Below are 230686 nucleotides of genomic sequence, written 5' to 3' on the forward strand. Positions count from 1 at the left end.
GACTACGGAAAGTTTCTTTTTGATAAAGCAAAATCTCAAAAAGAACAAAAGAAGAAGCAGAAAATCGTACAGGTGAAGGAAATTAAATTCCGTCCCGGTACTGATGAAAACGACTATCAGGTAAAACTACGCAACCTGAAGCGTTTTCTTGATGACGGCGACAAAGCGAAAGTAACGCTGCGTTTCCGTGGTCGCGAGATGGCTCACCAAAGTCTTGGTATGAATCTTTTGAATCGTATTAAAGATGATTTGGCAGAGATTGCAGTTGTGGAGGCTTTTCCAAAAATGGAAGGTCGTCAAGCTGTAATGGTTCTTGCGCCGAAAAAGAAATAGTAAGGCAACCAGAAAAGTAGCAGGGACCTGTTAGGGGCTCTGCTCGCCTTGCGTTTTATTAATGTCCCAATGCGGAGTTTTAGCAATGCCTAAAATGAAAACAGACAAGGGTGTACAAAAGCGTTTTAAGAAAACCGCTAACGGTTTTAAGCGCAAGCAAGCCCATTTACGTCATATTTTGACAAAGAAGAGCACTAAGCGTAAACGTCACTTACGTGCAAAATGTTTAGTTGCAAAGTCTGATGTGCCAGCAATCGCACGTCAACTACCATACGCTTAATTAGAGGAGTAAAGAACAATGCCTAGAGTTAAGCGTGGTGTAACCGCTCGTGCTCGTCACAAGAAAGTACTTAAACTAGCTAAAGGTTATTACGGAGCTCGCTCACGTACTTACCGTGTTGCTAAGCAAGCAGTAACTAAAGCTGGTCAATATGCTTACCGTGACCGTCGCCAGAAGAAACGTCAATTCCGTCAACTATGGATTGCACGTATCAATGCGGCTTCTCGTCAAAATGGTCTGTCTTATAGCCGTTTCATTAACGGTCTTAAGAAAGCGTCTATCGAAATCGATCGTAAGATTTTGGCTGACATCGCTGTATTCGACAAAGTTGTATTTGCAACTTTAGTTGAAAAAGCAAAAGAAGCATTAGCTAAGTAATTAGTATGTATTGCTTTAAAAGGGACCTCAGGGTCCCTTTTTTTATTTTGAGTCAATACTGATATTAGTCGCTGAATTTTAGAGACAAAAAAGCAGACTATGTCTGCTTTTTCATTATGCTCATCGGTTATTTCAATGCGTCTAAATATCTTTCGGCATCAAGCGCGGCCATACAACCCGTACCGGCTGAAGTGATCGCTTGACGATAATGTTGATCCATCACATCGCCTGCGGCAAATACGCCTTCGATACTGGTTTGAGTCGCGTTTCCGTCGAGCCCACTCTGTACCTTGATGTAACCATTATTCATGGCTAATTGGTCTTCGAACATTTGGGTATTGGGTTTATGACCAATAGCAACGAATACGCCCATAACGTCAATCTCTTTAATTGACCCATCTCTAGTGCTCTTCATCTTTAGGCCGGTAACCCCCATTTTGTCACCAACAACCTCGTCTAAAGTGTTGTCTAAGTGCAAAATAATATTACCGTTTTCAACTTTATCCATCAGACGCTTAGTGAGAATTTTTTCAGAACGGAAACTATCACGACGATGAATAAGATGGACTTCTGAAGCGATGTTACTCAGATAAAGTGCTTCTTCAACGGCCGTGTTACCACCACCGATCACGGCAACTTTCTGGTTGCGATAGAAAAAACCATCGCAGGTAGCACAAGCAGATACGCCTTTACCTTTAAATGTTTCTTCTGATTCCAAACCTAAATACATAGCAGAAGCGCCAGTTGAAACAATTAACGCATCGCAGGTGTACTCACCGCTATCACCCTTTAGCTGGAAAGGACGGACTTGTAGATTAACTTCATTGATATGGTCGAAAATGATTTCGGTCTCAAATTTCTCAGCATGTTTCTGCATACGTTCCATGAGTGCTGGACCAGTAAGATCATCTGCATCACCTGGCCAGTTTTCGACTTCTGTTGTGGTGGTTAATTGTCCACCTTGCTGCATACCAGTGATCATAACCGGCTTTAGGTTAGCTCTGGCAGCATAAACTGCAGCAGTGTATCCTGCAGGGCCAGAACCCAGAATTAGTAAGTTACAGTGTCTAGCTTGGCTCATCTTTTTCTCCGTGCCTTTAGCGAATTGCAGCGATTGTAGGGAATTTAGCGCTTAGGGTAAAGCCAATCTTTTAGATTGTCCTAATCGAAAAAGGGAGCCGTGTGGCTCCCTCATTTAATGCTTAAAATCGATTAGCCAAGTAAAACACTAGGATCGACAAATTCTAGGTTCAGTGCTTCGGCAACCTCTTTACAAGTGATTTTACCATGCATAACGTTGAGGCCGTTTAGCAAGTGTTGGTCTTGAAGTAGCGCCTTACGGTAGCCAAGATCGGCTAACTTGATGATATATGGCAATGTTGCGTTATTTAGCGCAAATGTTGACGTACGGGCGACCGCTCCTGGCATATTGGCAACACAGTAATGGACGACATCATCAACAATATAAGTTGGATCTTGATGGGTAGTCGCGTGAGAGGTCTCAACGCAGCCACCTTGGTCAATGGCAACGTCAACGATGGCGCTGCCTGGCTTCATGCGCTTGATGTGTTCTTTAGTTACCAGCTTAGGTGCGGCAGCACCAGGAACCAATACGCCGCCAATTACAAGATCGGCTTCAAGGACATGTTTTTCAATGGCATCTGCCGTCGAGTAGATAGCTTTGACGCGATTATCGAACTGTACGTTTAATCGACGAAGTGCGTCGATACTACGGTCAATAATAACAACATCAGCACCAAGGCCGACAGCCATCTGCGCTGCGTTCGTTCCAACCATACCACCGCCGATGATAACCACTTTAGCAGGCTCAACACCTGGTACGCCGCCGAGTAGCATGCCGCGGCCGCCTTTAGATTTCTCTAACGCCATCGCCCCAGCTTGAATTGACATACGGCCAGCGACTTCTGACATAGGTGCTAGCAGTGGTAGTCCGCCGCGATTGTCGGTAACTGTTTCATATGCAATACAAACGGCACCACTTTTAACCAGCTCTTCCGTTTGAGGTAGGTCTGGTGCGAGGTGAAGATAAGTAAATAGCAGCTGGTCTTCACGTAGCATTGCACGTTCAACCGCTTGTGGTTCCTTAACTTTTACAATCATTTCTGCTTTAGCAAAAACTTCAGCTGCAGTGTTTAAGATAGATGCGCCGACATCGACATAGTCCTGGTCATCAAACCCAATTCCTGCACCCGCATTTGTTTCTACATAAACTTCATGACCTTTAATGGTCAATTCGCGAACACTTGACGGAACCATACCAACACGATATTCGTGGTTTTTGATTTCTTTAGGTACACCAATTATCATCTTCGAGCCTCAAAATGCATAAAAACCCATTTAAAGTGGGTTGAATTGTTATTTTATTACCCCTGAACGTGATTGTTTCAGGGAAATCTAGTATAGTATCAGTTCGGTAGTTAATGCTGCTGAAGTTTTGACATACGTAGTAATAAATGTTGTTTTAGTGATAAAGCAAGGTTAAAAATATGGTTAATAATAAAAAGAGTCCTATAAAAGACTTAGATCGGATCGATCGTAACATACTTAACGAGTTGCAAATTGATGGTCGCATTTCAAATGTTGAACTATCTAAGCGTGTTGGGCTGAGTCCTACACCCTGTTTAGAGAGAGTTAAAAGACTCGAAAAGCAAGGTTACATCAATGGATATACGGCGCTAGTAAACCCCCATTATTTGGGTGCGTCTCTATTAGTGTTTGTTGAGATTACGCTAAATCGCGATACCGCCGAAGTATTTGATAAATTTAATCGGGCAGTTCAGCTACTAGATGATATTCAAGAATGTCATCTAGTTTCGGGCGATTTTGATTATTTATTGAAAACTCGTGTATCGGATATGTCTGCATACCGCCGCTTGTTAGGTGAAACTTTACTGAAGTTGCCTGCTGTTTCAGATACGCGTACTTACGTTGTGATGGAAGAAGTTAAGCAAACCAATAGAGTTGCAATTAATGTAACGTTAGAGTCATAAATCGATTTGTATCGATAAAAAAGGAGCTTTCGTAGCTCCTTTTTTTTCTCCCCGCATATAATTTCGCCAGTAATTCATCAATCTAGAGCTATTGTGCTGTATAGGCAGGGAAAACGCTGCATCTAGCAAATTATTTTGATATCTTAGCTTCACATATCATTTTCTTCATCGTGGGTTTTCGTTTGACTAAAGGAAATAGTGTAAAAACACTCAGTGGAGTGCAGCGCCTTCTTGAAGGAGGGCTCATCATCTGCTGCATGGCTGCGACATTTATCTTACTTGCGCTAAGCAGCTTTCATTCTTCCGATCCAGGTTGGAGTCAGTCTAATTTTGAAGGCGAGATAAATAACCTTACCGGCGCGGTAGGTGCTTGGTTGGCCGATGTCTTGTTTTATTTTTTTGGATACACGGCCTATATCATTCCGTTAATCGTTGCGTTAACGGGCTGGTTGCTTTTCAAGCGGATCCATAAATTACTCGAAGTGGACTACTTTTCGGTAGGCTTAAGGCTAATTGGCTTTTTGCTTATCATGTTCAGTCTAGCGGCGCTGGCAAGCATGAATGCTAATGATATTTACGAGTTCTCAGCCGGTGGAGTATCTGGAGACGTTATTGCTGGCGCCATGCTGCCTTATTTTAATCAGCTCGGGACCACCTTATTATTACTCTGTTTCGTTGGCGCAGGATTTACTCTGTTAACGGGTGTCAGTTGGCTAACGATTATCGATGCGGTTGGATTTGCCACGATTTGGTGTTTCCTACAACTTAAGACTATCCCAGAAAGGTTTTCAAGCGCGCCAGAAACAGATGATACTAAAGGGTTTATGTCAGTATTTGATCGTTTTAAGGAAAAACGCTCACAAAGAGATGTGTCCGATCAAGACGAAGACTTAATTGACGACGTTGCAGAGCAATCACCACAGGAGATTGAATCGTCATTCAGTTTACCTAAAATTCGTGTTCGACCTAAGGTCAATCAATCTGACAAGCTTGCTGATCAGTCTGAGTCATTTGAAGCCTATGATGAACCTGAACTGCAGGGTGATATTGAAACTATCGATTTTGATACTAAGCATTCAGTCGGCGCCGTTGTTGATTCAAAGCGTAAAGATGACAAGGCTAAAATTGTCGATGGCATTGTCATTTTGCCAGGTGGTGAGGCGGCGCAACCGAGTAAGCCTACAACGCCGTTACCGGACATCTCCTTGCTCGATGTCCCTGACAGAAAAGCTAACCCAATTAGTACCGAAGAGCTGGAACAAGTCGCCAGATTGGTTGAAGTTAAATTGGCAGACTTTAACATTGTGGCGAATGTTGTTGGGGTTTTTCCTGGCCCCGTAGTGACACGATTTGAATTAGAGCTAGCGCCAGGTGTCAAAGCATCAAAGATCACTAATTTGTCTAAAGATTTGGCCCGCTCTCTGCTTGCTGAAAGTGTCCGAGTGGTCGAGGTTATTCCTGGGAAAGCCTATGTAGGGCTTGAATTACCCAATAAATTCCGCGAAACCGTCTATATGCGTGACGTACTAGACAGTGACGCTTTTGCTAATAGTCAATCTCACCTTAGTATGGTATTAGGGCAAGATATCGCCGGTGAGCCTGTCGTTGTTGATCTTGGTAAAATGCCACATCTACTGGTTGCAGGTACTACGGGTTCTGGTAAATCGGTCGGCGTAAATGTGATGATCACCAGTTTGCTGTATAAATCAGGACCCGATGACGTTCGTTTTATCATGATCGATCCTAAGATGTTGGAGCTTTCTGTTTATGAAGGGATCCCGCATCTGCTATGTGAAGTTGTCACCGATATGAAAGAGGCAGCCAATGCGCTGCGTTGGTGCGTAGGGGAGATGGAACGTCGCTATAAACTAATGTCTGCATTAGGGGTGCGAAATCTTAAAGGCTATAACGCCAAGATTAAAGATGCAAAAGCACGTGGAGAGGTGATAACCGATCCGCTTTGGCGTTCACAAGACAGTATGGAACCTGAGGCCCCCGAGCTAGATAAACTGCCTTCAATAGTTGTGGTAGTCGATGAGTTTGCCGATATGATGATGATTGTTGGGAAAAAAGTAGAAGAACTGATAGCACGGATCGCTCAAAAAGCGCGTGCAGCGGGGATCCACTTAATCTTAGCAACCCAGCGTCCTTCGGTGGATGTTATCACAGGTCTTATTAAGGCAAACATACCGACTCGTATGGCATTTCAGGTGTCATCTCGTATCGATTCGCGCACCATATTAGATCAACAAGGGGCCGAAGCGCTGCTTGGTATGGGAGATATGTTATATCTGCCGCCTGGGACGAGTGTTCCAAATCGCGTGCATGGCGCATTTATCGACGATCATGAGGTTCATGCAGTGGTTGCCGATTGGCATAATCGTGGTAAGCCACAGTATATAGATGAAATTTTGCAAGGTTCAGCGGAAGGTGAGCAAGTGCTATTGCCTGGCGAAGCAGCTGAAAGCGATGAGGATACCGATGCGCTTTATGATGAAGCCGTTGCGTTTGTCACCGAAACTCGTCGAGGTTCAATTTCGAGTGTGCAGCGTAAATTCAAGATTGGTTATAACCGAGCCGCACGTATTATTGAACAGATGGAAGCGCAAGGCGTTGTCAGCTCGCAGGGGCACAACGGTAACCGTGAAGTATTAGCGCCTCCACCACCTAAAAATTATTAATTGGTAATTATTCAGCAATTTAGAAACCATATAGGAAACCAAATGTTGAAAACAATTTCTTTATTAACATTGAGTCTTGCGACATTGTTTACAACAAGCGTTAGCGCAGATGACTCTGCCACATTAAAACAGAAATTAGTTGAGCTCGATAGCTTAAAAGCTGAGTTTAACCAAACCGTGGTTGACATTAACGGTAAGCTTATTCAACAAGGTACGGGGCAGTTTGCATTAGCGGTGCCTAATCAATTTTACTGGCATTTAACGGCTCCTGATGAGTCGCTTATCGTTGCAGATGGCAGCGATGTCTGGATCTATAATCCCTTTGCCGAAGAGGTTTCTGTACTCGATCTTAATCAAGCCATTGATGCATCACCAATTGCGTTACTGGTTCATCGTGATGAAATCACTTGGCAGCAGTATAACGTGACGTTGTCAGATGATTGTTATCAGATCGAACCTAAAAGTGTCGATTCAGGAGTGGCTGAAGTTGAGGTTTGTTTTTCAACGGATAGTTTGACCTCTATGAAGCTTGAAGATCAGCAAGGCAACATCAGCCAGTTTCAGTTGAGTGAGCAGCGAAAGCTAACAGCTAGTGATAGTGCCTTGTTTAAATTTATTGTTCCAGAAGGCGTTGATATTGATGATCAGCGTCTTAAAGCCATTAATTAAGGTTTTTTTGTGTCGAGTTTGAGCTTTGATTTTGCACCTGATTTTAGGCCGCTAGCTGCACGAATGCGGCCTGAAACGATTGAGCAATATATTGGTCAAGGTCACTTGCTAGATGACGGCAAGCCTTTGAGAATGGCGCTTGAAGCTGGCCGCGCGCACTCTATGATGTTGTGGGGGCCGCCAGGCACTGGCAAGACGACTCTCGCAGAGTTAATTGCAAAGTATACCAATGCTCATGTAGAGCGAATTTCTGCGGTGACATCGGGGGTAAAAGAGATCCGTGCTGCGATTGAACATGCCAAAAATGTCGCTCAATCCCGTGGACAAAGAACATTATTGTTTGTCGATGAAGTGCATCGCTTTAATAAGAGTCAGCAAGATGCGTTTTTGCCCTTTATCGAAGATGGCACCGTTATCTTTATCGGCGCCACCACGGAAAACCCATCGTTTGAGATCAATAACGCCTTGCTATCGCGCGCACGGGTTTATCTGATAAAACGCTTAGAGAACGATGAAATCGTCGATATTGTCCAGCAGGCCATTGCTGATATAGAGCGTGGGCTGGGCAAACGTCAGCTTGTTATGCCAACAGATGTGGCGTTAAAACTGGCCAACATCTGTGAGGGGGATGCACGTAAGGCGCTCAATCTTATTGAGTTGATGAGTGATATGCTCCCAGATGCCGGCACCTTCAACGAGCAATTGCTTATCGAGGTTGCGGGTCAACAACTCGCGGGTTTTGATAAAAATGGCGATCAATATTATGACTTGATCTCCGCTGTACATAAGTCGATTAGAGGCTCCGCGCCAGATGCCGCGCTCTATTGGTTTTGCCGAATGCTCGAAGGGGGCTGTGATCCGCTTTATATTGCGAGGCGACTACTGGCGATAGCCTCTGAAGATATTGGCAATGCCGATCCTGTGGCGATGACGGTCGCGCTCAATGCTTGGGAGTGTTTTCATCGCGTGGGGCCATCAGAAGGAGAGCGCGCCATTGCCCAAGCGATTGTCTATCTCGCTAGTGCGCCTAAGAGTAATGCGGTTTATACCGCGTTTAAAGCGGCACGAGCGTTAGCGAAAGAAACTGGGCAGGCAAGTGTGCCGAACCATTTGCGTAATGCGCCAACAAAATTAATGGCTGATATCGGTTTAGGTGAAGGGTATCGATATGCTCACGACGAAGATCATTCTTACGCCAGTGGTGAATGTTATTTTCCCCCTGAACTTGCGCATAGTCGGTTTTATTATCCTAGTGAGCATGGATTTGAAAAGCGAATTAAGACCAAGTTGGAGTCGTTAGCTCAACTGGATCAGCAAAGTGAGACCAAACGTTATGAATAATTTGCTGTTTGTGGCACTTGGCGGATCAATTGGTGCTGTTTTTCGGTATCTGATCTCAATATTCATGATTCAGCTATTTGGCTCAGCATTTCCTTTTGGTACACTGGTCGTAAATGTAATTGGCTCTTTCTTGATGGGGACTATTTATGCCTTCGGTCAGGTCAGTGATGTCAGTCCTGAATTAAAAGCTTTAGTAGGTGTTGGCCTTTTAGGGGCACTTACCACGTTTTCAACTTTTTCTAATGAAACCTTGCTGCTTATTCAGCAAGGTGATTGGTTGAAAGCATTTATAAATATCGCTCTGAACCTTTGTCTATGTCTTTTCATGGTCTACTTAGGGCAGCAGTTGGTTTTTTCTCGTATTTAACTATTAAGAAACTAAAAACATGTTAGATCCCAAATTTTTACGAACGGAATTAGAAGCGACAGCAGAGCGCTTAGCGACTCGTGGTTTTATCTTAGACGTCGGTCGTTTAAGCTCGCTAGAGGAAAAGCGCAAGTCACTGCAAGTGGCTACAGAAGAGTTACAAGCGTCACGAAATGCGATTTCCAAGTCTATTGGACAGGCAAAAGCAAAAGGCGAAGACGTTGCGCCAATCATGGCTCAAGTTGGGGATCTAGGTGCTGAGTTAGAGAGTAAGAAGGCAGAGTTGGCCGTTTTACTTGAAGAGCTTAATAGCATAGCGATGAGTGTGCCTAATCTTCCTGATGAGTCAGCGCCTATTGGTGCCGACGAAAATGAAAACGTTGAGATCCGTCGCTGGGGTGAACCTAAGCAGTTTGATTTTGAAGTCAAAGACCATGTTGATCTTGGTGAGCTTCATAGCGGTTTAGACTTCAAGAATGCAGTTAAGATCACTGGTTCTCGTTTTATCGTCATGAAAGGTCAAATTGCCCGTATGCATAGAGCATTAGCGCAATTTATGCTTGATCTGCATACAACAGAGCACGGTTATACAGAAGCCTATGTGCCACTTTTGGTGAATGAAGATAGCTTACTCGGCACGGGGCAGTTGCCAAAGTTTGGTGAGGACCTGTTCCACACTAAACCTGCAACTGAAGAAGGACAGGGCTTGAGCTTGATTCCTACCGCAGAAGTGCCGTTAACAAACCTAGCACGCGATACCATAATCGATGAAGATGAATTGCCAGTTAAATTAACAGCACATACGGCTTGCTTTAGAAGTGAAGCTGGCTCTTACGGACGTGATACTCGTGGTCTTATCAGGCAGCATCAGTTTGATAAAGTTGAACTTGTGCAGTTGGTTAAGCCTGAAGATTCGATGGCGGCGTTAGACAGTCTGACTCAGCATGCTGAAACGGTATTACAAAAGTTAGGTTTACCTTACCGTACTGTGGTGTTATGTACTGGCGATATGGGCTTTGGTGCGGCGAAGACCTTCGATATCGAAGTGTGGTTGCCGGCGCAAAATACTTATCGTGAGATCTCTTCTTGCAGTAACATGCAAGACTTCCAGGCACGTCGTATGCAGGCACGTTTTAAGGCTAAGTCTGCTAAAAAGCCTGTATTGTTACATACGCTTAATGGCTCTGGCCTAGCTGTGGGACGTACATTAGTTGCAGTGCTTGAAAACTATCAAAATGCCGACGGCTCGATTACCGTTCCTGAAGTATTGCGTCCCTATATGGGCGGCTTGACTCAAATAGGCTAACACCTAGAGAAAATATGCTAAATGAATAATGGTGGACGCTATTTTCAATGGCTGAGCTATGTAGTGATTATTTGTATATTTGGTGCGGTAATGTTAGCTACATTTGGTAAAGCCTTACTACTCGTTTTACAAAATTGGTCTTGAATCGTCGATAAAATAAAGCCTAGCAAATGCTAGGCTTTATTATTTTTATGGCTATAATCCGAATCTAGGTTAAATACATTTAGCAGGTTTTGGTAAGCCAGCAATCTTAGTCGCCTGCTTGGCTGGACCGATAGGAAAAAGGGTATACAGGTATTTTGAATTGCCTTTGTCAGGTCCTAATGTTTGTCCGATCGCTTTAACCAACACACGAATAGCCGGGCTGGTGTTGAACTCTAGATAAAAGTTTCGCACAAAATGTATCACTTCCCAATGGGCTGGCGTTAACGCGATATTTTCACTTTCAGCGATAACGACGGCAAGCTCCTCATTCCAGTCTGAGACCTTTTTTAAATAACCTTGAGGGTCGACTTCAATTTGTTGCGATTGATATTGAATATAGTTCACCAGCTAATTACCTTTGAGTGCAGCATTGTTTGTTTAACAAACTCTGCCAATGAGATCTGTTTGTATTGCCTCAGAAAATGAGTCAAACCTCGCGCGCTTACGTCCGTTTCGAGTAGCAGTAAGTTTCGAGGTAGAAGTTGCTCTTGCCAATAGGGATGCAGTAGCGCATATACACTATCACCAGTCAGTAGAAGCGTGTCCTCTAAGCTGCAATAACGTAAGCAGCAGGATAGGGCGGCATCTTGAGTTGGAGAGTCTTGAATAGTATGTAAGATCATCAGTATACCAACACTTCATCAGCTTGCTTAAGTTGCTGTTGTATTTGCTCGGCGCTTAATGCTTGAACCGCAATAAAACAGTCCTGTGTGCTCAGTCCCATTGATGTTAAAGAGCTTTCACACACAAAGACATCTTCGATGTCGTAAAGCGGTAAGGCCTTAAATGTCGATATAAAATCTCGACCACCGATCTGGGCCGGAGTTTGGTTCGGCAGTAGATTCAATACGCCATCGTCAACAAATAATAAAGTTACTACCTGCTCGAAACTGGCACTTAGAAGAGCAAAATCGAGTGCTTCTCTGCTATTGGCTTTTCCGTGAGGCGCATGCCTAAATATTACGGTAATTTTTTTCACAAATATGCCTTAAAAACTGACTACCCGATCGGCGTGTTCAATGCCGGTGACCAGTTCGCCAAGCCCACCCATCACAAACGGTGCTGCTAGGTTCCAATGTTGAAGTTGGTTTTCTCTCGCTTCGACTTCAGACAGGACTCCACGCCTTAGCGCTGCGGATACGCAGTTGATTAATGGCACCTTATGTTTAACACCAAAATCAGCCCAAGCCTTGGTTAGATCAAATTCATCCGATGCTGGGCTATTTAATGCATTCGTGGACAGGACACCATCTTGATAAAAAAACACTCTAATTATTTCATGACCTTGCTCAACGGCAGCTTTTGCAAAACTGAGTGCCTGATGGCTATTAGCATTGCCGTAGGCAGGGCGGTTGACTTGAATTAATATCTTACTCATCAGATCCACTGTAGTTCATGTTGAACGCAAAAAAAATAGCTCCCATTACAGGGAGCTATTCTATCGCAGTTTAGCGTTATATCTCAAACCTTAGGTCAGATATAAACCACCAATTAATCATCACCGCCCACACCCATAAGGTGCAGAATAGAGATAAATAGATTTAAGAAATCTAAGTACAAGGAGATTGTTGCGCGAATATAATTGGTTTCACCACCATTAACGATACGGCTGGTATCAAATAAGATAAAGCCCGTCATTAACAGTGCAACACCTGCGTTAAGCGCCATAAAGACGGTGCCGCTACCGATAAAGATATTGGCAATACCTGCAACGATAGCAATCACAAGTCCTGCAACTAAAAAGCCTCGCATAAAGGAAAAGTCTTTCTTAGTCGTGAGGGCGTAACCACTAAGGGTAACAAATACGACGGCAGTTAAACCGAGTGCTTGCATAATTAGTTGAGGTCCATTAGCCATACCAGCGTAATGATTTAGCATGTAACCTAATGACGCACCTTCCATACCCGTAAAGGCAAAAACCCAAAACAGCCCTGCAGCGCTTTCCGCTTTACGTAAGGTGACAAAAAGTAAAACCAGTCCCCCAATTGAAAGACCAAGCGATAGCATTGGACCTATCTGCATTACCATTGCGAGTCCCGCGCACAATGCAGAAAATGCTAATGTCATTGACAGTAACATATAGGTGTTCTTCAGTAGCTTGTTTACTTCTTGGGTCGAAGCGTGTCCAGCATAAAGTGTTTCTTGTGTCATCGTAGTCTCCAGTGACTCTAAATAACTTGATGTTCTATTTGAGTATAAATTTACCCATCGGTTCCATTAGATGAATAAGCTTTAACCCTAAATAAAATCAATGATACCTGAGCGGTTCCTCAGGTGAAAGCGATTAAATATTTAAAATACAAACTAGTTAAACCAATCTTTCTGTAGTTTTTCGCTATCGCCTAGATAGTCGAGTACCCATGCCATCGCGGGTGAGGTATTGGTGTCATTCCAGGCTAAACAGCATGGGCTAGGAGCCTTAGGACGTTCGAGTTGTTTTTCGATCAAAGCGCCAGCAGCCACAAAAGGTGTGGCAAAATGCTTCGGCATATAGCCAATCCCAAGTCCTTCACGAAAACAGTTTATGGCGCGTATCCAATCAGGAACCACCAGCCTGCGTTGATTTTCCAGCAGCCAAGTCATTCGCTTCGGTATTTCTCTAGATGTATCTTCTAAACAAATTGAAGGGTAGGACCTAAGCTCATCATCGTGAAGCGGACGATCAATTGATGCTAGAGGATGGTTCTTACTGACGAGGAAGCTCCACTCTATATCTCCCATATCCTTAAAATGATACTCGCCGCCAACGGGAATCGCGGTAGTTGCACCAATCGCAATATCACTTCGTCCCGTAGCAATAGCTTCCCATACGCCATTAAATACTTCGATACGAATGATCAATTCGACATTATCAAAATGGCGATAGAAATCGGCAATAAGCACACTGATTTTGTCTGCCCTGACGATATTATCTAGCGCAATCGACAGGGTCGGCTGCCAACCATTTGCAACTTGTTTAGTATCGACTTTTAACGATTCTAGATTTGTTAGTATCTGCCTGACTTGTTTTACAAAATGCAGACCAGCAGGGGTGAGACTGACGCTTCGATGATGGCGTTCGAACAGTACAACTCCGAGTTCCTCTTCCACTTGTTTGACTGCGTAACTCACAGCGGAAGGGACTTTATGAAGTTTATTCGCTGCCGCCGTAAAACTGCCTACTCTTGCGACCATATCGATAAGTTGCATGGATTGTTCTGAAAGCATCTTGCGACCTCTGCTGTGATTAATTTTGAAGGCTGTAAGCAAAAATAACCGTTTCACAAGCAATTGGCAAGTATCTACACTGCGGTTCTTCTCGTTAGTTACAGTGTGTATGTATGAAATTCATTAATAAAAGCGGTAATTTGCTGTTTCTCGGATATTTAGCGTTACTCAGTATGTTAGGTTTTGTTGCAACTGATATGTATTTACCTGCGTTCAAATCAATTGAACAGACATTTGATGCAAGTGCGAGCCAGGTGGCAAGCTCATTGACCTTTTTCTTAGCAGGCTTAGCCATTGGTCAACTACTTTATGGCCCACTCGTTCAACGCTATGGTAAGCGTGCTAGTTTGCTTATTGGTCTGTTACTGTTTGGTGTAGCAAGCTATACCATCGCGATAAGCGATTCAATGTTAATGTTCAATATAGGACGTTTTTTCCAAGCGCTGGGAGCCTGTAGTGCTGCGGTTATTTGGCAAGCTATTGTGATTGACAAATATGACGCTACGGAAGCACAAAAAGTATTTAGTAATATTATGCCTTTGGTTGCATTGTCACCTGCAGTAGCACCGATCTTAGGTGCCTACGTTCTGGAACATAGCCAGTGGAGAACGATTTTTATCATGTTAACTGTGCTAACCGTATTGTTAATGTTAGCCACGGTATTGTGGGTTAAAAAGGACCCCGTAAAGCGTGATGTTAACGAAAACCAATCTATACGCGTTAGTTATTTAGATATGTTTAAAAGCCCTAAATACCTAGGGAATGTGATGATTTTTGGTGCTTGCTCAGCTGCATTTTTCTCCTATTTGACCCTATGGCCGATTGTGATGGAGCAGCATGGTTATCAAGCTACTGAGATCGGCTTAAGTTTTATCCCGCAAACCATCATGTTCATCGTGGGGGGGTATACGAGCAAGATGTTAATCAGAAGGGTAGGAGTAGAACAAAGCTTAGCGATACTATTGCTATTATTTGGGAGCTGCGTTGCTGGTATTGCGTTTAGCACCTTAATTTTAAGAAGCGATACCATATGGCCATTATTAATCATTTTCTCCATCCTAGCGGCAGCAAACGGTGCCTGTTATCCCATCGTTGTTAATTGTGCGCTACAAGTTTTCAAGCAGGCGTCAGCAAAAGCTGCAGGTTTACAGAATTTTCTTCAGATAGGCATGGCCTTTGGTGCGTCTTCATTGGTAGCTGTATGGGCCCATGAGGGAGAGGTGACTATAGCGCTGGCAATAATCGTAAGTTCTGTCGGAGTATTAGCTGGGTATAAAGTGAGAAAGCTGGCCAATTGGAAAGTGTTAACCAAGGAACTTCAGGCGCCAGATCCTGCAAATATCGCACTATATCGAGATGAGGAGCATAAAGATTGATTGATAGTTAAACGAATAAGTGGCTGTTGGTAATTTTCGCTTTACATCAGGGGGAGTCAGCTATATTATTCGCGGCGTTCGGAGAGATGGCAGAGTGGTCGAATGCACCGGTCTTGAAAACCGGCACGGGTTTATAGCCCGTCTAGGGTTCAAATCCCTATCTCTCCGCCAGATTAAGAAAAAGGCTACTCATTTGAGTAGCCTTTTTCGTTGAGCGACCACAAAAATATTGGCGGCTTGCTTCTATGCAAGGGTTCAATTGACCTAATCACAGCTATTGGGCGGCTTAAATGAGAAGAGGGTAAAACAAGAATTACGCTTCGTTGGTGGCGTATTTGAGGGTTGGATTCGGCTGTTGAGCCTGTTTATGATCTTGGTTTTGGTTACGGTCTTGTTTTGATTGTCGCATGATCACGACGTCGGCCCCTTGAGGTGACAATGACAAATCAAGATCGCCGTCAGGGTGACAACAGCAGGGCAGACACTCATCTGCTTCGAGTTCGACTAAGGGCTCGGTGTGGTAACTGACAGCACCTCGAATGATCTTGGTTTTACAGGCTCCACAAAAACCATTGCGACATTCAGAGAAGATCTTGACTTTTTTTTGCTCTAACGCCTGCAGCAAACTTTGATGCTGCAGGGTATATAACAGAACGGGTTGACCTTGAAGGCTCACAATAGGAGCCTTCTTGAGTGTCAGCTTATTCAAGTTGGTTTTATTTACGCTCATTGTTACAGGTTAAAGTCCGCAAACTCACTCTCATCGATTGAAGAATCGATTTGACCCACAAGATATGAGGAGACTTCAACCTCTTGAGGTGCGACCTGAACAGAATCACTCTCTAGCCAGCTCTTCATCCAAGGCAATGGATTAGTTTGCTCAGCATAAGGACTGACTAAGTTTACTGATTTCATGCGCTCGTTAGTAATGTATTCGACATACTGGCACAGGATCTGCTCATTAAGACCAATCATTGAACCATCTTTGAATAGGTATTTCGCCCACTCTTTTTCCTGCTCGGCGGCCTTAACAAAAATATCGGTCGCGATCTGTTCACACTCTTTGGCGATCTCACCCATCTCAGGATCATCTTTACCGGCTTGCATGATCTTCAGCATGTGCTGAGTACCATTAAGATGTAGTGCTTCGTCACGAGCGATAAGACGAATAATCTTTGCATTACCTTCCATGACTCTACGCTCGGCAAAAGCAAAAGAACAGGCAAAGCTGACATAGAAGCGGATCGCCTCTAATACGTTAACCGATACGGTACAAAGATAGAGTGCTTTTTTGATCTCTCTCCTTGTCACTTCAAGCATCTGGCCATCGATCTCATGCATGCCTTCACCGAGTAAGTGATACGCTTGGCTCAACTTGATCAAATGGTCGTAATATTCTGCAATATCACTGGCACGTTTAAGGATCTCTTGGTTTTCGACGATATCATCGAACACAATCGACGGATCGTTAACGATATTACGAATAATATGGGTATAAGAGCGCGAGTGGATTGTCTCAGAGAAAGACCAAGTCTCAATCCAAGTTTCTAGTTCAGGTAACGACACTAAAGGTAAGAATGCGACGTTGGGTGAACGACCCTGAATCGAATCAAGCAGCGTCTGATATTTCAGATTGGAGATGAAAATGTGCTTTTCATGATCGGGCAGCGCCGCATAATCGATTTTATCTTTACTGACATCAACTTCTTCAGGACGCCAAAAAAAGCTCAATTGTTTCTCAATCAGCTTTTCGAAAACTTCATACTTTTGAATATCGTAACGCGCGACGTTAACCGATTGCCCAAGAAACATAGGTTCTAGTGCGGCGTTATTTGGTGTTTGACAAAATGTTGAGTAGGCCATTTTTTCTATCTTCCGATAATGGGGGCATCAGCCCCCTTAAATTAACGTGTTATACCAATTAACAAATCTATGGTTAGATTTTACATGCGCCGCCAGCGCAACTGTCATCTTCTTTCTCGATAGCGGTGATATCATCGTGGCTATCTGAAGCACCATCACGAGTGTTGTGATAGTAGAGGGTTTTTACACCATATTTGTATGCGGTCAATAGATCTTTAAGCAATACTTGCATAGGTACTTTAGAACCTGGGAAGCGGCTAGGATCATAGTTAGTATTGGCCGAAATAGATTGGTCGACGAACTTCTGCATTAGACCGACTAATTGCAAGTAACCTTCATTACCTGGCATTTGCCACAACAGCTCATAGCTGTATTGATATTTTTCAAAATCGGGCACGACTTGCTTTAGCTGACCATCTTTACTCGCCTTAACGCTAATCAAGCCTCGTGGTGGCTCGATACCGTTGGTCGCATTAGATATCTGCGAGGAGGTTTCCGATGGCATAAGCGCCGACAGTGTCGAGTTACGTAATCCGTGAGTCTTTATCTCTTCGCGCAGCGAATCCCAGTCCAGATGCAGCGGCTCATCACAAATTAAGTCCAAATCACGCTTATAGGTATCAATTGGCAAAATACCTTTCGCATAGTTAGTTTCATGGAACAACGGGCAGGCGCCTAGTTCCTTCGCCAAATTAACCGATGCCTTTAACAGGTAATACTGAATCGCTTCAAAGGTTCTATGAGTGATCCCATTTGCAGAACCATCTGAATATCGAACACCTTCTTTTGCTAGATAATTAGCAAAGTTAATCACACCTATACCTAAGGTACGGCGATTCATAGACGCTTTATGTGCCGAGGTGATCGGGTAATCTTGATAATCCAGTAGGTTATCTAAGGCTCGTACCGCAAGATCCGCTAGAGGTTCTAGCTCTTCAAGATTTTTAATTGCACCTAAGTTAAGCGCCGAAAGGGTACAGAGTGCAATTTCACCATCAGGATCATTAATGTTGTTAAGCGGCTTAGTCGGTAAGGCAATCTCTAAACATAAGTTAGATTGACGAACTGGCGCCACTTTCGAATCGAATGGACTGTGGGTATTACAGTGATCGACGTTTTGAATATAGATACGACCTGTCGATGCACGCTCTTGCATCATTAATGCAAATAACTCTACCGCTTTGATCTGCTTCTTACGTACAGTTTCATCGGCTTCATACTTAAGATAGAGACGTTCAAATTCGTCTTGATCTTCAAAAAAAGCATCATACATACCTGGTACGTCAGATGGGCTGAACAAACTGATCATCCCACCTTGGATAAGGCGTTGATACATAAGCTTGTTGATCTGAACACCATAGTCCAAATGACGGATACGGTTATCATCGACACCGCGGTTGTTTTTAAGTACAAGTAGCGACTCGACTTCTAAATGCCACATAGGGTAGAAGAGGGTCGCAGCACCGCCACGAACGCCGCCCTGAGAGCAAGATTTTACCGCAGTTTGGAAATACTTATAAAAGGGTAAACAACCTGTGTGGAATGCTTCACCACCACGAATAGGGCTTCCTAATGCGCGAATACGTCCAGCATTGACCCCGATCCCAGCACGTTGTGATACGTATTTGACGATCGATGATGCCGTCGCGTTAATGGAATCTAAGCTGTCACCACACTCAATGAGTACACAGGAGCTGAACTGACGTGTAGGCGTGCGCACACCCGCCATAATTGGCGTTGGCAATGAGATTTTAAACGTAGAGGTCGCATCATAGAAACGTTTTACATAATCTAAGCGGGTCTCTTTTGGATATTTAGCGAACAGACATGCTGCCACTAAAATATACAGGAATTGCGCGCTTTCATAGATGTCATGGGTAACTCGGTTTTGGACTAAATATTTCCCTTCCAACTGCTTAACCGCAGCATAAGAGAAATTCATGTCGCGCCAGTGGTCAATATAGCTATCGAGAATATCAAGTTCGTCGCGAGTGTAATCGTTTAGAATATGGGTATCGTATTTGCCCATCTCAACTAGCTTCACAACGTGGTCATAAAGTTTTGGCGGTTCAAATTGACCAAATGCCTTTTTACGTAGATGAAAAATCGCTAAGCGTGCAGACAGAAACTGGTAATCAGGTGATTCTGGCGAAATAAGATCCGCCGCAGCCTTAATGATCGTTTCATGAATGGCTTCAGTTGGAATGCCATCAAAAAACTGAAGATGTGAACGTAATTCAACCTCAGAAACTGAGACGTTGTTGAGTCCTTTTGCCGCCCAAGTGATCACTCTATGGATCTTATCCAGATCGATGATCTCACGTTCGCCACTGCGTTTAGTGACCTGCATATTGCTGTTCATTGAAGATAAGCCTTGAATTAAATATCGCGATGAGGTGAGCCAATATGTTCACCCGACGTTTCCCTGTAAAAACAATCGAAGGGTTAAGAAAAGTGCCTATGCACAACCGATGTTCTAGTGGCTTCGATTATCACCCACACACAATATATGGTGTTTTATATTTTCTAGGATACAAGATAGTGAGGTTGTAGACATATTGCAAGCGTGAATTTAGGGGACAAGTTGTGGATATCTTGGGGGTAAACCTTAGTGTTAGTGACGGCTAACCTTTAAGCCTTGTTTTTAATTGCGATACATGCCAAAGGTTAACTTTTAGCCTGCTGAATTTAAACTTAAGGACCGCTAGTTTTATAATCGATCGAGCAGATCATCATTGACATCAACATTGGTGGGATCGTTTTAACCAAGATAACCTAAGCTTGTTCAGGTATAACTGTTATTCGATGCAGCGTTATTGTATGGATGGGATTGTTTTAGTAAAGCGATAATCTCTTCTGGACGGCTAAAGCTAAAGTCTTGTGGCCAAGTGGCTGGATCATCGTGTTCGGCAATATAACCCCACATGGCAATAGCACCAAGCATATTCGCGTTATGCGCCGCTTCAAGATCGCGCCTAGCATCCCCGATATATAATACCGATCTCGGCGTACATTTTAGTTGCTGCGCCGCCAGTAACATAGGTGCGGCATTGGGCTTACTATAATAGGTCGAATCTCCGCTAATCATTGCTGGCATCAGGGATATCAAATTAAGTTTTTCCAATAAAGGTCTGGCAAAGCGCGCCGCTTTATTGGTTACCACGCCAAAAGGAATTCGATGTTGCTCAAGATAACCAAGCAGTGCTGCAATTCCATCAAATAACAGTGCATGATCGCCATTGACGCGAGCATAATGTACTAGCAGGGCCTGCTGGATCAGCGCCTTGTCCTCGTTACTGAGTGAAGGCTGCGCTGCATTAACCAGTGCTAAGCTACCATTTGATGCTGCGTCTCTAACTTGCTCAAGTGATTTGGTTGGGTAGCCATGTTCAGTGAGGGCAAGATTGAGTGCGTTGACCAAATCGGGGGCGGTATCGACTAAGGTGCCGTCTAAATCGAACAGCACCCCAGTGATATCTATAGAATTTAAATGACGATTAATTATCGTCATTTTTGACCGTCGCTATCATGTAGTTGACGTCAAGATTCTTGGTATAACGGAAGATACCCGTTAGCGGGTTATAAGTGATCCCGGCAGCATCGGTACAGAACAAGTCCGCAGCATCTGCCATCGAAATAAGCTCAGCCGGCTTGATATACTTATTATGATCATGAGTACCAACAGGCAGCATCTTTAAAATATACTCTGCACCAATAACCGTTTCTATATAAGCACGGATATTACGGTTTATTGTCGAGAAGAAAACATAACCGCCTGGTTTTACCATGTCACTGCAGGCTTTTATTACAGAAGCAGGATCGGGAACATGTTCAAGCATCTCCATACAGGTGACGACATCATAATGGCCTACATGGTTATCGCGATGGGCTTCAGCGGTATCTTGGATATAGTTAATTTCAACTCCCGTCTCCAATGCATGTAATCTCGCCACATCTAATGGCTCTGTGCCCATATCTAACCCGTCGACCTTGGCGCCGATGCGAGCCATACTTTCAGAGAGAATACCACCGCCGCAACCGACATCTAATACTCGTTTATCGAAAAGACCGCCGACGGTTTGATCGATAAAGTTTAAGCGTAACGGGTTGAGTTTATGCAGTGGCTTAAATTCACCTTCGGGATCCCACCAAGTTTCGGCCATCTTTTCAAACTTTGCGATTTCTTGCGGATCAACATTCATCGAATTAGACACTTTTAGACCTCTGTCGAGTCGTTATTTTGTAGCCATTATACCGATAGCATTTGATAAACAAAGGAGAATCAATCTGTAACTGGCGAGATATTCAGCAGATCGGTTTTATAGGCGTGAGGTCATTGACCTGAATCAATGTTTATCGGCCTAATCAGTTATTTGAAGGGAAATTTCAATAGGGTCTAGCGACAATAATTATCTGTGTTAGAATGCCAAATCACGTTTTCAGGCTTGACGTAATATTGTCTGGTTTCTGAACAGTATTTTGTCAGCTAAATTTCAAGGGATCGAGCAGTTTATGACTGATCTGGCTTCATCTATAACACCAATTAATATTGAAGACGAATTAAAGAATTCATATTTAGATTACGCCATGAGCGTTATCGTTGGCCGAGCTCTACCTGATGTAAGAGACGGACTAAAACCCGTTCACCGTCGTGTTCTTTTTGCGATGAACGAACTTAAGAACGATTGGAATAAACCTTATAAAAAGTCGGCACGTGTTGTCGGTGATGTTATCGGTAAATACCACCCACATGGCGATACCGCAGTTTACGACACTATCGTTCGTTTAGCGCAGCCTTTCTCTATGAGATATCCACTGGTTGACGGCCAAGGTAACTTTGGTTCTGTCGATGGTGACTCTGCTGCTGCGATGCGTTATACCGAAATTCGCATGGAAAAGTTAGCCCATTCATTATTGGCTGACTTAGAGAAAGAAACCGTCGATTTCGTGCCTAACTATGATGGCACTGAATTTATTCCTGCTGTGCTACCTACACGCGTACCTAACCTATTAATTAATGGTTCATCGGGTATTGCTGTTGGTATGGCGACCAATATTCCGCCACACAACTTAAACGAAGTGGTACAAGGCTGTTTAGCCCTGATTGAGGAGCCAAGTCTCTCAATCGAGCAGCTGATGGAATATATTCCAGGTCCAGACTTCCCAACGGCTGCATCTATCAATGGTCGTAAGGGCATTATTGATGCGTATAAGACGGGGCGTGGACGCGCCGTTATGCGTGCCAAGGCTGAAGTCGAAACTGAAGACAATGGCCGTGAACGTATTATCGTGCATGAGATCCCTTATCAAGTTAACAAGGCTCGTATGATCGAAAAGATCGCCGAGCTAGTAAAAGATAAGAAAATTGAAGGCATTAGCGGTCTTCGCGATGAATCTGATAAAGATGGTATGCGCATCGTTATCGAGATCAAACGTGGAGAAGTGGGCGAGGTTGTACTTAATAACCTTTATGCTCAAACTCAGATGCAGTGCTCTTTTGGTATTAACATGGTGGCATTGACCAACGGTCAGCCTAAGTTGTTCAACCTTAAAGAGATGCTAGAGTGCTTTATCCTTCACCGCCGTGAAGTGGTCACTCGCCGTACCGTATTTGAACTCCGTAAAGCCCGTGAGCGTGCCCATATCCTTGAGGCATTAGCGATTGCGTTAGCTAACATCGATCCGATTATTGCGGTCATTAAAGCCTCACCAACGCCAGCTGAAGCGAAAGTCAAACTTGTCGCGCAAGGTTGGGAGCTGGGTAATGTACAAGGCATGCTTGAAAAAGCAGGCGATGATGCAGCGCGTCCAGAGTGGCTTGAGCCAGAGTTCGGTATTCGTGATGGCAAGTATTTCTTAACTGAGCAGCAGGCTCAGGCCATTCTCGAACTTCGCCTACACAGATTAACTGGGCTTGAGCACGAGAAGATCCTATCTGAATATGAAGAACTCTTGGTTCTTATTGCCGGATTACTGCTGATCCTTCGTAGCCCTGAACGTCTGATGGAAGTGATCAAAGAAGAACTCGAAGAGATCTTAGAACAGTATGGTGATGAGCGCCGCACTGTGATCAACGCCAATGAAATTGATATGAGTCTTGAAGACCTGATCAACGAAGAAGACGTTGTAGTGACATTGTCACACTTAGGTTATGCCAAGTATCAGCCGTTAACCGACTACCAAGCTCAGCGTCGTGGTGGTAAAGGCAAAGCGGCTACTAAAGTGAAAGATGAAGATTTCGTCGAGAAGCTATTGGTGGCCAATACCCACGACACCATCTTATGCTTCTCTGATTTTGGTAAGATGTATTGGCTCAAAGTTTACCAGTTACCGCTAGCGAGTCGCACCGCTCGTGGGCGTCCTATTGTAAATATTTTGCCGCTCTCCGAAGGCGAACGTATTACGGCAATCTTGCCTGTACGTGAATACGCGGAAGATAAGTACATTATTATGGCGACTTCTCACGGCACGGTGAAGAAGACTGCCTTGACGGCTTACAGCAATCCACGTTCAAACGGTATCATCGCGGTTAATCTTAAAGATGGCGATCAGTTGATTGGCGTAGACATTACTGATGGCAATGATGACATCATGTTGTTCTCTAACGAAGGCAAGGTCGTTAGGTTTAACGAGAAAGCACGCAGTTCAGAAACTGGTGAAGTTAAAATCGATCCAGAAACTGGCGAAGAAGTGATAGCACTGCGAGCGATGGGCCGTACTGCAACGGGTGTTCGTGGTATCAAGCTTGAAGATGGCCAGCAAGTAGTGTCTCTCATCGTACCTAAGGGCGATGGCGCCATCTTGACCGTGACAGAAAACGGTTATGGTAAGCGTACAGATCTTGCAGAGTACCCAGCTAAGAGTCGTGGTACTAAAGGTGTGGTTTCTATCAAAGTGAGTGAACGTAATGGTGCTGTTGTCGGCGCCGTTCAAGTTGGCGAAAACGATGAAATCATGTTGATCAGTGACAAGGGAACTTTAGTTCGCACACCTGCAACGGGCGTATCAAGCATTGGTCGTAACACTCAAGGTGTCACGATCATCCGTACGGCTGATGATGAAAAAGTGGTTGGTTTGCAACGCATCGATGAGATACAAGAAGAAGTAGAACTTGATGAAGAGGGAAATCCTATCATTAATAATACGGAATCTGTCGAGACTGACGTAGAGCAAACACCAGGTGATGAACCTGATACGCAATCTGACGCTGAGCAACCTGCTGAGTAACGATTTGCGAGTTTAACGGGCGTCCATTTGGACGCTCGTTTTGTTTCAGCAAGCAAAAAAAGAAACAGATAATTCTAATAATAATGCCAGTGGCACCAACTATTGTATCAACGCAATTGACCCTATGAGTCAAAGGAGAAGTAAGTGAGCGCGACATATAATTTCTGTGCAGGACCTGCAATGCTACCTGTTGAGGTGATGAACAAGGCACAAATGGAGTTATTAGATTGGAATGGCCAAGGTGTATCCGTTATGGAGGTCAGCCATCGTAGTAAAGAATTTATCGCGTTAACAGAGCAGGCCGAAGCGGATATCAGAGAATTAATGTCGATTCCCAACGACTACCATGTGTTATTTATGCATGGCGGCGGTCGAGGTCAGTTTGCTGCTGTTGTGAATAATTTTCTTGGCAATAAAGGTAAGGCGCTCTATTTAGTGGATGGTAGCTGGTCATCAGCTGCCGTTGACGAGGCGGTAAAGCTTGCAGGTAGTGACCAGGTAGACACCATTAATATTGTCGATAAAACTAATGGTATCAATAGAGTGGTAATACCGAATCTGCGGGCATTAGATAAAGATTATCGTTATGTTCACTATTGTCCAAATGAGACGGTTGATGGCATCGAAATTTTTGACGAATTAGATTCTCCTTGGCCGATTGTTGCCGATATGTCATCTAACATCATGTCGCGTCAAATCGACGTTAGTCGTTACGGTTTGATCTATGCTGGCGCGCAAAAGAATATTGGTCCATCGGGCCTCAGCATCGTTATTGTAAAAGATGAGTTGTTGTCGCATCCACAATTGGCGCAGGCGTCTATCATGGATTATCGCTTAGCGGTGAAACATGATTCTATGTATAACACGCCACCGACTTTTGCTTGGTATTTGGCGGCCGAAGTCTTTAAATGGTTAAAAGGTAAGGGTGGCGTTGCTGCCATGGAAAAGCTCAATCAGCAAAAAGCGGAGCTTTTATATACATTTATAGATAGTAATGACTTCTATGAGAGCAGAGTGGCAACTGAGAATCGCTCTAAAATGAATGTGACCTTTTATTTAAGAGATGAAAGCTTAAACGATGAGTTCATCAAGCAGGCCAAAGCGAACGGGCTGGTAGCATTGAAAGGCCACCGAAGTGTTGGTGGTATGCGAGCGAGTATTTATAATGCGATGCCGATTGAAGGCGTTAACGCGTTAGTTAAGTTTATGCATCAATTTGCAGCGAAACATAGCTGTTAATCTTCATAGTTAAGATAAAAAGAGTTCCTTGGCGTCATATCCAAGGAACTCTTTTTTGTTTTTTTACAGCACTTTAGCTATTGATTCGGCTAAGTAGTCTACGTTTCCTTCACCGATCCCGGCAATGCTGATACGGCTTGAATCTACCATGTAGATACTGTGATCGCGTTGTAATTGAGCGACTTGCTCTGGCGTTATACCAAGGAAAGAGAACATCCCTTTTTGCTGTGCGATAAAGCTAAAGTCGCGAGTCACGCCTTTCTCTATTAACTTATTGACTAGCATAGCGCGATTACCGTTAATGCGATCACGCATGACTTTAAGCTCATCTAACCATTGCTGCTTAAGCTCACTCGAACCCAAAATGGTCTCGACGATCGCTGCGCCGTGTGCTGGCGGCATCGAATAGATACAGCGTACAACGTAGAGTAATACTGAAAACGCGATATCTGCCGCGTGGCTGTCTTTAGCAACGATTGAACAGGCGCCAATACGTTCACGGTATAGGCCAAAGTTCTTAGAACATGAACTGCATAAGATCATGTCTTCGACGGCCGCCGCCATTTGACGGACACCGTAAGCATCTTGGTCAACACCGTCGCCAAAACCCTGATATGCCATATCGATTAATGGGGTAAATCCCTGCTGTTTAGTGAGTTCAATAACCTTATCCCACTGTTCATTGGTCAAATCCATACCGCTTGGGTTATGGCAACACGCATGCAATAACACCACGTCATCACTGCTGATTGTGGCGAGTGTGGCAAGCATCTCGTCGAACTTAAGCGATTTATTTTCATGATCGTAGTAGGGGTACGTTTTTACTGTGATCCCAGCCGCTTCAAATAGACCAGTATGGTTAGCCCAAGTGGGATCACTAACCCAAATCACCGAGTTCGGATTAATGCGCTTAATGAAATCGGCCGCCACTCTTAATGAGCCCGTACCGCCAGGAGTAGACACTGAGCGAATACGATTTGCTAACATTGCCGCATTATTGGCGCCAAACGCTAACTCGCCAATGAGTTGATTAAAGGAAGCCGACCCTGTAGGACCGATGTAAACTTTCGTTTCCTCTGTATCAATCCTATGTTGTTCAGCCTTCTTGACGCAGGCTAAAATCGGCGTATGCCCAGCTTCATCTTTATAAACACCAACACCGAGATCGACCTTATTTACATGGGAGTCTTCGCGGTATTTTGCCATTAAGCCAAGGATAGGATCGGCAGGCATAGGGGAGAGTTTTTCGAACATAGTGCTAACGACCTTATATTCTGTTTGTTGGCCAATACAGGCCTTTGTTAGTAGTGGACTTAGGATAAACTAAGTTTGTGTCCGATTAACAGTTAAACTCCTCAATTTATCAAACGATATCTGTGGCAAAATTTTATGCCAGCGATGTTAACTTCACAGTGTTAGTTAACGAAATGCTTAAGTTAAAACGCAATTTAGCCCATGAAGAAAGAAAATTACTCATTTAGGCATAAAAAAGTGAAAAAAGTATTGAATAGTACGCCCCAATCAGTAACTTTATAACCACGAGGTTCAAAGTCTTTTTGAACAGATCGCCATTTTGTCGTGATGGTACAAACGTTAATGATAACCCGCATGACTGTTAAGGCGTCATGCAATGATAAAAGAAGTGATTAATGAAGCAACTACGACTCGAACCCATCAGTAAAGTCCAAGGTACAATTAACATCCCTGGCTCTAAGAGCATTTCTAACCGTGCGCTATTGTTAGCGACGTTGGCGAAAGGTAAGACTAAGCTCACCAATCTGCTCGATTCAGATGATATTCGTTACATGCTTGCATCACTCGAGCAATTGGGAGTTAATTATCATCTCTCCGATGACAAAACCGTTTGTGAGCTTGAAGGGCTAGGTGGCGTCATCAATGCGGCGCAGCCCCAAAGTCTGTTTCTAGGTAATGCGGGAACGGCGATGCGTCCCTTATGTGCTGCGCTTACATTGGGAACGGGTCAGTTTACCTTGACGGGCGAACCTCGAATGGAAGAGCGTCCGATAGGCGACTTAGTTGATGCGCTACGCGATCTTGGTGCTGAGATTCACTATCTTAAAAATGAAAATTTTCCGCCGTTAACTATTAATGCAACCGGCCTTAACGGTGGTGATGTCGAAATTGCTGGTGATCTGTCGAGCCAGTTTTTAACCGCTTTATTGATGGTTGCACCGTTAGCAACCGATACGGTAAATATTAAGATCAAAGGAGAGTTGGTTTCCAAGCCCTATATCGACATCACAATCGCGATGATGGCCCAATTTGGGGTCAAGGTGATTAACCATGACTATCAAAGATTCGAAATTCTCTCTGGTCAATCTTATGTCTCTCCTGGTTCCGTACTCGTTGAAGGAGATGCGTCCTCTGCGTCTTACTTCTTAGCCGCAGGCGCCATAAAAGGCGGTGAAGTGAAAGTAACCGGGGTTGGTCTTAAGAGTATTCAAGGTGACGTTAAATTTGCCGATGTGCTGGAGAAAATGGGCGCAGAGATAGAGTGGGGCGATGATTATATTATCGCTCGAGCAGGTAAGTTAACGGCTGTCGACTTAGATATGAATCATATTCCTGATGCCGCCATGACCATTGCAACTACCGCACTCTTTGCCGAAGGAACGACCATTATTCGCAACATTTACAATTGGCGTATTAAAGAAACTGATCGCTTGGCTGCTATGGCGACAGAGTTGCGAAAAGTCGGTGCGACTGTCGATGAAGGTAACGATTATATTGCGGTCACGCCGCCAGTGAAGCCTCATACAGCTGATATCGATACCTATAATGATCATCGCATGGCCATGTGTTTCTCTATGCTTGCCTTTGCCGATTGTGGTATCACCATTAACGATCCAGATTGTACCTCTAAAACCTTTCCTAATTACTTTAAAAAGTTTGCTGCGCTAGCAGTCTAACTTTTGTTAATCAATGAGAGGTTGGTCCATATAAACCTCTCATTGATCTGCACTGATTAAGTCTACGTACCAATAATCTGAAGTTTTTACCGCTTTGTTATCAGATTTGGTTTATAATGCGCGCGCGCTTTTTCAGTGGACGACATTCGAGATCTTTAGGGAAGATAGATTTAATTTGGAGAAACATATGTCACAACGGGCTCCTATCGTCACTATTGACGGCCCTAGCGGTGCAGGTAAAGGTACAGTAAGTCAGATACTTGCAACAAAATTAGGTTGGAAGTTGTTAGATAGCGGCGCCATATATCGTGTGCTTGCTTTGGCGGCTATTCATCATAATGTAGAACTAGACAACGAAGCATCATTGGCCTTGTTAGCGGCACACTTAGATGTGCAATTCATTACAACTAACGCAAACGGCATCAAAGTTGTGCTAGAAGGAGAGGATGTCTCTCATGCAATTCGTAGCCAAGAATGCTCTAACGCTGCGTCTAAAGTGGCTGCTTTTCCAAGTGTGCGAGAAGCACTATTACGTCGCCAGCGAGCTTTTGCTGAAGCGCCTGGCCTAATCGCCGATGGTCGCGACATGGGAACAGTGGTATTCCCGTCAACACCCGCTAAACTTTATTTAACTGCGTCAGCAGAGGAACGGGCGCAAAGACGCTATAATCAGTTGCAGGACAAGGGCTTCGATGTTAATATCGACCGTCTTTTAGCTGAGGTCATTGAACGCGATGAGCGTGATATGAATCGTCCCGTTGCTCCTTTGATACCAGCTGAGGACGCGCTTATTATCGATACAACGGCAATAGGCATTGATGAGGTTGTTGAGCTTGCGCTTGCCCACATCATACAAAAATTACCTAACGTTAGCTTGTAAAGGCTAGCGTTTTACTATTTGTCATATGGATGTGACGAATTATTAATCTGACTCCACGTCTAGGATGGGCTGTGGTTTATTACTTTAAGTAAATTAAACATGACTGAATCTTTTGCTGATCTATTTGAACAATCCCTTGAAACACTTGAGTTCCGTCCAGGTTCTATCGTTCGTGGTACTGTAGTATCAATCCAGAATGGTATGGTACTTGTTGACGCAGGTCTTAAGTCAGAAAGCCCAATCCCAGCTGAACAGTTCAAAAACGCTCAAGGCGTTCTTGAAATCGCAGTTGGTGACCAAGTTGACGTAGCCCTTGACTCTGTTGAAGATGGTTTCGGTGAAACTCAACTTTCTCGCGAGAAAGCTAAGCGTCACGAAGCTTGGATCGTTCTAGAAAAAGCTTACGAAGATGCTGAAACTGTAATCGGTATCATCAATGGTAAGGTTAAAGGCGGTTTCACTGTTGAATTAAACGGTATCCGTGCATTCCTACCAGGTTCTCTAGTTGACGTTCGCCCAGTTCGCGATACCGCTCACCTAGAAAACAAAGAACTAGAATTCAAAGTTATCAAGTTAGACCAGAAGCGCAACAATGTTGTTGTTTCTCGTCGTGCTGTGATCGAATCTGAAAGCAGTGCAGAGCGTGATGCTCTTCTTGAAAACCTACAAGAAGGCCAAGCAGTTAAGGGTATCGTTAAGAACCTTACTGACTACGGTGCTTTCGTAGATCTAGGTGGCGTTGACGGTCTTCTACATATCACTGATATGGCTTGGAAGCGCGTTAAGCACCCATCTGAAATCGTAAATGTTGGTGACGAAATCAACGTTAAAGTACTTAAGTACGATCGTGAGCGCACTCGTGTTTCACTAGGTCTTAAGCAACTTGGCGAAGATCCATGGTTAGAAATCAGCAAGCGCTACCCAGAAAACACTAAGTTAACTGGTCGCGTAACTAACCTTACTGACTACGGTTGTTTCGTTGAAATCGAAGAAGGCGTTGAAGGTCTAGTACACGTTTCTGAAATGGATTGGACTAACAAGAACATTCACCCATCTAAGGTTGTTAACCTAGGTGATGAAGTTGAAGTTCTAGTGCTAGACATCGATGAAGAGCGTCGTCGTATCTCTCTAGGTCTTAAGCAATGTAAAGTTAACCCATGGGATGATTTTGCAGAACGTTTCCAAAAAGGTGACAAAGTTACTGGTAAGATCAAGTCAATCACTGACTTCGGTATCTTCATCGGTCTTGACGGCGGCATCGACGGTCTAGTTCACCTATCTGACATTTCTTGGAACGGTACTGGCGAAGAAGCTGTATCTGATTACAAGAAAGGCGACGAAATCAACGCAGTTGTACTTTCAGTTGACCCAGAGCGCGAGCGTATCAGCTTAGGCGTTAAGCAAACTGAAGACGATCCATTCAACGCTTATCTTGCAGATAAGAAGAAAGGTGCTATCGTAAACGGTACTGTTGTTGCTGTAGACGCTAAAGGTGTAACTATCGAGCTAGCAGACACTGTAGAAGGTTATCTACGTGTTGCTGATATTTCTCGTGAGCGCATCGAAGATGCATCTACTGTATACTCAGTAGGTGACGCTGTTGAATCTAAGTTCATGGGTGTTGATCGCAAGAACCGCACTATCAGCCTATCTATCAAAGCGAAAGATGAAGCTGATGAGAAGGAAGCGATGGCTAACTTGAACAAGCAAGATGACGTTGCTATGAGCAGTGCCATGGCTGAAGCGTTCAAAGCAGCTCGTAAGTAAATCGCCTGAAGTTCGGGGATGTTGCATCCCCGTTAGGTGACTGTGTTTGGCTTGATTATAGAGGGTACAGGATGACTAAATCCGAACTGATCGAAAAACTTGCCACTAGGCAGTCGCAGCTGTCGGCAAAAGAAGTAGAAAGTGCAATCAAAGAGATGTTGGAGCAGATGGCAACAACATTAGAAGGCGGCGATCGTATCGAGATCCGTGGTTTTGGTAGTTTTTCTCTTCATTATCGTGCACCGCGTGTTGGCCGTAACCCTAAGACTGGAACGTCAGTCGAGTTAGAAGGCAAATATGTACCGCACTTTAAGCCTGGCAAAGAACTGCGTGAGCGCGTTGATTCAATCAACTCGTAAATGACATTGTTTTAAAAGCCTCCGAAAGGGGGCTTTTTTATATCTAAATTCTCGGTATCGCTAGCTAGTTAGCTAAAATTCTTAGATAATCAACCCATCATTACGCGTATATGGAGTGTAACGTGAAGTCATTTATAGCCACTGTGCTTGTCGCGTTGTTTTTCGTGCTAGCCCTGTTATTTGGTGCTCGCAATGAGCAGTTGGTGACAATCAGTTATTTTGTTGCTCAAGGTGAATATCGCCTTCCTGTTGTGTTGGGCGCTGTATTTTTGGCAGGTTTCCTTGTTAGCTGGCTATTCGCCATTTATCACATTAGTAAAATGAAATTAGTTGTGCGTCAGGCAAACAAAAAGATAGCGCAATTGGAAACAAAACTATCACCTTTAGTTCCTACCACGCAATCAGCTCTAGTGGATTCTAACGCTAAGGAACGAAACGCTTAATATGTTAGAGATCCTGTTTCTGTTACTTCCCATTGCAGCGGGTTATGGCTGGTATATGGGGCGCCGTAGCATTAGGCATAAACAGAATAGTAAACGTAAACAATTGAGTCGGGACTATTTTACTGGGCTTAACTTTTTACTCTCTAACGAATCAGATAAAGCGGTTGATCTCTTCATCTCGATGCTTGATGTCGATGATGACACCATCGACACCCATCTTTCCCTTGGCTCACTATTTAGAAAACGAGGCGAAGTCGATCGCTCTATACGCATTCATCAAAACCTAATTGCGCGACCTAGCTTGACTAACGAACAACGCGATATCGCCATGATGGAACTTGGCAAAGACTACTTGGCAGCTGGTTTCTACGACAGGGCAGAAGAGATATTTCTTAACCTTGTGCGTCAAGAAGATCACAGTCAAGAAGCGGAAGACCAGCTAATTGCCATTTATCAAGTGACTAAAGATTGGCAAAAAGCGATTGATATTATTCAGACGTTAAAACGTAAACGTCAGCAATCGCTGAAACACCTGTGCGCTCATCTTTACTGCGAGCTCGCGGATGAACAACAAGATCTTGAGTTAAAACTGAAGACACTTAGCTTGGCGCTGAAACAAGACAATAATTGTGGCCGAGCGCTATTACACTTAGCTAAACTCTATCTCAACCAACAAGATGTAGCGCACGGTAAAGAGATGATAGTTCGTCTTAAAGACGCTGACATTGAACTCTTTCCAGAAGCCCTCGCTATCGCCAATGAATTGTATCAATCACCCGATGAACGTAGCGCCTATCGTGAACTGCTTCGTGAAGCACTAGAGCAGGGCGCAGGTGCGAGTGTGGCGATAACCTTAGCACAGCACATGATTGAACATGGTGAGCTGCAAGATGCAGAAAAACTGATCTTAGATGGCCTCTATCGTCACCCGACAATGAAAAGCTTTCAGCATCTAATGAAGATGCAATTACAACATGCTGAAGATGGCCAGGCTAAGCAAAGCCTCAATATGCTATCTGAGTTAGTAGAACAACAAATCAAATATCGACCGAGTTACCGCTGCACCGAGTGTGGATTTCCGTCACACACACTTTATTGGCATTGCCCCTCCTGCAAAAGTTGGGGTTCTATCAAGCGGATACGCGGTCTAGACGGTGAATAAATTAGCAAAAAATGCAAAGCATCAGGAGAGATTAATGAGCAACAAACCTATCATAGTGGCATTAGATTTCGATAATAAGGCCGAAGCTTTGCAGCTCATTGATCAGTTAGACCCAAACATGTGTCGTCTGAAAGTCGGCAAAGAGATGTTTACCTTGTTTGGTCCAGAGCTGGTTAACGAGATCCATAAGCGCAATTTCGATCTGTTTTTAGACCTTAAATTTCATGACATCCCTAATACAGTTGCTAAAGCGGTTGCTGCGGCTGCAGAACTTGGGGTTTGGATGACCAATGTTCACGCTAGTGGTGGCTTAGCTATGATGCAAGCCGCTCAACAAGCATTATTGCCCTACGGTGACAAAGCCCCACTATTGATTGCGGTTACCGTATTGACTTCAATGAGTGACGACGATCTCAAGTTGCTTGGTATTAATGTTCCTGCAGCCGAACATGTTAAGCGTCTTGCTGCACTGACTCAACAGGCGGGGCTTGCAGGCATCGTGTGTTCTGCTCAAGAAGCGACTATGTTAAAAGCAGAATTTGGCCGAGCATTCAAATTAGTTACACCAGGTATTCGTCCAGCGGGCAGCGATAAAGGTGACCAACATAGGGTGATGACACCTGTTGAGGCGCTGGCTGCTGGCTCTGATTATCTGGTAATAGGTCGCCCAATCACTAAAGCTGCCGATCCTTTAGCAGCATTGACAGCAATACACGCATCGCTAAGCTAGAGCATCCGAACAATTAACACAGAAGTTGACCTGACTGAAACATAATCCAAGGAGTTGAAAATGTTTAATTACCAAGGAAAGAATGTCGTTGTCGTTGGCGGTACGAGTGGGATTAACTTAGGGATCGCTAAGGCATTTGCTAAAGCAGGGGCTAACGTTGCTGTTGCGAGCCGAAGTCAAGAAAAGGTCACCGCTGCAGTTAGTCAGTTACAAGCGCTTAATCCAGAAGGCAAGATGATTGGCGTTGCCTTTGATGTCAGGGATGTCGATGGATTAAGCGCAGGATTTGGCGTTATTGCTGACAAGTACCATCATATCGATGTCCTTGTCAGCGGCGCAGCAGGAAATTTCCCCGCTACCGCGGCTAAGTTGACCGAGAATGGCTTTAAGTCTGTTATGGATATCGATCTGCTAGGCAGTTTTCAGGTACTTAAACAGGCCTATCCGCTGATGTCGAGACCTGGTTGTATTGTGCAGATCTCTGCACCTCAGTCTTATATCGCAATGCCAATGCAAGCACATGTCAGCGCAGCTAAAGCCGGTGTCGATATGTTGACGAAAAGCTTAGCGCTTGAATGGGGCGTAGAGGGGATAAGAGTCAACTCATTGGTACCTGGGCCGATTGCCGATACCGAAGGGTTCAATCGTCTTGCTCCAAGTGAGGCACTGCAGCAGAGCGTCGCTAAAAGCGTACCATTGCAGCGTAATGGCCAATGCCAAGATATTGCTAACGCGGCACTTTTTTTAGCTTCGCCATTGGCGAGTTATATTACTGGTACTATCTTGCCTGTGGACGGCGGATGGTCCTTGGGCGGCGCAAGTATGGCAATGAGTGAGCTTGGTAAACTTGCTCAAAAGAGCTGATTTTTTGAAAATAGATAGCATGAGAGATGCTATTGGATAAGCGAGAAAACTAATGGCAAACCCATTTCAAGAACAACTGTTAAAGGCGGGTTTAGTAAGCAAGCAGAAAGTGCGTGATACTAAAACCCAAAAGCGTCGCGATCGTAAAGCGAAAGTAGATGACGGCTCCGAAGCGCTTAAGCAGGAGATCGCCGCGAAGAAACAGGCACAAATCGATAAAGATAGAGCCTTAAACGAACAGCGTTTTGCCGAAGCGACTGAGAAAGGGCAAGTACGGGGGCTTATTACAGAGTTTAAGCGTCTCGCTATTGAGGTCCCAAGAGATGCTGAAGTTAAATTCAACTACACCTTAGGTACAAAAATTTACTCGATTTATGTCAATGATAAATTGCAGAGTCAGCTTCTAAATGGTCAATTGGGTATTGTGCGCCACGAAGAGGTCAGCTATTTGGTGCCCCATAAGTTAGCCGAACGGGTGCAACTATTAGTACCTGAGTGGTGTGGTTACTTGTGGCAGCAAGATGATAATCTGCAAGCAGTAGAAGAAGATGATCCCTATGCAGATTATGTCATTCCAGACGATCTCATGTGGTAATGTTTTTATATAGTTTGAGTCTAATCGCCCTGCATTCGTTGCGGGGCTTTTTTATGTCTAGCTGCAAGCCAAATCACGCTAATTAGCGACAAAAGACTTTATTCTAATGGCTATCTAGTATAAGTTTAAACAAGTGTTTTAATCCTACGTTTAAGAGTGAAGATATGAATCCATACCAAGCACCGTTAGCCGATATGAAGTTTTTATTAGAGAAGGTATTTGATGCGCCTACAACTTGGGCCAACTTGCCAGAACTTACAGACGCTGTAGATATGGATACGGCACAGGCCATCATGGATGAAGCAGATAAGATTGCTCGTGATCTTATTCATCCCATCAACCGCAGCGGCGATGAACAGGGTGTTCGTCACGAAGGTGGCAAGGTGATCACCCCTGATGGCTATAAGGCGGTATATGATCAGTATGCCGAGGGTGGTTGGGTTGGACTGTGCGGTGACCCTGAGTTAGGTGGTATGGGGATGCCAAAAATGCTTGGGGTGCTGGTCGATGAAATGGCTTATAGCGCCTGTAATGCATTTACGCTCTATGGCTCATTAACGGCTGGTGCCGCGCTGTGTATTAACGCTCACGGCACTGACGAGCTCAAGCAAAAATATCTGCCAAATCTTTATAGTGGCGAGTGGGCGGGCGCGATGGATATGACCGAGCCGCAAGCGGGCTCTGATCTGCGTAACATTCGTACTAAAGCCGTACCACAAGATGATGGTAGCTATTTGATCAGTGGTAGCAAGATTTTCATCACTGGTGGCGATCATGATTTGACTGAAAACGTCATTCATCTGGTTTTAGCCAAGTTGCCTGACTCAAACGGGATCTCACTGTTTTTAGTCCCCAAGATTAAGGTCGATGATAATGGTGAGCTGGGTGAAGCCAATGGTGTCACGGTTGGTTCGATTGAACACAAGATGGGGTTGAAGGGATCTGCGACTTGCGTCATGAATTATGATGAAGCGCAAGGCTATCTCATTGGCAAACCCAATCGCGGCCTAGTGTGTATGTTTACCATGATGAACTACGAGCGCTTGGCAATTGGCATCCAAGGATTAGGTACATCACAAGCAGCCTATCAGATGGCGGCAGACTATGCCAAAGAGCGCACCCAAGGGGTTGCGGCTGGCGGATCTGCAACTGGTGCGATTAGTGATCCTATTATTGTTCATGGTGATGTGCGCCGTATGCTGTTAACGATCCGAAGCTACACCGAAGCTGGGCGTGCCTTATCTGTGTTTACTGGTCAGCAGCTTGATTTAGCAAAATATGCCGAAGGCGAGGTCAAGGCAAAAGCGGCTCGTTATGTTGGTTTACTGACACCTGTAGCTAAAGCCTTTCTCAGCGACCGAGGACTCGATGCGGCCATTATGGCGCAGCAAGTATTCGGTGGTCATGGATATATCCGCGAGACAGGCATTGAGCAGCTGGTACGAGATACTCGCATTGCCCAAATCTACGAAGGCACCAATGGTATTCAAGCCATCGATTTCTTAGGCCGTAAAACAACTGGCGATAACGTAACGGCGTTGACCGAGTTATTAGCTGAGCTAGAGGATCAGCTACAATCATTCGCTAACGTGAGTGACACTCATAAGCAGGCGATCTCATCGCGCTTTAAGGCTCTGCTAACAGCTGCTCATCATATTAATGACAATAAAATAACACAGCCAGCGCTAATCAATGCGTGCGCCGTCGATTTCTTAGATGCGTTCGGTCATCTCATTTATGGTTATTTCTGGCTACTGATGGCAGAGCGCTCGGTAGATCATGAAGACACTGACTTTACAACAGTGAAAAGCCAGCTCGCCGAGTTTTACATGGCGAAGATTTTGCCTAAGGTCGATTACCATCTCGCTCAGGTAAATGCGGGAGATAGTATGATCATGGCAATGGAAGAAGCCATTTTCTAATTCGCATTTCGACAGCTGATGTTTTATTAAAATATCATACTTAACAAGCCCTAAGAGTGCGCTCTCAGGGCTTTCTTATGGGATAAGCTAGGGGCTAGCGGTTTGTTGAATGGCGTCAGATGAGTCTAGTAATGTTTGTAAAAATAGGGCGCTAAACGGCGCTAGTTGCTCTTGCTGCGTCTTAGGGCTTTGGCCATTTTCCAATACGACGAATGCAATTTTCAGTTCGTTATCAAGGGATAAAAAGCCCGCCAGGTTATCTACGCCTTGCATAGACCCTGTTTTAGCGATCACCTTATCTTTTAGTGGCGCTTTATTGTATGCGGTTTTATAACGCAAGGTACCGCTTTTACCCGAAACGGGTAATAAGGCGATAAGATGCTCAAACCGCGGATCGCGATAGATGAGTTGTAATACTTGCAGTAATTGATTTGCGCTAAGTAGGTTATAACGCGAAAGTCCAGAGCCATCCACTATCTGTGCGTGAGTCAAATTCACTCCTGCATCAGTTAAGACGGTAGAGACAGCTTTAGCACCATTAGCAAAGGTTCCTGGTTGCTCATAGACACTCTCGCCTATGGCTTTAAATAGTTGATCGGCAATCAAATTATCTGACTTCAACAGCATGGTTTCAATCAAGGATGCTAAAGATGGCGATTTATGCAAAGCGATCAGTTTAGCTTTAGTATCAATAGCATTGGTTAATTTTACCTTACCCTTAACCCGTATTTTGGCCGACTTTATCACCTGGGCCACCAGCTGCTGCGCGTATAGACCAGGCTCGGTAATGGCGATAGCCAGCTTGACGGGGTGAGCTCCTGTAAAGCAGCCACCGATATGAAACTCATTTTGGGGTAGGCGTTGCAACGACAGCTCACAAAACGCTTGCTGGTTATTTTTATCGAAATAGGCTGTGGTGGTAATTTTCACTGGCAGGTAACGGGGAAAGCTGAGTTTAGCGCCATTATTGGCTAACATAGGGCTTAGCTGACCCAAGATACAATTTTTATTGATCACGAAACGAGACACGGGGGCCGCGTAGCAAATTCCCAAATCATCCCAAACGACGCCAGGCGCCTTAAGCTGCTCGTTAGCTTGTCCAACTAAGTAGAGATTACCTGAGATTTCATACAGACCTAAATCGTTAAGTTGTTTAAACAGTTGCCGCAGATCATCGCTTGTTAAGGTTGGATCGCCGCTAAAACGCAGATATAGATCGCCTTGCAGTTTGCCATGACGAATCGATGCGCTTGAGTGTAAGCTGGTGTCGAAAGTAAACTGTTCACTTAGCTGAGTGGTCGCCGCAACTGCGGTAAGTAACTTTTGGGTACTGGCTGGGACCATTAAGATGTCGGCATTGTAGCGGAAAACGGACTTGCTCGAAGTTAAGTCGACCGCTTCGAGCCCAATTTGAGAGTGAGGTGGTTTGATCACCGACATCATATTGTTTAGGTACTGAGTCGTGTCTGCATCCGCGATCGCAATGGTAGTTAACATTAAGTACAGCACAAGTGCACTTATCAGTGCATTAACACTCAGTATTTGGGTTAACTTGACAGTTAGCGTCGTAAAAAAAATCATAACCTCACTATCTGCCTCTCTGCTTGTTAGACCTAACGAGATTATTGTTGCTTGTTACTTTTTGTAGAACGTTGCTCTGGAGCGTCATCTTTTTCCATCAATCGATATAACCTTAAGGTCACAAAGGCGACCAGACCAATAAATAATGGCAGAATAAATATTCCAAGCTGAGTTTTAAAATGAAAAATTGCCCACGCTAAAATCAGCGTTATGGCTAATGTAATAAGGATGTTTCTGTTCATACCATGCCCAATAGTGAGAAATAACACATTGTATATCGTCAGTGTTAAAAAAGCCGTAATCCACACTGCAAAAAAGGCTGAGTCCTCAAATTAGCGAGCTAAATATGGCTATTTGGTTAAATTAAAACCACTATTTGCTGACGCCACTCCCATTACAGCAGAAAAACCTTGCCCCTAGAGGCTTAAATCGGTAATTTCTATCACCTTAAGAAAAGGGATGGGATCACTATGCCACATATTCGTATGCGCGGCTTACCGCAAGAGGCGGTTATAGAACTCAGCAAGACGTTAATTGATGAATTAGCGCTCCTTTGCCAGACAGCGCCCGGCGGCTTTACATTAGACTGGGTGCCGAGTATGAGTTACCGCCACGGAGAGGTGGACAGAGATTTCGTACAGGTCGAAGTGCTCTGGTTTCCCAAAGACCCTGAAACGCATCACGTAGTTGAGCAAGCTATTCGTCAAGCCATATTATCGGTTTATATGTCGGCGAAACACATCTCAATCATGTTCACGACATTATCGCCAAGTTGCTACTATCGTGATGGACACCATTTTTAAAGGAGGATGCCTTGCTGGATAAGCTAGGTGGGATTGCGTTACCAGACGATGCTATTCGTTGGTTGTTAACGCCACAGGCACTAAAGGCCGAATTATTAAAGCAGATCGCTCAGGCTAAGTTTGCCATTACTATTGCAGCGCTCTATCTAGAAGATGATGAAGCGGGACGAGAGATCCTCACAGCCTTAATGTTAGCGAAAGCCAATAATCCTGAGTTAGATGTGACAGTGTTGGTCGATTTTCATCGCGCACGACGCGGCTTGATCGGTCACAAAGGTGATAGCGGTAACTATTTTATGTACCGTGAGTTTACCCAGAAGGCTGAACATCCGATCAAGATCTTAGGTGTGCCGGTTAAGTCTCGTGAATTTATGGGCGTGTTGCACCTTAAAGGTTTTGTGATTGATGATACCGTGATCTTTAGCGGGGCCAGTCTAAATAATATCTACTTACATCAAGGTGATAAATACCGTTTTGACCGTTATCATGTGATCTCGTCGCCTGAGCTAGCACGCTCGATGAGACAGATGGTTAAAGACTATATTGAAGATGACAAAGCGGTAACCTCGTTGACTCAATCGAAAGAGAGTGAACAGTTGCCAGATAAAGTTGATGTGCGCACTCTTAAAACACGTCTTAGCGCGGCTAAGTATGAGTTTAAGTCGACCAAAACAGGAAATCGGATCACCCCGGTAGTTGGTCTAGGCCGTAAGCGCAATAAGCTTAATAAGTTAATCATTGATCTGGTTAGCCATTCAGCAGAGTCGCTGTTTATCTGTACCCCGTACTTTAATCCGCCGTATATTTTATCTCGGGCGCTATCAAAGCATCTTAAACAAGGTAAGCGTATCGATATTGTTGTCGGTGATAAGACGGCTAACGACTTCTTTATTCCGCCAGAAGAGGCGTTTTCGACGATTGGTGCATTGCCCTATTTATATGAACAGTCGTTACGTAAGTTTGCTAAGCGTCAGCAGTGGGCCATTGATTCGGGCCAGCTGAATATCCATTTATGGAAACATGGACGTAACAGTTATCATCTTAAAGGCATTAGCGCGGATAATCGCAACCATCTGATCACAGGCTCTAACCTTAATCCAAGAGCCTGGGCGCTTGATTTAGAAAATGGTCTACTGTTACAAGATGAAACGGGTTGCTGGAAAGAGCAGTTTAACAACGAACAGCAACATATCCTCGAACATACGGAGCGTCTGTATCACTACAGTCAAATAGAGACGTTACATGACTATCCTGCGCCAGTTAGAAAGATCATGAATCGTATTCGACGTATAAAGGCCGACTTTTTACTCCGAAGAATACTTTAGCCCTGGTATCTTTAGCTCGTTAGCTAGCTAAACTGTGACTGATAAAACAGCGAGCTTAAGGCTCGCTTTTTTATCATCCTAACGCGTTATGAATTAAGCGTGTTACTTCAGATCGGGGATCTTGATATATAATCAAGTTTGCAATCAAAAATTTTAAAGGCATAAATGGCAGTTCTCGACGTTAAACCACATGCGGTGCATCTACGCTATCGATATAGAAAAGCAATTTCTACTAGACCCTATAATGCAAGGGGGAAAAACCTAGTGCGCTGCGATTCATGTTTATTGGCTAAAGCATTTTGCACCTGTGAATTTCGTCGACAGCTAAACTCTAAAGTCAGCTTTTTATTGATCATGTATGATGATGAAGTGCTAAAACCAAGTAATTCAGGGCGGTTAATAGCCGATCTTATTCCCGATACTCATGCCTATATTTGGTCGCGTAACTACGCCAATCGCAAGTTATTACAACTGTTAGCCGATCCAACTTATCAGCCCTATCTTGTGTTCCCAGGTGAATATGCCGCAGCCGAACAAAGAGTGGTTAATTCCGTTTCACCAGCTAGCGCAGATGAGCCACAAAGTAAAAGGCCTTTATTCATCCTACTCGATGGTAGCTGGCGTGAAGCGATTAAAATGTTCAATAAAAGCCCTTATCTTCATGATTTGCCCATGCTGTCATTTACACCAGAAACGGCCGCTCGTTACGGTTTAAGAAAAGGCAGTCGTGACTTTCAATTGGGCACCGCCGAGGTTGCCGCACTCGCTCTAGGTTGCGCCGGCGAAGCGAATAATGCGGCCAGCCTCAATGCCTGGTTTTCTCTGTTTATTGAATCTTCACTTTTCAGTCGCAGCCGAAAGAGCACCCATGATCTTTCACCACTAAATGAACTTAGACGACAGTTTGAGCAAAGCCTTGTCAAATAGTGATTGCTTCTAGGGGACAAAAGTGTAAGCGGAGTTGAGGCCATTTTGCCTTTTAGTCTCAAACTTCCTATATTTATCGTTAGAACAACTGAATAGGCTAGGCTTTTGATTTTATGGCGTCACAAATTTAGCAAGCATCGAATACTTTGTCTTAAACTGGTTTTAGGCGTGACTTGTGTTGTCTATGCTACAGCTGCTGAAGACAAGCAGAACCTATATCTTCAGGATCCCGAGTTGATCGTACTTAACCCCAGCCATGATGTTGACCTTGCGTCGTTCCCCCAATCGATATCGAAATCAATCCGACCAGATCCTAAATGGCTATCGAAACATCAGCAGAGTGCATTTAACCGTTACCATGCCATCTATTTTTGTAAAAAATATCGATGGGAGTTTTGTGAACGTTGGGGTTCGTTGACCGTTACTCGAGTTGCTTAATGGGGTTACCTTCTATTACATTTGGCTTTTTAGTGGCGTTCATAAAATCAACTTAACCATATACAACATCAGCTTAACGTGGCTTAATAGTCGTTAGGTTATTAAGGAGTTACAGTTAGGGATAGTGTTTTGTCATCGATAGAGCGAGCTGAGCATCATATAGCACAGGGTGAATATTATTTAGCAGAGCAGATTTTTACTGCGCTTACCCACAATCGACCCACCTCGAAAGAAACGGGTTATGCCTATATGGGATTAGGTAAACTAGCCCTTATTGCAAAAAAAGGGGATGAGGCTGTCGAGCGACTCAGCCAGTCCTGCGAGTTTTTAGCAGGGGACATTCAGCCATTATCTTTGCTAGCTGAGGCTTTTAATTTGGTTAATGCTAAAGAAGATGCGTTAACTGTGCTCAATTATGCTAATCAAATTGTGCCAGAATCACCGGCATTACGCTACCAACTGGCCAAGCAACAAATCGTGATGGGAGAGTTAGAGCAGGCTAAATCGCATCTGCTACTTGCGATTGAAGCATTAGACCTTATACATAGTAACGACCTTACAGCACTCTCAATTGAACAGGTATCGATTTATTCCCATTGTTTATTGTCACTTAGTCAGCTAATTACGACTGGGCGCCCAGTCGATACAAATACAGATAATATCAACACAATCACGAGTGATAGGACACAAAGCCCATTATTGAAAAAGGCATTTGCGCTCAACCAGTTTTGTGAGAGTCTCAATGACGACTCAGAGACGTTAGTTACCGCTCGGATCGTACTCAACTACAGCTTGGGGCATCTGTTTCATTACAATGGCGATCACAGACAAGCGTTTGGTTTCTATCGCCAAGCCAACATCTTGCAACATCAGCATTGCAACGTCACGACCAGTGAATTAGCCGCCTATGTTCATTCGATTAAATCCTTTGTTAATAATGACACCCTAGCGATTGGTAGTGATAGACAGTTCAATATCACGCCTATTTTCATTTTCGGGCTGCCGTGCACGGGTTCGAATTTACTTGAGCAGATGCTCGTCAATCACCGACAAGTAGATAGTGCTGGTGAGTGCGACTATCTCGATGAAGATATACTTCGGGCTGCTTATAAATCGACTGCTAAGTTTTATCCTCGCTGTATTGGCGATTTAGACATCTGCCAGCTAAATAGTCTTAGTGAGCAGTATCTAAGGCAATTGAAGCAATATGTAAATCCTGAATTCGATACTAAGGCCGTTAGTGGTCATAGTCAGATATTTCATCCCGACATAACCCATATAATCGATAGTTCTCCAGCTAACTTTCAAACGGTCGGCCTAATATACAAGCTGTTTCCAAGCGCAAAAATTATTAATATGACTCGTGGGGCTGACGCAGTCTCATGGTCCGTCTATCAACACTATTTCCCTCAGAATGAACCTCATTTATGTTGCCAAAAAGAGTTTGAGTTATATCGGCAAGAGTATGAAACCTTGATGGAACATTGGCGTCAAACCTTGCCTAGTTTCGTGCTTGATGTCAGTTATGAAGCGTTAGTTGCTCATCCCGAAGCGCAAATTAGTCGTGTTTTAGCTTTTTGTAAGTTACCTTTTGGTGATACACAAGTTAAGCAGATGAAAGCTATTATCTCAGTGTCTAATATGGCTAAAGATGTAAGCTGGCAAGATTATCAGGGCTTTGTTAACGGTAATGCTTAGCACGATATTAATACTTACTCTTTGTATTTAATGCTTATTAAATAATTGATTTTAATAGTGAGTTTTCTTAATGAACAGTTTCTATAACGACAATGCAAATATGCTTGCTCGTCGATATCTATCAACCTCTTTTGAAGAGGTTCACGCGAGCTGGTTACATCATCTTAACGCCTTGTTGGAGAAGCAAGATACTATCTTAAAGGTGTTAGATGTAGGCGCTGGTAATGGTCGCGATGCGAAATATCTTGCAGAACAATCAACCAATCGTCAAATGGTTGAGGTAGTTGCCGTAGAGCCTGCGCTTAAGCTTGCCAAATATGGCGCAATTTATACGAGTGGACTTAATGTTAATTGGATCGACGATCAACTGCCACGATTGAATAAGCTCACTATCTATCGAAATGGATTTAACCTTATTTTGTTGAGTGCGGTATGGATGCATATTCCCGCAGAGGCGAGACTTTCGGCATTACAAACCTTAGCAAAATTGCTATCTCCTCAAGGTAGAATTGTGATCTCACTTCGATTTGGTCCTAATGAAGATGCAAGAGTGTACTATCCTGTCAGCGCGGAAGAGATCGAAGCATTAGCGAAGAAAGCACACCTAAGGGTTATCGAATGCAGCGATAGAGACACAGATAAACTTGGGCGGACACAGGTGTTTTGGCAAACGTTAGTGATTCAAAGGGATAGTGATTCAGTAACTTAAATTGATTAAGTTTTACCACTATCGATTAGATTAATGTCGATTAGGGCGAAATAAGCTATCAGGGCAGACGAAGTAGTGAGGTGGCAATGGAAAGCCGTTTAAGTCGTTACATTATCTTTGTGCTGGTGATTGTTGTACTGCTGTTGTACCTAGATCATTATCAGGGCCGCTGGATTAAGCTGTCTTTTTTAAGTCAGCTATTGACTCACTTCACCACAGAATCACCTGGTGACTCAGGTGACATTACCAATCTTTCCGCTAAAGCACTATCTATTACAAAAGCCCCCACTAGAGCCAGTGAATATTATCAACATGCTGTCGATACGGCTAACTGCGACATGTTAACCGTGGCTCAAGGGAAAAAGGCACAACAGCAACACAATAATATTTATCGCTGGGTAGATGATAACGGCCTAACTCATTATTCAGATAGTACGGCAATGATAAGTGAAAGCGATCTCACCCAATATACTCAACCTAGCTATAATTTTGAACTCAAGATCAATAGCACACTAAGCTATCCTCCAGCTTTCTATCGAGATAAAATTCGCTTCACCTTAAAACAGATCGATAAAACCTATCGTAGATATCTGCCAAACGCGGCGTTACAGCCAATCACTGTTAATCTCATATTAGCGGGAAATTTAAAGGCTTATGATAAGTTGAAAGCAAAATTCGGCAACGGGGTAGGTGCCAGTCAGGGTTTCTATTCAAGTAAACATAATGTAGCGGTGGTTTGGTACAAAGAGGAGTCTCAGGCATATACTACAGCCATCCATGAGGCGGTACATGTGATGAATGCCGGTCAATTTGGTCAGACGCCGCGTTGGTTCAATGAGGGGGTAGCCGAGTATTTTGAGTCATCAAGGTTTTTGTCCAGCATCAATCAAGACAGCCGTTATCCACTGATAAAGGCGAATGGCAGATCGAACGTAAAATCAGATAATAGATACTCGCATATGGCATTAGATTCGCTACTGGATGCAACTCATGTTGATTGGCAAGGCACTCAGCAAGCTTCGCTTTATTATCATGCGCATGCTTTTATCACATTTTTGATGACATATCCGACAGCAGTTCCCACATTTAAGAAACTCATCAATGAATATAGTGCGCAGCGTTGTAAACCAAAATCATCAATAACAGTGTTACGCCAATACCCTGGAGGCATTACTCAGTTAAATATGGATTGGAAACGCTGGTTAAATCGACAAAAGGATAAGTTCTAATGGTGTCAGATGAGTAACTATTCAAAATAATGAATATCAGTCAGAAAATTATCGGAGTTACATTTTTAAAGTTACATAAAGCTGAATAGTTATTCTTTGTAATTGTAGTCTATTGGATACAGCAAACATCGAAACGATCAACAACAAAACCCACCCAAGTCAGCTATTAATAAGCAAAGGTTCAGTGTTTGACCATGTTTGGTACAACTCAACTCTTCAATTCAGCTCACGCTCAATCATTAACTCATAATCATCAGCGCTTGAAGAGACCTACCTCCGGTCTCTTTTTTTGACTCAGATTAGGGCAATTTAACCGAACCGTTACATAGTCTTTGGTTGGATCTGAGCAGCAGAACCGCAGATATTTCTCGAAGGTTTTTGCGCCCAATGGTTATCTTCTGGCGTTAACGTTTAGCCATTCCTTGCGCCATTTTTTGGGTTGTTTTTGCATTAGCAAATAGGGCATGCCAAAAATCGGCACCTAGCTCTGCAATCACTCGCGACTCACCATTGAGTAGCATGGCCATACCCACATTGAGCTCTGGAGAGTAGGCGACTTCGGTGACATATCCAGCTACCCATCCTGCATGGTAAATAAGTGGATGACCTTGGAAATCATACACGCGCCAACCTTTGCCATAGTGAGCATCGTCTAAATAGGCTTTCCATTCACGACGCCTGAGTTCTTTGGTCGTGCGAACTCCCGGTGTTGTAATATCTTCTATCACCCGCGCCGAAATAACATCAGGGCGATAGCCCATATTGGCCATTAACCACTTGGATATATCGGTAATACTGGCATTGACGCCCGCAGCAGGTAACAGTTGATAGTAATTGGGTTTAACATTTACCTGCTTGAAGCCCAAACGTGTTTTGATGTGGGGCTCCGCACGATTAGCTACCTGTCGAAATGCATCAAAACCGATAGAGGCGGTTTTCATACCAAGTGGTTCGAATAGTCGCTGCTTGATTATCTGCTCATAATTCTGACCGCTTTGTTGTTCTATCGCTTGCTCTATAAAAGAGAAGGCGACATTTTGATAGCTATAACAAACCCCTGGCTCACACATAGGCGTTAAATCTGCAAATTTAGGTAAGATCCTGTCGAATTTGATATTGGCATTGATTAGATTGTCATAACTGTTCGGCATCAGGCCCGTACTTTGACCAATAACATGACCTAGGGTGATGTCGGAGCCTTTAGCGGGCGGGGCAAGTGAAAATTCGGGAAGGTAGGCCGTTATGGGTTGCTGCCAACTTAGCTTATGTTCATGCACTAATAGACTAGCGAGAGTTCCTGCAAATGTCTTAGAGACAGAGGCCAAGCGAAACACTGTATCTGCGTTGATCTTTTTCTTACCGCCTTTATGACGTTTGCCATAAGTGCCAAGGTTAACAACTTTGTCGCCCTCAACAATAACAAATGCGCCGCCAGGCACCTTATTCTTTTTTAAGCGCTTATGAAACTGCTGTTGAAAATCATCGCTGACGGTTTGATATTGAGAGGCGTCAACAGAGGAAGCATACATTGTAGCGCTACAAATCAGTGTTAACGACGATATGACCGTTTTTAAAGACATGAAATTACCTAAAAATCCGTATGTGTACGGTATTAATTATTATGGTTGCTCACCGTTACCTTTCATAGATTTTACGTAATTTAAGGCAATTGGTCGCACTTCTAGCTTGGTCATACTAGCCAACCCACAAACAAGATGTAAGCCTAATCCGAAAGTTTCACATTAACTTGTATAACAATTAGACAAAGCACTACCATTTGCGTGCTATTTAATCAAAGCTGTTTACTGCGATGTTGTCGTTTCAATTGGTACTGCCAATCTCGGACTTAGGTTTGCGTTACGACTTTTAAGATTTTTTTGTTCTCTCCCTGCAAAGCCGCTCATGGATGTGCCCCTCAGGGGCTTAACGCCAATCTTGATCCATCGACGCCATCTTGCCTAAGTTACATGCTTCACACAAAATCTGTAGGTTATTAATATCGAGCGCCAGTTCTGGATAAAGCGATCTCGGCTTAATGTGGTCGACATGCAATACCGCGCCAGTTTGCAGCGAAGCGCCACAGGAGACACATCGGCGACCATATCGCTCTAGCGCTTGTAGACGCAAGTTAAGCCAAGCTTTGGTTTTATAAAAATCGACGGTTTCATTGAGTGGCGATTCTTCAAAAGGTGCATCAAAACTTAAGTGCCCTTGGGTATCACTGAAAAAAGAGGCATTAATATCGCGCTCATCTTGATGTTTTATTAGCCACTTGCCAATGCCGCGCAGGGCACTTTGCTCGGTTTTATAATGTTTAGTGCGGATCTTGTTGGCAATTCTAAATGTAACGCTAAAACATCGCTCCACTGACCGACTCCTTTTTGTCTTGTTTCATTAAGTTACCTTTGTTTTCATGATTAATTTGAGGCTATCATGTCAAGCCATAAAATAGCAGTCGAATAGATAAGATAACAATAAGGATCACTTTATGGAGATCACCAATAGCCCACGTTTACGTTTTGAGATGATGACTCAAGAGGATGCCCAGTTATTATTTGAACTGGATCAAGACCCAGAAGTGATGCGCTATATTAACGGCGGTAAGCCCAGCACCATGGAGGATATAGTCAATATCTTATTGCCACGCCTTAAGGTTTATACCGATCCAGATAAAGGCTGGGGTATATGGAAAGTCACCACAAGGAGTGACAATACCCCTTTGCCATCAAGCTTCATTGGTTGGATTTTAGTGCGTCCAATGGACTTTTTCAGCGATAGCCCTAAGTATCATGATATAGAACTCGGCTGGCGCTTCAAACAGTGTAGCTGGGGTAAAGGATATGCAACGGAAGCGGCAAGAGCGATCGCAACGAAAATAGCGAATCAACAAGGGGTTAGCCATCTTTCCGCCGTTGCCGATGAGGATAATTTAGCATCAATAAAGATCATGCAAAAACTGGGGATGACTTTTAAACAGCTCACTCAATATCCGACGCCAATGGGCAGTGTTGAGGTCGTTCACTACCAAATACCGGCTGATAAGCTTTAATCGCCTATTTAAGTCAGCCAAATTTTGCTGAGAAAGTGTTTTGGTAAGCAGATGTGTACTGGTCTAGCCATAAAGAGACTAATTTTGTAACATCTGCCACAAAATCGCCACATGACTAGGCAATAGTGATCAAGCCATTGTCGATGGCTAGCTCATTAATACTAATTAAATTATATAGATGGTCTTTTTGGGGTGAAAAACTGGCTTATATCAGGCGCAACACTTGGTATAAGCCCAACTTACGCCAATTAAGAGGGACAAGCTAAATAGTGAGATTGGTAACATTATTAAAAAAGGAATCCCATGTACCGTATCGTCACTTCAACAATCGTGACAGCGGCGCTATTTAGCAGTGCATCGCTAAGCGCTAATGAATATGTCTTAAGTAAAGTCGCCAAGCCACTTTCTCAAGCGATAAACCTCACCTTAGATCCCAAGCTCGATACCTTCTCAGGTTCGACCCAGATCCAGATAGAAGTCCTTAGCCCAACACACATCATCGATATTAGTGGCGTCGCATATACGGCAGCGAACATTAAACTCGATGGCGCATTTCAATGTGATATGACGGCTAATATGCTTGATACGGGTATCGTTAAACTCAAGTGTGGCAACGAGATTGCCCCCGGTAAATACACCTTATCGATGGACTTTACCGCACCTTATAACCGCCAATCTGTCGGGCTATACAAGACAATCGATGCGGATCTGCCTTATCTGTTTACTCAATTTGAGATGAGCGATGCCCGCAGAGCTTTCCCAGTATTTGATGAGCCTGAATATAAAATTCCGTTTCAAGTGACGATCACATCCCCAAGCAAGGAAAAGGTCTACAGCAATACACCTGAAGTCGAAACTGTGGTTGATGGTGATGTAACTCGTCATCGCTTTGCTCAAACTAAACCGATTTCATCTTATCTCGTGGCGTTTGCGGTCGGTCAGTTTGAAGAGCTTGAAGTCACTGGAATGAAAATCCCTGGCAGGGTGATCACCACCAAGGGCAAAATCGACATGGCTAAGTATGCCGCAGAGCAGATGCCTGTCATATTAGATGCGTTAGAAACCTACTTCGGTGTGGACTATCCTTATGCCAAACTCGACTCTGTTGCTGTTCCTGAGTTTCCTTTCGGTGCAATGGAAAACGCAGGACTCGTTACTTATCGTGAAGATATCTTATTGTTAGACGACAGCAACGCAACCCAAAATGCACGTCAAAGAACGGTGTCAATTGTCGCCCATGAGCTTGCTCATCAATGGTATGGCAACTTAGTGACCATGCAGTGGTGGAATGACTTATGGCTAAACGAAGCGTTTGCCAGTTGGATGGCGTCAAAGATCACCCATCAGACTCACCCTGAGTTTGAGTCTAATTTACGCTTATCGAAAAATCGCGTAATGGGCCTTGATGCACGTCTCTCAACTAAGCCGATCCGTAAGCCAATCAAAACCGAAGCCGATATCATGGATGGACTAGGACTGGCGTACAGCAAAGGGGAATCCGTGCTTTCGATGGTAGAAAATTGGATCGGTGAAGATGCCTTTAAGTCTGGCATACGCAGTTATATAAAGGCCCATGCCTACCAAAATACCACCGCCGATGATTTGTGGAATGCATTAGCTAAGGCCTCGGGCAAAGATGTGGCCAAGGTCTTAAAGACCTTTATCGAACAATCCTCTTACCCTTTGATCAAGGTAAAGGTCTCGGGTAACCAATTAACCTTAAGCCAGCAACGCTTCGTCTCATCGGGTACTGAAGCACCGGCGCAAACTTGGACTGTGCCAGTATCGGTAAAATTTGGACAAGATACCCATGTCAGCGAGCAAACATACTTGCTTGATGCGCCGAGCAAAACATTTGAACTGCCATTTGAACCAAGCTGGGTATTTCCTGATGCACAAGGTATGGGATACTACCGCTGGGTTTTAGAAGCTGAGCAGATGGCGGTCTTGCTAAGCAAGAGCAAAACCGTACTTAGTCCAAGAGAGCGCAAGGCATTGATATCGGCCGCAGATGCGTTGCTTAAAGCTGGCTATGTCTCTGGTGGCGATCTATTAAATATCTTGGGTGAGTTTGTTAACGACAGTCATCCGCAAATCGTCTCTGATGCACTCGGTTATCTGCAGGCGCAGAAGGGCACCTTTATTGATAACAGTAACCAGCAACTCTGGGCTAAATTTGTCACAAAAAAAGCTCGGTTGGCGCTAGAGGTTTATGGGTTATCAACGAGTGCAGGTGAAGATCCTCAGATCAGTAAATTACGTCCATTACTCATCGCATTGTTAGGCTTTGAAGGTAAGGATCCTAAGATCATTGCTACGGCAAAGACCGAAGCACTGCTCTATTTAACTAAGCCTAGTGCAGCAGATCCCTATCTTATCGGCACCTATTTACAACTGGCGGTCTTTAATGGTGATGAAGCATTAATCAAGCAAATAATGCAGGTTTTTGAGAGCACTAAAGATCCGCAACAAAGAACAAATTTGCTCTATGCACTAGGCTATGCGCCGGCAGGCGAAACACAGCAAAATATTTTGGCCTATAGCCTGAGCGATAAGCTAACCGCACCGGATTTAAGTTATCTGTTTGCGGGTCAAAGTTATACTAAGGTTCGTGAAAAGGCTTTTAGGGACTGGGCTTATACCCATTATGAGCAGCTTGCGGCTAAGCTACCACCGTTTGCATTGCCTCGTTTACCAGCCTTTTTAGCTAGCGGTTGTGAACTAGAGCCATTTGAGCGCGCCAATGCATTTTTCTCAACCAAGACAGATAAAGTACCTGGTTATGCTCGCAGCCTATCGAAGCTTAATGAGCAAGTTAACGACTGTGCCGAGCTCAAAGCCCGGGAGCAAGCCAGTGTCGATCGATTTTTAAATCATCATTAAGTTGGTCTTTAACAAAGATCGTTTAAAAAAGAGCTCGCTAGGCGGGCTCTTTTTTTGCTTATGTTAGTGCTTATCTTAGTGATTATTTTAGGTCCATTAAGGAACCAAGCTAAGTTAACGTCTTTTCCTAAGTGGATTTATCGTCATGTAAGGGCGTTCTAAAAATGATCCGCGTGATCAATATTTGCCGTTAAAGAAAACTTTGTCTCAACGAATTAATGTTTTTTAGCTAATGTAAATTGAATTCTTCTTTGGTAAAATGCGGCAAATTTTACCGTGAGAATTAACTATGCCAATGTACGTTGTGGGACATAAGATCCCAGATTCAGATTCAATTTGCGGCGCTATCGCACTTGCTTATCTTAAAAATCAGATTGGTGAAGCTGCAATTCCAGCGCGTCTTGGTGAACTCGCTCCAGAGACAGCATTCATACTAGAGCGTTTCGGTTTCGAAGCTCCGGAATTCAAAGAGAGCTACGCGGGCGAAGAAGTTTATATTGTTGATCACTCAGAGTTAACACAAGCACCGGATGATATTGCTCAAGCAACGATTGTCGGCATCGTCGATCATCATAAGTTGGGCGACTTAACCACATCGACTCCGCTTGAGTGTTGGATCCGTCCGGTAGGTTGTAGTAACACAGTCATTAAGATGATGTATGACTTCTACAATGTAGAGATCCCGAAAGATATTGCTGGCATCATGCTATGCGCTATCTTAAGCGACACGGTTATCTTTAAGTCACCAACCTGTACCACTGCCGATATAAAGTGTGTTGAAGCATTAGCTGAAATCGCTGGCGTTGAGGATTTCAAAGCACTGGGTATGGAGATGTTTAAGGTTAAGTCGGCAGTCGAAGGCACTCCAGTTCGCGATCTTGTTATGCGCGACTTTAAAGACTTCAACATGAACGGTAACTTAATCGGTATTGGTCAGCTTGAAGTGATCGATCTATCAGTGTTTGACGACATCAAGGCCGATCTTGAAGCGGATATTGCGGCCCTGAAGGCTGAAGGCAAGCGTCATAGCGTACTGTTATTACTGACAGATATTATGAAAGAAGGTTCTGAAATGTTAGTGGTTTCAGATGACAGCGAGTTAACCTCGCGCGCCTATGGCAAAGCAACTGAGAATGGCCGAGTGTGGTTAGATGGTGTTCTTAGCCGTAAGAAGCAAGTCGTTCCACCGTTGCAAGATGCGTTAGCCTAATCATGTTATCGATTAGATAAACCGAGTTTTTCAGTTAAAAACTCAATGAAAAAGCCGGTGAACCACCGGCTTTTTGCTGCAGTAATGTGCAACGATCGTCGCGTCTATTTAACCGTCTTAGCTTGGCTCTTTACATGTGCTCTGAGTTTTTGTAGTCGTCTATCGGCTGTACCAAATACAGAATCTGCAGCATAATCCTCAAACTCAAAGTCCCGCTCACCAGCCTTTATCCCAGTTAATATTTCAATGGCTTCGGTCACATGGTCAATCGCCCAAATAGAGAAGGTGCCTTTCTTAACCGCATCAACAATATCGGATCTCAGCATCAAGTTTTGAACATTAGACTTAGGGATGATCACCCCTTGGGAATCACAACGTCCTTTTATAGTGCAAACATCGAAGAAACCTTCGATCTTTTCATTCACGCCACCAATAGGTTGAGCTTGGCCAAATTGGTTCATCGACCCCGTTATCGCAACATCTTGGCGAAGGGGCAATTTGGCAAACGCCGAGATAATGGTGCAAAGCTCAGCCATCGAGGCGCTATCACCGTCAACCCCGCCATAGTTTTGTTCGAAGGTGAGGTGAGTGGTCAATGGGATCTTATCGGTTTGCCCCAAGATTGTGGCCAGATAGGCGGTCAAAATCATCACCCCTTTAGAGTGAATACTGCCACCGAGTTCAACCTTCCGCTCAATATCAAATACAACGCCTTCGCCATAGGCAACGGTTGCGGTGATCCGGTTCGGCGCGCCAAACTGATGATCAGATGTGGACAATACCGATAGGGCGTTGATTTGACCCACAACCGAATTTTGAGTGTCGATTAGCGTAGTACCATTAATAAAACTCTGCATAATGTTATCTTTGAGACGACACACTCTATGCTCATGATTTTTCAGTGCTTGCTCGACATGACCAAGCCTTATCATGTTAGCATTACTGGATTTGGCGACATAGTTAGACTCACGCAGTAGGTTGGCGATATCAGCAGAATGCAGCGAAAGCTTATTTTGAGCATCGGCCTGACGTGAACTAAATTCGATGATGCGTTTGATTGCGCCGCGATCACAGTGCAGCATTTTATTACCATGAACTATGCTAGAAATAAATTTCGCATACAGTGCTTCTGACTCATCGGTTCTTGGCATTTCGTCTTCAAAATCGGCAGTGACTCTAAACAGCTCTTTAAATTCAGGATCGTAATACTGTAAAAGTTGGTAAGTTTGATAATCGCCAAAGAGGATGATTTTAACATCTAATGGAATAGCTTCAGGATCGAGAGAGATAGTCCCTGACAAAGTAACCTCGCGTTCGAGGGAGCTGAGACTTAGCTTTCTTGAACGCAATGCACGTTTTAATCCATCCCAAACATAAGGCTGTTCTAACACCTTAATTGCATCGATCATCAATACGCCGCCGTTCGCCTTGTGCAAACTGCCTGCGCGGATCAAAGAGAAATCTGAAAAAATGGTGCCCTTAAATGTGGCGTTTTCTATGTAACCAAAAATATTGTGATAGTTAGGGCTTTCCTCTATCACGATGGGCATCACTTGATCACCGTGATTAACCAACACATTAACTTGATAACGCCGAGGCATTTTCTTTTCGAGTGACGCGTAAGATAGAGCTACTTGCTCCTCATTTTGTTCTAAGAAAATATCTAAATTATCAATAATATCCTTATGCATCTCATTCAGGTAAGTTTTAATTTCGCCCTGATCTGCATAGGATTGTTTTAAAGGGTCGATAAGATGGACTAATACATCTTGTGCAACTTGCTCGTCATGCTTTTGCTGCTTTTCGGAATAACGCTCTTCCCATGCAGTAAACTTTCGCACCACTTCCCGCAGTTTTGACTCCAATTCGCCAATTTGCTGTTCCAGCTGCTCCTGTTCCTTGTTGCTTAGTGCCGCAAAGGAGGCTTCACTGTGAGCTTCTTCCCCATTCATCGCCACTAATTCATAACTACCTTGGGCGGTTATGCTAAGACTAATGTTTTTCGAGGCAGCCTCTTTAGTGAGCTGGGTGAGGGCGTTTTCTTGTCTGTTCGCTAACTGACTTTTTAACTTTTCAGCTCGTGCATAATACATTTCATTATCGAACGCCAACGGTAGTGCTTTTACCAGCCGTTTCATTAGCAGCTCAATATCCTTCTTAAATTGAGTGCCTTTACCCTGAGGAAGCTTGAGTACTTTAGGGGTTCGAGCATCATCGAAGTTTACGACATAACACCAGTCATAAAGTTGATGATGACCATTGGGATCATAACGATCTAAATATCGCATCACCATGGTGCGCTTACCTAAGCCGTTACGGCCAATGGCATAGATGTTATATCCTTTGTCCTTCATTGACATGGCAAATTCAACAGCGCCTTGAGCACGCTCTTGACCAACGATTTCATTAAGCGGTGTTAGGTGTTTTGTCGATTTAATATCAAGGGCTAATCCCTTAAGATCACAATGGCGATAGAGTTTGTCACTGGTAAGAGGGGAAATTGGCATAGATGAATTACCTTTTATGACAGAGATTAATCTCAGTGTAGGCATAAGATTTTTAAATTTCAGTACTTTATTAATCGATAACCCGTTTTGAACCAAATATCCTAGCTAAATGCTCAATATGTGACCAAGACATGTTACTTGCGGAGGCAATCGACTTAAATCTGCTCGATATTGCCTACAGATTTACTGTGAGCGTCTATCACAGTGAAACATCAAATCTTTAGGTGGTTGGCGAAAATTATAAGTGTTAATAATAGCCTTGCTTACCAGATCAGTTTTCATCGTAATTCCCGTCAAACTTCGTGTTAGCGAGATCTACACTGACCCATTTTGCCCCTAAGTTTGTTACCTTCGAATGAAGGTTTGGCATTTTTTTACTTTGTCTGGGTAGTGGTTGGCGAAGTCTTTTTTGGAAAGTGTATTTAAAGGTCGAACCTTCACCATTTGAAATTGCCTGCCGCAGGCCTTATGTGCAAGCGCTCTTTTGGCTCGCCACGAGCACTTCCATGTGGGCTCTGCGAAATCATCTGACCTCCAAGGATGGAGGGAATGCCGAAAAATGTCAGGAACATTTTCGGCCATGATTTCAAAGGCCAAAACCGCGCTTACACCTATCTCTAACGCTTCTTCGATTGGACTTCATTTGATACGACTAATGAGTTAAAGGCTAAGAAGCTTTTGCCCCTTTATTGGTTAGAACAAACATTTCTCCTCATTTAATTAACTCGTCATTTGACCAAATTTTGTTTATGCATGAAATGTGTCTACAGAATTGAGGGAACATCAGTTTGAAGTCGGAAAATTATGTAAAGTAATTCAGGTGCTTATCATTGTTTAGATTTAGTGCGATAATACCCGTAAATTTAATGGTGGTGTTGGTATGACAATAGGTAAGGGAACCGAACAGCTTCGTACTGGTGAGTTGGTTTTGCATTGCGTTCAGGTCGAAGTGTTTCAAATAATTGATGATGGACTCAAAATGTCGGGTCACGGCACTATTAAGGTTAACAATGTCGGGACAATTTACATGGAGTTCATTTGCACCACCAGTGAGAATGTACCTCATGCGTTGTTTAGTGAAAGACTACCTAAAGACCCGTTAAATGAAGAGCACAAGTTGTATCTCCGCGCTCAAACAATAAGCGGTGACGTGTATGTGTCTGACGATTTCTCTATCCAAATCAATATGAACTCATCGTACCCACCAGTCCATCACTACATCTTCTTATCGTCGATTAATTGCTGTTCTACCGCTGAGCCGCATCAATCAAAAGAAGGTAATTACCTTTACTTTGAATTTGCAGAACATTGCAATATCCCTGCTAACAAGTCTAATTCAGTCGTTTCTAGCCTTGGTGATGAGTCACACAGCCGGAATCAGACAGTACTGGAAATGGATGGTTATTCAATATCTATGGTCAAAAAACTAGACTACACAGAAGTGCGTGTAACGGGATGTTTTGACCCTGAAGAACTATTGCAATGTTTGAAGTTCTATATTGGGTTTTCTAGCGCATCTATGCCTCAGTTTGTTTATATGCTGAAGCGCATGGGTGAAGACACACAAGAGATTATTTCCAGTATAGTTAACAATCAAAAGCGCCAGCTGTCATCTAGCCCAATGGTCAAAAATGTTGCTGATAAAAAGTACAGAGACGCTGTTTACCACTACAAGTTATTAGACAATATAATCAGTCTGCGCAAGAAGAATCCTAGGCAATTTGAGAGTATGTATTCTCAATGGGAGAGGGTGTGGTATTCCTTCCAATCAAAGAATAGCATTATGATTCTAACCCTATCGGTCGCTATCGAAGGGCTGTTAAATGATATCTATATCCCTGCTATCAAGGTAAAACAAAATAACTTAGAGTTGGAAGCTGAGATAAAGAAGGTCAAGCAACAGATTAAAACGCTTGAGCTAACCGAAGATCAACGCAATCGAATTCTGAATAGCGTGAGTTACTGGAAGAATATTACAGCAGCTAAAGCTCTAGAATACTTAATTGAACAGGGTGTAATAACAAGTGCAGATAAGAAGTTGTGGCAAGATCTTCGCAATGAAAGTGCTCACCCTAAGGTCCGAGAAGATAATTTAGCTAAAGAAAGACTGGAACGTGAGAAAGTATCGTCCTGCTTAAACTTATTCCACAAAATCGTGTTGAATACATTAGCGTTTTCTGGGCCTATTTGGATCTTACAAGCAGGTAAAGAGCCTGTTTGTGAAGAGTTGATCCATATCGAAATCTTAAATTGATGTGCACTGATTAACTTGCTTTGTCAAATTGTTGAATGGATTCCTAGGCATCAATGATAGGTATTATACTGTGTTGAATTACTAGCAAAAGGTTGGACAGTCATAACTTCCAATGTCAAAAGTTGAGATACTTTTTCTCATCTAAGTCACTCGGGATAGACCAGAGACTCTAACGTGTTTCTGTCCAGAAATGAGTTAACTTGTGATTGCCCAAGAGGTACCAGTAAAGTCAAATCGAAGAGATAGAAAACTCGGTGTGAACACAGTTGTGACCTTCCGAGGCATGGACGCCGAGGTAGAGCTCACATGGAAGTGCTCGTAGCGCGTCACAAATGTGTTTGCACATGAGGCCTGCTGCAAGCGATTCAAAACAATGAAGGTTAACGCTACCATCAGCCATACCAAAAACCAATTCAGCCAAATGTTATCAGCCAAAAATGCCAACACCTTCATTCGAAGGTAAACCCACTTTTGTCCAAAAATGGGTTAGGGGACTTAACTCACTAATACCAAAGTGTACTAGCATCTATTCTTTGCGACAGGACGAATAACTTCATTTAACCCATAGGACCTAATAGTTACGGCCAGCTTCACTGTTCTAGGGGCTTACCATACCTTCCATCCTGGAATAATCACATATTCATAGATAATCAGGCCGTTGATATAGAAACCTAGAGCAGAAAAGTACATTCCCGATACATTTTTATCACTATCAACAATTCTATCCAAATTGAAATTGACACATTTTACAAAGAGGTTGTCATAACGCAGCGCACATTCTACTGGGCAATAGTGTGGTATCAATGATTTCGTGCACGTAGCGACGCCTAATCTTTAATCAATTCAATTGCCTTTCATCATTTGAACAATCTGAACTAAGGTCGAGAGGCTATTGACTGTCAATGCTTGAATTGCGTCTTGATTCAGAATCTGAAATTAAGTGAAACTTTACAAATTTCCCGCACAATTACTTAAGTCACACACCCAATTTAACATAATATACATTGTGCGCATTTTTAAAATAAACAAACCAACTCAAACTGATTAAGAAACCTTCCCACTGACGTGGGCCCCTTCCTAATCAGTTTGCTCTGGTGTCGAATCAGGTAAATTAGCAGCTAATGCAACCCTAGGTGAGTCGCATGTTATCCAATCCTCATAATCCTCATAAGTAACAAGCACAGCGCAATCACCAAACACTTGAACGTCATAACCAGCAAGACGCAAATCTTTAGTTGAGATTGTAAACATAGGCTGACCGTTCTGTGCGGCAACAAAATACACCTCTTTAACCAAATAACGCTTAAGAGTGAATTCAGCAACACTATCAATATGAAGAGATACCTTATAAAAAGGATGTTTTTTTGATTCCGAAGACTTTTTAGAACTTGGTAGAACTGGTGAAGCATTAGCATTCGAAACAACAGAGGAACTTGAAACTGAAGGTTTAACCTCAACAGGTACAGAAACTGACTTTGAAGAGTCAAGACCTAATGAGTCAGGAATTAAAATCTTTTTACCTGTATAAAGCGTAAAAACAACACCAATAACAATCAGAGCTATAGATAGTTTTCGATGAGGAATAAAATTAGCTTTAATGTCTTTTGTTTTAGCTTCATCAACAGGCTTACTTGATTGAGTATGGCTTTGGTAAAACTGAAAATATTGCTTTTGATATTCCCTTTCTTCCTCATGAATATAATCAGAGTTACGACCTGAAATACCATGATAAGTCTTTTTAATATAATGAGTATCATCGCCAAAAACAGACTTTTTAATACAGCGAAAACAAACTTCAACCATATCTTTTAAATCTTTATGCAACTTGGCAGGACTCTGACAAAGAATAATAATGTCATGACCATAATGACCATGCATCGACAAATATTCTAAAACTTCTTTTTTGGCATCACGACCAATCGATAAATGAGCCTCATCAACAACGAATAAAACACCTTGACCATTTTCAGCCTTCCAATCATACCGAGTAAAATCAGAAGGAACAGAAAATGGCCTAACCATGCCGTACTGGTTAAAATTCGCCTCAACAACAGTAATATTATCAGCTACATCTTGGCTATAAAATTGAGCAATCTTTTCTTTATTAACAGGAATATTAGTTACAACTTTACGACCATCCTTAGCAGCAGGAATTATATGATAAACAACGCTTTCATAGCTTTTACCAGCTCTAGGGCGACCAAAGATACCATTAATCACGAGCCCAACCTCACAAAAGGAATTAACTGAAGCATCATGCGTATTATAAGAGCAGTAACTATTGACGACATAGAAGCGCTAATACCACAAACACCCATAAAATACTGAGTTTCAGGAGGTATTGCTGAAATATACTGCAACGGGTTCAAACCTTGAAATAAACTAGCTAAACCATCTAAAACAAATATTACAGCACCGAATAACATATCAAGAGTCCACCACAAAAAGTCTTTTAAAAACTCAACAAAGCTAATGAATATTTGATAAAGATAATCGACAAACTGATTCCATTTATTTGCAAACCAATCCAACATAATTAACCTCCAAATATAATTTTACGCACAGCAAAAGCCGTGCAAATCATATTAATAGCAAAAAGAAAACCAAGAACTCTAGCGTCAAGCTCAAGCGTATTACAGCCATAATTCATTAAAGAACCTAAATTAAAACAAAATTCCATTGGAGGCGCGGAACCGCTAACTGCAATATTTTCAAACTGTTTAACAAACTCAAAAGGAGCACTGCTTTTTAATGCAGATGAATTTTTACTCCAAACATCAGAAAAACCATTAGGATACTCGGGTTCATAAAAAGACTGAATACCCTGACTAGGCTCTGAATCAGTTTCAACACCAGTTTCACCTAAAGACTCACCAAGGCCGTCAATAGCAGAAATAACACCATCATTTGAACTGCCGCCACCGCCAGCACCAGAACCACCAGAAACAATAGCCTGCCTCACCCCCTCAAGACCATCGACAACTTGCCTAGCATCATTGCTACGAGCAGCCTCACGCTCTGCAATCTGACGCTCAACATATTCAGTTATCTCCTTTTGTTGTTTAATCAGCTTGTTGTGACGCTCAGCAGCATCTTTTTTCAACTTATTACTTTGGTCTGAAATCGCGTCAACAATATTTTTACCAATACACGTTGTTTTATCGCCAACTGTAGAACAATCAACACCGTCATAAGGTGAGTCAGTAGAAGTCTCTTCAACCTCGTTTTCAGTTGTATCTATACCATCGTCAATACCACCACCATTATTATTACCATCACCTTCATCGGGAACTGTAACATTGGAGCAGTCTTGATAAGTAAGACCGTTAGATAATTCGTGAGTTGTACAGTCACCCTCTTTGTCTTCGGGTGTAAAGCTAGCATTCGATTCGATTTTACCATTACCGCAAACCGCACCGTTAGAAACACCCGTTGTCCACTGAGCGCCCTTATAGCTAGCACCATTGTTGATGGAGTAAGAGCATTGGCCATCGCAATACGTACCAGAACCAGCAACAGGAACCTTTCCAAAAGTTTGTATGCTAGAACTTACTTCACCCTTGCTTGGACACTGGATAGGGACGCAGCCGTATGGTTCAACAGAATATTTAAAATAACCAAGTGGACAAAGAGGGAAATTGGGAAAACAAACCTCATGCGATTCATTGCCGGGTTCAGGCATAGGCCCCTTTTTATAATCTGGAAAATCATTAGGCGGACATATTTTAGAATCAGATTCAATTTTAGAGTGAGCTTTTCCGTAATTTACATTACCGCCCGTAACCCAAGGATAACTAGGCACTTGTCGAACCTCAGTTCCACAAATCAAATGAATTTCACGCGAAATATCAACATTATTACACTCAGTAATACGCGTAGTCTCAGAACCTTGTGGGCCAATTGAGCGCAAAGTTTGAATGCAATCAGAAAGCGACATTCTAGAATCTTGAACATAAGAAGGGTCATAAGAAATGTAATTAGAGCGACAAGAATAGGTTTCACTATTATCAGATTCAGGTTCAACCCAATCAGGCATATTTTCGCTAAATTCAGCATTACAAAAAAAAGAAAAGGCCGACAATGCAAGCATTAACGACCCTGTTATTAGCTTTGACATTTATCAGCCTCCAAATAAATTTTGGCTAACTACGTAGCCGCAAATCGCCCCTATCAATGCGATAATCGTAAAGATAAGGGCTAGTATTAAACTAGCCACATATCCGCCTTGTTAAGCTTTATTGACAGCGCGTTTAGCAATGGTAATACCCTTAAGCGCAAGAGCAATACCAACAATCAACACACCTGTTGCACCGATAAAAGTAGCAACAGAAGCCAAATCTACAGCAGCAAAAATATCAGCCATTTTAAATCTCCAAATATTAATTTAATGCGCTTATGCGCGTTTAATAACACCCTTAGCTATCTTGACTTGATAAGAAAGATAACCAAGGAAAACAACCCAGCCAAAAACAATGCCAAAAACCTCGAGCATATCGGCTGGATTAATTTCAATCGACTGAACAGCTAAATTGTATTCAGTCGGTGAAACCAAGATGTAACCCGTACAATCATCAACAGATTGAGCAGATTGCATTAAATAACCTTCAGCAGTGAATGCTACGCATTGAGCCATTGAAAAACCTCATAACTCAAAAGCAAATCACCAAAATAACAAGAAGAACAAAGAGGAATATTGCACGGCTGAGCAAAACCAGCAGGTTGCTGTTCTTGACCGTCGTAGAGATTGCCGCAACAAGGGCAAGTCCAAACAGATAAGAACGCCACGTGAGCCATATTAAGCCGCCTTAATGCCAGCTTTCAGCGGAGTAAGCAAAACATTGAAAGGGTTAACCTCAATCTTGCCAAAACGCGAAACCTGAAAACTAGAAGGATGAATTTCATATTCACCTGCGGGATTAGGTGGTACACCCTCCTCTAGCGGAATTTGAACCTCAACAGGATAACGACCACCGTTATACATATAGCCACGTTGCCAATAGATAGTGCGGTCAGGCTTGCCATCTTGACCCTTAAAAGAACGTTGTTGAACAACACAGTCTTGGCTATCAATCTCAATTTTTACTGACATATTTTTTCCTTAACTTGCTAATCGCATAGTTTGTCTTAGTTGCTGATGTAATGGTTTTGGCTCATGCCAATTTGCTGGATGTTGCTTTGAAAAATCGACATTTACAAACCGAACTAACGGAACCACATTAGAGGACGCAGATGCTTGTAAATTTTGAAGATAGGACTTAGGAATAACAGAGGAAACCTCAGATATTGTTCTATAAAAAGTACGCTCAGGCATAGTGGCCTTGACTTCGTCCCACCCTTCGTGCTTAAGGCTACGAACAAAGCGAAATAATCTATCTGCCTTTGAATAAGTCGTTTTACCCGTTTTAGTCACTGTAAAATATTCGGCACGCAAAGCCGCTCTGACATCGTCATCGTTATATATGTTCACTTGTTTGCCCTCGAAAGTTTTAAATATGTCTTTCCAAGCGTAATCCCATAGATATTGAATCGGACAACAGCGCCTTGACAGGTTTTCACAATGACGAACGAAGTCACCCACATGAGTAGGAAACCCCAAACGCTTAAACGTCTTAGGCAAAATAGAAGCCTCAAAACGTAGCGAGTTTTGCGCAAAAGCTAATACCTCTGGCGCTGTCATTGCTTCAAGCTGTCGTTTATATACGTCCTTTTTTGTGATCTTTAATTTATGCTCGGTTTCTTTAATTTGATGCTGTAACTCAAAATGCTTTAAATATGCTTTTAACTGTTTACGTCTAGATGATTTTTGGCCGTCATTAGAGCTTTTTACACCCCAATAGGCAGTTGTTTCATGTGCTGACTTACTAGAGCGAGTTTGGCCTGATGATAAATTTCTTAACACAGTAATGATGTTTCTTGCGTCAGCTTCACTATCTAAATGGGCCGTGAAAGTGCAATCTATTTGCTTAATCTCGGCACTTCTAAAATCAAGCATTTCAGCCAACCTAGGCATACCCATATTGAATGTGGTCACCAACGATTCAACGCATAAACGAACATCGTCAGAACCGTAAACATTATGACCTTGGAGTAACTTTGCAGGGCTGGCTTTTATCTCAATAAACGGCCAGTAGGTAGAACCACCCGCATGAATCTTAAATGAAAGCGTTGACCAGCTTGAAGGGAGCGATTCGTATGGGTGGCGTAGTGACTCGAAATCATATTGACCGTCATTAAAAGTCACATTGCCAGACTCTAATTTTGCACCGCGGAGATTGCATTCTTTGAGGTCGATAAGGCCAGAAATGCGGTCAGATGCCGTATCTCCAACAACAAAAACCTCATCAAATGGAATTGCAATCCGTAGCAAGTCAATCATCACATGTACACATAAATTAAATAATGATGGTGGATTATAGACACAATATTTATTACATGTAAACACGTATGAAATAAATATATTTAATGATGTATAGTTACACGACCCAGAGAAACATAAGACGAGTTAATTAATGGTAAAAAGAAACGACACGACGGTAGCAATAAACGGCGATAGAAAGGACGCATTACAAGACGCCGCTGTCGATATAACCATAGCAACAAGAAAACCAATAAAACCATCGGTTATTGTCCATTATCTCATTGATAACTATCTGAAAGATGCTGTAAAAGACCTGAAACACAAAGAAAAGTAAACTGTCAATTTGGCAGTAGAGACCACTGTTAAAGTATGTGGTCTCTTTAATGACCCGACCATCATAATTCAAACCCTGATATTGCCTTCGGCCGTCAACATTCATTTCAAAACATAACCAATCAAAAAAAGCGTCTGTCAGGGCGAAGGATTAGCGCAGCAAGCTGCTACATAACTGCTTTACGCTACGCTTCCATCAAGGCTGCGCCTTAATAATCCCAAATAAAAAAGATAGCATTTTAGAAAAACAATTGATTATTTTGATATCATTTGCTTGCTTTATTACGTAGTTTTGCTATCATTAAGGGGTAGAGAGAAACTTAATTGATAGCAGAGGAACAGCAAAATGAAAACATGTTCAATAGAAATTCAAATGCTAGAAAACGGAAGTGTAATGTATACAGCGCAAACTAATGATAGGAATTGGTCAGTAGTAAAGGGTTCTGATGAAGTTATAACTAGCCCAAATGATAATAGCTGTGAATTCATCTTCTCACCTACCCCGATATTAGATATTCAGCAATTCAACGATTTCATGAGAGACATTCTAACAGAGGGAGGAAATATCTAATGGCAATTACAATAAGACTCAACGAAAAACAAGAACAGCAGCTGCAAGAAGCAATGAAACTAACTGGAGAAGCAACAAAATCTAAAACTATTCTTTATTTGATAGAAAACGCAAAGCGACACATTACTGACAGAAAAGAGCTAAACGAACTAAGAAGCGATATTGATAATTTATTTTTCACAATAGACAAGATATCTAAACATAAAATACCCTATTGATAGCAAAAAAGTGTTACCGGTTCGAATTTTTGATTGCAATAAAGAGTTTCCAGGAACAAATATTGATAGCAAAAAATCGTTACCGGTTTCAAATTTTGATAGCAATAACTTCATCCTGGAAAGCAATAATGATGCAATTCGCACAATGCATGTTATGTATAAATATCTACTACGCATCCCTCTCACTGCTCCGCATTTTAGTTCAAGGCAAGTATTCAACATAACATTAATACATTGTGCGCATTTTTAAAATAAACAAACCAACTCAAACTGATTAAGAAACCTTCCCACTGACGTGGGCCCCTTCCTAATCAGTTTGCTCTGGTGTCGAATCAGGTAAATTAGCAGCTAATGCAACCCTAGGTGAGTCGCATGTTATCCAATCCTCATAATCCTCATAAGTAACAAGCACAGCGCAATCACCAAACACTTGAACGTCATAACCAGCAAGACGCAAATCTTTAGTTGAGATTGTAAACATAGGCTGACCGTTCTGTGCGGCAACAAAATACACCTCTTTAACCAAATAACGCTTAAGAGTGAATTCAGCAACACTATCAATATGAAGAGATACCTTATAAAAAGGATGTTTTTTTGATTCCGAAGACTTTTTAGAACTTGGTAGAACTGGTGAAGCATTAGCATTCGAAACAACAGAGGAACTTGAAACTGAAGGTTTAACCTCAACAGGTACAGAAACTGACTTTGAAGAGTCAAGACCTAATGAGTCAGGAATTAAAATCTTTTTACCTGTATAAAGCGTAAAAACAACACCAATAACAATCAGAGCTATAGATAGTTTTCGATGAGGAATAAAATTAGCTTTAATGTCTTTTGTTTTAGCTTCATCAACAGGCTTACTTGATTGAGTATGGCTTTGGTAAAACTGAAAATATTGCTTTTGATATTCCCTTTCTTCCTCATGAATATAATCAGAGTTACGACCTGAAATACCATGATAAGTCTTTTTAATATAATGAGTATCATCGCCAAAAACAGACTTTTTAATACAGCGAAAACAAACTTCAACCATATCTTTTAAATCTTTATGCAACTTGGCAGGACTCTGACAAAGAATAATAATGTCATGACCATAATGACCATGCATCGACAAATATTCTAAAACTTCTTTTTTGGCATCACGACCAATCGATAAATGAGCCTCATCAACAACGAATAAAACACCTTGACCATTTTCAGCCTTCCAATCATACCGAGTAAAATCAGAAGGAACAGAAAATGGCCTAACCATGCCGTACTGGTTAAAATTCGCCTCAACAACAGTAATATTATCAGCTACATCTTGGCTATAAAATTGAGCAATCTTTTCTTTATTAACAGGAATATTAGTTACAACTTTACGACCATCCTTAGCAGCAGGAATTATATGATAAACAACGCTTTCATAGCTTTTACCAGCTCTAGGGCGACCAAAGATACCATTAATCACGAGCCCAACCTCACAAAAGGAATTAACTGAAGCATCATGCGTATTATAAGAGCAGTAACTATTGACGACATAGAAGCGCTAATACCACAAACACCCATAAAATACTGAGTTTCAGGAGGTATTGCTGAAATATACTGCAACGGGTTCAAACCTTGAAATAAACTAGCTAAACCATCTAAAACAAATATTACAGCACCGAATAACATATCAAGAGTCCACCACAAAAAGTCTTTTAAAAACTCAACAAAGCTAATGAATATTTGATAAAGATAATCGACAAACTGATTCCATTTATTTGCAAACCAATCCAACATAATTAACCTCCAAATATAATTTTACGCACAGCAAAAGCCGTGCAAATCATATTAATAGCAAAAAGAAAACCAAGAACTCTAGCGTCAAGCTCAAGCGTATTACAGCCATAATTCATTAAAGAACCTAAATTAAAACAAAATTCCATTGGAGGCGCGGAACCGCTAACTGCAATATTTTCAAACTGTTTAACAAACTCAAAAGGAGCACTGCTTTTTAATGCAGATGAATTTTTACTCCAAACATCAGAAAAACCATTAGGATACTCGGGTTCATAAAAAGACTGAATACCCTGACTAGGCTCTGAATCAGTTTCAACACCAGTTTCACCTAAAGACTCACCAAGGCCGTCAATAGCAGAAATAACACCATCATTTGAACTGCCGCCACCGCCAGCACCAGAACCACCAGAAACAATAGCCTGCCTCACCCCCTCAAGACCATCGACAACTTGCCTAGCATCATTGCTACGAGCAGCCTCACGCTCTGCAATCTGACGCTCAACATATTCAGTTATCTCCTTTTGTTGTTTAATCAGCTTGTTGTGACGCTCAGCAGCATCTTTTTTCAACTTATTACTTTGGTCTGAAATCGCGTCAACAATATTTTTACCAATACACGTTGTTTTATCGCCAACTGTAGAACAATCAACACCGTCATAAGGTGAGTCAGTAGAAGTCTCTTCAACCTCGTTTTCAGTTGTATCTATACCATCGTCAATACCACCACCATTATTATTACCATCACCTTCATCGGGAACTGTAACATTGGAGCAGTCTTGATAAGTAAGACCGTTAGATAATTCGTGAGTTGTACAGTCACCCTCTTTGTCTTCGGGTGTAAAGCTAGCATTCGATTCGATTTTACCATTACCGCAAACCGCACCGTTAGAAACACCCGTTGTCCACTGAGCGCCCTTATAGCTAGCACCATTGTTGATGGAGTAAGAGCATTGGCCATCGCAATACGTACCAGAACCAGCAACAGGAACCTTTCCAAAAGTTTGTATGCTAGAACTTACTTCACCCTTGCTTGGACACTGGATAGGGACGCAGCCGTATGGTTCAACAGAATATTTAAAATAACCAAGTGGACAAAGAGGGAAATTGGGAAAACAAACCTCATGCGATTCATTGCCGGGTTCAGGCATAGGCCCCTTTTTATAATCTGGAAAATCATTAGGCGGACATATTTTAGAATCAGATTCAATTTTAGAGTGAGCTTTTCCGTAATTTACATTACCGCCCGTAACCCAAGGATAACTAGGCACTTGTCGAACCTCAGTTCCACAAATCAAATGAATTTCACGCGAAATATCAACATTATTACACTCAGTAATACGCGTAGTCTCAGAACCTTGTGGGCCAATTGAGCGCAAAGTTTGAATGCAATCAGAAAGCGACATTCTAGAATCTTGAACATAAGAAGGGTCATAAGAAATGTAATTAGAGCGACAAGAATAGGTTTCACTATTATCAGATTCAGGTTCAACCCAATCAGGCATATTTTCGCTAAATTCAGCATTACAAAAAAAAGAAAAGGCCGACAATGCAAGCATTAACGACCCTGTTATTAGCTTTGACATTTATCAGCCTCCAAATAAATTTTGGCTAACTACGTAGCCGCAAATCGCCCCTATCAATGCGATAATCGTAAAGATAAGGGCTAGTATTAAACTAGCCACATATCCGCCTTGTTAAGCTTTATTGACAGCGCGTTTAGCAATGGTAATACCCTTAAGCGCAAGAGCAATACCAACAATCAACACACCTGTTGCACCGATAAAAGTAGCAACAGAAGCCAAATCTACAGCAGCAAAAATATCAGCCATTTTAAATCTCCAAATATTAATTTAATGCGCTTATGCGCGTTTAATAACACCCTTAGCTATCTTGACTTGATAAGAAAGATAACCAAGGAAAACAACCCAGCCAAAAACAATGCCAAAAACCTCGAGCATATCGGCTGGATTAATTTCAATCGACTGAACAGCTAAATTGTATTCAGTCGGTGAAACCAAGATGTAACCCGTACAATCATCAACAGATTGAGCAGATTGCATTAAATAACCTTCAGCAGTGAATGCTACGCATTGAGCCATTGAAAAACCTCATAACTCAAAAGCAAATCACCAAAATAACAAGAAGAACAAAGAGGAATATTGCACGGCTGAGCAAAACCAGCAGGTTGCTGTTCTTGACCGTCGTAGAGATTGCCGCAACAAGGGCAAGTCCAAACAGATAAGAACGCCACGTGAGCCATATTAAGCCGCCTTAATGCCAGCTTTCAGCGGAGTAAGCAAAACATTGAAAGGGTTAACCTCAATCTTGCCAAAACGCGAAACCTGAAAACTAGAAGGATGAATTTCATATTCACCTGCGGGATTAGGTGGTACACCCTCCTCTAGCGGAATTTGAACCTCAACAGGATAACGACCACCGTTATACATATAGCCACGTTGCCAATAGATAGTGCGGTCAGGCTTGCCATCTTGACCCTTAAAAGAACGTTGTTGAACAACACAGTCTTGGCTATCAATCTCAATTTTTACTGACATATTTTTTCCTTAACTTGCTAATCGCATAGTTTGTCTTAGTTGCTGATGTAATGGTTTTGGCTCATGCCAATTTGCTGGATGTTGCTTTGAAAAATCGACATTTACAAACCGAACTAACGGAACCACATTAGAGGACGCAGATGCTTGTAAATTTTGAAGATAGGACTTAGGAATAACAGAGGAAACCTCAGATATTGTTCTATAAAAAGTACGCTCAGGCATAGTGGCCTTGACTTCGTCCCACCCTTCGTGCTTAAGGCTACGAACAAAGCGAAATAATCTATCTGCCTTTGAATAAGTCGTTTTACCCGTTTTAGTCACTGTAAAATATTCGGCACGCAAAGCCGCTCTGACATCGTCATCGTTATATATGTTCACTTGTTTGCCCTCGAAAGTTTTAAATATGTCTTTCCAAGCGTAATCCCATAGATATTGAATCGGACAACAGCGCCTTGACAGGTTTTCACAATGACGAACGAAGTCACCCACATGAGTAGGAAACCCCAAACGCTTAAACGTCTTAGGCAAAATAGAAGCCTCAAAACGTAGCGAGTTTTGCGCAAAAGCTAATACCTCTGGCGCTGTCATTGCTTCAAGCTGTCGTTTATATACGTCCTTTTTTGTGATCTTTAATTTATGCTCGGTTTCTTTAATTTGATGCTGTAACTCAAAATGCTTTAAATATGCTTTTAACTGTTTACGTCTAGATGATTTTTGGCCGTCATTAGAGCTTTTTACACCCCAATAGGCAGTTGTTTCATGTGCTGACTTACTAGAGCGAGTTTGGCCTGATGATAAATTTCTTAACACAGTAATGATGTTTCTTGCGTCAGCTTCACTATCTAAATGGGCCGTGAAAGTGCAATCTATTTGCTTAATCTCGGCACTTCTAAAATCAAGCATTTCAGCCAACCTAGGCATACCCATATTGAATGTGGTCACCAACGATTCAACGCATAAACGAACATCGTCAGAACCGTAAACATTATGACCTTGGAGTAACTTTGCAGGGCTGGCTTTTATCTCAATAAACGGCCAGTAGGTAGAACCACCCGCATGAATCTTAAATGAAAGCGTTGACCAGCTTGAAGGGAGCGATTCGTATGGGTGGCGTAGTGACTCGAAATCATATTGACCGTCATTAAAAGTCACATTGCCAGACTCTAATTTTGCACCGCGGAGATTGCATTCTTTGAGGTCGATAAGGCCAGAAATGCGGTCAGATGCCGTATCTCCAACAACAAAAACCTCATCAAATGGAATTGCAATCCGTAGCAAGTCAATCATCACATGTACACATAAATTAAATAATGATGGTGGATTATAGACACAATATTTATTACATGTAAACACGTATGAAATAAATATATTTAATGATGTATAGTTACACGACCCAGAGAAACATAAGACGAGTTAATTAATGGTAAAAAGAAACGACACGACGGTAGCAATAAACGGCGATAGAAAGGACGCATTACAAGACGCCGCTGTCGATATAACCATAGCAACAAGAAAACCAATAAAACCATCGGTTATTGTCCATTATCTCATTGATAACTATCTGAAAGATGCTGTAAAAGACCTGAAACACAAAGAAAAGTAAACTGTCAATTTGGCAGTAGAGACCACTGTTAAAGTATGTGGTCTCTTTAATGACCCGACCATCATAATTCAAACCCTGATATTGCCTTCGGCCGTCAACATTCATTTCAAAACATAACCAATCAAAAAAAGCGTCTGTCAGGGCGAAGGATTAGCGCAGCAAGCTGCTACATAACTGCTTTACGCTACGCTTCCATCAAGGCTGCGCCTTAATAATCCCAAATAAAAAAGATAGCATTTTAGAAAAACAATTGATTATTTTGATATCATTTGCTTGCTTTATTACGTAGTTTTGCTATCATTAAGGGGTAGAGAGAAACTTAATTGATAGCAGAGGAACAGCAAAATGAAAACATGTTCAATAGAAATTCAAATGCTAGAAAACGGAAGTGTAATGTATACAGCGCAAACTAATGATAGGAATTGGTCAGTAGTAAAGGGTTCTGATGAAGTTATAACTAGCCCAAATGATAATAGCTGTGAATTCATCTTCTCACCTACCCCGATATTAGATATTCAGCAATTCAACGATTTCATGAGAGACATTCTAACAGAGGGAGGAAATATCTAATGGCAATTACAATAAGACTCAACGAAAAACAAGAACAGCAGCTGCAAGAAGCAATGAAACTAACTGGAGAAGCAACAAAATCTAAAACTATTCTTTATTTGATAGAAAACGCAAAGCGACACATTACTGACAGAAAAGAGCTAAACGAACTAAGAAGCGATATTGATAATTTATTTTTCACAATAGACAAGATATCTAAACATAAAATACCCTATTGATAGCAAAAAAGTGTTACCGGTTCGAATTTTTGATTGCAATAAAGAGTTTCCAGGAACAAATATTGATAGCAAAAAATCGTTACCGGTTTCAAATTTTGATAGCAATAACTTCATCCTGGAAAGCAATAATGATGCAATTCGCACAATGCATGTTATGTATAAATATCTACTACGCATCCCTCTCACTGCTCCGCATTTTAGTTCAAGGCAAGTATTCAACATAACATTAATACATTGTGCGCATTTTTAAAATAAACAAACCAACTCAAACTGATTAAGAAACCTTCCCACTGACGTGGGCCCCTTCCTAATCAGTTTGCTCTGGTGTCGAATCAGGTAAATTAGCAGCTAATGCAACCCTAGGTGAGTCGCATGTTATCCAATCCTCATAATCCTCATAAGTAACAAGCACAGCGCAATCACCAAACACTTGAACGTCATAACCAGCAAGACGCAAATCTTTAGTTGAGATTGTAAACATAGGCTGACCGTTCTGTGCGGCAACAAAATACACCTCTTTAACCAAATAACGCTTAAGAGTGAATTCAGCAACACTATCAATATGAAGAGATACCTTATAAAAAGGATGTTTTTTTGATTCCGAAGACTTTTTAGAACTTGGTAGAACTGGTGAAGCATTAGCATTCGAAACAACAGAGGAACTTGAAACTGAAGGTTTAACCTCAACAGGTACAGAAACTGACTTTGAAGAGTCAAGACCTAATGAGTCAGGAATTAAAATCTTTTTACCTGTATAAAGCGTAAAAACAACACCAATAACAATCAGAGCTATAGATAGTTTTCGATGAGGAATAAAATTAGCTTTAATGTCTTTTGTTTTAGCTTCATCAACAGGCTTACTTGATTGAGTATGGCTTTGGTAAAACTGAAAATATTGCTTTTGATATTCCCTTTCTTCCTCATGAATATAATCAGAGTTACGACCTGAAATACCATGATAAGTCTTTTTAATATAATGAGTATCATCGCCAAAAACAGACTTTTTAATACAGCGAAAACAAACTTCAACCATATCTTTTAAATCTTTATGCAACTTGGCAGGACTCTGACAAAGAATAATAATGTCATGACCATAATGACCATGCATCGACAAATATTCTAAAACTTCTTTTTTGGCATCACGACCAATCGATAAATGAGCCTCATCAACAACGAATAAAACACCTTGACCATTTTCAGCCTTCCAATCATACCGAGTAAAATCAGAAGGAACAGAAAATGGCCTAACCATGCCGTACTGGTTAAAATTCGCCTCAACAACAGTAATATTATCAGCTACATCTTGGCTATAAAATTGAGCAATCTTTTCTTTATTAACAGGAATATTAGTTACAACTTTACGACCATCCTTAGCAGCAGGAATTATATGATAAACAACGCTTTCATAGCTTTTACCAGCTCTAGGGCGACCAAAGATACCATTAATCACGAGCCCAACCTCACAAAAGGAATTAACTGAAGCATCATGCGTATTATAAGAGCAGTAACTATTGACGACATAGAAGCGCTAATACCACAAACACCCATAAAATACTGAGTTTCAGGAGGTATTGCTGAAATATACTGCAACGGGTTCAAACCTTGAAATAAACTAGCTAAACCATCTAAAACAAATATTACAGCACCGAATAACATATCAAGAGTCCACCACAAAAAGTCTTTTAAAAACTCAACAAAGCTAATGAATATTTGATAAAGATAATCGACAAACTGATTCCATTTATTTGCAAACCAATCCAACATAATTAACCTCCAAATATAATTTTACGCACAGCAAAAGCCGTGCAAATCATATTAATAGCAAAAAGAAAACCAAGAACTCTAGCGTCAAGCTCAAGCGTATTACAGCCATAATTCATTAAAGAACCTAAATTAAAACAAAATTCCATTGGAGGCGCGGAACCGCTAACTGCAATATTTTCAAACTGTTTAACAAACTCAAAAGGAGCACTGCTTTTTAATGCAGATGAATTTTTACTCCAAACATCAGAAAAACCATTAGGATACTCGGGTTCATAAAAAGACTGAATACCCTGACTAGGCTCTGAATCAGTTTCAACACCAGTTTCACCTAAAGACTCACCAAGGCCGTCAATAGCAGAAATAACACCATCATTTGAACTGCCGCCACCGCCAGCACCAGAACCACCAGAAACAATAGCCTGCCTCACCCCCTCAAGACCATCGACAACTTGCCTAGCATCATTGCTACGAGCAGCCTCACGCTCTGCAATCTGACGCTCAACATATTCAGTTATCTCCTTTTGTTGTTTAATCAGCTTGTTGTGACGCTCAGCAGCATCTTTTTTCAACTTATTACTTTGGTCTGAAATCGCGTCAACAATATTTTTACCAATACACGTTGTTTTATCGCCAACTGTAGAACAATCAACACCGTCATAAGGTGAGTCAGTAGAAGTCTCTTCAACCTCGTTTTCAGTTGTATCTATACCATCGTCAATACCACCACCATTATTATTACCATCACCTTCATCGGGAACTGTAACATTGGAGCAGTCTTGATAAGTAAGACCGTTAGATAATTCGTGAGTTGTACAGTCACCCTCTTTGTCTTCGGGTGTAAAGCTAGCATTCGATTCGATTTTACCATTACCGCAAACCGCACCGTTAGAAACACCCGTTGTCCACTGAGCGCCCTTATAGCTAGCACCATTGTTGATGGAGTAAGAGCATTGGCCATCGCAATACGTACCAGAACCAGCAACAGGAACCTTTCCAAAAGTTTGTATGCTAGAACTTACTTCACCCTTGCTTGGACACTGGATAGGGACGCAGCCGTATGGTTCAACAGAATATTTAAAATAACCAAGTGGACAAAGAGGGAAATTGGGAAAACAAACCTCATGCGATTCATTGCCGGGTTCAGGCATAGGCCCCTTTTTATAATCTGGAAAATCATTAGGCGGACATATTTTAGAATCAGATTCAATTTTAGAGTGAGCTTTTCCGTAATTTACATTACCGCCCGTAACCCAAGGATAACTAGGCACTTGTCGAACCTCAGTTCCACAAATCAAATGAATTTCACGCGAAATATCAACATTATTACACTCAGTAATACGCGTAGTCTCAGAACCTTGTGGGCCAATTGAGCGCAAAGTTTGAATGCAATCAGAAAGCGACATTCTAGAATCTTGAACATAAGAAGGGTCATAAGAAATGTAATTAGAGCGACAAGAATAGGTTTCACTATTATCAGATTCAGGTTCAACCCAATCAGGCATATTTTCGCTAAATTCAGCATTACAAAAAAAAGAAAAGGCCGACAATGCAAGCATTAACGACCCTGTTATTAGCTTTGACATTTATCAGCCTCCAAATAAATTTTGGCTAACTACGTAGCCGCAAATCGCCCCTATCAATGCGATAATCGTAAAGATAAGGGCTAGTATTAAACTAGCCACATATCCGCCTTGTTAAGCTTTATTGACAGCGCGTTTAGCAATGGTAATACCCTTAAGCGCAAGAGCAATACCAACAATCAACACACCTGTTGCACCGATAAAAGTAGCAACAGAAGCCAAATCTACAGCAGCAAAAATATCAGCCATTTTAAATCTCCAAATATTAATTTAATGCGCTTATGCGCGTTTAATAACACCCTTAGCTATCTTGACTTGATAAGAAAGATAACCAAGGAAAACAACCCAGCCAAAAACAATGCCAAAAACCTCGAGCATATCGGCTGGATTAATTTCAATCGACTGAACAGCTAAATTGTATTCAGTCGGTGAAACCAAGATGTAACCCGTACAATCATCAACAGATTGAGCAGATTGCATTAAATAACCTTCAGCAGTGAATGCTACGCATTGAGCCATTGAAAAACCTCATAACTCAAAAGCAAATCACCAAAATAACAAGAAGAACAAAGAGGAATATTGCACGGCTGAGCAAAACCAGCAGGTTGCTGTTCTTGACCGTCGTAGAGATTGCCGCAACAAGGGCAAGTCCAAACAGATAAGAACGCCACGTGAGCCATATTAAGCCGCCTTAATGCCAGCTTTCAGCGGAGTAAGCAAAACATTGAAAGGGTTAACCTCAATCTTGCCAAAACGCGAAACCTGAAAACTAGAAGGATGAATTTCATATTCACCTGCGGGATTAGGTGGTACACCCTCCTCTAGCGGAATTTGAACCTCAACAGGATAACGACCACCGTTATACATATAGCCACGTTGCCAATAGATAGTGCGGTCAGGCTTGCCATCTTGACCCTTAAAAGAACGTTGTTGAACAACACAGTCTTGGCTATCAATCTCAATTTTTACTGACATATTTTTTCCTTAACTTGCTAATCGCATAGTTTGTCTTAGTTGCTGATGTAATGGTTTTGGCTCATGCCAATTTGCTGGATGTTGCTTTGAAAAATCGACATTTACAAACCGAACTAACGGAACCACATTAGAGGACGCAGATGCTTGTAAATTTTGAAGATAGGACTTAGGAATAACAGAGGAAACCTCAGATATTGTTCTATAAAAAGTACGCTCAGGCATAGTGGCCTTGACTTCGTCCCACCCTTCGTGCTTAAGGCTACGAACAAAGCGAAATAATCTATCTGCCTTTGAATAAGTCGTTTTACCCGTTTTAGTCACTGTAAAATATTCGGCACGCAAAGCCGCTCTGACATCGTCATCGTTATATATGTTCACTTGTTTGCCCTCGAAAGTTTTAAATATGTCTTTCCAAGCGTAATCCCATAGATATTGAATCGGACAACAGCGCCTTGACAGGTTTTCACAATGACGAACGAAGTCACCCACATGAGTAGGAAACCCCAAACGCTTAAACGTCTTAGGCAAAATAGAAGCCTCAAAACGTAGCGAGTTTTGCGCAAAAGCTAATACCTCTGGCGCTGTCATTGCTTCAAGCTGTCGTTTATATACGTCCTTTTTTGTGATCTTTAATTTATGCTCGGTTTCTTTAATTTGATGCTGTAACTCAAAATGCTTTAAATATGCTTTTAACTGTTTACGTCTAGATGATTTTTGGCCGTCATTAGAGCTTTTTACACCCCAATAGGCAGTTGTTTCATGTGCTGACTTACTAGAGCGAGTTTGGCCTGATGATAAATTTCTTAACACAGTAATGATGTTTCTTGCGTCAGCTTCACTATCTAAATGGGCCGTGAAAGTGCAATCTATTTGCTTAATCTCGGCACTTCTAAAATCAAGCATTTCAGCCAACCTAGGCATACCCATATTGAATGTGGTCACCAACGATTCAACGCATAAACGAACATCGTCAGAACCGTAAACATTATGACCTTGGAGTAACTTTGCAGGGCTGGCTTTTATCTCAATAAACGGCCAGTAGGTAGAACCACCCGCATGAATCTTAAATGAAAGCGTTGACCAGCTTGAAGGGAGCGATTCGTATGGGTGGCGTAGTGACTCGAAATCATATTGACCGTCATTAAAAGTCACATTGCCAGACTCTAATTTTGCACCGCGGAGATTGCATTCTTTGAGGTCGATAAGGCCAGAAATGCGGTCAGATGCCGTATCTCCAACAACAAAAACCTCATCAAATGGAATTGCAATCCGTAGCAAGTCAATCATCACATGTACACATAAATTAAATAATGATGGTGGATTATAGACACAATATTTATTACATGTAAACACGTATGAAATAAATATATTTAATGATGTATAGTTACACGACCCAGAGAAACATAAGACGAGTTAATTAATGGTAAAAAGAAACGACACGACGGTAGCAATAAACGGCGATAGAAAGGACGCATTACAAGACGCCGCTGTCGATATAACCATAGCAACAAGAAAACCAATAAAACCATCGGTTATTGTCCATTATCTCATTGATAACTATCTGAAAGATGCTGTAAAAGACCTGAAACACAAAGAAAAGTAAACTGTCAATTTGGCAGTAGAGACCACTGTTAAAGTATGTGGTCTCTTTAATGACCCGACCATCATAATTCAAACCCTGATATTGCCTTCGGCCGTCAACATTCATTTCAAAACATAACCAATCAAAAAAAGCGTCTGTCAGGGCGAAGGATTAGCGCAGCAAGCTGCTACATAACTGCTTTACGCTACGCTTCCATCAAGGCTGCGCCTTAATAATCCCAAATAAAAAAGATAGCATTTTAGAAAAACAATTGATTATTTTGATATCATTTGCTTGCTTTATTACGTAGTTTTGCTATCATTAAGGGGTAGAGAGAAACTTAATTGATAGCAGAGGAACAGCAAAATGAAAACATGTTCAATAGAAATTCAAATGCTAGAAAACGGAAGTGTAATGTATACAGCGCAAACTAATGATAGGAATTGGTCAGTAGTAAAGGGTTCTGATGAAGTTATAACTAGCCCAAATGATAATAGCTGTGAATTCATCTTCTCACCTACCCCGATATTAGATATTCAGCAATTCAACGATTTCATGAGAGACATTCTAACAGAGGGAGGAAATATCTAATGGCAATTACAATAAGACTCAACGAAAAACAAGAACAGCAGCTGCAAGAAGCAATGAAACTAACTGGAGAAGCAACAAAATCTAAAACTATTCTTTATTTGATAGAAAACGCAAAGCGACACATTACTGACAGAAAAGAGCTAAACGAACTAAGAAGCGATATTGATAATTTATTTTTCACAATAGACAAGATATCTAAACATAAAATACCCTATTGATAGCAAAAAAGTGTTACCGGTTCGAATTTTTGATTGCAATAAAGAGTTTCCAGGAACAAATATTGATAGCAAAAAATCGTTACCGGTTTCAAATTTTGATAGCAATAACTTCATCCTGGAAAGCAATAATGATGCAATTCGCACAATGCATGTTATGTATAAATATCTACTACGCATCCCTCTCACTGCTCCGCATTTTAGTTCAAGGCAAGTATTCAACATAACATTAATACATTGTGCGCAGTTACGTGTGTGAGGATAAAGAGGTGCCGATAATGTCACTTATCGGCATTAGCGCGTCATTTCTCCTGCGCTCAGGCTTCGCTCGTCGGCATTCCTTGCTATGCCTTAACGATGTCTAAATGGTTCTTCTGCTGTGACTCTACGCAGTTCGCCTTGGCAATGCGGACACTGAATAAAGATTGAGTCAAAATCATCATACCACCACGGCTTATTACAGTTGTTGCATTGCAGCTCTGGCTTATCAGTCCGTTCGACCATGCTGTAGCCACCTTTAATATTGGATAACTTGCATGATGCCTCCTTGATCTCATTAGCGTGTCATCGAGTCGACCCAGTAACACGCAAGCATGAGCAGTTAATCGATGTTGAACATCTTCAACATCGATGCCTTTGAGTAAAAACATCATTGATGTGGCCAATATCTTTGGCGAGTTCAATAGCTTGGTTTAGTTGTTCGTCCATGATGATTTCTCCTTAATTAGCCACTTTTAACGCGTCGCTGCTTGTCTGCTTTGAGAGTTTGCTAATGGTTAGTCCAAAGCGTTTAAGCTCGAGCCCACCAAAGTTATTAACAATGAAGCTTGAGGCATCGATTTGGTATTCGCCGACTGGATACATAGCAGCTGGGTTCTCGACTTGTAGTTTCATCTGAACTGGAAATGCTTCTCTGGTCTGCTCGTGTTTTTATCTCAAGATCTGTTTTAATTTTTGATGACCGGGTTGTTAATTCGCGCCTCATCGTTAAATTATCTGTTTCGCTCCCAATGTCTCCATTTTGTCATGCCGCTAAAAAACTAGATCTCTCTTCTAACTGAATCAACTCGTTAAAGCCTGATTCAATAATTAGGCGCTCACCACTTGGTTTAATTCCGTATTTTTGTAAAAGACATACAGGATTTTTTTATCAACTAAATAGTGATCACCTTTAACTGGATTACTCGATACCTGCTAACGAATCGATTGGCTTATGGACTGTACTCTGATGACGTTCGGTTTGTGTTGTGTGCAAATATTGAGATGTAGTATCGATACTTTCATGCCCAGCATCGGCCTGAACGTGTGAAAGTGGGCGCCTGTATATATTAATGTCGTGTGTAATGCCGGTATGGCGAATGTTATGAGCCGTTAGCTTTCTCATCGACTCTGCGTCTTCGAACATGCCTGCATTTTCAGCGAAGTTAGCGCCATGCTCAATGATCTTTTGCACTTCGTCCCTCACCTGTCTTATACCGAGATTGGCATTTACAAACCCGGCATCTCGACCTCTTCCTGCAGCTTTATGCCTTACAAATAGTGGAGTTTGTTCGTCTGATTTTGGTAAATCACTTAAACCAAGAAAGCGCCTGTAGTCGATTAATGCATCAAGTAATGCGTTAGATATCGGAATGCTGCGTGATTTTCCGCCTTTACTTTTAGGAATATTAAATCTCCAAATTCCGGTTTGCTTATCTTGCACAAACTGACTCATTATAGGGCTATAACCGATACGGGCGCTGACATCGGATACTCTCAAGTAACAGGAGTAAATTAGCTTTATCAGAAACAGACTGCGTTGATGGAGTTCTGGTATTTTCTTGGCTAACTCCTCGACTCCGGAGATAAGATAGGACCACTGCAGCTCAGTAAATGCCAATGTATTTAGATCATCCTCATTAGCTTTATACTTACGCCTTTGTGCAAAACGCGAATGGTTCATCCAAGCTTGAGCTGGGTTGTGTTCACAGAAGTCTTCAGCCATTAAAAAACCGTAAAATGATGATAATATGGCCATTTTCGTTTTCAGAGCGTTGTCGCTTAAGCTATATTGTTGCTCTTCTCCATCGAGTTTCTTACCAACAAATGGCCGCCATTGAGGATTAGGGACTCGTTGATCGCTGGCTTTATCGACCTTGAACTGTGCAACATTGAAATAGCCGATAAGTTCGTTGGGCGGATTTTGACAATATGCTACGAACTTATCCATATCCCGCCGACTGACTTCACCAGGTGACAGCTGCACTACATCGAAACACCAATGTAAAAAACAACTTAGTTCGCTCCGATAGCTTTTGTAGCTGTTCTCATTCTCTCGCTGAGAAAATAGTAAGTCGCAAGCCAATTCATAAACGATACCGGCATCTCTTATCTTATCAATGCTAATCGCTGTAATATGCTGATTAATGATCGGGTTCCCCCGTTCGATAAACTCTTTAGCTTCAAAAAGTGGTAAAACAGGAAACTCGTCTAAGGGATAACATATCTGATCATTTTTCATAGATAATAATGGCTTGGTTAAAATATATTACATGGAGTCTATCACATTTCTAATTTAATCTTACGTTAGCTGCTGATTAATATGCTGTTATTGTGAAAAGCCTTCTCCCAAACTCACCCACTCCATACTCTTTTTATTTGTCTCAACCAACCCTTGCGGAGCTGCACTTCCACGCAAGCATATTATTGTTTTACATGTTACAAGGTCATCCCCTTTAAGGAATGAACTTAAAAGGAAATTGCATTAAAACGCTTCATACATGATCGTAAAATAATCTTTTATTTCATTGACAAACGGCTACCAAAATCTGATGTTGTTCTACAATAACAGTTAGTAGATTATTTTTTAACTGCGGGGATGTTGAATGCTGATCGATATGGCCAAAAAAAGCCCTCTGTTTTCGGGCAGAAAAAAAGCGCCAGAAGAGTGTACTGGTCCAGCTTGGCGTATTTTGATTGTAGATGATGAACCCGATGTTCATACCGTGACTAAACTTGCCTTATCCCGCTTTCGTCTCGACAACCGCCCTATCGAATTTATTAATGCCTACAGTGGTGAAGAAGCTAAAAGCATACTTGAGACTCAAGATGATGTTGCAATGGCGTTTGTTGATGTTGTGATGGAAAGTGATCATGCCGGTTTAGAACTGGTACGCTGGATCCGAGAAGAGAATAAAAACAAGTCGATAAGACTAATACTGAGAACGGGTCAACCAGGTCAGGCACCTGAAGAAGACGTCATTGTAAATTATGACATTAATGACTATAAAGCTAAGGCAGAACTAGACTCAAGAAAGCTGATCACCAGCGTTTATTCGGCCCTTAGAAGTTATCGCGATATTATGGAAATAGAGCAAGCTAGACTAGCTCAATTACGGTATCGAATAGGTTTGGAGCGTGTAGTCGAAGCGACCTCAGGTCTGTTCGAACTTCGAACCCTGCAACATTTTGCCGACGGCCTCTTGACCCAAGTCGCTAATCTCCTCAATCTCAATAGCGAAACTATGCTCATAAGCTGCAACGGCATCGATGCGATGAGTGAGGTGGTAAATACCGATAAGCTCCATATTCTTGCAGGAACTGGTCAGTTTGCTAGTCATCAAGGTAAATCCATACCCGAGCCAATAGAGCAGTTATTAAAAAGAGCACTCAAAGAAAAACAATGCTTGTACGAAAATGATCTCTTTGTTGGTTATTTCCCTGCTAAAAGTGGTTGGATCAATCTGCTATATATGGACAACATCCATACCATTAGCGATCTTGATAAAAGACTCATTGACATCTTCGCTGTCAATGTTGGCGTCGCTTTTGAGAACTTGCTCCTTAACAAAGAGCTTGAAGATACCCAGTCTGAACTTATTTTTCGTTTAGGCGATGTCGTTGAAAGTCGCTCTAAAGAAGCTGCGAACCATGTCAAAAGAATGGCCGAATATAGCTATCGATTAGCACTACTTGCAGGCCTCGACGAACAGCAAGCCGTGTTGATTAAGCACGCCTCCCCTATGCACGACATCGGCAAAATTGCGACCCCTGATTCCATCTTATTAAAGCCTGGAAAGCTCACCGACGAGGAGTGGACCATCATGCGTCAGCATCCTGCTGTTGGTCATCAGATCTTGGGCAATTCAGAACGCCCGATATTGAATGCGGCCGCCATTATTTCGCTTCAGCATCATGAAAAGTTCGATGGTACAGGTTATCCAAGTGGCCTTAAAGGTGAAGATATTCATATCTTTGCTCGTATCGTTGCGATTGCTGATGTATTTGATGCCTTATCCCACGCTCGATGTTATAAACCCGCTTGGCCTATTGAAGACGTTATTGACGAGATCAAACGCGGTGCTGGGCATCACTTTGACCCTGAATTAGCGCAGATTTTTATCGATAATATCGCCATATTTAATAAAGTGAGAGTTGAGCTGTCAGATGAAAACTAACCTGTAGCCGAATGGTAACTGCATAGACGGCATCACCAATATGCTCCTAGTGACAAGTTGTACACTATTTTTGGTTCTCGTTACTGTCTGCTAAGAAATCGAATAGTACAGTCTGTGATTGTCCATCTAGACTGAAACTAACAAACATTCGCCAAACCATATAGTTACTGCTGCACGATCCATATATTAAATTTCCCTGATATCTATTTTCAGTCGTTTGGTTTAAAAAAACAGGGATAACTCCCATAAACATATCTCTTCCTTCGACTCTAACGCTTAGATCACCCACAGATTTAGAGAAGTCTAAATAGACATCTAAAGGCTTTTCGCTAGGGGTATTTGTTGGCGAAATAGCCAAAGATATTGTGAGTTCATTAATCGTTTGAGTACATGTTTTCAAACCGAATTCACATAAGGTTTTATCGACTAAAAATGGCGCTTCAGCACTGGATAAGACGGCTTCTGTTGCTGGTTTTTCTACCTTGGAACATCCAATTAACGTTAAGCTAAACCCTATTGTTAAAGCGGCGGTAGTTTTGTAACTCATCATTCTCGTTAGCACAATTTTTAACCTTTTGAATCAAAGTGTTTACATTCTATATATGTAGTTTGATCTGGATCAATGTTCAGAGCCGCATAATTCCTATCTTTTTTGATATTGCTCAAGTATCATTGCGTTACTCAGCATTAATTTGCGTTAATGTTGTGCAACACATTGACACATTCCAGTTTGTTTCGTAGGGAACAAGCTTTTGAGGTCACTTTACCGGGTAAAGCATGACTTTACTCAAACAATAAGTATAAGTAATAAGCAGTGGAAGCAATATGATGAACCATTCCCAGCCTCAAGGCGCTGATTACAATTACACCGTTGTCCGCCAATTTGCATTAACCACAGTAATGTGGGGAATTATTGGTATGTCAGTTGGTGTATTGATCGCGGCACAGTTAATCTGGCCACAACTGAACTTCGATACTCCATGGTTAACGTACAGTCGTCTTAGACCTCTGCACACTAACGCCGTGATTTTCGCATTCGGTACTTCAGCACTTTTCGCAACATCTTACTATATCGTCCAGCGTACCTGTCAAACCCGTCTATTTGCACCTAAGCTAGCTGCATTTACTTTCTGGGGATGGCAAGCAATCATTTTATCTGCAGTGATCACTCTGCCACTGGGTTTAACCAGTAGTAAAGAGTATGCAGAATTAGAATGGCCTATTGATATCGCCATTACTATCGTTTGGGTAGCTTATGCCGTGGTGTTCTTTGGCACCATAGTAAAAAGAACAACATCGCATATCTATGTGGCGAACTGGTTCTTTGGCGCCTTCATTATAACGGTAGCTGTATTACATATAGTTAACTCTATGGCAGTACCTGTTAGCCTATTTAAGTCATACTCATTGTACTCTGGCGCAGTCGATGCCATGGTTCAGTGGTGGTATGGACATAACGCCGTTGGCTTCCTCCTGACCGCTGGTTTCCTAGGTATGATGTACTATTTCGTACCTAAGCAAGCTGGTCGTCCTGTTTATTCTTACCGTTTGTCTATTGTTCACTTCTGGGCATTGATTGCGTTGTATATCTGGGCTGGTCCTCACCACCTACACTATACCGCTCTGCCTGATTGGACTCAGTCTCTTGGTATGGTGATGTCACTTATCCTATTCGCTCCTTCTTGGGGTGGTATGATCAACGGTATCATGACGTTATCAGGTGCTTGGCATAAGCTAAGAACGGACCCAATTTTACGATTCCTTGTTGTGTCATTGTCATTCTACGGTATGTCTACCTTCGAAGGACCAATGATGGCAATCAAGACGGTTAACGCCCTTTCCCATTACACTGACTGGACTATCGGTCATGTTCATTCTGGTGCGCTCGGTTGGGTTGCAATGGTCTCTATCGGATCGCTTTACCACCTAATCCCAGCTGTATATGGCCACGGTCGTATGTATAGCACTAAATTGATTAACGTACACTTCTGGTTGGCAACAATTGGTACCGTACTTTACATCGTATCTATGTGGATTTCGGGTGTTATGCAAGGCTTAATGTGGCGCGCAGTGAATGCTGACGGCACTTTGACTTATAGCTTTGTTGAGAGCCTTGAAGCCTCTTACCCATTCTACTTTGTCCGTTTCTTAGGTGGTTGTTTCTTCGTGACGGGTATGCTGCTAATGGCATACAACGTGACTAAGACAGTTAAAGCACCAAAAGAATCTTTGCCAGCACTTGCTGAAGCATAAGGAGTAGATCTGATGAAATTTAATCATGAAATAGTTGAAAAGAACATCGGTCTGCTGGGTATCTTCACCGTCATAGCAATTAGTTTTGGTGGTTTGGTACAGATAACTCCCCTTCTGTTCCAAAAAGATACGACTGAACCAGTAGATGGTCTACGCCCGTATTCTGCTTTAGAGCTTGAAGGTCGCGACATCTATATTCGCGAAGGTTGTGTTGGCTGTCACAGTCAGATGATCCGTCCATTGAGAGCTGAAACTGAACGCTATGGTCACTACTCAGTAGCAGGCGAGTCAGTTTGGGATCACCCTTTCCTTTGGGGTTCTAAGCGTACTGGTCCAGATTTGGCTCGTGTTGGTGGTCGTTACAGTGACCGATGGCATGAAGTGCATTTAACGGATCCTCGCGCAGTGGTTCCTCAATCTAATATGCCTGGTTTTCCATGGTTAGCTGAAAACATCCTAGACGGTAAGTTGACGGCTAAGAAAATGGAAGTGTTCCGTGGTTTCGGTGTTCCTTATTCTCAAGAAGATGTCGATAACGCTCAAAAGGCAGTTGAAGGCAAAACTGAGATGCAGGCATTAATTGCATACCTACAGTCGCTAGGTCACGCACTGAAATAAATTGGAGGCAATAATATGGATTACGGCACAGTACAAGGGATTATCACCATTGTTGTAATGTTGACGTTTGTCGGTATTTTTGCATGGGCTTATAGCGGTCGTCGCAAAAAACAGTTTGACGAAGCCGCTAACCTTGTTTTCTCAGATGATGAGGAACTCAAGGACTCAGGAGAACATAAGTGATGATGAGTAGCTTCTGGAGTATTTGGATTACCGTACTCACAATAGTGGTAATCGCGGGATGTTTCATCCTATTGAAACTCGTCTCTAAAAACACCACAGGTGTTGAAGAAGGCAAGTCTATGGGCCATGCCTTTGACGGTATTGAAGAGATTAATAACCCACTACCAAAATGGTGGAGTTATATGTTCTATTTGACAATCGTTTTTGGTGTGATCTATTTAGCGCTTTATCCAGGTTTAGGTAATTTTAAAGGTTTCCTAGGTTGGTCAAGCGCTAACCAAAGCATTGGTACTGAAAATGGCATTAAGGCCGACTCTCAAGCTGCGATTGAACTTGCAGTTAAAGAAGGTCGCTGGGTTCAGTATGACAAAGAAGTTGAGAAAGCCGATGCCAAATACAGCCCTATTTTTAAGGCTTATTTAGCGACACCTCTCGAAGAGTTAGTGAAGAATGAAGAAGCGCTTAAAGTGGGTGGACGTTTGTTCCTGCAAAACTGCGCCCAGTGCCACGGAAGTGACGCGCGTGGTTCAAAAGGCTTCCCTAACCTAACAGACTCTGCTTGGCTATATGGTGGAGAGCTTGCAACAATCAAGACCACAATCATGAACGGTCGTCACGGCATGATGCCGCCTAAAGGTGGATTGCCAATTGATGACTCTGAACTGAAAGGTTTAGCCGAGTACATTGTTAAGCTGTCGGGTCGTGAGCACGACGCTACACTTGCTGCTCAAGGCCAAGGTTCATTCATGAAAGGTTGTTTTGCTTGTCATGGTATGGACGGTACAGGTAACAAGTTTATGGGTGCACCTAACCTAACAGACAGCGCATGGCTCTATGGCGGCAGCCGTGGCGTGATCATGGAAAGCATCAAAAACGGTCGTTCAGGCGTGATGCCTGCCTGGAAAGACGTTTTAGGTGAAGAGAAAGTTCACGTGATTGCTGCTTACGTATATAGCTTGTCAAACAAGTAGTTACATAGATACAACATCAAGGCCTCGAATAGATCGAGGCCTTTTTTTTAGGTGCGATTCACCGTAATTAGCGGTAAAATGTGCCCAACAAAAACGACAGGTAGTACCCATGAACAAACCGCAAGCTTGGTATAAACAGTTTTGGCCTTGGTTTCTGATCATTTTGCCGCTTTTCGCCGTCATCGCCAGTGTTAATCTGTTGATGATCGCAATTGATAATAAAGACTCATTAGTGTCTGAGGATTACTATAAAGATGGTAAAGCCATCAACATGGATCTAGGTAAGTTAAAGCATGCAAAACAGTTAGGAATGCAGTTTGAGTTAACCCTCGACGATTCCGAAGTCATGCTGAGTCAGCATGGCGGAGAAGCCTATCAAGCAGCATTAAGCGTTGAGTTTTTCCACCCAACCATACAAAAGCGCGACTTTGGACAAATAGCGACCGCTGATGGCCAAGGCATCTATCGAATTAAATTGGATAAGCCGATCAGTGGCGAATGGGAAGTGCGACTCGAAGGATACGATAAATCATGGCGTATCCAAAAGCGCCTTGATCTTAAAGATGACGCGCAATACTGGCTAAATTAATGAGTCAGGTAGCCTGTTTTCATTGCGGCGAGCCAGTGCAAACTGGCTCGCAATTTACGACGCTGATCAATGATCAACTTCAACCTATGTGTTGTCCTGGTTGCCAAGCGGTTTCCGCTGCAATTATTGATGCAGGGCTCACTAATTATTACAAATATCGCACCGAACCCGGTAGTAAACAAACTGCGCTGGTTCCCGATGAGTTGACCACCTACTCCGCTTTTGATTTAAAAGAAGTCCAACAGGACTTTGTTCATACCAGTGATGCAACATGTAACGTGTCGTTGACCATAGATGGCATCACTTGCGCCGCTTGCGCCTGGCTCATCGAACATAAACTCAAGACAGTACCAGGTATTAATAGTATTTCGGTCAATACCACCACAGAAAGAGCGTTAGTTAACTGGGACCCTACAATAGTAAAACTCAGTGAAATTTTAACCCTTATTAGCCAGATAGGTTATCAAGCTGCACCTTATCAAGTCGATGACGAAGAGATCCAAAGTAAGAGCAATAGTCGGAAATTTTTATTGAGACTTGGATTAGCCGGCTTTGCGACAATGCAAGTGATAATGTTTGCACTCGCGCTATACTCTGATTACTTCACCGACCTTGATATCGAATATCGCGATTACTTTCGCTGGGTCAGCATGATATTTGCGGCCCCAGTCGTATTTTATTCTGCTCAGCCATTCTACTTTAGCGCGTTAAGGTCCATGTTATCGGGTCGACTCAACATGGACGTCTCTGTATCCATTGCCATATGTGGTGCCTATATCGCAAGTTGTATCGCAACGGTCAGTGGTCAAGGTGAAGTCTATTTTGAATCGGTGAGTATGTTTACCTTCTTTTTACTATTGGGCCGCTTCTTCGAACAAAATGCGCGCCAGAAGGCCTCTGTAAGTTCTAATAATCTTCATAAATTGATCCCGCTAACGGCCAACCTTATCGATGCACAAGGCCAGCATAGTGAAGTCCCCGCCAAGCGGCTAAAAATAGGAGACCTCATTTTAGTTAAACCTGGCGAGGTCATTGCTGCCGATGGTGAATTAGTTAATGGTCGCAGCAGTATTAATGAAGCAATGTTAACCGGTGAGCAGATGCCCGTTGCCAAAGTTGCAGGCAGCCAAGTGTTTGCTGGCACGATCAATGTTGACCATCCTATCGAAGTTAAAGTCACCGCCATAGGTCAAGATCAACTTGTCGCCGAGATCATCCGCTTACAAGAAGCGGCCTCCAACAATAAACCCAAAGTCGCACTCTATGTTGACACGATTTCCAATTATTTTACTTGGACAATCCTTATCGTTGCCGGGTTAACCTATATGGTATGGAAAACCTACTGGCCAGAAGACGCCTTTTGGGTGACCTTATCAGTGTTGGTTGCTACCTGCCCCTGCGCCTTGGCGTTAGCGACGCCCACCGCAGTAACCTGCGCTACGGGTCTATTTACTCGTATCGGCGTTGTGGCTAAAAAGCCTGGCGTCTTCGAAAAGCTACCCAAGATTGAACATGTGGTATTTGACAAAACCGGTACGCTGACATGTGGCAGTCTGACGATTGCCCATATCGAACTCTACAGTGATCTCTCTGAGCAAAGAGCCTTATCGATTGCAGCTGCATTAGAGTCCAGTTCGCTTCATCCTATCGCTCGCGCATTCGAAAAATACCGTGATAATTCGATTTTAACCCACAAAAACAGAAACCTTTCTGGCTTGGGGATCAAGGCCAATATCGACGATGGGACCTTCTTCATCGGCAGCGCACGTTTTATCAACGCCGAGCTCAATATAGAATTGCCAACGATCGGTCATCAGGCTGTTTACCTTGCTAATCAAGCCAACCTGATCGCGCGATTTGATTTAGTCGATGAGATCAGGCCTGATGCGGCTGCTACTGTAAACCAGCTTAAAGCGATGCACTGCGATGTCAGTATTGCCAGCGGCGATAGTTCATCACATGTTGACGAAGTCGCGGCATCGATCAGTATCAATAGCGTATATAAGTCACTAAAACCAAGTGAGAAACTCGCGCTGATTGAATCATTGCAAAAGAGACAAGCAGTGGCAATGTTCGGCGATGGCATCAATGATGCGCCAGTGCTTGCGGGAGCCAACTTGTCCATTGCGATGGGGAGTGGCGCCGCAGTCACTAAAAACAGCGCCGATCTTATTTTGCTTGGCGATCAGCTATCGCGTTTCGTCGATGCAGTGAAAATAGCCAAATTAACTGGTAAGGTTATCCGTCAAAACCTATTATGGGCGCTTGGCTATAACTTTTTTATTATTCCTCTCGCCGTGACGGGCCATGTTGTTCCCTATATCGCCGCCATCGGCATGTCCGCCAGTTCATTAATCGTTGTGGCAAACAGTCTTAGACTTCTAAAGGTTCGAGTATGAGTATTATCTATGTGTTAATTCCGATAGCCATGTTGTTTGTATTGATTGCCGTTGGGATTTTCTTTTGGGCGGTGAAATCTGAGCAATTTGATGATCTTGACCGTCAGAGTGTTTCTATCTTGTTCGACGATGACATAAAGAAACCGAAAGAAGCCGCTCAAGATGAGTCGAAACCACTTTGATTGATTTCACCATTACAGGCGCATTTCTCGTTGGATTGATGGGCGCGGGTCACTGCATCGGTATGTGTGGTGGACTTGTTGGTGCCTTCTCCCAGCAGCTACCTAAGCCGACAGGGCAAAATATTCTTGCGGCTCAGTTACAGTTTATATTGAGCTACAATTTTGGACGTATCTTAAGTTATACCATCGCAGGTGCGTTTATTGGTGGCTCCGCGAGCTTACTTAGTACCCTTTTTAGTCTTGATCTATATTTAGTCAGTATGCGAATTTTCGCAGGTTCGATGATGATCGCAACAGGTCTATATATCGCGCAAATATGGTCCGGCGTTGTACAAGTTGAAAGATTGGGTAAATGGATATGGAAGTATATTGGGCCTGTCGCTAACAAGCTGTTACCGATAAAAAATTTGAAACAGGCTTTCGTGGCGGGTTTGCTCTGGGGTTGGCTGCCGTGTGGCTTGGTCTATAGCACATTGACTTGGGCGGTTGCGGCAAATAGCGCTCAGCAAGGGGCATTAATCATGGCGGCGTTTGGACTGGGGACCCTTCCTGCCCTAGTTAGCGCGGGAGTTGCAGCGCAGTTTTTTGCGCAACTGGTAATGAAGCGTGCGGTACGTATATTCAGTGGTTTGATACTGGTAAGCTTTGGCATACACACTTTGTATATTGCATTTGCTCAGCTTAGCTAGCTCAGTTAATTAAATTAGTTTAACATAAGGCTAATTGTGAAATTCGAGAGAGATTATGACAGATCATATTAAAAGTCGTCGTTCGGCAGTACCCGGATGCGCCATTCATTGTCATGACTGCAGTATGGGAACCTTATGCATCCCTTTCACGTTAAATAACAATGAGCTTGATCAACTCGATGAGATCATTGAACGTAAAAAACCAATCCAGAAAGGCGAACAAATCTTCAAATCGGGGGACTCACTTAAGTCTCTCTACGCCATCCGCTCTGGTACCATTAAGAGCTACACTATTACCGAACAAGGTGATGAGCAAATTACTGGCTTTCATTTAGCTGGCGATGTGATTGGTTTTGACGGCATTCACTCTCAAATTCATCAAAGCTTTGCTCAAGCATTAGAAACATCGATGGTCTGTGAAATCCCCTTCGAGACACTCGATGATCTATCGGGCACTATGCCTAAGTTACGTCAACAAATCATGCGATTAATGAGTAACGAAATTCAAAGCGATCAGGAGATGATCTTACTCTTGAGTAAGAAAAATGCCGAAGAGCGCTTAGCCGCTTTCATCAGCAATCTTGCGAATCGCTTTGGTAACCGTGGTTTTTCACCTAAAGAGTTTCGTTTAACCATGACTCGCGGTGATATTGGTAACTACCTAGGATTGACTGTTGAAACCATTAGTCGATTATTAGGGCGATTTCAAAAGGCAGAATTGATAGAAGTAAAAGGAAAGTACATAACGATTATCAATTTTGACTCTTTGAACAAACTAGCTGGAAACAACAAGATCGGTCGCTAAATATACGATATAAAGGGCAAATTTGATCTAAAACAAGGCAATTTGCTCTATATCGATCATTATTAAATTACCACATCAGATAAAGGAATCATCTATGAAGGACTATAATAAAATCCTTGTTGTAGTGGATCCAACTAACGACAAACAACCTGCCCTCGCAAGAGCCGTTGAATTGGCTTCTAAGAATCAAGCCGCCATTTCGGTATTTCTGTCCATCTTCGATTTCTCCTATGAAATGACCTCGATACTTTCTGGTCAAGAGCGTGAAGCAATGCGCCAAGGCGTTATCGCCCAGCGCAAAGCATGGTTAGAAGATCTGCTAGAGGAATATGAAAATAGCGGTGTCTTAATTGAAAGTGAAGTTGTCTGGCATAATCGTCCATTCGAAAGCATTATTTTACATGCCATCGAAGGTGATTTTGATCTGATCGTTAAAGGCACCCATCAACACGATAAGTTAAAGTCGGTAATTTTCACGCCAACTGATTGGCATTTAATGAGAAAAGCGCCAGTACCTGTACTCTTAGTTAAAGAACACGACTGGCCCGTCAGCGGTAAAATTTTATGTGCTATCAACGTCGCTTCAGAAGATGACGATCATCAAACCTTAAACGGTAAAATTATTGAGCACGCACAGGATCTGGCCAAGAAATTTGATGCACAAGTGCACTTAGTTAATGGCTACCCAGGCACTCCTGTTAATCTGGCCATAGAGCTCCCCGACTTCGATGCGCATACCTATAGCGAAACGATTCGGATGCAGCATGAGCAGCGCGTTTGCTACCTAGCCAATAACTACGGTATTTCAAGTGACTTTTGCCACATAAAGGAAGGTTTACCTGAGGATGTTATTCCCGAGCTTGCAGAGCAACTCGATGCCGAGCTGGTGATCTTAGGTACAGTCGGGCGAACAGGTTTTTCAGCCGCCCTTATCGGTAATACCGCCGAGCATGTTATCGATAGCATTAACTGCGATTTGCTGGCAATAAAACCCGATGGTTACAAGTCGCCACTAGAAGATGAGTAAGCCTACAAGCTTCGCTTCTTAAGCCGATTTTTTTACGCTATACTACGCGCCCAGAATTTGATGATACTAGGCGCGTTTTTTATTATGTCCGATGATACCCTCTCAAAAAAGCAGATCACTAGGTTAAATAAGCTCCAAAAACGTCTTCGACGTGAAGTAGGCTCTGCTATTGCCGACTACAACATGATTGAAGAGGGTGATACGGTTATGTGCTGCCTTTCTGGCGGTAAAGACAGCTATGCAATGTTAGATATATTAATTAACTTGCAGCAGCGTGCTCCTGTATCATTTAACTTAGTCGCAGTGAACCTCGATCAGAAACAGCCAGGATTCCCTGAAGATATTTTGCCGGCTTATTTAGATACCTTGAATGTGCCTTATCATATCTTAGAGAAAGATACCTACTCGATTGTTAAAGATAAAATACCAGAAGGTAAAACCACTTGTTCTCTTTGTAGCCGTCTAAGACGAGGCACGCTTTACGGCTTTGCTCAGAAAATTGGTGCCACCAAGATCGCCCTTGGTCATCATCGGGACGACATCATTGAAACCCTATTTCTCAATATGTTCTATGCGGGCAAACAGAAAGCTATGCCGCCTAAGCTCCGCTCTGATGATGGTGCGAATGTGGTGATCCGTCCCCTAGCCTACAGCCGTGAAAAAGATATTGCAGAATATGCAGAACTGAAAGAGTTTCCCATTATTCCTTGTAACCTGTGTGGCTCACAAGAAAATCTTAAGCGCGCAGCAATCAAAGAGATGTTAAATACTTGGGACAAACAGTTTCCAGGCCGCTTAGAAACCATCTTTACTGCGATGCAGAATACGAGTCCTTCTCAAGGTGTTGATCGTTCTCAATTTGACTTTGTCTCACTCAAGCAAGATCCTGATGCACCGATGAAAGGTGATGTTGCTGAATCAGATCTGCCTGCATTCGACTTTCTCGATTTAGCGAACAGTGGTCACATCGATTTAGATGCAGCAAAGCGTAACACCGATAGTTTGAAAATTGATGTGGTCAGCACATATACACCGTAAATCACGTTAAAAGAGACGCGCTACCGTTAGCATTGGCTCTTTGAGAAATAGAAAACCCTCAAAGTAGAGGGTTTTCTAGTTTAATGAGGCCTACTTACTGACCCAGGGACTAACAACGCTAGGTTCATGACTGAAAGATAACTCAGTCATGTCATTGATATGCTGACGAGATAATCTAAATATCCCTTCGATTAACTCCAGCTTACCATCGATCGTAACCGTCGCAGGCTCAACAAACTCAAAACTGATACCCGCGATATCGTCAGTGAAATATCGCATCGGAAATCCCTGCATACTATGAAGCAATTCATCCATTTGTGCTTGAATCGCAAATAGATCTGCCTGACTATAATCAGTGCTCGTTCGCTTGGCTCTTATCTGCATCGCAACACCGCATTGGCGTGCATCATTTTCCATCTGTAAATTGATTAGTGCTCGATCAGATTTAAGCCGTTCGTCAAAGGGAATAAACACTCTTTGTTCTGCCGTGATGGTCAGTGGAAACTGCTCTTTTTCGGTGCTAATAAAACCGTCTCTAATGATACACCCATTATCTTTGGGCACCGAAAATGCGAGTTCGATGAGTGGATAGTGTCCTTTATTTACCTGTTTCAACCTTTGATAAAACCCTTGATATTCAAGAGATATAGGAGATGACTGTGCTACAAAACTAGCAGCAAATAGGCAACTAAACAGCAGGCCTTTGTTCATTATTTTCCACCAAATATTGATTGTTATGACGTAACATTTCAAGTAACTCATCGATGTAAGCTTCTTGACGTTCAGAATAATTCATTAAACCGTATACCAGTTTATCCGCGGTAACGTGCTGGTCTTCAGCTCTAAGATCTGCCCTTATTGCTCTTAATAAGGAATAAGCGGCATTTGAATTTAGATTTCGCATATAGGAGCCAACTGATTCATCGACACTCTTAAAAACCGCGACTTCATGACTCATTCCCGTGGTACGAGATTGTGGTACAAGCCCACAGCCCTTTTTAAAACACCATTGACCAAAAAAGTTAAGACCTTCTTTAGCAAATCGACTACTTCCCCAGCCAGTTTCATTAGCCGCCTGAATAAGTACAAGGTTTTCAGGAATAATATCAACGCGAACAAGCAGGTTATCTAAGGTGTCCTGATTAACACGGCGCATGGCATACTGGTATTTACTCGCAATCTTTAAGATCCGAAACTCTTCCGCCTCTGATAACGTTAATTCGTCAATAAGATGCTGGCGAGTCTGGAGCAGGAATTTTCTCTCATCAGTGATAATTGCGTTGTGATGAGATATAGCAGGACGCAGAAAATCAAAAAATGCTTGTTTCTTATCACCAACATCAGCAATGGCTTCAAAGTCTGGAATCGCACTGTATATGAGTTTATTTTTTAACAGTTTTCCACTTCTTTGTTGCTCTTGAGTCGAATCTTGCTCGATCAATATCAGTTTAATCGCTAACAAAGCCAAAACCACAATAGCTAATGACAATATGAGTTTGTTTATTAGTCCTGTTTTCAAATTAGCTCGCTCTTGTTTGTCCTATATCGCGATGATTATATGTCATCTGGCTATTTTAACAAAACCGCTATGCTAAGCGATGTTATTGGATATAATGAACACCGTTGGATCAGGGGATTCAGGAAGGAAAAACCCGAATGCAAGACTATGCACTTAATCAATTTTCAAATGTAGTAGCAATAGGTGGAGGCCATGGACTTGGCAGAGTTCTCTCCTCGTTATCGTTTTTAGGCCCACGTCTAACTGGAATTGTTGCCACCACAGATAATGGTGGTTCTACAGGCCGTTTAAGACAAGAGCAAGATTGTATTGCCTGGGGCGATCTACGTAACTGTTTATCACAACTTGCAAGTCGTCCCTCAATCGGCTCGTTATTATTTGAATATCGTTTCGAAGGTAATAGCGAATTAACGAATCATAATTTGGGTAATCTAATCCTTCTTGCGCTGGAACAGTTGTGTGTCAGACCACTCGATGCGGTAAATCTAATCCGTAAGTTGCTAAATATTGAGACAAAAGTGATCCCGATGTCTGAGCAACCAACTCACTTAGTCGCAATTCAATCTTGTGGTAACCGCATATTTGGTGAAGTGCAAGTTGATGAGATGAAGGAAGACCCTATCGCACTATCGCTTGAGCCCATGGTCGAAGCGACCCATGAAGCCTTCATGGCGATAGAGAATGCCGATTTAATTATCTTAGGGCCAGGTAGCTTTTTGACCAGCATTATGCCCCCGCTGTTATTACCTTTGCTTAGCCAAGCGTTAAGCCGATCTAATGCAAAAATTATCTTAATCGAAAATCTTACCGAAGAGCCATCGGCCGCCGCGAACTTTAGTTTGGAAAAGCGCTTGCATTGGTTTATGCAGGTGCTAGGAAATAAAGCTGTCGATCACGTTTTATGTGATGGTAAGTCGCACACCACTGAAGGTAATATTACATACTTTCCGCTACGCAGCAGGCATCATGTCGCTCTTCACGACCGTCAAGCATTAGTCGACGCCTTATCCTTAATTGTAAAATCACCAGCACTTAGCGCTGTAGGGTAAAAAAATCCCATTGTGAAGTGACAATGGGATTTTAAAATCATGAGTTCTACTAATAGATTAAATAACTTGTGCTATCGCTTTACAGATCACGGGCATATTGTCACGAGTCATACCTGCTACACTAATTCGCCCTGAACCGACGATATAGATACCAAACTCTTCTCTTAGGCGTTCTACTTGTGACTTGTTCAAACCTGAAAAACTGAACATGCCATTTTGACTAGAGATAAAACTGAAATCTTGTTCCACCCCTTCAGCTTTTAACATATCGACAAAAAGTACCCGCATCTGAGCAATACGTTCTCTCATCTCTTGTAGCTCTGATAACCATAGACTCTTTAACTCTTCGTCACCTAAAATGGTAGAGACGATCAACGCACCATGCGCAGGCGGATTAGAGTAGTTACCACGAATGGTACTTTTTACCTGACTAAACGCCGTATCTGCGGTTTCTTTGTCTTTCGCGACAATCGTCACCGCACCAATACGCTCATTATAAAGACCGAAGTTTTTTGAAAAAGAGTTAGCAACAATCAACTCTGGGACCACGTTCGCTACGGCGCGTAAACCTTGTGCATCTTCCTCTACGCCATCGCCAAATCCTTGGTAAGCAAAGTCAAATAGCGGAATCAACTCTTTTTCTAAACACAGCTGAGCAATGACGTCCCATTGAGTCGCATTAAGATCTATGCCCGTTGGATTATGGCAACAACCATGTAGAAGGACGAGATCGCCAATAGTGGCTTGCTCAAGATCGGCCAGCATCGCATCGAAATCCATAGCGTGCGTTGCGGCATCATAGTAGTTGTACTGTTTAACTTCGAGACCAGCCGACGAGAAAATATTGTTGTGGTTTGCCCAGGTAGGATTACTCACCCAAATGGTCTTCGAATTGGTATTACGAACCACAAATTCTGCCGCAACACGTAACGAACCTGTTCCACCAGGAGCTTGTGCAGTAGCAGCACGCTGCGCGTTAACAACATCGCTATCGGCACCAAACAATAGCGTTTGTACCGCATGGTTATATGCCTGAACCCCTTCAATCCCTAGATAGCTTTTACTCGTTTCCTTACCTAGCAGTTTTTGTTCAGCCAATTTAACCGACTTCAGTATGGGAGTCTGACCTGACTCATCCTTATAAATACCGACACCCAAATTGACTTTATCGGACCTTGGGTCCGCTTTAAATGAATCGGTAAGGCCAAGAATTGGATCTGCGGGAGCCAGTGCTACCTGGTTAAATATCATGACGGCATTCCTAAAATAACGTTTTAATGTAGGGTTCGCCGCTATTTATACCACTGTCATCTTATGCTTCATAGTGGATTTTATTCAACGTAACAATTTTTCCACTTCAATGAGATTTACCGCAATATTTGGGGGTTTTAATGCAGTAAAGCTGAAGAATGTTTGATAAAGATAGATATTATTTGAAAGCTGCTCTTGGCGATGAAAAACAAAAAAGCCTCAACAGGTGTTGAGGCTTTTTTGTCATCTAAAGATGGTACCCGTGGCCAGACTTGAACTGGCACGCTTATTCAGCGAGGGATTTTAAATCCCTTGTGTCTACCGATTCCACCACACGGGCAAAGTGTGCGTTTTACCGTCAAAAACGGGAAAACTAAAAGTGGAGGCGCGACCCGGAGTCGAACCGAGATCGACGGATTTGCAATCCGCAGCATAGCCATTCTGCCATCGCGCCTTATATCGAAGGCGTTAAACCAATATCTAGATATTGGAGCGACATATCGGGTTCGAACCGATGACCTATACCTTGGCAAGGTATCGCTCTACCAACTGAGCTAATGTCGCATTTTTAATACTTTCAACCTCAGTCATGTCAGCTTTAAAAAGCTTTCCCCTGACTGCGGAAAGGAATTCTACCGATTTACCCAAAAGAGTCAACGCTATTTTTAGTAATAATTGAGTTTAATTAACTGTTTGCTGCAATATTCACCTTTATGGTTTTTTGTTAATCAGCAAGATCACATTTTTGATAAAAAAACGCCCTAGTCGTTGCTAGGGCGTTTAAATTCTCTATCGGTTGTACGCTAAAATGTTTTATGCAACAGGCAAAGATTGGTAATTAAGTCCCAACATTTTCTGCATAACACCAACGACCTGGCAACTATAACCAAACTCGTTGTCATACCATACATAAAGAATCGTTCGATTGCCTTCGGCAATCGTCGCTTGTGAATCAACAACACCAGCATAACGTGAACCGACTAAGTCTGAAGAAACGATCTCGGTAGATTCGGTAAAATCAACTTGATTTTGAAGCTCTGAACATAACGCCACATTACGCAGGTATTCGTTCATATCTTCTTTATTCGTTTCGCCATTCAAATTCAAGCTAATAATAGCCATAGATACGTTTGGCGTTGGTACGCGAATCGCGTTACCTGTAAGTTTACCAGCGAGTATGGGTAGCGCCTTAGCAACCGCTTTAGCTGCACCAGTCTCTGTGATTACCATGTTGAGTGGTGCACTACGACCACGACGATCCGCTTTGTGGTAATTATCAATTAGGTTCTGATCATTGGTATAAGAGTGAATCGTCTCTACGTGACCATTAATAATCCCGTACTTGTCGTTAACCGCTTTTAAAACTGGCGTGATAGCATTTGTGGTACAACTTGCAGCTGACACTATCGTATCTTCATCTAAAATGTCACTTTCGTTAACACCATAAACGATATTCTTAATTGCACCTTTAGCTGGCGCGGTCAAAAGTACTTTTGATGCCCCTTTTGACTTAAGATGTAAACCAAGACCATCTTCATCTTTCCATATACCCGTATTATCGACGACTAACGCATCATTAATACCATATTGGGTATAATCGATTTCATCTGGAGAGTTTGCATAGATGACCTGGATGTAAGTGCCGTTTGCGATGATGGCATTATTCTCTTCATCGACTTCTACTGAACCGTTGAATGGTCCGTGTACAGAGTCGCGACGAAGCAAGCTTGCACGTTTCTCTAAATCCCCTTTACGGCCGCCACGAAGAACGATTGCACGCAAACATAATTTGTTGCTCACACCTGTTCGTTCAATCAGTAAACGCGCTAATAGACGTCCAATACGACCAAACCCATATAAAACAACATCTTTAGCCTGTTGGTTATCTTCATGGTCGATTGCAGAGGCTAATTCATGGGCCATATAAGCTTCTACTTGGCTTGCATCTGAGTGTTCACGCCAATAGTTAACCGCCAATTTACCGATATCGACTTTGCATTGCTTTACTGCAAGTTTGCTAAGTGCTTCTACAAACGGGAAGCTTTCGCGCAATCTTAATTTATCACCTACATGACGGCGCACTAAACGGTGCGATTTGATGATTTCTATTGTGGAAGCGTTTAGAAGAGGTTTACCATACAAAACCACCTCTACACCTTGATTACGATATAATTTACCCAGTAAAGGCTGCATAGCCTCTGCCATTTCGAAACGTTCTTGCCAACTTTGTAGGTGTTTATCAGCGGTCATTACAGATCCTTTATCTCACTTTAACTACATTTATTTGTAGAAATGTTTGAGTAACAAAAAGAAAAGACCAATACTCTATTATTATCGGAACGTGATTCCAGTTATTGGTCGGCGCCATTGTAATGAAAAGTCGGCTTTCGATCTAGTAAGATATTTTCTCTAACCATGTAATAATATTAGATAAAATCACATAAGGAAGGTCATTTGAGAATAAATTTTGTAATCATTACACCATTATTATCTCTTTTGGCTATTTTGGGGCTATTTGGATGTGATAATGCCGTTAATACAGACACTATATGTAAAAATAATCCTGAGCTTTGTGACGATTTACATCGCGACAGTTGGTGTCGTTATGAGAAATCCGATCTGATCCAAAAGCGCTATGCCATAAAGAACACCGCAGCGCCCTCTGGAAAGCAAATTTATCAACTCCTTATCAATCTCGAAAACTATAATAAGTGCATCGAATTGGCCGCCGGTGTTCAACACATACTTCATCCAGAACGGACTAATGATAGAGTGAGAGCATTTGGCATCAGTGCGCAAGACCTAGCCGAGCTGAGAGATTCAACCAAAAATAGCACAGACCTCTACCTTTCCTTTTACCATTGGATAAGATTGGGCGATCAACAAGCTCAAGCGAGAGTGATCAAAATGGAGCGCGCTAGTGAAGTGAAAGACCCATTAATACTGGCCCATCTAGCATCCTATTATCAAAAGACGGATCTCAACAAAGCGAAAAGCTTATATCTTGCACTGTTGGATGTTGCAACTGGAGAGGAGTTTGATCCTAATTGGTTACTCGGCCTAGCCAGTATTTACCGCGAAGAGAACAATTTGGAAAAGACCTACCTTTTTTCCAAAGCCAATGTCTTGATGACGTCTAATACCGCTTCTGCTGACAAGATGAGTGCGCTAGTTAACGGCGATACTAAGCTTGAGGCCTTGTTGACAGAACAAGCTGAGACCTTAGTCAATCATCTAAATAAAGGTGACTATACTTCTAGTGAAATTAGGCAGCAGCTAAATCGCGCAAATTAGGAAGCAGACGCTATGCAGCGTGCTCTCGGCAAAATGTTTGCCACTAGTACTTTTTTTACATAAAAAGACTTACTTTTTGTAAAAAACCTGACCATTGTAAAGAAAACAGTAAAATTGTTAACCTAAATTACCAAATATTGGGGATATTACTTGACGATAGCTGTCAATTTGGTAATTTTACTACCAGATTATTTTTATACATTTACCTGAGGGATATGAGATGACTATCCGCGTTGCAATTAACGGTTATGGCCGTATCGGTAGAAACGTACTTCGCGCGTTATACGAAAGCGAAAAGAACTATCCAATCAAAATCGTAGCGATTAACGATTTGGGCGATGCTTCAATCAATGCTCACCTAACCAAGTATGATTCTGTGCATGGTCGCTTCAATGCTAAAGTTGAGCATGATGATGAAGCAATCTATGTCAATGAAGATAAGATCGTTACCTTCTCTGAACGTGACCCAGGTAAATTACCGTGGGCAGAATTGAACGTCGACGTGGTATTCGAATGTACTGGTATATTCACATCTAAAGAAGCGGTTCAACCGCATCTCACTGCCGGCGCAAAGAAAGTGATTATCTCGGCTCCAGGTAAGAATGTTGATGCAACCGTAGTATACGGTGTGAATAACGATGTCATCACCGCTGATATGACTGTTATTTCTAATGCGTCTTGTACCACAAACTGTTTAGCACCGTTTGCTAAGCCACTAAACGATGAGATAGGTATTGAATCAGGTCTTATGACTACAATTCATGCATACACCAACGATCAACGTTTATCTGATGTATATCATACTGACTTGCGTCGTGCTCGTGCGGCAGCAATGTCAATGATCCCGACTAAAACTGGTGCAGCAGCTGCGGTTGGTTTAGTCGTACCTGAACTTGCAGGTAAGTTTGACGGTTTAGCGGTTCGTGTCCCAACGGTCAATGTTTCACTGGTTGATCTATCATTTATCGCCGCTCGTGATACAAGTGTTGAAGAGATCAACGCAATTATTGAAAAAGCCGCTAGCGTTGCGCCAATGAGTGAAGTGCTAGCAGTTAACAATGAGCCTTTAGTTTCAATAGACTTCAACCATAATCCATACTCATCTAACTTCGATGCGACACAGACTCGTGTTAATGGTCGTTTAGTTAAAGTTATGGCTTGGTACGACAACGAATGGGGTTTCAGTAACCGCATGCTTGATAATGCCGTAGCATTAATGTCAGCTAAGTAGTTTACTTAACGCATAAAAAAGGAGCCTATTTGGCTCCTTTTTTTATGCAAGAATTTGACTCTCGATTAACTGGCCAATATTTGAATTACCTATGGGATAAGATCAGAGCATGGATTAAAAGTACAAAAAAAACCAACATATGAGCGCTTTAACCTTGGATATTGTACAAGTTATCAGTTAAGCACCACATAAACGTAATTTTTTCATCAACTCCAGTCTTGTCAACAACGATATTTGCGTTGTCTATGCGTTGGTTATGCTTTGAAATATCAATGAGGCAAAATATGCAAACTCGTCTTCATCGACTCGTCTCAAGGTTATTTTAAGTTACACTGATTCTGGCACTTGAAAATGATTAAGTTTAAAACACGTTGGCTGTACTTAAGCTTAACTGATGGCCGCCTAACCTCCCCTACTAATAGCGTTTTATGCGCACCACCTTCATTATTTCGAAATCGAATCCCGCAACCGTTTCTGTTTCCGGATAATAGGTCATATTGACTTTCTGACCTTGAAGGCTCCTATATTTTTTTGTCCTTTTGAACTTGAATGGCGCATCACAGCCCTCTATCGTTACGGTATGTTGTACCCACTCTTCAATCTCACGCTGGGTGTGTGAAAGGATCTTGACACCTTCTGAATGTACCAAGTCACTGTGTGCATCAAGCATTTTATCTACAACATGTTTCATATCGGAACCTTAGAACGTGAGCGTTTCTATACCTAGGTGAGAGTGGGAATAAAAAATTATAGAACATTCAGGAAAATTTGCTTTCAGGGTCCATGATAACAAAACTGACGGTTAAAAGTACCTATCCTTTGCCCACGCGTAATGATAATAGGCTCGTTGAGCCAATCTTCTAAAGCGAGCGTAGGGAAATCTAGGTAGCGGGTTTTGATAGATAGGTAAATTAGGCAACGGCGTTCCTGCAACACTTTGGGCTAATCGAAAAGCCGCCTGAGCAGAAAAGGCAACCCCTGAGCCACAATAACCAAGGCTATAACCCGCTCCAGCGCTATTATGGACATGGGGCATATCGTCAATTGCCGCTGCTATCCACCCAGTCCAGTTATAATCAATTTCAATTTGTGACAACGCTGGGAAACTGTCACACATCGCTCGCTTAAGCCGCTCACCATGAATGGGATCTGCAGAGTGCTTGCCACTAATCGCTCCCCGTCCACCGAATAATAATCGGTTATCTGGCAATAATCGGTAATAGTATTTCAACAGCCGCGTATCCATGGTCACTTGGTGAGTGCTCAAGCCTGCATCACTGAGCTGGGAAGATGACAGTGGCTGGGTGACAATGATATTACTCAATATGGGTAAGAATCGATTATCCACTAATGATGAAAACTGTTTAGGAGTATAGGCATTGCCCGCTGAAATCACCTGTTTCGCAACGATTTCACCTCTGTCCGTAAGTAAGCGATGTTGATTGTTTTCTGTAATCCACTCATTTACACAGCTAGATTCATAAACTGCGACCCCGAGTTGACTCACCATCGCTTTGTAGCCCATGACCAGTTTTAATGGATTGACACCAAATCCATCAGCAAGCCTTAATGCACCATAAGCTTGGTGATTATTCATATAATTGGTACTCAGCTCATCCTTTGTTAAGAAATTAGCATCACTGCCAAGGTGAGTAGAGATAAAACTCGCCGCTGCTTTCAACTGTTGATACGCTTTAGGATTGTGAGCAATTTTTAGATAGCCTTTCGCTTGCATGTCGCAATCAATGCTATGAGTATCGATAAGTTGTTCGACCCGATCCACCGCCGCAGAAAACTCGCGATAAATCCCTTTGGTAATCTCCATGCCCCATTTTTGGTTCATCTGCTGATAGCCCAGCCGTCCAGATCCTTTAAGAACAAAACCCGCATTACGACCGCTGGCTCCAAAGCCAACTTGATTGGCTTCTAAAACACAACAATCAATGTTGTATAAGCTTGCTAAGTAATATGCCGTAAGCAACCCTGTGTAACCGCCTCCAACAATAGCTACATCAACTTGTTTAGTTCCCTTTAGGCTTATTTGCCTAGAGGGTTTATCTACAGTGCTAGACCAGTATGAGTTGGGCCACGCTTGCTGACTGGGAAAATCTGAAATCAAGGGATCGTATACCATGTGAAACACCTAAATAATAAATAACATTAATAAAGCAGCAGCATTTCACATGCAGTGCAGTGGCAAGTCGCTCCACATAACACGCAGATATAATCAGGATGGTCTGGATTATTATTCCAGCGGTCTGGGTGTGCTTTAATCAGCGTACCGCCTGCCCGGCTAAAATAGCCAATCGCGGCATTATCTGGGCTTTGTTGCCATAGATGACTAATGCCTCCAACTGCACCTTGTAATTTAGTCGCTGTTATTGATGCTTGTAATAAGGCGTTACCAATTCCTTGGCCACGATATCCCTCTGCAACGGTATTGCATTTAAAGTAACACAAATCTCCCGCCGCCGCGGGCCATAGCGATGGAGAACACCATCTATCTGGCTGCCAGTTGCCTGCCGCATAGGTCAATCTAAAACCGACAACCTTCTGCTTGTCTAGGGCGACAAAGTTGGCATTGATGCCAACTTTAATCGCTTTTATTGACATGATACTCAGCATAGATACATCGAGATACCCTTCTCCATGCACCAGATTCCCCAACGTAATGGCTTGTTCAAAAAATTGATCTGTAAGCGGGACTATCTCTATTGGCATAAACTGAACCTAACAACTTCATTATTTACCGACGGTTAACAGTACAGTAACATGGCGTGAGTGATCAATGGATGGCGAACGTTATAATCGTCTATGGCTAGTCAATAAGGGGTTATTGTGCAAAATGCTTTTTCGTCGTTAAATGTGCAGCACAAGTTAAAACTACTGGTTTCTCATCCCATTTCAACATGGAATGCAATTAAGCTTATTTGGCAAAACTTCTCCATTCCCCAACGATTTTATTTCTTAGCCGTTTTAATATTAGTGACCAATGAAGCATTGGGCCTTGTCGCTTTAGTTACTACCATTGCCCTCACCTTAGAATTTTGGCCTCTATTTAATCGGGTTTGGCATTCTCTGGCTGGCAAAGCGGTTTTATTACTGTTCTATGCAATCGTTGCAAATTTCGCGCTGGCGATGTCCAGTAGCATAGTCAATGAGATCGTTGGCGTACCAGCAGGGCATTTTACGTATACTCATAATTTTGCCATTTTGCTTTTCTTACCTGCATGGATCATAGTGATTAGCGCCATGGCGCTGCTATGTGCGCAAATCATTGTGCCTTTTTATATCGCCGTGGCGCTATTGCTCAAGCCTTTCGGCATTCAAGGTTGGCGATTGACACAAAACACTCATTATCGAATTATTACCATGATAGTCCGCTTCATTCTGTCGTCGATTCTACTCTATCACGTGTTTTTGTTGCTCGAGGACGTTGAAGAGATTGAAGATAAGCTTGCAAGTGCAGAAATTATTCGAAGCAGCGAAATAAACGCATCGCCTTTGAACACAAAACAGCTAACGACGATTGACACATTACAGGTTAAAGACGTCGCTTCACTCATTGACACAAAAAAAGTGTCAATGAAGGATGAGCAAACGAATAGGAGCCAAGTACCTTCGGATCCCGTCATCTATTCCCAAATTCGAAAAACCTATCAAACTCAAGTTAGACAGCTCATTGCCCATTTTGCTTTTTATTTAGAAGCCGATACTCGTTCTAGGTGTAAAAAATTGGAAGAGTCTTCAATCATGGAGCTTAATGATTATGAAATATTAGAAATAATCCCCGATAAGCAAGCGCCTTACCACTATCGTTTTGAAACTAAGAGATGCATCTCTCCTGCATTTCCTGAATAGCGATATCCTTAATGGGCCAAAACTTCATAGGCGTGATGGGGAAATTGCGGGATGATTAAAGGCTTAACGATAAGTTATCACTACAACGGTAACCTATTTCGTCGCTTTAACAGACAGATATCGATTGATCATTAAAGCGAGTAGATCATGAAATTGTTCTTCAAATTGAGCCAAATCCCGATTAAAGACCTGAAGATAAGCAGTAGCTTGAGCGCGAGACAATCCTTTATCACCAACGGAATATTCAATTTCAGCGAGTGATTTGTCATACCTTGGCAGCGGCAACCATTTGACAAAATGGTTTCCCTCGCCCTTTAATGCTTGATTGGCGTACCGACAAAAATCGGCAATATGATCAATACCATCGGGTCCTAAGCAACCAGGCTCTATTCGACATAAAATGACCAGCTTCTTATCATTATCAAGCATGTTTAACCCCAAGTTCCTTCACTGTCTTTGAGTATACGCTAGCAAGCAAGAATTTCACCCTTTATGCTACTGTTGAGCCTGATACATGATCAGTTCATTCAATGACCACTATTCCCTTTAACTCTCGCCAGTGTGTAACAAAACGCCCCAATATTACATACCTGTTTACACTATTGCGCTTTAACAATTAATTCATTTGGTTAACATCTAATACTACAAAATCTTTCGCCTTTAGAGTGATACTAGTATTATCACTGAATTACAATTACTTAGCTTCAAAAAGAGGAACTATTTGTGGCTACAAAAAAGCAGATCATCTTACCTATTATCGTTATTGCTGCAGGTTTGGGGGGATACGCAACATTTGCGTCGATGAAAAAACCACCAGAAGAGAAAGCCGTTGTCGATAATACCCCTGTGGTTTCTGTTCAGGTTATCGAAAAACGTCCAATGGTATTTTCGGTAAACTCCTACGGTATCGTTAATGCAAAATATGAAACAGAATTAGTTTCTCAAGTCAGCGGTGAAATCACCTTCCTTTCTGACGCCTTTGTCAGAGGTGGATTCGTTAAGAAGGGAGATATACTCGCCAAAATAGACCCGAGTGACTACGAAGCAGCATTAATCGATGCCGAGGCAAGCTTAGCCTCGGCTCGAGCAACATTGGTGCAAGAAAAAGCCTATGGCAAAGTCGCTGCCGAGGAGTGGAAACGTATTAAGGACGGCGTTCCTACAGAGTTGAGTCTGCGTAAGCCTCAGTTAGCCCAAGAGCTAGCTAAGTTAAACTCATCCGAAGCGGGACTAAAAAGGGCAAAACGTAATCTCGAACGCACTATGATCAAAGCGCCCTATGATGCGTTAATTGAAAATAGAAATATTGGATTAGGCTCTTATGTCAGCATGGGCACTCAGTTAGGAAACCTGTTAAGTACCGAGGTTGCAGAGATACGTTTACCCCTTGCAGACAAAGAGATCCGCTATTTAAATAATAAAGGGATCGGCTCTACAGTCACTATCACAGGTAACTTTGCCGGCCAACAGCAGCAGTGGCAAGGTAACATAGTGCGTAGCGAAGGAGTGATCGATAATAAAAGCCGCATGACTTATCTGGTTGCCGAAGTATCTGACCCTTATGGGCTCTCATCTCCAAAAAATGAGCTACGTTATGGAAGCTATATTACCGCAACGATACAAGGCAATGAGGCAGAAGATGTCACTACAGTTGCAAGGCACCTGATTATCGATGATAAAGTCGCAATTCTCGATCAAGACAACAAGCTAAAATATCAAACAGTTAATATTGTCAGGCAGCAAGGCACTAAAGTCGTCATTAGCGATGGCCTAGAAGATGGCATGAAAATTATCACATCCGCTTTAGATTACCCCATTGAAGGCATGAAACTGGCGCTCCCAGAAATGGACAGCACACCAGATGATCCCGAGCCAACACAGCTTGCGATGGACGAAAAGGAGTAGTCTAGATGTCTGATACAAACAGAGGTTTAATTGCTTGGTTTGCACGTAACAGTGTTGCTGCGAATCTACTCATGATCATTATTATTCTAGGTGGTTTGCTGACAGCAAATACGATTCGAAAACAGTTTTTTCCTCAAGTAGAGATCAATTGGGTCGAATTTAGCGCCTTCTATCCAGGAGCCGCGCCCCAAGAAGTCGAAGAAGGGATCACCATTAAGGTCGAAGAAGCACTTGAGCGCGTGCAAGGGCTTAAGCGCGTGATCACCTATTCAAATCGAAATTCAGCATCGGGCTATTTTAGAATCGAAGATTCCTATGATCCACAAGTGGTGCTTGACGAGATCAAATCAGAAATTGATTCAATATCGAGTTTCCCCGATGGAATGGAGCGTCCACGGGTTGAGCGTATAAAACTGCGTCAGGAAGTCTTCTATATCAGTCTCTATGGCGATATTGCGCCGAAGCAATTAAAAGAACTCGGTGAAAAAATTCATGATGAGTTAATGCAGCTTCCGTTGGTTAACATAACCGAGTTTTACGGTGGACTCGGATATGAAATAGCAATCGAAGTCAGTAAAGATAAACTGCGTGAATATAATCTGACGTTTAGTGATGTCGCTAAAGCAGTTCGAGGTTACTCTCGCAATATGTCAGCAGGACAGATTAAAGCAGAGAATGGCTATATTAACTTAAGAGTCCAGAATCAAGCCTATGTGGGTTATGAGTTTGAAAACTTACCCCTGATCACGCGAGAGGATGGCACCAATTTACTATTAGGTGACGTCGCTACGGTTGTCGACGGCTTTCAGGACGGCATTCAATATTCGAAATTTAATGGCAAAAATTCGGTGACATTTTTTGTCGGGGCATCAAATGATCAAAGCATGACTGATGTTGCTAAAGTCGTTAATCAGTATGTAAAAGATAAACAAGCCACCTTACCTCAAGGCCTTAAGCTAGATACCTGGGTAGATATGACCTACTACTTAGAGGGACGACTCGATCTCATGCTCGATAGCATGAAAAGTGGTGCCGTTTTAGTCTTCATCATGTTAGCCCTCTTTTTACGAGTACGCTTGGCATTTTGGGTAATGATGGGATTACCCGTCTGCTTCCTTGGTACGTTATTGTTTATGCCAATGGCGATGATAGATGTCACGATAAATGTTATCAGTCTATTTGCCTTTATCTTGGTGTTGGGGATTGTCGTCGATGATGCCATTGTGATGGGAGAAAGCGCCCATACCGAGTGTGAAGAAAAAGGTCAGAATATTGAAAATGTGATTAAGGGAGTCAAGAAAGTCGCTATGCCAGCAACGTTTGGCGTCTTAACCACCATAGCAGCATTTTTGCCTATTACGCTGGATGATGGTCCCTCCTCTGCTTTTGGCCAATCAATTGGCTATGTCGTGATCTTATGCTTGCTTTTTTCCTTGGTGGAATCAAAACTGATCCTTCCTGCTCACTTGGCAAGAATGAAGCATAAAACGCTAGTCAAACCCGGTTCCAAAAATCCAATAGACTTCTTAAGACGTGGCGTGAACTTCACGCAAGCTAAGGTTGATAAAGGCTTGCAGTATGTGATTAAGGATCTCTATTTTCCATCATTGACCCTTGCCGTTAAATATCGCTATGCCATTATCATGTTGTTTATTAGCTTTATTATGATCTGTGCGGGGCTTTATAGTGGCGGCATCATCCGTTATGTCGGACAACCAAAGATCCCCCACGACTTTCCACGAGTGAGCATTGAGATGAATGTCGATGCCTCTGAAAATGCAACTTTATCTGCAGCCTTAGCAATAGAACAGGCGCTCTATGATGTCGATAACGAGATCGAAGCTAAGTACGGTCAAAAGATGATCTCTGATATGCAGGTCGATCTTGAGGGTCGCACGCAAGCGAAGATTATGACGAAACTCGTCGACCCAGAGCTGCGACCTATGGATACTTTCGCCCTTGCCGAACTATGGCGTCAAGCCATGCCAACTATACCAGGGGTAAAGTCTTTTAAAATTCAAGATAACCTTTTTGGTGGCGGACGCGATGATGGCGATATTAGTTTCCGTCTCGAAGGAAAAGATGAGGCTCAATTAGTCGCCGCCTCACGTGAGCTTAAAGATAAACTGAACACCCTAAAAGGTGTTGGTGATGTCAATGACAGTCGCCAATCGAGCGCTAAAGAGGTTCAGTTTAAGCTCAAGCCTTTGGCCAATAGCGTTGGATTGACCTTAGCCGATATTGCTACGCAAGTCAGCGCCAGTTTTTATGGTATGGAGGCTCAGCGTATTTTGCGTAATGGTGAAGAGATCAAAGTCATGCTGCGCTACCCTGAAGCTCAGCGTAACTCGATCACCCATGTAACCGAGGTGATGATCCAAACGGCCAATGGAGCTGAAATTCCGTTATCGGAAGTGGCTGAGATTGAGGTAACTCAAGGAGTTAATGGCATTAGAAGAGAAAATGGCAACCGTACGATCAATGTCTGGGGCTCGGTTGATGCAGCGCAAGCTGAACCGTTTAAATTGGCACAAGACATTAGAGACAACTTTATACCCGAGTTACTTAAAAAGTACCCCAGAGTAAAAAGTGAAGTATCAGGAAACATTCAAGAGCAGATGGAAAGTGCGAATACGCAATTACGAGATTTCATCATCTCATTATTGGTGATCTACAGCCTGTTAGCTGTACCGCTAAAATCTTATCTGCAACCGGTTATGATCATGTCGGTTATCCCTTTTGGGGTTATTGGTTCGGTTCTTGGGCATATGATTTTGGGCATCGACTTAAGTGCACTATCGTTATTTGGGATCATTGCGGCGGCAGGGGTTGTCGTCAACGATTCGCTAGTGATGGTGGATTATATTAATCGTGCACGATTAGAAGGTGTCGCCATCAAAGTAGCTGTCATTGAGGCGGGTTGTCGCCGTTTTAGGGCGATATTACTCACCTCTTTAACAACCTTTATCGGCTTGGTTCCCATCATGGCTGAAACTAGCATGCAAGCTCAAATGGTGATCCCAATGGCAGTATCATTGGCATTTGGCGTGCTATTTGCCACGATTGTCACCTTAGTGCTTATTCCATGCCTATATGTGATGATTGAAGATATGAAAGGGCTTTTTGTTAAAAAAAGTGCAAAGGATGACATAGTATTAAATTCGCCTCAGTCAGCTTGACTTAAGCTAGGTTAATACCGGCCCATCAAATGCCGCTATACGCGGCATTTTTTTAAACGGCGCGGCATATACTCTACTCACAGATGAAAGCCACAGGCGTTTATCCATAATGGGGAATGTGGACAGTTGGAGTCATACGAGGATTGTGGGTGTGCTGAGTCCGAGATAGGTTTATCGATCCCAAAACAAGACAGTCGCTCAATGAAAAAAGCTAACTCATTAAAGTTAGCTTTTTAACAGGATTGCATCTACCACTCATAAATGGCTATCGCCGGTTGCACAGGCGGTGTAGCAACTTCTCCCTATAAGGCTATAGCCAACTCTGCGCCTTGGCGAATAGCACGTTTGGCATCTAGCTCTGCCGCAACATCCACCCCGCCAATAAGATGCACTGGCAAACCAGTGGCTTTCATCTCATCCACTAAGCTTCGGTTAGATTCTTGACCGGCACACAAAATCACATTATCAACGGCTAAGACCTGCTGCTTGTCGCCAACCTTGATATGTAACCCCTGCTGGTCAAATCGCTCGTAGCTCACACCGCTTAACATCTCAACTTGATGATGTTTAAGCACGCTGCGGTGGATCCAGCCCGTTGTCTTACCCAAACCTTTACCCATTTTGCTTGTTTTGCGTTGCAATAGATAAATCTTACCCTTTGGATGCTCCAGTTGAGGTTCGGTTAATCCGCCGCGCTCGGCGTAATTTTTATCTATGCCCCACTGTTTTAACCATTTATCTGGCTGCAACGTCGATGATTCACTTTCGCCCAAATAGTGAGCCATATCAAAACCGATACCGCCAGCACCAATTAGTGCTACACGCTCACCCACAGCAACTTCACCACTAAGTACCTGCTGATAGGTCACCACTTTAGGACTGTTAAACCCAGGTAGGTCGAGTTGTCGCGGTACAACGCCTGCGGCGATAACCACTTCGTCAAACTGCTCGTCTCTCACGACAGAGGCATCGAGTCGAGTATTTAAACGCAGCTCAACATGATGACGCTTCATCTGCTCGTTGAAGTAACGAATCGTTTCATTAAACTCCTCTTTACCCGGGATTTTACGCGCCAGATTAAATTGGCCACCCACCTCGGACTTTGCTTCAAATACCACAACTTTATGGCCCCTTGTGGCAGCATAGATCGAAAACGCCATGCCAGCTGGGCCTGCGCCCATTACGGCGATGCGTTTTTTAATGACTGCGGGCGTAAAGTTAAGTTCGGTTTCGTAACACGCTCTTGGATTAACTAAGCAAGTTGCCCGCTTCATGGAAAACGTATGGTCGAGGCATGCTTGATTACAACCAATACAGGTGTTAATTAATTCACTTTGGCCCGCCGCGGCTTTATTCACAAAATCGGCATCGGCAAGAAATGGCCTTGCCATAGACACCATATCCGCTTGACCAGATGCTATGATCTGCTCGCCGATCTCAGGGGTATTAATACGATTGGTTGCGATAAGCGGCAGACCCACTTCGTTTTTAAGGCGCTCAGTAACCCAAGAAAATGCACCGCGTGGAACACTCGTTGCAATGGTCGGTACTCTAGCCTCATGCCATCCAATTCCGGTGTTGATAATAGACACGCCAGCTTGCTCAAGAGATTTAGCTAAGCTCACCACCTCCTCCCAAGAGGAGCCATTATCGACCAGATCGAGCATTGATAATCGAAAGATAATAATGAAATCCATGCCGACTTTAGCCCGTATGGCTTTTACTATCTCTATGGGGAATCGAGCACGGCTGTCAAACTCACCACCCCATTCGTCAGTTCTTTTATTGGTTCTAGCGCAAATGAATTGGTTAATCAAATAACCTTCTGAGCCCATAACTTCAACGCCGTCATAGCCCGCCTTTTGTGCCAAGGCTGCCGAGGTCGCATAGTCCTTTATCGTACTTCTGACTTGACGAGATGACATCGCCGAAGGGGTAAACGGCGTGATGGGTGATTTTATCTTGCTTGGTGCCTGCGAAAACGGATGGTAGCCATAGCGGCCTGCATGCAAAATTTGCATACAGATCTTTCCGTCTGCCTCATGTACTGCTTGAGTGACGATTCTATGCTTGGCGACTTGCCACGGGAAACTTAGTTGGCACGCATGGGGCGCTAGGCGTCCGCGCAAATTGGGCGATATGCCTCCCGTCACAATCAGGCCTACACCACCTTTTGCACGCTCTTTATAAAATGCTGCCAGTTTCTCAAAGCCGCCCTTTTCCTCTTCAAGCCCGGTATGCATTGAGCCCATAAGCACACGGTTCTTAAGTTGAGTGAATCCAAGATCTAAGGGTTCTAATAAATGTGGAAACGACATTCAAACATCCTTTTTAAACAAGTGATTCAAACCAGCATACCCGTAACTTGTTTTAAGCTCAATACACAATCAACCGCCGGAGAAAAGATTCATTTACAATTGTGTTTCACCCCAAAGACTGTTTTCAGTTAGCATAGGAGCATCTCGGTTATATAGGAGTGGATGATGTCCGCTAAACCCTCAATTTTTAAAAGGATCTTATCTGTATTGTGGAAAGGCCTAAATGGCACCCGCAAAGTGATCCTTAACTTGTTCTTCTTTGGATTTTTGGCTTTTGTTGTCATCGCCCTAAGCAGCAGCGATTTGCCTGTTATAGAAGATGGTTCAGCTTTAGTGCTTGACCTGTCTGGCGCAATTGTTGAACAAAAGCGCCAAGTCGATCCCATAGAAGCTGCGATGAAAAGTGGTAACGGTACCGATAGTGATGCAGAAATATTACTCAGTGATCTTATCCACGCTATTGATAATGCCGCAGCGGACACACGGATCTCATCGATCATTCTTGATGTTGGCCAATTAAAGTGGACTGGGATCAGTAAACTACAAAGCATCGGTGATGCGCTAACACGTTTTAAGGCATCGGGTAAACCGATTATCGCCAATGGTAACTGGTACGGGCAAAATCAATATTTCTTAGCAAGTTTTGCCGATTCTATCTATCTCAACCCTCAAGGTGGCGTGGAGATCGATGGTTTAAGCCGTTACCGTCAATATTATAAGTCGGCACTCGATAAATTGAAGATTAAGGCCCATGTTTTTCGGGTCGGTACCTTTAAATCAGCGGTAGAACCTTTCTTACGTGACGACATGTCTGATGCGGCGAAAGAAGCAAATAGCGAGCTTTTAGGCGATATCTGGTCAAGTTACCAGCAGACTGTTGCCAGTAATCGCGATATTCCTGCAAGCGATCTGGTATTGAGCGCTGATCGATATATTACCGAGCTAGATAAAGCCAAAGGACGTTCTGCTGATATGGCGATAAACTTAGGCTGGGTCGATAAATTAGCCTCTGCTGAGCAGTTCCGTTTAGATATGGTGGACCAGGTTGGAAAAGCCAACGAAGGTAACCAATTTAAACAGATCAGTTATTACGACTATCAAAGCCTGATTCAAGAATTGCCGCCACTTATTATCCAAGATACCGTGGGTATCATAGTGGCCAAAGGCAATATTTTGAACGGTCAACAAGCACCAGGACAAATCGGCGGAGAAAGCACTTCAGCGTTACTGCGTAAGGCTCGTTTCGACGATGATGTTAAAGCCGTTGTACTTAGAGTTGACAGCCCTGGTGGTAGTGCTTTTGCTTCTGAGCAGATCCGCCAAGAAGTGCTGGCACTAAAAACCGCAGGTAAGCCAGTGGTTGTTAGTATGGGGAGCTATGCCGCATCGGGCGGATATTGGATTTCGGCTAGCGCTGATTATATCTTTGCGACACCGACGACCTTGACAGGCTCAATTGGTATCTTTGGCATGGTGACAACCTTCGAAGATTCGTTAGCATCACTTGGGGTATACACCGACGGCGTTGCAACATCAGATTGGGCCGCCTTCTCAGTAACCAAAGGGATCACGCCAGAGTTGAAGCAGATAATCCAGCGTCATATTGAACGCGGTTATCATGACTTTATCTCTTTAGTCGCCAACGAACGAGATATGACGTTAGAGCAAGTTGATAATATTGCCCAAGGTCGTGTTTGGTCGGGCAAGAAAGCCTTAGCACTAGGCTTAGTCGATGAACTTGGTGACATAGACCAAGCGGTGAGCAAAGCAGCAGAATTAGCTAAGCTGGACAAGTTTGACAGCCGCGTTATTGAGCAAGAGCTAACGCCGCAAGAGAAATTTATCCAAGAGATGTTCGCTTCAGTATCGACTTATCTTCCGCAAACATCGCAGCAACATAGCGTACTAGATAAATTTATGACCCAGTTTAGCCAGTTTGTCGACGAGGTCAGTGCCTTCGATGATCCAAATGGTGTCTATCTCTACTGCGATAGCTGTAACTATTGATAACTCATCGCAGTAACAAGATCAAAAGCCCGTAAATACGGGCTTTTTTATTCACGTTATCCCCAGTATAATCTCGCCAAACTCTGCCCCAAAAGCAAAAATAATCATGAGTAAACGTTCCATCTATGTAGCCTATACAGGCGGCACCATAGGCATGCAAAAAACCGACAATGGTTTCGCTCCAGTTCCAGGCTTTCTTACCGACTGCGTTAACGCAATGCCTGAGTTTTTCCATAGCGAGATGCCCAATTTTGTCATCAGCGAATATCAGCCCTTGATTGACTCATCCAACATGGCACCAACCGATTGGCAGATGATCGCAAACGATATCAAGGCTAACTACGATAAATATGATGGTTTTGTCATTCTTCATGGCACAGATACTATGGCCTTCACCGCGTCGGCACTCTCCTTTATGCTGCAAGGCCTGACCAAGCCAGTGATCGTGACAGGTTCACAAATACCTTTGGCGCAACTGAGATCGGATGGGCAGACCAACCTATTAAATGCCTTATATATCGCGGCTAATTATCCCGTAGCCGAGGTTTGTTTGTTTTTTAACAATAAGCTCTTTAGAGGAAATCGGACGACCAAAGCCCATGCCGATGGGTTTGATGCTTTTGCCTCGCCAAATTTTCCCATCCTGCTAGAAGCGGGGATAAAAATTCGCATGAAGGCAGGAAAAATATGCACCTCAAACGAGAATACCTTAGAGGTCGCTAATATTAGTCCCCAACCGATAGGCGTGGTTACTCTCTACCCAGGGATCACAACACAGATTATCGACAATATTTTACAGCAACCCGTAAAAGCATTGATTTTGTTGACTTACGGTGTAGGGAATGCGCCGCAAAATCCAGAGTTACTCGAATGTTTAAAACGCGCAAATGAGCGTGGCATCATTCTGATTAACCTCACTCAATGTATGCAAGGTAAAGTGAACATGGGCGGCTATGCGACAGGCAATGCATTGGCAAAAGCTGGCGTTATCAGCGGATATGATATGACGACAGAAGCGGCACTAACTAAGTTACACTACCTACTTTCCACCAATTACTCATCGGCGCAAGTACGCGATATGATGCAGCGCGATCTTTTTGGTGAGTTAACCGAAGATTAATAAAAAGCCCCTTAACCTTATTGGTTAAGGGGCTTTTTAATGTCTAATTATTATACCGCCTAACTATCACAGCTCTTGCTCTTTAAAAGCGGCAATATTTTCGCCTTTAAATTGCTTTTTAAGCTCGGCTTTTGATAGTTCGTTCAAGCCACCCCGACTATTGATGGTAAAATGATCCGTCTGGTTTAAGCGTCGCGCTTGATAAAGCATCACCAATTGCAGAGTCGAATCTTTCTGCTCTTGAGACAGCTCACTACCATCTTGCCACTTGCCTAACTCAACCGCACTAAGCAACCTTTCATAAACCTCATCAGGCATCTCATCGATGACTTTATTAATATCACTCATATACTTTTCCGCTTATGTAACACGATACGAATTCTTGTAATTAGGTAGCCTATAAAGCCAAAAACAAAGCAAACACCAGCGATGTTCGCTCTCATCCCCTCGGCAGGCTCACCGCCCCAAAACCAAATAAATACGCCTGCTATAAAGAGTGTCATAGCAAAGAAACTTTGGTTCATTAACTGATTACTACGCTTAATATGGGTTATCCGGTTTAGTGAGTCGTTATCTGAGCTGTTCTTAGCAGAACAGTGCGGGCAGCTCTTGGCTAAACTGGATATGCGTTTATTGCAAATGGGGCATTGTACCAACGCCATTTCGCTATCCCCTATTTTATATCGTTAATGACAACAAGCATTGCCAATAGCGACGCTTCACCAAGATAAATTGAACGCTCTGGTGACCAACCTGACATAGGATCAAGCATATTGGCATTGTCTTTAAAGGGCATCTCTAAGGTATTAGACAAACAACCAAATGTGTCAGCAACCCAATTTGACGCAACGGTGAGATTAGCTTTGCCTGGCTCATCTTTATCGTAACCAAACTCATTTTGAAAGTCTGCACTCGCCATTAGTAGTGCATTGACAAATTTGTCTTGAAGCTTTGCCATATCGTCACTATAACTCGGCACGCCTTCACATCCCGCTAAAAAGACATAAGGTAAACCTTCGTCACCATGCACATCATAATAAAGGTCGACGCCAGTCTCCTTCATCTTATTCACCACATGATAAACTTCAGGGCTCTTTTCCAACGATGGTGTTTGCCATTCACGATTGAGGTTGACGCCTACCGCATTGGTGCGTAAATGACCACGAACACTACCGTCTGGATTCATATTAGGTACGATATAGAAATTGGCCTTGTCGAGCAGCGCTTTCGCCGTCGGGCTATCACTATCGAGCAAATTGTTAAGTAACCCTTCGACCAACCACTCGGCCATTGTTTCACCCGGGTGTTGACGTGCAGTGATCCAAATATTGGCTTTGTCTTCGTCACCATTACCCACTTTAACTAAGGTGATGTCTCGTTCATCGAGAGTAAGACCTAGATGCTCAAGTGATACTAAGGGATGCACTTGAACCGCACTCAGTAAATCTTGATGGCGTTCATAGCTGTATGGTGCAAAGTAGGCAATTTGAATGGCATCGCAGTCGAGCTCAACCTCGATCGTTAACGTGCCATCTTGATAGCGGGTCGGTAAGCGAAACCACTGCTGTCTATCGTAGGTCGCCGCGGCTTGATAATCTTCCCAGCCCTTTGTGTACGATGCACTGCCAGCATTAATGATATTGAGGGTATAACGTTGGCCAACCGTGCCCTGTAGTTTAAAGTTAAACCATTGGAAAAACTCTCCGCCTTGGTCAGGTCGTATGGCCAGTTGTACATCATCAATATTATCTTGGTTAATGACTTCAATATTTCCGCCATCAAAATTGGCACTGATCTGCATATCCATTTCCTTCATTAGTTTCTATCTCAGAGAACTAAGCTCTGTTAGTGCCCCTAGGATAAACTAAATCAGCAAAGTTTCGCAGTGAATAGAGAAAAAAACCATTGAGTCGTGCTGAAAACATTATTCTAAAACGAAAAACAGTAACCTTGGCCTCGAACTGTGTTTATCCAAGTTTTAGGCAATGCCGTTTGAGCTAGTTTTTTGCGTGTATTACTGATGTGCATATCTAGATTTCGGTCAAATTGCCCAAGCTCCTTCTTTAACACACTCATTTGCAACTCCGCTTTAGGTACGACTTGGCCCTTACGCTCAAACAAGTATTTAAACAGATTAAACTCTGTCTGAGTCAAGATGACTGAGCGCTGATCAAATTTAACGAGACACTCTAACTCACTAAATTCGACATCTTTTATCATGAGTCGCTCGGCATCCACAAGATCCGTTTTTGCAATATCAACCCTACGTTTTAATGCCGCTATTCTCACGGTTAACTCCCTAACACTAATCGGTTTAGATATAAAATCGTCTGCGCCCAACTCAAAACCTTTAATCCTTCTATCTTCAGTATCTGTCGCAGAGACAAGAATGACCGGCAGATTATTATTGCGATGCGCTAGAAACTGATAGCCATTCATCGTCGGCATATCAACATCAAGAACGATAAGATCTATTGCTCGCTCGGCAATTATATTTATCGCTTCAAAGCCGTTACCCGCACAAACTATGATAAATCCCTGAGCTTCAAGCGCACCTTGTAGTACGTCCCGAGCAATGGGATCGTCATCGACTAACAACACCCTTTTCATCTGCCAACCTTAATGAAAACAATTATCATTTAGATTACATCGTTTAATTAACGCTGACTAGTGTTTTTATGTTGGTAGGCTAAAAATGAGTCGTGGTTCAAATAAAAAGGGCTGCAAATGCAGCCCTTAACCAAGTATTTTGTGATTATTTGGCTAACATAAGTTGGCGCACATATTTAACTGGCGCGCTACCGTAGCTTAAAAAGGTTTCATGAAATCCCTTTAAGTCAAACTCCTCACCTTCCATCCCTTTCAGCTCTTCCCTAAAATCATAGATCTCTCTATATCCTGAGTAATAGCTGGTAAGCTGAACTTGACTCAGGGTTGCCCGGCGCCATTTACCTTCAGCCTCAGCCTGTTGCTGGAATGCCTCTTCTGTCATCAACTTAATGGCTTCATCTTCAGTCATGCCTTTAACTTGAATACTGTAATCGAGGATCGTATTAGCGATAACGCGTAGATTCCATTTGTAATACATCAACCACATTTCTGGCTCAAAGTCACCATAGCCCTCTTCTAACATCATCCGTTCGGTATATACCGCCCAGCCCTCAACCATAGCGCCATTGCCAAATAGACTCTTCACTAAACTCGGGGATTCATTAGAGTACACCAGTTGAGTATAGTGCCCTGGTATCGCCTCATGAATATTGAGCACCTGCAAGATCCAGTGGTTATATTCACGTAAATAACTCTCGGCAGACTCATCGCTCATGCCGTCAAGCGGCGTTACATTGTAGTAGGTGTTACTCGACTTTTCGTAGGGACCAGGTGCACTTATCGATGCGCCAGCGAAGCCTCTCATATATTCAGGCGTTTCTCGAACCACCAAAGGTTTTTTAGGATCTAGCGTGACAAGTTGTTTATCGTTTACAAACTTAACCAACTGTGGAATTTGTGCCCTTACTTCATCGACAAAATCCTCACGTTTTACGTGTTTAGCAGACAGCTTGTCGATGAGTTGACGCGTAGCAACATTGCTTTGTTTCGGCATCGGCGTCGTAAAATACTTTGGCCAAAGCTGCTTAGTGATCTTCGCCATCTCTCCCTGAACATGAGCCTTATCGGCGAGGGCTTTTTCATATAGTGCTTTTGCCGTCATACCCGCTTGAATATCGAAGGCAAATTTTTGCTCATACAAGTTCTCACCAATACGAAAACTGCGAGCGCCCTCTTTCTGCAACTTATTCTCAAGCGACTCTAGCCAATCTACGTGAGACTTAATTGCTTTAGTTGCTAAATCAAAACGCTCATTAAACAGTTGCTTTTCTGATGCTGTGAGCCCGGATTGACTCACGGTTTCTAGCAATTTATCTGAAAATACCGAAAACGCCCCCTTATTTTGCATCACTGCCAGTTGGGTGTGCTCGAGCGTGGGGTCTGATATATTTTCTCTTGCTGCAGAATAATATGCAGGGACGTTTTCCATTCGTCCTAAGAAGGCACGTAAGCGATCATCTAGCGGTGCAAAATCTTCATTGATAATTTGCGCAAATCCGCCCGCCACATTGTAAGCAGACGGATCCCATTGCCATGATCTAAATGTGTTAATATCCCATTGATCTCGTAATAACAGGTTTTCGATAAGGTGATAATCGATCACCTCTCCTGCCGATAAGGCTTGCGTATCAAACTGCTTAAGTAGCTGCAGCTGCGTTTCAATAAATTGTAGTGATTTAGCACGATTTACCGCGTTAGGCACCTTAAGTACGGCATCATACTTATGATAACCGCTATACAATGCCCAAGTCGGCGATTCTTGCCACAAGGAATCGATAAATTGCTGTGAAAACTGTACAAAACTCTGTTGCTTAACTTCAGTCGATGGCGTCATCGATGTCGCTGATTGAGTTTGACAGGCCGTCAAACCACCGAGCGCAATTAAAATAGTTGCCGCGAGAAGAGATTTTTTCATTTTTATGTCCCTGATCGATATCTGTTTTTATTGTGTGTCAACTAACTCGCTAGTAAAGCATGTTCACGGCTAAAAATCAGCTCAAGCCGGAAGCCTGACAAGCTTTGTTACAAACTCGCATCAAAATGGTGTTCACACCAGTGTCTAACCTCTGCAAACGGATAGGATTCAAGGGCTGCAAATGAGCGAACACGGCGCATTTTCAATTGAGTAAATAATGGCGTGGTTAAACCGCAAAGCGCTCTCGCCAACATGTTCGCATCGGCCAGTTGAGACCCAGTTAACTGAACAATTAAATCATGACATAAGGATGAGAAGTCGAGCAGGCTTAATGGTGTAAGTGTGCCACTACTTGGCAGTATCGCGCCGCCTTCAATACATACAGAGCAATGACCGCAATGTTCAGGCACTTGAGGATCTGAAAAATACTCGGATAAACGCCTAGTAAGACAAGTATCACTTGCTAACAGATCGACCATAGCCTGAATTCTGGCTATCTCACTTTGCTCTTTAATCAGGAACTTCTTCGCCAGCATATCAACAGTTTCATCAATATTTTCGTTTAATACTAACAGCTGGTATACCTCAGTCATCTGCTTTGTTTGCAGCTCAATCAACCCTTTCTCTTCAAAATAATTAATCGCAGAAATAACCCGGCTTCGATCGCTTGGGTAAGCACTGTTAAGTGATTCAAAGTCTATGCTGTACCAGATTTTTGCTTTTTGAGAACTATCGAGTAACGCCTGAACAAATAGCTGCCGCTCACCCGTAAACAGGGTCACCAATTCTGATTCGCTACACAGCAACTTAAAGCGGTATTCGGCGTAATAGCTAAACGAGGGTCTAATAACATTGAGCATCTCTAAATACACGAGCAAGGTTTTTAAACTCAGTAAACGCACATTTGATTGGGTCGATAAGCTGTTTAATACCACTTCCCATTGATTTGAAGTTTGACTTGCTGTCAAAATTTCATTGAGCACATAGGCTATACCTCGTCGATCTGGTGTATCACCATAAACAAAGTTCTGTAACACATTGAGATTATCGGTATTGGCGAGCACTAAACATTCTGCCACTTGACCATCTCGTCCAGCTCGACCAATTTCCTGGGCGTAATTTTCGATCGATTTAGGCAGATCAAAGTGAACAACAAATCTAATGTCTTGCTTATCGACCCCCATCCCAAAAGCGATTGTAGCTACAATAATAGGACAACGCCCCGACATGAATGCTTTTTGAACCTGCTGACGCTTATCACTTTCCATCCCGGCGTGATAAGCTAACGCATTGATGTTCTGTCTGTTTAGCGCATTAGCAACCTCCTCTGCGCTTTGCTGTAATGTCACATAGATGATGCCATGGTGCCCGTCTCGCTTCCCTAGCCAATCAACCAATGTAGCTAACTTATCTTGCGCTTTAACCCCTTGGACATGAAGATTAAGATTTGATCGGTAAAATCCTGTCACCGCAATATCTGCTGGCGCAATAGTAAACTTGGCGCCCATGTCTTGGATAACTTTAGAGGTCGCAGTTGCCGTCAACAAAAGCACTTGAGGAATTGACAACTCTTGTACATATTGAGGTAGCTTGAGGTAATCGGGACGAAAGTTATGTCCCCACTCTGAGATACAGTGTGCTTCGTCAACCACAAGCAATGAGATCGGGATACTTGAAATAAATGCTCTAAAGCGCTCATTGTTAAAACGCTCAACCGAGATCATCAGAATTTTGATCTTACCTTGCCTTACACCACTCATCACAGCCTGACTCTGCTCACGGCTCAGGGTCGAATCTATGCTCGCTGCCGGGATGCCTTTTGCCTGTAAAAATGCCAATTGGTCTTGGATAAGCGCAAGTAATGGCGAAACCACAATAGTTAGATGAGGTAACACCAATGCGGGCAATTGATAACAAAGCGATTTTCCTGAACCCGTCGGAAAGATAGCGGCTGCGCTACGGCCAGATATTATGCTGTTAACCACTTGTTCCTGACCCGCTCTAAAGTGATCAAAACCGAAATATTGTTGGAGAAGTGCTTGCACGAATACCACCTAAATAGAAAACCAATACTAAGACTGCCTAACAGATTGATTAATCGCAAGGCGTGATAGCTATAAACCCAAGTCAGCAATGATGAATACCGGCTCATCTATCAGTATCAACATACTCCTCAGCGAATAAATTGACATTAAACCGCAGCTACCTAAACTGATATTAACACTATGTTTTGGAACATAATGCCTATGAGCACAATGATTAAGCAGAGGCGACATCGTCATTTTTACTCTCTTGTTTGTTGCATTCTTCTCTTCTCTTGCCCCATAGAAGCAGACAAGTTTCCAGATACCATAACCCTAGCGACGCAAGTTTGGCCACCTTATCAACAACAAGAGAATGATATACAAACAGGCTACAGTATCGATGCGCTTAAATGCGTGATGAATAAGATGAACCAAAAGTTCGAGGTATTATTTGTCCCCTGGGGAAGAGCGCAGAATGGGGTAAAGTCAGGAGTCTATGACGGTTTTTTTGCAGCCTCTCAAAATAAATGGCGAGATCAATTCGCCGTTCTCAGCAATACCTTCATCGAGCAACAATGGCGTTTCTATTTCAACAAGGATTACCCTATTCCAAACGATGTGAATCAATGGAAACAAACAACGATTTTCGGCGCACGACGCCATTCAAATACCTATCGGTGGCTAAACAGCAATAATTTTAAAAAAGTAAGGCAGTTTCCATCGATAGAATCGTTAATCAAACTGCTTTCAAACAAACGAATCGATGCAATCATGGAAAACAGCTTGCTCTTTGAAGAAGCGGCTAGACATGGCGAGATCCCACTGACAGAGTTCCAAATACGTGACAACATGCAATATGATCTTGGCATCTATTTTGGAAAAACCTTTCTAAATAACTACCCTCAATTTCTAGACACTTTTAATCGACACACCGAATCCTGTCGATTTAGTCATACTTATTAGACGTTGGCTCAACCAAAAACTTGGCCCAGATAGGATTATGATCTGATGCGTTCGTTTGCATAGAGCTGGCATTTACCAAAATGAGCCCTTTGTAATAGAGATGATCTAGCGGCAAACCGAATACTCGATGACGATGATCAACATGATATTTTGCCTCTTTTAACTTTAATCGCTCAGTCAGTTCTCGAACCAGCTTAACTCGGCCATCACGCCAAGTATTAAAATCGCCACCTAGAATGACTGGCCCTTGATGTATTGCAACCTTCTGCAAAACCCGTTGCCACTGAGTCTGAAATCGGTCAAGTTTCCAATCGAAATTGAGTCCATGCAGATTAATCACGAGCAATTGCTCGCCTGTCGATAATGGATAAGAGGTAATTAATGTTGATTTAGCAAAACGGATCCAAGGTTCTACCGTTTGATAAGCACAGGCATCTCCTGCCTGCTCGGTAGAGATATTCATTACCCCCATGGGAATATTAAGAAGCTTAAACCCCTTAGCCATCACTACATGGCGCTGAGTTTGTGCTAAATATGTTGAAAACCCTCGATTTAAGCGCGCTTCTTGCAACAAAACCAAGTCACTATGCTCTGTTAACTCATGCAGCTGCGATTTCCATTGTGGTTTCTGCTGTTTATATATATTCCATACACTAACGGCTATCTCGCCATGTCTATCTAATGGTGCTAGGTTAGATTGTGACACACACTGAGAAACAAACATCGGTTCTACTTCACTCATCATCACCTCTGGTTCACCGTTGAAGACTGTCACTCCACCTAAATATAGGACGATTAGCAAAATTAACGATATAGTTAAGCCAAATTTAATTTTGTCTGTTTGCAAGAGGTACTCTTTCATCTCAAACCTAAATTCAACATGTGAATAATTACGCTTTTGTTTTTTATATCAGTACAATTAGCATAACAAGCACTAAGATGACGATAAAGGAACTTTAATCATCGATGGAAAACATATCTCAAATTCTTACCATAGCTGGCGTCGTCGTATATTGGCTTATTTTAGCGGGTGTAGCGGTTAGAATCGTCATCAAGCGCCGTACTATTGGGGTTTCTTTTTCTTGGCTTTTAGTGATCTATTTTCTTCCTTTGGTTGGCATTCTAGCCTATTTCCTTTTTGGTGAACTGCATATCGGCAACAGCAGAGCAGCCCGCTCAAAATCAATGTTTAAGCCCTATGGTGATTGGTTCGCTAAACTTTATCGCCATCCAGAGCACCGACCTGAAAGTCAAAGTCATTACGCGGTATCCATTAGCAAGCTTTGCGATAGTCAGCTGACTATTCCGTCGTTAAGTGGAAATAATCTAGAGCTTCAGTACACTCCAACGCAGATATTATCTTCAATCGCTAAAGATATTGAAGCCGCGAAGCACTCAATCAACATGGAATTTTATATTTGGTATCCTGGTGGACTCGCCGATGATATAGCCATCGCACTGATCAATGCAGCCCAGCGAGGCGTTAAGGTCAAACTGCTATTGGATGCGGCTGGCAGTCGTCAGTTTTTTAAGTCCACTTGGCCAAAAAAGATGCGCCATTATGGCATAGAGGTCGTTGCGGCGCTTATCGTCAGTCCGTTACGAATGTTGTTTCGCCGTTTAGATCTGCGCCTGCATCGTAAGATTGTGGTAATAGACAATAAGATAGGATACACAGGTTCAATGAACCTGGTTGATCCCGCATGCTTTAAACAGAATGAAGGTGTCGGCCAATGGATTGATGTGATGGTGCGAATAACTGGGCCTGTTGTACCGATTATAAACACAGTACAAGCTTGGGATTGGGAAGTGGAAACGCATCAGCGTCAGCTACCTCAACCACCCGAAGCGCAAATTGCATCGCTACCCCCCACATCGTTAGTGCAAGTCATTCCATCTGGCCCGGGAATGCCGCAAGAGGTGATCCACAAAGTCTTACTGCAAAGTCTCTATGAAGCTAAACATAGAATTGTCATCACTACGCCCTATTTCGTTCCAAGTGAAAATTTAATTGATGCCCTAACTACCGCGGCATTACGAGGTGTAGAGGTCAATCTGATCATACCAAGGAAAAACGATTCCACCATGGTGAAATGGGCCAGTCGTTCCTTCTTCGGCGAGCTGCTCAAAGCAGGGGTAAAAATTCACCGATTTAATGGCGGATTGCTGCACACAAAGTCAGTCGTAGTCGACGATGAACATTGTCTTATCGGGACGGTTAATCTGGATATGAGAAGCCTGTGGCTAAACTTCGAATTAACCCTTGCTGTAGACGACTCGATGTTTTCAAGAAACTTAGCCCGGGTACAACAAGGTTACATCGATGATGCTGAGCAACTTGAACTTAAAAGATGGCAAAGGAGACCTTTATATAAAAGATTTATAGAACAGCTGTTCTATCTTTTTAGTCCTTTGTTGTAAACGCTTAAGGGTAAGCCATTCTCCACTTTTATGCGTTGAAATGAAACAGCAGCCAACTTAAATTGCAAACAAAAAAATACCTGCACTCGGCAGGTATTTTTAAACGCTCAAAGTCACAATTAGTTTTGCTTCTTCACAAACTGTGATTTCAACATCATTTGGCCATTGCCATCAACTTTACAGTCGATGTCATGGTCAGCATCGACAAAACGATTGATAACGGCTTTAGTACCCACTTTAAGAACCAGTGATGAACCTTTCACTTTTAGATCTTTAATTAGGGTCACTTTATCGCCTTCAGCCAATAGATTACCTACAGCATCTTTTAAGATGATCGCATCTGGATCAACGATCTCTTCGTTTGGGTTCCACTCGTTACCACATTCAGGGCAAATCAATAAAGTGCCGTCTGAATACGCATATGGAGACTCACACTTTGGACATGGTGGGATTGTATCGCTCATCACAAATTCTCTTTAATTTATAAAATATAACAACCAAAACTAACTAGCCGAAAAATACTGATAGACACAATGTCTAAGTATGACGCTAAACGCTGGTCTCAAATGATAATCACATTATAATAAAATTATCATGTTTCAGCTAGCCAACATTTATCATCAACGGCTAAAAATGCAAATTAGCTTTTGACCTTTGGATTATGAGTGGGTTGTTCTTGCCCGTATCCGACATCATGCTGCTCAAGATATCCTCTAATCAACTGACGTACCACCTGTGATGGCGTAAGATCTTGCGAAGCGCAGAGTTGCTCAAATGCTTGCTTTTTACTTGGGTCCATCAGCACTGTAAATCTGGCCGTTTTATTTTCCATCTTCAAACCTAGATTGAAATCATTATCATTTGATTATAATGAATCCTAACTAGCTTGCCTATACATTCACCAAACTATCTCCTCAACATGTTCTCAAATTCCCTAATGCCCAACACATAGTCTGAACAATTATCAACGGGACTAGGCTTTGGATTACAACGGCGCACGGTCTTAAAACGGTAAAAATCCGTAATGGCGGGTATTATGGAATAGATGCTAAGGAGGGGGATGTGTGAAAGTGCCTAAAACGACAAAGGGAACCAGTAATTAACTGATTCCCTTTGAGAATTTGGCGGTGAGAGAGGGAGTCGAACCCTCGATACGTTACCGTATACACACTTTCCAGGCGTGCTCCTTCGGCCACTCGGACATCTCACCGTATCGTTGAATGCGAGATATCATAGTCGATATAAACGCTGCCAACGGGGCGCTACTTTACGCAAATCACTAAACTGGGTCAAGCTAAAAAACAATAGACTCAAACGTTTGCGTAATTGATCACCAACAAATTCTGCAAACGGCTAAAATGCCGACTATTTAAACTTACTGACAAGTTCAGACATTGCGCTAACATCATTTAGCAAGACATCGTTCAATTCACTCAACTTATCAGAGACATCATGTGTTCTGCGGTAAATATCACTGATCTTCATCGCATTCTGATTTACTTCTTCCGATACGGCCGATTGCTCATGGGTAGCTGCAGCAATTTGTTCATTCATACTGTCGATAACGCTAACCTCTTTAACGATGCGCACTAACTCCCGACCAGCCTTAGTCGATTCACTGACACTGCTTTCCGCTCTCGCTTTGCCCTTTTCCATTGCCTTGACCGCTAACTGCGCCCCGCGTTCTAAACGTTCGGTCATGCTACGAATATCTTCGGTTGAGGTCTGTGCTCGCTGCGCTAGACTTCGAACTTCATCTGCCACGACGGCAAAGCCCCTGCCCATCTCGCCAGCCCTTGCCGCTTCAATTGCCGCATTTAACGCCAGTAGGTTCGTTTGCTCGGCAATACCGCTAATAACCCCCAGTACGTCTACGATCCCCTTAATATCTTGATCGAGATTATTGATGGTCAATGCCGCTTCGCCAATTTCAATCGCCAACTGATTAATCGACTGAGAAGTACGTTCTACCTCTTCACTGCCCTCTTTTGCTTCCTTATTTGCTAGTGCCGACGCTTCAGATGCTTGCACTGCATTCTGCGCTATCTCCTGCACCGTCGCGCTCATTTGGGTCATCGCCGAAGCCACTTGATCAACTTCACTGTGTCCTAAAGCGACATCTTCTCGCATTGCCCTGGCATAACCTTCCATCTCTTGGGATGCACTTAACAAACCTTTGGTATTTGCTCTGACGGTACCGATGACGGCTTCAAAGTCTTCCATCATATGATTAAACGCTTGACCTAGCTGACCGACTTCATCTTTACCATCTAAGTCGACTCTGACGCTGAGATCATAATGTTTTTGCGATTCTGTGACTTTATGGTGTAGTAGTCGAAGAGAACGATGCAAATATTGGCCAATCATAATAGAAACGATGATAACAATAGAGCCAGATACCACCATTAAGAGGATCACACCAATCATTAAGCTTGTTGCCTTAGATAGGGCCGCACGTGTATCAACGAGCAAGTTTTGAGACAGCTGTTGTTCAAATTTACGTATCGATTCAATTCGTGCGGTTGATTTGGCGAACCATTCCGTAGAACTTTGGTCTTTTAGTTGCTGGGGATTTTGGCTAAATGCAATATCACGAAGCTGCTTTACATCAGAAAACACCACAGAGTTCGTCAACTGATTATATGCTGTACGGTTCTTGTCGCTCGCCAACGCCTTAAAGCGCTCTTCGTAAGTGTTTTGCTCTGATACTAGAGTTGCAAACTTAAGGAACATATTAGGTTTGAATTCGCTGTTACCAAAAGTTGAGCTTAAGACGGCGCGCTCTATTCCGGCTCTTTCTTTCATTTGCAAGTAAGCTGCAAAACTGGCCGACTCGATCGCGATAGCTCTATCATCGCCTTGCTGACTTGCATTATCGACTATCGCGAGTAATGCACTATTAAGCTTGCTGTAGTAGGCAACTTCTTCAGGAACCCCTATCGTTTGCTGATCCACCCGACGACGGATATCAACTAACTGACCGAGTAAATCGTTAGCATTGCTCATGTAAGGGATAAATGCCTTTGGCATATCATGGGCGGCAACAAAAGATTTAAATTGATTGACCTGTTGATCACTTTGTTGACGCTGGACTGGTAGTTTGTCGCCAAAGGCGCGGCCTTTCGACCCCAAAAATCCGGCACTCATTCCCCGCTCTTTTTGCAGCTCATGTACCAAATCGCTATTAACTAGGGTTAGTTCAGCAAGAGTTTCCACTTGGCTCAAACCCTGATGCATTTGGTATTGGTTATACACCACAAATAGACCAAAAAAAGTCGCTCCGAGTATAGGAGGAACGATCACTAACAAAAGTTTGCTTCTAATACTGAGGCTACTGATCAATTTCATTGTCATTATCCGTTATCCCTAACATTGACTTAGCTATATCAGACTAAGTTAGAATGAGACTAAGTTAGATGAGTAAATTAATATTAGCTATCAATAATCCAGTATATGAACATTGAAAGTTTAGTAAAGCTGCCTTGCTTATAAACGTTAGCACAGATCTAAATCAAGTGCTCAATCGGGCCAATAAAACCTTAACTCAATATAGTCAAGCTCCTTAATTTAAATCCATTTTACGTGGTTACCGCTAAAACCCACAATGCCCAAATAGTCTAAGGCGTCGATGAATTTCAGTCATAAAAAAGCGCCTAAAGAAGGCGCTTCTATTATCGAATAACGGTTAAACTTTATGCATCTCAAATTGGGATAGATAAGTTTATCTAAGCTAAGCGTTGCCTTTTACTTGCATGTTGAGTGTATTGGCAAAATTAAGCATTCTATCGAGGGGGAGTAATGCGCGTTGTCGTAATGCTTCATCGACAAAGATCTCGTGTTGCTCTTCGCTGTTATTCAACAAGGCCTGCTCGATAGCCTTCAAGCCATTCATCGCCATCCAGGGGCAATGGGCACAACTTCGACATGTTGCGCCGTTTCCGCCTGTGGGCGCTTCAATCAGGGTTTTGTTTGGTGCCGCTTGCTGCATCTTATAAAAAATGCCCCTATCGGTTGCAACGATAAAGGTATCGTTATCCATAGTTTGCGCAGCTTTAATTAATTGACTGGTTGAGCCAACCGCATCAGCAAGTTCTACGACACTAGCAGGTGATTCAGGGTGTACTAACACTGCGGCGTTTGGATGTAATGCTTTGAGCTCGCGTAAGGCTTTAGCCTTAAACTCGTCATGGACAATACACTCACCTTGCCACATCAACATCTCAGCACCGGTTTGCTTAGCAATATAACTGCCAAGATGACGATCTGGGCCCCAGATAATTTTTTTACCTTCGCTATCGAGATGCTCAACAATTTCAAGTGCAATGCTAGAGGTAACCACCCAGTCGGCTCGCGCTTTAACTGCCGCCGAGGTATTAGCGTAAACGACGACGGTATGATCTGGGTGAGCATCACAAAACGCACTGAAGGTCTCAATTGGACAACCCACATCGAGGGAACAGGTTGCTTCTAGGGTTGGCATTAATACCGTTTTTTCTGGGCTCAAAATCTTAGAAGTTTCGCCCATAAACTTAACGCCAGCGACAATCAAGGTTTTCGCTGGATGATCACGACCAAATCGGGCCATCTCAAGGGAATCGGAAACACAGCCGCCCGTTTCTTCAGCTAATGCCTGAATTTCTGGATCGGTATAGTAGTGCGCAACTAAAACCGCTTCTTTCTCTTTTAATAGCTGCTTAATGCGCGCCTTATACTCCTGCTTTTCAATGTCACTTAGCGGAATAGGCTTAGCGGGAAATGGATACTGTATGTTTTCAATACTTGGGGCTGATTGACTCATGCTTAAACCAATAGGATACGACTGATTAGCGGCATTATACTTAATTCGACAGCAAAGATTAACTCTAGAAAAAAAAAAGAGCGCAGTGCGCTCTTTTTCTATAGATGAGGGTACTAGTGCATCGCCAACAACATCTCCTGTGGTTGCTCTAAATAGAGCTTCCAAAGGTTACAAAACTTAGCAATGGTTCCACCGTCAATAACGCGATGATCACCCGACCAGCTTACTTGCATGATCTTACGCGCTTCGACTTCACCTTTGTCATTAAACCTTGGCAAGGTTTGCAGCTTACCCAAGGCAACGATGGCGACCTCAGGCTTGTTAATGATAGGCGTTGCAACCGTGCCCCCTAACGCGCCAATGTTAGAGATAGAGATACTGCCACCCTTAAGATCTTGTGGGCTAACTCGGCCACTGCGTGCATCCTTGGTTAGACGCGTGATCTCAGCCGCGACTTCGACAATAGACTTATTTTGCACATCTTTAACGTTAGGCACTAACAAACCCACTTTAGAGTCGACAGCCATACCTATGTTGTGTGAGGCCAAATATGTCTGTTCACTGCAGTCGTCATTTACACGGCTATTAATGTCAGGGAACTGAGTCAATGCTAATGACATTGCTTTCATGAAGAATGGCATCATAGTTAGCTTTAATTCGTCAGTTGAGTAACGCTGCTTCATTGATTCTCGCAGGGCTACCAACTCAGTTAAATCTAACTCTTCGCAGTAGGTAAAATGAGGTATTGTCGACACCGATTCCATCATCATCTTAGCCATCACAGCGCGAACGCCGCGGATCGGCTCGACACGATCGCCAATAGTCATTGGCGTCGAAGTTGTAGCAGTCTGCTCGGCAGCTTCCACCTTAGCGGCGCGGGCCTTAATGGCTTCACCACCTCGATACTTTTCAACGTCCTCTTTATAAACACGACCATGCTTGCCCGTGCCAGGAACAAGGGCGAGATCGATATCATAACTTCGAGCAAGACGTCGCACGGCAGGACTTGCCAATGCCTTACCATTTGCCGGTAACACGCCTTCCGGGCTATCCACTTGGTGTTCATCTGTGGCAACCTCGGAAACAGGGGTTGCTGGTGCAACACCATCAGACTCGACTTCGATAGCAAATAAAGGTGAATGTACCTTTGCTAGCTGTCCTTTACGATAATGAAGCTTTACTACCTTACCGTTTTTTATCGCTGGAATTTGTACCAGTGCTTTATCGGTCATCACATCGGCAATGGGTTGATCTTCGACCACCATATCGCCTTCTTCGATTAACCACTCCACGAGTTCACATTCGACGATGCCTTCACCGATATCGGGCAGTAAAAACTCTTCAATCACCTTACCGCCGGCTTGTGTTACCGCTGCACTCTCTTGTGAACTATTTTCATCAATAATTACAGAAACAACGGATTCGTTCTCGCTACTAGCTCCCGCACCACCCTCTAACTCCACGGAATAAAGCGGGGCGTGGACTTTAGCTATGTCGCCTTTTTTATAGTGAAGTTTTTTGATGATACCAGCGTGAGGTGCCGGGATCTGAACTAATGCTTTATCGGTCATGACATCGGCAATGGGTTGATCTTCAGCAACCACATCACCTTCGCTAACGAGCCACTCTACCAGCTCACACTCGACAACCCCTTCACCGATGTCCGGCAAAATAAAATCTTTGATCATGCCTATCACTCCTAATATTTCATCGATGCTTTGATCGCTTCAAAGGTTTTGAGCGCATCGGGCATATATTCTTTTTCATGAACCAAAGGGTAAGGCGTATCAAGACCACAAACTCGGCTAATTGGCGACTCGAGGTGAAGGAAGCACTCTTCTTGAATCGTTGCTGCGATTTCGCCCGCAAATCCGCCTGTTAGCGGTGCTTCATGATTGATAAGCAAGCGTCCTGTCTTCTTCACCGATGCAGCGACCGTATCAACATCCCATGGTGCTAATGTACGCAAATCGATAATCTCACATGAGATCCCTTTTTTCGCGGCCATTTGCGCTGCATTTTCGATGATCTCCATCTGAGCGCCCCATGCTAACAGGGTGATATCAGTGCCCTCTTTAACCACTTCGGCTTTGCCTAGCTCAATCTCATAATCCCCTTCAGGCACTTCACCGACGCTGGCACGGTATAGACGTTTAGGTTCAAAAAATACTACAGGGTTTTTATCACGGATAGACGCTAGCAATAGCCCTTTGGCTTGGTAAGCATTACGGGGTACAACCACCTTCAAACCGGCTGTTTGCGTAAAATAAGCCTCTGGCGATTGAGAATGATAATGACCGCCGGCAATACCACCGCCGTATGGTGTTCTGTAAATGATCCCGCCGACATTAAACTCATTACCACTGCGATATCTGAACTTAGCCGACTCGTTAACTATCTGATCGATGGCGGGGAAAATATAATCTGCAAACTGGATCTCGGCGATAGCTGTCATGCCATTAGAGGCTAAGCCATTTGCAAATCCTGCAATCCCTTGTTCTGTCAGCGGGGTATTAAAACAGCGATCCCGGCCGAACTTTTCTTGTAGTCCCGACGTAGCACGGAATACGCCACCAAAATGGCCCACATCTTCACCAAATAACACTGTTTTATCATCGGCTTCCATAGCGATAGTCAAAGCATCATTGATGGCTTGTAACATATTAATCTTGGCCACGATTTATACTCTCCCTGCGCTATGTGGATAGGAATCCGGGTACTTTTTAATGTGCTGCTTCAATGTTGCGAGTTGCTGTTTCAAACGCGGCGTCGGCGTATCGTAAACATCATTGATTATTTCATCGACGTGCGTTACGGGTAGCTTCTCAGCAACCTTAACTGCAGCCAACACCTCTTGACGATATTTCTCATATAAACCCTGATCGTCACTTTCGGACAACCAGCCTTTATTCATCATCCACAATTTAAATCGTTTAACGGGATCGTGTTGTTGCCATTTGGCTTCTTCCTCTTTCGAGCGGTAGCCCGATGGATCATCCGAGGAAGAGTGCGCGCCTAAGCGATAGGTCATGGCTTCAATCAAGACTGGCGCATTATGCTCCAGCGCATAGGCTCTTGCCTGCTGAGTTGCCGCCAATACCGCTAACATATCGTTACCATCGACACGTATGGTATGCATGCCATAACCTATGCCACGGCTTGCGATACCATTGCCGGCAAACTGCTCGCTAGTTGGAGTCGAAATAGCGTAACCATTGTTACGACAGAAGAAAATGGTAGGTGATTTCAATACGGCGGCCATATTTAACCCCGCGTGGAAATCGCCTTCAGATGCAGCACCTTCACCAAAATAGCAAATAGCAACATTGCGTTTGCCTTGCATTTTTAAGCTGTAGCCGACACCCGTTGCCTGAGGGATCTGGGTTGCAAGTGGAGAAGAGATAGTTTGGTAATGTAACGCTTGGCTACCATAGTGGATCGGCATCTGCCGCCCTTTACCTAAATCTTTTTCGTTACTGAACATCTGATTCATAAACTGTTCAGTTGAGAAACCGCGATAACGAATCGCCGCATGCTCTCGATACTGGGCTAAAATCACATCTTCATTATCGAGCGCTGCCACGCTGCCAACGATTGATGCTTCTTCACCAGTACAGGTCATATAAAAACTGATGCGTCCCTGACGCTGAGCGCCTAACATGCGTTCATCGAGTACTCGTGTGAAAACACAAGTATCATAAATTCTTTCGGCTAATGCCTGATCAATAACTGGCAGTACCGCCTTTTCAAAGGTGGTTCCGTCGGCTTGTAAGATCTTCAAGATCGGAATTGACAGTGAATCCTTATCGAGAAAGCTGACACGATGGACAGTTTCTGTAGTGCTCGTTGCGTTGCTCATACTATTCTCTTATCAGCTGAGTTTTCTTGTTATCTGGTTGCGAAGGCTGACACCATTCGCTCTCTTTATTTATTACGCGGCCTTAAACTTACGTTAACGTAAACTACCTATCAAGCTTAACCACTTTAAAGCCGCTAACTAGCATACTCACAGGATGTATATCTAGCTTTACAATACCGTGTCTAACCCAGCTTAATCTAGGTTGTAGTCATTTGCAGGAATCAAACATAACACAGTGCGCTGGCCAATTGGCACGTTTGCATTTGGGAACACTATGGCTTCGTTTGGCGCTTCTACTTTTATATCTTGTCCGCCCTCTTTTGCTAATACATAGCCCTTAGGAAAACTAGTAAAGTTTTCAACATTATTAGCAAACGTAAATTCAAAATCATCAAAGTGCTTGTTAATAGAGCGATTTACTTGATAAAGGTTAAGCTTGTTCTCGTCAAATGTGTCAAGCTCTAATGCTTTCCCTGTGATTAAACGACACAACATCTCTTTTAACGAGATAAACCGCGTCATATCGTTTTGCCCCATAGGCATCACCTTGCCAAGTTCGATAGTAAACGCCTCGGCTTGATAGTTATTCCATGAAAAATAGCTAAAGGTGGTCGTAGGCTCATGATGAAACAGCACAGTGTTAATGCCACAAGCAGATAAAAACATTAACTGCTCTTGACTATAGGGCTTACCGTGACGATAGGGGTAAATAGCAAACTTCTCGTGTTTTGAGCCACGTATTGCTGTGTGTAGGTCATAGTGACAACGAGACCCGTTTGTTTTGTCGCTATTGAAGAACCGGTCAACATACTGCTCAAGCTTTTTAGCCCGCATCCGCTCAGCATTCACTAAGCCTTCGCCTTGTGAATGAGCACCGCTAAAGAGTCGATTTAGGTTCTCTTCCACAAACCGAGTACCATTGTGGATAGCTGGAGGATTTCCTATCAGAAACAACACTCGATGACGGCACACAAGTTTGCCCGTCAGCAACGCCGTGATTAGGCTATTACACAGTTCAATCGGCGCGGTTTCATTGCCATGAACGGCTGACGAGAGCACGATACTTTTGACAGCACCACCAGATGCATCAGCAGCTTCAATGCGAGGTTCAAACACTATAACCCCTGTATCCCACACTTCAACATCAGTATGTTCATCGATGTTGAATGATAGCGGCTCATCAATAGCTTTAGGGTTAGCCAGCGTGAATTGCAAAAAGTCTTTCGACAAATTCAGGGCTTGTGACACAAGAAAACTCCTTACATTTATCATTCCTTAAGGCTGGTTTCATTAGGCATTTAAGGGATGAATCCTTGGATTTATTAGAATTATTATTAGTTAGCGACATAGTATCATTTAACGGAAAAGACAGCTATTTATCCGCGTATATCCAAACAGGAATAACCAGTATAAATAGCAAAAATGATCTTGCATTACCATCACCAGCAATGACACAATAAAAGACATCCAGCCATCCATACGGATAAACATCTAAAAATGGATGGTAACATTGACACAGACATTTAAACGAACATAAACGCGAGATGACTGCTACATAGTCAGCAACTATCTCGGCAATTAAGTACAACGAGGTAATAGAAATGGCTTTAGCGACATTTGGTGCAGGGTGTTTTTGGGGCGTAGAATACTTCTTCAAGCAAATCGACGGCGTAACCGCAGCAACCTCAGGCTACATGGGCGGTGACGACAACGCGGCGACTTATGAGGAAGTTAAAGCGGGTAATACCGGCCACGCTGAAGTTGTACAGGTTGAGTACGATGAAACACGCGTAGATTATGAACAACTCCTTGCGGTATTTTGGTCCAATCACAACCCGACTATGCTCAATATGCAAGGCGGTGACATTGGCCATCAATATCGAAGTGCGATCTTTTTTCATGATAAACAACAAAAAGAGGTAGCAGAGGGCTCTAAGCTTGCGCTTGCTCGCAGTGGTAAGTGGGGACTGAGACCTATCGTGACTGAAATAGTGCCAGCCGTCACCTTCCATAGAGCCGAAGAATATCACCAGAACTACTTAGAAAAGAATAATCTGCCAACCTGCCACCTGACTTACTAAACTACCTCTGTTAATAAATTCAGTGCCAGCGATAAAAAGGCCCCATCAAAACTGATGGGGCCTTTTTATCGCTCTAATTACTATCAACTGAGCCTTGTTAACGATTGGCTACACAGTCACGCAATCACACTAGCAGGTTCTAGGCTAACAGGATATCAATCATCTCTTGCGCTTGGGTTAATACCTGCTCGAGATGGGCCCCAGACACAAAACTTTCACCATAGAGTTTAAACAGTGCTTCGGTTCCCGAAGGGCGCGCCGCAAACCAAGCATTTTTAGTCACCACTTTTATGCCACCAATAGCCGCTTTGTTGCCTGGTGCATGGGTGAGCACGTCCGTAATATCATCACCTGCAAGTTGATCACAGCCCAATTGCGCAGTTGTCACCTGTGCACTAATCAACTGGTTAAACTTCGCTTTACGCTTTGGTTTTACCGGACTATCAACTCTTTTATAAAAACTCTCGCCATGACGCTCTACCATCTGCTGATATAACTGCGCTGGCGTGTATCCCGTTACTGCTAGGATCTCTGCCGCCAGCAGGGCCAAAATGAAGCCATCTTTATCGGTGCACCAGGTACGGCCATCACGCTGTAGAAAAGCCGCGCCCGCACTCTCTTCTCCGCCGAAGGCAAAGGTTCCCTCGGCCAGCCCCTCGACAAACCATTTAAATCCGACAGGGACTTCACTCATGATACGATTTCGTTCGGCGCAAACTTTATCGATCATCGCACTAGAGACTAGGGTTTTTCCGAGAATGAGATCCAAAGACCAATCGGGGCGATGCATCAATAGGTACTCAATCGCAACCGCCAAATAATGGTTAGGATTCATCAACCCCGAGCCAGGGCAGACAATGCCATGCCGGTCATAGTCTGGGTCATTACCGACGCAAATATCGAAATCGTTCTGGTATCTCAGTAATCCAGCCATGGCATAAGGTGACGAGCAATCCATACGGATCTTGCCGTCCTTATCCAATGTCATAAAGCTAAACGTGGGATCGACCCTGTCGTTAACCAGTTCAATGTCGATATCGAAACGACTAGCGATCTTGCTCCAGTAATGGATCCCCGAGCCACCGAGTGGATCGACGCCGATCTTAATTCCAGCTTTACTGATGGCCTTCATATCGATGACATCATCGAGCGCGTCAATATAAGCAGACATAAAATCAGTCTCTACGATCAGCGCCGTGTGGACCGCAATCGAATAGCTAAGCCTTTTTACTCCTTCGAGCTGTTTTGCTAGATAGTCATTAGCACGAGATTCAATCCAAGCGGTGATCTCACCTTCGGCCGGTCCACCATGGGGCGGATTATACTTAATGCCACCATCTTGGGGTGGATTATGTGAAGGTGTGATAATAAGTCCGTCGGTTAAGGCTGCAGGCATATCTCGATTGGCACGGATAATGGCCTGAGATACTACAGGGGTTGGGGTAAACTCATCATCTTTTGCGACTAATACTTGGATAGCATTTCCGCTGAGCACTTCAAGAGCGGTAACATAAGCCGCTTGTGACAACGCATGGGTGTCGATCCCGACAATCATAGGTCCCGTAATATTGGCCTGTTGGCGATAATCGACAACCGCTTGCACAATCGCGAGAATATGTTTTTCATTAAAACTTTTAGTAAAAGCGCAACCACGATGACCGGATGTGCCAAACGTCACCTTTTGAGCATCAAGGCTAACATCAGGTGCGAGCCGATAATAATGGCTCATCAATTTAGGGATACTAACCAAATCCGTTTGCTGTGCGGCTTGCCCCGCGCGTTTATCTATCGCCAAAACTGACTCCTATCGTGAATATGGATGATCAAGAAACAACATACAATATAAGCTCTAAATGTTACCAATCATCGATTCGATCTGCGCTTCCGCGACGCCAAATTGAACTAGTACCTCAGTCAATATGGTGCGCTTTTTAGCTGTGTTATTGTTGGTTGTCACCCAGAAGCCGCTGTTGCCAATCTCTTTTGGATTAGCTGATTTACTGGCTTTTAGTAGCGATTCTTTTGAGGTCGCAAAGTAGAGACGATCTCTACCCTGGATCTGTAGCACTTGATCAAACTGCTGTGGCATCGCGTTATAGATAGCTTCTAGGCTATAAAGGAAACGACCTACCGCACCTTTCTGCTGAGCCAGTATCTCTTTATCAATCAGAGTCTCGATTGAACTAGGCGACATTGCGACTTCTGGTCTCGTTATCGTTGATGCCTGCTTGTTTTCTAAGCTTGGTTGGCTTATCTGTTTCGGCGTAGTCACTGGAATCGTTTCAACATCTAACCCGAGTAGTCGGCGTAGGATCTCTGAAGCACTCTCCCCTATGCGCTCGGTTTTGCTTGCGATATGGCGATATAGCTCTTCATCAATCTCAATATATTTCATGACTAAAATCTTCCTTTAGAAAGTGAAAATTAACTCGTTATTATTGTTTATAAACCGATCCGTACACCCAAGGCTCAGATCCGTTCCAGTGTATGCCAACTGCCCTCATAGAATAAAGAGCGATCCCACTAAATTTATCGCAGATCGTCGTTTGATCAATAAATTAACGCTCATTTGCTGAAAAACCATGCAAGTGATATTCGTCGATTTTCATAGTGCTGTCATTTAGCAGTATTTACAGGCACAATTTGGCGCAAATTTTCAACACGCGAACTCATGTCGACTCTTAACTATCAAATATCGGGTAATGGCACGCCAGTGATTCTGATCCACGGCTTGTTCGGTAACTTAGATAATCTTAAAACACTGGCGAACTCATTGAGCGATCATCGGGTTATACGGGTAGATGTTCCCAACCACGGCCTAAGTCCACATTGGCAGGTGATGGATTACCCCTCTTTAGCTAAAGCGATGACGCAATTATTAGCTGAGCTATCCATTGACAGCGCACATTTTGTGGGCCATTCAATGGGCGGAAAGATCGCTATGGCTGCGGCGCTTCTTTACCCACAATATGTAAAAAGCCTTGTGGCCGCAGATATCGCCCCCGTAGCATATAATCCGCGGCATCAGCTAGTTTTTGCAGCGCTGAATCAGTTGGATCTTAAAAATCTGCGCAGCCGCTCACAAGGGTTAACTGAACTACTCAATAGCGGTATAGACGAAGCCACAGCGCAATTTTTGTTGAAAAACCTACAAAAGGATGACGCTGGTTTTAGTTGGAAGATGAATCTTGCGGGCTTACAAGCCTGTTACGACAAGCTCATCGGTTGGGATCTTCGTTGTGACGATTTGCCCTCAAATAGAATAACGACGGAACTCAGTTATACCGGGCCGAGTCTCTGTATTCGCGGTGGTGATTCAGATTATGTTAAAGCTGAGCATAGCGCTCAATTTGTGCAGCAGTTTCCAGCCATTAAAGCCAAGACGTTAGCTGGAACAGGACATTGGTTACATGCTCAAAAGCCCGTAATATTTAATCGTTTGGTGGGTGATTTTATCGCTAGTAATGATTAGGCGCTGTTGCGGTTCCATCCTTATTTTCGTCGCAGTTTGTCGGCGATTTTAATCACTTATTTAGATCATTTTTTTCAAATAAGTGATGGTAAATCGTATAGCAGACATGGGTTAACTATGATATATTCTCGCCTCATTTTTTGGCCTGAGGGAACGCCGTAATGTTATCTCAGTATATGGAGCAGATAGAATCGATTGGATTGGATCTGTTTTTTGCTTCGATATTTTTCTTTATTGGTATGGCAATTCATGACGTGCTAAAGCAGGGAGAAGTTCCTAAATTTGGCCGCTTTATTGTATGGTTAGTATTGTTTCTCGGCTGCGCCGGGTTTATAGCTAAAGGATTAATACAGATGTCCTGGGAAGGCTCAGGCATAGGTTAAATGTAGTTTCAATGGCAAAAGAATCATCAGACAGAACAACGATAGACCTGTTTGCTACTGAAAAGCGTCGAGGTCGTCCTCGCAGTAATCCGTTATCCAGAGAGCAACAGCTAAAGATCAACAAACGTAATCAAATCCAACGCGACAAAGCGAATGGATTAAAGCGAATAGAGTTAAAGGTGTCACAAGATTTGTATGACGCCTTGAATGAAAAGGCATTGGCCAGTAACATCAGCCGCAGCCAGTTAATCGAGTCAATTTTGCTACAGCAGGTTAATAACTGATCTATAGCGATTTTGCATAAAATAAGTTAATGAACTAGATAAAGGAAAGACAATGGCAACTGTAGGTCTTTTTTTCGGCAGTGATACAGGTAACACCGAAGCCGTCGCCAAAATGATCCAGAAAAAACTGGGTAAGAAGATGGTCGATGTTAAAGATATCGCCAAGAGTACTAAAGAGGAGATCGCTGAATATGATCTACTCCTTTTTGGTATTCCTACCTGGTATTACGGTGAAGCTCAGTGTGATTGGGATGACTTTTTCCCCGATTTAGAGCAGATCGATTTCGACGGTAAATTGGTAGCAATTTTTGGTTGTGGAGACCAAGAGGATTACGCAGAGTATTTCCTCGATGCTATGGGCATGGTTAACGAAATCGTTGAAGCTCGCGGCGCCGTTGTGATTGGTCATTGGCCGACTGACAGCTACGACTTTGAAGCCTCTAAAGGTTTAGCCGATGACAAACACTTCGTCGGTCTGGGGATTGATGAAGATCGTCAACCAGAATTAACCGAAGAACGTGTCGATGCATGGGTTAAGCAGATCTATGAAGAGATGTGCCTAGCTGAGCTAGAAGATTAACCACTGATCTTATTCAAGCTATGATTTGTTCAAGATATGATTTGAGCGAAATTTAGTTTGTTAAAAGTGTAATAAAAAGCGGCTTATAGCCGCTTTTTTTAGCGCAGCTAATGTAAGTATGACAGATGGCAAATAACAATACATACGACCATGGGACACACGACCTCCGAGCCCAAGAGCACTGGGACATTTTTTGCGCTGTAGTCGATAACTATGGTGATATCGGTGTCACATGGCGACTAGCCAAACAGCTCGCCCATGAATACCAGATAGCCGTAAACCTTTGGGTAGACGATCTCAATAGCTTTTCACACATTTTGCCTGAGCTTAATCCTCGCCAAGCGATACAACGCTTTGATAATGTGAGCATTAAGTTATGGGATAAGCCTCTCTCGCTCGAATATCAGCCAGGCAGTGTGCTTATCGAAGCGTTTGCCTGTGAGCTTCCGGTCGAAGTCATAGATAGAATCACTCACTATCATGGTTCAGCCGAGCTGGCCGCCCCTTTGTGGCTAAACCTTGAGTACTTAAGTGCAGAAGATTGGGTCGATGGTTGTCACGCCCTTCCCTCTTTACAAGCGAGTGGATTAAAAAAGTATTTTTACTTCCCAGGCTTTAATGAAAAAACGGGCGGGCTTATCTGCGAGCGGGATCTTTTTGCTAAGCGAACAGATTGGCAATCAGACCCGAGCAACAGAGATAGATTATTTCAACGACTCGGTCTCAAAGGCATCGACGCTGCAGACACTGTTATTAGTATCTTTAGTTATGAAACTAAGACTTTAGATTCCTTATGTCAGTTATGGCACTCTTCGTCGACCAAAGTTCACGCCTTAGTGCCCATGGGGCGCAGTTTAAATAGCCTAACGGGCGTTATAGCGCAGCCGGAACAGGTGTGCCCTGGTCAGCAATTTACCTATGGTAATTTAACCATTCACATCTTACCCATGACAGATCAACAGGGCTTTGATCGCTTATTATGGAGCTGCGACTTTAATATTGTGCGCGGAGAAGACTCTTTTCTAAGGGCACAATGGGCGGCAAAACCCTTTATTTGGCACATATATCCTCAAGAAGATGACTATCATCTAATAAAATTACGAGCCTTTATGGCACTTTATTGTCATAATCTGGCGCCGGAAATCGCTGATAGCTGGCAGGCGCTAAATCTTGCCTTTAATGAAGCTGGCGAAAATGACGTGCAAACGCACTGGCAAAACCTCGAATTAGCCAATTTGCCACTCATGCATCATGCTCAGAAGTGGCCAATTGACGCATTAAATGACACAGATCTTGCTTCGCGACTAGTTCAATTCGTGAAAAATAGCTAAGATACTGCGTTGAAATAGAGAAAACCTAAAATAGGAAATAGTGAAATGAAAACTGCTCATGAAATCCGTCCTGGTAACGTGATCATGTTAGATGGCAGCCCATGGGTTGTGCAGAAGACCGAAACAACGCGTTCAGGCCGTAACGCGGCTATCGTGAAAATGAAATTGAAGAACGTGCTACAAGACTCTTCAACTGAAACGACCTTCAAAGGCGAAGACAAGATGGACGATATCATTCTAGATCGTCTTGATTGTACTTATTCTTACTATGCAGACCCTATGTATGTATTCATGGATTCTGAGTACAACCAATACGATGTAGAAGCTGATAACCTAGGTGATGCAGCAGCTTATATCTGTGACGGTATGGAAGACATTTGCCAAGTAACTTTCTACGACGGTAAAGCAATCTCTGTTGAACTGCCAACGACTATTGTACGTGAAGTCACTTACACTGAGCCTTCAGCTCGTGGCGATACCTCTGGTAAAGTAATGAAGCCAGCAACTATCACTGGTGGCGGCACGCTAAGTGTTGCAGATTTCGTTAAAACCGGCGACATGATCGAAATCGATACTCGTACTAACGAATTTAAAAAACGCGCTTAATTTTTTAACGTGTTTTAAAAAGCCAGCGTATATCGCTGGCTTTTTGCTATCTAAATGCAATTAATCAGATACAAACCCCATGATAATCTCCATATTCAAAATAAAACACCAAATTATTGTTAACCAAATATCAATATCAGCAGTATATTCTGTTATTGGTTGAGTTTTTCTTATTACGCCCCTTTTAAAAGCAGAATTTTTTCGTTATTGTTCGCAGACTTAAGTTCAACAAATTTTAATTCGAATGCATTTAAGAGGTTTCAATGCGCCCAATCATTAAGTCAAATAAGCTCGATACCGTCTGTTATGACATTCGAGGACCCGTACACAAAGAAGCCCGTCGTTTAGAAGACGAAGGCCACCGGATCTTAAAACTTAATATTGGTAATCCCGCCCCATTTGGTTTTGAAGCGCCTGAAGAGATTGTCAGAGATGTGATCCTCAACCTACCGAGTGCACAAGGTTATTGTGAATCTAAAGGCCTATTCTCCGCCAGAAAAGCCATTGTGCAACACTACCAAAGCCAGGGGTTATTTGGCGTCGACATTGAAGATATTTATATCGGCAACGGCGTATCTGAGCTTATCGTCATGGCGATGCAAGGCTTGTTAAATAGCGATGATGAAGTACTCGTGCCCTCGCCTGATTATCCACTATGGACCGCCGCGGTTCACCTCTCTGGTGGCAAAGCGCAGCATTATCGTTGTGATGAAGAGTCAGATTGGTTCCCGGATCTTGAGGACATCAAGTCTAAGATCACCAATCGCACTCGAGGCTTGGTACTCATTAACCCCAATAACCCCACCGGCGCCGTTTATTCGAAAGAACTATTGTTGCAGGTGATAGAACTTTGTCGTCAACACGACATCATTTTGTTCGCCGATGAGATTTACGACAAGATCCTCTACGATGGCGCGGTGCATATCCCGGCTTCAACGCTCTCGGACGATATTCTGACCGTCACCTTCAATGGTTTATCTAAATCCTACCGCGCAGCGGGATTTCGTGTTGGCTGGATGATGCTATCGGGGAACCTTAAAGCCGCCAAAAGCTATATCGAAGGGTTAGATATGTTAGCCTCGATGCGCCTTTGCGCCAACGTACCCAATCAACACGCCATACAGACGGCGTTAGGCGGCTATCAGAGCATCAACGAGCTCGTCGCGCCAACGGGTAGACTCACCATTCAGCGCGACACCTGTTTCGAGCTACTTAACCAGATCCCTGGTGTCAGTTGTAAGAAGCCCAAAGGCGCACTATATGCGTTCCCTAAGCTCGATGCGAAAAAGTTCAACTTACGCGATGATGAACGTTTGGTACTCGATCTGTTGAAAGAAAAGAAGATCCTCCTAGTACAAGGTACCGCATTTAACTGGCGTGAACCCGATCATCTGCGAGTGGTGTTCTTGCCCTACAAAGAAGATCTCGAAAAGGCGATAACCGAATTTGGGGAGTTTCTCGAAACCTATCGTCAGTAATAATCTAGGCCCTCTTTAAAGCGATCAAATTGATCGCTTTTTTATTTTCTCCGCCTCTATTTCTTCACTCAACGCCTGTGTTAATGTGTTGGCACCAGTCGTATAAATAGATTAGTTATGAGCCATTTATTTGCCCATTTAGCCAGAATGAAGTTAATTCAGCGCTGGCCACTCATGTATAACGTTAGACCCGAAAATGTTCAAGAACACTCACTACAAGTCGCTATGGTTGCACATGCACTTGTGGTGATCAGCAATAAGAAATTTGATACTGAGCTCAATGCCGAACGTGCCGCGACCATCGCTATCTTTCATGATGCCAGTGAAGTGTTAACAGGCGATCTTCCGACGCCAGTTAAGTATTTTAACAAGGAAATTGAAGCTGAATACAAAAAAATTGAAGCCATTGCAGAACATAGGCTTTTAGAGATGGTTCCAGACGAATTCAAAGATGATTATCGTGAACTATTGACCAGTGAAAACACAGATTTAAAATATAAACAAATAGTTAAGTCGGCCGATACTCTTTGTGCTTACCTAAAGTGCCTAGAGGAAGAAGGGGCTGGCAATCATGAGTTCAAAACGGCAAAAAAGCGATTGTCTCAATCCTTAGCCAACAATCCAGACCCAGCAGTGAAATATTTTATCGACACTTTCATCCCGAGTTTCGAATTAAACTTGGATGACATTAACCGCCTTTTATGATCAGATCCTTAAGGAACTAATCGCTCAAGAGGAGCAAAGATGACTTCCGTTCAATGGCATGAAAGACGTTTAGGCGAAGACAAACATCGCCGTAACGATCACCGCAGTCCTTATCAGCGTGATAGGGCTAGGATATTACATTCTGCTGCATTTAGGCGTTTACAGGCTAAAACCCAAGTGCTTGGTGTTGGCATGAATGATTTTTATCGTACCCGGCTCACACACTCTCTTGAAGTATCCCAAATAGGCACAGGGATCTGTGCGCAGCTAAAACAAAAGTACCCGCAACTGGCTGGCTTGCTTGATTCCATGAGCCTGATAGAGTCACTCTGTTTAGCCCATGACATTGGACACCCTCCATTTGGTCACGGTGGTGAAGTGGCACTTAATTACATGATGCGCAGCGATGGCGGTTTTGAAGGTAACGGCCAAACCTTTAGAATTTTAACGGCCTTAGAGCCTTATACCCAATCTTTTGGGATGAATTTGTGCCGTCGAACCTTGCTTGGGATCTTAAAATATCCGGCCTGCCATGCCCAACTGTATCAATCCTACCCCAAACCTGAAGTCAGTAGTTATCGGCAACTTAAGCCATCTCAATGGCGGCCAGTTAAAGGGATATTTGATGAAGATAAATCGATAGTAGATTGGGTACTCGATCCGCTATCGAGTAACGATAAAAACCTCTTTCTATCGACCAAGACAATTGATCCGGCCGAGCACAAGCGGACCCTTTATAAATCACTGGATTGTTCCATCATGGAACTCGCCGATGATACCGCTTACGCAATCCATGATTTAGAAGATGCGATAGTGATGGGGATTGTTACCCAGGCGATGTGGCAACAAGATGTTGCAGATAAACTAGGGGCAAGCACAGACTCATGGATAAAGCAGGAGTTTGCCAACATAGGTGACAAACTGTTTTCTGTTGAAAATCATCTACGCAAAGATGCCATAGGCACTTTAGTTAATGGCTTTGTCACCGCCATCATCATCCATGATAATCCCGATTTTACGGAGCCTTTGCTGCGTTACAACGCCGCCTTAGAACAGCCGTTCCAAGAGGCGCTAGACATACTTAAACAATTTGTCTACCAACGAGTGATACGTAAACCTGAAATACAGATGCTGGAATATAAAGGTCAACAGATAGTAATGGAGTTATTTGAAGCCTTCGCCTCAGATCCCCAGCGCCTATTGCCGCTCAATACCCAAGAGCGTTGGCAACAGACCTTTGACAAGAATGGTAATACTCATCGAGTCATTGCCGATTACATATCGGGAATGACCGATGAATTTGCAGCCAGACTACATCAGCATCTGTTTAGTGCTAGAGCGGGTTCATTGATTGACCTGCAATAACAAGCTGCTAGCTTTATAGCACAACAAAAAACGCGCTAATGCGCGTTTTTTTTATACGTTTTAAGTTAACCAACTAACGTGGGGAATAGCCCTTTAAAGCCTGCGGCAATAACTTCGATACCAATAGAAAGCATTAACAATCCCATCAAACGAGTTATCACGTTAATCCCTGTCTTGCCGAGTAGCTTAAAAATCACTGGAGCCATTCTAAATAAGGCAAAACTAGTTAAACCGAAAATAATCACAGTAATCGACATACCGATTAAATCGGTTAATGTTTTGTGCTGCGCGGCAGAGACAATAACCGAACTAATCGCACCAGGACCCGCCATTAAGGGCAGCGCCAACGGAACAACTGCCACCGATTCCATCCCTGAGGCTTCACGGTCTTCTTCTTGGTTACGTTTTACTTCACCCAGTTTACCTTGCAGCATCGACATTGCGATAATTGCAATAAGTGCCCCACCCGCGATGCGAAAAGCTGACAATGAAATGCTAAACATATTTAAAATATGCTGTCCCGCGACTATTGTGACCAACAAAATAATCACCACGGCCAGATTAGCATTCTTAGCAGTTTGATTACGCTCCAACTCAGTTTGGTGGCTGGTTAAGCTAACAAAAACGGGCAGCAGTCCTACCGGATTGATGATAGCAACTAGCCCAAGAAAAAATTTAACATATATTGTTAAATCCAATGTCATGTCCTCAGTGACTTTTACTAGGTTTTAATACTAGGTGATAAAAGTGAGATGTTGAAAAAACGCTACTCTACATTATTGTCAGGAATTCGAGAAATGAGATTTTCTATCACAATTCACAACTTTGACTTAAATTTTCTATTTTTAATGCCACATTGGGTATGAATCATCCAAACAAGTCAGTAACTTCGTTATTTTATTACATAACCGACCAAAAACGTGGTTAAGATCACGGATAAACCGACGCTTTGGGTGTAATTTTTCTTCACGGAGAACATTTAGCCAAAACCAATTTTGGCTAAATATTTTTCAAGGATCTTAATTATGAACGTGACAAACGAACAGGAACTCAACCTACTGGTAGAACGGGTCGCTAAGGCCCAAGCCCAATATGCCAACTTCAGTCAACAACAGGTAGACAAGATCTTCCGTGCCGCAGCATTAGCCGCCGCTGACGCCAGAATTTCGCTTGCTAAAATGGCGGCAACTGAAACGTCTATGGGCGTAATTGAAGATAAAGTGATTAAAAACCACTTTGCATCTGAGTACATTTACAACAAGTATAAAGATGAAAAGACCTGCGGCATCTTAGCCGAAGATCCGACTTTTGGTACCATTACCATTGCCGAACCCGTGGGCATTATCTGTGGCATAGTACCCACTACTAACCCAACTTCAACGGCGATATTTAAGGCTCTTATCAGCTTAAAGACACGTAATGGTATTATCTTTTCGCCCCACCCTCGCGCAAAAGCCTCGACAACCACTGCCGCTAGAATCGTACTCGATGCCGCAATCGCCGCAGGCGCACCAAAAGATATTATCGGTTGGATTGACGAACCGAGTGTTGCACTGTCAAACCAATTAATGACCCATGACAAAATCAACCTGATCTTAGCAACAGGCGGCCCTGGCATGGTAAAAGCAGCCTATTCATCAGGAAAACCCGCAATTGGTGTTGGCGCGGGTAACACGCCTATCGTGATCGATGAAACGGCCGATATTAAGCGCGCTGTGAGTTCAATATTGATGTCAAAAACCTTCGATAACGGAGTTGTATGTGCTTCAGAACAAGCTGTTGTCGTTGTCGATGAGATCTATGATGCAGTTAAAGAGCGTTTTGCTAGCCATGGCGGCTATATATTGTCCACCAAAGAAGCGAAAGCGATGCAAAAGGTTATCCTTAAAAATGGAGGTCTTAATGCCGATATTGTAGGCCAGAGCGCTGCGACCATTGCAGCTATGGCTAATATAAAGGTACCGGCATCGACCAAGGTCTTGATTGGGCAAGCCACGGATATTTCAGAAGCCGAAGCCTTCGCCCACGAAAAGCTCTCTCCGTTACTGGCGATGTACCGCGCGAGCAATTTTGAACAAGCGATGGATAAGGCAGAAGCCCTTGTTACCCTTGGCGGTATCGGTCATACATCGGGGCTGTATACAGACCAAGATACCCAAACGGATCGCGTCAGAGCCTTTGGTTTTAGAATGAAAACCGCACGCATCTTAATCAATACCCCGGCATCTCAAGGCGGTATTGGCGATCTGTATAACTTTAAGCTAGCGCCTTCTTTGACTCTTGGCTGTGGTTCTTGGGGCGGTAACTCAATCTCTGAAAACGTAGGGCCAAGCCATTTAATCAACAAGAAAACCGTTGCTAAGCGAGCCGAAAATATGTTGTGGCATAAACTTCCCTCTTCTATCTATTTCCGTCGCGGTAGCTTACCTATCGCCCTAGAAGAACTTAGCGATAAGAAACGCGCGTTAATCGTAACAGACAAGTATCTGTTCAATAACGGTTATTGTGATGAAACGATTAAGATACTCAAAGCGCAAGGTCTAGAAACCGACGTCTTTTACGATGTCGAAGCCGATCCAACCCTTGCTATCGTTAATCAAGGCGCCAAAATGGCACAGAGTTTCCAGCCTGACGTGATCATCGCCCTCGGCGGTGGTTCGCCTATGGATGCGGCTAAGATCATTTGGGTGATGTATGAGCATCCTGAAGTTGATTTTGCTGACTTAGCGTTGCGCTTTATGGATATCCGTAAGCGTATCTATAAGTTCCCTAAAATGGGGAAGAAAGCGATGATGGTAGCGGTGCCAACTACCTCAGGCACAGGCTCTGAAGTTACTCCTTTTGCGGTCGTTACCGACGAAAAAACGGGTATGAAGTATCCGATCGCAGATTACGAATTGACACCGAACATGGCGATCGTCGATCCCAATTTGGTGATGGATATGCCAAAGTCATTAACCGCCTTTGGTGGAATAGATGCGGTCACTCATGCACTCGAAGCTTACGTCAGTGTAATGGCAAATGAATATAGTGACGGTCAAGCACTGCAAGCACTTGAGCTACTATTTAAACACTTACCAGATTCATACAACTTTGGCGCGAAAGCCCCAGTTGCTCGCGAGAAGGTTCATAATGGCGCAACAATCGCTGGTATCGCATTTGCTAATGCCTTCTTAGGTATCTGTCACTCTATGGCACATAAGCTGGGCGCGGAGTTCCATATCCCTCACGGACTCGCTAATGCTCTACTTATCGACAACGTGATTCGATTTAACGCGACCGATATGCCAACTAAACAAGCGGCATTCAGTCAATACGACCGACCTAAGGCTCTTTGTCGGTACGCAAAGATAGCTGAACATCTAAACCTTAAAGGCGCTATAGGCGACGGCATTAGTGATGAAGAAAAAGTGGAAGCATTGCTCGAAGAGATCGATAAACTCAAGAAGACGATTGGCATTCCGGCTTCGATCCAAGAGGCAGGAGTCAACGAAGCCGATTTCTTTGCCAAGCTCGATGAGCTAGCCGAAGATGCGTTTGATGATCAATGTACCGGAGCAAACCCACGTTACCCCTTGATCGCTGAACTAAAAGCACTGCTTACTGCCAGTTTTTACGGCAAAAAGTATCAAGATATCAACTAGTCTCGTGATACATAAAAGTAGGGCGCCGTAAGGCGCCTTACTTTTATAGCCATCAGTCATTAGCACCCACGAGACTAGCGGCTCTACTAAACAAATTTTATTTGTCCACACCATAGAAATTATTCGCTGTCGGACATCGCCTAACTGAGATATAAAACCTGCCCCAGTTTTGCGAGCACCTTCTAATTGAACAGCTTACCCCCGATCGGCATAACCCAAGATATCTTTGACCATATTTGTGAAAATATCGCCGACAAAGGTTACGTCGTATTACACAATCTGTTTCCTATCGCTGAACTCAATCACTTAGTCGATAATTTAAGCCAAATGGATACGGCCGAATTTAAACCAGCAGCAATTGGCAGGCAAAAAGACCAGCAAGTTGTCGAAGCGATCCGCAGCGATAGAATCTGTTGGTTAGATCGCACAATGGACTTTGCTTCGCCCTACTTCGATTGGTCAGAACAATTGAGACTCGCGATTAATCGCTACTTTTTTTTAGGCTTATTCGATTATGAGACCATGTTTGCTTACTATGAACCGGGTGCCTTTTATAAGCGCCATGTCGATGCCTTTAAAGGCCAATCTAACCGCAAATTGACTAGCATTCTCTATTTAAACAGAGAGTGGCAACAGGGCGACGGTGGTGAGTTACTTATGTACCGCCATGATGAATCTGCGCCATTTGAAATCGTCGAACCTCGTTTTGGCACTATGGTTATCTTCTTAAGCGAGCTGTTTCCCCATGAGGTGTGCCAGTCTCATAAGGATCGTTACAGCCTCACGGGTTGGTATCGTATAAATGAAGGCATCCCGTTAGATTAACAACCCCATCTCACTTGAGCCATATCTGCCGATATGGCCTCGACTCGCTTCACGCCATCGCCTCTCCCTGTTAGTCACGCCTTCTTAACGACAAATGGTTTATCCCCCCAACAAATTCCACCTCTGAATACCAATGACGCATCGCGTCACACCTGCAAAAAAGTTAACCAAGTACACCTAAAAATCACCGCAAGTCATGTATTCTATCTCTATAAAACAGATCTGATCTGGCGCGTTAATCATCTCAGTCAAGCGGACTGGTTAAGTGATAGCAATGGATCAGACTATTACCTAAATTTTAAATATGGCGGGCAAATGAAAACTATTGGATTGTTAGGTGGCATGAGTTGGGAGTCGACGGCAAGCTATTACAAAGCCATTAATCAGGGAGTAAAGTCAAAACTGGGCGGTTTACATTCAGCAAAAATTTGTCTCTATAGCGTAGATTTCGATGAAATTGAAAAATTACAGCATCAAGGTAACTGGTCTGAAACCGCGAAAATTTTAACCAAAGCGGCTAAATCTGTTGAAAAAGGTGGCGCTGATTTTTTGATGATCTGTACCAATACCATGCATAAGCTTGTACCTGAAATTGAGTCTGCGATCACTATCCCAATCTTACATATTGCAGATGCGACCGCTGAACTATTGGTACGTAACAATGTGACCAAAGTGGGCTTGCTCGGCACTCGATTTACAATGGAGCAGGATTTTTATAAAGGCCGGATAACCGACAAATTTAACATTGAGGTTATTGTCCCTACGAAAGAGGATCAAACAAAGGTACACGATGTTATTTACAACGAATTGTGCCAAGGCATCATCAATCAAGACTCTAAGAAACAATATCTCGATATCATCAATAGGCTTTATGCTGAAGGCGCTCAGGCGATTATTCTTGGCTGTACCGAGATAGCTTTGTTAGTCCAGCAAAGTGATACCAAGGTCATTTTGTACGATACGACTGCTATCCATGCCAATCGAGGAGTGGAGTATGCATTATTAGGGAGCAATTGATCGACGAGAACGACGCCGTAAAAAAGCCAGAACAGTGGTTCTGGCTTTTATTATGATCGGGACTCAAAAGGTTACTTTTCTGTCCAGCGATCCATCCAACCTAACACATTCGCGTACCACTGCTCTAAGTTATCTGGGTTTAAGATCCAGTGGTTTTCATCTGGGTAGATAAGCAACTCAGATGGGATCCCTTTACGCTGCATAAAGCTAAATGCAGCAAGACCTTGACCATAAGGTACACGGAAATCTTTCTCACCGTGAATTACCAACATGGGTGTTTTCCAGTTCTCAACATAGTTAACTGGGTTAAACTTCTCATACAGATCTTTGTTATCTTGATAAGGGCCACCAAATTCGTATTCGGGGAACCACAACTCTTCGGTCACATAGTACATAGAGCGCATATCAAACAGACCAGCGTGGTTAACTAGACACTTGAAGCCATCGTTCCAATTACCTTGGATCCAGTTCATCATGTAGCCACCGTAAGAACCACCCAGTGCACATGCTCTATCACCGTCTAACCACTTCTGTTGTTGCGTCACTGCAGCTAAACCTTTTTGCAGATCTTCAAGTGGCTTACCGCCCCAATCTTTTGAGATGGAGTCAGTGAACGCTTGACCGTAACCGGTAGAGCCATGGAAATCGACCATAACGACACCGTATCCAGCGCCTGCCCATAACTGCGCATTCCAGCGACTGCTAAATGAGTTACCAAATGATCCTTGCGGGCCACCATGAACGAGGTAAGCAACTGGATATTTCTTACCAGCCTGATAGTTACTTGGCTTGATCCAGTAACCATAGACCTCTTCATTGTTCCAACCTTTGAAACTGAATTGCTCAAATTCACCAAACTTGATCTTCGCTAACTTGTCTTTATTAACCTCTGTTAAACGGCTAATATTTTGACCGTCCAGTGACATGGTATAAAGATCGCCAGGCTCAACTAAGCTTTTATGGTTAAATACAATTTTGTCCTGAGTTAAACCCACAACGCTGTTGCTGCCTTCGTTATACACTGTCTTAACATCGCCAAACTGAGTATTAACTTCGAAAATGCTGACTTGACCAAGATCTTGCGCAGTCACATACAGGGTGCGGTTATCACTAGCAAACATCAATGAGCTAGCACTGCGATCCCAAAGTGGTGCCACTTCCTTCTCTTGTCCTGTCACCGTATCACGTAGCATGATGCGGTAACGGTCGGCTTCGAAGCCTGGCTTAGTCATTGCTAAATAGGCCATATAGCGGCCATCAGCCGAAAATGTAGGCTGTGCATCCCATGCTTTATTGGCTTCGGTCAAATTTTTAGCTTTACCGCCAGTAACAGGGACTTGCCATAAATCATAGTTAGTCTCCCACGCTTGTGAGGTGCTTGGCGCTTTCGCACTATAGACAACATATTTGCCATCCGGAGTGAAAGTCACCTCTTCCATACCAGAAAATGGTTTTGGCGGCGTTTCAGTATCTAAGCCCATGGTCACATCGACAGGCGCTGTGATGGTTTCGCCGTTTAACGGCGCAACAAATAGATGACTGCGAGCGTGATCGCCCCAGGTATCCCAGTGACGAACCATTAACTGCTTGTATTCACGACCAGTGGATTGACGGTCGGCTTCGCTGGCAAATTTATCGGCAGAACAAGCCAGGTCTTTGCATTCAGGGAAGACGCGCATATTAAGCACAATTTGCTGACTGTCTTGGGACAACTTATACCCTTCAACATCTAAAGGTAGCTTAGATATTTGGCGCGCTTCGCCGCCGTCGAGAGCAAGTTCAAATAGCTGCGAGCTGCCATCGCGTGCTGCAAGGAAATAGACTTTTTTATCATCGCTGCTAAAAGAGACCGAATGCTCTGTTCCTTTTACCGAAGTTAAGCGTTTAACTTCACCAGAACCATCGACCATTTGAAGATACAGATCAGATTCGGCATCACCATTGTCATCAATATTTTTCACAGCGTAGACGATTTTGGTGCCATCATTGGACAAAGCTGTCGAATGTAGCTTGTTCATCTTGACAAGGTGCTGAACCTTAAAAGGCTCTGGTGACGCGGCATTAGCGCCAAAAGCAACACCCGCAGCCGCAAGGGCTAGTATGATTGCAGTTTTTTTCATTGTTATTGTCATCTTGTTGGAATGATGGTCAGGCTTTAGCCCAACACAGAAATTTATAAGCGCAAGCACACTAAACAAAAATGGGGAATTAGGCAAGACGCCTACTCCCCCAAGAACTTATTCAATGTGTAACGCAATATGTGAAAGCGCGATTAGCTAATGTTAGCTCAGTTTCACCTTCCAGGTTGCTGGCCCCGTTTCATGGGCATTCACCCCTTCACTGTCGACCGCAACGGTCACAGGCATATCTTGGACATCAAATTCGTAGATAGCTTCCATTCCTAAATCTTCGAATGCTACGACTCTTGATCTCTTGATCGCTTTAGATACTAAGTATGCTGCGCCACCAACAGCCATCAAATACACGGCCTTGTGCTTCTTAATTGATTCAACGGTCGCAGGGCCGCGCTCAGCTTTACCGATCATGCCCATCAAACCGGTTTTATCCAGCATAAGATCTGTGAACTTATCCATACGGGTAGCCGTTGTTGGGCCTGCAGGGCCAACCACTTCATTACCGACTGGATCCACAGGGCCAACGTAGTAGATAAACTTACCGGTAAAGTCGACACCTTCTGGCAACCCTTCACCACTTTCTATCAGGGTCTGAATACGCTTGTGCGCCGCATCGCGACCGGTGAGCATTTTACCATTAAGCAGCAGCACATCGCCGCTCTTCCACTGCTCGATATCGGCTTGAGTCACTGTATCTAGGTTAACGCGGCGAACATCTTCACCCGCTTCACGAGTGATCTCAGGCCAATCGGCAAGTGATGGTGGTGTCAGATCAGCAGGACCTGTGCCATCAAGATGGAAATGAACATGGCGCGTAGCAGCGCAGTTAGGGATCATCACCACAGGTTTTGATGCAGCATGGGTTGGCGCCGACTTAATTTTAATATCGAGCACCGTAGTTAAACCACCAAGCCCTTGCGCGCCTATGCCAAGTTTATTAGCACGTTCGAAGATCTCAAGACGCAGCTTTTCTTCTGTGGTTTCTGCTCCACGAGCTTGAAGCTCATGAATATCGACAGGGTCCATCAATGACTCTTTTGCCATAACGGCCGCTTTCTCTGCAGTCCCACCAATACCTATGCCGAGCATGCCTGGTGGACACCAACCCGCCCCCATGGTTGGTAAGGTTTTTTCGACCCATTCGGCGATATCATCGGAGGGGTTTAGCATGACCATCTTAGATTTGTTTTCCGATCCACCACCTTTTGCCGCGATTGCCACTTCAACATGATTACCTGGTACCATGTCGATATGCACGACTGAAGGCGTATTGTCTCGGGTGTTTTTACGGCTACCGGCAGGATCTGCCACAATCGAAGCACGCAGTGGATTATCAGGATTGGTGTATGCGCGACGAACACCTTCATCGACCATCTCTTGCACTGTCATATCGGTCTTGTCCCACCGAACACCCATACCGACTTTCACAAAGCAAGTCACAATGCCAGTATCTTGGCATAACGGACGCTTACCTTCCGCAGACATACGAGAGTTAATTAGGATCTGCGCTATCGCATCTTTAGCAGCCGCGCTTTCTTCTTTGTCATAGGCCTCGGCCATGGCATCGACGAAATCCTTAGGGTGATAATAAGAGATGTATTGTAGTGCGTCAGCAACGCTCTCGATAAGATCCGCTTGCTTGATGATGGGCTGTTCTATACTCACAGACTTTTCCTTTATCACAGTTTGGTTTGTTCATCGCCCTTTTGCAGGGTCGTGTATTTTTTTTGAATCCGTTCACATTATGATACTCTTTCGCGACTTTTAGGGGAACATCACATTTTAGATAAGGTTATTTGATGGTTTATTCGTCAACTCAAGGCATTGCAGTTAAAAATTTGGACTGGAATTTGTCAACGACGGAAGTTTTTAGCCATTTTGCAGACAAGCCATGGGCGATGCTGCTCGATTCAGCGAGTGCCAGTCATATCGATGCGCGTTATGACATTATCGTTTTTGATCCGATAGCGACATTAGTTACCCAAGGGCAACTCACCAGCTGTTGCCATTACCAGGAAGACGGCACAGCGACAACAGAGACTAGCGCCCGAGATCCATTTACCTTGTTAAAGCAAATTATCCAACGCTATTTCCCTACAACTTATGAGTGTGAACTGCCCTTTAGTGGTGGCGCACTAGGGTCCTTTAGCTATGATTTGGGCCGCGTTATAGAATCACTGCCTACCACGGCGACAAAAGATATTGATCTGCCCGAGATGAACGTAGGCATCTATAACTGGGCGCTGATATTTGATAGCCAAACTGCCACTTGGTCTATGGTGCATTACCTTGGGCAACAACAACTTGAACAGCAACTTGCTAAAATAGAACAATCCTTAGGACTATCCTTGTCTAAAGCACCATTTTCACTCTGTTCTGATTGGCGGCCACAGATAGACAAACAAGCCTATAGTGACAAATTTGCCGCCATTCAAACATACCTACACAGTGGCGATTGTTACCAAATCAACCTCACTCAGCGCTTTGAGGCGCAATATCAAGGTGATGAATGGCTGGCTTATCTAAAACTGCGCCAAACCAATAAGGCACCGTTTTCCGCATTTTGTCGCTTGCCAGACAATGCCCTGTTATCGATATCCCCCGAGCGTTTTATTCAACTCAAGGGGGACGCAATCCAAACCAAACCCATTAAAGGCACTATGCCGCGCGCTTCAGATCCTGCACTCGATCAACAGAGCGCAGCAATGCTGGCAAATTCAGAAAAGGATCGTGCCGAAAACTTAATGATCGTCGATCTACTTAGAAACGACATAGGAAAAGTCGCTCAGCCCGGGTCAGTCCGCGTACCAATACTTTTTGCGATCGAAAGTTTTCCCGCCGTTCATCATCTGGTCAGCACTGTTACGGCCAAATTAGATAAAGGCTACCATGCCACCGATCTTTTACGGGCGGCATTTCCCGGGGGCTCAATCACAGGCGCACCTAAGATAAGAGCGATGGAGATCATTGAGGAACTCGAACCATCTAGACGCAGTCTATACTGCGGCTCTATTGGCTATATCAGTCAAGATGGCCAAATGGATTCGAGCATCACCATACGAACCTTAATTGCCGAAGACAACAAACTCTATTGCTGGGCTGGCGGCGGAATAGTGGCAGATAGCCTCGTCGATGCCGAATATCAAGAAAGCTATGATAAGGTAAGTAAGATATTACCGATTTTGGCTAACTCTAATGACACTCGATGAGTTTAAGCGGCGCTATGCCCTACAAGTATTACCCAGCGATAACGCACCTAAAATTAACCGCGTGCTTCGTCAAGCCGCGGTTTTAGTTGCATTAATCGAAAAAGAGCAAGAGTTACACCTTATCCTCACTCGCCGTCCAACCCACCTTCGCGCCCATCCTGGGCAAATTAGCTTTCCTGGTGGCAAGGTGGAGGAGCAAGATGTCGATTGCGTGGCAACGGCACTGAGAGAAGCGTTTGAAGAGATAGCATTACCGACTCAAAACGTAGAAATATTAGGGCAATATCCCATATTTAATACCTTTACCGGATTTGCGATTTCCCCCATCATTGGCATCGTCAAAGAGGATTTCGAACCAGTGCTTGACCCAGGTGAAGTGGATGAACTCTTTACCGTGCCCTTAAGGTTTCTGCTCGATCCCGCTAATAGAATCGTCAAGCAGTTCACCCGAAGGGGAGTCACCTACCCCGTCTACTTTATCTCCTATGAAGAATATTTTATTTGGGGAGCCACTGCGGCAATGATCGACAAAATATGTCGCCAGGTCTCACCCTAGTTGCTAATGCCAACGAAATGAAAGCGGACGAAATAGAAGCTAACCAACTACAAACCCTGTTTTAAATCAGAAACTTAATATAAAGCCCAGCAGCAGTCGAGGTCAGCAGCAACAAAGGAATGTTAAACCAATAGCCCATTCGACTATGGTGCGCAACATAAAAGTTAACCGCTAAACTCACCAAGCTGATCGCAGCACAGGCCCATAATACATATTCGAGGCGTAAAGTTATGGTGGGATCCCAATCTAAACGAACACTCGCACCTTTGCTCAAGAAATAGCCTACAGCGCGATCGGGTCTGGCTTTATCAAACAGCAATAGAGCATAGACAGCCAATGACCAGCCTAAGATGGACAAAGTCCCTAAAAAAATCTGAAAAATTTTGATTTTTTTCATATCCGCCCTCGTACACTTGCTGTTAACGTCCTACTCAAGCCTACTATATTAAGTATAGCGTTTGAACAAAATTCAAACTGTTATAATAAGTTATACTGATCGTGATAAGAAATTGACTCGCTTTTCCCCAAAAAATGAGCTCATCGATTTAACCAATTGGAAGGTCGAGACAGGAATGAACCTGAATGAATTAGTACTTTAAGCTTATTTCATCCCAAACTTGTTATCAGCTATTTTTAACAGGCGTTGTTTTGTCCCTCAATAGGCAGAAGATTGCAACTGTTCACAACACTGCCAGCGGAATAAAGGGCTGTTTGAGATACCTTTATTATCCCAAGTTCTGGTGATTTACCAAAAGATTTGCCAAATCGACTCATAAACTCAAGATTATTTGTCACCAACAGCCTATATATACGGTTTTTCCCTTGAGAAAAGCCACCAGCAAGGTAATATAAACGTCCAAAATTTTTAATAAAACGATTCGTTGGAGAACTAAGCAACAATGAGCATTGCATCTGTCGCTTCTGTATTTAAAGGTGATTTTGCGGTTGGTTCGCAAGTTACTGTGCGCGGTTGGGTGAGAACTCGCCGAGATTCCAAGGCCGGCATCTCTTTTCTTGCCGTTTATGATGGTTCCTGTTTTGACCCAATTCAGGGCGTGGTGCCAAATAGCTTAGAAAATTACGATAATGAAGTCCTTAAATTGACAGCGGGTTGTTCTGTAGTCATGACAGGAGAAGTTGTTGAATCTCCAGGCCAAGGCCAAGCATTTGAACTACAAGTCACCAATGTCGAAGTCACTGGCTGGGTAGATGATCCAGACACTTATCCAATGGCTGCTAAGCGTCACTCGATTGAGCATCTGCGTGAACTCGCCCACCTGCGTCCGCGAACCAATATTATTGGTGCCGTCGCACGTGTACGTAACTGTCTATCTCAAGCAATTCATCGTTTTTATAACGAAGAAGGCTTCATTTGGGTATCTACACCACTTATTACCGCTTCAGATTGTGAAGGCGCTGGTGAGATGTTCCGCGTATCTACCTTAGATTTAGAAAACTTACCTCGCACAGACGATGGTAAAGTGGATTATAAAGAAGACTTTTTCGGTAAAGAATCATTTTTGACCGTATCGGGTCAGTTAAATGCTGAGACTTACGCGAGCGCATTATCAAAGGTTTATACCTTTGGCCCAACGTTCCGCGCCGAAAACTCAAACACCAGCCGTCACTTAGCCGAATTCTGGATGGTTGAACCTGAAGTCGCTTTCGCTGACTTAGACGATGTTGCAGGCCTCGCCGAGCGTATGCTTAAGTACTGTTTCAAAGCTGTGCTTGAAGAGCGTCGTGACGATCTTGCATTTTTCACTCAGCGTGTTGATAAAACCGTTACTGAGCGTTTAGAAAACTTCGTTAACAGTGATTTCGCTCAAGTCGACTATACCGATGCCGTTGAGATCCTTAAAAACTGTGGTAAGAAGTTTGAATTTGACGTTGAGTGGGGTATCGATCTGCAATCAGAGCATGAGCGTTACCTAGCAGAAGAGCATTTCAAAGCCCCTGTCGTGGTTAAAAACTATCCGAAAGATATCAAAGCATTCTATATGCGCCTCAATGAAGACGGTAAGACCGTCGCGGCTATGGATGTTCTAGCGCCAGGTATTGGTGAGATCATCGGCGGCGCGCAGCGTGAAGAGCGTCTTGATGTGCTGGATATGCGCCTAGCTGAGATGGATTTGAGCCAAGAAGATTACTGGTGGTACCGTGATCTACGCCGTTATGGCACAGTCCCTCATGCAGGTTTTGGCTTAGGTTTTGAGCGTTTGGTTTCTTACGTAACGGGTGTATCTAACATTCGCGACGTTATTCCATTCCCACGCGCACCTAAATCGGCTAACTTCTAATTATGGGATATGAGCTAGTTTAACTTCGAATATATTGATGGTTAAGCCTGCTTATCATATTCTTGATTTAGAAGATAAAGTTTAATTTAGAACGCCCTATATGGGCGTTTTTTTATGAATTTAATTTCTATGATGCAATTTTTTAGATAGATAAAGAGATAAGATTCAAAGGCAAAACGGTAGCCCAATAACACTGTGCAAATCGTCCACGTTTTACATACACGCTTTGCAAATCGACAGCCAAAAGCGCATCCTAGCGATTAAAACAATAACAAGAGTATATTTAATCATGTGGCTCCAACGACAGATCACCATTACGCGAAAAACTCGAGGGTTCCATCTGATCACAGATGAGATATATCAGGCGCTCCCAGAATTGCAGCACCTTAGCATTGGTCTTGCTCACCTCCTACTGCAACATACCTCGGCAGGACTCACCCTCAATGAAAACGCCGATCCTAGTGTCCGAGAAGATTTTGAGCGCTACTTTAACCAGCTAGCGCCAGAAAACGAGCCTTACTACACCCATACTTATGAAGGTCCTGATGATATGCCGGCCCATTTGAAATCTTCACTCCTTGGCGCTGAACTCACTATCCCCATTACCGATGGCGAGTTTAACCTAGGTACATGGCAAGGGGTCTACCTTTGCGAAGCACGAGATCGCGCCAGTGAGCGAACCGTGATAGTGACAATTCAAGGCGAATAGAGACTAGAGAGCAAGAGAAATGAAATGAGCCTTTCGGCATTCGCATTTTAGGTTATTTCATCTCAAGCTAAGCCTTAGTCTCTGTTGATTATTGCGTACCCGACAATCTATCCTTGCTCTAAGCTTGTTTCGTCGGAGAGTGGTTGCAACAAGGCTAACCAATCATCACTGTTCATCTCTGCAACAGAAAGACTCTCGGTTTGATACATACTCTGTGCCAAGGCCTTCTTGGTTTGTTGTAACTGCTGAATGCGCTCTTCAACGGTATTTTGGCAGATAAGCTTATAGACAAAGACCGGCTTCTGCTGCCCTATCCGATACGCTCTATCACTCGCCTGCTCCTCGGCAGCCGGATTCCACCAGGGATCCACATGAATAACTACATCTGCCTCAGTCAGATTAAGGCCAGAGCCGCCTGCCTTAAGGCTGATCAGAAACACATTCACCTGTCCACTGCGGAAACGGTCGATGATCTTATCTCTATGACGGCTTCTGCCCGTTAGCATCTCATAATCTATGCCTTGATCATCCAGTTGCTGAGCAATCAGATCGAGCATGGTTGTAAAGGATGAAAAAATGAGAATATTACGACCATCCTCAATCATATTTGGCAGTTTGTTTTCAAGCCAGGCCAGCTTAGAGGATTCCGCCACCAACAGCGCTTGAGGCACATCATGCTCAAGATGACTCGAACTGTGATCATCAACGCTTGGACTAAGTTTAAGCATCGCTGGATGACAACATACTTGGCGCAACTTTAACAATGCGTTACTGATCGCTAATCGGTTCGCTTTCGCCCCCGTTTGTAATAGGGCTAATTGTAACTGCTCTGCTACGGTTAACCGTATGGTTTCATATAGATCCGACTGAGTTTGACTCAGCTCAATTAAGGTATTGATCACCGTTTTTTTCGGTAATTCGGTCGCCACCTGAACCTTGGTGCGCCTGAGCATAAATGGCGCTATTCGCTGCGCTAATTTACGTCTGGCTGTATCGCAATTATCTTTTTCTATCGGTTGCTTAAACTGAAGTTGATATTGCCCCGCACTGCCAAGAAAACCCGGCATAAGAAAATGAAACAAAGACCATAATTCGCCTAAGTGGTTTTCCATCGGCGTGCCAGTAAGACACAGACGATGACTTGTATCTAAGCGATTCACCAGTTTAGTCACCCGGCTCCTGCTATTTTTGATCGTCTGAGCTTCATCAAGGATCACTTGATACCAATGACGTGTGGTCAGTTCATCGGCGTCTTGAGCCAAAATGCCGTAGCTGGTGATCACCATATCGACATTCGTTAGCGCCTGCAGGTGCTCATGTCGAGCACGACCACTCCAGACTAATGTGGTGAGACTTGGGGTAAAGTTACTGGCTTCACGTTGCCAATTACTGAGCAAACTGGTTGGCGCAATCACTAACACAGGCGCATTTAGCTTGCCCTGCTCCTTATCCATCAAAATACTACACAAGGTTTGAAGGGTTTTGCCAAGCCCCATATCATCAGCCAAAATCCCAGCAAAATGGTGTTGCTTAATAAATTGAAGCCAGCTAACACCTTGTTCCTGATAAGGCCTGAGCACAGCATTAAGCCCTTTAGGCAAAACGATATCCGTGCCGTGGGCTTTATTATTCACATAGCTATTTAATGCTAGCGCCTGTTTTCGTAACCAAGTGGCACCACTCCACTTCAGGGCTTTAGATCGCTTATCGGTCAGATCCTGTTTGAATGCACTGTCTAATTGGGGCAATCTTGTCAGTTGGTGCCGAGGTAACACCAACTGCTGCGACTCATTCAATGGCTGTTTATTAAAGAGTTCACCTAATACACTTAAGATCCGCGCCACCCTGTCGGCTGGCAGTGACAATAGCTCTCCGGTATCTAATTCCAACGAAATAGGCTCACGCCCCTGTTCTAGCGACAATTTACCTTGGCGAATTAAGTTAGTGAGTAGAGGTAATAGATTAACTCGCTCACCATCAACCTCAACCCCAAGACTGAGTTCGAACCAATCGGTATTGGGTGTTGCAACTTCTGCAAACCAGTTATTTGCGGCCACTTTTACGAATCGCTTCTTAGCGGCAAAATCGATCTGCCAGCCAGCCAGCGCCAATTTTCTAAAAAACACCACATGCTCACTGATGTCGTCGGGAACCAACCTAGTCCCAGCGGGCAAACTTCGACTAATAGGTAGCTCAAATCGTTGGCTTACTAAAGGGAGAATATTAAGCATGAGTTGGCACTTGGCCACTTGTGTCATCAAGGGCTGATGATTTGCTGCAATAAATAACAGTTGCGACAAGTTATAAGCCACACCTCGATGCACCATAGTAAACAAGGCGACATCCAGGGGCATCATGGCGGGGACTAACCAGGGAAAATCGACCCCATGACGTATCACTTCAATACGAGGTAACCATTCTCCATCGAGATCGATATTGGCTAAGATCCCCTGACCTATCTGTTCATTGTTCCCCTCATCAATGATCAAGGTATTACTCACCGGCTCAAGATAGCAGTTGTCTGCCAGATCGATTAAATAACTCGTATCGACAAAATCTTCATCGTATTGAATATCACAGCCCAATGGCCGCTGAACGTCTTGATAACATCCTCGTCCAGTAGCCCCAAGCAGTTGGTAAAAGTCTGCTGGCAAACCGAGCGCTAAAGGTAGCTGGATCTGCTCGGTTTGTTCAGCCAAGGCTTCGCCAGATACTAAGGTTTTAAGCTGATGGAAGAGTTGCAGATCAGTTTGGCTGACATACTTAGGTAAAGGCGTACTGCTGGTGACATCAAATCCCAAGGGACCACGTAATTGGTAGCTACCATTTTTATTAAGGTAGCCTTTGTGAACGCTTAATTGCAGCGCGTTTACCTCACCATGAATAAGATATAAGACTCGATGGCGAGCCATTGCAGGGAAAGGGTCAAACTGTTGGTTAGCTTCGCTTTTAAACAGGCGGATAGCGGTATCTGCACGACGACTACGAGTATGAGGATCGGGTTGACTCGCCTCATACTCGATAGCTAATGCTGCGACGTGAGCACATTGGCGCTGCGAACAAGAACACTCGCCTTTAACCCCTTCGCCCGTTAACAAGAGACGAGTCGTTTGCGGCCCTTGAGGATCGATAAATCGACCAGTAATGCTCTCTGCGTTGTAAGAAAAGTCGCTCAGTTCCTGTTGCAGAAGGAGTTGTAAACCCGCAAACCTTTGTTGATGTGTAAAATCGTGCGCAGTCTTTAACAATGAAACCATCCGTGACGATGCATATAGCCCATCAATATTTCGTCGAAAGGAGAAATGATATCACTAGTGACGCAATTAGACTAACCAAGGCCGCACACTTTGTGGACTCGGTAAGTGATAATAGGAGCAACAGCGGATTTTATCGCCAGAAGAGTTCTTTCTTTCTCAGTAAATCAACAAATTGTGCTTTTGGGATGGGTTTTGAAAATAGATAACCCTGACCTAAATCAATTCCGACTGAGTTAATGATCTCCAGTTGCGTCGAGTTCTCAATCCCTTCGGCAACAACCACCAGCTCAAGTGCCTGACTCATCTTAGCAATCGCCTTAATCAATGCCTGCTGCTTTACTGAATACTCGCAGCCTAATACAAAGCTTTTATCGATCTTGAGCTCATCGATAGGAAATTGGTTTAAATAGGCCAATGACGAATATCCTGTACCAAAATCATCGATCGCAATCCGGCAGCCTTTCGCTTTTAACTTAGTTAACTCGTCAATCAAGGTATCTTGATTACCCATCAACAAGGACTCTGTTATCTCAATAGTTAAACGTTCATAGGGAAAATTACAGTCTATTGCGGCAGCAGTCTTTTCGATCGACGCAATTAAGCCTTCTTGCAGCAAATGAGACCAGATCTCTTCAACGGAGACATTGATTGCGATGGTAAACGGATAGTCTCTATATTCGTGTAGAAAAGTAATGGCCTGTTTTCTTACCCATTCTCCAATACCAAGAATTAAGCCACTGGCTTCTGCAACAGGGATAAACTCCTGGGGTGAAATAAACTGGCCTCCATGGCACCAGCGTAGCAAGGCTTCTGCATGGACAATTTTACCAGTTTGTAAATTAATTATCGGTTGGTAATAGAGTTCAAACTCATTTAATTCAATCGCGGTTTGCAACCATGCATGGATCTTAGCCGCTCTGCTATCTCGCTCGCGGATCGCAAAATTAAATAATTGCGACCGGTTTTTGCCAGACCGTTTTGCTACGTACATAGCTTGATCGGCGCAGTTTAAGATGAGTTCTAGACTTTCCGCATCGTCTGGATAACGGGCAATACCAAGACTTAAGGTACTATATACATTAGTTGAACCGCTGAGTTGATACCGTGTCGCGGCTAAATTATCGATCCTTTGACTTACCTCATTAAGCTGGTCAATGCTCAACACATCTGGAATAAGTATCGCAAACTCATCGCCGCCCAATCGCGCCACAGTGAACCTATCGTCAGCAATGGATAGCAAGCGCTTGCCTATTTCGACAAGCAAACGATCACCCACACCGTGGCCTAAAGTGTCATTGACCTGCTTAAAGTTGTCTACATCCATCAACATCAAAGCAAATCCATGACGAGCATCGATATGTTGATTGATTAAGCCTAATAGCTGAGTACGATTGGGTAGTTGAGTTAACGCATCAAAATTAGCTTGATACTCAATCAAGTCAGAAGCCTGTTTACGTGCACTAATATCAGAGATAAGCCAGGCGTAAGCCCGATTATCACTGTAACTTTCATTTAATCTCATCGCCGTTAGATCGGCATAAAAGCTTGAGCCATCAAACCGTTTTATCAGGGCTTCCCCTTGCCAGTGTCCATTAGCCATTAGTGCATGGATCATATGCTGATTATTGGTATCGCAGCCGATCTGCTCGTTAGGGTTAAAATACCCTACATCACACCGAGATCCCTTTGTGGCCATTGCCCCCCAAAACGCATCATTAGCGTCTAGTATGGACCACTGGGCGCTTGTGGTGACTAACGCAATGGGAAGATTATTAAATATTGCCGTTGTTTGACGTTGAAACTGGAAAGATTTGCTACGCTCAATCGCAAGACTTGCAAGTCTTGCGGCTTCTTGGATCAGAATAAGATCAGTATCGCTGGGAGCATTGATGTTTTCGTAGTACATGGCGAACGTTCCGAGTACGTCACCATTACTCCCCTTAATTGGTTCTGACCAGCAGGCTAACAGCTTGTGAGCTAAGGCGATCCCTTTATAGTTCACCCAATTAGGATGGGTAGAGATATCGTCAACTATCACTCTCTGGCCACTAAAAGCGGCTTCACCGCACGACCCAACGCCGAGTCCTATCTCCACGCCATGAATTGCATCATTATATGCCTGAGGTAGATTAGGCGCTGCGCCTAACAGGAGGTGACGACGATCATCACTTAGCACCAACACCGAAGCGCGAGTGCCAAGTTTTTCCTTCTCAATCAGCAACACTAAGGCAGACAAAATGTCACTTAGTGAAGATCCGCTGAGCAACATGGTTAAAATGCGATTATAACGTTTTAGACTAAATTCGCGAGTTTGACCGTCGAACTCGTCAATCAATATCGGACAATAATCAAGGTGCACTGTTAACTCCTTTGGCCCTCAGTAACCGCTTAAAATCTACACCAATATAAGGCTTTATACAAAATTGTACATTTGTCTATTACACAGCGATTGATAAATAACCTAAGTTCGAGATAAATAAGGACAGCGATTAATACCAATCAGTAATAAGAAAGTGATCGACTCTGCGTGTTTTTTAGCAACTAATTCAAGACGAATGGACGATGAATGCTTGCTTCCATTACCAAGCGCCGCAGTGATAAGCGCTAATCGTCATCTGAAATGATGAGGTAAGATTCTAGCCGCTAGCTAACGGATAAAACTCAGGATAGAACTAGGACAAAACTAGGATAGAACTAGGATAGAACTGAGACAGTACTCAGACAGTACTCAGATACTGTATTGCGACACCCTATTTTTAAGTGACGCTTACCCTTAATCGAACAAACGTCATTAACGGGTAAGCCTGAATTTAAGGGAAGATCTCCTCCCCCTAAAAACTTGCACCACGGAAATATTTAAAACTGCCGCGATTAATAGGACTTAAGATTCGCTAACACGCTTCATTCGGGCTAAATAAAATCCATCGAATCCGCTATCGGCAACGCTAATGGTTTCATCGTCAATAAAGCTAAAATGAGGGTTTGCATTCAAAAACTCATCGACCTGTTGACGGTTTTCCTCTGGCATAATAGAACACGTGGCATAAATCAACATACCATCGACCTTAACCATACGACTGTAGCTCTGTAAAATCTCCTTTTGCAGCTGTACCAATACGGGTAAACGCTCTGGTGTGTCGCGCCACTTGGCATCTGGGTTTCGTTTTAACACACCAAGACCTGAGCAAGGTACGTCCAGTAACACCCGATCGGCAGTGAGCTTTAATCGTTTAATGGTTTTGCTGCTGGCAATGATCCGGGTTTCCACGTTGTGGGCAGCAGCGCGGCGCGCGCGTTGCTTGAGGCTATCGAGTTTCCATTGCTCAACATCCATGGCAAGCAACCGCCCTTTTCCTTGCATCTGGGCGGCAATAGAGAGCGTTTTACCACCCGCTCCTGCGCAGGCATCGATAACGCGCATCCCAGGTTTGGCATCTACCGCGGCAGCAACCAGCTGTGACCCCGCATCTTGCTGCTCAAACAATCCTTGCTTAAAACACTCGGTGCGAAACAGGGCCGAGTCAGACGTCACCTCTAGCGCGGTATCGACGCCAGCAACAACCTGAGTCTGAACACCTTCACGAAGCAACTTCTGCTGTAACTCATCGCGAGTACACTTTAATAGGTTGGTGCGCAAATAACGTTTTGGTGCCATCGCCAATGCCGCGCGTTCGGCAGGCCATTCATCACCAATTTGGGCTTGGCCTAACTCATCTAACCATTGAGGACAGCCGTCATAAAGTGCTGGGATAGCTTTAGCTTCTACCAAGCGACGTTGAAACGCTTCAGGCTCAACCGGCAGCGCATATTGCAGCTTTGGTAACTCCAGCTCATGAAAAAGATGCCAAGCATTGAGCAATCGCGTTCCTTCGCGTTCCATCTCTTGCGGTTTCATGTCCGCAAGATAGCAATAAAGGTTTAACCTACGCAGCAAATCGCCTGCGACCGAGGTGATCCTCGCTTGTTCAGCCGGCGCTAGCTTTAGTCCTGAGAAATGATGAGAATAAGCTCTATCCAAGGGCTTCCCTTCATTGAGAACCATAGCGAGTACATTAATAACTAGTTCAGTTGAACTTGGAGACAGCGACGCGTTTAACATGATAGAGCCTACTTAAGAAAAATCGGGGGGATCATAGGAGTTAAGGCCATATTACGCAAGTGATCCGCGCATTAATAACAATAAAAATGGCAAGCCCTTTAGCTTGCCATTTTCACCCTCGCTTTATCGGCTCTGTTTCTGTGCCTTAAAGCAGGCCATCAATCGAGTTCAGATCAGCCTTGCTGGCTATCTAAATCACGCAGCTTACTCGATATTATCAAGTTAATTTTTTTCACTTCAGCTCCGCATAGAAGCAACCAAATGGTGAAAATTGGATCTGTTCATGTAAAAGCACAGCACTTGGTAGATTGTGACCGCCGACAATCGCCCAACGCTGCGCATCCTGAATGTCAATATCAACATGGCTTTCAGTAAAGTTAAAGCCCACGAGCATAACGGAGCCTTGATATCGACGCTCAAACAATAAGACACTATCGGTTGATTGAATAAATTTGATATCACCATTAACCAAGGCGGGATATTGCCCGCGCCATTGGAGCATTGTTCGATAGCTGTTTAGCATCGAATCACCATCTGTATGTTGAACATCCACCGCAAGCGGTAGATGGGACGCAGCAACAGGCAACCAAGTGTCCCCCTCGCTAAACCCCCCTTGCGGCGCGTCATGTACCCAAGGCATTGGAGTTCGACAACCATCACGGCCTTTAAACATAGGCCAAAAAGCGATGCCAAAAGGATCTTGCAGCTGTTCATGACTGATGTCGACTTCGGTCAGGCCTAACTCTTCACCCTGGTAACTGCAAACACTGCCTCTAAGGGAACACAGCATGGCATTGAGCATCTTGCCCATGTCAGCATTAAAATGTGACTTACCCCAGCGTGATGCGACGCGCTGCACATCGTGATTACCTATGGCCCAACATGGCCAACCATCACCAATACTCTGCTCTAATGCCTCAACGGTTTGGCGAATATAACTTGGGCTAAAATCATCGGTAAGTAACTCAAAGCTATAGGCCATATGCAGGCGCCCTTCGCCTTGGGTATATTCAGCCATGGTGGCCAATGAATCCTCAGATGAGACTTCACCTAAGGTAACAACACCAGGATATTGATCGATTAACGTCCTTAATTCTTCAATAAAGCCAACCGTCTGCGGACGGGTATTATTGTAATAGTGGTATTGGTAGGCATAGGGATTATCTTCACTAAAGCCTCGCCCCTGGCGCTTATCTTCTGGTTTTGCAGGGTTATCACGCAGCAACTCGTCGTGATAACAGAAGGTGATAGCATCTAAACGAAAGCCATCTACGCCTTTATCTAGCCAAAATTTAACGTTGTCCAGCACAGCCGCGCGCACATCTGGATTATGAAAATTAAGATCTGGCTGACTGGTCAAAAAATTATGTAGATAATACTGTTGGCGTCGCGGCTCCCACTCCCAAGCGCACCCACCAAAAATCGCTAACCAATTGTTCGGTGCCGTACCGTCTTGTTTAGGGTCGGCCCACACATACCAATCTTGCTTAGGGTTAACCCTGTCTTTGCGGCTTTCGATAAACCATTGATGCTGGTCTGAAGTATGGCTCAGCACCTGATCGATAATCACCTTTATATTTAATTCATGGGCCTTATCAATCAGCTCTTCGAAATCATTCATGGTGCCAAATAGCGGATCGATTGCACGATAATCACTAATATCGTAACCAAAGTCTTTCATTGGGGATTTAAAAAACGGAGAGATCCATATCGCATCAACATTGAGGCTCGCGATATAGCCAAGTTTAGCGATGATCCCTTGCAGATCACCAACCCCATCTCCATTAGAATCCAAGAGGCTACGAGGATAAACCTGATAAATAACGGCCCCGCGCCACCACGATAGTTGATTCATTATTGCCCCTAGTGTGAAAACAAGTAGACAGGCTTTTTACACCTAACTCGTTATCCCAATGTTATCCACGCGTTACTGATAACATTTGTTATTAGAATGAAACGAGCATACGCCATCCCTCAAAAGAGGTTCAATATCTCTGCATACGTATGCATAAGTAGCCCACTCAAAACCACTCAAACCCAAACAGATAAAAACCAATAATAATCAATGCTATAAAATATTTATTACACGATAACTAGGTGTGAAAAATTGCTAATTTGGTAGGGGCGTAACTGGGCGGCATCCTTTGAATACGTATGCATAATATTGTTCCATACTTTAATGCGAGAGTAGTATCGACCTTGCAACATAACAACTCAGAAACAATTACAACAACAACCACTCTGGTTCAGCAATATTGATGTGTTAAAGCTCAGCAGTAATTGCACATATAACAAGTAAAATGAATCACTGAGTGAAAAGGGGAAGATGGATGTTTCAATTTAAACCGAGCCTACTGACACTCGCTATGCTTGCCGCTGGCGTATGTGTGAATGTCTACGCTGCCGATGCTGAAGATGTCAAAACAGACGCAAATGCTACAACACAAGACGAATCAATTGAAGTGATTGAAGTGCGTGGTTTCCGCACTAGTGTTATTAAATCGCTTAATAACAAGCGGTTTTCGGACACAGTATCAGAAACTATTTCAGCCGATGACTTAGGCGCCCTGCCCGACCAATCTATAGCCGATGCACTGACTCGTTTACCTGGCGTGACTGCGGTTCGTACTGGTGGACAAGCAAGTGGACTCAATATTCGTGGTCTTGATGGTGACTTCGTTTCAGCCACATTAAATGGCCGAGAGCAGGTCACTACTGGCGGCAAACGTTCTATCGAATTTGACCAATACCCTTCTGAACTCATCAATCAAGCCCAAGTTTATAAATCACCAAAGGCATCCTTAATTGAAGGCGGTGTTGCAGGTACAGTTGAGCTTAAAACAGCCGATCCGCTGCAAGCGCCAAATGAACACAACTTTACCGTCAATGCCCGTGGAAGCTTCAATGACAGAGCCGGCGAAGTCTCTGATGCTGAAGAGTATGGCAACCGCTTAAGCTTCTCTTACCAAGGTAAATTCTTAGAGGAAACTCTTGGGGTTGCTGTAGGTTACGCCCACCTGTACCAACCGTATGTTGCTAGTCAATTCATTGGTCTCAGATTTAACGATGGAAGCGAAGATCTCGACGGGAATGGTACCTTAGAGGCAATGAGCGAAGGGCTTGAACTGCAACAAAAAGGTGGCACCGACACCCGCGATGGTTATATGGGAGCCATCCACTGGCAGCCAAATGACAACTGGAGCATTAAAGGTGACATCTTCCACTCTAAATTCGACTCTGAAAACTTTGCCCGCGGTTTCCGTGTTAAATCACTGAAAAATGGTCAAATTACAGACCCAATTATCAAGGATGGTTCGATGGTTGGGGCGACAATCTCGACCGATGGCACCGATAACTTTGCAATATTTGTGGTCAACGATAATGATTCGAAGTTTTCAGAGCTCACCTCTGGCGCCTTTAATGTCGAATGGAATAACGGCGATAATATCACTATCTCCGCCGACGTTAGCTATTCGAAAGCGGATGGTGAATTTGTCAATGGCGGTACTCGCGCCGTAGTTTACGATGATATTGGCAATGAAGTGCGTTCAGCCGAGTCGATGACTTATGAACTCAATAACTTAAACGCCGCAGATATTAGTTTTTCGAACGATTACACGGATACATCAACTTTAGGTCTTAAAGAAGTTGGCATGTGGCCATACGATCAACAAAACGATCTTATTGCCTACAAACTTGACCTAAATTATCAGCTCGATAACAGTTTTATTTCATCGATTGATGTCGGCGTTCGTTATTCCCAGCGTGAATTTAATGCCCAGCGCTCACAAGCGGGCTACGGTTTTGAATTCGGCCACAACCCAGATAATCAACCCGTTCTAGGATTAACGACTGATATGACCAATGTGGTCAATTTTGGCGGAGAGCTATCTGGCTACCCTAGTTTCTTAGCGATCGATTTTGATAAAGCTGTTGATCTAGTTAACGCACAGCTTGCGGCAACAGGGCAAGATCCATTTGCACCTACCGCTAACTGGAACAACAACTGGACCATGATCCAAAGCGGCTCAGTCAATGAAGACGTATTGGCAGGTTATGTTCAAGCTAACCTTGATTTCGAAATTGGTGATGTCCCTGTAACAGGTAACATCGGGGTTCGCGTCGTAAATACCGACCAGTCGAGTAAAGGGCTACAACAAGTTGGTTTTGGCCTAGGTGAAGCGATTGCCGATGATAAAGGGGTTATTAGTACCGACTATATCCGCAACGAAGTGGGTAAATCTTATACCGATTACCTGCCATCCGTTAACTTGAACTTCCATCTTACTCAAAATGACCAGATCCGTTTTGCCGCAGCATCTGTCATGGCACGCCCTCCGATCGACAAACTCAAATCGGGTATGGGTTCTTGGTATGATGACGCATCGACACCAGGCTATAAAAAGTACAATGCCTGGGGTAATACTAGTCCGCTACTCGATCCTTTCTACGCCGATCAGTATGACCTGTCCTATGAGCATTACTTTGAAGAATCTGAAGGTGCTATCGTATTTGCATTATTCTACAAAGATATTAAATCGTTCATAAACAACTTTACCATTCAACCATTTGATTTTGAAGGTGCGGGATTCATCGTTCCGGATACCATTATCGATAACGGTGTTGAGTTCCCAGTGGTTAAGGATGAAGGTCAATATCAAACCGCTATCAACAACGATAACGGTGGTTATATCCGCGGTGCAGAACTTGCGTACACTCAAGTATTTGATTTCTTACCCGGTGCACTAAATGGTTTAGGTTTCACTGGTAGCTACTCATATTCTGACAGTGAAGTTGAATTTGAAACCGACTTAAGCGGTCAGTCGTTATCGATTCCACTACCTGGCTTGTCTGAACACGTAGTCAACACAACGCTGTTCTACACCTTAGATGGCTTCGATACTCGCCTAAGCATGCGTTATCGTAGTGAATATGTATCAGAACAAGTCGCAGTTGAATCTCAACTTGCCTTCTTCGATGCAGAAACTATCTTTGACTACCAAGCATCTTATGCAATGGATAATGGACTTAAGTTCCTTTTCCAAGTCAATAACCTAACCGATGAGCCGAATAAGACTTACTTTGGTGAACCTCACCAAACTGGGACAATTCAAAGCTTCGGGCGTCAGTACTTCTTAGGGTTAAGCTATACCATGTAATCGCCACCTAGCCTTAAGTATTAGTCAAAAAACGCCTGCTTCAGTTAGCTGAAACAGGCGTTTTTATAACATGAAATGGATCATTTCTTAATCACCCTAAAACAGCGATAGTTAATTTATTCTTAGATTAAACTGATGGATCACAGGAGTTGCAATGTTAAGCCATCCGAGAACAGCTAAACTTTTTCCCCAAAATATCCTAAAACAGCTGCTATTAGGCGTGTTAGTAACCACGCCATTAACAGCCAATGCAATGCCGTTATCCCCAAACGACTCGTTCAAGCTAAAGGTCGAACCCCTTAACTGGTGGGCAGGCATGAAGAACCCACAGCTGCAACTAATGGTACATGGTCAGAGCATTGCTGACAGTAAGGTGAGCGTTGAAGCAAAACAGGTCAAGGTGTTGGGTGTGCAGCACAGCGATAACAGTAACTACCTGTTTATTGATCTCGATACGACCAACGCGCCAGCACAAGCATTCTCTATTACGTTAACTAATATCGATGGTTCCAAGCATACCTTCGCCTACCAGCTAAAGGCTCGCGAACCCGGCAGTGAACAGCGTCAGGGGTTTTCCAACAAGGATGCTATTTATCTCATTACCCCCGACCGTTTCGCTAATGGCGATCCAAACAATGACAACCATCCAAACATGTTAGAACTGGCCAATCGCGCTGATAAAGACGGTCGCCATGGCGGCGATATTAAGGGAATTATCGATAATCTCGATTACCTTGAAGACCTTGGCATAACCCAGCTATGGATCAATCCTCTAACCGAAAATAATCAGCCACAATATTCCTACCATGGCTATTCAGTCACCGACCATTATCAGATTGATCCCAGATATGGCACAAACGAGGACTATCGCCAACTGTCACTGCGTGCCCGTAACAAAGGCATTGGCATCATTGCCGATGTGGTCGTCAATCATATCGGATCTAATCATTGGTGGATGAAGGATCTGCCAAGTAGTGATTGGATTAACAAACCACTCACAGCTGATTCGCCAACTGCTAACATCCAATTTACCAGTCATCGCCGCACCACAGTCCAAGACCCCTATGCGGTGAGCAGCGACACAAAAGCGTTTACCGACGGCTGGTTTGTTGACAGCATGCCCGATCTTAATCAAAGAAATCCGCTGCTCGCGACTTACCTCATCCAAAATAGTCTCTGGTGGATAGAACACGCCGGGCTTAGCGGTATACGTGAAGATACTTACTCCTACGCAGACAAAGGCTTTTTAGTTAAGTGGGCCAAGGCGATCATGGATGAATACCCTGACTTTAACATTGTCGGAGAGGAGTGGACCGCGAACCCCATTACCGTTTCTTACTGGCAAAAAGGTAAACACAACCAAGATGGCTATCAATCTGAACTGCCAAGCCTCATGGACTTCCCCCTATACGAAACCCTGATTAGTGCCTTGAATGAGCCCGAAGGATGGGACACCGGCTTTATTAAACTTTACGAGTTTCTTGGTAACGATGTGGTTTACGCCGACCCCACACAACTGGTGTTATTTGAAGGCAACCACGACACTAATCGCCTATACAGCCTGTTGGGCGATGATATTGCCCTCACGCAGATGGCGATGGCTTATGTACTCACCAGTAATCGCATTCCGCAGCTGCTCTATGGAACAGAAATTTTGATGCAAAGCCCAACAAAGGATAGAAATGATGGTGCAGTACGCGCCGATATGCCCGGTGGTTGGCAAAATGATGCTATCTCAGCATTTGATAGCAAAGGGCTAATGCAATCACAATCGGCAATGCAGCAGTTCACAAAACAGTTACTCAATTACCGCCGAACGTCATCAGCGATTATCGATGGCGGACTGCGTCACTTAGTGCCACAAGATGGCGTATATCTACAAGTCAGATGCGAAGATAAAGCCTGCGCTAAGGGCGCTAGTCTACTGGTTATCTACAACAAAAATCAGACGCCCACTGAGGTTGATCTGGCTCGTTTGGGGGAGCTTATCAATACCAGTGCCACAGGCTATAACATTATTACCCAAGCGCCACAGCCTCTAGATCAAGCTATTGTGTTAGCGGGCAAAGGCGTGACCCTCATTGACTTAACAGGAAAGCGCTAATGACTCATCACCGCTTTACGCCCCTTATCGCCTTAGCAGCCATCGCGGGCGCTTGGCTGCCATTTAGCTTAAACGCGGCCTCCAAGTCTGCTCCAACGCAGGCCTTGGCACCTAGTGCAGACATGACCACTGAAAAACCCGTTATCTACCAGGTATTCACCCGCCTTTTTGGCAATACCAATACCACCAATAAGCCATGGGGAACCATCGCAGACAACGGCGTGGGTAAGTTCAGTGACTTCACTCCCCTAGCCCTTGAAAGTATCCACGCCCTCGGTGTTAGCCATATCTGGTATACCGGTGTGCCCCATCATGCTGTGGTTAATGACTACCGCAATATCGGCATCACTTTAGACGACCCCGATGTAGTAAAAGGCCGAGCGGGATCACCCTATGCCGTTAAAGATTACTATAACGTCAATCCAGATTTGGCGGACAAGCCAGCTAATCGATTAGCAGAGTTTGAAGCCTTAATTGCGCGCACACATCAAGCTGGCATGAAGGTCATTATCGATATAGTACCCAATCATGTGGCTAGGAATTATCATTCCTTATCCAATCCTAAAGGTGTCATCGACTTTGGGAGGCAAGATAATACTGCCCTTGAATACGATAAAAACAACAACTTCTATTATGTTGTAGATACCCCCTTTAGCGTCCCAGATCTGCAGCAGCCGCCACTCGGTGGCCAACCCCATCCCTTAGTTGATGGCCAGTTTGTTGAGTCGCCAGCCAAATGGACTGGCAACGGCTCGCGTTTGGCCAAACCCGATGCCAATGACTGGTATGAAACAGTAAAAATAAACTATGGCGTTAAACCAGACGGAACGTTTGATTTCCCGCATCTTCCCAAAGGCTTTGATACTAAAACGGCTGCTGAACACTTTACATTCTGGAATAACATTTCCGAAAGCGAGATCCCAGACTCATGGAAAAAGTTTAACCAAATCGCCCAGTACTGGTTAGCTAAGGGCGTAGATGGCTTTCGCTACGACATGGCAGAAATGGTGCCCGTCGAATTTTGGAGCTACCTTAACAGTCAGATAAAACACGTCAATCCCAATGCACTGCTGCTTGCGGAGGTCTACACCCCGTCACGGTATCGAGACTATATTCACTTAGGGAAAATGGACTATCTTTATGACAAAGTTGGCCTCTATGACACCCTAAAGGCCATTATCCAAGGTCAGCAGTCAACCAGTGCCATCGAAACCGATCGCCTGAATGTTGTCGATATTGCTTCCCATATGCTGCACTTTTTAGAGAACCATGATGAACAGCGCATAGCCAGCCCTGAATTTGCCAGCGATCCGATTAAAGCACTGCCAGCAATGGTGGTATCGACCACCTTGAGTAACGCGCCCACCTTAGTCTATTTTGGCCAAGAGGTCGGTGAAGATGGCAGCGAAAACGCGGGTTTTGGTCAGCCCTCAAGAACCAGTATTTTTGATTATGTTGGTGTGCCCGCTCATCAGAGGTATATGAATCATGGTAAGTTCGATGGCGCAATGTCTTCAGAAGAAGAGCTAAAACTTCGGGATTTTTACGCAAAGCTGCTTAATCTGAGTCACCAAGCGCCCGCCTTACTCGGAGAATATACGCCATTAGATGACTTTAACCGTCAACTGACGACTAGCATCGAGGATAAAGGAGACCCTAAGAGATACAGCCAGGGATATGATGATCAAACCTTTGCTTTTGCTCGGTATAGCCTGCAACAAAAGCTGGTTATCGTGACCAACTTTTCAAGTGAGCAAGCCAAAATCCTCAATCTGGCGCTGCCTAAGCCACTCATCGACAAATGGCAGCTAAAAGTGGGTCAATACCAGATGACAGATCTGTTGACCGACCGAGTTATTAAAGCAAGGCTGAAGGTGGATCAAACAAACACGCACATCGCACTCGAGCTTGCCCCGCTTGAGTCCTTGATATTGCAAGTGGAACCAGAGTAAACGGCGTGTTTTAACTAACCTGAACTCGGGTTAACGATTAAATATGCAGCGAAAATCCCCCTCGAATGCGAGCATTGAGGGGCTTTCAATTCAGTTATTGCACGAGACTTGCGGCACTATTTTTTACTGTCTGTCCAAGGGTTAAATGCGGGTTTATCTTGGCTAACATCAGACTGACAGACTGAGTTAGCGTTAGACCTAGATTTAGCACTTGTAGGCGCTATTGAGCTCGGCTTTGGCTTCGCTTTAAAATTCGGCTTTAGCTTTGATTTAGAACTTGATTTTGAACCTGTCTTTAAGCTTGGATCTGCCACGATCCGTTTACCATTTTCATCACGCTTCGCCTTAGGCACATAATTAAGAATAGAATCGGGTACCGCCTTGCGCGGCACAAACCCCGTTATCTCACGGCGTTCGAGTAGATGCCCCAACCGGCTCTCAATCATACACAGGTTTTTAAAATCGTCTTTTGATACCAAAGAGATAGCTTGGCCCTGTGCGCCCGCTCGTCCTGTTCGACCAATCCGATGCACATACTCATCGGCGGGGAAAGGCAGATCGTAGTTGATGACTAAAGGCAAGTTATCGATATCGATACCACGAGCCGAAATGCCAGTAGAGATAAGATATTTGATTTTACCTGCCTTAAAGTCAGCTAAGATCTGTTCACGGATAGCTTGCGCGCGGCCACTATGAATACAATCGGCTTGGATACCACGCTTTTCCAGCTGAGTAACTAGTTTAGCTGCACCATGCTTTGTCTCGATGAAGATCAGCGCCTGTGACCAGTCATTGTCTTGAATTAACTGACTTAACAATGCTGATTTTTTATCCTTGTCGACTGTGGTGATCCACTGCTCAATATCAGGCGAACCTTGGCTATCCTTGGTAACCGACAAATGGATACCATTAGGAATATACTCCTTAGCAAGCTCTCTCACCTGACGAGACAAGGTTGCTGAAAACATCAGGTTTTGCCGTTCTTCGGGTAAGCTGTCGATGATCTTAGTGATATCTTCGATAAAGCCCATATCTAACATACGATCGGCTTCATCTAACACTAACAACGCTATCTCATCAAAATGGATAGCTCTTTGGGTATAGAGATCCCTAAGTCGTCCTGGCGTTGCAACAACAATATCAACACCTTCAATAAGCTGTTGCTTTTGTGGCGCTAATTCGACTCCGCCATATATCACCATCGACTTTAGATCCAGATATTTAGCATAATCTTGAATGCGCTTGTGGACCTGGATCGCTAACTCTCGTGTTGGCGTTAAAATAAGTGCTCGTGCACGTTTCTTTCGTTGGGTTTCGCCGCCGGCCAATTTATCCAATATTGGCAAAACAAAGGTTGCAGTCTTGCCGCTGCCGGTTTGCGCCGCCGCAATCACACTTTTACCTTTTAAGGCTAATGGTATTGCCTCAGCTTGAATGGGTGTAGGCAAAGAGTAACCGAGATCGCCGATCGCCTTAAGGATTAGAGGGTTCAAACCGAGTGTAGAAAATGACATGTAAGATCTCAAAATGATGCTTTTACGTTGGAATTAGGCTAATTGAATTTCAAAGTTCAATTAGCCTAAGATCTGAAGAAACAGTATAACAGTTTTATTTAGTCACCATAATACTAGAAAGCGGCATCAAGAGTTACCCTGGGATATTAATCCCTAGTCTTGTTTTTTGTCTAACAAAACAGGCTTATGTTTGGTTAAGTTTAAGATCAACGCCCCAATAAGAACAGAGATAACGATATAGACTAAACGCATAAACTCAGCTGACAATGACTCACCCCCTTGATGTTTGATCACTTGGTAGGTCAACACGATAAAGTTAGTGAACAACAATTGGTAAATGCTTAAACGGCACTGCCTTTTGATCGCAAAGGACGCAAGTTGTAGCCCAAGCACAATAGTCACTCCCAGCAGGACCCATGTGGCAACCCCAAAGGTATATAGCAACAATAAGGGTAAGGTAAATAATATACCTACTGCGGTTGTCACTATCTTTGTTTGACTGAATGTGCGGTGATCATCTGGGTTTGGGATCTTAATCATACTACTGATCGTGATAGCTATCAGTATAGACTGGGCGCTTCCAGTGCCCATTAACGCGATTAAGACCAAACTCATTGCCGTAGCCTTAAATATAATAAGGCCAATATGAGTCTCTGCCCCTTCATTACTGACTTCATCAGGTAAAATATCTTGCTCATCACCAGGAAACAGCACAAAGCTCAAATAGGTAATAATTAGTGCTACGGCAAACGCTTTAAACATCAACCACGGCAGCATATCAATCGGCACCCCAAACTGCTTGCTCAATACCGTCATTATGATAACCACCAAACAAACTAAGGTTGATATCAAGTCTTTTGGATCATGATGGCTTCGATAAAAACACCAGAACAGCATCGACCAACAAAAAAGTGCATACCCAGTAGGCGAGTCAATCAATAAACCACCAAGAAACACAACACCAAAACTGACAAACATCAGCACCAAAAAGAGTTTTAACAACATATTAAGCGGCGGCTTTGATGGCATTATCGTCAAAAAAATAACAACAAATATCGGCGATAAAATAGGCATGGCAATTCCATGAAACTGCTGATAAAACAGCAGTATCACTGGAAACAGCACCAACCTAATAATCGAATTCGCTGGACTACGAAACATAAGTCCACACACTCAATATATTCATCCAAATTCCAGCCAACCATTCGCCAAAGGAACTCTGCTCGGTAAAGAACGCCACAGTGGCTTGCGACCCATATCGAATATTTTTAGGAACGTCACCATTTTCGAACACAATATTAACTGGATAGCGCTGCGCTTTGATTGAGCTAGTATCCGCTGTCAGAAAACCGGTTGATTGATCAATATCATTGCTCCCACCAGTCCCCCAGCCAATACTGTCGACCTTACCATTAAGCACTCTTCCAGGTAAGGCATCGAGTACGATCTCCACTCGATTACCCACACGGATATGCTCAAGAGAGTTCTCTCTTACCAATGCAGATATCCATACACCACGAGGATCAATAAAGGTCAGTAATGGGAAACCGACTGCGGCATTTTGACCTTCGGTGAGTTGAAGATTTGTAACAACGCCTCTAGAAGGTGCGCTTACTTGGGTTTTTTGTAGATCAAGTTGTGCCTTCTCTAGCGCTGCCATTGCGGCCAAAATCTGTGGATTATTCTCACCTGCAGGCCCAAGGCTCTGCTTGGCTTGGATAAGTGATGCTTCTGCCGCTTCAAGGTTAGCTTGGGTACGATCACGCGCTTCAATCGCATTATCAAGCTCAGCCTTACTTAACACCCCTTGCCCAGCAAGTTCGCTGATCCGAGATGCCTGTTCTCTGGCATTATTACGTGCAGCCAAGGCGTCAACGACTTTCGCTTGAGCCACTTCGACTGCCGCCGTGCTAGCACCTATATTTTGTCCCGCTGTAGCAAGGTTGGCTTGGGCAGTTTGCAGGCTTATCTGATAGTTTCTTGGATCTATCTTAAACAACGGTTCACCAGCCTCGACGATTTGGTTATCCTTAACGCTGACATCGATAATATTGCCCGAAACCTCGGCAGCAACCCTAACCAAATAGGAATGCACTCTCGCCTCGCCAGTCATTGGTGTTACCCGATCGGCCCACAAGCTGTAGAGCCAGATCCCGACGATCAATCCAATGATATAGAAACTCATTTTTCGAGATGATTTTTCTGCTACAGACATGGTCATATACTCTTTTGCGTTTAGTCTAACATGGTAGATTCAGCTCAAAGTGGTATCAAGTCACTAGGGGCTATAGATCTTTGCCAGTTGAATTTTGTTCGAGATGAAAACGTTTGAATTGAGACGAGTGGATTACTGCTTAATAAGCTAAGCTAAATACCCAAGAATCTCGCAGCAAAAACAACCTTGAAAGATCAACAAACCCTAGCCACAACACCTGAACTAACATCTTGTTAAAAATAAAATTTGTAAACATATTTGTAAACTACTCCGAGCTAAAAAGCTAACGCCAACTATCATTAATAAGCTCAGCCTAAATAACCCTGAAACAACAGAAGCCATGGTTATTGGCTGATGGCTAACTTATACGTTGTCACAGAATAAAATTAAATTTAAGCTGAACTCACTTAAAAATAGGAAAATATCAACAGAAGTTTCTAAATTTGACTTAATTAACTACTATTATTGTTCAATAGCAGCTTTTAAATTAGCTGAAGGTGAAGGAAATCAATGGAATGAACATCCCATCTCGCTACTTTTCGAGGCCGATGCCACAAGGTTTAACCGATACGCTTCCCCTCTGGCGTCGCCTTATCTTCAAACGGTTATTTGGATTTCTAGCACTGCTGTGTGTTCCAGTTTATTTTACTAGCATCTACTTATGCATAGCGGCAGATCTTTGGTCAATGGCGGTCTTTGATACCCTAGCCTACGGGGTATTGCTATACATCTTATTGTCAAAGACCTTATCTGAGCGTAACCGATATATGACTGGGTGTTTACTGGCATATTGTATCGGTTTTGCCTTTCTGATCACGATAGGCCCAACAGGTGCAGGTTTTTTTTGGTTATTCCTTTTTCCTCCACTAACAGCCATTCTACTTGGGAAAAAGGCCAGCATTTTTGCACAATTTCTGAATATTTCTTGCTTATTGATTGTCGGAATCGCCTTTCACCTTGCGCCACTTAATTGGCCACAAACCGAAGGCTACACCAGCTTTATCTGGTTTGTTGTCAGTATCAATTTTATTGTCACCAATGCCATGGTTACCCTATCGACCTCATTTTTACTCGGTAAATTAACACGCTCCCTTGAATCAACCTTAGCCTCAAGAGAGGCAACCGTCATGGGACTAGCCAAATTAGCCGAATACAGAGACAATGAAACTGGGGCGCACCTCATTAGAATGCAGCATTATGCAAGCATGCTGGCCACCGAACGCAAAAATGACGAAGATACACCACAAGAGTTGACCGACGATTTTATTCATGAGATCACCCTGTCTTCGATATTGCATGACATAGGCAAAGTCGGCATATCAGATGCCATATTATTGAAACCCGGTCGCCTAACGCCTGAAGAGTTTGATCAAATTAAAGCTCACCCCACCATAGGTGCAAGCGTACTAGAAAGTCTGTTAAGTTACGCCCCACAATGCAAATTCATCCAAATGGGTAAAGATATAGCGGGTGGACACCACGAAAAATGGGATGGCTCAGGCTATCCCAAAGGGCTAGCAGGAGATGCGATTCCTTTATCTGCTCGTATCGTGACGTTAGTCGATGTTTATGATGCTCTGACCTCCCCACGTTGTTATAAGCGGCCCTTTAGCCACCAAGAGGCAATGTCGATCATAGTCGAGGGTAAAGGATCGCACTTTGATCCCAAGTTGGTTGAAAGCTTTATCAGAATTAATAAACAGTTTGAACAACTATCAAAAACTTCATTAGAGGAGTAGCGCTCCTTAGACTGCAAATCCACTGCTATCTTCTAGCATCACTTCCTCGTACATGACAATTGATTGTTATCCCGATCGCCCCAGTCTGAATACGTATGCAGATAATTGCTTGCACGCGCCGTTAGCTTCTACCATGGACTCAGCAAATAACGATAAAAACAATGACCACGGAGTGTCTATGCCACCCTTTACCAAAAAACCAGTAAAACAAGATATTGCCCAGTCCCCCAAGAGGATTTCGAGCCTAGCACTGACCCTATTACTAAGTATTGGTTTCATCACTTCATCGGGTATAGTGACAGCAAAAACTCTCGTGGTTAACTCGCCAAATAAGCAGATACAGCTTGAACTAACTGACGACAATCAACGCCCTGAATATCGTGTGCTATTTCACGGCCAGCCCATTATCAATAGTTCAAAGCTTGGCTTGGTATTTCAATCCTTAGGCGAATTTGGCGCTGAGTTTCTCATAGGAGATAGTCACGCCACCGAAGTGAACAGTAAATGGCAACAACCTTGGGGAGATCGCGAATGGGTCATTGATAAACATCATGGCTTAAGCACGCAATTGAGTAATGGTAAATACCACTTTTATGTCGACATTAAAGTTTTCGATGATGGGATTGGTTTTCGGTATAGGGTGCCTAAGCAAGGAGTACTTGAGGCTCTCAATATCACCCAGGAGTTAACCGAGTTTTCAATAGCACAAGCTAACAAGGCAACGGCTTGGTGGATACCTGCGCGTGGCTGGAATCGATACGAATATCTGTACAACAAGACTCCACTAACTGAGATAGACAGGGTACATACCCCGTTTACCTTTAAACTTGAAAATGGCGTGCACATGAGTATTCATGAGGCTGCGCTAGTCGACTACGCCGCCATGACCTTAGATCAACGTAGAGACGGGATCCTTCGCGCCGATCTTACACCTTGGTCAGACGGTCTAAAAGTGAAAACTCACGCTGGATTTTCAACCCCGTGGCGAACCATTCAAATAGCTGATAACGCTACTGGTCTGCTTAATTCAGATCTAATCTTAAACCTCAACGAACCCAATAAACTCGGTGATGTTACTTGGGTTGAGCCTGGAAAATATATGGGTATTTGGTGGGGAATGCACCTCAATGAAAACACTTGGGGATCGGGCGATAAGCACGGCGCAACCACCAAAGAAACGAAGCGATACATGGATTTTGCTGCCGATAACGGCTTTGCGGGTGTATTGGTTGAAGGCTGGAATACCGGTTGGGATGGCAGCTGGTTCCATAATGGCGATGTGTTTAGTTTCACAGAGACTTACCCAGATTTTGATCTACCCGAAATCGCGGCCTACGGGGCGAATAAGGGGGTACGGTTAATTGGGCATCACGAAACATCGGGCTCGGTGACCAACTATCGTAAGCAGATGAATGAGGCTTACGATTTGTATGAAAAGTATGGCGTGACGCAAGTTAAAACAGGTTACGTCGCCGATGGTGGCGATATCAAACGCGTCGATGATAATGGCATCATTCGACATGAATGGCACGACGGTCAGTTTATGGTCAATGAATACCTACACAGCGTAACCGAGGCCGCCAAACGCCATATCAGCATCAATACCCATGAGCCGATTAAAGATACAGGACTTCGCCGCACCTACCCCAATTGGATAAGTCGTGAAGGCGCCCGAGGTCAAGAGTTTAACGCATGGGGAACACCGCCGAACAACCCGTCTCACACAACCACCCTCGCCTATACTCGCATGCTCGCAGGCCCTATGGATTTTACGCCGGGGATCTTCGATCTCGCGCCAAAAGGGTTAGATGCCGTCAATCGAGTCCAAACCACATTGACGAAACAGCTAGCCCTCTATGTCGTGCTTTATAGCCCAATTCAGATGGCAGCCGATCTCCCTCGTAACTATGCAAAGCATCCTGACGCCTTTAAGTTTATTCAAGATGTGCCAACCGATTGGCAGCAAAGTATCGCGCTAGCAGGCGAAGTGGGTGAATATGTTGTTTTTGCCCGTCAAGAGCGAGGCGGTAAAAGCAACGGAAGTGACTGGTACCTAGGTGCAATAACCGATGATAACGCCCGAATAATCGAGATCGATTTAGACTTTCTTGAGCCAAACAAACGCTATGAAGCGCAGATCTACCGTGATGGTGATAAGGCTAACTGGCGAACGAAGCCCTACGATTATGTTATCGAAACTCAGGTAATTAACGCAAAAGATAAACTCACCTTAAGCCTGGCAAGTAGTGGGGGCACTGCGATTCGCTTTAAGGCACTCGATTAACCCTAAGCACTTAATACTATGTACTTAATACGGGCCCCTTAACACCAGGCAGTTAACACCAATCGGTTAATACTAGCTAAGACTCCCGATGCGTTCGCGGCCAGCGAGCTGCATCGGGAGCCACCAGCTGATGATCCTCTTCGCGGCACTCATTCTGCAGTCCCCTTATCCTCACAGCAACTATTACCAGCAAAGCAACTATCACCTGCAAAGCAATTATCACCTTCACAAAGATCAGCACCGCAGCAACATCTGCTAACTTTTTATCTGTTATTTTTTGTACCCTTATTACTCGTTTTTGATACTGTAACTGTTAATTTACTGCGCCTAATGTACCCCACATCGATAATGAACGATGTACTTACAAACAATATCGACAGAACTTATCTACAAATAAATGAGGTAATGATGAACATTCGCCCCACTAACCGCCGATTTGCTGCGCTATTACTGCTTTCACCTTTTTGGGTCACCCCTTGCTTAGCAACGGCGACCGTATCATCACAACAACTCGACGTCCCGCAGATGGCACCTTCAAACGAAGATTTACGCCTTTATGATATCGCCACCGCAACCCAAAGCGATCGCATCATGAGTGACATTCAAACCTTAGTCGATTTTGGTACGCGCCATACTCTGTCTGATACGACGTCAAATACTCATGGGGTCGGCGCCGCTCGCCGCTGGGTGAAGGCCGAGTTTGAGCGCATCTCTACGCAATGTGGCAATTGCCTCGATGTCATTGAAGTGGGCGCAAAGGTCTCTGGTAAACGTATTCCCACTGACACCCAAGTGGTCAATATCATCGCCATTCAAAAAGGTAAATCGGATCCTAATCGCGTTGTGATGATGAGTGGTGATATCGATTCACGGGTGAGCGATGTGATGGACTCAACCTCTATCTCTCCTGGTGCTAACGATAATGCCTCCGGCGTAGCTGGCGCGTTAGAAGCCGCTCGGGTGTTATCAAAATATCAATTTGAAGGCACCATTGTTTATGCGGCGCTTTCAGGTGAAGAACAGGGCTTATATGGCGGCGCAGCACTTGCTGATTATGCCAAAACCCAAGGCTGGCAAGTAGAAGCTGTGCTTAACAACGATATGATAGGTAACATCGAAGGGATCAACGGTGTGGTAAGTAATCATACGGTACGCGTGTTTTCAGAAGGCGTGCGCATAGCTGAAACGCCTAGCGAAGCAAAAGAGCGTTATTTCAGTGGTGGCGAGAACGATTCTGCCTCACGTAATCTTGCTCGTCATATTAAGTCCCTTGCCGATCAATATATGACGAATCTGGATGTGAAATTAATCTATCGCTTAGATCGTTTTGGTCGCGGTGGTCACCATTTGCCCTTCAATAAAGCCGGTTTTCCAGCGGTACGAATAATGGAAACTAACGAAAACTACAACCGACAGCATCAAGATATTCGAGTCGAAAATGGTATAGCCTATGGCGATGTCATCGAGGGCGTCGATAAGGTGCTTACGGCAAAACTCACCGCATTAAATGCGATTAGCCTAGCATCGATGGCTTGGGCACCCACACCGCCGAGTGACGTGAAGATCAGTGGTCAAGTCTCTGCTAACACGACCCTTAATTGGCAAAAATCGAACCAATCCAATGTGGCTGGCTACCGCGTGTATTGGCGTGAAACGACTGAGAGCGAATGGAGCTACAGTCGTTATGTTGGCAAGGTAGATCAATTTACTTTTAACAACTTGGTGATCGATAACTATCTGTTTGGCGTTGCCGCAGTGGGTAACAATGGCAACACTAGCCCAGTTGTATTCCCTGGCGCTGCGGGTCAGTTTTAGTACAAAGATCCCTTACGATAGATATCACAGCTGAAGGTATATGAGCGCTATGTTAGTGTTAGACATTGCGCTCTTAAGATAACATATTCATCGTTTTGTCCAATTTCCCTCCCCACTTCCCCCTGATTTAAGTTAACAACAGGCTACGCAAAAGTTAATGCATGATGATGAATACGTATGTAATCGGTTGTAGGTGAAATCGGCTCAGGGGTAACATGCAAGGGTGTTTAATTTCATGTTGTGAACTCCATATGGAATTGGCCAGGTCGAATCTATTCAGATTGAACGTGAACTGTTTCTCCTTCATTTGACTAGATCTAGAGTCTCTATCTGCTCATCTAGGCGACAGCCTTGAGAAAGTAGAACCCTAGCTTTTAGCGAATACCCGTTTAGGGAAGCGTGTATTCGCTTTTTTTTATCGAGACTCGGCCCTTAAGTTAAGCCTTTTGAAAACAGAGATGCTTAACGTAAGCTAGGCACAAAACCATGAAAGCTCAACAGCCCCTTATAATAACAAGAGAAAAATCGATGACTGACATTCGCTCAGATGATCAGCAAATTAGCTCCAAGCCCATGCTCAGCTTTTGGCAGATTTTCAACATGTGCTTTGGGTTTCTAGGGATACAGTTTGGCTTCGCGCTGCAAAATGCCAACGTTAGCCGTATCTTTCAAACCTTAGGTGCCTCGATAGATGATATTCCGATCCTGTGGATTGCGGCGCCGCTAACCGGATTATTGGTGCAACCTATCATAGGTTACATGAGTGATAATACCTGGGGGCGCTTGGGTCGTCGTCGCCCCTACTTTCTTATTGGGGCTATCTGCACCACACTCGCCCTTTTTATCATGCCGCACTCGCCTGTGCTTTGGGTTGCTGCTGGTATGTTGTGGATCATGGACGCGTCGATCAATATCGCCATGGAGCCGTTTCGCGCCTTTGTCGGCGATAACCTGCCTAACCAGCAGCGAGCCCAAGGTTATGCGATGCAGAGTTTCTTTATCGGCATCGGCGCTGTGGTTGCCTCGGCGCTGCCCTATGTATTGACCAACGACTTTAATGTCGCCAATACCGCGCCCGCTGGTGAAATTGCCGACTCAGTGCGTTACGCCTTTTACTTTGGCGGTGTAGTGCTGCTGCTAGCAGTGTGCTGGACTGTGTTTACAACCAAAGAATACTCACCACAAGAGCTTGCTAAATTTGAATCTCACGAGCAACTAGCTCGCCCAAACCAACATACCCGAACTTGGCAAACATACCGCAAAGCGGCGATTATCTGGAGCCTATTAGGCGCGGTATTAACCATGTTAGTTCTGGTTAAATCACTCGATAAGCAACTGTATATTCTTACCCTAGGCATTTTCGCTTTTGGGCCACTACAATGGTTTTGTAGCCATCGCTTACAACATCATAGCGACGTACATCGTGATAAGCAGGGAATGATATTCAGTGTTGTTGACTCACTATTTCATATGCCCAAGGCGATGCGTCAGCTTGCCGTGGTACAGTTTTTCTCTTGGTTTGCGCTGTTTTCTATGTGGATCTATACCACTGCAGCTGTAACCGACTATCACTATGGTACCCAAGATGTATTATCTAAGGCCTATAACGATGGCGCCGATTGGGTCGGGATGCTATTTGCGTCTTATAATGGTTTTTCAGCATTAGCGGCGTTGCTCATTCCCCTTCTCGCAATGGCAGTAGGACTAAAGTTTAGTCATTTAATCAACCTCTTCTGCGGCGGTCTTGGCCTCATTAGTTTCTATTTCATTAAAGATCCCAAGTTACTCTGGCTTCCTATGATAGGCGTAGGTATCGCATGGGCTTCTATTCTATCGATTCCGTACGCACTGCTCTCAAATGTATTACCTGCTGGAAAAATGGGGATCTACATGGGAATTTTTAACTTCTTCATTGTTATTCCACAACTACTCGCCGCTAGCGTACTTGGGGTTATATTAAATACCTTGTTCGATGGCCAACCTATTTTTGCGTTGATTATGGGCGGTAGCTTTATGTTGCTAGCAGGAATAAGCGTGTTATTTGTCTCCTTAAGCCCAGAAAAACAATAATTATTATTAACAGACAAGGGAATCGCCTAATGACTGTCAAGCCAACTCTTTTTAGCCGCTCGCTGATCGCACTCTCCTTAACTACCTTGCTCTGTGCTTGCGGAGCCGATTCGAACACACAAGTGGGCAGCAACACTGTCTCCCCATCCAAGATTGCACCGGGAGCGCCAGGCGAGTTACCCACGTGGGCATTTTCGGGTAAAACAGGAATTGGCACCTCCTATGAACCCTATATGGCAAGCGATTCACATACTGGGGAATACAAAGACAGCGTTGCCAACCCCATCAGCCGAGTTTGGTTCTCATTAGCTCAAGGCGTGCTAACCGAAACCATGTATGGGCTTATTCATAACGCCCAACTTAAAGAAGCGCAATTTATTATCGCGGGTAAGGATTTTGTCGACACGGAAAAAGACAACACTTTTACCAGCATAGATTATCTGTATAAGGATGACGCAGGCAGGCCACTATCACTCGCCTATAAGGTAATAAACAAGGATATTGAGGGTAAGTACCAGATAGAGAAACATTTCTTTACCGATCCCGATCGTGATGCCTTGATGATGAAGGTGATTTTTACCGCTTTTGAGCCCGGTATCACTCCCTATCTTTATGTTAATCCACATGTCGATAACAGCGGTGCCAATGATATCGCCAGCATCAGTAGCGACGGCAATACCCTATTTGCATCCACTGGCAGCAAAGACTCCACGGTTATCACCATTAAAGCCGATATCCCATTCGTAAAATCCAGTGCGGGCTTTGTTGGTCGATCTGATGGCATAACAGACCTAAAACAAAATGGTCAGATGGATTGGTTATATCAGTCGACAACTGACGACAATAATCAGTTAGGAAATGTGGCTTTAACGGCTCAGTTACCTAGCCTCAGCGTCAGCCAAAACGGTGCGCCAAGCCTAAGTGCGACTTTTGTCATTGGCTTTGGAGCAGATAAAACAAGCAGTATTAATACCGCCCAAGCGACATTAGATAGCGGCTATGACAAGGTGCTGCGCGCCTATAATGGCGAGGGCGAATCACTCGGTTGGCAAGATTATCTCTCCTCTCTCGACGCCCTTGCTCCAATGACAGCCAACACTGCCGATAACGGCAAACTCTTGTACGCCAGTGCCCTAGTACTAAAAGCGCAAGAAGATAAAACCCATGCGGGCGCATTGATCGCCTCCTTATCTAATCCTTGGGGGGATACGGTTTCTGCCGTTAAGGGCAGCACAGGCTATAAAGCGGTATGGCCACGTGATTTTTACCAATGTGCGATGGCCTTTCTGGCCATGGGCGATACTCAAACCCCAAAAGTGGCCTTTGAATACCTAAAGAAAGTACAAGTGTCGGCGCAAACTCCAGGTTATAAAGGCGTACCCGGCTGGTTTTTGCAAAAAACCCACGTTGATGGCGAAATCGAATGGGTTGGCGTGCAGCTAGATCAAACCGCCATGCCGATTATGCTTGGTTGGAAACTCTGGCAAGCGGGCGTATTAACCGATATCGAGATTAGCCATTGGTATCAAGAGATGCTTAAACCTGCGGCGGAGTTTTTGGTGACTGGTGGTGACGTTAACTTAGATTGGAACCAGACTCGCATTAGTCCGCTTAAGACTCAGCAAGAACGCTGGGAAGAGCAACAAGGCTACTCACCATCGACTTCGGCCGCTGTCATAGCTGGCTTAATTGCGGCGAGTGACATTGCTAAACACAGTGGTGATCAACAAGGCGCAGCTCGTTATCTAAATGAGGCCCAGCAGATGGAGTCTCGTCTATCGGCCCTAATGATCACGACTCAAGGATTGCTCAATGAGAAAGACAATGGACAGTCGAGATCCTCTGCCCCATATTATGTGCGCCTTGCACCAACGGGACAACCTAATAGCAGTGAGCAACTGGCTGACAACAATGGTAAAACAGGTCTTGATCAACGCCTAATATTAGATGGTGGTTTCTTAGAGCTAGTACGTTACGGAGTGCGCCGTGCAGATGATCCAACCATTAATCATACTGCAAGCCTAATTGATAATATGGCGCTTGAAGATAATCTCAGAGTAAAGTACTTATTTACCACTAAAGATGGCCAGCAAATTCCAGGCTTTAGACGTTATGGTAACGATGGCTATGGCGAAGATACTCAAAGTGGTGCGAGCTATGCCGAATCAGGCAGTAATACAAGCAATCAACGCGGACGAGTATGGCCATTCTTCACTGGAGAGCGTGGACATTTTGAACTAGCCAAAGCCTTAGCGACTGACACATTGACAGCCGAGCGCCACTCGCAACTCAAAAATCAATATGTCAAAGGGATGGAATATTTTGCCAATGATGGCCTCATGCTGCCAGAGCAAGCTTGGGACGGCATCGGCGACCCAACTCGATACAATTATCAGCTTGGACAAGGCACCAACTCGGCAACACCACTCGCCTGGACTCACGCTGAGTATGTCAAATTAGTTCGCTCGATGACAGACAATCAAGTTTGGGATCACTACCCTATCGTGGCGCCAGCGTTAAAGTAGTGATTTCTGTCATCTGATGATTAAAAAAGCCACCTAACCTCATCTGAGTTAAGTGGCTTTTTTGACACTCAAGCGCTAATCATAGTTAGTTAACCTCAACTCGGGTTAGTTAATATTGATATCTACAATACATTGACGTGTATGACTCAACCTAAAAACGATACATCCAAAAGGCGCCTAATGAGTCGAAATCATTACCAAAACGGGTTAATACACCCGTACTGTAATTTAGCTTAATGCTGTGTGAATGGTTTAACGCGATTGAATAAGTTAATCCAAAGCGTGAATTATCTTGTTTATCATTGGAATTCACACCGTTCTTGATGGTTTCCCCGCCAAAAAAATAATTACTATTGAGCGAAATCCAATGCCCCGGATCTATGATGTAAATAAGATGTGCCTGCAGTGTATATTGAGGTTCTTGCGCTAGCGCCCCTTTGCCTTGATATTCATCGTTATCGCCATAGAGGCGGACTGAGGCGATTAAGTTATAGTACCAATCGCCGAACTTTTGAGACATACCAATTCCCGGTCTCAGCACCCAGCGGTTGGCGCTAGCATTGAGTAGCTTATCAACATTATAGCTACCAATAGGTGCAGTTACTTCTAAACTGGTCCCCACAACCACCCCTTGTCGCCAAGTAGAAAACTCAGTAGCTTTCATCGCAGGGGCGCCGAAAAAGTTCCACGTCAATTTGAACGTAGGGTCGTTATAGCCACAGTTATCTGCTTCAATACGTTCGCCATTTGAGATGGCGCTACCTTCAAAACAGCTTCGAGCCACGGCCAGATCCACTTTCGCGCTACTCCCCGCTAATTCAAAAGAGCGCACGTAGGCTATCGCTGCAGTATTAATATTGAGTTGGGCATCTTCAAGTAGCACACCTGGAGAGGGTGACACTTCACCTTCGGAATGAAGATAACCAGTCGCAAGAAAATTCATATCAATAGGGATATTAGTGTAGCTACGAGGCTCTAAATCTTGAGAGTAAACGAAGTTTGGAAGTAGTACAGTAACCAGTAACATTGCACCATAAGGCTGAGCGCTATAACAGCGTGTACCATAACGATGCTTAACACCATTTTGTGATGCCACATTAGATAAGGAACGCAGTTTGATCTTGGACAATCGCATCTATAATTCCATTTAATCTACTAAATTCAATCTACTACATTCAATCTACTAAGGAGTGGATGTTTTAGTAACTAATTTAATATTTATTCTATAAGCTACTGCATAACTCTGCTTTTTCAATAAACATTTCACGGCAACGCCATTATATTCAGTTTAACCGATCCACAAGACAACATACTGTTTTGGCTCACCACAGATATGAATAACTACCTCATCATCTTGATAGCGCCCCATCAACGCCGACCCCAAAGGTGACGATGGCGTAATAACCATTAATTCATCGAGCTCCTGTGGCAGTTCTGCTACAGATAAAGGTAATTTGACCCTTACACCGCCCGCTGCGGGGCCAATAAGAAGTAGTTGAGCTCTCTCCTCACAATCGCAAACTATCACGACCGCGCCATAATCGATGGCATCGTTTTCGGTGAAATCTCTGATCTTTAATGCATCAAACATTCCCTCAGCAGCTTTACAATCCGCCACTCGCTGCGCTTGTCCATGGGCTAAATATGCCGCTTCAAGACCAAAGGTTTCATATTTACTTCGGGCTACAGTCTCACTGTGAGTAGCCGTTTCATGCGCTTGATTAGCCGCGGCAATTGCCACTTGAGTGAGCAATCTAAGCTGATCGCTAATGACAGCGAAAATGGCCGCTTTATCTAATAGCAAACGAGATCACCCACCAGAGTTAATGCTGATCAGCTTTTCGATAAAACGTTTTACCGCTGCCTCGTCGTTAAATTTGAATCCGAGGCCATAATGGATACCATTTAAGCTCTTTTGAATTCGTTTGGGAAACCGAGTCATTTCACTGTTATGAAAATAGCCCTCTTTATGGATCACCCCTTCAATAGCCGATAACTCAGATAAAAAGAGTTCATAAGCGGGACGGATCACCAGCTGACAGTCACGCTCGCTGCCATGAAGATAAATCGGCTCTTTCAATGCAGGTAACATATATTCGGTAATTTTCTTGATGGTAAAGTTGGTTCTACAATTGAGTAAACTCAAAACTGCGACTAAATCACTCTGTTCAATGGCCAAGATCAACGCTCCTAAATAGCAGATCGTATACTATGGGCAAGTTAGCCCAATTTGGTGTGGCTAGCACAATATCAAATATCCATGATTGCGGCTTGCATTAAATTCGACGTTAGCCTCGAAAGAAGTTTTCAGCAACAGTCAAATATTGTGATTAATCTGAGGTAAATACCAGCTTAGAAGCCAAGCGGCTTCTAGACATAATCATCGGTGCTGAACTAAGGTCACAATTGAACAAAATGATATAAAGGAAAATCCAGCGCCCGACAACTGAGTAAAAAAACAGCAAACATAGAAATAACAAGGCTTTTAGGAAACTTCGATGCGCGGTTATCCCAGCAAAAGAAGACCTAATTGGTGAAATTTGAACGATTTTAATAAAAATCTATAAAACAATTCTAAAAGTATTGATATACTTCCCCCCGAATTTTAGAACGTAACTCCAATAGAGTAGAAAAATGACTGATTTATCAAAGTACAGAAACATTGGTATCTTCGCTCACGTTGATGCGGGTAAGACCACCACAACTGAGCGTATTCTTAAACTAACCGGTAAGATCCATAAGCTCGGTGAAGTTCATGATGGTGAGTCTACAACCGACTTCATGGAACAGGAAGCTGAGCGCGGTATTACCATTCAGTCTGCTGCTGTAAGTTGCTTCTGGAACGATCACCGTTTTAACGTTATCGACACCCCTGGCCACGTTGACTTCACAGTTGAAGTTTATCGTTCTCTAAAAGTACTAGACGGTGGTATCGGTGTATTCTGTGGTTCTGGTGGTGTTGAACCACAATCAGAAACCAACTGGCGTTATGCGAACGAATCAGAAGTTGCTCGTATCATCTTCGTAAACAAGTTAGACCGTATGGGTGCTGACTTCCTACGCGTTGTTAAGCAAACTAAAGATGTTCTAGCTGCCGTTCCACTAGTAATGGTTCTACCAATCGGTATCGAAGATGAGTTCAAAGGTGTTGTTGACCTACTGACTCGTAAAGCTTGGATATGGGATGAAACTGGCGAAGCTGAAAACTACACCATCGAAGATGTTCCAGCTGACATGGTTGACCTAGTTGAAGAGTACCGTGAACAGTTAATCGAAACTGCCGTTGAGCAAGACGATGACCTAATGGAAGCGTACATGGAAGGCGAAGAGCCATCTATGGAAGATATTCATCGTTGTATCCGTAAGGGTACTCGTGACCTAGCATTCTTCCCTACATACTGTGGTTCTGCTTTCAAGAACAAAGGTATGCAGCTTCTACTAAATGCTGTTGTTGATTACTTGCCAGCGCCAGACGAAGTAGATCCACAGCCTCTTACCGACGAAGAAGGTAACGAGACTGGCGAACACGCTATCGTTTCAGCTGACGAGCCACTAAAAGCACTTGCGTTCAAGATTATGGATGACCGTTTCGGTGCCCTAACCTTCGTACGTATCTACTCTGGTCGCATCAACAAAGGCGATACCATTCTTAACAGTGCAACTGGTAAGACTGAACGTATCGGCCGTATGTGTGAAATGCAAGCCGATGAGCGTAACGAACTTGAAACCGCACAAGCAGGTGACATTATCGCTATCGTGGGTATGAAGAACGTGCAAACTGGTCACACTCTGTGTGATGTTAAGCACCCTTGTACTCTTGAAGCAATGGTATTCCCAGAGCCAGTTATCTCTATCGCTGTTGCGCCAAAAGATAAAGGCGGATCAGAGAAAATGGGTATCGCTATCGGTAAGATGATCGCTGAAGATCCATCATTCCGCGTAGAGACTGACGAAGACTCAGGTGAAACTATCCTTAAAGGTATGGGTGAGCTTCACCTAGACATTAAGGTAGATATCCTTAAGCGTACTTACGGTGTTGACCTAATCGTTGGTGAGCCTCAAGTTGCTTACCGTGAAACTATCACTCAAACTATTGAAGATAGCTACACACATAAGAAGCAATCTGGTGGTTCTGGTCAGTTCGGTAAGATCGACTATGTTATCCGTCCTGGTGAGCAAAACTCTGGCTTCACATTTAAGTCGTCAGTTGTTGGTGGTAACGTACCTAAGGAATTCTGGCCTGCAGTCGAGAAAGGCTTCGCAAGCATGATGAACACTGGTACAGTCGCTGGCTTCCCTGTACTTGACGTTGAACTAGAACTGACTGACGGTGCTTTCCACGCAGTGGATTCATCAGCAATCGCGTTCGAAATCGCTGCTAAAGGCGCTTTCCGTCAATCTATGCCAAAAGCGGGTGCACAACTTCTTGAGCCTATCATGAATGTTGACGTATTCAGCCCAGATGACAACGTTGGTGACGTAATTGGTGACCTTAACCGTCGTCGCGGTATGATCAAAGATCAAAACGCTGGTGTAACAGGTGTTCGTATCAAGGCTGAAGTACCACTATCAGAAATGTTTGGTTACATCGGTTCACTACGTACAATGACATCTGGTCGTGGTCAGTTCTCTATGGAGTTCGCTCACTACAACCCATGTCCAAACAGCGTTTCTGAGAAAGTTATTGCGCAAGTTAAAGAGCGTAAAGCTGCTGAAGCTAAGAAGTAATATTACTTTCTAAGCACGCTTGCTAGATACAAAAACCCTAACGGTGCAGATCGTTAGGGTTTTTCTTTTAGTCAATGTTTACAAATTAGAAATGTAAAAAGGAGTGACAGTGACAGAAGCAAACAGTGTTGTAATTCTCGACTTCGAAACGACAGGACTCTCGCCTACCCAAGGCGACCGAGCGATAGAAATTGGGGCTGTCAGACTCGAAAAAGGCATCGTCGTCGATACGTTTCAACAACTCATGAATCCAGGGTTTCGCATCACTAGTTTTATTGAGCAGTACACAGGGATCACTAACGAGATGTTAAGTGACGCTCCAAGCTGTAAACAAGCGATGGCTAACTTTGCTGATTTTATCAAAGATGCAAAACTTGTTGCTCATAATGCGAGTTTTGACCAACGTTTCTTAGAAGCTGAACTATCACGCATTGGACGACAATATTCATCGCCATTTGCTTGTTCCATGTTACTTGCTAGACGAATTTATCCAGATGCACCCAATCACCAATTGGGCACCTTAGTCAGTTACAATCGAATCCAACACGACGGCGTATTTCACCGGGCATTAGCGGATGCAGAGATGACGGCAAAATTATGGCAACATATGTTGGACACATTAGCCGAGCGTTGGCATTGCCATAATCCAAGCTTCGAGCTGATGTTAAGCTTACAAAAACAATCCAAGGCCAACATCGCCAAATTTTTAGCTAAGTAACCCAAGTTCAGGTTAAGTAACCCGAAATCAGATTAGCGCGCGCTTTTTAACGATTCAACTTCCGCACGATTGACGTTCCACTAAACTAGTCGCAATGAGTTGATTGGAGACCTGTTGACCTTTGATCAATTTCAACAGACTTTCGACCAATATTTCTCCCGCTAATTTGGTGTTTTGTTTCACTGTCGTCAACGGCGGATTCGCAAAACTCGCTACAGGAATATCATCATAACCCACAATAGCAATATCACTCGGTACATCAATCCCCTGCTCTTTCAAGGCTCGAATAGCGCCAATAGCAATGAGATCACTTGCGGCAAAAATGGCATCAAACTCAACTTTCGTTGCAATAAGTACTAGAGCAGCATCATAACCCGAGCTTTCAGTACTAATAGCATCGACTTGTAATGCCGAATTACACTTAATACCCGCATCTTTAAGCGCCTGTTGATGACCTAAATAACGTTCTTGAAACTCAGGACTATGGCTTGATGCATCACCAATGAAAGCAATTTTTTTACGGCCTTTTTTTACAAGATGCTCAGTAGCAATAATGCCACCTTGGCGATTATCACAACCAATCGAGAGCACCGAAGATTTACTTTGCGCGGCTCCCCAAATAACAAAATGGGTATTTTGCGCTAACAACCTTTCTAGCTTCTCCTCATAATCCATATAATCGCCATAACCCAGCAAGATAATACCATCTGCTTTATTACTGTCTTCATAATCGGCATGCCAATCACTGCTGAGCTGTTGAAATGATACCAAGAGATCATAACCTTGCTGGGCGGTTGCGCGAGTGATCGAACCGAGCATAGAGAGAAAAAATGGATTGATCAGCGAATCATCATTGGTGGGATCTTCGCACAACAAAAGCGCTAACGTTAAGCTACTTTGTGTGCGTAAATTACTGGCATTTTTATCTACTTTGTAATTGAGTTCCTTCGCTATTGCTTGCACTTTCAGACGGGTTTCTTCATTGACTAACGGGCTATTTCGCAGCGCTCTAGAAACCGTCGATTGAGACACGCCCGCTCTATAAGCAATATCTATTGAGGTCGCTTTTGTTGTCATCGTTATTGCTACCTTTACCTAAAACTATCGGCGAGCAAAACTCGCCGACCAATACTATACAACTTCAATACTTAAGAGGTTAAATCCCTAACTCCTTCATTAAATCATCGGCATCATCGACGACAACGGCACCTTTAACGCCTTGCGACCAAGTAGTCGAACCAAGAACATTGCTACTTCCGTGACCATGTTGTGCAAGTAATGCATCAGGATCGTGTTCTTCATCGTTTATAAAATCAGCTAACTTAATAAACTCTGTTTTATCCATCGCAAATTCAAGATAAAAAATATGGTTTCTCTCAGTCTTAAATGCCACTCTACGCGCAACAGCTTCATCTAGATTAGTATCGATCGAGATGGTGAGCTCTTTGTTAATAGTCAACATCTTAGGTTGACTCTGGTTAATCGATGTCTGCAGTTCTTTATTAACCTTAACGATAAAATCACCTAGGATCTGATTCATCAATTCCCCCATCACATCTCCGACCTCATCAGAGGTATGTGAAAAGGCGAACTCAGATTCAGGCATCCCCATCTGTGTCATATAAGCCTGGTAAATTTCTACTGCGGCTTGCGCAGAAAAATTAATTACCACTAAACCAGAAAACCCACCATCAAATATGGAGAAACAACCTAAATCAGGTTTTAGACAAGTTTTAGTAATACTCTGCACCATAGCCGCATGGGATACCTGGCTAGAAGTTGTGCTCGAAAGGACATGAGAAACCGAATGGCAAAGCTTTAATAAAATATCATCAGAGGTGATCACTTGAGATGTCATAGTCATGTTACAAACCAAAAAGAGTCAATGCTTAATTCTGCGCCCTATTGATGTAAAAATCAAAGCGAAAACAGCGCATTAGTATAACATCAAAACAAATTATCCTATTTTTCTATACAAGTGATTGAATACTTGTAAGTTACAAATGCATCACAAGCTACAACTTTAGTGCTCAATCGCTCAAAAAGTAACATCTAATGCATACATTACGGTTATTTATTGGTCTATTAGGTGACACTTGTGCGATAGCGTGAGCTAGTTCAAGTATTAGCTAATAAACACGTTAATCATGCACTATTCGTTCAATTCGATAGGGATAAAAGGTATATTTGCTGACGGTTATCTATTGATACAGTTTGAGGAATGTCATGCTAGCGATGTTAAGACGATTTACTATTTTGCAACGGCTTATTTTTATGTTGGTGCTTGCTGCGATAGGTACATTTGTATTTGGAAGCTTCTCTATCAACGAACAACGCAACAGCCTGATTGCTCAAAAATGGATACAGAATGATGCACAGCTATCAACCATATTGAGCCTGCTAGATGCCCACAATAATAGCGCTCAGCAGGGTGTTCTTACCCAAGCGGATGCACAAAAAGCTGCCCGTGAACTGATTAATCATATCAAATATGGCGCCGATGGTTTCTTTATCTTAATAGACAAGAGTCAGGTAGTGATTGCCAACGGTGCAAGTCCTAACACCATAGGTACTCACATTCGTGACTTAAAAGATGCAAAAGGACAAACGAGCATCAGTAAATTAGTGGCGCAAGCCAGTACAGAAGGGATTGCTCACGGCACGTTTGAAAGCATTAATCCACTGACCAATAAGCAAGAAACCGCATTAATGGAAGCGCGCAAGTTCGACTCATGGGGCTGGACCCTTGTGACAGCGTCATACATGAGCGATGTCAACGACACATTAATCTCACTATTGTTTAACTATCTTATTATTATGATGTTGATCTCTGTGCCGATCTTTGCATTTTTCCTTGTCTTAAATCATTCAATTAGTTCGCCCCTAAACCAAGCTATTGAAGCGATGAAAGATATTGCACAAGGTGAAGGCGACCTCACTAAACGGCTTCCGACAGTAGGTAAAGATGAAGTGGTTGAATTAGCCAAGGCATTCAATATCTTTGTCGGTAAAATCAATAAGATGGTGGCAGATCTCCAACCTGTCGGTCAGAGTTTAAATTTGGATGCAGACAGGCTATTGAGTTCAGTCGGCGAATCTAATGCCAGTGTTGATCATCTCCATCAAGAAACCAGCAGCGTCGCAACGGCAATTAATCAGATGTTGTCTACGACGCACGAGATGGCGAGCAGCACTCAACAAGCTGCCGATGCGGCCAACAGCGTCAAAGAGCAAGCGCTAGACAGTAAGACCCAAATGGACAGCACTGTACTCAATGCAGAAAAACTGGTCAATGAGCTAAGAAGCGCTGAGACTATCACTCAGCATTTAGGGGTATCTTCAGAACAGATCGGCAGCATTTTAGATGTTATTCGGGGTATCGCAGATCAAACCAATCTGTTGGCACTCAACGCTGCAATTGAGGCTGCTAGAGCCGGCGCTCATGGAAGAGGTTTTGCCGTCGTTGCAGACGAAGTCCGAGCACTGGCAAACCGTACTCAAGATTCTACCAACGAGATCCAAAAGATCATAACAGACATCCAAAATGGCGTCGCTAGCGTGATGAACAGTAACAGCCAAACTCAGGGGCAGTCTGAGCAGTTACAGAACCAAGCTCAGGCGGTTGGAGACTCTCTTAGCGCCATTTTAGATCTTATCGCGCATATCAGCGATATGAACACTCAACTTGCCAGTGCCACAGAGGAACAATCTTTGGTTACCGAAGAGATTAATCGTAATATCTGTAGCATTACTGAACTATCTGAAGTTTCTGTCAAAGCGAACGAAAGCAATCGTTTGGCGGCACAATCTTTACGTGAGATCAGTCAAACTAGCACTAAGATTTTAGGCCAATTTAAGGTCTAACCTTCGTCGATTTCTCACCCAAAGGAGAAGCAGATAGCTTCTCCTTTTTTTTGCCAAAACTATGATAAGCTTATTGTACTCAATAACTAAAGTGACCACGCGACCATGGCTCGAATGACCTTAGCTGTACACCCTCAACTCTATAGCATTCATAGCTTTACCCCAGATAGTCGAATCGATCCTAAGGTATTTGAGCAACAGATGTTTTTTATTGGCAAGACAAAAGATGAATTGTCAGTTGTTGCCCCCACAGATCTTGCATTAGATAGTCTGGAAGTAGAAAGCGACTGGCGCTGCTTGGAAGTACTCGGCCCATTAGGGTTTTCGATGACAGGGATCTTAGCCAGTGTCTCAGGGACATTGGCCAACTCAAAAATCAGTATTTTTGCTATTTCAACCTTCGATACCGACTATATTCTAGTAAAAAAAGATAAACTTGAACTCGCCATACAAGCGCTTAAAAAAACCAATTATCAGATTATTCATTATTAGCCGTTTAAGGTTAATATGATGCAGTAGAGTATTACAATGATATATGAAAAAACCGTTACCATTACGGCTGAGCATGGTATCCATACCCGACCAGCGGCACTGTTAGTCAAAGAAGCAAAACAATACGATTGTGATATATTAGTCGAATGCCACGGCAAACAGGCAAGCGCTAAAAGCCTGTTTAAACTGCAAACCTTAGGTCTTTATAAGGGGGTTTCGGTCACTGTGAGCGCTGAAGGAGCACAATCACAGCAAGCTGTAGAACGTGTCTCCGAACTGCTCATAACACTCAGCTAAAAGGATATTTGAATGATAATTAAAGGTATTGCCGTTTCAGCGGGTATCGCTTTAGGTCAAGCAAAAGTGCTTCAACCACTCGACAGCAAACTCGATTATCATCTACTTCCCCCTTCGCAGCTTCATTTTGAACAAAGATGTTTAGACAAGGCCCTCGCCGCACTCACGAGTCAGATAAAAAAAAGCGCATTACATCTACAGCCCGATAGCGATCATTATCAGTTAATCGAAGCGGATTTGATGCTACTCGAAGATGAAGAGTTGCAAGAGGAACTGCAAGTTGCCATTGCTAAACAGCAGTTTTCAGCAGCGTTAGCGGTAGAACATACCTTCGCGAAACATGCGCAAGCGATGCGTGATATGGACACGCCATACCTGAGCTGCCGCGCCGAAGATATCCTCTCCTTAGGACAGCGACTCATTCGTATTCTGCTGACCGGTGAATCGACTGAGCTGTCCAATATCCCAGATAACAGCATTATCATCACCCAAGATATCACCCCGGCAGAGTTTGCGACCCTGCCTTTAGAGCGGGTAAGCGGCTTAGTGTTACAAACAGGCGGCGTGACCAGTCACACGGCCATTTTAGCCCGTAGCGCCTCAATCCCGACGCTCATGAGTTGCCCTTGCGATTTGACCCTTATAGCCAACGGGGCACCTATCGCCGTCGATGCGATATCGGGGGAACTAATCGTTAACCCGACTCAAGAGCAGGTGGCACGCTTAGCGATCGCACAGCAGCAAGCCCTTGAACGTAAAGTGGGCTTGGAACAATTTAAAAATCAAGCAACTCAAACCCAAGACGGACACAAGATATCCTTACTCGCTAACGTAGGCTGTATCAGCGAAATCAATCATCTAGCGGATGTTGGTGCTGAAGGCGTCGGTCTGTTTCGTACCGAGTTTATGTTTATGAATAACCATGAACTACCGGATGAACACCAGCAATATCTGCTTTATTGCGATGCACTTCAATTACTTGGTGGAAAGCCATTAACAATACGCACCATCGACTTGGGTGCAGATAAGGAGGTGCCCTCTTTATCTATGGTAAAAGAGGAAAATCCAGCCCTGGGTTTACGCGGCGTTCGTTACACCTTGAGCCATCCTCAATTATTCAAAGCCCAGCTGCGAGCCATCCTACGTGCCGCTAATCATGGTCAGGTCAGATTGATGTTCCCAATGGTCAACCAAGTCGAGGAGTTAGAAGCTGTCTTATCGCTCATAGAACAATGCAAAAATGAACTCATAGAAGCCGAAAAAGGCTTCGGTGATGTCACCTTCGGCATTGTAGTCGAAACCCCAGCGGCGGTGATCAACTTAGATTCCATGTTACCTCTGCTCGACTTCATCAGCATTGGCACCAACGATTTAACCCAGTACACCATGGCTGCGGATCGATCTAATCCTTATCTCATTGACAGGTATCCTGTACTATCGCCCGCTATTATCAAATTAATAGGCCAATCAATAAACTGTGCTAAAGCAGCAAATGTACAGGTCTCCATGTGCGGCGAATTGGCGAGCAATCCCAATGCCACGGCGCTGCTGATCGGCCTTGGCATTGATGAGTTGAGTGTCAGCGTCGCGGCGCTGTTAGAAATTAAGCAGGAACTCACGCGCTGGCGCTATCAGGATTGTGTAAAACTGGCCGAACAAGCAATGGTGATATCGCGCATAGATACACTAAATGAATTGCTAACACGCTGTCACTCTTGATAATTATTGAGTATGCTATGAAAAATAATAAAAACGTCACAAGTGAATCAAAATAGGAAGTCTAAAATGGGATTTTTAAGCCGAATTCGACGTTTAATATCAGGACAAGCTCCCGTAAAGGGCGGTATCGATGTTTATGCGCCGGTATCTGGTGAAATTGTGGCAATTGAAAAGGTGCCTGATGTCGTTTTTGCAGAGAAAATTGTTGGTGACGGTATCGCGATTGCGCCTAAAGGGAGTCAAATACTCGCCCCGGTAGACGGCACTATTGGCAAGATATTTGAGACTAACCATGCCTTCAGTATTGAATCACCTCACGGTTTAGAGCTGTTTGTGCATTTCGGTGTAGGCACGGTAGAGCTGCGCGGTAATGGTTTTAAACGATTAGCCGAAGAGGGTCAAAACGTCAAAATGGGCGACCCTATTTTAGAGTTTGATTTAACGTATTTAAAAGACCATGTTGAGAGCCTACTGACACCGGTTGTTCTAGCGAATATGGAAGACGTTCAGAGCATAGATAAACGCCAAGGGTCAATTGAAGCGGGTAAAGACATCATCTTCTCTGTTCAACTTTAACATTCAGCTCATGTGCTCCGATACATTCGGAGCACATTGCCGACATATCTATGCTATTGAATTTAATTCACCCCGCCGAACTCACCCAATCGTGATATCCGCTTGAGCCGCAGCCGACTCAATGCCACAATGCACAGATAATATAAGCTCACACAATGAGCCCGCTCAACAAGGAGAACCGCTTTGACCCTATATGGCATCAAGAATTGCGACACGGTGAAGAAAGCCCGCAAATGGCTCGAGCAACATCAACAACAGGTGACCTTTCACGACTTTCGCGAAGATGGCTTAACGGCGACTGATATCGAATATTGGGTAGAATGTGTTGGTTGGGAAGCCCTATTTAATAAGCGCAGCACCAGCTTTAGAAACTTAACCGAAACCGAAAAATCAGATCTTAACCAAGATAAAGCCATAAATCTGATGTTAACTTATCCGACACTCATCAAACGCCCGGTCTTAGCCAAAAACGATAAGGTATTTGTCGGCTTCAAGCCCCAGCAGTATCAGGAGATCTTCCTATAATGGCCCAAGATGTGTTAACACTGGCGCAAGACCTTATATCCCGGCCATCGGTAACGCCACTCGATGAAGGTTGTCAGCAACTGATGGCCAACAGACTCGCCGCAAAAGGGTTTAACATTGAGCCAATGGTGTTTGAAGATACCACTAATATGTGGGCGAGACGCGGTAATAATGGGCCAGTATTTTGCTTTGCAGGCCACACAGATGTCGTACCTGTTGGCGATCTAAATCGTTGGCATACACCGCCTTTCGATCCTGTGGTGATAGATGGTTATCTCCACGGGCGCGGCGCCGCCGATATGAAAGGCTCCCTTGCCGCAATGCTGGTCGCCACCGAACGTTTTGTCGATGAACATCCCGATCACAATGGCTCCATCGCATTTCTAATTACCAGCGACGAGGAAGGCCCTTTCATCAACGGGACTACCCGTGTTATCGACACCCTCGAAGCTCGTAGCGAGAAGATCACTTGGTCACTTGTGGGTGAGCCATCGTCCACCCACAAATTAGGCGATATCGTCAAGAATGGTCGCCGCGGCAGTTTAACTGGCAACCTGACGGTTAAAGGCATTCAAGGCCACGTGGCCTACCCTCACCTTGCCGACAATCCGATACACAAGGCCGCGCCCGCATTAGATGAGCTCGCCCGAATGAAGTGGGATAACGGCAATGAATTTTTCCCACCGACCAGTTTTCAAATCGCTAATATCAACGGCGGCACAGGCGCTTCAAATGTGATCCCCGGTGCATTAGAAGTAATGTTTAACTTTCGCTACTCAACCGAAGTCACTGCGGAAATATTAATCCAGCGCGTGCTTAATATTCTCGATGCCCATGGCTTAGATTATGATATTAGTTGGATTTTTAACGGCTTACCCTTTTTAACCGAGGATGGGCCACTGCTTGATGCCACCCGAGATGCGATTAAGGAAGTCACCGGCACAGATACAGATCCACAAACCTCGGGCGGCACCTCTGATGGACGCTTTATTGCACCAACAGGCGCTCAAGTAATAGAATTAGGCCCTGTTAACGCGACCATTCATAAGGTCAATGAATGCGTTAGAGTCGAGGATATCGAGCTGCTTGCCAAGGTCTATCAGCGTATTTTGGAAAAACTACTGTGCTAGATGCGGTCTGCAATATCTATGGTCTTGGGGAGTTACCACTCGAAAAATACCAAGGCCATCTTGTAGAGCCAAGCGCACTGGCTGAATTTAAGTTGATGCAGATCGCGGCGGCTAAAGATGGTGTCTCGATCCAGATCTGCTCTGCTTATCGAGATTTGCCAAAGCAACTCTCCATCTGGAACGCTAAGGCAAGCGGCAAACGGACCTTACTCGATAAAAGCTCCCAGCCAATTGCGATAGCCTCACTTAGCGACGATCAACTGGTGGACGCCATTTTACTTTGGTCTGCGCTGCCCGGCATATCCCGCCACCATTGGGGAACCGATATCGATCTGTTCGATGCCAAGCTTGTTGACCAGAAGGATCTACGGCTAATTTCGAGTGAATATGCGCCTGGCGGCCCCTGTCACAATATGCATCATTGGCTCACGCACTATGCCAGCGATTTTGGGTTTTATTTCCCCTATCAGACAGGACTCAGTGGCGTAAGCCCAGAACCTTGGCACCTAAGTTATTACCCCAAAGCCAACGAATACCTAAAGGCGTTCGATCTTAAAACGCTGGCCGACATCTTGTCACTACAAGAGATGCACCTTAAGCACTCGGTACTTGCGCGACTAGAGAGCTTAGTCGACGAATTTGTCTACCGTATTGCGCCTTGGCCTAAAACGCCCAACAACGAATATTAACGCCTAGCAGCTAGGCTCTTTCAGAGTTTCAACATGAACTTAAATCAGCACCGTAATCGTTTTATTATTGATGATCAAACCATGAGTTATCTTGATGTCGGCCAAGGCCCAGTGCTACTGCTTGGCCACAGCTACTTATGGGATAGCGCCATGTGGGCGCCACAAATCGCAGAGTTGAGTCAGCACTATCGTTGTATCGTGCCTGAGCTATGGGGACACGGACAATCTAGCCAAATGCCGGCTCGCTGCCGATCGCTTAAACATCTGGCCGAGCATTATTTGGCGCTGATTGACCATCTTAATATCGACCAGTTTTCAATTCTGGGATTATCGGTCGGTGGGATGTGGGGCGCTGAATTAACCTTACTTGCGCCTAGCCGAGTTAAAAGCTTAGTGATGATGGGCTGCTTTATCGGTTTCGAACCTGAAGTCAGCCGTGCTAAATACTACGAAATGCTCGATATCATGACCAAGGCCAAATCGATTCCAACACCTTTGATCGACCAAATCGCACCGCTGTTTTTTGCAAATGAGGTTGACCGAGATAATCCTCAGCTAATTAACGCCTTCAAACAAGATCTCGCCAATGTCAGCGCCGAACAAATTGACACCATTGCCCGTCTAGGAAAAATTATTTTTGGCCGCCGCGATATCATGGAAGATGTTGAACGACTCACCTTACCCTGCCTCATCATGACAGGCACAGAAGATAAACCCAGACCCGCACTGGAAGGCTATTTGATGCACGATGCCATCGACGGCAGCGAATATATTCACATCCCCAAGGCAGGCCATATTTCTACCTTAGAGCAAAGTGAATTTATCAATCAGCAGCTACTCGGCTTTTATGCTAAACACTTAAACTAGACTAGTTATTTCGTTTATCGACTGAATAGACCAGAGCGCGGGATATTCAGTGGTAGAATGCCAGCAACAAAATCTTCTTAATAGACATGATTTTATATAATGAAACTACTTAAACCTTTGTTTGACAATAATCGCCGCTGGGCTGGACGCATTCTTGAAGAAAACCCCAACTTCTTCCAACAGCTAGCACAACAACAAAACCCGGAATATTTATGGATTGGCTGCTCCGATAGCCGTGTACCCTCCAACCAAATTATCGACTTAATGCCTGGTGAGGTGTTTGTTCACCGAAACATCGCCAATATGGTGATCCATACCGATCTTAACTGCTTGTCCGTTCTGCAATATGCCGTCGATGTTTTAAAAGTGAAACACATCATGGTCGTTGGTCATTATGGCTGCGGTGGCATAAAAGCATCCATGGGCAAGGAGCGTTTAGGTCTGATCGATAACTGGCTTGGGCATATTCGAGATATTCACCGACTTCATAAAGATGAATTAAATCAACTAGATGAAAAGACTCGATTCGATAGACTCTGCGAGCTCAACGTCATTGAACAAGTGGGTAATGTTGCGAGCACCAATATCGTTCAAGATGCGTGGGAAAAAGGTCATGATGTGGCAATCCATGGCTGGATTTACAGTGTAGAGAACGGCTTACTTTCCGATCTCGATGTAACCATAGATAAAGCCCTCGTGAATTCGAAAAAAACGGGCATCTAGCTATTTTTTCAGGCGCATGATGCCTAAAATCATGCGCTTTTATGCACAGCCTTTAAGCAAATACTAAAAAAGCGACGATATTGGATAAATAATCCTTAATAAACATCGCAGTTTATCCCTCATCCCAGTTATAATTCACTTAATTTTTTCGCGCGATGCGCGCAGCAAATGCTAAGGAAATTTTCCATGCCTGGTTTTGAATTATTTGGTCCTGAAGAGAAGCAGGAAGTTGCAGATGTAATGGAGAACGGATTCACCTTCCGTTACAACTTTGATCACATGCGTAATGACCGTTGGAAAACGCGTGAGATGGAAGCTTTGCTTTGCGAAAAGATGAATGTAAAACACGCTCATCTTGTTTCGAGTGGCACAGCAGCATTGCAGACGGCGATGGCTGCCGCTGGCATTGGTGCTGGTGATGAGGTCATTGTACCGCCATTTACCTTCGTAGCCTCAGTTGAAGCGGTTTTCATGGCTGGTGCCGTTCCTGTTTTTGCAGAAATTGACGAAACCCTTTGCCTATCTCCTGAAGGAATTGAGGCCGCTATAACACCACGCACTAAGGCAATTAACTTAGTGCATATGTGTGGTTCTATGGCAAAAATGGACGAAATCAAAGCCATCTGTGCTAAGCACAATCTGGTCATCTTAGAAGACGCATGCCAAGCCATTGGCGGCAGCTATAAAGGCCAAGCACTCGGTACTATCGGCGATGTCGGTTGTTACTCATTCGATTCTGTTAAAACCATCACCTGTGGTGAAGGCGGCGCCGTTATCACCAACAACGAAACCATCTATAACCATGCACATATGTTCTCAGATCATGGTCATGACCACGTAGGCAACGATCGTGGCGCAGAAGGTCACCCCATCATGGGGCTAAACTTCCGTATCTCTGAGATGAATTCGGCCATGGGTCTGGCTCAGCTTCGTAAGCTCGACACCATCATAGATATTCAGCGCAAGAATAAGAAGATGCTCAAAGACGCGATGGCTGAAATTCCAGAGGTTGCATTCCGTGAGATCCCTGATCCTGCAGGCGATTCAGCTGGATTCCTCACCTTTATGATGCCAACTGAAGCACGCACTATCGAGATCAGCAAAAAACTTGCTGAAAACGGTGTCGATGGTTGTTTTTACTGGTATGTAAACAACTGGCACTATTTAAGTAATTGGAAACATATTCAAGAGCTTAAGTCACCAGCTGCTCTACCGATCACATTAATTGAAGATAAGCCTGACTATACTAAGGTGTCTGTACCTAAGTCAGATGCCATTATGAGCCGCACCATTTCGATGCTAATCAAGCTTTCTTGGACAGAAGACGAAATTAAGCAGCGTATCGAGAACATCAAGCGCGCTTTTGCTTAATAACCTAAATACATCTATCGCGCTGTGGGGCAGCCCCTTGGCGCGATAGTACTTTTTACAGTAATGGTCTCAACGGAGAATGTTGTAATGAGTTTCAAAAATTTTAAGTGTGTACCTAAAATGATCTTCGGTCGTGGTTCGTTTGCTGACCTCGATAAAGTGTTAAGCGAAGAGCGTAAAGTGGCTGATGATTTCGTCGTGTTTTTAGTCGATGACGTACATCAAGGCAAACCACTCGGCGCTCGCGTTCCAGCTAAATCACACGACCAAGTGATCTATGTTAACGTCGATGAAGAACCAACAACGGTGCAAGTAGATGCCTTAACCGAGCAGGTTCAAGCGTTCAACACTAAGCTGCCTGTTAGTGTTGTTGGCCTAGGCGGCGGCTCAACCATGGATCTCGCAAAAGCGGTATCTTTGATGCTTACCAACCCAGGTGGTTCGGCAATGTACCAAGGCTGGGACTTAATCAAAAACCCAGCGATACATCATATTGGAGTTCCAACCGTATCGGGTACTGGTGCTGAAGCGTCTCGTACCGCAGTATTATGTGGTCCAGTACGTAAGCTTGGTTTGAACTCAGACTATACTGTTTTTGATCAGATCATCATGGACTCTGAACTCATCGATGGCGTACCAACGGATCAATGGTTCTATACAGGTATGGATTGTTATATCCATTGTGTCGAATCACTTCAAGGTACCTATCTTAACGAGTTTGCCAAAGCCTTTGCAGAGAAGTCGATGGATCTTTGCCGTGAAGTTTTCCTTGGCGATCATCCAGAGAAAGATGACAAATTGATGATGGCTTCCTACATGGGTGGTATGAGTATCGCCTATAGTCAGGTTGGCGCATGTCATGCGGTATCTTATGGTCTAGGCTATGTACTAGGCTATCATCACGGGATCGGTAACTGTTTAGCATTCGACGTACTCGAAGAGTTCTACCCTGAAGGCGTCGCAGAATTCCGCCAGATGATGGATAAGCACAACATTGTTCTACCTAAGAATATATGTAAAGATCTGCCTGATGAAACTATCGCTAAGATGGTCGCCGTCACCAAGAGCATGGGACCGCTTTGGGACAATGTTTACGGTAGTGGATGGGAAGAGAAAGTCACAGACGAAATGCTGACTAAGCTATTCCGTCGCATCTAAACTGCCTAAGTGATGAACAAGGGCTCACGATGAGCCCTTTTCTCTTGGCAAACATGCTACACAGCAACAACTATAGGTAAATCTATGAATGTAACTCTGTTAATCCCCGCACGCTATGGCTCTAGTCGTTTTCCTGGTAAGCCGCTAGCGCCGATTAACGGTAAGCCAATGATCCAGCACGTCTACGAGCGCGCCGCCCTAGCGAAAGGATTAACGGCTATCTATGTAGCGACAGACGACGACCGCATTAAAGATGCCGTCGAAGCCTTTGGTGGCAACGTCGTCATGACAGACGAAAAAGCAGCATCGGGAACTGACCGCATTGAAGATGCCATCACTCAGTTAGGATTAAAAGATGATGATCTGGTCATTAATCTGCAAGGCGACCAGCCACTTATTGATCCGATATCGATTGAGCAAATTATTACCCTTTTTGAACGTCATCCGGGTGAGTTTGGTATGGCGACCTTGGGCTATGCCATCACCGAAGAACATGAGCTTAACGATCCTAAACATGTGAAGATGGTGTTTGACAACGATTTTAACGCCCTCTACTTTTCCCGTGCCCGTATTCCCTTTGGCCGCGACACAGACGATTACCCAGTGTATAAGCATCTCGGTGTTTATGCCTATACCCGTTCATTTGTCTCCACCTTCGCAAAGCTGCCCCTTGGCCGCTTAGAAGATTTAGAGAAACTTGAACAGCTTCGTGCACTAGAACATGGCTATAAGATCAAGGTTGCCATCAGTGCCTTCGACTCACCAGAAGTCGACACGCCCGAAGATATTCGCATATGTGAAAGGCGTTTGGCCGTAGATTAACGCCGCTAGAGGATAAGGATGTCGAATTTAGAAGCTTGGCTCATCATCATCTTAGTGATCGGCGTGATAGCGAGTAATATCGCCGTGCTTAAATACAGCGCTAAGTTTAAGATGCCTCAGTTTGGTAAAGATGATTTACAGCAACCTAAGGTTAAAAAAGATGACAACAGCGACCCTGAAGGTAAAGAGAATCACACCGATATAGATAACGGCAGTGATACCGCTCCTAAAAAGGATTAGCAGACGTTATCCTCAACAAGGGCTTACCTCGGTAAGCCTTTTTCGTTTTTACTCTCACATCGTTTCCCCCTTAGAATGAAGGGATGGCATTTTTTGGATTAGCCTTAGTTGCGTTTGGCTGCATCTAATTTGTTAAGTGTGTTTGAAGGTTATACCTTCAATGGGAGTTAATTGCCTGCGGCAGGCTCATGTGCAGATACTGCTTCGGGACGCTTTGCGCCATCCTTGGCCGCTTAACGAAAACATCCATGTTTTCGATACCCTCAGCTGTACCTACACTAGGTTATTTTCTCTCTTCGATTTAGCTTCATTTAGTCTGAGTTGCGAGTTAAAAGCTAACGTGCTTTTGCCCCATTCCGTGTTTCGACTCGTTATCTCAATCGAAAATTCCTACTTTTGTGCCATACAAAATCTCATCCATTTACCTAGTGTTTGGCCTTACCAGAAATCCTAATAGTGTATGGGTATACAGTCGTATTTAAATTTAGGTGTTTTGGTATAAATTTCAGACAAAATCAGTGCGCACTAATTCCATTCGCAATAAATAAAATCCCATAAAATCAATTAACTATGGTGACAGATTTTTAGTTAATAGGTTTGGAAAACGCGCATGCGCGTTTTTCCTGATGGATTACTTATATGAAAAGCGGCAAAATGCTGATAAGTTCATTACATACAGATAGTTAACTGTGCGCGTTTTCACTGGTCTAACGAGGTAAACGCGCATGCGCACTAATAAAATGTTAAGTGCCTTGTAAGTATCGGCGATTCTAAAAAGGATTTACTAATGTCATCGTTGTCAGAACCTGACGATTTAAAGCAATTCGAAAAAACTACTTGGAAGTCAAATCTAACAAGGAGAGTTGATAGTTTTAGAGAAGTTATCAATGAAGGTAATAACTTCGAAGAATTTTTTGGGAAAGAGTACCTCGAAAAATTAACTGAAAAATCAGGAAGGTTAAACTCTTTAACATTTAAGCTTCTTATTTTTTACTTAATCATCATGGTTTCTTTGTATTCAGCGCAAAACTTACAAGACGTTGAGTTAAGAATTCTAGGGTATAGCTTTAAGAATCTAGGGTACTACAAAGAATTCATTCTTTTTATTGCTGCAATAATCACTCCAGTATCCGCACTTTTGACTGCGTATAAAAAGTATATTGATGCTTTAATTAATGAGTGCATAGCAAAAATAGCACCTAACGAAAATGTTCGAGATTTCTATAAACACATTTGGGTAGACTACGCTGCTGATGCACTATTCAAGAAGATCATGAAAGGTGAAAAGATCCATCAGCACGGGTTTTATGTTCTTTTAGCTGCGTTTCTTGCCCTAATATTAGCTTTAATCCTAATTACATTATTATTGGCATCTTTCTTCATTCAGATTGTTGTCATTTATGATGTATTTGTTAATCCGGCAACGCCGGGGTATATAAATAAATTTGTAATTGTATTCGCATTGTCATCAATTCTTTTTTCTTGGCTAGTTACTATCGTTCAACTGCCAATGCCAGAGGTTGATTACAGTAATTATGTAAAAATTGCTAATCTAGAAAAAGAAGATCCAGAAAGATATAAAAAGGTAATGAATGAAATATCTAAAGAAGAAGCTAAAAAAGACGCCAAGTCGATAATACTAACCTCTGCACTTGCTTATCTAATCACCTTTTCTGGATTTAGTTTTATTTGGTTCGGCTTAACTTTACAGGATATATCTGTCTTCCTGCCTAAAGCGGTTACGGGAGCAATGTTTGTTATGTTCTTCTCAAATGAGGTTCTTGCTCTTGTACGAAAAATATCATATAGGAGGTTCTTTAAGAGCTATCCAGATGAATCTGATAGTAGAACAAAGGCGTTTAGCAAGTTACAGAAATTCCTTTCATTCATGAAAATACTGTCTCCTATATTATTAACTATTATATATTCGCAATATGCTTATCGGTAAATAGAATGGTGTATCGCACTTAACAAACTGTTAAACAAGGACTAAATACAGTTGGCTTTTGCTCCTTCGTAGCATATTCTAGCCAACAATATTTAGCCTGTTAACAGGGCGTTAGTGGTCAAGGAGAGCTATGAACCAAGCTATACATTTTAAAACATCAATGTTTGATGTTTCTATAGAGAGGGATAACCCAATAAATCCGATCTACGGAATATCCCTGCTCGAATGGCTTAGGTCAGAGCTAGAGGGAAAGATCGAGATTACTGAGCCAGATGCCGAAGATTGGGGTTGGTATAGTGAGTTAGAGTTCGAAGGTAACAATTACCTGATCGGGGCGTGTGCCTACTTCGAAGAAGGCGATAATCCACAAGAACCAATAGATTGGGTGTTCCAAGTAGATAAATACCGCAGTTTTAAAGAAAAGCTCTTCGGCAAGAACAAAATGAGCGCTTCAGACAGCTGCTTCGTATTTTTCAAAAAGCTATTAGAAGAAAACCCAAATTTCAAAGAGGTCCAAGTTGCTTAGACCACTAACAAGGCGCACCAAGATCGCCACTTCGTGGCTGGACCTTCACTGCGTCGCTTGTGCGCGGCGTTAGCCATAGAAATATTAATCTTAAATTCACATAGTAGAGCAAAAGTCCTAACTCAAAAATGTCCAGAAATGAGTTAACTTGTGATTGTCCAAGAGGTACCAGTAAGGTCAAATCGAAGAGATAGAAAACTCGGTGTGAACACAGTTGTGACCTTCCGAGGCATGGATGCCGAGGTAGAGCTCACATGGAAGTGCTTGTAGCGTGTCACAAATGTGTTTGCACGTGAGGCCTGCTGCAAGCAATTCAAAACAATGAAGGTTAACGCTACCATCAGCCATACCAAAAACCAATTCAGCCAAATGTTATCAGCCAAAAATGCCAACACCTTCATTCGAAGGTAAACCCACTTTTGTCCAAAAACGATTTAACTTTTGATTACCCAAGTGATATCAGTAAGGCTAAATCAAAAAAATAGATAACTCTGTGTAGGTCAGGCGGTGACCTTCCATGCCATGACAAAAAAAGCCACCTCTTAGATATAGAGGTGGCTTTTAGTCGATAGCTTAAAAAATAGATAAACTTAAAAATTAACGAAACTTGCTGACTTTCTTTAGTGCTATTTGCTGTTTGAGTTTAGATAAGTGCTCAATAAACACTTTACCATCAAGATGATCCATCTCATGTTGCAACACGATTGCAAGAAAATCATCGCTCTCAATTTCAACTGGTTCCCCGTGGCGATTCAGCGCTTTAACTTTCACGCTTTCATAACGGGTCACTTTAGCGCGGTAACCAGGGATAGATAAACATCCCTCTTCACCGACAAATTCACCTGAACGTTCGATAAACTCAGGGTTGATTAGCACTAACGGCTCATCTCTATTTTCGGAGAGATCGATAACAATAATCGCATCGAGACTGCCAACCTGAGTAGCAGCCAAACCAATGCCATCATCGGTGTCATACATGGTTTCGATCAAGTCATCAATAAAAGGTTGTACCGCATTGATATCGCTAACGGGTTGAGCCTTACGCTTTAAACGCTCATCGGGAATGGTAAGAATTTCCAGTACTGACATTATTTCATTTGATGTTAAAAATTTGCCGTCATTATGACCTAAATCACACTAAAGGCAACTCGATCACCGTTTTATGTTTGTATTGGTCGTCGACATATCGCCTAGCGATACTCTGAACTGCACATTTAGCGATGCCTTTAGCAATGCGACTAGCTGCTATACCGCAGAACAAATTGCTCACAGGGATATAGCACCTCTTCTGTTACGCTAACCTTATTAAATTCATAGTCACATGCCTATTCACATAACCTTGATGATTCATAATATGACGAGGCGCTTTCGCAATTTTACCGATATATTACAGAGCGATAACTACCTTACCCTATTTTATTTAGCCTACGCCTCTTTGCTACCCGCTATCCATTTTTATTCTCAATTAACTGGTCTAGATTCAAGTTAATCGTTATATTTTGTTTATTACATAAAATTTGGGTTTATAAAGTGGTGCAAGGTTCGATTTCGCCTATGCAGCGAATTTGGCAGGTCGTTGGGTTAATTCCGAAAGGTAATGTGAGTTCCTATGGCAAGATCGCTGATTTAGCGGGTCTTCCTGGGAGAGCCAGATACGTATCTCGCGCGCTGAAATTGGCACCTGATGAACTAAATCTACCATGGCATAGAGTAATTAATAGTCAGGGGAAAATAGCCTTCCCTGAATCGACCCCAGCTTTTATTGAACAGATGCAGTTGTTAAGAAACGAGAATATCGAAGTGAACCGAGGCAAAATAAAGCTGTCAAATTACGAGTGGCAACCCGATCTCGCTACACTCATGTTTGAATTATCATTTTAGCTGACCCTTGTAGGAGATATTTTTGTCGACAATGAAACGTGAATTTATCCTGTTTTGCCTAGTCGTATTTAGCATTGACGCCCGGGCAGCCCAAGAGCCACTCACGCCGCAAACGGCGGAGTATCAGGTCAATTACGGTAGTATTGAACTCGGTAAGGCGCGCTATCAACTCCCTGCCCCGGAGGGCGATCTCTACCAATACAGATTTGATAGTGATGTGAGTCTGTTAATGCTTTCAGATAGGCGCACAGTAAAAAGCATCTTTAGTTTAGCTGGCACTAAACTTATCCCTATGCGGTACAGCCATGAACGTGATGGCACGGGCCCTAGTTATCAAGAGCAGTCTGCCTATGTGCTCAGTCAAAAATTAGTCCATAGCCGTTATAAAGATGAGCGAGCAAAATTCCCTTACACCGAAGATCTATTTGACCCGCTAATGGTTCAGCTGCAATTTCGACTCGATATTGCCGCAGGTGCTAAAACGATGCACTACAAGATGTTAAAGAGCGGCGAAATTGATGAGTACGACTTTAGAGTGGTGGGTAAAGAGCGCGTCAATATTGAAAGTGGTAGCTACGATACCGTTAAAATAGAAGTGGTCAGAGACAATAACAAACGTCAAACTTTGTTTTGGATGGCCCCCGATTTAGGCTACCTGCCAATTAGATTAACCCATTTCGAGAAAGGCAGTAAGCAGTTAGATATCAAGCTACTGACCTATCACTTTGATGCCATGCCAATTAAGGTTGAAACGACCAGCAAGGCGAGTCCTGAGAGTGAAACACCGATTCGATAAAGGCTGTAATTAACGTCAAGCTAAAGCCGAGAAGATCATAATCGCCCCAGAAAGATAATGCCTATGCGCGAGGAGCAACTCCTCGCGCACTATTACTCACCTAGTTTAACTGCCAAGCACCATCTCACCACGACAGAATAGTTTCCAGTCACCCGGTGCAAGAATATGCCACTGCTCATTATCGGTTAAGGGCCGTGTCGCAATAACGGTAACAATGTCATTAGGAGTTGTTTCTTTATTAAAATCAATCACGACATCGGTATCAATCAACTTAGCCTTACCAAAAGGTGCACGACGAGTGATATGACATAAGTTATTGGTGCAGTAACTCATCAAATGTTCGCCGTCACTGAGGATCATATTGAACACCCCAAGTGCACGAATTTCATCGGCTAATGTTGCCACGTAGCGATAAACTTCAAGCAGATCATCTGGAGCCGTATCGCCGAAACGTGCTACGATTTTTTCTAATATCCAGCAAAATGCCAATTCGCTGTCGGTATCTCCCACTGGCTGATAGCGAGAAACAGTAAACTTACTCTGATAATCACTGAGCTGACCATTATGGGCATAGGTCCAATAACGCCCCCACAACTCTCTGGTGAATGGATGGGTATTCTCCAAAGAGACACATCCACGATTAGCTTGGCGAATATGACTCACTACCACTTCACTTTTAATCGGATAAGATTTGATGAGCTTAGCCACATGGGACTGACTGCTTGGACAAGCATCTTTAAATGTCCGACTTCCCTTGCCCTCATAAAAGGTGATCCCCCATCCGTCTACGTGAGGACCTGTCACTCCGCCACGCTCGGCTAGACCTGTAAAACTAAATACGATGTCGGTAGGCACGTTGGCGCTCATGGCCAGCAACTCACACATAAAAGCGATACCTTTTACTTACAAATCTTAAATTAAAGTCATTCTAACGAGTTGACGCTATTTGTGGAATGGTCACTTTTATAAAAAATTTAAACAATTGTTTGAAAAGTGCTTGTATAAAAGTCACTAGGCGGGTAGATTTTATGCGACACAGGTCTGACCACAATCTATAATTGTGATAACAGTCATACAAAAAAGAGCTGACTTAGTGCCGTTATCTGTCGCATTAGTGCAGTTATCAGTCGCAATTGAAGGAGAATTAACAGTGACTACCTTACTTTGGATTTTAGTGATGCTCTTCACGCTAGGCGCCCTGGCCTATCTAAGAGTTTCACTACTCACCTCAAGCGTTCTAGCTGCCGTTGTTATGGCAGCAGGTACCGCTATGGGTGCTATCGCCCCACTAGCTTGGCTAGTATTTCTTGTCATTGCGTTACCACTTAATGTGGCAGGCTTTCGAAAAAACGTTATTACTCGTCCACTACTTAAGATGTACAAAGGCATCATGCCTGAGATGTCATCAACCGAAAAAGAAGCGATTGAAGCGGGAACCACTTGGTGGGAAGCGGATCTATTTGCAGGTAAACCGAACTGGAAAAAACTCCATAACTACCCAGTTGCACGCTTAACCGCTGAAGAGCAAGCCTTCATCGATGGCCCTGTAGAAGAAGTCTGTAAGATGCTCAATGAGCACCAAGTCTCGCATCAACTTGCAGACCTTCCCCCTGAGATTTGGCAGTACCTGAAAGATAACGGCTTCTTTGCGATGATCATCAAGAAAAAATATGGTGGTCTAGAATATTCAGCCTATGCACAATCTCGCGTATTACAAAAACTCGCTGGTGTATCGAGTGAATTGGCATCTACCGTCGGCGTACCTAACTCATTAGGCCCGGGCGAATTACTGCAGCATTACGGCACTCAAGAGCAGCAAGATCACTACCTACCTCGCTTGGCTAAAGGGTTAGAGGTGCCTTGTTTTGCACTAACCAGCCCTGAAGCGGGTAGTGATGCTGGTGCAATCCCCGATTTTGGCGTGGTGTGTAAAGGGCAATGGCAAGGCGAAGAAGTCCTTGGTATGAAGCTGACTTGGAACAAGCGCTATATTACCTTAGCTCCGGTCGCTACCGTATTAGGTTTAGCATTTAAACTGCAAGATCCTGACAAACTACTGGGTGGTCAAGAAGAGCTGGGCATTACCTGCGCACTTATCCCAACCGATGTACCGGGTGTTGAAACTGGTCGTCGCCACTTCCCGCTTAACTGTATGTTCCAAAACGGTCCGACACGCGGCGATGAAGTATTCGTGCCACTGAGCTTTATTATCGGTGGTCCAGAGATGGCAGGCCAAGGCTGGCGGATGCTGGTTGAATGTCTCTCTGTTGGACGCGGAATCACCTTGCCTTCTAACTCTGCTGGTGGCGTTAAGACCGCAGCGGTTGCGACTGGTGCCTACGCTCGTATTCGTCGCCAATTCAAACTGCCTATTGGTAAGTTAGAAGGTATCGAAGAGCCAATGGCGCGAATTGGCGGTAACGCTTATTTGATGGATGCGGTTACAACATTAACGACAACAGGTATCGATCTTGGTGAAAAACCGTCGGTTATCTCGGCAATCGTTAAATATCACCTCACCGACAGAATGCAAAAATGTGTTATCGATGCCATGGATATCCACGGCGGTAAAGGCGTCTGTTTAGGTGAAGGCAACTATCTTGGGCGTGGTTATCAAGCGGCGCCTATTGCGATTACCGTTGAAGGTGCAAATATCCTAACTCGCTCAATGATCATCTATGGTCAAGGGGCTATTCGCTGTCATCCTTATGTCTTAGCGGAAATGGAGTCGGCATTTGATCCCGACGCCAATAAAGCCTTGAATGATTTTGACTCAGCCTTATTTGGCCATATCGGGTTTACCACCAGTAACTTTATTCGTAGCTTCTGGTTGGGCCTGACATCAAGTCATTTTTCAAACAGCCCATATAGCGATAAAACCAAGCGTTATTATCAGCATATGAACCGCTTCAGCGCTAACCTTGCCCTGCTATCGGATCTTGCGATGGCAACATTAGGCGGTGGACTCAAGCGTAAAGAGCGTATATCGGCACGCCTTGGTGATCTACTGAGCCAGCTGTATCTTGCTTCTGCAACGCTAAAGCGTTATCAAGATGAAGGTCGTCAGACTGAAGATTTAGCACTTGTACAATGGGCTGTTGAAGATTCCCTTTATAAACTACAAGATTCACTCGATGATCTGTTAGATAACTTCCCAATGGGCTTAGGCAGAGCATTACGCTTTGTGATCTTCCCATTCGGCCGTCCAGTGAAACGTCCTAGTGATGTGCTGGATCATAAAGTGGCTAAGATCATGCAAACCCCTTGTGCTAGTCGCGATCGTCTAGGGAAAGGCCAGTTCTGGACTCCGTCTGAATTTAACGCCGTGGGTATTCAAGAGCAGACCTTTAAAGATATTCTTGCTTGTGAACCTCTGCACGATAAGATCTGCAAAGCATCAGGCAAACGTCTTCCATTTATCTGGTTAGATAAATTAGCAGCAGAAGGCAAAGCGTTAGGGATCTTAAGCGAAGATGAAATAGCCTTACTTGAGCGCGCTGAAATTGGTCGTATGAAATCGATTAATGTTGATGATTTCGATCCAGAGGAGTTAAAAGCCCAGGTGCCAGCAGCACAGAAGCAGCATCAAGCTGCCTAAGGCTAAACCTAATACCGAGTAATAACAAAGCCCAAACACCTTGTTTGGGCTTTTTGTTATAAGCTTATCGCACCTTACCTATGGCGCTGTATCCACATCAAGATGCAGTGGGTAACTAACCCGCCGATTGCATGTTAACCTTAGCCGCTCTCTTCTGATCCACTTTTTGTTCGCCAGCAACTTGAGCTTCACTAATGGCTTCATTTGATAACAAACTGATGAGTTCAATGCCCACTGGTAACTCATTTATTACCCCAGTGATCAACTTAACCTTACCCTCTTGCAGATAAATAAGCGGTAACGCTCCTTCGCCATAGCGATCTTTAAAGTCGGTAAAAGTGAAATTTTCGGTGATATTGGTACTCTTTATCACTCCCCCTTTAGCCATAGTACTCGCCAGACGCGCATAGGAAACCGACTCGCCAAATAAACACAGGCGCTTCTGATAAGACTCAGACAACTGATGACGAGCACTACCTCCCTCGCTGTTATTTAAACCAAATACCTTATTTTTACCGAGCAGATCCTGATAGTGAAATGTCACTAAGGGGTTAAGTTGTCGATATGGTGACAAGACTAACAATCGACCGACACCGTTCATATCGATCGCGTTATCAGCATGCTCTGAGGCGGGATTGCCAAAATAGACAGGAATGTTATCCATGCGTGATAAACGGATGTTATCCCAGTTATTATCCGCTAAGATCACCGGGACATTTTTACTCAGCAATACTTTTGCAAGCGCTCTTGCAAACTTAGATGCACCGAAAATGAGAAACCCTTGAGCAGAACCCGCCTTAACACCTAAAAATCGTGCCCATGCACCGGCCGTTAGACTTTGAGCGACCACGGTCCCAATAATGATGAGAAACACTAAGGGGACGATTTGATCCGCCCCCTGCACTCCTTGGCTTTCCAGCTTTATAGCAAACAAAGAGGACACAGCCGCGGCCACAATACCTCGAGGTGCAAGCCAGCTTAAAAACCACTTATCGGCTCTAGGTAATGAGGTGCCAATGCCGCAGATCCATACGCTTAAGGGTCTTGCGACAAACATGACGATCAACAACAACGCTATGCCCTGCCAGCCAAGATTAAGTAATGCCTGCGAATCTAATCTCGCGGCTAACAAAATAAATAGCCCAGAGATAAATAACACCGTCAGGGTTTCTTTAAATTCGATGATGTCTGCGATATCGACGCCGCGCATATTCGCGAGCCAGATCCCCATCACGGTCACAGAGAGTAGTCCCGACTCCTCTTGCAATAGATTAGAGCCAACAAAGACACCTAACATGATGGTCAACACAGCGGTGTTCTTCAAGTAATGTGGCACTAAACCACGGCGAATGATCAGCCCAATAGCATAACCAGCGGCTGCACCTAACCCGAGGCCAATTCCCAACATATACACTAATGAATGCAACACATGACTAGTGGGCTCAGCAGCGACCGCGATATATTCAAATACCAACACAGCTAATAATGCACCAATGGGATCGATAACAATCCCTTCCCACCGTAATATGCTAGCAAGTTGAGATTTAGGCTTAATACTGCGCAGCATAGGCACGATAACCGTAGGGCCTGTAACCACGACAAGCGCCCCGAACAGCATCGCCATTTCCCAATTAAATCCCATAATATAGTGAGTCGCAGAACCGATAACCGCCCAAGTTACCAGAGTGCCTATGGTAACGAGATGGGTAACCATACGGCCATGCTCTCTTATCTCAGAAAAATTAAGAGTTAATGCCCCCTCAAACAAAATTACCGCCACTCCGAGGGAGATGATGGGAAATAAAAGATCGCCAAAGATGAGATCGGGGTTGAGCACGCCAAATACTGGCCCAACTAACAAGCCACACAGTAGTAAGGGCAAAATAGCGGGTAGGCGCAACTTCCATCCAAGCCACTGACATAAGATAGAGAGGACACCAACGAGTCCAAGCATAGCAGTGATCTGCTCAACCATTTATTTATCCTTAAATATTGATAGCTAACGTTACAGTTTACAGCATGGGTGACGCAGTGCTTATTGTCGATGATTTTATCTAACAGAATAACAGCGCTGACGTTATAAATTATCAATCCATACCAATTGACAATTTGCAAAGATCAACTTTCATCTTTGTGTTGGCGGAGCGGACGGGACTCGAACCCGCGACCCCCGGCGTGACAGGTCGCCATCTGTTCATCAAAAGTCTAACCAACTGAACGATCTCGCTTGCTATTGTTGTTTCCACGTAACGAAAAAAGCCTCAGCATTTCTGCTGAGGCTTTCATCTTTGTGTTGGCGGAGCGGACGGGACTCGAACCCGCGACCCCCGGCGTGACAGGCCGGTATTCTAACCAACTGAACTACCGCTCCTAAACTTGCAACTGCTTCGTATTACTTCAAAACAATTTTAAATTAGGTACTTGAGTGGCGGAGCGGACGGGACTCGAACCCGCGACCCCCGGCGTGACAGGCCGGTATTCTAACCAACTGAACTACCGCTCCACATCAAGTTGCGATGGATAATACTGAGGTGATAAACCCTCGTCAATAATTTTTTTAATCAAATTAACCAATCAGTTAAAAAAACATCAATTCAGCCAAAATTCGTTCAAAACGCAAATCAAGGCTTAGGATTATTATCACCAATATCTTCAGGCATGGTTAGGTCAATTTCATCTAAGGTTGGGCCAATCTCTTTCGCCCTTTCCTCTTCAAGACGTGCTGCAGTAACCGCCAATGCACGCTTCAGATTCTGACGTTTACGCCAGATCAACAAACCGATAGTACCAAAAATGAGTAAAACTGAATTAATGGTAATGATCCAAAACATGGCATCTTCTTTGGCTTTCTCTTCGGCAATCGCGGCTTTTTTTGCCGCAATTGCAGCAAGTTCTTCAGCCGTTGGCGGCGGCTCGGGTGGCGGGACCAAATTGAAAAATTGTTCTGGCAGCCGTAGTAATATTTCTCGGCCCGTATGGGTGGTAGCCGCGGCGGTGCCCTTAATTCGATAACTGCCAAATTCAGAGACTTGGGGAAGTACTAACTGAATTTGATTTTCAGCTAATGCTTGCAGTGGAATACTCAGCTGTAACCCCGCAGGGCCAACTAATTCAAACTCAAAATAAGTATCATCCAGAACCAGTTGAGTTTCATCGATAGATAACTGCAACTGCCAGCGTCCCTTAAGGTGATCATCTGGCTCAATAACGTCTAACTTAACGGGCATCGGCAGTAGTTCAAAGTCGGTACGAACTTCGCGACGGAAAATATCGTTCTGCGCTACAACTTGAAAGTTGTAGTGTCCCCAAGGCTGATTGAGATTAATATCACCAGTAAAAACCCCATCATCTGGCTGCTCATCGAGATCTTCACCATTATCCTTGTAACTACCAACGATTAAGGTTCCTGCCGCAAAATTCTCATCTCCAGGAAGGTGCTGGCTCACGAATCGTGCAGTCCAATTAATGAGGTAATCAAGACCAGGCATCCGCATCCGCTGCTGGTCGCCCATTAGATGCGCGGTAACTTTAAGGCGTTCTCCCTGATAAAGGGGTTGTGGCATAGGGTCAACGACAATCTCTAGCTGAGAAACCTTTTCTAATTTTGACCCCGGAACGACTCGACCTAATAACTGCCAAGGGCCAGGCATAGGAGCCTTGATGGTAATAATATCGCCGCTCAAACCATCAACCCACTCTACCGTTTCAGGGTGACGAGAGGAATGCCATTTACTACCGTCGGGTAACACCACAATAACTGGCGCACTACCATATTCTCGTTGTACAAACAGCGTGAGCTCGTCGACCATATGATCGATACGAAAACGGTTTTTGAGTTCGCTAGCCTGAGAAGATGGCACTACTTGGGCGTTAGCACTCAGCCCCAAAATAGATAGCATTAAGCCAAGGCATACCTGTAATAAGCAGATTTTCATAGAATGACGTTTATCCTCGCCAGATACATTGTCCTGATTTCTCAACTAAATCTAGTCTTTGCTCGTGCATAGTTAATTCATCGGCAGAGGCAGCGATCACTTTAAGTTTTGCGCGATTTATGTCTAATCTTTGGATCCCGCCGCCCTCTTGACCCGGTTTTTCATTGGACAGTTCAAACTTAGTCTGTCCACCGGTCATGATAAGATAAACGTCAGCTAAGATCTCGGCATCGAGTAACGCCCCGTGCAGATCCCGGCGTGAGTTGTCTATGCCATATCGCTTACACAAGGCATCGAGGTTATTTTTCTGTCCTGGGTGCAAAAACTTTGCGATCTCAAGGGAATCCAAGACTTGGCAAATATCTGTGGTTTTCGGTCCTCTAGGCTGAAGCAGAGAAAACTCATGATCCATAAAACTAACGTCGAAGTTCGCGTTATGAGCGACTATCTCAGCGCCATCGATAAATTCAATGAATGAAGCGGCGACTTGCGCAAACGTCGGCTTATCGGCAACATATTCGTTAGTAATACCATGAACCGCAATAGCTTCTTCATCAATCGCCTGCATTGGATTGATATATTTGTGATAATGACGCCCGGTGAGCTTTCGGTTAACCACCTCAACACAACCAATTTCGATGATTCGATGACCAAAGAAGATCGCTCCTGCTCCCTGGTTCATACCAGTTGTTTCAGTATCGAGAATAACTTGGCGCTTTGCGCTAGAGATAATATTCATGTTTACATACACTTTTATTGAAATATTTTGGGTATACTGCCCGCATTATTGGCTATGGTAGCAACTTGATGACCGGACTGAAACAACTGTTAGTATTTACCGATGGATCCTGTCTAGGAAATCCAGGCCCCGGCGGTTATGGCGTGGTAATGAAATATAAAGCCCATGTTAAAGAGCTCGCTGGAGGATTTGCCCTCACCACCAATAATCGTATGGAACTGCTCGCGCCTATTATCGCACTCGAGGCATTAAGAGAACCCTGCAATATTATCCTCACTAGCGACAGCCAATATATGCGTCAAGGGATCACTCAATGGATCCATGGTTGGAAAAAACGCGGTTGGTTGACTGCAAGCAAACAACCAGTAAAGAATGTCGACCTTTGGCAACGTCTCGATAAAGCCACTAAGGGACACCATATTGATTGGCGCTGGGTAAAAGGTCATGCAGGTCATATCGAAAACGAACGCTGTGATACCTTAGCTAGAGAAGCTGCAGAGGCAAAACCGACAACAACCGATACTGGCTATATTGAAACAAAAACGATCAGTCAATAAGACGGTACTTTCCACTACGCAATACGGTTAACTTAAGGTGCTAGATTTAAAAATCGCTGGCTAAACTGATTAAAGGCATCACAGAGCGCGGTTGGATTTCGGCTTTTATGACGAATGCGATAAAACTGCCGCGCCAATGTAAGCCCCTTAACCTCGATAATTGCCAGCTCTTTACGGCTGAGCTCTTTTTCCAATGTCAGCTCAGACAATACCGCTAAGCCAGCGCCCTGCCTTACTGCTTGCTTAATCGCATCTGGAGTCGAAAAACTGAACTTTTCAATCGGCTGCAGATCGAGGGTATTGGCCGCATTAATAAAATATTCCCGCGTACCCGATCCCGCTTCGCGCATTACCCAAGGTAAACCACGCAACTCCTTAGGTTCTATCATTTGCCCCGCTAACGGGTGTCCTGGATGACAAAATACCAACAATCTATCCTTATGCCAGGCCTCGACTTTAATGCGACTATCGAGGCATTGGCCCTCAATAAAGCCGACTTCGGCGCGAAACTCCAATACCGCATTAATCACCGCTTGGGTGTTGTTGATATTGAGATCGACCATAGATGCAGTAAATTGCTGACAAAATGCCACGGTACTCTTTGCCAGTAAATAGTTGCCGATAGTTGAACTAGCAGCCACATTTAGGGTACCGCTTAACTGGGCTTCGGGTGATGAAAATAAGTGTTCAATTTGTTCAACCTTATGTAAGGCTTCGGTCGCTAACGGCAATAGCAGACTACCCTGACTATTAAGACGCAGTCGATTACCGACACGCTCAAATAATCTCGCATCGAGTTGCTTTTCGAGCTCCCCCAATGCCATCGATGTCGCTGGCGCTGAGAGGTTGACTAACTCAGCGGCGCGAGCTACTTGACCACTTCTCGCTACGGCTTCAAAAATTGCTAACTGTTTTAGGGTGATACGCATTAGATGATCTCTTTTTTATTAGCATGAGATCTTAGGTGACCCGTTCGACCCGCTGTCGGAGCGGTAGACCAATTAGGCCTGCGAACACGCTGCTTATCAAGGATTGGCGTGAGCGGCGTATCCAGTTTACGAGCAACGATAATATAAAGAGAGCCACTGCCAGGTAGCCAAGCTTGTAATGCATGTTGCCAAATACTCTCATCATAAATATTACTGAGTAGATGGTGATAGACTAAACGTTCATCTCCAATCACTTGATAGCCCAATAATCCCAGCCAATCTTTAACCCTTGCAGGTGTAAAAAACCGCCCGCACCATGGCAGTTGCTCTTGATATTTAGGCAATAGCTTACCAATAAATGCTGGACTTAGCGGGTTGAAGCCGATGATAAATAGATACCCACCAGAAATAAGGACTCTGTCGGTTTCTCGCAGTACTCGATAGGGGTCGAGTTCAAAGTCCAACAAGAGGCTGCACACCGCAGCATCGATCACGCCATTTTGCACGGGCAAGTTACAATAGCTACCAATGAGACTGGCATCTCCTTGCTGTACCATGGAGAATTCCCGTCCAATCGGCAGGTTGGGCTTTTCCAATGACGCACTCAAGGGACCCATACTCAGCAGGTGGTAGCCAAAAACTTTAGGCCACCAACTGGCTAACTTATCTTCCACCGCCTCCTGAAGCCAAGATCCATTAGGCAAGTCTTGCCATTGTTGTGGTTTAATTGCGTTTGTGGACACACTCCCTCCAGTGCTTTGCGAACAAAACCCGTTAGTCGCTAGACTATTAAATCCCTAAAGCCCTATACACGCAATAGCTTTGCTCAGTAAACTAAAGCCGTGCACACTTTTTAATTGGTACCCAAATTATGATATCTATCTCACCCATAGCCGCATTTAACGACAACTATATTTGGCTTATCAGCGACGCTCATAACAAACAACACTATGTCGTCGACCCTGGCGATAGTAACGTGGTGATCACCTATCTCAAGCAACACAACATTGAACTTAGCGGCATATTGATCACCCATCATCACCATGACCATACAGGTGGGATCTTAGGGCTACAAGCTCACTCTGGTCATAAACTTCATGTGTATGGTCCCGATGATGAAAATATAGAAGGGATCACCCACAGCATTTCGGCTCAAATGGATAGTATCACACTGCCACTACTCCCAACGCCGATAAAAGTATTTCATCTCCCAGGACACACCTTAGGCCACATTGCCTATCTAATCGATGGTCATCTTTTTTGTGGCGATACATTATTCAGCGCAGGATGCGGACGATTATTTGAAGGCACACCAACACAGATGCTGCGCTCCTTAAATCGTTTGAGTGAGCTAGATGATGACACCCTAGTGTATCCAGCCCATGAGTACACATTAGCCAATCTCAGCTTTGCACTCCATGTCGAGCCAGCTAACAAGGCATTGCAACAATATCACCAAAAAGCGATGCAATTAAGGACCGAAGAACAACCAACATTACCGACAACGCTGGCGCTGGAAAAGGCCATAAACCCCTTTTTAAGGGCAAACAGCGCAGATATACAGCAAAACTTATCGACCCATTTTCAACAACCTATTAGCGATGAACAAACCTGTTTCACGCTTCTGAGGCAATGGAAGGACAATTTCTAATAAATCATTTACAATAGCGCGCTAATTAAGTCCCCATTCTCATCTGAGGTTGTGTAAGAGGGACATATTGTAAGGAATATTTATAGATGCGCTTATCATTTGTCCTGATGGCGGGGGGACTCTCCCTGCTTGTCGGTTGCCAGTCATTCAATCAGCAAGCGACAACCACGCCAGCAACAACTGTTGAACCACCTATTATCGTTGATCCCATTACGCCACAAACAGAAATGCCGCAACCTATCGTGGTGACCGATGTATGGCAAAGAATTCGTTTGGGTTTGTCACTCCCTGTGCCCGATCAAAAGTTAGTCAATCAATATCGAGATTGGTACCTTAAACATCCACAGCACTTGGCTCGGGTATCTGAGCGCGCTCAACCTTTCATGTACCTTATCGTAGAAGAGATAGAGACACGGGGCCTACCCATTGAATTAGCGCTACTGCCTATCGTAGAAAGTGCGTTCGATCCCTTTGCCTACTCCCACGGGGCGGCGTCAGGCTTATGGCAATTTACCTCCCCTATGGCGCGGCACTTTGGCTTGCAAATGAACTGGTGGTATGACGGTCGACGAGATGTGCCAGCGGCTACGACCGCTGCGCTCGACATGATGGAATACCTTTATCAAAAGACCCACCAAAACTGGTTATACGCCATCGCGGCCTATAACACGGGTGAGGGTCGAGTATTAAATGCGGTTAAACGTAACGAACGCGCGGGAAAAGCGACCGATTTTTGGACATTAGATCTACCGAGGGAAACCGAGCGGTATGTACCACAATTGTTGGCATTAGCCGATGTGATCCAGCACGCCGAAGAATATGGTATTGAACTATTCCCTATCGCGAATCAGCCCCAACTTAGAGTGGTGAACATTGGCAGTCAGATCGATCTTGCACTGGCAGCTGAGATGGCAGGCATGAAACTAACAGAGCTTCATGCACTTAATCCAGGTTTTAACCAGTGGGCTACGGCACCTGAAGGGCCGCATACACTGGTCTTGCCAGTCGATAAAGCGGATGCTTTTGAAGCGACGTTAATAAGCAGTAACGAAGAAGATCGCCTGAAATGGCAGCGCTATAAGATCAAGTCAGGTGACAGCCTAGGTATTATCGCCAAACGTTTTCACACGACACCTTCAGCACTTCGTGCGGTTAATGATATTAAAAATAATACCATTATCGCCGGCAAGCACCTGTTAATTCCCATTTCGGCAAAAGATCCTTCCAAATATCTGCTGTCGGCTGATCAGCGTTTACATAAACGCCAAACCAGTGGTAAGGGACAAAAGGTGCAGTATGTTGTCCAAAGTGGAGATTCATTTTGGAAGATTGCCAAGCAATATAAAGTCACTGTCGCTAGCCTAGCCAAATGGAATGGTATGGCACCCAGAGATCCCTTAAAGCTGGGACAGAAATTGGTGATTTGGCAAGAAAGTGCTAGCAACGCGGTAACGAGGACGGTTAATTATACGGTTCGCAACGGTGATTCATTAGCCAAAATCGCCGGTAAATTTAAAGTGAGTGTTAATCAGTTAGTCCAGTGGAATGGTTTATCTAAACAAAAATACCTGCAACCAGGACAGAAGCTGACACTGTATGTCGATGTGACCAAATCACGAGTCTAACATGGCAACGC

At 43.7% G+C, this 230686-nt stretch carries 201 protein-coding genes, 7 tRNA genes and 1 pseudogene (1 of these 209 only partly in view); 110 read left to right on the top strand and 99 right to left on the bottom strand.

The features are described 5' to 3' along the window. The 3 genes from infC to rplT form a co-directional block, all read left to right on the top strand. A protein-coding gene (infC, locus tag K0I73_RS09070) for a translation initiation factor IF-3 (RefSeq protein ID WP_258405346.1) crosses the window boundary here: on the top strand, positions 1-333 show its 3' portion. Its footprint begins 210 nt before the window's first position; 333 of the gene's 543 nt are visible here — the last part of the coding sequence; its start codon lies beyond the left edge, outside the window; its stop codon occupies positions 331-333. An 85-nt stretch (positions 334-418) separates the two neighbouring features. Further along, positions 419-613, top strand: coding sequence for a 50S ribosomal protein L35 (gene rpmI / locus K0I73_RS09075; protein ID WP_011865828.1), 195 nt, complete (start codon positions 419-421; stop codon positions 611-613). 18 nt (positions 614-631) lie between these two features. Beyond that, positions 632-991 (top strand): 50S ribosomal protein L20, encoded by a 360-nt coding sequence (gene rplT, locus K0I73_RS09080; protein ID WP_011865827.1) that lies wholly within the window; start codon positions 632-634, stop codon positions 989-991. A 127-nt stretch (positions 992-1118) separates the two neighbouring features. On the opposite strand, the gene trxB is transcribed toward rplT, so the two are convergent. Both trxB and ald read right to left on the bottom strand, forming a co-directional pair. Beyond that, positions 1119-2072: a thioredoxin-disulfide reductase gene (trxB, locus tag K0I73_RS09085; RefSeq protein WP_220064129.1), complete on the bottom strand. Its 954-nt coding sequence runs from the start codon at positions 2070-2072 to the stop codon at positions 1119-1121. A gap of 131 nt (positions 2073-2203) precedes the next feature. Further along, complete coding sequence (ald, locus tag K0I73_RS09090; protein ID WP_220064130.1) at positions 2204-3319, bottom strand: alanine dehydrogenase; 1116 nt, start codon at positions 3317-3319, stop codon at positions 2204-2206. 179 nt (positions 3320-3498) lie between these two features. Here ald and lrp point away from each other — a divergent pair, with 179 nt between their 5' ends. The 6 genes from lrp to serS all read left to right on the top strand — a co-directional run bounded on the left by lrp (position 3499) and on the right by serS (position 10366). Next, positions 3499-4002 (top strand): leucine-responsive transcriptional regulator Lrp, encoded by a 504-nt coding sequence (gene lrp, locus K0I73_RS09095; protein ID WP_011865823.1) that lies wholly within the window; start codon positions 3499-3501, stop codon positions 4000-4002. 182 nt (positions 4003-4184) lie between these two features. Next, positions 4185-6683, top strand: a complete 2499-nt coding sequence (locus K0I73_RS09100; RefSeq protein WP_220064131.1) for a DNA translocase FtsK — start codon at positions 4185-4187, stop codon at positions 6681-6683. A 42-nt stretch (positions 6684-6725) separates the two neighbouring features. Continuing rightward, a complete protein-coding gene (gene lolA / locus K0I73_RS09105; protein ID WP_220064132.1) occupies positions 6726-7352 on the top strand; it encodes an outer membrane lipoprotein periplasmic chaperone LolA in 627 nt (208 codons plus the stop codon). Between the two features lie 9 nt (positions 7353-7361). Further along, positions 7362-8693 carry a replication-associated recombination protein A gene (locus K0I73_RS09110; protein ID WP_220064133.1) on the top strand — a complete coding sequence of 444 codons (1332 nt, stop codon included), beginning with the start codon at positions 7362-7364 and terminating at the stop codon, positions 8691-8693. Further along, entirely contained in the window at positions 8686-9060 is a 375-nt protein-coding gene (gene crcB, locus K0I73_RS09115; RefSeq protein ID WP_220064134.1) for a fluoride efflux transporter CrcB, read from the top strand. Before K0I73_RS09110 ends, crcB begins: the two co-directional genes overlap by 8 nt. A 19-nt stretch (positions 9061-9079) precedes the next feature. Beyond that, positions 9080-10366 carry a serine--tRNA ligase gene (gene serS, locus K0I73_RS09120; RefSeq protein WP_220064135.1) on the top strand — a complete coding sequence of 429 codons (1287 nt, stop codon included), beginning with the start codon at positions 9080-9082 and terminating at the stop codon, positions 10364-10366. Positions 10367-10579: 213 nt separating this feature from the next. Here the strand turns inward: serS and K0I73_RS09125 are convergent, their stop codons facing one another. The 6 genes from K0I73_RS09125 to punR all read right to left on the bottom strand — a co-directional run bounded on the left by K0I73_RS09125 (position 10580) and on the right by punR (position 13777). After that, a complete protein-coding gene (locus K0I73_RS09125) occupies positions 10580-10915 on the bottom strand; it encodes a TusE/DsrC/DsvC family sulfur relay protein (protein WP_434086705.1) in 336 nt (111 codons plus the stop codon). Beyond that, complete coding sequence (tusB, locus tag K0I73_RS09130; protein WP_220064136.1) at positions 10912-11193, bottom strand: sulfurtransferase complex subunit TusB; 282 nt, start codon at positions 11191-11193, stop codon at positions 10912-10914. The genes K0I73_RS09125 and tusB overlap by 4 nt, the downstream gene beginning before the upstream one ends. Beyond that, complete coding sequence (tusC, locus tag K0I73_RS09135) at positions 11193-11549, bottom strand: sulfurtransferase complex subunit TusC (protein WP_220064137.1); 357 nt, start codon at positions 11547-11549, stop codon at positions 11193-11195. Before tusC ends, tusB begins: the two co-directional genes overlap by 1 nt. A gap of 9 nt (positions 11550-11558) precedes the next feature. After that, the gene (gene tusD, locus K0I73_RS09140) at positions 11559-11948 is read right to left on the bottom strand and encodes a sulfurtransferase complex subunit TusD (RefSeq protein ID WP_220064138.1); all 390 of its coding nucleotides are present in this window, start codon (positions 11946-11948) and stop codon (positions 11559-11561) included. A 113-nt stretch (positions 11949-12061) separates the two neighbouring features. Next, positions 12062-12721, bottom strand: coding sequence for a Bax inhibitor-1/YccA family protein (locus K0I73_RS09145; protein WP_220064139.1), 660 nt, complete (start codon positions 12719-12721; stop codon positions 12062-12064). Positions 12722-12874: 153 nt separating this feature from the next. Beyond that, positions 12875-13777 carry a DNA-binding transcriptional activator PunR gene (gene punR / locus K0I73_RS09150; RefSeq protein WP_220064140.1) on the bottom strand — a complete coding sequence of 301 codons (903 nt, stop codon included), beginning with the start codon at positions 13775-13777 and terminating at the stop codon, positions 12875-12877. A 113-nt stretch (positions 13778-13890) separates the two neighbouring features. Between punR and punC the strand changes: the two genes are divergently transcribed. Both punC and K0I73_RS09160 read left to right on the top strand, forming a co-directional pair. Beyond that, positions 13891-15153 (top strand): purine nucleoside transporter PunC, encoded by a 1263-nt coding sequence (gene punC, locus K0I73_RS09155; protein WP_220064141.1) that lies wholly within the window; start codon positions 13891-13893, stop codon positions 15151-15153. A gap of 80 nt (positions 15154-15233) precedes the next feature. Beyond that, positions 15234-15324, top strand: a tRNA-Ser gene (locus tag K0I73_RS09160). A 142-nt stretch (positions 15325-15466) separates the two neighbouring features. On the opposite strand, the gene yfaE is transcribed toward K0I73_RS09160, so the two are convergent. The 5 genes from yfaE to ubiG form a co-directional block, all read right to left on the bottom strand. Next, a complete protein-coding gene (yfaE, locus tag K0I73_RS09165; protein WP_220064142.1) occupies positions 15467-15883 on the bottom strand; it encodes a class I ribonucleotide reductase maintenance protein YfaE in 417 nt (138 codons plus the stop codon). Positions 15884-15885: 2 nt separating this feature from the next. After that, the gene (gene nrdB, locus K0I73_RS09170) at positions 15886-17016 is read right to left on the bottom strand and encodes a class Ia ribonucleoside-diphosphate reductase subunit beta (protein ID WP_220064143.1); all 1131 of its coding nucleotides are present in this window, start codon (positions 17014-17016) and stop codon (positions 15886-15888) included. Positions 17017-17089: 73 nt separating this feature from the next. Then, positions 17090-19378 (bottom strand): class 1a ribonucleoside-diphosphate reductase subunit alpha, encoded by a 2289-nt coding sequence (gene nrdA / locus K0I73_RS09175; protein WP_220064144.1) that lies wholly within the window; start codon positions 19376-19378, stop codon positions 17090-17092. A gap of 423 nt (positions 19379-19801) precedes the next feature. Continuing rightward, positions 19802-20527: an HAD family hydrolase gene (locus K0I73_RS09180; protein WP_220064145.1), complete on the bottom strand. Its 726-nt coding sequence runs from the start codon at positions 20525-20527 to the stop codon at positions 19802-19804. Then, positions 20514-21218: a bifunctional 2-polyprenyl-6-hydroxyphenol methylase/3-demethylubiquinol 3-O-methyltransferase UbiG gene (ubiG, locus tag K0I73_RS09185; protein WP_434086706.1), complete on the bottom strand. Its 705-nt coding sequence runs from the start codon at positions 21216-21218 to the stop codon at positions 20514-20516. The genes K0I73_RS09180 and ubiG overlap by 14 nt, the downstream gene beginning before the upstream one ends. Before the next feature lie 310 nt (positions 21219-21528). On the opposite strand from ubiG, the gene gyrA reads away from it, so the two are divergent. Both gyrA and serC read left to right on the top strand, forming a co-directional pair. Then, on the top strand, positions 21529-24243 hold the full coding sequence (gene gyrA, locus K0I73_RS09190; protein WP_220064147.1) for a DNA gyrase subunit A: 2715 nt from the start codon (positions 21529-21531) through the stop codon (positions 24241-24243). A gap of 144 nt (positions 24244-24387) precedes the next feature. After that, the gene (gene serC, locus K0I73_RS09195) at positions 24388-25482 is read left to right on the top strand and encodes a 3-phosphoserine/phosphohydroxythreonine transaminase (RefSeq protein WP_220064148.1); all 1095 of its coding nucleotides are present in this window, start codon (positions 24388-24390) and stop codon (positions 25480-25482) included. A gap of 63 nt (positions 25483-25545) precedes the next feature. On the opposite strand, the gene K0I73_RS09200 is transcribed toward serC, so the two are convergent. Then, on the bottom strand, positions 25546-26736 hold the full coding sequence (locus K0I73_RS09200; RefSeq protein ID WP_220064149.1) for an amino acid aminotransferase: 1191 nt from the start codon (positions 26734-26736) through the stop codon (positions 25546-25548). A gap of 395 nt (positions 26737-27131) precedes the next feature. Here K0I73_RS09200 and aroA point away from each other — a divergent pair, with 395 nt between their 5' ends. The 10 genes from aroA to K0I73_RS09250 all read left to right on the top strand — a co-directional run bounded on the left by aroA (position 27132) and on the right by K0I73_RS09250 (position 37134). Beyond that, positions 27132-28412 (top strand): 3-phosphoshikimate 1-carboxyvinyltransferase, encoded by a 1281-nt coding sequence (gene aroA, locus K0I73_RS09205; RefSeq protein WP_220064150.1) that lies wholly within the window; start codon positions 27132-27134, stop codon positions 28410-28412. Between the two features lie 187 nt (positions 28413-28599). Then, a complete protein-coding gene (gene cmk, locus K0I73_RS09210; RefSeq protein WP_220064151.1) occupies positions 28600-29292 on the top strand; it encodes a (d)CMP kinase in 693 nt (230 codons plus the stop codon). A gap of 99 nt (positions 29293-29391) precedes the next feature. Continuing rightward, positions 29392-31059, top strand: a complete 1668-nt coding sequence (rpsA, locus tag K0I73_RS09215; protein ID WP_220064152.1) for a 30S ribosomal protein S1 — start codon at positions 29392-29394, stop codon at positions 31057-31059. 71 nt (positions 31060-31130) lie between these two features. Beyond that, on the top strand, positions 31131-31418 hold the full coding sequence (ihfB, locus tag K0I73_RS09220; protein ID WP_220064153.1) for an integration host factor subunit beta: 288 nt from the start codon (positions 31131-31133) through the stop codon (positions 31416-31418). A 122-nt stretch (positions 31419-31540) separates the two neighbouring features. Beyond that, on the top strand, positions 31541-31861 hold the full coding sequence (locus tag K0I73_RS09225) for a LapA family protein (RefSeq protein ID WP_220064154.1): 321 nt from the start codon (positions 31541-31543) through the stop codon (positions 31859-31861). Position 31862: 1 nt separating this feature from the next. Continuing rightward, positions 31863-33023 (top strand): lipopolysaccharide assembly protein LapB, encoded by a 1161-nt coding sequence (lapB, locus tag K0I73_RS09230; protein ID WP_220064155.1) that lies wholly within the window; start codon positions 31863-31865, stop codon positions 33021-33023. Between the two features lie 34 nt (positions 33024-33057). Further along, the gene (gene pyrF / locus K0I73_RS09235) at positions 33058-33753 is read left to right on the top strand and encodes an orotidine-5'-phosphate decarboxylase (RefSeq protein ID WP_220064156.1); all 696 of its coding nucleotides are present in this window, start codon (positions 33058-33060) and stop codon (positions 33751-33753) included. A gap of 60 nt (positions 33754-33813) precedes the next feature. Continuing rightward, a complete protein-coding gene (locus K0I73_RS09240; RefSeq protein ID WP_220064157.1) occupies positions 33814-34617 on the top strand; it encodes an SDR family oxidoreductase in 804 nt (267 codons plus the stop codon). Between the two features lie 52 nt (positions 34618-34669). Continuing rightward, complete coding sequence (locus tag K0I73_RS09245; RefSeq protein ID WP_220064158.1) at positions 34670-35212, top strand: DUF2058 domain-containing protein; 543 nt, start codon at positions 34670-34672, stop codon at positions 35210-35212. 164 nt (positions 35213-35376) lie between these two features. Beyond that, on the top strand, positions 35377-37134 hold the full coding sequence (locus tag K0I73_RS09250; RefSeq protein WP_220064159.1) for an acyl-CoA dehydrogenase: 1758 nt from the start codon (positions 35377-35379) through the stop codon (positions 37132-37134). 87 nt (positions 37135-37221) lie between these two features. Here the strand turns inward: K0I73_RS09250 and dacB are convergent, their stop codons facing one another. Both dacB and K0I73_RS09260 read right to left on the bottom strand, forming a co-directional pair. Beyond that, on the bottom strand, positions 37222-38715 hold the full coding sequence (gene dacB, locus K0I73_RS09255; RefSeq protein WP_220064160.1) for a D-alanyl-D-alanine carboxypeptidase/D-alanyl-D-alanine endopeptidase: 1494 nt from the start codon (positions 38713-38715) through the stop codon (positions 37222-37224). Between the two features lie 41 nt (positions 38716-38756). After that, positions 38757-38957 (bottom strand): hypothetical protein, encoded by a 201-nt coding sequence (locus K0I73_RS09260; protein ID WP_220064161.1) that lies wholly within the window; start codon positions 38955-38957, stop codon positions 38757-38759. 228 nt (positions 38958-39185) lie between these two features. Between K0I73_RS09260 and K0I73_RS09265 the strand changes: the two genes are divergently transcribed. The 6 genes from K0I73_RS09265 (at position 39186) to K0I73_RS09290 (ending at position 45844) form a co-directional block, all read left to right on the top strand. Next, the gene (locus K0I73_RS09265) at positions 39186-39518 is read left to right on the top strand and encodes a DUF1904 domain-containing protein (protein ID WP_220064162.1); all 333 of its coding nucleotides are present in this window, start codon (positions 39186-39188) and stop codon (positions 39516-39518) included. 11 nt (positions 39519-39529) lie between these two features. Beyond that, a complete protein-coding gene (gene pssA, locus K0I73_RS09270) occupies positions 39530-40843 on the top strand; it encodes a CDP-diacylglycerol--serine O-phosphatidyltransferase (RefSeq protein ID WP_220064163.1) in 1314 nt (437 codons plus the stop codon). A gap of 165 nt (positions 40844-41008) precedes the next feature. Next, entirely contained in the window at positions 41009-41770 is a 762-nt protein-coding gene (locus K0I73_RS09275; protein ID WP_220064164.1) for a tRNA-uridine aminocarboxypropyltransferase, read from the top strand. A 567-nt stretch (positions 41771-42337) separates the two neighbouring features. Continuing rightward, positions 42338-43906, top strand: coding sequence for a tetratricopeptide repeat-containing sulfotransferase family protein (locus K0I73_RS09280; RefSeq protein ID WP_220064165.1), 1569 nt, complete (start codon positions 42338-42340; stop codon positions 43904-43906). 70 nt (positions 43907-43976) lie between these two features. Then, on the top strand, positions 43977-44615 hold the full coding sequence (locus K0I73_RS09285; RefSeq protein ID WP_220064166.1) for a class I SAM-dependent methyltransferase: 639 nt from the start codon (positions 43977-43979) through the stop codon (positions 44613-44615). 86 nt (positions 44616-44701) lie between these two features. After that, the gene (locus tag K0I73_RS09290) at positions 44702-45844 is read left to right on the top strand and encodes a DUF1570 domain-containing protein (protein ID WP_220064167.1); all 1143 of its coding nucleotides are present in this window, start codon (positions 44702-44704) and stop codon (positions 45842-45844) included. Between the two features lie 404 nt (positions 45845-46248). On the opposite strand, the gene K0I73_RS09295 is transcribed toward K0I73_RS09290, so the two are convergent. Further along, positions 46249-47424: a serine hydrolase domain-containing protein gene (locus tag K0I73_RS09295; RefSeq protein WP_220064168.1), complete on the bottom strand. Its 1176-nt coding sequence runs from the start codon at positions 47422-47424 to the stop codon at positions 46249-46251. Between the two features lie 343 nt (positions 47425-47767). After that, a complete protein-coding gene (locus tag K0I73_RS09300; RefSeq protein ID WP_220064169.1) occupies positions 47768-48211 on the bottom strand; it encodes an HNH endonuclease in 444 nt (147 codons plus the stop codon). Positions 48212-48332: 121 nt separating this feature from the next. On the opposite strand from K0I73_RS09300, the gene K0I73_RS09305 reads away from it, so the two are divergent. The 3 genes from K0I73_RS09305 (at position 48333) to K0I73_RS09315 (ending at position 52986) form a co-directional block, all read left to right on the top strand. Beyond that, positions 48333-48893: a GNAT family N-acetyltransferase gene (locus K0I73_RS09305; RefSeq protein ID WP_220064170.1), complete on the top strand. Its 561-nt coding sequence runs from the start codon at positions 48333-48335 to the stop codon at positions 48891-48893. Between the two features lie 303 nt (positions 48894-49196). Beyond that, on the top strand, positions 49197-51776 hold the full coding sequence (locus tag K0I73_RS09310; protein ID WP_220064171.1) for a M1 family metallopeptidase: 2580 nt from the start codon (positions 49197-49199) through the stop codon (positions 51774-51776). Positions 51777-52065: 289 nt separating this feature from the next. Next, positions 52066-52986: a manganese-dependent inorganic pyrophosphatase gene (locus K0I73_RS09315; RefSeq protein ID WP_220064172.1), complete on the top strand. Its 921-nt coding sequence runs from the start codon at positions 52066-52068 to the stop codon at positions 52984-52986. 104 nt (positions 52987-53090) lie between these two features. Here the strand turns inward: K0I73_RS09315 and K0I73_RS09320 are convergent, their stop codons facing one another. Beyond that, entirely contained in the window at positions 53091-55493 is a 2403-nt protein-coding gene (locus K0I73_RS09320) for a Lon protease family protein (protein ID WP_258405328.1), read from the bottom strand. Positions 55494-56373: 880 nt separating this feature from the next. On the opposite strand from K0I73_RS09320, the gene K0I73_RS09325 reads away from it, so the two are divergent. After that, complete coding sequence (locus tag K0I73_RS09325) at positions 56374-57747, top strand: hypothetical protein (protein WP_220064174.1); 1374 nt, start codon at positions 56374-56376, stop codon at positions 57745-57747. 1077 nt (positions 57748-58824) lie between these two features. Here K0I73_RS09325 and K0I73_RS09330 read toward each other — a convergent pair. The 7 genes from K0I73_RS09330 to K0I73_RS09355 all read right to left on the bottom strand — a co-directional run bounded on the left by K0I73_RS09330 (position 58825) and on the right by K0I73_RS09355 (position 64123). Continuing rightward, a complete protein-coding gene (locus tag K0I73_RS09330; RefSeq protein ID WP_220064175.1) occupies positions 58825-59967 on the bottom strand; it encodes a zonular occludens toxin domain-containing protein in 1143 nt (380 codons plus the stop codon). Further along, positions 59964-60281 carry a hypothetical protein gene (locus tag K0I73_RS09335; protein ID WP_220064176.1) on the bottom strand — a complete coding sequence of 106 codons (318 nt, stop codon included), beginning with the start codon at positions 60279-60281 and terminating at the stop codon, positions 59964-59966. The genes K0I73_RS09330 and K0I73_RS09335 overlap by 4 nt, the downstream gene beginning before the upstream one ends. 2 nt (positions 60282-60283) lie before the next feature. Beyond that, positions 60284-61864: a hypothetical protein gene (locus K0I73_RS09340; protein ID WP_220064177.1), complete on the bottom strand. Its 1581-nt coding sequence runs from the start codon at positions 61862-61864 to the stop codon at positions 60284-60286. A gap of 111 nt (positions 61865-61975) precedes the next feature. Further along, on the bottom strand, positions 61976-62110 hold the full coding sequence (locus K0I73_RS19130) for a hypothetical protein (RefSeq protein WP_258405329.1): 135 nt from the start codon (positions 62108-62110) through the stop codon (positions 61976-61978). Positions 62111-62140: 30 nt separating this feature from the next. Beyond that, positions 62141-62380: a hypothetical protein gene (locus tag K0I73_RS09345; protein ID WP_220064178.1), complete on the bottom strand. Its 240-nt coding sequence runs from the start codon at positions 62378-62380 to the stop codon at positions 62141-62143. Between the two features lie 162 nt (positions 62381-62542). Then, positions 62543-62836, bottom strand: a complete 294-nt coding sequence (locus tag K0I73_RS09350; RefSeq protein WP_220064179.1) for a single-stranded DNA-binding protein — start codon at positions 62834-62836, stop codon at positions 62543-62545. Between the two features lie 9 nt (positions 62837-62845). Then, positions 62846-64123 carry a phage/plasmid replication protein, II/X family gene (locus K0I73_RS09355; protein WP_220064180.1) on the bottom strand — a complete coding sequence of 426 codons (1278 nt, stop codon included), beginning with the start codon at positions 64121-64123 and terminating at the stop codon, positions 62846-62848. A 133-nt stretch (positions 64124-64256) separates the two neighbouring features. Here K0I73_RS09355 and K0I73_RS09360 point away from each other — a divergent pair, with 133 nt between their 5' ends. Then, positions 64257-64439, top strand: a complete 183-nt coding sequence (locus tag K0I73_RS09360) for a hypothetical protein (RefSeq protein ID WP_220064181.1) — start codon at positions 64257-64259, stop codon at positions 64437-64439. Positions 64440-65008: 569 nt separating this feature from the next. Next, positions 65009-65227: a hypothetical protein gene (locus tag K0I73_RS09365; protein ID WP_220064182.1), complete on the top strand. Its 219-nt coding sequence runs from the start codon at positions 65009-65011 to the stop codon at positions 65225-65227. A gap of 307 nt (positions 65228-65534) precedes the next feature. Here the strand turns inward: K0I73_RS09365 and K0I73_RS09370 are convergent, their stop codons facing one another. The 7 genes from K0I73_RS09370 to K0I73_RS09395 form a co-directional block, all read right to left on the bottom strand. Further along, positions 65535-66677, bottom strand: coding sequence for a zonular occludens toxin domain-containing protein (locus K0I73_RS09370; RefSeq protein ID WP_220064175.1), 1143 nt, complete (start codon positions 66675-66677; stop codon positions 65535-65537). Then, the gene (locus K0I73_RS09375) at positions 66674-66991 is read right to left on the bottom strand and encodes a hypothetical protein (protein ID WP_220064176.1); all 318 of its coding nucleotides are present in this window, start codon (positions 66989-66991) and stop codon (positions 66674-66676) included. Before K0I73_RS09375 ends, K0I73_RS09370 begins: the two co-directional genes overlap by 4 nt. A 2-nt stretch (positions 66992-66993) precedes the next feature. Beyond that, positions 66994-68574 carry a hypothetical protein gene (locus K0I73_RS09380; RefSeq protein ID WP_220064177.1) on the bottom strand — a complete coding sequence of 527 codons (1581 nt, stop codon included), beginning with the start codon at positions 68572-68574 and terminating at the stop codon, positions 66994-66996. 111 nt (positions 68575-68685) lie between these two features. Further along, positions 68686-68820: a hypothetical protein gene (locus K0I73_RS19135; RefSeq protein WP_258405329.1), complete on the bottom strand. Its 135-nt coding sequence runs from the start codon at positions 68818-68820 to the stop codon at positions 68686-68688. A gap of 30 nt (positions 68821-68850) precedes the next feature. Further along, positions 68851-69090 carry a hypothetical protein gene (locus K0I73_RS09385; protein WP_220064178.1) on the bottom strand — a complete coding sequence of 80 codons (240 nt, stop codon included), beginning with the start codon at positions 69088-69090 and terminating at the stop codon, positions 68851-68853. Positions 69091-69252: 162 nt separating this feature from the next. After that, on the bottom strand, positions 69253-69546 hold the full coding sequence (locus K0I73_RS09390; RefSeq protein WP_220064179.1) for a single-stranded DNA-binding protein: 294 nt from the start codon (positions 69544-69546) through the stop codon (positions 69253-69255). Positions 69547-69555: 9 nt separating this feature from the next. Beyond that, positions 69556-70833, bottom strand: coding sequence for a phage/plasmid replication protein, II/X family (locus K0I73_RS09395; protein ID WP_220064180.1), 1278 nt, complete (start codon positions 70831-70833; stop codon positions 69556-69558). 133 nt (positions 70834-70966) lie between these two features. Between K0I73_RS09395 and K0I73_RS09400 the strand changes: the two genes are divergently transcribed. Further along, a complete protein-coding gene (locus tag K0I73_RS09400) occupies positions 70967-71149 on the top strand; it encodes a hypothetical protein (protein ID WP_220064181.1) in 183 nt (60 codons plus the stop codon). 569 nt (positions 71150-71718) lie between these two features. Beyond that, positions 71719-71937: a hypothetical protein gene (locus tag K0I73_RS09405; protein ID WP_220064182.1), complete on the top strand. Its 219-nt coding sequence runs from the start codon at positions 71719-71721 to the stop codon at positions 71935-71937. Positions 71938-72244: 307 nt separating this feature from the next. On the opposite strand, the gene K0I73_RS09410 is transcribed toward K0I73_RS09405, so the two are convergent. The 7 genes from K0I73_RS09410 to K0I73_RS09435 all read right to left on the bottom strand — a co-directional run bounded on the left by K0I73_RS09410 (position 72245) and on the right by K0I73_RS09435 (position 77543). Beyond that, positions 72245-73387 (bottom strand): zonular occludens toxin domain-containing protein, encoded by a 1143-nt coding sequence (locus K0I73_RS09410; protein ID WP_220064175.1) that lies wholly within the window; start codon positions 73385-73387, stop codon positions 72245-72247. Continuing rightward, complete coding sequence (locus K0I73_RS09415) at positions 73384-73701, bottom strand: hypothetical protein (RefSeq protein ID WP_220064176.1); 318 nt, start codon at positions 73699-73701, stop codon at positions 73384-73386. Before K0I73_RS09415 ends, K0I73_RS09410 begins: the two co-directional genes overlap by 4 nt. Before the next feature lie 2 nt (positions 73702-73703). Next, entirely contained in the window at positions 73704-75284 is a 1581-nt protein-coding gene (locus tag K0I73_RS09420) for a hypothetical protein (RefSeq protein ID WP_220064177.1), read from the bottom strand. A 111-nt stretch (positions 75285-75395) separates the two neighbouring features. Continuing rightward, a complete protein-coding gene (locus K0I73_RS19140) occupies positions 75396-75530 on the bottom strand; it encodes a hypothetical protein (RefSeq protein WP_258405329.1) in 135 nt (44 codons plus the stop codon). 30 nt (positions 75531-75560) lie between these two features. Beyond that, the gene (locus K0I73_RS09425; RefSeq protein ID WP_220064178.1) at positions 75561-75800 is read right to left on the bottom strand and encodes a hypothetical protein; all 240 of its coding nucleotides are present in this window, start codon (positions 75798-75800) and stop codon (positions 75561-75563) included. Between the two features lie 162 nt (positions 75801-75962). Then, positions 75963-76256 (bottom strand): single-stranded DNA-binding protein, encoded by a 294-nt coding sequence (locus K0I73_RS09430; protein ID WP_220064179.1) that lies wholly within the window; start codon positions 76254-76256, stop codon positions 75963-75965. 9 nt (positions 76257-76265) lie between these two features. Continuing rightward, the gene (locus tag K0I73_RS09435) at positions 76266-77543 is read right to left on the bottom strand and encodes a phage/plasmid replication protein, II/X family (protein ID WP_220064180.1); all 1278 of its coding nucleotides are present in this window, start codon (positions 77541-77543) and stop codon (positions 76266-76268) included. A 133-nt stretch (positions 77544-77676) separates the two neighbouring features. On the opposite strand from K0I73_RS09435, the gene K0I73_RS09440 reads away from it, so the two are divergent. Together K0I73_RS09440 and K0I73_RS09445 are read left to right on the top strand one after the other, a co-directional pair. Further along, complete coding sequence (locus K0I73_RS09440; protein ID WP_220064181.1) at positions 77677-77859, top strand: hypothetical protein; 183 nt, start codon at positions 77677-77679, stop codon at positions 77857-77859. A 569-nt stretch (positions 77860-78428) separates the two neighbouring features. Beyond that, the gene (locus K0I73_RS09445) at positions 78429-78647 is read left to right on the top strand and encodes a hypothetical protein (RefSeq protein WP_220064182.1); all 219 of its coding nucleotides are present in this window, start codon (positions 78429-78431) and stop codon (positions 78645-78647) included. 341 nt (positions 78648-78988) lie between these two features. Here K0I73_RS09445 and K0I73_RS09450 read toward each other — a convergent pair whose 3' ends face one another. The 3 genes and pseudogenes from K0I73_RS09450 to K0I73_RS09460 form a co-directional block, all read right to left on the bottom strand. After that, positions 78989-79297: a hypothetical protein gene (locus tag K0I73_RS09450; RefSeq protein ID WP_220064183.1), complete on the bottom strand. Its 309-nt coding sequence runs from the start codon at positions 79295-79297 to the stop codon at positions 78989-78991. Between the two features lie 67 nt (positions 79298-79364). Further along, positions 79365-79544, bottom strand: a pseudogene (locus K0I73_RS09455) (single-stranded DNA-binding protein); the annotation flags it as partial. 280 nt (positions 79545-79824) lie between these two features. Continuing rightward, positions 79825-81144: a tyrosine-type recombinase/integrase gene (locus K0I73_RS09460; protein ID WP_220064185.1), complete on the bottom strand. Its 1320-nt coding sequence runs from the start codon at positions 81142-81144 to the stop codon at positions 79825-79827. Positions 81145-81508: 364 nt separating this feature from the next. On the opposite strand from K0I73_RS09460, the gene K0I73_RS09465 reads away from it, so the two are divergent. After that, positions 81509-83080: a DUF3369 domain-containing protein gene (locus tag K0I73_RS09465; RefSeq protein ID WP_220064186.1), complete on the top strand. Its 1572-nt coding sequence runs from the start codon at positions 81509-81511 to the stop codon at positions 83078-83080. Positions 83081-83144: 64 nt separating this feature from the next. Here the strand turns inward: K0I73_RS09465 and K0I73_RS09470 are convergent, their stop codons facing one another. Continuing rightward, positions 83145-83630 carry a hypothetical protein gene (locus tag K0I73_RS09470; RefSeq protein WP_220064187.1) on the bottom strand — a complete coding sequence of 162 codons (486 nt, stop codon included), beginning with the start codon at positions 83628-83630 and terminating at the stop codon, positions 83145-83147. 275 nt (positions 83631-83905) lie between these two features. Between K0I73_RS09470 and ccoN the strand changes: the two genes are divergently transcribed. The 11 genes from ccoN (at position 83906) to ttcA (ending at position 93834) form a co-directional block, all read left to right on the top strand. Next, on the top strand, positions 83906-85333 hold the full coding sequence (gene ccoN, locus K0I73_RS09475; protein WP_220064188.1) for a cytochrome-c oxidase, cbb3-type subunit I: 1428 nt from the start codon (positions 83906-83908) through the stop codon (positions 85331-85333). 12 nt (positions 85334-85345) lie between these two features. After that, positions 85346-85951, top strand: coding sequence for a cytochrome-c oxidase, cbb3-type subunit II (gene ccoO / locus K0I73_RS09480; RefSeq protein WP_220064189.1), 606 nt, complete (start codon positions 85346-85348; stop codon positions 85949-85951). 15 nt (positions 85952-85966) lie between these two features. Then, positions 85967-86134, top strand: coding sequence for a cbb3-type cytochrome oxidase subunit 3 (locus tag K0I73_RS09485; RefSeq protein WP_220060913.1), 168 nt, complete (start codon positions 85967-85969; stop codon positions 86132-86134). A gap of 2 nt (positions 86135-86136) precedes the next feature. Further along, on the top strand, positions 86137-87105 hold the full coding sequence (ccoP, locus tag K0I73_RS09490) for a cytochrome-c oxidase, cbb3-type subunit III (RefSeq protein WP_220064324.1): 969 nt from the start codon (positions 86137-86139) through the stop codon (positions 87103-87105). Between the two features lie 109 nt (positions 87106-87214). Beyond that, a complete protein-coding gene (locus K0I73_RS09495) occupies positions 87215-87694 on the top strand; it encodes a FixH family protein (RefSeq protein ID WP_220060914.1) in 480 nt (159 codons plus the stop codon). Continuing rightward, complete coding sequence (locus K0I73_RS09500; RefSeq protein ID WP_220060915.1) at positions 87694-90093, top strand: heavy metal translocating P-type ATPase; 2400 nt, start codon at positions 87694-87696, stop codon at positions 90091-90093. Before K0I73_RS09495 ends, K0I73_RS09500 begins: the two co-directional genes overlap by 1 nt. Continuing rightward, positions 90090-90275, top strand: coding sequence for a cbb3-type cytochrome oxidase assembly protein CcoS (gene ccoS, locus K0I73_RS09505; RefSeq protein WP_220060916.1), 186 nt, complete (start codon positions 90090-90092; stop codon positions 90273-90275). Before K0I73_RS09500 ends, ccoS begins: the two co-directional genes overlap by 4 nt. Beyond that, positions 90272-90964, top strand: coding sequence for a sulfite exporter TauE/SafE family protein (locus K0I73_RS09510; RefSeq protein WP_220060917.1), 693 nt, complete (start codon positions 90272-90274; stop codon positions 90962-90964). Before ccoS ends, K0I73_RS09510 begins: the two co-directional genes overlap by 4 nt. Positions 90965-91019: 55 nt before the next feature. After that, positions 91020-91769, top strand: coding sequence for an electron transport transcriptional regulator EtrA (gene etrA / locus K0I73_RS09515; protein WP_220060918.1), 750 nt, complete (start codon positions 91020-91022; stop codon positions 91767-91769). 94 nt (positions 91770-91863) lie between these two features. Then, positions 91864-92796: a universal stress protein UspE gene (gene uspE, locus K0I73_RS09520; RefSeq protein WP_220060919.1), complete on the top strand. Its 933-nt coding sequence runs from the start codon at positions 91864-91866 to the stop codon at positions 92794-92796. 84 nt (positions 92797-92880) lie between these two features. Then, entirely contained in the window at positions 92881-93834 is a 954-nt protein-coding gene (gene ttcA / locus K0I73_RS09525) for a tRNA 2-thiocytidine(32) synthetase TtcA (RefSeq protein WP_220060920.1), read from the top strand. A gap of 90 nt (positions 93835-93924) precedes the next feature. On the opposite strand, the gene K0I73_RS09530 is transcribed toward ttcA, so the two are convergent. Next, positions 93925-94545, bottom strand: a complete 621-nt coding sequence (locus tag K0I73_RS09530; protein ID WP_220060921.1) for a DUF2987 domain-containing protein — start codon at positions 94543-94545, stop codon at positions 93925-93927. After that, positions 94523-95353: a glucosaminidase domain-containing protein gene (locus K0I73_RS09535; RefSeq protein ID WP_220060922.1), complete on the bottom strand. Its 831-nt coding sequence runs from the start codon at positions 95351-95353 to the stop codon at positions 94523-94525. The genes K0I73_RS09530 and K0I73_RS09535 overlap by 23 nt, the downstream gene beginning before the upstream one ends. Before the next feature lie 137 nt (positions 95354-95490). Here K0I73_RS09535 and yvcK point away from each other — a divergent pair, with 137 nt between their 5' ends. Continuing rightward, the gene (gene yvcK / locus K0I73_RS09540; RefSeq protein ID WP_220060923.1) at positions 95491-96402 is read left to right on the top strand and encodes a uridine diphosphate-N-acetylglucosamine-binding protein YvcK; all 912 of its coding nucleotides are present in this window, start codon (positions 95491-95493) and stop codon (positions 96400-96402) included. A 57-nt stretch (positions 96403-96459) separates the two neighbouring features. Here the strand turns inward: yvcK and K0I73_RS09545 are convergent, their stop codons facing one another. The 5 genes from K0I73_RS09545 to K0I73_RS09565 form a co-directional block, all read right to left on the bottom strand. Then, on the bottom strand, positions 96460-97653 hold the full coding sequence (locus tag K0I73_RS09545; RefSeq protein WP_220060924.1) for an amino acid aminotransferase: 1194 nt from the start codon (positions 97651-97653) through the stop codon (positions 96460-96462). Positions 97654-97907: 254 nt separating this feature from the next. Beyond that, a tRNA-Leu gene (locus K0I73_RS09550) sits at positions 97908-97993 on the bottom strand. A gap of 40 nt (positions 97994-98033) precedes the next feature. Further along, positions 98034-98107, bottom strand: a tRNA-Cys gene (locus tag K0I73_RS09555). 34 nt (positions 98108-98141) lie between these two features. After that, positions 98142-98217, bottom strand: a tRNA-Gly gene (locus tag K0I73_RS09560). A gap of 249 nt (positions 98218-98466) precedes the next feature. After that, entirely contained in the window at positions 98467-99903 is a 1437-nt protein-coding gene (locus tag K0I73_RS09565; protein ID WP_220060925.1) for a glyceraldehyde-3-phosphate dehydrogenase, read from the bottom strand. A gap of 204 nt (positions 99904-100107) precedes the next feature. On the opposite strand from K0I73_RS09565, the gene K0I73_RS09570 reads away from it, so the two are divergent. Continuing rightward, positions 100108-100947 carry a DUF2989 domain-containing protein gene (locus K0I73_RS09570; protein ID WP_220060926.1) on the top strand — a complete coding sequence of 280 codons (840 nt, stop codon included), beginning with the start codon at positions 100108-100110 and terminating at the stop codon, positions 100945-100947. Positions 100948-101167: 220 nt separating this feature from the next. Continuing rightward, positions 101168-102178, top strand: a complete 1011-nt coding sequence (gene gap / locus K0I73_RS09575; protein ID WP_220060927.1) for a type I glyceraldehyde-3-phosphate dehydrogenase — start codon at positions 101168-101170, stop codon at positions 102176-102178. Positions 102179-102593: 415 nt separating this feature from the next. Here the strand turns inward: gap and K0I73_RS09580 are convergent, their stop codons facing one another. From K0I73_RS09580 to K0I73_RS09590, 3 genes are all read right to left on the bottom strand, one after another. After that, positions 102594-102869 (bottom strand): hypothetical protein, encoded by a 276-nt coding sequence (locus K0I73_RS09580; RefSeq protein WP_220060928.1) that lies wholly within the window; start codon positions 102867-102869, stop codon positions 102594-102596. 111 nt (positions 102870-102980) lie between these two features. After that, on the bottom strand, positions 102981-104312 hold the full coding sequence (locus K0I73_RS09585) for an NAD(P)/FAD-dependent oxidoreductase (protein ID WP_220060929.1): 1332 nt from the start codon (positions 104310-104312) through the stop codon (positions 102981-102983). Positions 104313-104338: 26 nt separating this feature from the next. Then, the gene (locus K0I73_RS09590; RefSeq protein ID WP_220060930.1) at positions 104339-104899 is read right to left on the bottom strand and encodes a GNAT family N-acetyltransferase; all 561 of its coding nucleotides are present in this window, start codon (positions 104897-104899) and stop codon (positions 104339-104341) included. A 117-nt stretch (positions 104900-105016) separates the two neighbouring features. Between K0I73_RS09590 and K0I73_RS09595 the strand changes: the two genes are divergently transcribed. After that, positions 105017-106039 (top strand): hypothetical protein, encoded by a 1023-nt coding sequence (locus K0I73_RS09595; RefSeq protein ID WP_220060931.1) that lies wholly within the window; start codon positions 105017-105019, stop codon positions 106037-106039. Positions 106040-106132: 93 nt separating this feature from the next. On the opposite strand, the gene K0I73_RS09600 is transcribed toward K0I73_RS09595, so the two are convergent. Further along, on the bottom strand, positions 106133-106468 hold the full coding sequence (locus tag K0I73_RS09600) for a hypothetical protein (protein ID WP_220060932.1): 336 nt from the start codon (positions 106466-106468) through the stop codon (positions 106133-106135). Between the two features lie 294 nt (positions 106469-106762). Between K0I73_RS09600 and K0I73_RS09605 the strand changes: the two genes are divergently transcribed. Together K0I73_RS09605 and K0I73_RS09610 are read left to right on the top strand one after the other, a co-directional pair. Continuing rightward, positions 106763-107944: an efflux RND transporter periplasmic adaptor subunit gene (locus tag K0I73_RS09605; protein WP_220060933.1), complete on the top strand. Its 1182-nt coding sequence runs from the start codon at positions 106763-106765 to the stop codon at positions 107942-107944. Between the two features lie 5 nt (positions 107945-107949). After that, positions 107950-111123, top strand: a complete 3174-nt coding sequence (locus K0I73_RS09610) for an efflux RND transporter permease subunit (RefSeq protein ID WP_220060934.1) — start codon at positions 107950-107952, stop codon at positions 111121-111123. A gap of 302 nt (positions 111124-111425) precedes the next feature. On the opposite strand, the gene K0I73_RS09615 is transcribed toward K0I73_RS09610, so the two are convergent. Beyond that, positions 111426-113441, bottom strand: a complete 2016-nt coding sequence (locus K0I73_RS09615) for an NADPH-dependent 2,4-dienoyl-CoA reductase (protein ID WP_220060935.1) — start codon at positions 113439-113441, stop codon at positions 111426-111428. Between the two features lie 165 nt (positions 113442-113606). On the opposite strand from K0I73_RS09615, the gene sppA reads away from it, so the two are divergent. Together sppA and ansA are read left to right on the top strand one after the other, a co-directional pair. Continuing rightward, positions 113607-115448 carry a signal peptide peptidase SppA gene (sppA, locus tag K0I73_RS09620; RefSeq protein WP_220064325.1) on the top strand — a complete coding sequence of 614 codons (1842 nt, stop codon included), beginning with the start codon at positions 113607-113609 and terminating at the stop codon, positions 115446-115448. Positions 115449-115554: 106 nt separating this feature from the next. Continuing rightward, positions 115555-116568 carry an asparaginase gene (ansA, locus tag K0I73_RS09625; RefSeq protein WP_220060936.1) on the top strand — a complete coding sequence of 338 codons (1014 nt, stop codon included), beginning with the start codon at positions 115555-115557 and terminating at the stop codon, positions 116566-116568. A gap of 66 nt (positions 116569-116634) precedes the next feature. Here ansA and K0I73_RS09630 read toward each other — a convergent pair whose 3' ends face one another. The 6 genes from K0I73_RS09630 to K0I73_RS09650 all read right to left on the bottom strand — a co-directional run bounded on the left by K0I73_RS09630 (position 116635) and on the right by K0I73_RS09650 (position 123138). Next, complete coding sequence (locus K0I73_RS09630; protein WP_220060937.1) at positions 116635-116916, bottom strand: YeaC family protein; 282 nt, start codon at positions 116914-116916, stop codon at positions 116635-116637. Continuing rightward, positions 116913-117230 (bottom strand): zinc ribbon domain-containing protein, encoded by a 318-nt coding sequence (locus K0I73_RS19145; RefSeq protein WP_258405161.1) that lies wholly within the window; start codon positions 117228-117230, stop codon positions 116913-116915. Before K0I73_RS19145 ends, K0I73_RS09630 begins: the two co-directional genes overlap by 4 nt. 11 nt (positions 117231-117241) lie before the next feature. Beyond that, entirely contained in the window at positions 117242-118369 is a 1128-nt protein-coding gene (locus K0I73_RS09635; RefSeq protein WP_220060938.1) for a M14 family metallopeptidase, read from the bottom strand. 128 nt (positions 118370-118497) lie between these two features. Then, positions 118498-119178 carry a response regulator transcription factor gene (locus K0I73_RS09640; RefSeq protein ID WP_220060939.1) on the bottom strand — a complete coding sequence of 227 codons (681 nt, stop codon included), beginning with the start codon at positions 119176-119178 and terminating at the stop codon, positions 118498-118500. A 145-nt stretch (positions 119179-119323) separates the two neighbouring features. Then, complete coding sequence (locus K0I73_RS09645) at positions 119324-121093, bottom strand: DUF885 domain-containing protein (protein ID WP_220060940.1); 1770 nt, start codon at positions 121091-121093, stop codon at positions 119324-119326. Positions 121094-121200: 107 nt separating this feature from the next. Further along, the gene (locus K0I73_RS09650; RefSeq protein WP_220060941.1) at positions 121201-123138 is read right to left on the bottom strand and encodes a RecQ family ATP-dependent DNA helicase; all 1938 of its coding nucleotides are present in this window, start codon (positions 123136-123138) and stop codon (positions 121201-121203) included. A gap of 201 nt (positions 123139-123339) precedes the next feature. On the opposite strand from K0I73_RS09650, the gene K0I73_RS09655 reads away from it, so the two are divergent. Then, the gene (locus tag K0I73_RS09655) at positions 123340-124080 is read left to right on the top strand and encodes a substrate-binding periplasmic protein (RefSeq protein WP_220060942.1); all 741 of its coding nucleotides are present in this window, start codon (positions 123340-123342) and stop codon (positions 124078-124080) included. On the opposite strand, the gene K0I73_RS09660 is transcribed toward K0I73_RS09655, so the two are convergent. Beyond that, a complete protein-coding gene (locus K0I73_RS09660) occupies positions 124064-124942 on the bottom strand; it encodes an endonuclease/exonuclease/phosphatase family protein (protein WP_220060943.1) in 879 nt (292 codons plus the stop codon). The genes K0I73_RS09655 and K0I73_RS09660 overlap by 17 nt on opposite strands. Before the next feature lie 104 nt (positions 124943-125046). On the opposite strand from K0I73_RS09660, the gene cls reads away from it, so the two are divergent. After that, positions 125047-126501: a cardiolipin synthase gene (cls, locus tag K0I73_RS09665; RefSeq protein WP_220060944.1), complete on the top strand. Its 1455-nt coding sequence runs from the start codon at positions 125047-125049 to the stop codon at positions 126499-126501. Positions 126502-126620: 119 nt separating this feature from the next. Here cls and K0I73_RS09670 read toward each other — a convergent pair whose 3' ends face one another. The 9 genes from K0I73_RS09670 to astE form a co-directional block, all read right to left on the bottom strand. Beyond that, positions 126621-126965: a zinc ribbon domain-containing protein YjdM gene (locus tag K0I73_RS09670; protein WP_220060945.1), complete on the bottom strand. Its 345-nt coding sequence runs from the start codon at positions 126963-126965 to the stop codon at positions 126621-126623. 176 nt (positions 126966-127141) lie between these two features. Then, complete coding sequence (locus K0I73_RS09675) at positions 127142-127333, bottom strand: ribbon-helix-helix domain-containing protein (protein ID WP_220060946.1); 192 nt, start codon at positions 127331-127333, stop codon at positions 127142-127144. A 290-nt stretch (positions 127334-127623) separates the two neighbouring features. Next, positions 127624-127711, bottom strand: a tRNA-Ser gene (locus K0I73_RS09680). Positions 127712-127866: 155 nt separating this feature from the next. Continuing rightward, the gene (locus K0I73_RS09685; RefSeq protein WP_220060947.1) at positions 127867-129855 is read right to left on the bottom strand and encodes a methyl-accepting chemotaxis protein; all 1989 of its coding nucleotides are present in this window, start codon (positions 129853-129855) and stop codon (positions 127867-127869) included. A gap of 376 nt (positions 129856-130231) precedes the next feature. Further along, positions 130232-131299, bottom strand: a complete 1068-nt coding sequence (gene nadA / locus K0I73_RS09690; protein ID WP_220060948.1) for a quinolinate synthase NadA — start codon at positions 131297-131299, stop codon at positions 130232-130234. A gap of 113 nt (positions 131300-131412) precedes the next feature. Continuing rightward, positions 131413-132987, bottom strand: coding sequence for a dihydrolipoyllysine-residue acetyltransferase (locus tag K0I73_RS09695; RefSeq protein ID WP_220060949.1), 1575 nt, complete (start codon positions 132985-132987; stop codon positions 131413-131415). A gap of 11 nt (positions 132988-132998) precedes the next feature. Next, positions 132999-133976, bottom strand: coding sequence for an alpha-ketoacid dehydrogenase subunit beta (locus K0I73_RS09700; RefSeq protein WP_220060950.1), 978 nt, complete (start codon positions 133974-133976; stop codon positions 132999-133001). A gap of 3 nt (positions 133977-133979) precedes the next feature. Further along, positions 133980-135158 (bottom strand): thiamine pyrophosphate-dependent dehydrogenase E1 component subunit alpha, encoded by a 1179-nt coding sequence (locus K0I73_RS09705; RefSeq protein WP_220060951.1) that lies wholly within the window; start codon positions 135156-135158, stop codon positions 133980-133982. A gap of 192 nt (positions 135159-135350) precedes the next feature. Beyond that, on the bottom strand, positions 135351-136430 hold the full coding sequence (gene astE, locus K0I73_RS09710) for a succinylglutamate desuccinylase (protein WP_434086677.1): 1080 nt from the start codon (positions 136428-136430) through the stop codon (positions 135351-135353). A gap of 329 nt (positions 136431-136759) precedes the next feature. Between astE and msrA the strand changes: the two genes are divergently transcribed. Further along, positions 136760-137239: a peptide-methionine (S)-S-oxide reductase MsrA gene (msrA, locus tag K0I73_RS09715; RefSeq protein WP_220060953.1), complete on the top strand. Its 480-nt coding sequence runs from the start codon at positions 136760-136762 to the stop codon at positions 137237-137239. Between the two features lie 139 nt (positions 137240-137378). Here the strand turns inward: msrA and pgm are convergent, their stop codons facing one another. Together pgm and seqA are read right to left on the bottom strand one after the other, a co-directional pair. Then, a complete protein-coding gene (gene pgm / locus K0I73_RS09720; RefSeq protein ID WP_220060954.1) occupies positions 137379-139034 on the bottom strand; it encodes a phosphoglucomutase (alpha-D-glucose-1,6-bisphosphate-dependent) in 1656 nt (551 codons plus the stop codon). 54 nt (positions 139035-139088) lie between these two features. After that, positions 139089-139634, bottom strand: a complete 546-nt coding sequence (gene seqA / locus K0I73_RS09725; RefSeq protein WP_220060955.1) for a replication initiation negative regulator SeqA — start codon at positions 139632-139634, stop codon at positions 139089-139091. 276 nt (positions 139635-139910) lie between these two features. On the opposite strand from seqA, the gene K0I73_RS09730 reads away from it, so the two are divergent. The 9 genes from K0I73_RS09730 to K0I73_RS09770 all read left to right on the top strand — a co-directional run bounded on the left by K0I73_RS09730 (position 139911) and on the right by K0I73_RS09770 (position 147443). Next, the gene (locus K0I73_RS09730) at positions 139911-140711 is read left to right on the top strand and encodes an alpha/beta fold hydrolase (protein ID WP_220060956.1); all 801 of its coding nucleotides are present in this window, start codon (positions 139911-139913) and stop codon (positions 140709-140711) included. 161 nt (positions 140712-140872) lie between these two features. Continuing rightward, positions 140873-141094, top strand: coding sequence for a DUF2788 domain-containing protein (locus K0I73_RS09735; RefSeq protein ID WP_220060957.1), 222 nt, complete (start codon positions 140873-140875; stop codon positions 141092-141094). An 11-nt stretch (positions 141095-141105) separates the two neighbouring features. Further along, positions 141106-141378: a LexA regulated protein gene (ybfE, locus tag K0I73_RS09740; RefSeq protein WP_220060958.1), complete on the top strand. Its 273-nt coding sequence runs from the start codon at positions 141106-141108 to the stop codon at positions 141376-141378. A 52-nt stretch (positions 141379-141430) separates the two neighbouring features. Further along, on the top strand, positions 141431-141958 hold the full coding sequence (gene fldA, locus K0I73_RS09745; protein ID WP_220060959.1) for a flavodoxin FldA: 528 nt from the start codon (positions 141431-141433) through the stop codon (positions 141956-141958). Positions 141959-142083: 125 nt separating this feature from the next. After that, the gene (gene earP, locus K0I73_RS09750) at positions 142084-143289 is read left to right on the top strand and encodes an elongation factor P maturation arginine rhamnosyltransferase EarP (protein WP_220060960.1); all 1206 of its coding nucleotides are present in this window, start codon (positions 142084-142086) and stop codon (positions 143287-143289) included. Positions 143290-143334: 45 nt separating this feature from the next. Then, complete coding sequence (gene efp / locus K0I73_RS09755) at positions 143335-143895, top strand: elongation factor P (RefSeq protein ID WP_220060961.1); 561 nt, start codon at positions 143335-143337, stop codon at positions 143893-143895. A gap of 263 nt (positions 143896-144158) precedes the next feature. Further along, complete coding sequence (locus K0I73_RS09760) at positions 144159-145373, top strand: pyridoxal phosphate-dependent aminotransferase (RefSeq protein WP_220060962.1); 1215 nt, start codon at positions 144159-144161, stop codon at positions 145371-145373. 117 nt (positions 145374-145490) lie between these two features. Beyond that, positions 145491-146078, top strand: coding sequence for a 5'-deoxynucleotidase (yfbR, locus tag K0I73_RS09765; protein WP_220060963.1), 588 nt, complete (start codon positions 145491-145493; stop codon positions 146076-146078). A gap of 39 nt (positions 146079-146117) precedes the next feature. Further along, on the top strand, positions 146118-147443 hold the full coding sequence (locus tag K0I73_RS09770) for an anti-phage deoxyguanosine triphosphatase (protein ID WP_220060964.1): 1326 nt from the start codon (positions 146118-146120) through the stop codon (positions 147441-147443). Positions 147444-147508: 65 nt separating this feature from the next. On the opposite strand, the gene K0I73_RS09775 is transcribed toward K0I73_RS09770, so the two are convergent. Continuing rightward, on the bottom strand, positions 147509-148141 hold the full coding sequence (locus K0I73_RS09775) for a YchE family NAAT transporter (protein WP_220060965.1): 633 nt from the start codon (positions 148139-148141) through the stop codon (positions 147509-147511). Positions 148142-148468: 327 nt separating this feature from the next. Between K0I73_RS09775 and adhE the strand changes: the two genes are divergently transcribed. The 3 genes from adhE to K0I73_RS09790 all read left to right on the top strand — a co-directional run bounded on the left by adhE (position 148469) and on the right by K0I73_RS09790 (position 152929). Beyond that, a complete protein-coding gene (adhE, locus tag K0I73_RS09780) occupies positions 148469-151087 on the top strand; it encodes a bifunctional acetaldehyde-CoA/alcohol dehydrogenase (RefSeq protein WP_220060966.1) in 2619 nt (872 codons plus the stop codon). A 186-nt stretch (positions 151088-151273) separates the two neighbouring features. Then, the gene (locus tag K0I73_RS09785; RefSeq protein ID WP_220060967.1) at positions 151274-151912 is read left to right on the top strand and encodes a 2OG-Fe(II) oxygenase; all 639 of its coding nucleotides are present in this window, start codon (positions 151274-151276) and stop codon (positions 151910-151912) included. A 315-nt stretch (positions 151913-152227) separates the two neighbouring features. Next, the gene (locus K0I73_RS09790) at positions 152228-152929 is read left to right on the top strand and encodes an aspartate/glutamate racemase family protein (protein WP_220060968.1); all 702 of its coding nucleotides are present in this window, start codon (positions 152228-152230) and stop codon (positions 152927-152929) included. A gap of 71 nt (positions 152930-153000) precedes the next feature. Here K0I73_RS09790 and K0I73_RS09795 read toward each other — a convergent pair whose 3' ends face one another. Together K0I73_RS09795 and K0I73_RS09800 are read right to left on the bottom strand one after the other, a co-directional pair. Beyond that, the gene (locus K0I73_RS09795; RefSeq protein WP_434086678.1) at positions 153001-155061 is read right to left on the bottom strand and encodes a S9 family peptidase; all 2061 of its coding nucleotides are present in this window, start codon (positions 155059-155061) and stop codon (positions 153001-153003) included. A gap of 150 nt (positions 155062-155211) precedes the next feature. After that, entirely contained in the window at positions 155212-156729 is a 1518-nt protein-coding gene (locus K0I73_RS09800) for a fumarate hydratase (protein WP_220060970.1), read from the bottom strand. A 134-nt stretch (positions 156730-156863) separates the two neighbouring features. Here K0I73_RS09800 and pabB point away from each other — a divergent pair, with 134 nt between their 5' ends. Further along, positions 156864-158273: an aminodeoxychorismate synthase component I gene (gene pabB, locus K0I73_RS09805; RefSeq protein WP_220060971.1), complete on the top strand. Its 1410-nt coding sequence runs from the start codon at positions 156864-156866 to the stop codon at positions 158271-158273. Continuing rightward, complete coding sequence (locus tag K0I73_RS09810; protein WP_220060972.1) at positions 158260-158829, top strand: CoA pyrophosphatase; 570 nt, start codon at positions 158260-158262, stop codon at positions 158827-158829. The genes pabB and K0I73_RS09810 overlap by 14 nt, the downstream gene beginning before the upstream one ends. Positions 158830-158890: 61 nt before the next feature. Here K0I73_RS09810 and K0I73_RS09815 read toward each other — a convergent pair whose 3' ends face one another. Further along, positions 158891-159226 carry a hypothetical protein gene (locus tag K0I73_RS09815; RefSeq protein WP_220060973.1) on the bottom strand — a complete coding sequence of 112 codons (336 nt, stop codon included), beginning with the start codon at positions 159224-159226 and terminating at the stop codon, positions 158891-158893. 502 nt (positions 159227-159728) lie between these two features. On the opposite strand from K0I73_RS09815, the gene asnS reads away from it, so the two are divergent. After that, entirely contained in the window at positions 159729-161129 is a 1401-nt protein-coding gene (gene asnS / locus K0I73_RS09820) for an asparagine--tRNA ligase (protein ID WP_220060974.1), read from the top strand. Between the two features lie 289 nt (positions 161130-161418). Beyond that, positions 161419-161838, top strand: a complete 420-nt coding sequence (locus tag K0I73_RS09825; RefSeq protein WP_220060975.1) for a secondary thiamine-phosphate synthase enzyme YjbQ — start codon at positions 161419-161421, stop codon at positions 161836-161838. Between the two features lie 107 nt (positions 161839-161945). On the opposite strand, the gene K0I73_RS09830 is transcribed toward K0I73_RS09825, so the two are convergent. From K0I73_RS09830 to K0I73_RS09845, 4 genes are all read right to left on the bottom strand, one after another. Continuing rightward, the gene (locus tag K0I73_RS09830; RefSeq protein ID WP_220060976.1) at positions 161946-165086 is read right to left on the bottom strand and encodes a DEAD/DEAH box helicase; all 3141 of its coding nucleotides are present in this window, start codon (positions 165084-165086) and stop codon (positions 161946-161948) included. A 139-nt stretch (positions 165087-165225) separates the two neighbouring features. After that, entirely contained in the window at positions 165226-167454 is a 2229-nt protein-coding gene (locus K0I73_RS09835) for a bifunctional diguanylate cyclase/phosphodiesterase (protein WP_258405162.1), read from the bottom strand. A gap of 522 nt (positions 167455-167976) precedes the next feature. Then, positions 167977-169194, bottom strand: coding sequence for an RsmB/NOP family class I SAM-dependent RNA methyltransferase (locus K0I73_RS09840; protein WP_220060977.1), 1218 nt, complete (start codon positions 169192-169194; stop codon positions 167977-167979). A gap of 232 nt (positions 169195-169426) precedes the next feature. Further along, complete coding sequence (locus tag K0I73_RS09845; protein ID WP_220060978.1) at positions 169427-171049, bottom strand: alpha-glucosidase; 1623 nt, start codon at positions 171047-171049, stop codon at positions 169427-169429. A 475-nt stretch (positions 171050-171524) separates the two neighbouring features. On the opposite strand from K0I73_RS09845, the gene K0I73_RS09850 reads away from it, so the two are divergent. The 3 genes from K0I73_RS09850 (at position 171525) to K0I73_RS09860 (ending at position 178409) form a co-directional block, all read left to right on the top strand. Further along, positions 171525-174353, top strand: coding sequence for a TonB-dependent receptor (locus K0I73_RS09850; protein ID WP_220060979.1), 2829 nt, complete (start codon positions 171525-171527; stop codon positions 174351-174353). Between the two features lie 154 nt (positions 174354-174507). Beyond that, positions 174508-176457 carry a glycoside hydrolase family 13 protein gene (locus K0I73_RS09855; protein ID WP_220060980.1) on the top strand — a complete coding sequence of 650 codons (1950 nt, stop codon included), beginning with the start codon at positions 174508-174510 and terminating at the stop codon, positions 176455-176457. Further along, complete coding sequence (locus K0I73_RS09860) at positions 176457-178409, top strand: alpha-amylase family protein (RefSeq protein WP_220060981.1); 1953 nt, start codon at positions 176457-176459, stop codon at positions 178407-178409. The genes K0I73_RS09855 and K0I73_RS09860 overlap by 1 nt, the downstream gene beginning before the upstream one ends. A gap of 116 nt (positions 178410-178525) precedes the next feature. Here K0I73_RS09860 and K0I73_RS09865 read toward each other — a convergent pair whose 3' ends face one another. The 3 genes from K0I73_RS09865 to K0I73_RS09875 all read right to left on the bottom strand — a co-directional run bounded on the left by K0I73_RS09865 (position 178526) and on the right by K0I73_RS09875 (position 182138). Continuing rightward, complete coding sequence (locus K0I73_RS09865) at positions 178526-179923, bottom strand: DEAD/DEAH box helicase (protein ID WP_220060982.1); 1398 nt, start codon at positions 179921-179923, stop codon at positions 178526-178528. A gap of 153 nt (positions 179924-180076) precedes the next feature. Then, a complete protein-coding gene (locus tag K0I73_RS09870; RefSeq protein ID WP_220060983.1) occupies positions 180077-181084 on the bottom strand; it encodes a DUF2955 domain-containing protein in 1008 nt (335 codons plus the stop codon). After that, positions 181074-182138 carry an HlyD family secretion protein gene (locus K0I73_RS09875; protein ID WP_220060984.1) on the bottom strand — a complete coding sequence of 355 codons (1065 nt, stop codon included), beginning with the start codon at positions 182136-182138 and terminating at the stop codon, positions 181074-181076. Before K0I73_RS09875 ends, K0I73_RS09870 begins: the two co-directional genes overlap by 11 nt. Before the next feature lie 515 nt (positions 182139-182653). On the opposite strand from K0I73_RS09875, the gene K0I73_RS09880 reads away from it, so the two are divergent. The 5 genes from K0I73_RS09880 to K0I73_RS09900 all read left to right on the top strand — a co-directional run bounded on the left by K0I73_RS09880 (position 182654) and on the right by K0I73_RS09900 (position 192571). Continuing rightward, positions 182654-183877 (top strand): HD-GYP domain-containing protein, encoded by a 1224-nt coding sequence (locus K0I73_RS09880; RefSeq protein WP_220060985.1) that lies wholly within the window; start codon positions 182654-182656, stop codon positions 183875-183877. A 178-nt stretch (positions 183878-184055) separates the two neighbouring features. After that, positions 184056-186161, top strand: coding sequence for a glycoside hydrolase family 97 protein (locus K0I73_RS09885; RefSeq protein ID WP_220060986.1), 2106 nt, complete (start codon positions 184056-184058; stop codon positions 186159-186161). A 405-nt stretch (positions 186162-186566) separates the two neighbouring features. Then, complete coding sequence (locus K0I73_RS09890; RefSeq protein WP_220060987.1) at positions 186567-187976, top strand: M28 family peptidase; 1410 nt, start codon at positions 186567-186569, stop codon at positions 187974-187976. A gap of 528 nt (positions 187977-188504) precedes the next feature. Next, complete coding sequence (locus K0I73_RS09895; RefSeq protein WP_220060988.1) at positions 188505-190046, top strand: MFS transporter; 1542 nt, start codon at positions 188505-188507, stop codon at positions 190044-190046. Positions 190047-190075: 29 nt separating this feature from the next. Beyond that, positions 190076-192571: a glycoside hydrolase family 15 protein gene (locus K0I73_RS09900; RefSeq protein WP_220060989.1), complete on the top strand. Its 2496-nt coding sequence runs from the start codon at positions 190076-190078 to the stop codon at positions 192569-192571. Between the two features lie 151 nt (positions 192572-192722). Here the strand turns inward: K0I73_RS09900 and K0I73_RS09905 are convergent, their stop codons facing one another. From K0I73_RS09905 to K0I73_RS09915, 3 genes are all read right to left on the bottom strand, one after another. Beyond that, entirely contained in the window at positions 192723-193706 is a 984-nt protein-coding gene (locus K0I73_RS09905; RefSeq protein WP_258405163.1) for a transporter, read from the bottom strand. 153 nt (positions 193707-193859) lie between these two features. Further along, a complete protein-coding gene (locus K0I73_RS09910; RefSeq protein ID WP_220060990.1) occupies positions 193860-194375 on the bottom strand; it encodes a GreA/GreB family elongation factor in 516 nt (171 codons plus the stop codon). A 6-nt stretch (positions 194376-194381) separates the two neighbouring features. Further along, positions 194382-194750, bottom strand: a complete 369-nt coding sequence (locus tag K0I73_RS09915; protein WP_220060991.1) for a hypothetical protein — start codon at positions 194748-194750, stop codon at positions 194382-194384. Positions 194751-195205: 455 nt separating this feature from the next. Between K0I73_RS09915 and fusA the strand changes: the two genes are divergently transcribed. Together fusA and K0I73_RS09925 are read left to right on the top strand one after the other, a co-directional pair. After that, entirely contained in the window at positions 195206-197299 is a 2094-nt protein-coding gene (fusA, locus tag K0I73_RS09920) for an elongation factor G (RefSeq protein WP_220060992.1), read from the top strand. Between the two features lie 103 nt (positions 197300-197402). After that, complete coding sequence (locus tag K0I73_RS09925) at positions 197403-198017, top strand: 3'-5' exonuclease (protein ID WP_220060993.1); 615 nt, start codon at positions 197403-197405, stop codon at positions 198015-198017. 54 nt (positions 198018-198071) lie between these two features. Here the strand turns inward: K0I73_RS09925 and K0I73_RS09930 are convergent, their stop codons facing one another. Together K0I73_RS09930 and K0I73_RS09935 are read right to left on the bottom strand one after the other, a co-directional pair. Continuing rightward, on the bottom strand, positions 198072-199094 hold the full coding sequence (locus tag K0I73_RS09930; protein WP_220060994.1) for a LacI family DNA-binding transcriptional regulator: 1023 nt from the start codon (positions 199092-199094) through the stop codon (positions 198072-198074). A 79-nt stretch (positions 199095-199173) separates the two neighbouring features. Further along, positions 199174-199881 (bottom strand): DUF3334 family protein, encoded by a 708-nt coding sequence (locus tag K0I73_RS09935; protein ID WP_220060995.1) that lies wholly within the window; start codon positions 199879-199881, stop codon positions 199174-199176. A gap of 362 nt (positions 199882-200243) precedes the next feature. Between K0I73_RS09935 and K0I73_RS09940 the strand changes: the two genes are divergently transcribed. The 16 genes from K0I73_RS09940 (at position 200244) to K0I73_RS10015 (ending at position 214964) form a co-directional block, all read left to right on the top strand. After that, positions 200244-201881, top strand: coding sequence for a methyl-accepting chemotaxis protein (locus tag K0I73_RS09940; protein ID WP_220060996.1), 1638 nt, complete (start codon positions 200244-200246; stop codon positions 201879-201881). Positions 201882-201986: 105 nt separating this feature from the next. Then, the gene (locus tag K0I73_RS09945; RefSeq protein ID WP_220060997.1) at positions 201987-202373 is read left to right on the top strand and encodes an ACT domain-containing protein; all 387 of its coding nucleotides are present in this window, start codon (positions 201987-201989) and stop codon (positions 202371-202373) included. A 39-nt stretch (positions 202374-202412) separates the two neighbouring features. Further along, positions 202413-202670: an HPr family phosphocarrier protein gene (locus tag K0I73_RS09950; protein WP_220064328.1), complete on the top strand. Its 258-nt coding sequence runs from the start codon at positions 202413-202415 to the stop codon at positions 202668-202670. Positions 202671-202682: 12 nt separating this feature from the next. After that, the gene (gene ptsP / locus K0I73_RS09955; RefSeq protein ID WP_220060998.1) at positions 202683-204389 is read left to right on the top strand and encodes a phosphoenolpyruvate--protein phosphotransferase; all 1707 of its coding nucleotides are present in this window, start codon (positions 202683-202685) and stop codon (positions 204387-204389) included. A gap of 66 nt (positions 204390-204455) precedes the next feature. Continuing rightward, positions 204456-204965, top strand: a complete 510-nt coding sequence (gene crr, locus K0I73_RS09960) for a PTS glucose transporter subunit IIA (protein ID WP_220060999.1) — start codon at positions 204456-204458, stop codon at positions 204963-204965. A gap of 183 nt (positions 204966-205148) precedes the next feature. Next, a complete protein-coding gene (locus K0I73_RS09965) occupies positions 205149-205490 on the top strand; it encodes an ArsC family reductase (protein ID WP_220061000.1) in 342 nt (113 codons plus the stop codon). Further along, on the top strand, positions 205490-206620 hold the full coding sequence (dapE, locus tag K0I73_RS09970; RefSeq protein WP_220061001.1) for a succinyl-diaminopimelate desuccinylase: 1131 nt from the start codon (positions 205490-205492) through the stop codon (positions 206618-206620). The genes K0I73_RS09965 and dapE overlap by 1 nt, the downstream gene beginning before the upstream one ends. Continuing rightward, the gene (locus tag K0I73_RS09975; RefSeq protein WP_258405164.1) at positions 206614-207309 is read left to right on the top strand and encodes a M15 family metallopeptidase; all 696 of its coding nucleotides are present in this window, start codon (positions 206614-206616) and stop codon (positions 207307-207309) included. The genes dapE and K0I73_RS09975 overlap by 7 nt, the downstream gene beginning before the upstream one ends. Positions 207310-207342: 33 nt before the next feature. Continuing rightward, positions 207343-208176 carry an alpha/beta fold hydrolase gene (locus K0I73_RS09980; RefSeq protein WP_220061002.1) on the top strand — a complete coding sequence of 278 codons (834 nt, stop codon included), beginning with the start codon at positions 207343-207345 and terminating at the stop codon, positions 208174-208176. Positions 208177-208275: 99 nt separating this feature from the next. Continuing rightward, the gene (gene can / locus K0I73_RS09985) at positions 208276-208899 is read left to right on the top strand and encodes a carbonate dehydratase (protein WP_220061003.1); all 624 of its coding nucleotides are present in this window, start codon (positions 208276-208278) and stop codon (positions 208897-208899) included. A gap of 186 nt (positions 208900-209085) precedes the next feature. After that, positions 209086-210270 carry an 8-amino-3,8-dideoxy-alpha-D-manno-octulosonate transaminase KdnA gene (gene kdnA / locus K0I73_RS09990; RefSeq protein ID WP_220061004.1) on the top strand — a complete coding sequence of 395 codons (1185 nt, stop codon included), beginning with the start codon at positions 209086-209088 and terminating at the stop codon, positions 210268-210270. A gap of 87 nt (positions 210271-210357) precedes the next feature. After that, on the top strand, positions 210358-211428 hold the full coding sequence (gene kdnB / locus K0I73_RS09995; RefSeq protein WP_220061005.1) for a 3-deoxy-alpha-D-manno-octulosonate 8-oxidase KdnB: 1071 nt from the start codon (positions 210358-210360) through the stop codon (positions 211426-211428). Positions 211429-211512: 84 nt separating this feature from the next. Next, entirely contained in the window at positions 211513-212250 is a 738-nt protein-coding gene (gene kdsB, locus K0I73_RS10000) for an 8-amino-3,8-dideoxy-manno-octulosonate cytidylyltransferase KdsB (protein ID WP_220061006.1), read from the top strand. 18 nt (positions 212251-212268) lie between these two features. Beyond that, entirely contained in the window at positions 212269-212490 is a 222-nt protein-coding gene (locus K0I73_RS10005) for a DUF2897 family protein (protein WP_220061007.1), read from the top strand. 787 nt (positions 212491-213277) lie between these two features. Next, positions 213278-214438: a hypothetical protein gene (locus K0I73_RS10010; protein WP_220061008.1), complete on the top strand. Its 1161-nt coding sequence runs from the start codon at positions 213278-213280 to the stop codon at positions 214436-214438. 130 nt (positions 214439-214568) lie between these two features. Then, positions 214569-214964 (top strand): hypothetical protein, encoded by a 396-nt coding sequence (locus K0I73_RS10015; protein WP_220061009.1) that lies wholly within the window; start codon positions 214569-214571, stop codon positions 214962-214964. A 597-nt stretch (positions 214965-215561) separates the two neighbouring features. Here K0I73_RS10015 and def read toward each other — a convergent pair. Then, positions 215562-216053: a peptide deformylase gene (gene def / locus K0I73_RS10020; protein WP_220061010.1), complete on the bottom strand. Its 492-nt coding sequence runs from the start codon at positions 216051-216053 to the stop codon at positions 215562-215564. 465 nt (positions 216054-216518) lie between these two features. Between def and K0I73_RS10025 the strand changes: the two genes are divergently transcribed. Together K0I73_RS10025 and K0I73_RS10030 are read left to right on the top strand one after the other, a co-directional pair. Further along, positions 216519-216845, top strand: a complete 327-nt coding sequence (locus K0I73_RS10025) for an MGMT family protein (protein ID WP_220061011.1) — start codon at positions 216519-216521, stop codon at positions 216843-216845. Positions 216846-216867: 22 nt separating this feature from the next. Further along, positions 216868-217641 carry a DUF3108 domain-containing protein gene (locus K0I73_RS10030; RefSeq protein WP_434086679.1) on the top strand — a complete coding sequence of 258 codons (774 nt, stop codon included), beginning with the start codon at positions 216868-216870 and terminating at the stop codon, positions 217639-217641. 105 nt (positions 217642-217746) lie between these two features. Here K0I73_RS10030 and K0I73_RS10035 read toward each other — a convergent pair whose 3' ends face one another. Further along, entirely contained in the window at positions 217747-218526 is a 780-nt protein-coding gene (locus K0I73_RS10035) for a class II glutamine amidotransferase (protein WP_220061012.1), read from the bottom strand. A 265-nt stretch (positions 218527-218791) separates the two neighbouring features. On the opposite strand from K0I73_RS10035, the gene fadE reads away from it, so the two are divergent. Then, positions 218792-221239 (top strand): acyl-CoA dehydrogenase FadE, encoded by a 2448-nt coding sequence (fadE, locus tag K0I73_RS10040; protein WP_220064331.1) that lies wholly within the window; start codon positions 218792-218794, stop codon positions 221237-221239. Between the two features lie 115 nt (positions 221240-221354). Here the strand turns inward: fadE and K0I73_RS10045 are convergent, their stop codons facing one another. The 5 genes from K0I73_RS10045 to dnaQ form a co-directional block, all read right to left on the bottom strand. Further along, positions 221355-223214: a cation:proton antiporter gene (locus tag K0I73_RS10045; protein WP_220061013.1), complete on the bottom strand. Its 1860-nt coding sequence runs from the start codon at positions 223212-223214 to the stop codon at positions 221355-221357. A 319-nt stretch (positions 223215-223533) separates the two neighbouring features. After that, positions 223534-223610 (bottom strand) — tRNA-Asp (locus K0I73_RS10050). Positions 223611-223665: 55 nt separating this feature from the next. Next, positions 223666-223742 (bottom strand) — tRNA-Asp (locus K0I73_RS10055). Positions 223743-223860: 118 nt separating this feature from the next. Then, positions 223861-225138 carry a TIGR03503 family protein gene (locus K0I73_RS10060; RefSeq protein ID WP_258405347.1) on the bottom strand — a complete coding sequence of 426 codons (1278 nt, stop codon included), beginning with the start codon at positions 225136-225138 and terminating at the stop codon, positions 223861-223863. A 46-nt stretch (positions 225139-225184) separates the two neighbouring features. Next, complete coding sequence (gene dnaQ / locus K0I73_RS10065; RefSeq protein WP_220061015.1) at positions 225185-225913, bottom strand: DNA polymerase III subunit epsilon; 729 nt, start codon at positions 225911-225913, stop codon at positions 225185-225187. Positions 225914-225981: 68 nt separating this feature from the next. Here dnaQ and rnhA point away from each other — a divergent pair, with 68 nt between their 5' ends. After that, positions 225982-226470 (top strand): ribonuclease HI, encoded by a 489-nt coding sequence (rnhA, locus tag K0I73_RS10070; protein WP_220061016.1) that lies wholly within the window; start codon positions 225982-225984, stop codon positions 226468-226470. A 32-nt stretch (positions 226471-226502) separates the two neighbouring features. On the opposite strand, the gene K0I73_RS10075 is transcribed toward rnhA, so the two are convergent. Both K0I73_RS10075 and K0I73_RS10080 read right to left on the bottom strand, forming a co-directional pair. After that, positions 226503-227399, bottom strand: coding sequence for a LysR substrate-binding domain-containing protein (locus K0I73_RS10075; protein ID WP_220061017.1), 897 nt, complete (start codon positions 227397-227399; stop codon positions 226503-226505). After that, positions 227399-228142 carry a class I SAM-dependent methyltransferase gene (locus K0I73_RS10080; RefSeq protein ID WP_220061018.1) on the bottom strand — a complete coding sequence of 248 codons (744 nt, stop codon included), beginning with the start codon at positions 228140-228142 and terminating at the stop codon, positions 227399-227401. The genes K0I73_RS10075 and K0I73_RS10080 overlap by 1 nt, the downstream gene beginning before the upstream one ends. A gap of 128 nt (positions 228143-228270) precedes the next feature. Here K0I73_RS10080 and gloB point away from each other — a divergent pair, with 128 nt between their 5' ends. After that, positions 228271-229050 carry a hydroxyacylglutathione hydrolase gene (gene gloB, locus K0I73_RS10085; RefSeq protein ID WP_220061019.1) on the top strand — a complete coding sequence of 260 codons (780 nt, stop codon included), beginning with the start codon at positions 228271-228273 and terminating at the stop codon, positions 229048-229050. An 86-nt stretch (positions 229051-229136) separates the two neighbouring features. Further along, the gene (locus K0I73_RS10090; protein WP_220061020.1) at positions 229137-230675 is read left to right on the top strand and encodes a LysM peptidoglycan-binding domain-containing protein; all 1539 of its coding nucleotides are present in this window, start codon (positions 229137-229139) and stop codon (positions 230673-230675) included. Positions 230676-230686 lie beyond the last annotated feature (11 nt).

Source organism: Shewanella mesophila, from assembly GCF_019457515.1.
Lineage (GTDB): Bacteria > Pseudomonadota > Gammaproteobacteria > Enterobacterales > Shewanellaceae > Shewanella > Shewanella mesophila.

Excerpts from the sequence above, each read along its gene's own strand:
- ybfE (WP_220060958.1), top strand. The coding sequence starts at position 141,106 with ATGGCAAAAGAATCATCAGACAGAACAACGATAGACCTGTTTGCTACT.
- dacB (WP_220064160.1), bottom strand. The coding sequence starts at position 38,715 with ATGATTTTTTTTACGACGCTAACTGTCAAGTTAACCCAAATACTGAGT.
- ubiG (WP_434086706.1), bottom strand. The coding sequence starts at position 21,218 with ATGAATGTTGATCCGCAAGAAATCGCAAAGTTTGAAAAGATGGCCGAA.
- K0I73_RS09670 (WP_220060945.1), bottom strand. The coding sequence starts at position 126,965 with ATGAGCGATACAATCCCACCATGTCCAAAGTGTGAGTCTCCATATGCG.
- rpmI (WP_011865828.1), top strand. The coding sequence starts at position 419 with ATGCCTAAAATGAAAACAGACAAGGGTGTACAAAAGCGTTTTAAGAAA.
- K0I73_RS09200 (WP_220064149.1), bottom strand. The coding sequence starts at position 26,736 with ATGTTCGAAAAACTCTCCCCTATGCCTGCCGATCCTATCCTTGGCTTA.
- nrdB (WP_220064143.1), bottom strand. The coding sequence starts at position 17,016 with ATGGCCTACTCAACATTTTGTCAAACACCAAATAACGCCGCACTAGAA.
- K0I73_RS09290 (WP_220064167.1), top strand. The coding sequence starts at position 44,702 with ATGGAAAGCCGTTTAAGTCGTTACATTATCTTTGTGCTGGTGATTGTT.
- K0I73_RS09365 (WP_220064182.1), top strand. The coding sequence starts at position 65,009 with ATGGCAATTACAATAAGACTCAACGAAAAACAAGAACAGCAGCTGCAA.
- K0I73_RS09385 (WP_220064178.1), bottom strand. The coding sequence starts at position 69,090 with ATGGCTCAATGCGTAGCATTCACTGCTGAAGGTTATTTAATGCAATCT.
- K0I73_RS09265 (WP_220064162.1), top strand. The coding sequence starts at position 39,186 with ATGCCACATATTCGTATGCGCGGCTTACCGCAAGAGGCGGTTATAGAA.
- K0I73_RS09930 (WP_220060994.1), bottom strand. The coding sequence starts at position 199,094 with ATGACAACAAAAGCGACCTCAATAGATATTGCTTATAGAGCGGGCGTG.
- K0I73_RS09660 (WP_220060943.1), bottom strand. The coding sequence starts at position 124,942 with ATGAAAGAGTACCTCTTGCAAACAGACAAAATTAAATTTGGCTTAACT.
- K0I73_RS09895 (WP_220060988.1), top strand. The coding sequence starts at position 188,505 with ATGACTGACATTCGCTCAGATGATCAGCAAATTAGCTCCAAGCCCATG.
- K0I73_RS09600 (WP_220060932.1), bottom strand. The coding sequence starts at position 106,468 with ATGCTTGATAATGATAAGAAGCTGGTCATTTTATGTCGAATAGAGCCT.
- pyrF (WP_220064156.1), top strand. The coding sequence starts at position 33,058 with ATGAGCAACAAACCTATCATAGTGGCATTAGATTTCGATAATAAGGCC.
- ansA (WP_220060936.1), top strand. The coding sequence starts at position 115,555 with ATGAGTAAACGTTCCATCTATGTAGCCTATACAGGCGGCACCATAGGC.
- K0I73_RS10090 (WP_220061020.1), top strand. The coding sequence starts at position 229,137 with ATGCGCTTATCATTTGTCCTGATGGCGGGGGGACTCTCCCTGCTTGTC.
- K0I73_RS09405 (WP_220064182.1), top strand. The coding sequence starts at position 71,719 with ATGGCAATTACAATAAGACTCAACGAAAAACAAGAACAGCAGCTGCAA.
- K0I73_RS09395 (WP_220064180.1), bottom strand. The coding sequence starts at position 70,833 with ATGATTGACTTGCTACGGATTGCAATTCCATTTGATGAGGTTTTTGTT.
- cmk (WP_220064151.1), top strand. The coding sequence starts at position 28,600 with ATGTCACAACGGGCTCCTATCGTCACTATTGACGGCCCTAGCGGTGCA.
- K0I73_RS09705 (WP_220060951.1), bottom strand. The coding sequence starts at position 135,158 with ATGAGCAACGCAACGAGCACTACAGAAACTGTCCATCGTGTCAGCTTT.
- uspE (WP_220060919.1), top strand. The coding sequence starts at position 91,864 with ATGAAGGACTATAATAAAATCCTTGTTGTAGTGGATCCAACTAACGAC.
- K0I73_RS09770 (WP_220060964.1), top strand. The coding sequence starts at position 146,118 with ATGACTTCCGTTCAATGGCATGAAAGACGTTTAGGCGAAGACAAACAT.
- nadA (WP_220060948.1), bottom strand. The coding sequence starts at position 131,299 with ATGAGTCAATCAGCCCCAAGTATTGAAAACATACAGTATCCATTTCCC.
- can (WP_220061003.1), top strand. The coding sequence starts at position 208,276 with ATGAAACTACTTAAACCTTTGTTTGACAATAATCGCCGCTGGGCTGGA.
- trxB (WP_220064129.1), bottom strand. The coding sequence starts at position 2,072 with ATGAGCCAAGCTAGACACTGTAACTTACTAATTCTGGGTTCTGGCCCT.
- aroA (WP_220064150.1), top strand. The coding sequence starts at position 27,132 with ATGAAGCAACTACGACTCGAACCCATCAGTAAAGTCCAAGGTACAATT.
- cls (WP_220060944.1), top strand. The coding sequence starts at position 125,047 with ATGGAAAACATATCTCAAATTCTTACCATAGCTGGCGTCGTCGTATAT.
- K0I73_RS09640 (WP_220060939.1), bottom strand. The coding sequence starts at position 119,178 with ATGAAAAGGGTGTTGTTAGTCGATGACGATCCCATTGCTCGGGACGTA.
- K0I73_RS09840 (WP_220060977.1), bottom strand. The coding sequence starts at position 169,194 with ATGTTAAACGCGTCGCTGTCTCCAAGTTCAACTGAACTAGTTATTAAT.
- K0I73_RS10015 (WP_220061009.1), top strand. The coding sequence starts at position 214,569 with ATGAACCAAGCTATACATTTTAAAACATCAATGTTTGATGTTTCTATA.
- K0I73_RS09845 (WP_220060978.1), bottom strand. The coding sequence starts at position 171,049 with ATGAATCAACTATCGTGGTGGCGCGGGGCCGTTATTTATCAGGTTTAT.
- K0I73_RS09435 (WP_220064180.1), bottom strand. The coding sequence starts at position 77,543 with ATGATTGACTTGCTACGGATTGCAATTCCATTTGATGAGGTTTTTGTT.
- K0I73_RS09450 (WP_220064183.1), bottom strand. The coding sequence starts at position 79,297 with ATGATGTTTTTACTCAAAGGCATCGATGTTGAAGATGTTCAACATCGA.
- dapE (WP_220061001.1), top strand. The coding sequence starts at position 205,490 with ATGGCCCAAGATGTGTTAACACTGGCGCAAGACCTTATATCCCGGCCA.
- dnaQ (WP_220061015.1), bottom strand. The coding sequence starts at position 225,913 with ATGAATATTATCTCTAGCGCAAAGCGCCAAGTTATTCTCGATACTGAA.
- K0I73_RS10005 (WP_220061007.1), top strand. The coding sequence starts at position 212,269 with ATGTCGAATTTAGAAGCTTGGCTCATCATCATCTTAGTGATCGGCGTG.
- K0I73_RS09865 (WP_220060982.1), bottom strand. The coding sequence starts at position 179,923 with ATGTCATTTTCTACACTCGGTTTGAACCCTCTAATCCTTAAGGCGATC.
- K0I73_RS09905 (WP_258405163.1), bottom strand. The coding sequence starts at position 193,706 with ATGCGATTGTCCAAGATCAAACTGCGTTCCTTATCTAATGTGGCATCA.
- K0I73_RS10060 (WP_258405347.1), bottom strand. The coding sequence starts at position 225,138 with ATGCTATCTATTTTGGGGCTGAGTGCTAACGCCCAAGTAGTGCCATCT.
- K0I73_RS09380 (WP_220064177.1), bottom strand. The coding sequence starts at position 68,574 with ATGTCAAAGCTAATAACAGGGTCGTTAATGCTTGCATTGTCGGCCTTT.
- yvcK (WP_220060923.1), top strand. The coding sequence starts at position 95,491 with ATGCAAGACTATGCACTTAATCAATTTTCAAATGTAGTAGCAATAGGT.
- seqA (WP_220060955.1), bottom strand. The coding sequence starts at position 139,634 with ATGAAATATATTGAGATTGATGAAGAGCTATATCGCCATATCGCAAGC.
- K0I73_RS09350 (WP_220064179.1), bottom strand. The coding sequence starts at position 62,836 with ATGTCAGTAAAAATTGAGATTGATAGCCAAGACTGTGTTGTTCAACAA.
- gyrA (WP_220064147.1), top strand. The coding sequence starts at position 21,529 with ATGACTGATCTGGCTTCATCTATAACACCAATTAATATTGAAGACGAA.
- K0I73_RS09340 (WP_220064177.1), bottom strand. The coding sequence starts at position 61,864 with ATGTCAAAGCTAATAACAGGGTCGTTAATGCTTGCATTGTCGGCCTTT.
- kdnA (WP_220061004.1), top strand. The coding sequence starts at position 209,086 with ATGCCTGGTTTTGAATTATTTGGTCCTGAAGAGAAGCAGGAAGTTGCA.
- K0I73_RS19130 (WP_258405329.1), bottom strand. The coding sequence starts at position 62,110 with ATGGCTGATATTTTTGCTGCTGTAGATTTGGCTTCTGTTGCTACTTTT.
- rplT (WP_011865827.1), top strand. The coding sequence starts at position 632 with ATGCCTAGAGTTAAGCGTGGTGTAACCGCTCGTGCTCGTCACAAGAAA.
- K0I73_RS09315 (WP_220064172.1), top strand. The coding sequence starts at position 52,066 with ATGCCAATGTACGTTGTGGGACATAAGATCCCAGATTCAGATTCAATT.
- kdsB (WP_220061006.1), top strand. The coding sequence starts at position 211,513 with ATGAATGTAACTCTGTTAATCCCCGCACGCTATGGCTCTAGTCGTTTT.
- K0I73_RS09495 (WP_220060914.1), top strand. The coding sequence starts at position 87,215 with ATGAACAAACCGCAAGCTTGGTATAAACAGTTTTGGCCTTGGTTTCTG.
- asnS (WP_220060974.1), top strand. The coding sequence starts at position 159,729 with ATGAGCATTGCATCTGTCGCTTCTGTATTTAAAGGTGATTTTGCGGTT.
- K0I73_RS09375 (WP_220064176.1), bottom strand. The coding sequence starts at position 66,991 with ATGTTGGATTGGTTTGCAAATAAATGGAATCAGTTTGTCGATTATCTT.
- K0I73_RS19145 (WP_258405161.1), bottom strand. The coding sequence starts at position 117,230 with ATGGCGTTGGTACAATGCCCCATTTGCAATAAACGCATATCCAGTTTA.
- ccoS (WP_220060916.1), top strand. The coding sequence starts at position 90,090 with ATGAGTATTATCTATGTGTTAATTCCGATAGCCATGTTGTTTGTATTG.
- K0I73_RS09460 (WP_220064185.1), bottom strand. The coding sequence starts at position 81,144 with ATGAAAAATGATCAGATATGTTATCCCTTAGACGAGTTTCCTGTTTTA.
- lolA (WP_220064132.1), top strand. The coding sequence starts at position 6,726 with ATGTTGAAAACAATTTCTTTATTAACATTGAGTCTTGCGACATTGTTT.
- adhE (WP_220060966.1), top strand. The coding sequence starts at position 148,469 with ATGAACGTGACAAACGAACAGGAACTCAACCTACTGGTAGAACGGGTC.
- K0I73_RS09685 (WP_220060947.1), bottom strand. The coding sequence starts at position 129,855 with ATGACAATGAAATTGATCAGTAGCCTCAGTATTAGAAGCAAACTTTTG.
- K0I73_RS09880 (WP_220060985.1), top strand. The coding sequence starts at position 182,654 with ATGAACATCCCATCTCGCTACTTTTCGAGGCCGATGCCACAAGGTTTA.
- K0I73_RS09645 (WP_220060940.1), bottom strand. The coding sequence starts at position 121,093 with ATGAAAAAATCTCTTCTCGCGGCAACTATTTTAATTGCGCTCGGTGGT.
- K0I73_RS09145 (WP_220064139.1), bottom strand. The coding sequence starts at position 12,721 with ATGACACAAGAAACACTTTATGCTGGACACGCTTCGACCCAAGAAGTA.
- K0I73_RS09320 (WP_258405328.1), bottom strand. The coding sequence starts at position 55,493 with ATGCCAATTTCCCCTCTTACCAGTGACAAACTCTATCGCCATTGTGAT.
- K0I73_RS10045 (WP_220061013.1), bottom strand. The coding sequence starts at position 223,214 with ATGGTTGAGCAGATCACTGCTATGCTTGGACTCGTTGGTGTCCTCTCT.
- K0I73_RS09825 (WP_220060975.1), top strand. The coding sequence starts at position 161,419 with ATGTGGCTCCAACGACAGATCACCATTACGCGAAAAACTCGAGGGTTC.
- K0I73_RS09250 (WP_220064159.1), top strand. The coding sequence starts at position 35,377 with ATGAATCCATACCAAGCACCGTTAGCCGATATGAAGTTTTTATTAGAG.
- K0I73_RS10035 (WP_220061012.1), bottom strand. The coding sequence starts at position 218,526 with ATGTGTGAGTTGCTGGCCATGAGCGCCAACGTGCCTACCGACATCGTA.
- yfaE (WP_220064142.1), bottom strand. The coding sequence starts at position 15,883 with ATGAGCGTAAATAAAACCAACTTGAATAAGCTGACACTCAAGAAGGCT.
- K0I73_RS09260 (WP_220064161.1), bottom strand. The coding sequence starts at position 38,957 with ATGAACAGAAACATCCTTATTACATTAGCCATAACGCTGATTTTAGCG.
- K0I73_RS09390 (WP_220064179.1), bottom strand. The coding sequence starts at position 69,546 with ATGTCAGTAAAAATTGAGATTGATAGCCAAGACTGTGTTGTTCAACAA.
- def (WP_220061010.1), bottom strand. The coding sequence starts at position 216,053 with ATGTCAGTACTGGAAATTCTTACCATTCCCGATGAGCGTTTAAAGCGT.
- ttcA (WP_220060920.1), top strand. The coding sequence starts at position 92,881 with ATGTCCGATGATACCCTCTCAAAAAAGCAGATCACTAGGTTAAATAAG.
- gloB (WP_220061019.1), top strand. The coding sequence starts at position 228,271 with ATGATATCTATCTCACCCATAGCCGCATTTAACGACAACTATATTTGG.
- K0I73_RS09335 (WP_220064176.1), bottom strand. The coding sequence starts at position 60,281 with ATGTTGGATTGGTTTGCAAATAAATGGAATCAGTTTGTCGATTATCTT.
- etrA (WP_220060918.1), top strand. The coding sequence starts at position 91,020 with ATGACAGATCATATTAAAAGTCGTCGTTCGGCAGTACCCGGATGCGCC.
- K0I73_RS09530 (WP_220060921.1), bottom strand. The coding sequence starts at position 94,545 with ATGAACAAAGGCCTGCTGTTTAGTTGCCTATTTGCTGCTAGTTTTGTA.
- K0I73_RS09430 (WP_220064179.1), bottom strand. The coding sequence starts at position 76,256 with ATGTCAGTAAAAATTGAGATTGATAGCCAAGACTGTGTTGTTCAACAA.
- K0I73_RS09945 (WP_220060997.1), top strand. The coding sequence starts at position 201,987 with ATGGCTCGAATGACCTTAGCTGTACACCCTCAACTCTATAGCATTCAT.
- K0I73_RS09810 (WP_220060972.1), top strand. The coding sequence starts at position 158,260 with ATGACACTCGATGAGTTTAAGCGGCGCTATGCCCTACAAGTATTACCC.
- K0I73_RS09980 (WP_220061002.1), top strand. The coding sequence starts at position 207,343 with ATGAACTTAAATCAGCACCGTAATCGTTTTATTATTGATGATCAAACC.
- ccoO (WP_220064189.1), top strand. The coding sequence starts at position 85,346 with ATGAAATTTAATCATGAAATAGTTGAAAAGAACATCGGTCTGCTGGGT.
- K0I73_RS19135 (WP_258405329.1), bottom strand. The coding sequence starts at position 68,820 with ATGGCTGATATTTTTGCTGCTGTAGATTTGGCTTCTGTTGCTACTTTT.
- K0I73_RS09815 (WP_220060973.1), bottom strand. The coding sequence starts at position 159,226 with ATGAAAAAAATCAAAATTTTTCAGATTTTTTTAGGGACTTTGTCCATC.
- K0I73_RS09545 (WP_220060924.1), bottom strand. The coding sequence starts at position 97,653 with ATGATATTTAACCAGGTAGCACTGGCTCCCGCAGATCCAATTCTTGGC.
- K0I73_RS09855 (WP_220060980.1), top strand. The coding sequence starts at position 174,508 with ATGTTAAGCCATCCGAGAACAGCTAAACTTTTTCCCCAAAATATCCTA.
- K0I73_RS09440 (WP_220064181.1), top strand. The coding sequence starts at position 77,677 with ATGGTAAAAAGAAACGACACGACGGTAGCAATAAACGGCGATAGAAAG.
- rpsA (WP_220064152.1), top strand. The coding sequence starts at position 29,392 with ATGACTGAATCTTTTGCTGATCTATTTGAACAATCCCTTGAAACACTT.
- K0I73_RS09295 (WP_220064168.1), bottom strand. The coding sequence starts at position 47,424 with ATGTCTTTAAAAACGGTCATATCGTCGTTAACACTGATTTGTAGCGCT.
- K0I73_RS09890 (WP_220060987.1), top strand. The coding sequence starts at position 186,567 with ATGATGAACATTCGCCCCACTAACCGCCGATTTGCTGCGCTATTACTG.
- K0I73_RS09400 (WP_220064181.1), top strand. The coding sequence starts at position 70,967 with ATGGTAAAAAGAAACGACACGACGGTAGCAATAAACGGCGATAGAAAG.
- K0I73_RS09500 (WP_220060915.1), top strand. The coding sequence starts at position 87,694 with ATGAGTCAGGTAGCCTGTTTTCATTGCGGCGAGCCAGTGCAAACTGGC.
- K0I73_RS09870 (WP_220060983.1), bottom strand. The coding sequence starts at position 181,084 with ATGTTTCGTAGTCCAGCGAATTCGATTATTAGGTTGGTGCTGTTTCCA.
- ptsP (WP_220060998.1), top strand. The coding sequence starts at position 202,683 with ATGATAATTAAAGGTATTGCCGTTTCAGCGGGTATCGCTTTAGGTCAA.
- K0I73_RS09900 (WP_220060989.1), top strand. The coding sequence starts at position 190,076 with ATGACTGTCAAGCCAACTCTTTTTAGCCGCTCGCTGATCGCACTCTCC.
- ccoP (WP_220064324.1), top strand. The coding sequence starts at position 86,137 with ATGAGTAGCTTCTGGAGTATTTGGATTACCGTACTCACAATAGTGGTA.
- pabB (WP_220060971.1), top strand. The coding sequence starts at position 156,864 with ATGGTTTATTCGTCAACTCAAGGCATTGCAGTTAAAAATTTGGACTGG.
- K0I73_RS09585 (WP_220060929.1), bottom strand. The coding sequence starts at position 104,312 with ATGGTATACGATCCCTTGATTTCAGATTTTCCCAGTCAGCAAGCGTGG.
- earP (WP_220060960.1), top strand. The coding sequence starts at position 142,084 with ATGGCAAATAACAATACATACGACCATGGGACACACGACCTCCGAGCC.
- yfbR (WP_220060963.1), top strand. The coding sequence starts at position 145,491 with ATGAGCCATTTATTTGCCCATTTAGCCAGAATGAAGTTAATTCAGCGC.
- K0I73_RS09590 (WP_220060930.1), bottom strand. The coding sequence starts at position 104,899 with ATGCCAATAGAGATAGTCCCGCTTACAGATCAATTTTTTGAACAAGCC.
- K0I73_RS09565 (WP_220060925.1), bottom strand. The coding sequence starts at position 99,903 with ATGACCGCTGATAAACACCTACAAAGTTGGCAAGAACGTTTCGAAATG.
- K0I73_RS09325 (WP_220064174.1), top strand. The coding sequence starts at position 56,374 with ATGACAATAGGTAAGGGAACCGAACAGCTTCGTACTGGTGAGTTGGTT.
- K0I73_RS09615 (WP_220060935.1), bottom strand. The coding sequence starts at position 113,441 with ATGTCGTTTCCACATTTATTAGAACCCTTAGATCTTGGATTCACTCAA.
- K0I73_RS09310 (WP_220064171.1), top strand. The coding sequence starts at position 49,197 with ATGTACCGTATCGTCACTTCAACAATCGTGACAGCGGCGCTATTTAGC.
- fusA (WP_220060992.1), top strand. The coding sequence starts at position 195,206 with ATGACTGATTTATCAAAGTACAGAAACATTGGTATCTTCGCTCACGTT.
- ihfB (WP_220064153.1), top strand. The coding sequence starts at position 31,131 with ATGACTAAATCCGAACTGATCGAAAAACTTGCCACTAGGCAGTCGCAG.
- K0I73_RS09730 (WP_220060956.1), top strand. The coding sequence starts at position 139,911 with ATGTCGACTCTTAACTATCAAATATCGGGTAATGGCACGCCAGTGATT.
- sppA (WP_220064325.1), top strand. The coding sequence starts at position 113,607 with ATGTCCGCTAAACCCTCAATTTTTAAAAGGATCTTATCTGTATTGTGG.
- K0I73_RS09875 (WP_220060984.1), bottom strand. The coding sequence starts at position 182,138 with ATGTCTGTAGCAGAAAAATCATCTCGAAAAATGAGTTTCTATATCATT.
- punR (WP_220064140.1), bottom strand. The coding sequence starts at position 13,777 with ATGCTTTCAGAACAATCCATGCAACTTATCGATATGGTCGCAAGAGTA.
- K0I73_RS09485 (WP_220060913.1), top strand. The coding sequence starts at position 85,967 with ATGGATTACGGCACAGTACAAGGGATTATCACCATTGTTGTAATGTTG.
- rnhA (WP_220061016.1), top strand. The coding sequence starts at position 225,982 with ATGACCGGACTGAAACAACTGTTAGTATTTACCGATGGATCCTGTCTA.
- K0I73_RS09305 (WP_220064170.1), top strand. The coding sequence starts at position 48,333 with ATGGAGATCACCAATAGCCCACGTTTACGTTTTGAGATGATGACTCAA.
- gap (WP_220060927.1), top strand. The coding sequence starts at position 101,168 with ATGACTATCCGCGTTGCAATTAACGGTTATGGCCGTATCGGTAGAAAC.
- K0I73_RS09470 (WP_220064187.1), bottom strand. The coding sequence starts at position 83,630 with ATGATGAGTTACAAAACTACCGCCGCTTTAACAATAGGGTTTAGCTTA.
- K0I73_RS09580 (WP_220060928.1), bottom strand. The coding sequence starts at position 102,869 with ATGAAACATGTTGTAGATAAAATGCTTGATGCACACAGTGACTTGGTA.
- K0I73_RS09465 (WP_220064186.1), top strand. The coding sequence starts at position 81,509 with ATGCTGATCGATATGGCCAAAAAAAGCCCTCTGTTTTCGGGCAGAAAA.
- K0I73_RS09675 (WP_220060946.1), bottom strand. The coding sequence starts at position 127,333 with ATGGAAAATAAAACGGCCAGATTTACAGTGCTGATGGACCCAAGTAAA.
- K0I73_RS09635 (WP_220060938.1), bottom strand. The coding sequence starts at position 118,369 with ATGCAGATCAGTGCCAATTTTGATGGCGGAAATATTGAAGTCATTAAC.
- K0I73_RS09695 (WP_220060949.1), bottom strand. The coding sequence starts at position 132,987 with ATGATCAAAGATTTTATTTTGCCGGACATCGGTGAAGGGGTTGTCGAG.
- K0I73_RS09860 (WP_220060981.1), top strand. The coding sequence starts at position 176,457 with ATGACTCATCACCGCTTTACGCCCCTTATCGCCTTAGCAGCCATCGCG.
- K0I73_RS09425 (WP_220064178.1), bottom strand. The coding sequence starts at position 75,800 with ATGGCTCAATGCGTAGCATTCACTGCTGAAGGTTATTTAATGCAATCT.
- K0I73_RS09355 (WP_220064180.1), bottom strand. The coding sequence starts at position 64,123 with ATGATTGACTTGCTACGGATTGCAATTCCATTTGATGAGGTTTTTGTT.
- fldA (WP_220060959.1), top strand. The coding sequence starts at position 141,431 with ATGGCAACTGTAGGTCTTTTTTTCGGCAGTGATACAGGTAACACCGAA.
- K0I73_RS09415 (WP_220064176.1), bottom strand. The coding sequence starts at position 73,701 with ATGTTGGATTGGTTTGCAAATAAATGGAATCAGTTTGTCGATTATCTT.
- K0I73_RS09275 (WP_220064164.1), top strand. The coding sequence starts at position 41,009 with ATGGCAGTTCTCGACGTTAAACCACATGCGGTGCATCTACGCTATCGA.
- kdnB (WP_220061005.1), top strand. The coding sequence starts at position 210,358 with ATGAGTTTCAAAAATTTTAAGTGTGTACCTAAAATGATCTTCGGTCGT.
- punC (WP_220064141.1), top strand. The coding sequence starts at position 13,891 with ATGAAATTCATTAATAAAAGCGGTAATTTGCTGTTTCTCGGATATTTA.
- serS (WP_220064135.1), top strand. The coding sequence starts at position 9,080 with ATGTTAGATCCCAAATTTTTACGAACGGAATTAGAAGCGACAGCAGAG.
- K0I73_RS09240 (WP_220064157.1), top strand. The coding sequence starts at position 33,814 with ATGTTTAATTACCAAGGAAAGAATGTCGTTGTCGTTGGCGGTACGAGT.
- tusB (WP_220064136.1), bottom strand. The coding sequence starts at position 11,193 with ATGATCTTACATACTATTCAAGACTCTCCAACTCAAGATGCCGCCCTA.
- K0I73_RS09360 (WP_220064181.1), top strand. The coding sequence starts at position 64,257 with ATGGTAAAAAGAAACGACACGACGGTAGCAATAAACGGCGATAGAAAG.
- K0I73_RS09345 (WP_220064178.1), bottom strand. The coding sequence starts at position 62,380 with ATGGCTCAATGCGTAGCATTCACTGCTGAAGGTTATTTAATGCAATCT.
- ccoN (WP_220064188.1), top strand. The coding sequence starts at position 83,906 with ATGATGAACCATTCCCAGCCTCAAGGCGCTGATTACAATTACACCGTT.
- K0I73_RS09245 (WP_220064158.1), top strand. The coding sequence starts at position 34,670 with ATGGCAAACCCATTTCAAGAACAACTGTTAAAGGCGGGTTTAGTAAGC.
- K0I73_RS09735 (WP_220060957.1), top strand. The coding sequence starts at position 140,873 with ATGTTATCTCAGTATATGGAGCAGATAGAATCGATTGGATTGGATCTG.
- tusD (WP_220064138.1), bottom strand. The coding sequence starts at position 11,948 with ATGAGTAAGATATTAATTCAAGTCAACCGCCCTGCCTACGGCAATGCT.
- K0I73_RS09420 (WP_220064177.1), bottom strand. The coding sequence starts at position 75,284 with ATGTCAAAGCTAATAACAGGGTCGTTAATGCTTGCATTGTCGGCCTTT.
- crr (WP_220060999.1), top strand. The coding sequence starts at position 204,456 with ATGGGATTTTTAAGCCGAATTCGACGTTTAATATCAGGACAAGCTCCC.
- nrdA (WP_220064144.1), bottom strand. The coding sequence starts at position 19,378 with ATGAACAGCAATATGCAGGTCACTAAACGCAGTGGCGAACGTGAGATC.
- ald (WP_220064130.1), bottom strand. The coding sequence starts at position 3,319 with ATGATAATTGGTGTACCTAAAGAAATCAAAAACCACGAATATCGTGTT.
- K0I73_RS09180 (WP_220064145.1), bottom strand. The coding sequence starts at position 20,527 with ATGACGATAATTAATCGTCATTTAAATTCTATAGATATCACTGGGGTG.
- K0I73_RS19140 (WP_258405329.1), bottom strand. The coding sequence starts at position 75,530 with ATGGCTGATATTTTTGCTGCTGTAGATTTGGCTTCTGTTGCTACTTTT.
- crcB (WP_220064134.1), top strand. The coding sequence starts at position 8,686 with ATGAATAATTTGCTGTTTGTGGCACTTGGCGGATCAATTGGTGCTGTT.
- K0I73_RS09935 (WP_220060995.1), bottom strand. The coding sequence starts at position 199,881 with ATGACTATGACATCTCAAGTGATCACCTCTGATGATATTTTATTAAAG.
- K0I73_RS10075 (WP_220061017.1), bottom strand. The coding sequence starts at position 227,399 with ATGCGTATCACCCTAAAACAGTTAGCAATTTTTGAAGCCGTAGCGAGA.
- K0I73_RS09940 (WP_220060996.1), top strand. The coding sequence starts at position 200,244 with ATGCTAGCGATGTTAAGACGATTTACTATTTTGCAACGGCTTATTTTT.
- K0I73_RS09885 (WP_220060986.1), top strand. The coding sequence starts at position 184,056 with ATGCCACCCTTTACCAAAAAACCAGTAAAACAAGATATTGCCCAGTCC.
- K0I73_RS09630 (WP_220060937.1), bottom strand. The coding sequence starts at position 116,916 with ATGAGTGATATTAATAAAGTCATCGATGAGATGCCTGATGAGGTTTAT.
- K0I73_RS09795 (WP_434086678.1), bottom strand. The coding sequence starts at position 155,061 with ATGACAATAACAATGAAAAAAACTGCAATCATACTAGCCCTTGCGGCT.
- K0I73_RS09285 (WP_220064166.1), top strand. The coding sequence starts at position 43,977 with ATGAACAGTTTCTATAACGACAATGCAAATATGCTTGCTCGTCGATAT.
- K0I73_RS09850 (WP_220060979.1), top strand. The coding sequence starts at position 171,525 with ATGTTTCAATTTAAACCGAGCCTACTGACACTCGCTATGCTTGCCGCT.
- lapB (WP_220064155.1), top strand. The coding sequence starts at position 31,863 with ATGTTAGAGATCCTGTTTCTGTTACTTCCCATTGCAGCGGGTTATGGC.
- K0I73_RS09610 (WP_220060934.1), top strand. The coding sequence starts at position 107,950 with ATGTCTGATACAAACAGAGGTTTAATTGCTTGGTTTGCACGTAACAGT.
- K0I73_RS09655 (WP_220060942.1), top strand. The coding sequence starts at position 123,340 with ATGAGCACAATGATTAAGCAGAGGCGACATCGTCATTTTTACTCTCTT.
- K0I73_RS10025 (WP_220061011.1), top strand. The coding sequence starts at position 216,519 with ATGCAGCGAATTTGGCAGGTCGTTGGGTTAATTCCGAAAGGTAATGTG.
- K0I73_RS09790 (WP_220060968.1), top strand. The coding sequence starts at position 152,228 with ATGAAAACTATTGGATTGTTAGGTGGCATGAGTTGGGAGTCGACGGCA.
- efp (WP_220060961.1), top strand. The coding sequence starts at position 143,335 with ATGAAAACTGCTCATGAAATCCGTCCTGGTAACGTGATCATGTTAGAT.
- astE (WP_434086677.1), bottom strand. The coding sequence starts at position 136,430 with ATGATAAATGTAAGGAGTTTTCTTGTGTCACAAGCCCTGAATTTGTCG.
- msrA (WP_220060953.1), top strand. The coding sequence starts at position 136,760 with ATGGCTTTAGCGACATTTGGTGCAGGGTGTTTTTGGGGCGTAGAATAC.
- K0I73_RS09760 (WP_220060962.1), top strand. The coding sequence starts at position 144,159 with ATGCGCCCAATCATTAAGTCAAATAAGCTCGATACCGTCTGTTATGAC.
- K0I73_RS09445 (WP_220064182.1), top strand. The coding sequence starts at position 78,429 with ATGGCAATTACAATAAGACTCAACGAAAAACAAGAACAGCAGCTGCAA.
- lrp (WP_011865823.1), top strand. The coding sequence starts at position 3,499 with ATGGTTAATAATAAAAAGAGTCCTATAAAAGACTTAGATCGGATCGAT.
- K0I73_RS10010 (WP_220061008.1), top strand. The coding sequence starts at position 213,278 with ATGTCATCGTTGTCAGAACCTGACGATTTAAAGCAATTCGAAAAAACT.